Here is a 224,211-nt window from a genome sequence, read left to right as displayed (position 1 = left end):
CGGGCGTGCGGGGGCGGGCCGTTGTCCCTGCATGACGATCGAGACGCGTGAGGGCTACGAGGGCACGGGACCGGGCGCGATCACCCCGGACGGCTGCGCGGTCGAGTTGTACGCGCGCCTGCCGGTGGGCGAGGAGCCGGACATCATCGCCGCGTCCGTGCCGGCCGGGGCGCACATCCTGGAACTCGGCAGCGGGGTGGGCCGGATGACCCATCCGCTGCTGGAGCGCGGCTTCACGGTGACGGCGGTGGACGAGTCGGCCGACATGCTGGCCCGGGTCCGCGGAGCGCGCACGGTACACAGCTCCATCGAGGACCTCGACCTGGGCGAGAGATTCGACGTGGTGATGCTCGCGTCGTTCCTGGTGCACAACGGCGACGAGGAGGTGCGCCGGGGCATCCTGAGCACCTGCGCCCGGCATGTGGCTGACGGCGGATGTGTGCTGATCCAGCGCGAGGGCGCGGACTACCACACCGACGTGCCCAGGGAGCGGGTCGACCCGAGCGGCTTCACCGTGCGGATCGCCTCCGTACGGCAGGCCGGCGAGGGGGTGAACTCGGTCCACGTGGAGTATGTGTTCCCGGACGCCGTCTGGACGCAGACGTTCCTGTCCAGACCCCTGACGAAGGAGCAGTTCGAGTCGGCGCTGGCGGAAGCGGGACTGGAGGTGGACAGGTATCTGACACCGGACGGGATATGGGTCCGGGCGGTGCCCTCAGCGTAGTCACCTCGGCCACCGCCCACGGGATCGTGCGTCCGGGACCGGCCGGCGAGCGTGCTCGACCGGTGAGGCGTCGGCCGATGAGTTCCGGAGCGCCGGCTGGTCTACCTCGGTGACAGCAATCGGGACCGCTTCACCGGGAGACCGCCATGTCCAGGACCACTGCCCCCGCCAGTTCCACGATGACGACGTCCACCGGGGCCTGCGCCGGCGGGCTCACCGGCCGGGCGCGCGGAGCCCGGGTCGCGCTGCGCGTGGTGCAGGTGCTGCTCGCGCTGTTCTACGGCATCGCGAGTGCCCTGCCCAAGCTCATCGCGCACCCCACGGCCGTCGAGTCCTTCGACAGGATCGGCTGGGGCAGCGGGGCCATGTACACCATCGGCGCACTCGAACTCGCGGGAGCCATCGCGCTGTTGGTCCCGGTGCTGCAGTCCGTGGCGGCGATCGCCCTCGGTGCGCTCATGGTGGGGGCGTTCACCGTCCAGGTCACCGTGTTCGACGGCCAGAACGCGGCGACGCCGCTGATCCTGATCGTTCCCCTCGCCCTGATCGCCTGGACCCGCCGGGCGCACACCAGGGAACTGCTGCGGCTGCTGGGCCGACGGTGACGCCGGAGCCGTGGGCCGGGCAAGGGCGCTTCGGCCGGCCCGGCAGCGGACGGCCGGCGCGAGCGCCGTCTCGTCGGCTCAGCGGCCGCGCGGTCGTCCTCCCGAGCCTGCGGAGCCCCCCGAGCCGCCGCGTCCGCCGGAAGCGCGCGGGCCACCGCGTCCGCCACGGCCACCGGTCCCGCCAGGTCCGCCGGACGTGCCGGGGCCGCCCGGATCCGTCAGACCGGGGAAGCCCGCCGGAATGCCCGGGCCGGTGACACCGCGGAGGCGTTCCAGTTCGCGGCGGTCCCGTTTGGTGGGGCGGCCGGTGCCGCGGTCGCGCAGGCCGGCGGGGGCGGTGGCCTCGCGGGGCGGAGGCGGAGGGGAGTTGTCGATGTAGCACTGGGCGGCCACGGGTGCGCCCACCCGCTTGCGGATCAGGCGCTTGACGATCACGATCCGTTCCCGGCCCTCGTGCCGCAGCCGCACCTCGTCGCCTACGTGCACGGAGTGGGCGGGCTTCACCCGCTCACCGTTCACGTGCACATGCCCACCCCGGCAGGCGGTGGCGCCGAGGGAACGGGTCTTGATCAGGCGGACGGCCCAGATCCAGCTGTCGATACGGACGGTTTCACCGCCGGCGGGCCCGGCGGCCTCGGCGGCGGCCACCGCGGCGGCGACCTTGGGATCGAGCGGCCGGCCGTCGGGGGCGGGGCCGGTCGCGTCCGGCTCGCCGGGTTCCCCGGCGGTCCCACGGTCCACGTTCTCGTCCGCGTCATCGGTAGCCATGCACCGACCTTAACGCCCCGGACCCGCGGACCCGGAAGCGTTTTCCCGGTGGCAGCGGGCCCTGGAGCCACCGCACCCGGAGCACCGGCGGAGCCCGGCCTCCACGAATGGCGCCCCGGCGCCGAGGGCGGCGGCGCACCGGGCGCCGGCCGTGTCGCGGGTCCCGCCGCACCCGGCCTCCCCGCGGCGGGCCGCCCGCGCCCGGGGCATACCGTGGCCGTATGGACGACAGCAGTGCCCTGGCCCGGCTCGACCGGCGGGTCGCGGACTGCCGGGCGTGCCCCCGGCTGGTCGAATGGCGTGAGGAGGTGGCCCGTACGAAGCGGGCCGCGTTCGCCGACTGGACGTACTGGGGGCGGCCGGTGCCCGGGTTCGGGCCGGCCGACGCGCGGCTGGCGATCATCGGGCTGGCCCCGGCCGCGCACGGCGGCAACCGCACCGGCCGCATGTTCACCGGGGACCGTTCGGGAGACGTGCTGTACCAGGCGCTGTACGACGTGGGGCTGGCCTCGCAGCCCACCTCGGTCAGCGCCGACGACGGGCTGGAGCTGTACGGCGTGCGGATCACGGCGCCCGTGCACTGCGCCCCGCCCGCCAACAAGCCGACCCCGGGGGAGCGCGACACCTGCCGTCCCTGGCTGGTCCAGGAGCTGACGCTGCTCCGGCCGACCCTACGGGCCGTGGTCGTGCTCGGCGCCTTCGGCTGGCAGGCCGCGCTGCCCGCGTTCGCGGCGGCGGGCTGGACCGTGCCCCGCCCCCGCCCGGCCTTCGCCCACGGCACCCGGGTCGCGCTCGGCGGCCTGGACCTCTTCGGCTGCTTCCACGTCAGCCAGCGCAACACCTTCACCGGCCGGCTCACCCCCGCCATGCTCCGTGACGTCCTGCGCACGGCGGCGCAGGCGGCCGGGCTGCCGTAGAGCTCGCGGAGGCGGCACCGGTCCGCCTCGGCGCGGCAACTGGCGTCGACTGGTGACGAGTTCGGGCCACTCCTCATTGCGCCGGCCGAGTCCGCCGAGGGCTGGCTGGACAGCCATCTGTCCGCCGCCGCCGTCCTCGACGCGGTGTCGGACGTACGACGGTCACACCTACGACGCGGTCGTGCCGGCCGGGTCCGGGGAGCACGGGCGGGAAGGCGCACCGGAGTCGGCGTTCCTGGCCGCCGCCGAACGGGCGCGGAGTCACTGGTGGGCCTGGGGCTGAGGACGAGCCGGGCGGAAGGCCACGCGCGGTCGCTGCTGAAGGGGAGGACGTGGGGCGGCCGGCGGGATGAGCCGCCCTCCGCACCCGCGGGAGGGGCGGGCGCCCGGCACCGCAGGTGACGGTCAGGGACGCCAGACGTACCGGACGTCCGGCTCCCGCTCCTCGTTGCCGCTGCCGTCCGTGTACTCGGCGGCGAGGAACCCGTGCCGCTCGTAGAAGCGGTGGGCGGGCGCGTTGACCTGGAAGGTCCACAGGCTGAGGCCCTGGGGACGGCGTTCCTTGGCGAGCGACACGAACCGGTCCCCGATGCCCCGCCCCCGCCACTCCGGGTCCAGGTACAGCTGGGACAGCGACTCCCCGTCCAGGACCATCAGGCCGACCACCCCGGCCCCGGCCGCCTCGGCCACCCAGGTCTCCCGGAGCGGCACCACGACGTTCCGGATGTGGTCCCGGACCTCGTCGTCGGTGTGCGGCCGGACGACCGTCGGCAGCGCGGCGTCGAAGGAGCGCAGATAGACGTCGGCGGCGGCGCGGGCGTCCGCCGCGACCGCGCGGCGCAGGACGACCGCGTCCGTCATCGGCCGTCTCCCGCCCGCTCCGGCACCACGGCGGTGGCCGTGATCTCCACGAGCTGACCGGTGTAGCCGAGACAGGCGACGCCGAGCAGGGTCGAGGAGTGCGGTCCCGCGCCCAGCCCCGAGGACTCCACCACCTCCCACACCGTGGACAGCACCGAGGGCTCGCCGCTCACGACGTACACGTCCGTCGACAGCACGTGCTCCAGGTCGCTGCCGACGGCACGGAGTTGCTCCCGGAGGTTGGCGATCACCTGCTCGGCCTGCCGTACCGGGTCGCCGGGGCCGACGATCTCTCCCCGCTCGTCCAGCGGCACGGCCCCGGCGAGGAACGCGAGCTTGGTGCCGGCCTCGACGACGGAGACGTGGGAGTAGGTGGGCGGCGGGAAGAGGGCGGGGGCGGTGACGCGCCGGATCACGGTGAGCGGCTCCTCGAACGGCAACGGTCGGCGGGCAACCCCCCGATGATCGGGCCTCACCGGGTCCGCCCGCATCCGAATTACGCGCTCGCCGTCACCCCGAACCACCCGGGCCACCTCACCGGCGCTCACGAATTCCGGCAGCGGACCGGGGCGCGGCTGCGCCAGGCTGAGGGCATGCCGCACTCCTCCGACGCCGACTTCCTCGCCGGCACCGCCGACCGCCTGGCCGCCCTGCCCACCGTACGGGCCGTGGCCCTCGGCGGTTCCCGCGCCCAGGGCACCCACCGCCCCGACAGCGACTGGGACCTGGCCGTCTACTACCAGGGCCCCTTCGACCCCGACGACCTCCGTGCCCTCGGCTGGCCGGGCGAGGTCTTCGAGATCGGCGGCTGGGGCGGCGGTGTCTTCAACGGCGGGGCCTGGCTGACCATCGACGGGCGCCGGGTCGACGTGCACTACCGGGACCTGGACGTCGTCGCACACGAGCTGGCCGAGGCGGAGCAGGGCCGGTTCCGGGTGGAGCCGCTGCTGTTCCACCTGGCCGGCATCCCTTCCTACCTGGTCGTCGCGGAACTGGCGCTGAACCAGATCCTGCGCGGCGACCTCCCGCGGCCGGCCGCCTACCCACCCGCACTCCGCCGCACCGCCTTCGACCACTGGTCCGGCGCCGCCCGCGCCACCCTCTCCTACGCCAGGACCCACCACGCCCCCCACGCCCGCCTCACCGAAACCGCCGGCGCCCTGGCCACGGCCGCCACCCAGTCCGCCCACGCCGTCCTCGCGGCCCGCGGCGAATGGGCGACCAACGAAAAACGCCTCCTGGAGCGGGCGGGGCTGCGGGCGGTCGACGCGGTCGTGGCCGCGCTGCGAGCCGAGCCCGGCGCCCTGGTCGATGCGGTGGCGGCGGCCGAGGACATCATCACCGGGACGTTGCGTTCATAAAGAAACACCGCCTCCGGCACCTTTCACCTGCCCGAAACGTGAGCGTGCCGTTCGCACGGGGAACGCGGTCTACCGTGGACGTACCCCACCGGCCACCGTCGTCCGAAGGCCCACCCCCGCCCTCGTGTGAACAGGAGCCCCGTGTCGCGGCGTGCTGTACCCCTCTGGCTCGCTCATGCCTTCCGTGCCCAGCGCGGTCCCGTTCCCTGGAGTGCCGTGTGCCGGGGTGCGCTCGCCGCCGGGCCGCTGCTGCTGGCCGGGATGCTCGGCGGGCAGACGGCCTCCGGAGTGCTCGCCGCCATCGGTGCGATGCTCGCCGGCATCAACGACCGGCCCGGCAGCCGGCGAGCGTCCGTGAAGCGGCTCGGGGTGCCCGCGCTGGCCGGGGCACTGGGGCTGTTCCTCGGCACGTGCGCCGGGCAGGGGCTCGCCGCCGTACCGCTGACCCTCGCCCTCACCACGCTGGGGCTGGTCGCCGGCGGTGTCAGCGCGGTCGGGCCCGTCGCCTCCGCCGCCGGCACCCAGCTGCTCGTCACCGCGGCCATCGGCGCCGGGATGCCCGCGGCCGAGAGCGGCTGGCAGCGGGCCCTGGTCTTCCTGGCCGGCGCCGGCTGGCTGCTGGCGCTGCGCCTGGCCCTGCCCACCCCCGGTTCGATCGCCGGTGACTTCCGGTTCGACGGCGAGCGGGACGCCGTCGCCGGGGTGTACGACGCCATCGCGGCTCTCCTCGACGCCGTGGGCGGGAAGGACGCCACCGCCCGGCGGGCCGTGCTGACCGCCGCGCTCGACCACGCCCAGGACGCCCTCGCCGGACCCCGGCTGCGCCGGTACACCGGTTCCGCCGCCGAACGACGGCTGCACGCCCGGTTCGCGGCGGCCCTGCCCCTGGCCGAGGCCGCCACCGCCCTGTACTGGGCGGGAGAGGCCGTGCCGGCGCGGGCGGCGCAGGGACCCCGGCGGCTCGCCGCCGCCGTCCGAGGCGACAGAGGCACCGGCCCGCTGCCCGCACCGCACCGGTCGGCGCCCGCGCTGCGCGCCCTGGACGACGCCCTGTTGCAGGCCGCCGACGCCTTCGACCGGGGCGACGGCGCGCACCGCGGGCTGCTCGGCCGCCGCCGCGGCTTCCGGCAGGCCCTGCGGTCCGCGCTGGGCACCGGCGGGCGCGAGTACGGGCTGCGTGTCGCCCTCTGCTTCGGCGCCAGCGCCGCCATCGCCCAGGCCCTGCACCACGCCCGCTGGTACGGACAGCACGAGCACTGGTACTGGCTGCCCGCCACCACCGTCTTCCTCGTCAAGCCCGACCTCGGCCCGCTCGCCTCACGGGTGCTGTGCCGGGCCGCCGGGACCGTGCTCGGCGCCCTGGTGTTCGCCGCTCTCGCCCCGCTGCTGCCCCGCCCCGCCGGGCTGGTCGCGCTGGTGGCGGTCTGCGGCGCGGTCATCCCGGTCGCCACCCGGCACTTCGCGGCGCTCACCGCCGCCGTCACCGTCCTCGTCCTCGCCCTGGTCATGGCCGGCGGGGAGCCGCAGGCCTCGGTCAGCCGGATCGGCGAGACCCTGCTGGCCTGCGCGCTCGTGCTGGTCGTGGGGCATCTGCCGATGCCGGGGGAGCGGGGCGGCGGGGTACGGGCCCGGCTCGCCGCGGCCGGCAGCGCCGCCGACGCCTACCTCGTACACGTCCTCGGCGAGTCCGGCGACCGCGCCGAGCGGTGGGCGCTGCGCCGGGAGGCCTACCGGACCCTCGCCGAGGCCCGGACCGCCATCGCCCACGCCGCCGCGGAACTGCCCGCCCTCGCCCGCCACACGGAGGGCACGGACGCCGTCGCCGAAGTGCTCGAACGGCTCGTGGACACGACCACGGCCTGCGCGGTCCACCTCGACGAGACCGGCCGGCTCACCCCCCGCCACCTGCGCCGCCTCCGGGATGCGCTGGGTGAGCTGGAGCGGCGGGGGATGCGGGTACCGGTGCGGGCGGCGGCTGCCGCGTAGCGGAATTCGCCCGGCGGGTCGCGCGGCGGTGGTACGACCTTGCCCTCGCCGGGCCCCTCGGCACCGACCTCCTCATCGCCCACGGCATCCTCACCCTCGAAGTGCCCGCAGCCCCCACGGGAGCTGACGGACCGGCTGCCCGCGCCGACCGCGCGCGACCAGGGGCCGTGCCGCAGAAGCACGGCAGCCGAGCCCCCTCCTGGCCGAAAGCCGGGCGGGAGTTGGCCGGAAAATCCTCCGTCCCGCGCGATGAGTTCCGCTGCCGCCGGCGGTCACCACCCTGAACCGACCGTCGGACAGGAGGACTCATGTCGTACCCGGAGATCGTCTCGCGCGAGCAGTGGCGCGCGGCGCGCGAGGAGTTGCTGCGCAAGGAGGGGGCGGTCAGACGGGCGCGCGAGGCACTGGGCTCCGAGCGGCGGCGGCTGCCCATGGTCGAGGTCGACCCGGAGTACGTCTTCGAGGGCGGCGACGGCAAGGCCACCCTGCTCGACCTCTTCGAGGGGCGGGCCCAGCTCGTCGTCCACCACTTCATGTTCGCCCCGGAGTGGGAGACCGGCTGTCCGTGCTGCGCGGCCTTCCTGGACCAGGTCGGCCACCTGGCCCACCTGCGCGCCCGGAACACCTCCTTCGCGGCCGTCTCCCGGGCACCGTTCACCCGCATCCTGCCGTTCAAGGCGCGGATGGGCTGGGCGGTGCCCTGGTACTCCTCGGCGCACAGCGGCGACGACGGCGACCGCGACCGCCGCTCCGGCCGCGAGCGTGACGTCGACCGCGACGTCAACCGCGACGTCAACCGTGACTTCAACCGTGACTTCGAGGCCACGGTCGAGGCGGACGGCGAACTGGTCGAGCGCCCGGGGCTCAGCTGCTTCCTGCGCGACCACGACCGGGTCTTCCACACCTACTCGGTGTTCGACGACGGGCTGGACGGACTGGGCACCACCTCGGCCCTGCTCGACCTGACCGCACTCGGCCGCAGCCCGGCCGGAAGCGAGCGGCTCCGGCTGCATGACGAGTACGAGTACTGAGACGTGGTGATACCGGAGGTGCGGACGCTGACACGCATGGTGCGGTTCCGGATGCGGAGCGTGCGGTTCGTGTCACAACGTGAGCGGATCCTCACGGTCCGCGCCGACCTGGTTCCGACAAGGTCTCAGTCCCGTCACTGACCGAGCCGTTTCCCCTCTCCAGGGCGTTAACTCCCTACACGTACGACGCTTTCTGGAGGTGCGAGATGGTGAACGGGCGAACGGTGCTCGAACGCTTTCCCGCCGGTGGTCCCCGGGGCTCCTGGCCCGCGGAGGAGTTCGCGCACGCCCGGCGGCTCGAAGGGCTGCCCGCCGAGGTCGTCATGGACCTCGCGACGGACGCCTTCCTCGTGATCGTCCGCGGCGGCGAGATGGCCGAATGAGTGCTGCCGGGGCGGCTCAGCCCGGCTCCGGCGCCGGCACCCGCGCCGTGAACTGCCGCGCCTGGAGGGAATACAGCTCCGCGTAGACACCGCCCCTGGACAGCAGCTCCTCCGGAGTGCCGGACTCCACCAGGCGCCCGTGCTCCAGCACGTGCACCAGGTCGGCATGCCGGACCGAGGCCAGCCGGTGGGTGATCAGGACGACCGTCTGCCCGCCGCCCGCCAGCGCCCGGATCTTCTCGAACACCTCCAGCTCGGCCCGCGCGTCCAGCGCCGCCGTCGGCTCGTCCACGATCAGGATGCTCCCGCGCCGGTAGGCGGCCCGTGCGATGCCGAGCCGCTGCCACTGGCCGCCGGACAGCTCGTGTCCGCCGCTGAAGTTCCGGGCCAGCAGGGTGTCCAGGCCGCGCGGCAGATCGGTGACCACGTCCTCGGCGCCCGCCTCGGCGATCGACGTGGCCAGCCGTTCCTCGGTCATCGGCGCGGTGGAGCGGCCGACGGCCACGTTCACCCGGGCGGTGAACGGCCATCGCTTGAAGTCCTGGGCGACCATCGCGATGCGCTCGGCGAGCAGCCGCCGGTCGGCTCGGGCCGCGTCGACGCCGTCCCACAGGATCCGGCCCCGGTCCGGTGTGTACAGCCCCGCGAGCAGCTTGACCAGCGTGGTCTTGCCCGAGCCGTTCTCACCGACGAGGGCGATGATCCGGCCCAGGGGGAGGGTGAGGGTGACGTTGTCGAGGGCGGGGCGGGGGACGGTCGCGGCCGGGGCGGCCCCGTGGTCGCGGGCCGGGTGCCGCTCGGCCGGAGGCTCGTCGTGCGGGTAACTGAAGGTGACGTTCTCGAAGCGGATCTCCTTGGGGTCCTCGGGGAGAGGTTCGCCGCCCGCCGGGATGGCCCGCTCGGCCGCCTCGGCGTACAGCCGCTGGAGATCGCCGACGAAGAGAGCCTCCTCGTGCAGCTGGTTGACCTCCAGCACCAGCGTGTCGAGGCTCGCCGCACCCGTGCGGATCGCGATCACCGCCGTACCGGCCACCGCCAGGGCCATCGTGCCCGACAGCAGCAGCGCGCCCAGCGTCGCGTACGTGGCGAGGGTCGCCAGGCCCGTCCAGGCCGCGGCGATCAGACCGGTCCGCGCGGCCAGCCGGGACAGCCGGGCCTGCTCCGCCTCCGCGGTCTCCGACATGGACCGGAAGTGGCGCAGCAGGAACGGGCCCACACCGTGCACCCGGATCTCGGGCGCGGCGGCCGGCTCGGTGAGCAGGCTGCTGATCAGCTGACCGGCCCGCGCGTGCTGGACCCAGGTGTGGAACGACTCGTAGCGGCGCCGGGCGTTGGTCAGCGCGCTCCAGGCGCTGGGCAGGGTCATGGTGACCAGCAGGGGCAGCAGCGCCGGGTGCAGCACGGTGAGCACGCCCGCCGCGGCGACCAGCGAGATCATCGCGTTGATCACCCGGGTGCTGTAGCCGATCATGTGCCGGGCGGACCGGGCGCCGTACTGGGCCGTGTCCAGCAGCTTGTGGAAGGCGTGGTCCTCGATCGCGGCCAGCTCGACGTTCGCCGCCCGCTCCAGGTACAGCTCGGTCGCCACCCGCTCCACCTTGGGTTCCAGCCGTCCGGTGGCGTAGACGGAGGCGGCCCGCAGCAGCGCGGCGACCAGGGTCACGGCGGCCATGACGACGAGGGCGGGGGCGGCCGCGCGCAGCCGCTGCTCGATGCCGGGGCCGGTGAGCAGCTTGCCGAGCGCGTTGTTCACGGCCAGCAGGCTCACCGCCTGGGCCACGCCCCGGCCCGCCTCGGCGGCCAGCACCACCCGCGCGGCCCGCGCGTCCGCCTGCCGGGCCAGCCGGAGACTGGACGACAGCATGCCGGGCAGCCGGGTCAGCATCGCCCGGAAGGACAGCGTGAGGAAGGCGTCCGCATGCTGGTTCCAGCCCATGTCGTACCGCAGCGGGCCGCCGAACAGCAGCCGTTCCGACGCCGACACCACCGGCTCGGACGCCTCCCGCTTCTTCCTCACCGTGACCTCCCGCGCCCCGACGGAACGGCCACTATTCCGGCCGGGACCCCGGCTCGGCAGGGCGCGAGCGGACGTACGAGGGGCGCGGAGGGAGCACGATCCGCGTGAGCGGCGCGGTGCGCGGGCGGTGGGAGGCGTGTGGCCCCTGGCCGAGACCGGGGCCGGGGGACTGGCGGACCCGGGGGACCGGGCGGTACGGATCGGCGGCCGGACTGGCCGGGCGGCGACGGCTACGCCGAGACCGCCCGCGACCAGTCCGGCGCCGTTCCCGTCGCCCGGCACAGGGCCAGGTACAGCGGGATCGGCGGGGTGTACGGAACCGTGCCCTCCGGGCGATGGATGAGCCGGACGGTGCCGGTGACCAGGGCGCCGACGGCGTAGCGGGCCGGGGACGGCCAGGGCAGGGCGTAGTCGGAGTCCGACGGAACGATCCACCACCATTGGGAACCGTCGGCGTACACGCATCCCAGCCGTGGCAGCCGGGGTACGACGAGCGGACCGAGGCGGTCGGGCACGGCGACGGCGTCGCAGCCGAGCGGGGTCGTCATGCCGTCCGGCAGGGACAGGCGGTGGGCCGGATCAGGGGCCGGGCGCCGGCGTTGCAGCCGTACCAGCGTGTCCAGGCCGATGGCGTGCTCCTGGCCGGAACCGCCGCCACCGGGCCGCCCGCCGGTCACGGCCGCTCCCTGTGCAGAGGGGACGCCGGCGCGCGGTGCGGGGCCTGGTCCGGTACCGGGGGCCGGTGCTGCTCCGGGTGCGCGGCGTGCGGGTGCTGTCCCGCCACCCCATGGCCGTGCTGCTCGGGCAGCCGGTGCGTCGGTTGCCCGGCGGGGAGGTGCCTGAGGTGCCCCGGCTCCCCCCGCTCGTGCGGCCCGGGAGCACCTGGCCCGAGCGCACGCGGCCCGAGCTGCCCAAGCGCCCCGGACCCGAGCACACCCGGGCCGAGCTGCCCGGTCGCCCCGGGCCCGAACCGCCCCGCCTTCCCCGGCCCGTTCAGCCGAGGAGTCCGCCGTTCCTGCTCCGGTACGGCGTCCCGGCGGTGCTCCCTGGCCGCGTCCCCGTGCTGCCCGAAGGCCACGTCGGGGCGGCCCTCCCGTACGGCGTCCCGGTGCTGCCCGAAGGCGACGTCCCTCCGCTCCCCGGAGGCCGCAGCCGCGTCCCGGCGTCCCTCCGGTACGGCCTCCCCGTGCTGCCCCGGTGCCGTGACCCGTCGCTCGTCCCGCGCCGCCCGCCCACTCGCCTCGGCCGGCCGGTCGTTGTCGGAGTCGCCCGGGCGGCCCGGCTTGGGGCGGGCGCCCCAGCCCAGGTCGTCGCGCGGCTCGGCGGCGTCCTGCGCGGCGGTGTCGCCCTGCCGGGGCAGCTCCGCCCAGACGAGCAGGCCGGGGCCGTGCTCCTGGGCACCCCAGGCCCGGCACAGCGCGTCGACGAGGAGCAACCCCCTCCCGTGCTCCTCGTCGGGTCGCTGTGGAGAAGGGTGGGGTTCGCCAGGAGCACAGCCCTCGTCACGTACGGCTATGCGCACCATGTCGTCGTGGTCGTGCAGCTCGCACACGACCCGGCCGCTCGCGGTGTGCACGATCGCGTTGGTGACCAGCTCGGATACGACCAGGGCGGCGCTGTCGCAGGTGTCCGCGCACACCGCCCAGCCGGACAGCCGGGCGCGCGTCAGGCGTCTGGCCTGGGCGACGGAGCCCGGATGTGCGGGCAGTTCGAAGCGGAACCTGCGCTCGGCAGTGCCCCCCGGGGAGGTCGCCGCCTCCCCCGCGTTCGAACCGGCTCGCGCGGGGGAACCCGCAGCGGCGCCGAGACCGGGACGGTCTGCGGCGGCGTCTGTTCCTAAAGGCGCGGACGGAATCACGCCTGCCACTATCGCCCTGCCACGGACACTTGGCAAGAGTCACTCTGAAAATTGCAGAGTGCTGTGTGACTCGGTCAGGGCACGTGGCAGACTGCTCGCAACAGCACGTCGCGCGGCGCCAATTGGAGTCCTCGGAGGTCCGGCCCGGTCTTCGAATGAACTTTCGAGCGGCGCCGCAGGGCTGTCAGCGAACTTTCGGTGGAGGTGGGAGCGTGAGCGAACCGCGGTCCGCGCCGACGGTGGGCCAGGTGGTCCTCGGCCGGCGCCTGCTGGACCTGCGGGAACGCGCCGGACTGAAGCGCGAGGAGGCCGCCCGCGTCCTCCGTGTCGCCCCCGCCACCGTCCGCCGCATGGAGACGGCCGAGGTCTCCCTCAAGATCCCGTACCTCCAACTGCTGCTGAAGGCCTACGGCGTCCCCGACGACGAGGCCGAGATCTTCGTCCAGCTGGCCGAGGAGGCGAACAAGCCCGGCTGGTGGCAGCGGTTCCACGACATCCTGCCGGGCTGGTTCTCGATGTACGTCAGCCTGGAGGGCGCGGCCGGCCTCATCCGCTCCTACGAGCCGCACTTCGTCCCCGGTCTGCTGCAGACCGAGGACTACGCGCGCGGGGTGCTGAAGTCCGGTGCCGTCGGCCAGACGAGCCCGGAGGACATCGAGCGGCACGTCGCGCTGCGCATGCAACGCCAGCAACTGCTCACCCGTCCCGACGCCCCCCGCTTCTGGGTGGTGATGGACGAGACCGCCCTGCGCCGCCCGGTCGGCGGACCGGAGGTGATGCGCGCGCAGATCGACAAGTTGCTCCAGGCCACGGAGTTGCCCCATGTGACGCTCCAGGTCGCCCCGTTCGCCCACGGGCCGCACCCGGGCACGTACGGGCCCTTCGTGCTGTTCCGATTCGCCATGCCGGAACTGCCCGACATGGTCTACAGCGAGTACCTGACCGGCGCCGTCTACCTCGACGCGCGCACCGAGGTGGCGACCCACCTGGAGGTCATGGACCGCATGGCGGCGCAGGCCGCTACTGCACAACGCACGAAGGAGATCCTCCGGGATCTCCGCAAGGAGCTGTGAATGGATCGCATCAAGCCGCGCGGACACGTCTACAACGGCATGCCCGCGCGGGAGTTGGGAAGCGAGGGGTGGCACAAGCCCTGGAGCGGCGGCAACGGCGGGAACTGCCTGGAGGCGATGAAGCTGGCCGACGGGCGGATCGCCGTACGCCAGTCGACCGACCCGGACGGGCCGGCCCTGATCTACACCACGGCGGAGATGACCGCGTTCATAGAAGGCGCCAAGGCAGGGGAGGCCGATTTCCTGCTGTCCTGACGTCGGCGTGTGTTGTTTCTGACCCAACTCCCTCACTGTGAAAGCACGTTGCTGATCGACCCCGTTTGACGCCCGCGCAGTGCGGCGTGACGGGACGGAACCCGACGGCCGCCCGGTTCGACACCGGCGAGCCGCGTCCCGCGCGGGCGTACGACTGGTATCCCGGCGGCAAGGACAACCACTCCGTCGACGAGGCGATGGGCCGGCAGATGCCGGCCCTCGACCCCCGGGTGCCGGTGACCATCCGGTCGACCGCGCGTTCCTGCACCGCGTCACGCGCCGGCCGGCCCAGCAGGGCGTACGGCGGCTCCTGGACATCGGTACCGGCCTACCCACCGAGCCGAACCCGCACCAGGTCGCCCGGCGGCGCCCGGCGCGTCGCGGACCTGGACCGGCCGGTCGCCCTGCCGCACTTCCTTCCGACGAGGACGGAGCGCACGCCGCGCTTCCGCGAGGCCGGTCAGGCCGCGCGGGAACCCGGTCTACGGCTTGCGGGCCACCGCCCCGCAAGCGGGGATCATGCCGTTGTCCTGGCCCGGGAACGGTTCCTGCTCACTCCGGCGGCAGCACCCCGCACAGCGCTTCCAGCGCGGCCCCGTAGACGTGTTCGGCCGGGGCCGCGTAGCCCACCACCAGGCCGTCGCCGGCATCCGTAGGACTCCGTGGATGCCGGAACGCGGCCAGACCGTCGAGCGCCACGCCCTGCCACACGGCGGCCTTCACCGTCGACCGCTCCGTGCCGGGCGGCAGCCGCAGCAGCGCGTGCAGCCCGGCCGCGATCCCCGTCACCTCGATGTGCGGCGCCCGCGCGGCAAGCGCCGCGACGAGCCGGTCCCGCCTGCGCCGGTACCGCTGCCGCATACGCCGCACATGACGGTCGTACGACCCACAGGCGACGAAGTCCGCGAGAGCCAGCTGGTCCAGCACGCTCGCCCACCCCTCCCGCTCGCCCTTCGCCGCCAGCACCGGCTCCACGCACCGCTGCGGCAGGACCATCCAGCCCAGCCGCAGCGCCGGCGACAGGCTCTTGCTGACCGACCCGATGTGGATCACCCGCTCCGGATCGAGCCCCTGCAACGCGCCGACGGGCCGGCGGTCGTAGCGGAACTCGCCGTCGTAGTCGTCCTCCAGCACCACCGCCCCCCGCGCGCGTGCCCAGTCGATCACCGCCGCCCGGCGCTCCGGGTGCAGCGGGCCGCCGGTCGGGAACTGGTGCGCGGGCGTCAGCAGCACCGCCCGCTCGCGCCCCAGCGCGTCCACCCGCGCCCCGTGCTCGTCCAGCGGCAGCGGTACGGTGCGCACGCCCGCCGCCGCGAGCAGTTCCCGGTGGAAGCCCAGCCCGTACCCCTCCACGCCCAGCGGACCGCGCACCACCCCGCCCGCACCCGCCCCGTCCCGGACGCCCCGGCCGAAGAGAAGCCGCAGCGCGTGCGCGAAACCCGAGCAGATCACGATCCGGTCCGGCTCGGTACGCACCCCCCGCGCGCGAGCCAGGTACTCCGTCAGCGTCTCGCGCAACTCGCGGCGCCCGGCGGGATCGCCCGGCCCGAACGCCTCGCTCGGCGCCGTCTGCAAGGCCCGGCGGTACGAGGCCGCCCACGCCGCACGCGGAAAGGCCGACGCGTCCGGCGCCCCCTGCCGCAGGTCGTGCACCGGCCCCCGTGCGCGCGGGGGTACCTCGACGGGCGTTCTTACGGTGTCGCGCAGCGGCCCGGCCCGCTCCGCCACCCGCGTCCCGGAACCCTGCCGGGCGGTCAGCCAGCCCTCGGCGACCAGCTCGGCGTAGGCGTCGGCCACCGTGTTGCGGGCCACCCCCATGTCCGCGGCGAGCGACCGGTACGGCGGCAACCGGGCGCCCGGCGCCAGCCGTCCGCTGCGCACGGCCTCGCGCAGAGCCCTGGTCAGCGCCGCCCGCCGGCCACCCGGACCCGACAGCTCCAGATGCAGGTCCGCACCGATCCGCTCCGCGGAATTGACCCACGATTCCGTCATGGAAATGCACCCTACTGCCGGTCTTTTCGGTCCCTAGGCTGGAGACATGACGACGAACACGGCCACCGCGACCGCCGCCCCCACCTCCACCGTCGACCTCCCGCACGGCATCGCCCCGGCCGGGGCCACCCGTACCCGCCTGGACTTCGCGAAGGCCGCCCCGAAGGTGTTCCGGGCGCTCGTCGGCCTGGACGCCGCCGCCCGCCAGAGCCTCGAACCGGCCCTGGCCGAACTGATCCAGATCCGCGCCTCCCATCTCAACCGCTGCGCCTACTGCCTGCACATGCACACCAACGACGCCCGCAAGGCCGGCGAGAACGAGGACCGGCTGCACATGGTCGCCGTCTGGCGCGAGGCCCGGCACTTCTTCACCCCGAGGGAACAGGCCGCCCTCGCCCTGACGGAGGCGGTGACCCTGGTCGCCGACGGCGGTGTCCCCGACACCCTCTACGCCGAGGCCGCCGCACACTTCGAGGACCAGGAACTGGCCCACGTCCTGTCGCTGATCCTCACGATCAACACGTGGAACCGCGTGGCCCTGGCCACGGGAAAGATCGCGGGCACCGACGAACGCGCCGCCGGCTGAGGGCAGCTCCCGCCGGTCCCCGGCCGCACCCGCCTCTGTGCGGCTCCCCGTCGGTGTGTCAGACCACCATCGGCCGGTCCGTGGGCCGGATCGGGGCCGGCAGCCGGGAACTCCCCGTCAGATAGCGGTCCACGGCGGCCGCGACCGCCCGGCCCTCCGCTATCGCCCACACGATGAGCGACTGCCCGCGCGCCGCGTCCCCCGCGGCGAACACCCCCGGGGCGTTGGTCGCGAAACCGTCGTCCCGGGCGATCGTGCCGCGCGGCTGCAACGCCAGCCCCAACTGCTCGATGAGACCGTCCTCCTGGTCCGGCCCGGAGAACCCGAGGGCGAGCAGCACCAGGTCGGCGGGGAGCGTCCGCCCGGTACCCGGCACCGGACGCCGCTGCTCGTCGACCTCCACCAGGTGCAGCGACCGTACGTTCCCCCTCTCGTCGCCGGTGAAGCGGAGCGTGGACGCCGCGAACAGCCGCGCGTCCGCGTCCGCCGCCGGCGCCGTCCGCAGGTCCCGCGCCTCCTCGTGCGCGGCCGACAGCCGGTAGACCTTCGGGTACGTCGGCCACGGCTCGGCGTCGTCGTCGCGCTCCCCACCCGGCTGTGCGTAGATGTCCAGCTGGGTCACGGACGCGGCCCCCTCGCGCACCGCGGTGCCCAGACAGTCCGCCCCGGTGTCCCCGCCGCCGACGATCACGACGTGCCTGCCGGCGGCCGACAGCGGCGACACCTCCAGATCCCCCTCGCACACGCGGTTGGCCAGCGGCAGGTACTCCATCGCCTGGTGTATCCCGTTCAACGCACGGCCCGGCACCGGGAGTTCCCGCCACGCCGTCGCACCCGTGGCGATCACCACCGCGTCGTACCGGGACCGCAGCTCGGCCGCCGGGACGTCCCGTCCGACCGCCGTCGACGTGCGGAACTTCGTCCCCTCGGCCCGCATCTGCTCGATCCGCCGCTCCAGGTGCCGCTTCTCCATCTTGAACCCGGGGATGCCGTACCGCATCAGCCCGCCGATCCGGTCGTCCTTCTCGTACACCGCCACCGTGTGTCCCGCCCGGGTCAGCTGCTGCGCCGCGGCCAGCCCGGTGGGCCCGGAACCGATGACGGCGACCGTCTTCCCGGACAGCCGCTCGGGCGGCCGGGGAGGCGTGAAACCCTCCTCCCACGCCCGGTCGGCGATCGCGCACTCGACGTTCTTGATGGTGACGGCCGGCTGGTTAATCGCCAGCACGCACCCCGCCTCGCACGGCGCCGGACACAGCCGCCCGGTGAACTCCGGGAAGTTGTTCGTGGCGTGCAGCCGGTCGCTCGCCGACCGCCAGTCCTCCCGCGCGACCAGGTCGTTCCACTCCGGGATGAGATTGCCCAGCGGGCAGGCCTGGTGGCAGAACGGGACGCCACAGTCCATGCAGCGGTCGGCCTGCTTGCTGATGATGGGCAGCAGCGCGCCCGGGACGTACACCTCGTCCCAGTCCCGCACCCGCTGCTCCACGGGCCGCCGCGGCCACTCCTGGCGCGGCGTGGTCATGAACCCCTTGGGATCGGCCATGGCGTCTTCCTCGCGTACGGGCAGCGGAGGCACCGGGTGAACGAAGGGCCGTGCGTCATCGGGCGGCGCTCTTGCGGCCACGATACGTCTCCGCGGGTGCCCGCGCAGAGTGGCGGACAGCGCTTTCTCCCAGGGTGCGCGGCTGGGGCGGCTCAGGCGAGGGCCAGTATGTAGAACAGGGCCGCCGCGGCGGAGGCGACCGTCCGGACGTGGTTCCAGAACGTCCACTCGCGCACATACGCCGGCCAGTACACCGCGGCCTCCACCGCCCCCGGGGTGAGCCGCGCCAGCCGGTCGTTGCGGGGCACGTTCGCGACGACCGTCAGCCCGAACGAGCCGGCCAGGTACAGCGTGCTGCCCAGCAGCAGTTCCGCCTTCCCCTCCTCGGGCCACACCACGAACGTCACCACCGCGATCAGCGCGCACAACGCCGCCGACCCGGCGAACACGGTCATGAAGGCCGGCCGCACCGCCGCGACGTTGATCGCGTTCATCGCCGCCACCCCCTGCGCGGGCGGCAGCGCCGCGAGCCCCCGCATCACGAAGGTCGAGAACCCGCAGAAGACCCCGGCCACCAGCCCGGTCCCGAGAACGCCCACCACGACCAGCACGAAGAACGGCCCGCCGATCATCCGCACACCCCCATTTCCGTCCCGGCCGGACCGCAGCCCGGCACCGATCCCTCTCACCCGTCACCGCACCCCATCCGCCCACGGGCGCGCCCTGGCCACTCACACAACTCCCACGCCTCCGTCCGGGTAGGGGTGAGCGCTGGGGGCGTCCGCCAGCAGGGCGAGGCACCCCGCCGGCGCGGGCAACCGTCGCCGGGCCCGGCCGAGGCCCGCTTCACACGAGCCTGCGCGGACGCCGGTGGCCCCGCAAGCGCCAACCGGGACCGCCCCGCCCACGTTCACCCCCAGCCCGTTTCTCAACCCACGTCCTCCTCACCGGCCTCCTGCCAGGCCCGCAGCACGCTCTCCACCGTCCCCGCGATCCGCCGCCGCGCCTCGTACCGGGGGACCCCGCTCATCAGGAGCCGGTCGTACGCCGTGTCCCCATGCCGCACGCCCGCCACGACCGCCGAGATCACCGCCCCTTCGGTCAGTGCACGTCCGGCCGCGCTGCGACCCACCCGTCCACTGCCCCGCACCGACGCGTGAGCCGCGATGGCGCGGGCCCGCTCGGCGGGGCAACCGGGGAACAGCCGAAGTATCTCGGCCGCGAACGCCGCCGCGAACCGCTCGTCCTCCGCCGCCCGGCGCCGCGCGTCCCGCGCCCGCCGCCGGCGCCGGGCCTCGGCGTCCGCCAGGCAGCGGGCCTCGGCCCGGGCCAGCGCGGCCTCCTGCACGAGCATGCCCTGGCGTTCGTATCGGCTCTTGCGCCGGTTGAACCGCACGACCACCACCGACAGCCCGCTCTCCTCACGCGACCTGCGCGTCAGGGCCGTGTCGCCGCGCGGCAGGAACACCAGGTGGCCGAGGTCGGCGCAGTCCAGGCAGCGCGGCGCCCCGTCCTCCAGCACCAGCAGCGACAGCGGACCGCGCCGGCAACCGGCACACCGCCTGCGCTTCAGCGGCTGGATGGCGACAAGACGACCGGGGGAGTGGGGAGTTGCGGGAAGCGCCATACGCGGTACCTTCCCCGTCACCGCCCACGGCTCCCCCGCCCGCCCACGGTCCTTCCCCCCCGGGTCAGTCCCCTCTGCGTACGCCCTCCTGCCCCACCTCTCGGAACTACCTCTTCTCCTCCAAGTAGTTGAACACCGACACCCGCTTCCGGTGCCGCACCGGTCGCTCGATCTCGTCGACCACCGCGACCGCGAGGTCCGCGTACGACAGCCATGGCTCAGGACCGCCGTCCGGCAGCCGCTCTCCGCCGACGCGGTACCGCCCCGTCCGCACACCGCCGTGCTCCAGGTACCCGGCGGGCGTCAGCATCACCCAGTCGACGGGCCCGTCCCCGCGCTCCCGCAGCCGGTGCAGGCCGGCCGTGTGCGCCAGCGCGAACGGCCGGATCGCCGGGGGGAACGCGCCCGGGTCGTCCATCACCGGCCGCCCGTCCGCGCCGAGCAGGTTCGCCCCGAGACCCACGGCGACGAGCCGGCCCACGCCGGCCGCGGCGAGTCCTACGAGCAGTGCGTCGGCCGCCTTCACGAAGAACCCGGGGTCGAGCGTGTCGAAACCCTGCTCCGGTCCGCTGAACGGCGAAACGGCGTGCACGGCCCCGGCATGCCCGGCGGCGGCCCCCGTGACCGACCGGAGATCGGTGACATCGCCCCGTACGACCGTGACACCCTCCGCTCCGAGATCCGGATATCTCGCCGGATCCCGCACCACGGCCGTCACCGCGTACCCACGCGCCCGTGCCTCGGCCGTCACCGCCCGACCGGCCCGGCCCCCCGCACCGAAGACCACGATCCCGCTCATCCCGACCTCCAAGTCCCGCGCGGTCGCCCGCGATAGGACCAGGACGTTAGAGACCGGACGCCCGGTTACCGCAACGGAATCGGCGCTACCCTCGACGGATGACCGACGCGACGGCCCACGACCGTGCCGCACCTCTCGATCCCGGCATGTTCCACCCCCTCTGTCCGTCGTCCGCCATGCCCTTCCGGGTCGGCGACAAGTGGTCCGGCATGGTGATCCGCTGTCTCCAGGACGGCCCACGCCGCTTCGGTGAACTGCGGGTCCCGCTCAGGGCCGTCACACCCAAGGTCCTCAGCGAGACCCTGCGCGCCATGGAGCGCGACGGCCTGGTGACCCGTACCGCGTACGACGAGAACCCGCCCCGCGTCGAGTACGCCCTCACTCCCCTCGGTCGCACCCTCATTCCCCTCCTCGACGCCGCCCGCACGTGGAGCGAGACGCACCTCCCCGCCCTGCTCGCGGCCCGCCGCGCGGCCGGACGGCCCGCCTGACGCCGGCACCCGCGCCGCTCTCCTCCGCCACCCGGCATCATGGGGCGTGTGCGACTGGAAGCGATCACCTGGGAACGGCTGGCCGAGCGGCTCGCCGACCGGCTGGCCGGCGCGGAACCGTCCGACGGCGCCGCCTGGCAGCGCGTCGGCTTCGACGGGGCCCCGGCCGCCCGTCCGGGAGACCTCGCCACGCGCGTCGGCGAGGCGCTGCGGGTGCGTGGCCGGCCCTCGCTCGTGATCGGCACCGAAGGCTTCCTGCGGCCCGCCTCGCTCCGCCTGGAGCACGGCCGGCGCGACGCGGAGTCGTATTACAACGGATGGTTCGACACGGGCGCCCTGTGGCGGGAGGTCTTCGGGCCGCTCGACCCCGGAGGCACCGGGCGGATCCTGCCCGACCTGTGGGATCCGGCCACGGACCGGGCCACCCGCAGCCCCTACGTCCCACTCCCGCCCGGCGGCATCCTGTTGCTCCACGGCCCCCTCCTGCTGCGCCACTGGTTCCCCTTCGACCTGACCGTGCACCTCCTCCTCTCCCCGGGCGCCCTCCGCCGCCGTACGCCCGAGGCCGACCACTGGACCCTCCCCGCCTTCGAGCGCTACGAGGCCGAGACCGACCCGGCCGGCACGGCGGACGTCCTGGTGCGAGCCGACGACCCGCGCCACCCCGCCTGGAGCGGCTGATCCGGAAGCGCCGTCCGGAGACCCGGCCGCCCTGATCACAGTGGGAACCGGCACCGCGTAGACCGGCCCCGGCAGCCCGCCGATCCCCGCTGTCGCCCTCGCTCAGAGCCAGCCGTTGCGCCGGAAGCCCCGGTACACCGCCAGACACGCCCCCGCCGTCACGGCCATGATCAACGGGTAGCCGAACCGCCAGTGCAGCTCCGGCATGTGCTCGAAGTTCATGCCGTACACCCCGCACACCATCGTCGGCACGGCGATCACCGCGGCCCAGGCCGTGATCTTCCGCATGTCCTCGTTCTGCGCCACCGTCACCTGCGCGAGATGTGCTTGCAGGATGGAGTTGAGCAGCTCGTCGAACGCGGCGATCTGTTCCTTGGCCCGGATCAAGTGGTCGAGCACATCCCGGAAGTACGTCTGTATCTCCGGGGCGACGACCCGTATCGGCCGGGTCGCCAGGTCCTCCAGCGGGCGCCCCAGGGGCACCACCGCCCGCTTCAGCTCCAGCAGTTCGCGTTTCATCTGGTAGATGCGGCCCGCGTCCAGACGCGCGCCGTTCTCCGAGAACACGTCGGTCTCGACCTGGTCGATGTCGGCCTGCACCGCGTCCGTGACGCTGAGGTAGTCGTCCACCACATGGTCGGCGATCGCGTGCAGCACGGCCGCCGGTCCCTTGGCCAGCTGGTGCGGGTCCGCCTCCAACTCCTCGCGCAGCGGCCCCAGCGAGCCGTGCCGGCCGTGCCGCACCGTGATCACGAAGTCCTCGCCGGCGAACACCATGATCTCGCCGGTGTCCACCACCTCACTGGTCGCCGTCAGCTGCTCGTGCTCCACGTAACACACGGTCTTGAACACCGCGAAGAGCGTGTCGCCGTAGTGCTCCAGCTTCGGCCGCTGGTGTGCCTCGATCGCGTCCTCCACCGCCAGCGGATGCAGGTCGAACAGCTCGGCGATTCCGGTGAACTCACGGTCCGTCGGCTCGTGCAGCCCGAGCCAGACGAAGCCTTCGCCGGTCTTGCGCACGAGCCGTACGGCATCCACCAGGTCGGCGCACCCGGGCACGCGCACGCCGTCCTGATACGTCACGCAGTTCACCACCGACGAGCCCAGCGGCGACCTGGCGGGATGGCTCAGGTCCACGCGCGGCCGGCGCCGGGCCAGCCGCGCCACCCTGCGCAGGCCGCCGACCCTGCCCAGCCCCGTGACCTTCCGCAGATTCCCTGCCATGGACATCTGGATCTCCCCGTGTGGATCTCCTCATGCGACGCTTCCGCGCCTTGCCCGGCAAGTCTGCCAGTCCCGGGCAAAGCGCGGGCAAGCCTGTGGGAACAGGGAGTTCCGCTTTGTTCCCGCCTGTGGACGAAGGGGCGACCGAGCCGGGCGGGCCGGCTGACCGGGATGATGGGAGCATGGCGCGCTCCGACGGATACCTCCTGGACAACCGGCAGAACGAGGCGGGCGAACGCTTCGACGCCTTCACCGCCCTCTTCGACCCCACGACCTTCCGGCACCTCGAAAGACTCGGCGTCGGCCCCGGCTGGCGCTGCTGGGAAGTGGGGGCCGGCGGCCCCTCCGTCACGTCCTGGCTCGCCGGGAAAGTGGGACCGGCCGGTCAGGTCGTCGCCACCGACATCGACACCTCCCGGCTCACCGCCGCGGACCGCCCGCCGGTGGAGATCCGCGTCCACGACGTGGGCGCCGAGGAGCCGCCCGGCAAGGACTTCGACCTGGTCCACGCCCGGCTCGTCCTCGTGCACGTACCCGACCGGGAACGGGCGCTGCGGAACATGATCAAAGCCCTGCGGCCCGGCGGACACCTGCTGATCGAGGACGCCGACCCCGCCCTCCAGCCCCTGGCCTGCCCCGACGAGTACGGCCCCGAGCAGCGGCTCGCCAACCGGCTGCGCCAGGGCTTCCGCAAGCTGCTCGCCGACCGCGGCGCCGACCTCTCCTACGGCCGCAAACTCCCGCGGTTGCTCCGCGAGGCCGGACTGCACGGAGTCCAGGCCGACGCGTACTTCCCCGTGGCCTCGCCCGCCTGCACCGCCCTGGAGGCCGCGACGGTCCGTCAGATCCGCGGCCGGCTCGTCGCCGCCGGCCTGGCCACCGACGCGGAGATCGACGAGCACCTGGCCAACGTGGAGACCGGCCAGATGGACCTGACCACGGCGCCGATGATCTCGGCGTGGGGGCGCAAGAGGTAGCCGGGGCAGCGGGCAGCCGCGGCCGCCGGACCGTTTCGACGACCGCCGGCTCCACGCGCGTGCGGCCGCCGCCGCCCACAGGTCACGGTTCGCTTGCCTGCTTACACGGCCCGGCATCCGGCAGAGGGCGTGACCGGGCCACCACTCGCAGGCATCCGGCAGAGGGCGTGACCGGGCCACCGCTCGCAGGCCGCCGCAGCTGGCGAGGCGGCCGGCACGCACCCGTCCGCTCAGCCTCCGTCCTCCGGACGCGGTGGTCTGCCGCCCACTCGCCCGACCGCCTCCGCACCCGCCCGGCAGCCCCGTGCCGCGGCTTCCTCCGGGGCCGCGCCCGCGAGGAGGGCGGCCAGGAACGCGCCGGTGAAGGCGTCACCCGCGCCCGTGGTGTCCCGGGGGTCCGCCGGCACGGCCGGAACCCGGACCGGCACGGCGCCGGAACGGGCCACCAGTGCTCCCTCCGCGCCCGCCTTGGCCACCACCAGCGGTACGAGACGGCTCAGCTTCGCCGCCGCGTCCGCCGCATCCGGCAGCCCGGTCAGCAGACAAGCCTCGTCCCGGCTGGGCAGCAGCACGTCCAGCCCCTCGGCGAACGCCAGGAAGCGGTCCACCCCCAGCTCGACCAGGAAACCGGCGGAGGCCGGGTCCAGGCTGACCGGCACACCGCGCGCGCGTGCCGCCGCGAGCGCCGTCTCCGCGAGCGCCCGGCTCGACCCGGTGAACAGCAGATAGCCCGACAGATGCAGCCGGGCCACCCCGTCGAGCAGCGCGTCCGACCAGTCGGCGGGGCCCAGCCGCAGGGATGCCCCGCTGTCCGTCAGGAACGTCCGCTCGGCCGCCGCACCCGTGTCGACGAGGCAGATCACGGTGCCGGTCGCTGCCTCCCGGTCCACCACGAGCCGGGGCCGCACCCCGGCCGCGACCAGCTCCCGCTCGTGCCACGCGACGGCGTCCGTGCCCACCCGCCCCAGCAGCCGTACGTCCGCGCAACCCGCGTGGGCGGCCCAGCAGGCCACGTTGGCGCCCGCGCCGCCCGGCAGCCTCCGGATCACGGCGGCCGTGTCGGTGCCGGCCGCGAGAGGCCCCCGGTGCCGGGCGATCACGTCCGTGACCACGTCGCCGACGACCAGCAGCGCGCCGTTCCGCCCGGCGGTCACCCCCTGGCCCACGCCGAGGAGATCCGCGCCGCGAGCCGGACGTTCCCGCGCACCGCCGCCAGGTTGGCGCTCAGCGAGGCACCGTCCGTGTGCCGGACCAGGTGGTCCAGCAGGAACGGGGTCACCGCCTGCCCCGTGACACCCTGCTCCGCGCAGGCGCGCAGCGCGTCGGCGAGTACACGCGCGTGCAACTCGGGATCCAGTTGTTCCGCCTCCGGGACCGGGTGGGCGACGATCAGCGCGGAGTCCGGGGCGTCCAGCGCGTCCTGGGCGCGCATGACAGCGGCGACCTGCTCGGGAGTGTCCAGCCTCCAGTCGACCGGATGCCCCGAGTCCGACAGGTAGAAGCCGGGGAACCGGTCGGTGCCGTACCCGGCGACGGCCACGCCCAGTGTCTCCAGTCGCTGCAGCGTCGCCGGTACGTCCAGGATCGACTTCACGCCCGCGCACACCACCGTGATCCGGGTCCGCGCCAGCAGTCCCAGGTCGGCCGACTCGTCCTGGGTCACGGTCCACTCCCGGTGCACCCCGCCGAGCCCACCGGTGGCGAACACCCGCACCCCCACGAGGGAGGCCAGCTGCGCCGTCGCCGACACGGTCGTCGCCCCGCTCGCCCCCGCCGCCACGGCGAGCGGCAGGTCACGATGGCCCAGCTTGCGGATGCCGTCCTCGTTGGCGACCCGCTCCAGCTGGTCCTTGTCCAGGCCGACCCGGGGCCGCCCGTCCAGCACGGCGATGGTCGCCGGCACGGCACCCTCCCGCCGCACCGCCTCCTCCAGCTCCAACGCCACCTGCAAGTTCCGCGGGCGGGGCAGACCGTGCGCGATGATCGTGGACTCCAGAGCCACCACCGGCCGCCCCGCGTCGATCGCCTCCCGGACTTCTTCCGACACCACCAGCACCACGTGCCCGCCTCCTGTCCGTCGGTCCTTCCTAGTCTCTGGCGGGTGCCGGCCGCGGATAAACGCTTGTGACCCGTCATGGGGGCCGCCAGCCTGGTGCACATGAGGAACAACACCACGCGCCTCGACCACGTCGTCCTGTGGGTGGCCGACCCGGTCGCCGCGGCAGCCTTCTACGAGACGGCCGTCGGCCTGGAGCCGGTCAGGGTCGCCGAGTACGCGGAGGGCACGGTGGCCTTCCCCTCCGTACGCGTCAACGAGGACACGGTCCTCGACCTCGCCCCGCACGGCTTCGCCGGGCAGATGAGGATGCTGCCCGGTTCCGCGGACAGCGCGGGCCACCCCGTCAACCACGTCTGCCTGTCACTGCCGGCCGAGGACTTCGACACCCTCAGGGACCGCCTGGAGGAACACGGCGTCCCCGTGTCGGGCATCGACCACGGTCTGTCCGGCGCCCGCGGCGACGCCACGCGCAGCTTCTACTTCCGCGACCCGGACGGCAACGTCTTCGAGGCCCGGCACTACGACGACTAGGGTCTTTCCTTTGGATCAGGCCGGATCAGGGAGCGGTGCCAGGGCCCGCGAGCCCGGCATGATCCAAACGAGAGGCCCTAGCCGCACTCCGGACCGGTCAGAACAGCGGCTCCGGCAGCACACCCTCCAGGGCGAGCAGCTTCCGCTTGGTCTCCAGTCCGCCCCCGAAACCACCGATGCCGCCGCGGCTCTCCACCACCCGGTGGCACGGCACGACCACCGGCAGCGGATTGGCGCCCATCGCCGCGCCGACCGCCTGCGCCCCGCCGGGCTGGCCGACCCGGCCCGCCAGATCGCCGTACCCCACCACGGTGCCGTACGGCACACCGGAGGCCAGTTCGCGCAGGACCTGCCGGTTGAAACCGGAGATCAGCGACCAGTCCAGCGGCAGGTCGAAGTCATGCCGCCGGCCCGCGAAGTACGCCCGCAGCTGGCCTATCGCCTCGCTCAGCAGCGGCGCGTCCGGGTCCTCCACGGGCTCGGAACCAAGCCGTGCGGCCAGCCGCTCCAGCGCCCGGCCGCGCACCGCGTCCGAGGCGTGGAAGACGACGTTGACCAGGCCGTCGCGGGTCGCCGCCAGCATCAGCGGGCCGATGTCCGTGCCGACGACGGCCCACACGACCCGCTGCTCATCCTGTGCATGGCTGTCCATGCGCCTACGGTACGGCCCGCCACTGACAACGCCGGCCGGGTCAGCCGGAGCCCAGCGCCGCCCGCACCACGTCGGGCTTGTTGCTGATGATTCCGTCGACCCCGTAACCGGCGACCTCACGTGCGGTGGCCGCGTCGTCCACCGTCCAGGCGAGGAGCTCCAGCGGCCGGCCGTGCGGCCCGTCCAAGGCGTGCACGGAGGCGACGTACCCCTGGGAGAGTGACCCGTACGAGGGATTGATCAGGTCCGCGAAGCGCGTGAACCCGTGCAGCTGCGCCACGGTGGGCGTACCGAGGTAGCCGGTGATGACCGCCGGCTTCAGCTCGTGCACGGTCCGCACGCTGTCGGCGCTGAAACTCTGCACGATCAGCCGCCCCAGGTGCCCGCCGTCCAGCCAGCCCTCGTTGTCCAGCAGCTTCAGCGTCTGCTGCTCGATGCCCGGGTACAGCTCCGGATTCTTGATCTCCAGGAGGAGTTTCTCGTGATCGTGTTCGATCCGGCGCATGTACTCCTTCAGTGTCGGCACGCGCACGCCCGCGTAGACCGGGGAGAACCAGCTGCCCGCGTCCAGCCGGGCGATCTCGGCGGCGGTGAAGTCCCGCACCTTCCACGGCGCCCGGTCGGGGAAGACCTCCTCGGCGTTCGTGGTGCGCCGCAGGGTCTCGTCGTGCACGACGACCAGCTCGCCGTCCTTGGTGCGCTGGACGTCGTTCTCGACCCATGAGAAGCCCAGTTCGGCGGCCTTGTCCACGGCGGCCAGCGTGTTCTCGGGTGCGTAGGTGGAGGCGCCCCGGTGGGCGATCACCGTGGGCACGTCGTGCTCGCCCGCCCGGGCATCGGACGTGGGGCTCAGCAGGGCGGTCACCGTCCCCAGGACCGCGGCTACCGGGGCGGCGACTACGCGCGCGTACATGCGTACTCCTCGCATCGAGCGGATACCGACAGCAACAGAGTGACAGCACTGAGTCAACGGCACTCGGTGCACGACGGCCACACCATGCATGGAGATGTCCAAGTCCGCTCACCGATGCCGCACAACTGCGGCAAGGCCGTGTTTCTTTGCCGGAAAATCGTTCGACCCCTCCGATGGGGGTCATACTCTCTGCGACAACCCTGACCGCCCGTGCGGTCCTGGGACGGGGGCGTATTCGGGTTTTCCGGGACACAAGAAGGCGGGAAGGGCAGCCGCGGATGCAAGGCACGGTCGACGGATTCAGCTACGGGGCCGTCACCCCGTTGGTGGCCTACCTGATGGCGTGCCTCGGCGGCGCCCTCGGCCTGCGCTGCACCACACGGTCCCTGCTGGTCACGCACGCACGGCGGCCCGCCTGGCTGGCCCTGGGCTCGGCGGCGATCGGCTCCGGCATCTGGACCATGCACTTCGTCGCCATGATGGGCTTCAGCATCAAGGAGGCACCGCTCCACTACGACAAGCCGTTGACCTACGCGAGCCTCGGCCTCGCCATCGTCATGGTCGGCGTCGGGATCTTCATCGTCGGCTACCGGGGCGCCACCGGCACCCCCCTGTTCACCGGCGGCACGATCACCGGTCTGGGTGTCGCCTCGATGCACTACCTCGGCATGGCGGGCGTCCAGTTCCACGGACGGTTCACCTACAACACGTTCACCGTCGCCGCCTCCGTCGTCATAGCGGTCGTGGCCGCCACCGCCGCCCTGTGGGCCGCCGGACAGGTGCGGGGCTTCCTGTGGAGCGTCGGCGCGAGCCTCGTCATGGGTCTCGCGGTCAGCGGCATGCACTACACCGGCATGGCCGCCCTGAGCGTCCACCTCGACGGCGCCTCCCGCACCGCCGGGGGCGCGCCCGCCGCCTCCACGCTGGCCCCGATGCTGATCGGACCGCTCGCCTTCCTGCTCCTCGCGGGCGTCGTCGTGATCTTCGACCCGCTGATGCTGGTGGGCCGCCCCGACTGGAGGCCCGTCGAGCAGAAACCGGGCGTTCCGGCCGCCGCCGTCGCCTCCCACGCCGAGCGCCGCCCCGCCGTCCACGACGGGCACCGGCCCGTGCAGCACGCCTCCCGCACCCCGCAGAACCGCTGATCGGAACCCGTTGTCAGTGCGGGGTCGTACGGTTGATGTCATGCGGCCCGTTTCCCACATCGAACGCACGGTGGCGCCCTTCGAGGTCGTCAGCCCCTACCAGCCCAGCGGCGACCAGCCGGCGGCCATCGCCGAGCTGGCCAAGCGCATCGAGGCCGGCGAGAAGGACGTCGTCCTCCTGGGCGCGACCGGCACCGGCAAGTCCGCCACCACCGCGTGGATGATCGAGAAGCTCCAGCGCCCCACCCTCGTGATGGCACCGAACAAGACACTGGCCGCGCAGCTGGCCAACGAGTTCCGCGAGCTGCTGCCGAACAACGCCGTCGAGTACTTCGTCTCGTACTACGACTACTACCAGCCCGAGGCCTACGTCCCGCAGTCGGACACCTACATCGAGAAGGACTCCTCGATCAACGAGGAGGTCGAGCGCCTGCGCCACTCGGCCACCAACTCGCTGCTCACCCGGCGTGACGTCGTCGTGGTCGCCTCGGTGTCCTGCATCTACGGCCTCGGTACGCCGCAGGAGTACGTGGACCGCATGGTCACCCTCCGGGTCGGCGACGAGATCGACCGGGACGAGCTGCTGCGCCGCTTCGTCGACATCCAGTACACGCGCAACGACATGGCGTTCACCCGCGGCACCTTCCGGGTCCGCGGCGACACCATCGAGATCTTCCCGGTCTACGAGGAGCTGGCCGTCCGCATCGAGATGTTCGGCGACGAGATCGAGGCGCTGTCCACGCTCCACCCGCTCACCGGCGAGATCATCAGCGACGACCGGCAGCTCTACGTCTTCCCCGCCTCCCACTACGTCGCCGGGCCCGAGCGCATGGAGCGGGCCGTCAACGACATCGAGAAGGAACTGGGCGAGCGCCTGGGCGAGCTGGAGAAGCAGGGCAAGCTCCTGGAGGCCCAGCGCCTGCGGATGCGCACCACGTACGACATCGAGATGCTCCGCCAGATCGGCACGTGCTCCGGCGTGGAGAACTACTCGATGCACTTCGACGGCCGCTCGCCGGGCTCCCCGCCCAACACGCTGCTGGACTACTTCCCGGACGACTTCCTGCTCGTCATCGACGAGTCGCACGTCACCGTCCCGCAGATCGGCGCCATGTACGAGGGCGACGCCTCCCGCAAGCGCACCCTCGTGGACCACGGCTTCCGCCTGCCCTCCGCCCTGGACAACCGGCCGCTGAAGTGGGAGGAGTTCCAGGAGCGCATCGGGCAGACCGTCTACCTGTCGGCCACCCCCGGCCCCTACGAGCTGTCGCGTTCGGACGGCTTCGTGGAGCAGATCATCCGTCCCACCGGCCTGATCGACCCGGAGGTCGTGGTCAAGCCCACCGAGGGCCAGATCGACGACCTGGTGCACGAGATCCGCAAGCGCACCGACAAGGACGAGCGGGTCCTCGTCACCACGCTGACCAAGAAGATGGCCGAGGACCTCACCGACTACTTCCTCGAACTCGGCATCCAGGTGCGCTACCTGCACAGCGACGTCGACACCCTGCGCCGCGTCGAGCTGCTGCGCGAACTGCGCTCCGGTGAGTACGACGTCCTGGTCGGCATCAACCTGCTCCGTGAGGGCCTCGACCTGCCCGAGGTGTCCCTGGTGGCGATCCTGGACGCCGACAAGGAGGGCTTCCTCAGGTCGGGCACCTCGCTGATCCAGACCATCGGCCGAGCGGCGCGCAACGTCTCCGGCCAGGTCCACATGTACGCCGACAAGATCACCCCGGCGATGGAGAAGGCCATCGAGGAGACCAACCGCCGCCGGGAGAAGCAGGTCGCCTACAACAAGGCGAACGGCATCGACCCGCAGCCGCTGCGCAAGAAGATCAACGACATCGTCGCGCAGATCGCCCGCGAGGAGGTCGACACCGAACAGCTCCTCGGCTCCGGGTACCGCAAGACGAAGGACGGCAAGGGAGCGAAGGCCCCCGTTCCGGCGCTCGGCGACAAGGCGGCCAAGGGCGCGAAGGCCACAAAGGCCACCAGGAACGCCAAGGGCAAGGCGGTGCCCACGGACCGTCCCGCGGCCGAACTGGCGGAGCAGATCGAAGAGATGACCGAGCGCATGCGTGCCGCCGCCGCTGAGCTGCAGTTCGAGATCGCGGCCCGGCTGCGCGACGAGGTCTCCGAGATGAAGAAGGAGCTGCGCCAGATGCGGGAGGCCGGCCTGGCCTGAGTCTCGCCCGGTACCGGTCTTCGGCCCGAACGCCAAGTGTTGCAACCCCGACACAAAGCCCGGGCCGGGGGTCGGCACCGTCCGAGGCCCTGCATAGGGTTCTGACACAACCGCGCGGTGGGCAGCAACGGCTCGGCGCGGCAACAGGGGACTGTCGAGAGGGGATCCAGCCGTGTCCGTCAACTTGTCCAAGGGTCAGGCCATCAGCCTGGAGAAGAAGGACGGGGCCACCCTGACGGCGGTCCGCATGGGGCTCGGCTGGCAGGCGGCCAAGCGGCGCGGCCTGTTCGGCTCTCGCACCCGCGAGATCGACCTGGACGCCTCCGCGGTCCTCTTCGCCGGCGCGGAACCCAAGGACGTCGTCTTCTTCCGCCACCTGGTCAGCGACGACGGTTCCGTGCGCCACACCGGTGACAACCTCGTCGGCGGCGCCGGCCAGGGCGGGGACGACGAGGCCATCCTGGTGGACCTGCAGCGCGTCCCGGTCCACATCGACCAGATCGTCTTCACGGTCAATTCCTTCACCGGCCAGACCTTCCAGGAGGTGCAGAACGCCTTCTGCCGGCTCGTGGACGAGACCAACGGCCAGGAACTCGCCCGCTACACCCTGGCCGGCGGCGGCGAGTACACCGCCCAGATCATGTGCAAGGTGCACCGGGCGGGCTCGGGCTGGACGATGACGGCCATCGGCGCCCCGGCCAGGGGCCGTACCTTCCAGGACCTGATGCCGGCGATCCTGCCGCACCTGTAGGGCCTGTCGTCAGCAGGGGGGCGACGGCGATGGTGGCCGAGCTGGTGCGGGGGCAGAACCACCCGCTGTCCCACGTCCGGCTGGAGATCCGGATCTCGGCCGGGGCGTCGGTCCTGGCCGGAGTCACACTCGGCGACGAGCACGGCACGGTGCACGGCCCCCAGTGGGTGGCCCACCCCGGCGCCCCCGTCCTGCCGGGTGTCGAGGTGCCCCGGCAGCCGGCCGCCGGGCACCGCCTGGCCGTCGATCTGGACGCCCTGCCCGAGGCCGTGCACCGCGTCGAGGTGTTCATCGCCCTGCCCACCGGCACGGCAGGTCCCCTCGGCTTCGGTGCCGTCCCGGCCCCGCACACCACGGTGAGCGGACCCGACGGCAGCGAACTGGCCTGTTACACCCTCACCGGCCTGGACACCGAGACGGCCGTGATCGCCCTGGAGCTGTACCGCAGGCAGGGCGCCTGGAAAGTGCGCGCGATGGGCCAGGGTTATGCGAACGGCCTCCCCGCCCTCCTCGCCGACCGGGGGCTGCCCGACGCGGACGACCTCGCGACGGCCATCCAGGGGGCGGCGGCCCGGACCCTGCCCGGTACGGCTCCGGCACCGCCGACCGATCTCGGTCCCCGGGCCGCCTCCGCTCCGGCACCGCAGACCTCGTCCACCCATCAACCGGCGTCCACTTTCCAGCCCGCGCCTGCTTCCCCGCCCACTGCCGCTTCTCAGCCGGCGCCGGCTGCTCCGCCCACTGCCGCCTCCCCGCCGTCCGCTTCGGGGCCTGCGGAACCGCCGTGTCCGTACGACCCGCAGGTCCCTGACGAGGATGGCGGCCCCGGTCCCCACCAGCCCGGCGGCCCGGTCGACTCCACACACCCGCGCCGCACCCGCGGCCTTCCGCCCTCGCCCCCCGCACCCTCGGTCGCCGACGGACAGCCCGCTCGGCCCGTCGCCGGGGACGCCGTGGGCTGGTCGATGGAGGAACGGCTGTACAACCAGGTCCGGGGCATGTTCGAGGACCTCGCCCGCACCACGGCCGCCTACCGCAGCGCCGTCGACTTCGCCGACTCCCGCCTGGAGAAGGAGCTGGACCAGGCCCTCGCCGACCCCCGCACGCGGCTCGGCACGGCGGGAGATGCCGCGCGCGAGGCGGCCCACGCCCGCCGGACCCAGCTGGCCGGCCAGGCACGGGCGGCCTTCGATCGCGACCTCGCCCAGCTCATCGCCGAGGCGGAGGTGGTCGAGCCCGCGCTCCCGCCCGCCTACGCTCGCTGGGACAGCCCCGTCTGGCACGCCTACCGCCTCCCCGCCGAGCCGCCGATGGCCCTGCGGCTCGGCGATCTGCACCTGCCCGAAAGCGCGCCCTTGCGCATTCCCCTGCTGGTCAGGCTGCCCCTGGAGAGGGGTTTGTGGATCGACAGCGGGCTCGGCGCCGCTGACCTGACGGGCCCCGCCGAGCTGCGGGACCTGGCCCTGTCCGTGGCCGTCGCCCTCGCGGCGCGTCTGCTCGCCGTACACCCGGCCGGCGAGTTCGCCGTGCGCGTCCTCGACCCTGCCGGTGCCGGGACCCACGCGCTGCTGCCGCTGACGCGGTCCGGGGTTCTGGCGGCGCCGCCCGCGACCGGGGCGGCGGGTGTCGCGCAGACGCTGCAGGGGCTCACCCGGCGCGTCGACCTGGTGCAGATGGCGGTGCGCGGTGGGGCGGCCGAGTCACTGCCGGCGGATGTGGACACCGCCCAGCAGCTCTTGATCGTCAACGACTTCCCGCACGGCTTCGACGACCGTTCGGTGACCCGGCTGCGCTATCTAGCCGACGAGGGCCCGGCCGTCGGCGTACACCTCCTGCTCGTCGCCGACCGTGAGGAGGCCGCCGCATTCGGCCCCTTGCTCGATCCGCTGTGGCGTTCGCTGCTGCGACTCACCCCGGTGCCCGACGACCACCTCGCCGATCCCTGGATCGGTCACGCCTGGACCTACGAGCCCTCACTCTCCCCGGCCGCCGGCCGGATCGTGCACGACGTGCTCACCGAGGTCGCCAGAGCCCGTACCAAGCAATGGTAAAAGCAATCTGACCTGGCAACTTGGCTTCTCCTTTGCTTTTCACTTTACCTTTCCTTGGTGATAGGGGTACAGTCTTCCGTACGGAGGGGAGTACTCCCTGACTGCGGCGCACCCGTCAGTACGGACCGGTCCGGTCCCGGGGCGCCGGCCCATCGCGGGTGGAAGAGACCTCCGGCAGCGACAACGCTGATGTGTTTGCCGTCATGTAATGCCGGAGGTGCAATGGAAGTCTCCATGGGTCTGTGGGCCCTCACCATCGCGGGTCTCGCCGCCCTGATCTCGGTCGACTTCTTCCTCGGTCGCAAGCCGCATGAGGTGTCGATCAAGGAAGCGGGCATCTGGACAGCCGTCTGGATCGCCCTGGCCGGCCTCTTTGGTCTCGGTCTCCTCGTCTTCGGCGGCGGGCAGCCGGCCGGTGAGTTCTTCGCGGGCTTCATCACCGAGAAGTCGCTGAGCGTCGACAACCTCTTCGTCTTCGTCCTGATCATGGCGAAGTTCGCGGTGCCCGCGCAGTACCAGCAGCGCGTCCTGCTCGTCGGCGTCCTCATAGCGCTGGTCCTGCGGGCCGTCTTCATCGCCGCCGGGGCCGCGATCCTCGCGAGCTTCTCCTGGGTGTTCTACCTCTTCGGCGCCTTCCTGATCTGGACCGCCTGGAAGCTCATCCAGGAGGCCCGTACGGACGAGGCCGACGAGGAGTTCGAGGAGAACAAGCTGCTGAAGGCCGCGGAGCGCAAGTTCGGCGTGGCCGACCGGTACCACGGCACCAAGCTGTGGATCCAGCAGAACGGCAAGCGCGTCATGACCCCGATGCTGGTCGTGATGCTCGCCATCGGCACCACGGACGTGCTGTTCGCCCTGGACTCCATCCCCGCGATCTTCGGCCTCACGCAGGACCCGTACATCGTCTTTACCGCGAACGCGTTCGCCCTGATGGGTCTGCGCCAGCTGTACTTCCTCATCGGCGGGCTGCTCAGGAAGCTGGTCCACCTCTCGTACGGGCTGTCGATCATCCTCGGCTTCATCGGCGTCAAGCTGGTGCTGCACGCCCTGCACGAGTCGGGTGTCCACGTGCCCGAGATCAGCATCCCCGTCTCGCTCGGCGTGATCTGCGCGGTCCTGGCCGTCACCACGGTCACCAGCCTGCTGGCCTCCAGGAAGCAGGCGGCCGTCGAGGAGGCGGACGCCGACGGCGAGGGCGCTCGCAAGAGCAGCGTCGATGTCTGACCCCGGGTGCGACGGAAGCCCGCGCCCTCGCACAGTCGCATAGCCGAATAGCCGCAGAGCGAACGGGGGCCTTGTTCTCGCCGGGGGAGCGTGAGCCCCCGGCGAGGACGTCAGCTCTCCGCGGGAATCGTCGTCGCCCCTTCGCGGGGTCCGTCGCCCCTTCGCGGGGTCCGTCGCCCCACGGCGGCGTCTCATAGCGACGCGGAGGCCCGGTCCCACCGGCACCGGGCCCCGGACCGGAAAGGATGAGAGGTATCCGGAAAGAACGGAATGCGAACCTTGTACACCTCTGCGACCATCGCCGCATGATCACTCGGCTCTGGTCGCTCACCCGACAATGGACGATCCTCGTGCCGGTGCTCGCGGTCGTCCTGCTGGTCTTCACCTGGGGCCGGGGCCTGCCCGGCGCGGTCGTCGGTCTGGTGACCCTCGTTCTCGCCGGTTCCGTCCTGGCGGCCGTGCACCACGCCGAGGTGGTCGCTCACCGGGTCGGCGAGCCCTTCGGTTCCCTGGTGCTCGCCATCGCCGTCACGATCATCGAGGTGGCCTTGATCGTCACCCTCATGGCCGACGGCGGCGACAAAAGCGCCACCCTGGCCCGGGACACCGTCTTCGCCGCGGTGATGATCACCTGCAACGGCGTCGTCGGGATCTGCCTGCTCGTCGCGTCCCTGCGGCACGGCACGGCCGTCTTCAACCCCGAGGGCACCGGCGCGGCGCTGGCGACCGTGGCGACACTGGCCACACTCAGCCTGGTGCTGCCGACCTTCACCACCAGCAAGCCAGGACCGGAGTTCTCCACCATCCAGCTGACCTTCGCCGCGCTGTCCTCGCTGATCCTGTACGGGCTGTTCGTGACCACCCAGACCGTGCGCCACCGCGACTACTTCCTGCCCATCACCCGGCAGGGCGAGGTCATCACCGCCGAGGACCACGCCCGGCCCCCGTCGGCGCGCACCGCCTGGACCAGCCTCGGCCTGCTCGGGCTGGCCCTGATCGGTGTGGTCGGCCTGGCGAAGGGCGTGTCACCCACGATCGAGTCCGGCGTGGCGGCGGCGGGCCTGCATCACGCCGTCGTCGGTGTGATCATCGCCCTGCTCGTCCTGCTGCCCGAGACCATCGCCGCGCTGCGCTCCGCTCGCCGCGACCGGGTGCAGACCAGCCTCAACCTGGCGCTCGGCTCCGCGATGGCCAGCATCGGCCTGACCATCCCGGCCGTGGCGCTCGCGTCCGTGTGGCTGCCCGGTCCGCTCGTCCTGGGCCTCGGCGCGACCCACATGCTGATGCTCGCGCTGACCGTGGTGGTCAGTTCCCTGACCGTGGTGCCGGGCCGGGCCACACCCCTCCAGGGAGGCGTCCACCTGGTGCTGTTCGCCGCCTACCTGGAACTGGCGATCAACCCGTAGCGGGAACGGAGGCGGCCGGCGCGTCCGGTCAGCCCGTGACCGGCTCGACCGCCGGCACGGGCGCCGGCCGCGTCTCCGGCAGCATGGCGAAGCAGGCCAGGCTGATCAGCGCGATACCCGTCAGGTAGGCCCCCACGCCCCAGGGAACCCGCCCGCCCCGCTCCGCGAGCTCCGTCGCCACGATCGGGGTGAGGGCGCCGCCGAAGACCCCGCCGAGGTTGTAGCCCACGGCGGCGCCCGTGCACCGCACCCGGGCCTCGTAGAGTTCCGGCAGGTACGCGGCGATCACCGCGAACATGGTGACGAAGGCGAGCAGGGCGCCCAGGATGGCGAGGAACATCAGCAGCGGCTCGCCGGTCGCCAGCAGAGCGACCATCGGGAGCATCCACAGGACGCACGCCGTGCACCCCGTCAGGCACAGCGGCCGGCGTCCGTACCGGTCGCCGAGCAGCGCCACGACGGGCGTGCAGGCGCCCTTCACCAGCACCGCGCCCATGACGCACACCAGCATGACCGTACGGCTCACGGCGAGCCGTTCCGTCGCGTACGCCAGCGACCAGGTCGTCACCGCGTAGAACACCGCGTAACCGACCGCGAGCGCGCCGGCCGTCAGCAGCACCAGCCGCCCGTGGTGCCGTACGACCTCCACGAGCGGCACACGCGCGTGGTCGTCGATCTCCAGGAACCGGGGACTTTCCCTGAGGGAGGAGCGCAGCCACAGCCCGGCCAGCGCGAGGACGCCGGCCGCCCAGAACGGCACGCGCCAGCCCCACCGGGCGAACTCCGCGTCGGACAGCCCTGCCGACAGCGCGAGCACCACCCCGTTGGCCAGGACGAAGCCGAGCGCCGGCCCGATCTGGGGAAAACTCGACCACAGGGCGCGCCGCCCGGCGGGAGCGTGTTCGGCGGTCAGCAGTACCGCCCCGCCCCACTCGCCGCCGAGCCCCAGCCCCTGCAGGAACCGCAGCACGAGCAGCAGCACGGGCGCGGCCACGCCGATGGTCCCGTAGGACGGCACACAGCCGACCGCGACCGTCGAGGCGCCGGTGAGCAGCAGCGAGACGACGAGCACCGGTCGCCGGCCGCGCCGGTCCCCGAGGTGCCCGAAGAGCACCGAACCGAGCGGCCGGGCCAGGAATCCCACCCCGAACGTCCCGAAGGCCGCGAGCGTCCCGGCGACCGGCGAGAACGTCGGGAAGAACAGCGGCCCCAGCACCAGGGCCGCCGCGGTCCCGTAGACGAAGAAGTCGTAGAACTCGATCGCGGTCCCGGCGAGCGAGGCGGCGGCGAGCCGCGGCATGGACGGAGTCTTTACGGTGCGTACATCGTGCATGCCGCGTCAACTACCCACAGTGATCGGGGGTTACGGGGGCGCGCGGAGGTGATCACGGTGCCTGGGCGCGCGCCGCGGCGACCGGCGCGCGGGCCCGCTGCCAGCGCCGACCGGCGTGATAGACCGGGTGCGAGCGGCGGTCGTGGACGGACCGCCCCGAACGGACCGGAGGAACCGTGCCCCGCACCCTGGCCAACGCCCCGATCATGATCCTCAACGGGCCCAACCTGAACCTCCTGGGTCAGCGCCAGCCCGAGATCTACGGCCACGAGACGCTGGCCGACGTGGAGGCGCTGTGCGCCAAGGCGGCGGCCGCGCACGGCGGCACGGTCGACTTCCGGCAGTCCAACCACGAGGGCGAGCTGGTCGACTGGATCCACGAGGCGCGGCTGAGCCACTGCGGGATCGTCATCAACCCCGGCGCCTACTCGCACACGTCGGTCGCCCTCCTGGACGCGCTCAACACCTGTGACGGCCTGCCCGTGCTGGAGGTGCACATCTCCAACATCCACCGGCGGGAATCGTTCCGGCACCACTCCTACGTCTCGCTGCGCGCCGACGGCGTGATCGCGGGATGCGGAGTGCAGGGTTATGCGTTCGGCGTGGAGCGGGTCGCGGCACTGGTCGGGGCGGCGCGAGCGGACGCGTGAACCGCGCGGGACTACAGCCGGCCCGCCTCCACGATCCGCCGCAGGAAGCGCCGTGTGCGCTCCTGCCGCGGGTCGCCGAAGACCTGCTCGGCGGTGCCGCGCTCCAGCACGACCCCGCCGTCCAGGAAGCACACCTGGTCCGCGACGTCCCGCGCGAAGCCCATCTCGTGCGTGGCCAGCACCATGGTCATGCCCTCGTCCTTCAGGCCACGCACCACCTCCAGCACCTCGCCCACCAGCTCGGGGTCGAGCGCGGCCGTGATCTCGTCCAGCAGCAACAGCCGGGGCCGCACCGCGAGGGCCCGTACGATCGCCACGCGCTGCTGCTGACCGCCGCTGAGCCGGTCCGGGTACGCGTCGGCCTTGCCGCCCAGTCCGAGGCGCTCCAGCAGCTCCCTGGCCCGTTCCTCGGCCTCCGTACGGGAGACGCCGTGCACCCGGCGCGGCGCGAGCGTGATGTTGTCCAGCACCGTCATGTGCGGGAAGAGGTTGTACGCCTGGAAGACGACGCCGATCCGGCGCCGTACCGCGTCCTGGTCCACGCGCGGGTCGGTGATCTCCTCGCCGTCCAGCCAGATGGCTCCGTCGTCGATCTCCTCCAGCAGGTTGGCGCAGCGCAGCAGCGTGGACTTGCCCGAACCGGAGGCGCCGATCAACGCGGTCACCGTGTGCGGGGCGACCTCCAGACCGACGTCCCGCAGGACGACCGAGCCGCCGAAGGTCTTGCGGACCGACTCCATCCGCAGCACCGGCGCGCTGCTCGCGGGCGTGTCCCCAGGCGTGTTCTGAGGCGTGTTCTCGGGCGTGCTCACAGGACTCCTCCCCGGGTCACAGGGACCCTCCCTGGGCCCGCCGCCGGTCCATCCGGGCCGTCACCCAGTCGGTGAACCGGGTCATCGGAATGGTCAGCGCCACGAACACCAGCCCCGCGACGATGTACGGCGTGTAGTTCAGACTGCGGCCCACGACGATGTCGGCCGCCCGTACGGCGTCCACCGCGCCCCCGATGGACACCAGACCGGTGTCCTTCTGCAACGACACCAGGTCGTTGAGCAGCGGCGGCACCTGGCGGCGCACCGCCTGCGGCAGGACGACGTGGCGCAGGGCCTGCCGGTTGGTGAGGCCCAGCGAGCGCGCCGCGGCGCGCTGCGAGGGGTGGATCGACTCGATGCCGGCCCGGAACACCTCCGCCACGTACGCCGAGTACGTCAGCGTCAGGGCCGTACCGCCGAGCAGCACCGGATCGACCGTCACGCCCTGCAGCCGCAGCGCCGGCACGCCCAGGACCACGATCATCAGATTGATGATCAGCGGCAGGCCGCGGAAGAAGTCGGTGTACGCCGCGGCCAGTGCCCGCAGCGGGAAGAAGACCGGGCCGCGCAGGGTGCGCGCGACGGCGATCAGCATGCCCAGGACCAGGACGGCGACGCCGCAGACCAGCAGCAGGCGGACGTTCAGCCACAGCCCCTCGAGGACCTTCGGCAACGCCTCGCGCGCGTAGTGCGCGCTGAAGAACGTCTCCTTGGTGCGCGGCCAGCCCGGCGCGTTCACGACGACCAGGTAGAGCAGGGCGGCCGTGACGAGCGTGGAGAGGGCCGCGACGGCCGTGGCGCGGCGGGCACGCGCGCGTTTGTGGCGCTCGCGCGCCAGACGCCGCTCGGAGGGCGCGTAGCCGTCGTCCGGGACGCCGTCACCAACGGTGCGGCCGGTCATGTCCCCCTTGTCGTCCGCCCCCTCCCGGGCCGACTCTCCCTTGGTGACCGTCACTTGAGCACCGGGGCGTCGACGGCGTCCGAGAGCCACTGCTTCTCGATCCGGGCCAGCGTGCCGTCCTTGCGGAGGGCGTCGACGGCGCCGCTCACGCAGGAGGTCAGCGCACTGCCCTTGTCCAGTACGAGCCCGAACTGCTCGGGTGTGCCGGTCCGGTTCTCGAACTGGCCGACGATCTTCGCGTTCGTCACTTCGGCGGCCGTGATGTAGAACGCCGTCGGCAGGTCCGTGACGATGGCGTCGACCTGGCCGTTCCTCAGCGCGGACTTCGCCTGGTCGTTCTTGGCGTAGACGGCCGCGTCCTGCGCCGGCTTCACGATGTCGGTGATGTAGTCGAGGCTGGTGGTGCCGACCTGTGCGCCCAGCTTCAGCTTCCTGAGGTCCGCGATGCTCTTCGCCGCGGCGGCCTTGCCGCCCTTCAGGGCGATGACCGCCTGGCGCACGTCGTAGTAACCGGAGGAGAAGTCCACGGCGTTCTTGCGCTCGGCGCTGATCGAGACCTGGTTGATGTCGAAGTCGAACGTCTTCACCCCGGGCGCGAACGCCTTGTTGAAGGGCACGCTCTGCCAGACGACCGCGCTCTTGTCGTACCCCAGTCGCTTCGCCACGGCGTAGGCGACGGCCGACTCGAAGCCCTTGCCGTTGGCGGGCTTGTCGTCCTTGAACCAGGGCTCGTACGCCGGTTCGTCCGTCGCGATCGTCAGTTTCCCGGCCGTCCTGGTGGTGAGCGATCCCTTGGCGCAGCTCTTCGCGGCCGGCCCGGACGGGGCGGCCGACGCCTTCTCCTCGGGCTGCGGGGCGCAGCCGACGGCGGTGGCGAGCAGGGCTACGGTGACGGCGGCGACCGCGCGGCGTGGGGCGCGAGGGGCAGGATGCATGGCGGGAGACTGACAGCGAATGCGGCGTCTGTCCAGGTCACGACGGTGGTTGTCCGCATGCTGGGAACGGGTGTTGCGGCCGTGTGAACGCGGCTGCCCGCAGCCCACGCGGGCGTGCGGGCTGAGCCCGGGCCGCCGGCCGAGGGCGGGGTGTAGACCGGCGGCCCCTACCGCTCAGGAGCCGTCGTCCTGCGCGGGGCCCTACCAGTTGACTGCGGTCGGCCGGTCTCCGGGAGTGCGCACGGGGGCCCGGTGCGTGCGAAAGGTTCACACGGGGCGCGCGGAGGGGTCGTGCACGCAGGGCGCGTGCACGGCGCACGCTCGGCTCATGCTCAACCGCGGTGCGTGGCGCGCGCGTACGGCAGTCGCGCCGGAGTGCGCCCCGGGACGTGGAGCCGGTCGGCGTCCCCGGTCACCACCCGCGCGCGTGCCACTCCGGCAGATGCGGCCGTTCCGCTCCCAGCGTGGTGTCGTTGCCGTGCCCCGGGTAGACCCACGTCTCGTCCGGCAGCACCTCGAAGAGCTTCGTCTCCACGTCGTGGATCAGGCTGGCGAACGCCTCGGGGTCCTTGCGGGTGTTGCCGACACCGCCGGGGAAGAGGCAGTCGCCGGTGAAGACGTGCGGGTGGCCGTGCGGGTCGTCGTAGACCAGCGCGATCGATCCGGGCGTGTGCCCGACCAGATGGCGCGCGGTGAGCTCCACGCGGCCCACCCTGATGACGTCGCCGTCGTCGACGAGGACGTCGGTGGGCACCGGGATGCCGGGGGCGTCGTCGCGGCCGGCGTACGTCCGCGCGCCCGTGGCCGCGACGACCTCGGCGAGCGCCTGCCAGTGGTCGCCGTGCCGGTGCGTGGTGACGACGGACGCGATGCCGTCGTCACCGATCGTGCCGAGGAGCGTCTCCGCCTCGTTGGCGGCGTCGATCAGGAGCTGCTCGTCGGTGGCACGGCAGCGCAGCAGATAGGCGTTGTTGTCCATCGGGCCGACCGCGATCTTGGTGATCATCAGGTCTTTCAGCTCGTGCACATCCGCCGGTCCGCCGACCCTGACCTCTCCGGAGTACGTCATGAAGGTCAGCCTATAGCGCGGGAGTCCTGGTGGACGGCCGGGTCGGGCCGCGCCCGGTCCGTCCGGTCCCGTCCTACAGCGGGGGCAGTTTCGGCAGCGCCCCGCCCCGCACCTGAAGCGCCGCGCCGTCGCGGCGCCCGGCGAGCCAGCCCACCAGGTCCGCCGGCCGGCCGGTGACCGTGATCCCGGGCTCTTCCTCCGCGCGCCCGGTCGTCCACGCGCGCGTGCCGTCCGTGACGCGGGTCGCCGGGATGTCCGGCTGCCCGGAGAACCGCTCGGTGAGGAAGCCGGTCTCCCGCTCCAGGAACTCCGCCGGAAGATCCTCCAGCTCGTACCCGGTCCCGAGGTCGACGTGGTGCAGCTCCACCTCCGCCCACCGGCGGAACGGAACCCGGGCCGCGCGGTCGGTGACCCCGTTGCGCAGCTCCACCGTGCGCGTCCAGTCCGCGGGCGCCTCCCCGGCCGCCTGGAAGCGGGCCGCGCTCTCCCGGACGTCGGCGGCCTGGACCTCCACGCTGCGCGCGGCGTCCCGCTCGATGTCGGCGTCCCGCGCCTCGGCGCTCGCGTACATGGGACGGCCCTGGAGGACGTTCACGAGCGCGTCCGCGTTGCGGGCGAGGTGGGCCAGGACATGTCCGCGGCTCCAGCCGGCAAGCCGTGACGGCTCGGCGAGAGAGGCGTTGTCCATGGTGGTGACCGCGTTGAGGAGCCGATCCGTCGCTTCCCGTACACAGGCCAGGTCATGAGCGTGATCCATCATGACGCCGACCCTAGTCCGGCCACCCCTTCGGGTGAAGGTGACGAACGACGCCCGTGAATCGAATGCACGTGCTATAGGGTCGAAGGCGGCGTCGGGCATGCTGGATGGTCGGGGGTTGTTATGCGACCGGGCAATCCGACCGGCGTTGTCAGTGGCTCCCCCTAGTCTGAAGAAGCACGGGGGCCCCGCCCCTGTCACTTCTCTCAAGAAAGGTGCGGACCGGCGTGGCCGACCGTCTCATCGTCCGTGGCGCGCGCGAGCACAACCTGAAGAATGTCTCGCTCGACCTGCCTCGTGACTCGCTCATCGTCTTCACGGGCCTGTCCGGGTCGGGCAAGTCCTCCCTGGCCTTCGACACGATCTTCGCGGAGGGCCAGCGCCGTTACGTGGAGTCGCTCTCCTCGTACGCACGGCAGTTTCTCGGCCAGATGGACAAGCCCGACGTCGACTTCATCGAGGGCCTCTCCCCGGCCGTCTCCATCGACCAGAAGTCGACCTCGCGCAATCCGCGCTCGACGGTCGGCACGATCACCGAGGTCTACGACTACCTGCGGCTGCTCTTCGCGCGCATCGGCAAGCCGCACTGCCCCCAGTGCGGCCGTCCGATCTCGCGCCAGTCGCCGCAGGCCATTGTGGACAAGGTCCTGGAGCTGCCCGAGGGGAGCCGCTTCCAGGTGCTGTCCCCGCTGGTGCGCGAGCGCAAGGGCGAGTTCGTCGACCTCTTCGCCGACCTCCAGACCAAGGGCTACTCCCGTGCGCGCGTGGACGGCCAGACCGTCCAGCTGACCGAGCCGCCGGTCCTGAAGAAGCAGGAGAAGCACACCATCGAGGTGGTCGTGGACCGCCTCACGGTGAAGGACTCCGCCAAGCGCCGCCTCACCGACTCCGTGGAGACCGCGCTCGGCCTGTCCGGCGGCATGGTCGTGCTCGACTTCGTGGATCTCCCCGAGGACGACCCCGAGCGCGAGCGCATGTTCTCGGAGCACCTGTACTGCCCGTACGACGACCTGTCCTTCGAGGAGCTGGAGCCCCGTTCCTTCTCGTTCAACTCGCCCTTCGGCGCCTGCCCGGAGTGCACCGGCATCGGCACGCGCATGGAGGTCGACCCGGAGCTGATCGTCCCGGACGAGGACAAGTCCCTGGACGAGGGCGCCATCCACCCGTGGTCGCACGGCCACACCAAGGACTACTTCAGCCGCCTGATCGGCGCCCTCGCCGACGCCCTGGGCTTCCGCACGGACATCCCCTTCGCGGGCCTGCCCCAGCGGGCCAAGAAGGCCCTGCTCTACGGCCACAAGACCCAGATCGAGGTGCGCTACCGCAACCGGTACGGCCGCGAGCGCGTCTACACCACGCCCTTCGAGGGCGCGGTGCCGTTCGTCAAGCGCCGTCACAGCGAGGCCGAGAGCGACGCCAGCCGCGAGCGCTTCGAGGGCTACATGCGCGAGGTGCCCTGCCCCTCCTGTGAGGGCACGCGCCTGAAGCCGATCGTCCTCGCCGTCACGATCATGGGGAAGTCGATCGCCGAGGTCTCCGCGATGTCGATCAGCGACTGCGCCGAGTTCCTGGGCGAGCTGAAGCTGAACGCCCGCGACAAGAAGATCGCCGAGCGGGTCCTGAAGGAGGTCAACGAGCGGCTCCGCTTCCTGGTCGACGTCGGCCTGGACTACCTCTCGCTCAACCGCGCGGCCGGCACGCTCTCCGGCGGCGAGGCCCAGCGCATCCGCCTCGCCACCCAGATCGGCTCCGGCCTCGTCGGCGTGCTCTACGTCCTGGACGAGCCGTCCATCGGCCTGCACCAGCGGGACAACCACCGTCTGATCGAGACCCTGGTGCGTCTGCGCGACATGGGCAACACGCTCATCGTGGTGGAGCACGACGAGGACACCATCAAGGTCGCCGACTGGATCGTGGACATCGGCCCCGGCGCCGGTGAGCACGGCGGCAAGGTCGTGCACAGCGGTTCCCTCAAGGAGCTGCTCGCCAACACCGAGTCGCAGACCGGCGCGTACCTCTCGGGCCGCAAGGCGATCCCGCTCCCGGACGTACGGCGCCCCCGCGACCTCTCCCGGCAGCTCACCGTGCACGGCGCCCGTGAGAACAACCTCCAGGACATCGACGTGTCCTTCCCGCTGGGTGTCTTCACGGCCGTCACCGGCGTCTCCGGATCCGGCAAGTCGACCCTGGTCAACGACATCCTCTACACGCACCTGGCGCGCGAGCTGAACGGCGCCCGGACCGTCCCCGGACGGCACACGCGCGTGGACGGCGACGACCTGGTCGACAAGGTGGTGCACGTCGACCAGTCGCCGATCGGGCGCACCCCGCGGTCCAACCCGGCGACGTACACCGGCGTCTTCGACCACATCCGCAAGCTGTTCGCCGAGACCACCGAGGCGAAGGTCCGGGGCTACCTGCCCGGCCGCTTCTCCTTCAACGTCAAGGGCGGCCGCTGCGAGAACTGCGCGGGCGACGGCACCATCAAGATCGAGATGAACTTCCTCCCGGACGTCTACGTCCCGTGTGAGGTCTGCCACGGCGCCCGGTACAACCGGGAGACCCTGGAGGTCCACTACAAGGGCAAGTCCATCGCCGAGGTGCTGAACATGCCGATCGAGGAGGCCATGCACTTCTTCGAGGCGGTCCCGGCGATCTCCCGTCACCTCCGGACGCTGAACGACGTCGGTCTCGGTTACGTCCGCCTCGGCCAGTCCGCCACCACTCTCTCCGGTGGCGAGGCGCAGCGCGTCAAGCTCGCCAGCGAACTGCAGAAGCGGTCCACCGGACGCACGGTCTACGTCCTGGACGAGCCGACCACGGGTCTGCACTTCGAGGACATCAGCAAGCTGCTGACGGTGCTCGGAGGACTGGTCGACAAGGGCAACACGGTCATCGTCATCGAGCACAACCTCGACGTGATCAAGACCGCCGACTGGATCGTGGACATGGGTCCGGAGGGCGGTGCCGGCGGTGGCCTGGTGGTCGCCGAGGGCACGCCCGAGGAGGTCGCGGGGGTTCCGACGAGCCACACGGGCAAGTTCCTGCGCGAGATCCTCGGCGCCGACCGCATCAGTGACGCCGAGCCGGTGAAGGCGCAGCGGGGCGGCACGGCACGGAGGACCGCCGCGGCCAAGTCGTCGACGACGAAGACGGTGACGGCCAAGGCCGACGGCACCGCGACCAAGAAGGCGGCCACGAAGAAGGCGACGCCGGCGAAGAAGACGACTCGGGCCCGCAAGGCCTGATCTGTTCTGACACGCCATCAAAAGCGCCGTGCCCCGCGGGAACTTCCCGCGGGGCACCGTTCGTTCCACCATCAGCCGGCCCGGTGTGGCGGTCGACAGGCCCCCGCCACACCGCGGGCCCGGCCGTACCTTGTCAACAGCACAGGGAAAGCGGACCGCTCACAGCGCGGCCGAACCGCCCAGCTCCGCCGCGTACGGCGGCTCGGCCCCCGCCCGCGAGCAGGTGATCGCCGCCGCCCGTGCCGCGAAGCGCAGCAGCCGTGTCCAGCCCTCCGTCCCGAGGGCGGCGAGCGCTTCCGCGGACAGCGCGTCCCGGGCGGCCAGCCCGTGCAGCAAGGCCGCGTTCACCGTGTCACCGGCGCCGATGGTGTCCACGACCTCGACCTCCTCACCCGGCACGGAATGCTCCCCGCCGTCCCGGGTGAACACGGTCAGGCCGTCGCCGCCCCGCGTGACCACCACGGCCGCCGGTCCCGCGGAAAGCCACTCGCGCGGGCTGCCGCCGAGCCACGCCGCGTCCTCCTCGGACAGCTTCAGCAGCGTCACCGAGGGCAGCCAGCTCTCGAAACGCGCCCGGTAGGCGTCCGCGTCCGGGATGAGCCCCGCCCGGATGTTGGGATCCAGGGCGGTGAACAGCCCCTGCCCCGCAGCGGTCCGCATCAGCTCCTCGTAGGCGCTCGCCCCCGGCTCCAGGACGAGCGAGCAGGTGCCGAAGGACACCGCGCGCGTACCCGCGGGGAGCGCGCCGGGGGCGGTGAACAGACGGTCGGCGGTGCCGTCGACGTAGAAGGAGTAGGCGGCCGAACCGGCGTCGTCGAGCGTGGCCACGGCGAGGGTCGTCGGTTCCGGCCCCCGCTGGACAGCGGACACATCGACGCCGGCCCGCCGCAACCCGTCGAGCAGGGCCTCGCCGAAGGCGTCGTCCGACGTCCGGGAACAGAAGGCGGTGCGGGAGCCGAGCCTGCCCAGCGCCACGGCGGTGTTGTACGGGCCGCCGCCGAGCGCCGGCTTCAGGTCCGCGAGGGCGCCGGGACCCTGCGGTACCAGGTCGATCAGTGCCTCACCGGCGACGACGATCACGAGGCGGTTCCCTTCTCGGCGAGCGTGGACACTGCGGTGGCCCCGGCGGCTCCGGTGCCGCTGCCCGGCTCCTCCGGGCAGCCGCAGGACGTGCGGTGGACGAACGTGCACGGCAGCCGCACCGTCCGGGCCGGCCGGTCCGGCTCGGCCAGGCGGTCCAGGAGCACGCGGACGGCTTGGGTGCCCACCTCCCGGCTGGGCTGGGCGATGGCGGTCAGCCGGGGTGAGAACAGGTCGGCCCAGGCGAAGTCGTCGAAGCAGCACAGGGCGAGGTCGTCCGGCACGGACCGCCCGTGCCGGCGCAGCGCGCGCAGTGCGCCGATGGTCATCGCGTTGTTGGCCGTGACGAGTGCCGTCGGCGGATCGGGCAGGGCGAGCAGGTCGGCCGTGGCACGCTCGGCCCCGGCGGCCTCCGAGTTGCCGGACACGAGGAGACGCTCGTCGTGTGCCAGACCGGCCGCGGCGAGGCCCTCCCGGTAGCCGGAGACGCGCTCACTGGTGGTACTGAGCCCGGGCAGGCCCGCGACCAGGGCGATCCGGCGATGCCCCAGAGCGGCGAGATGGGTCACGAGCAGGGCCGTCGGCGCGGCGCTCTCGGTACAGACCTGGTCGAAACACGGGACGCTCGGCGAAGAGGCGGCGCCGCCCGCACCGTCGCCCGGCGCGATGTCCCGCGTCGCGCCGGCGTCGACCAGGCGGTCCAGGAACACCGTCGGTACGGCGTGGCGGCGCAGGTAACCGACGAGGTCACCCGGCTCGGCGGACGGGGCGACGATCATGCCGTCCACCCGGCGCTCGTGGAGGAGCTGCACGACCGTGCGCTCGTGCCGGGGGTCGTCGTGCGGATCCGCGATGAGCAGGCTGTAGCCCGCCTCCAGGGCAGCGGCCTCGACGCCTTGCAGGATCTCCGTGAAGTACGGGTTGCTGATGGCCGACACCGCCAGGCCGATGGAACGGGTGCGGGAGGTCACCAGGGAACGGGCGAGGGTGTTCGGGGTGTAACCGAGGGCGTCCACGGCGTCGAGCACGGCCTGACGGGTGTGCGGGAGCACCGGACGCGTGCCGTTGAGCACGTGGGAGACGGTCGCCACGGAGACCCCGGCACTGCGGGCGACATCCGCCATGGTGGCCATCGCGCTCCCTTCGCCAGGGCTGGTCCGGATCTGGGCAGGCCCGGGTCTCATCGGCTTCCGGCCGGACGGTACCCCATGCCCGCGCCTCGCGTAAACGCTTACGTAAGCGTTTACGCCCACACCGCGGAGCGCGCGGCACTCGTCCCCTCGACGGCCCTCGGGCGGACCTCGGGTTCCGACGCATCCAGCGCCACCCCGCTCCGGGACCGTCCCCTCTGCCCGGGTATCGTCGCCCTGCACACCCCTTGACCAGTGGAGTTCCAGATGCCCGCCCGCTCCTCCGCGAGCCGCCGTACTGTCCTTCGAGGGGCCGCCGCGGCCCCGGTCGCCGGGCTCGCCCTGGCCGCCTGCTCGGCCCCAGGCGGCAGTGGTTCCGCCTCGGACGCCCCCACCGCGCCGGTCGACCTCGGCGCGGAGAACGAGGTCCCGAAGGGTGGGGCCAAGCTCTACCGGGACCACAACATGGTGGTCAGCCGTGCCGAGGACGGCACGCTGAAGGCGTACAGCACGATCTGCACGCACGCCGGGTGCCCCATCGACAAACTGCGGGGGACGACCCTGGTCTGCCCCTGCCACGGCAGCGAGTTCGACGCCGTGACGGGCAAGGTGGTCCAGGCGCCGGCCACCGAGCCCCTGACCGAGCTGTCGGTGAAGGCCGCGCGGGGCAGGATCGTCGCCGGTCCCGCGGACTGACGGAAGGACAGCGGGCCGACGGGCGGTGACGCGAGCCCGGTCCGGTGAGCGGGCGGCGGGCTCAGGTCATTCCCAGTCCCAGGCGATCCCCAGGACGCCCGGCCGGATGCGGGGCTCGACCAGGTGGGCACAGTGGTGCGGACTGGTCACGGGCAGCTCCTGCCGTCCGCTGCGCGGGGCCGCGGCCGAGTGCTGGGGACCGGTGCGGCAGTTCTCCAGGGCGTGCACGATGACACGGCGCGGGTCGCAGCCGGGGTCGCCGTGGTGCAGGGCGACGAAGCGGTCGACGCCGTCGCGGTGGGCCCGCACGATGTGGTGGGCCTCGCGGCTCACCAGTTCCCGCCGGGCGCCGATCCGGACGCGCTCGTGGTGCCCCACGGTGTGCAGACCGCCGTCCAGGGACCAGCCGAGGTCGGCGGTGAGGCGGTCCACGACGCCCGAGGCCTCGATCAGGGAGCGGTAGGAGCGGCCCGCCGTACGGTCGGCCGTCGCCCGCTCGTCGGACTCGGCGAGCAGCCGGATCAGCGACTCGTCCGGCAGCTGGAGGATCTCCTCCAGCGCGCGTACGGCGCGCAACGACTCCGGGCGCTGCGGGCGGCGAGCACCTTGCTGCCAGTAACTCAGGCTGGTGACGCCGACCTTGACCCCGTGGCGTGACAGATGGTGCTGCACGCGCTGGAGCGGCAGTCCGCGTGCGGCGATCGCGGCACGCAGCGCCACATGGAAGGGGCCGCCGCGCAGGGCCGTGTCCAGTTCCGCGGTGGGGACGTCCGCGTGCTCTGTGGCATGCCGCATGCCGAGGGGCCTTTCTGTGAGGTGTCGCTACGGCTGGTCAGGCCGCCTGTGCGGTGTGCGGGGCCACCCCCGTGGGCACCGCGCGCGTCCCTGGCTGGGCACGCCGCGCATGCCGTACGCACGCGCGTACGGCCCCGAGTTCCCCCGCATTGAAGCGTGTTGACCAGAACCCGACAACACCTGGGACCCGGCCGTTGCGGACGACTGGCCGGGCTGTGCCGCTCCACGACCGGTGGGCGGGACGGCGGATCTTCCCACACTCGTTCAGGGCAGGGCCGGACAGTGGACGCCGGGCGGGGCGCCACCGGCATGGCCGGAAGACGGCTGGCGGACGGCGCGAAGGTACCTGCGGGCGTACGGGGGAGGGCGCGCGGAGGGACCTCGGGAGGAGGTGCGGGCGAGCTCGGAGAACCATCTCGCGCGACCGCGCGCCCCCTGTCCGCGAGGCCCTGCGAGCGCCCGGGCGAGACCTCCGGCCGGCCGTGGGCCGGAGGGGATGCCGCGAGGCCACCGTGCGGGCGCCGTGCGGGTGGGGGCGTTGTCCACAGGCCCGACGCGGTGTCGGTGCTCGCCAGTAGGGTGTGAGACATGGCCGACCCCTCCAGCTACCGCCCCAGGCCGGGAGACATCCCGGACTCCCCGGGGGTGTACAGGTTCCGTGACGAGCACCGCCGGGTGATCTACGTCGGAAAGGCGAAGAGCCTGCGCCAGCGCCTGGCGAACTACTTCCAGGACCTGGCGAACCTGCACCCGCGCACCCGGACGATGGTGACCACAGCAGCGTCCGTGGAGTGGACGGTGGTGTCCACGGAGGTCGAGGCGCTCCAGCTGGAGTACTCCTGGATCAAGGAGTACGACCCCCGGTTCAACGTCAAGTACCGGGACGACAAGAGCTACCCGTACCTCGCGGTCACGATGAACGAGCAGTTCCCGCGGGTCCAGGTGATGCGCGGTCACAAGAAGAAGGGTGTGCGCTACTTCGGGCCGTACGGGCACGCGTGGGCCATCCGGGACACCGTCGACCTGCTGCTGCGGGTGTTCCCGGTGCGCACCTGCTCGGCCGGCGTCTTCAAGAACGCCGCCCGCACCGGCCGGCCCTGCCTGCTCGGCTACATCGGCAAGTGCTCCGCCCCCTGCGTCGGCCGGATCACCCCCGAGGAGCACCAGGACCTGGCCGAGGAGTTCTGCGACTTCATGGCCGGCCGCACCGGCACCTACCTCCGCCGTCTGGAGAAGCAGATGATGGAGGCGGCCGAGGAGATGGAGTACGAGCGGGCGGCCCGCCTGCGGGACGACATCGGGGCCCTGAAGAAGGCCATGGAGAAGAACGCGGTCGTGCTCGCCGACGCGACGGACGCCGACCTCATCGCCGTCGCCGAGGACGAGCTGGAGGCGGCCGTGCAGATCTTCCACGTGCGTGGCGGCCGGGTCCGCGGTCAGCGCGGCTGGGTGACGGACAAGGTCGAGGAGATCACCACCGGCGCCCTGGTCGAGCACGCCCTTCAGCAGCTGTACGGCGAGGAGAGCGGGGACGCGGTCCCCAAGGAGGTGCTGGTTCCGGCCCTGCCCGAGCCGGTCGAGCCGGTCCAGGAGTGGCTGACCGGCCGCCGTGGGTCGAACGTGTCGCTGCGCATCCCCCAGCGCGGCGACAAGAAGGCGCTCATGGAGACCGTGCAGCGCAACGCCCAGCAGGCACTCGCGCTGCACAAGACCAAGCGCGCCTCCGACCTGACCACGCGCTCGCGCGCGCTGGAGGAGATCGCCGAGGCCCTCGACCTGGACAGCGCCCCGCTGCGGATCGAGTGCTACGACATCTCGCACCTCCAGGGTGACGACGTGGTCGCCTCCATGGTCGTCTTCGAGGACGGTCTGCAGCGCAAGAGCGAGTACCGGCGGTTCCAGATCAAGGGCTTCGCCGGGCAGGACGACGTCCGCTCCATGCACGAGGTGATCACCCGCCGCTTCAAGCGCTACCTCGCCGAGAAGGAACGGACGGGGGAGTGGGCCGACGGCTCCGGCGCCGAAGACCCCCTCACCGCGGGCACCGGTACCGACGGCTCCCTCGCCGGGGGCCCCGGCACCGGCGGCTCGCTCCCCGACGTCGGCGCCGCGCTCACCGACGCCGAGGTGATCACCGGTTCCCTCAAGGACGACGACGGCCGTCCCAGGAAGTTCGCCTACCCGCCCCAGCTCGTCGTGGTCGACGGCGGTCAGCCGCAGGTCGCGGCGGCCCGGCGCGCGCTGGACGAGCTGGGTATCGACGACATCGCCGTCTGCGGCCTCGCCAAGCGCCTGGAGGAGGTCTGGGTGCCCGGCGAGGACGACCCGGTGGTGCTGCCCCGCACCAGCGAGGGTCTCTATCTGCTCCAGCGCGTCCGCGACGAGGCGCACCGGTTCGCGATCACCTACCAGCGCACCAAACGCGCCAAGCGCTTCCGCGCGAGCCCGCTGGACGACGTCCCCGGGCTCGGTGAGACCCGCAAACAGGCGCTCATCAAGCATTTCGGCTCGGTGAAGAAGCTGCGGTCCGCCACAATCGAGCAGATCCAGGAAGTGCCCGGGATAGGCCGGAAGACGGCCGAGACCATCGCCGTGGCTCTCGCCCAGGCGGCCCCGGCCGCGCCCGCCGTGAACACGGCGACCGGAGAGATCATTGAGGACGAGGAACCCGGCACGACGGGGGGTTCCTCGGGGGAGCCCGTGACCGCGGGCGTCCCGGACGAACGACGGGGGCAGGAGACATGACCGAGCACGACGCACAGCCCACGGAACAGCGAGATCAGGCGCCCGTGCGCGATCAGGCGCACAGCGGCACGGGCGAGGATGCCGTCCGGCACGACACCGGCCGGACGGACGCGGGCCGAACCGGCACCGGACGGGACACCCGCCGGCCCGGCACCGGCCAGGACGCCGGACAGGACACCGGCCAGAACAACGGAGCACAGGTGAGTACGGGCAGTGAGACAGCCGGGGTCCCCGAGGCGGCCATCCCCGAGCTGGTGATCATCTCCGGCATGTCCGGGGCCGGCCGGTCCACGGCCGCCAAGTGTCTGGAGGACCTCGGCTGGTTCGTCGTCGACAACCTCCCGCCCGCCCTCATCCCCACCATGGTGGAACTGGGAGCCCGTTCCCAGGGCAACGTGGCGCGGATCGCGGTCGTCGTGGACGTGCGCGGCCGGCGCTTCTTCGACAACCTGCGCGAGTCCCTCGCCGACCTGGACACCCGGGGCGTCACCCGGCGGATCGTCTTCCTCGAGTCCTCCGACGAGGCCCTGGTCCGCCGCTTCGAGTCGGTGCGCCGCCCGCACCCGCTCCAGGGCGACGGGCGCATCGTCGACGGCATCGCCGCCGAGCGGGAGCTGCTGCGCGAGCTGCGCGGCGACGCCGACCTGGTGATCGACACCTCCAGCCTCAACGTGCACGAGCTGCGCGCCAAGATGGACGCCCAGTTCGCCGGCGAGGAGGAGCCCGAGCTGCGGGCGACCGTGATGTCCTTCGGCTTCAAGTACGGCCTCCCGGTCGACGCCGACCTGGTCGCGGACATGCGGTTCCTGCCCAACCCGCACTGGGTCCCGGAGCTGCGCCCCTACACCGGCCTCAACGAGGAGGTCGCCGCCTACGTCTTCAACCAGCCCGGCGCGAAGGAGTTCCTCGACCGGTACGCCGAACTGCTGCGGCTCATCGCGGCCGGCTACCGGCGCGAGGGCAAGCGGTATGTGACCATCGCCATCGGCTGTACCGGCGGCAAGCACCGCTCGGTCGCGATGTCGGAGAAGCTCGCCGCGCGCCTCGCGGCCGAGGGCGTGGAGACGGTGGTCGTGCACCGGGACATGGGACGGGAATGACGCAACGTACACCGCGGCTGGGCAGGCTGCGCCGGATGGTGCCCGACGCGCGTGCCGGCCGCCCGGCCGAGGCCCGTGGGGCGCGGCCCCGCCGGCGCGGCGCCCAGCCCAAGGTGGTCGCGCTCGGCGGCGGCATGGGCCTGTCCGCCTCGCTCGCCGCGCTGCGCCGGATCACCGGCGACCTCACCGCCGTCGTCACCGTGGCCGACGACGGCGGCTCCAGCGGCCGGCTCCGGGACGAGCTGGGCGTGCTGCCGCCCGGCGATCTGCGCAAGGCGCTGGCCGCGCTGTGCGGGGACGACGACTGGGGCCAGACCTGGGCCCGGGTCATCCAGCACCGCTTCCAGTCCCAGGGCGATCTGCACGAGCACGCGGTCGGCAACCTGCTGATCGTCGCCCTGTGGGAGCAGCTCGGCGACCATGTGCAGGCCCTGGACCTGGTCGGCAAGCTGCTCGGCGCGCACGGACGCGTGCTGCCCATGTCGGCCGTGCCGCTGGAGCTGCAGGCCCTGGTCAAGGGGCATGACCCGGAGCGCCCGGACGACGTGGACACGGTGCGCGGGCAGGCCACCGTGGCCCTGACGCCCGGCGAGGTGCAGTCGGTGCACCTCGTGCCCAACGACCCGCCCGCCGTCCCCGAGGCCGTGGCGGCGGTCCTGGACGCGGACTGGGTGGTCCTCGGCCCCGGCTCCTGGTTCTCCTCGGTCATCCCGCACCTGCTCGTGCCCGAGCTGCTGGACGCCCTCACCGAGACCAAGGCGCGCCGGGTGCTCTCGCTGAACCTGGCGCCGCAGCCGGGAGAAACCGAGGGCTTCTCCCCGCAGCGTCATTTGGAGGTTTTGGGGCGACACGCCCCTAAACTCGCCCTGGACGTGGTGCTGGCCGACGTGGCCGCCGTGCCCGACCGCGACTCGCTCACCGAGGCCGCCGAGCGGCTGGGAGCCGCGGTCGAGCTGGCCCCGGTGGCCCGGACCGACGGAACACCCCGGCACGATCCGGAGCTGTTGGCCGCCGCGTACGACCGTATTTTTCGGATGCATGGAAGGATCGGCCCATGGCGATGACGGCAGCGGTGAAGGACGAGATCTCCCGGCTACCCGTCACCCGGACCTGCTGCAGGAAGGCGGAGGTCTCCGCCATCCTGCGGTTCGCCGGAGGCCTCCACCTGGTGAGCGGGCGCATCGTGATCGAGGCGGAGCTGGACACCGCGATGGCGGCGCGCCGGCTCAAGCGGGACATCCTGGAGATCTTCGGGCACAGCTCCGAGCTGATCGTGATGGCGCCCGGCGGGCTGCGCCGAGGCTCACGGTATGTCGTACGGGTCGTCGCGGGCGGTGACCAGCTGGCCCGGCAGACGGGTCTCGTGGACGGCAGAGGCCGCCCGATCCGCGGTCTGCCCCCGCAGGTGGTCTCGGGGGCCACCTGCGACGCGGAGGCGGCCTGGCGCGGGGCCTTCCTGGCGCACGGCTCGCTGACCGAGCCCGGCCGTTCCTCGTCCCTGGAGGTGACTTGCCCGGGCCCGGAGGCGGCGCTCGCGCTGGTCGGTGCCGCCCGCAGGCTGTCGATCGCCGCGAAGGCCCGCGAGGTGCGCGGAGTGGACCGGGTGGTCGTCCGGGACGGTGACGCGATCGGTGCCCTGCTCACCCGGCTGGGTGCGCACGAGTCGGTGCTGGCCTGGGAGGAGCGCCGGATGCGCCGCGAGGTGCGGGCCACGGCCAACCGGCTCGCCAACTTCGACGACGCCAACCTGCGCCGCTCGGCCCGAGCCGCCGTGGCCGCCGGGGCCCGGGTCCAGCGCGCGCTGGAGATCCTGGGCGACGAGGTGCCCGAGCACCTGGCCGCGGCGGGGCGGCTGCGCATGGAGCACAAGCAGGCCTCCCTGGAGGAGCTGGGCGCGCTCGCCGATCCGCCGCTGACGAAGGACGCGGTCGCCGGCCGTATCCGCCGGCTGCTGGCCATGGCCGACAAGCGCGCGGCCGATCTGGGCATCCCGGGCACGGAGGCCAACCTCAGCGAGGAGCTGGCGGACAACCTGGCCGGCTGACCGGACGACGCGTCACATGGGCCGGTGCCGACGGCCGTTCGGGTGGTCGGCACCGGCTTTTGCGTGTCCTTGTGGCCGTCTTGACTGGATCATGAAGTGACATGAGCCTGGCAACCTGTTCGTCGCTGTGGCGGACCACCGCTAGGGGGGTTCATGAGACACAGAGCGAGATCGATCCTCGCTGTCGGCGCGCTTCTGATCGGCGGAGCGAGCCTCGCACCCATCGCCCGGGCACAGAACGCGGGCCCGGCGCCGTCCGGGCCGGAAGAGGTCAGGGTCTACCGCGCCGAGGTCACCAGGCAGCAGGTACCCCTGCTGCTCAAGGCCGGCCAGGACGGCCAGGAGCTCGGGGAGCAGGTGAGCGGACGCGGCCGGACCGAGGTCGAGGTCTACCTCACCGGCAGGCAGGCGGCGCACCTGCGCGAGCAGGGCGTCGGCCTCACCGAGCACGCGCTCTCGGCCAAGGCGCAGGCCAGGGTCGAGGACGCCGCCCAGGGCGTGTTCCGCCCGTACAGCGGACGCGGCGGGCTCAAGGAGGAGATCCTCCGGACCGCCCAGGCCCACCCCGGCCTCACCAAGGTCGAGTCCATCGGCAGGACCCTGGGCGGTCAGGACATCCTCGCGCTCAAACTGACCAGGAACGCGGGGAAGGCGAAGGACGGCTCCCGGCCCGCCGTGCTCTACATGTCCAACCAGCACGCGCGCGAGTGGATCACGCCGGAGATGACCCGGCGCCTGATGCACTACTACCTGGACCGCTACACGACCGACCGGCGCGTCAAGAAGATCGTCGACACGACCGAGCTGTGGTTCGTCCTGTCGGCCAACCCGGACGGCTACGACTACACCTTCAAGGACTCCGGCACCCGCCTGTGGCGCAAGAACCTGCGGGACGTCAACGGCGACGGCGTCATCAGCACGGGCGACGGCGTCGACCTCAACCGCAACTTCCCCTACAAGTGGGGCTACGACGACGAGGGTTCGTCGCCCAACCCCACCAGCCAGACCTACCGCGGCGCCGGCCCGGGCTCCGAGCCCGAGACCAAGGCCCTCGACGCCTTCGAGAAGCGCGTCGGCTTCCGGTACGGCATCAACTACCACTCCGCCGCCGAACTCCTCCTCTACGGCGTCGGCTGGCAGGTGGCCACCCCGACCCCCGACGACGTCCTCTACAAGGCGCTCGCCGGCACCCCGGGCAACTCCGCCGTCCCGGGCTACCACCCGCAGGTCTCCTCGGAGCTGTACACCACCAACGGCGAGGCGGACGGCCACGCGTCGAACGTCAACGGGATGGCGATGTTCACCCCGGAGATGTCGACCTGTCAGACCGCGTCGGACGCCGACCCGGACGACGCCTGGAAGAGCCAGGACTGCCAGTCCGTCTTCAACTTCCCCGACGACGAGAAGCTGATCCAGCAGGAGTTCGCCAAGAACGTCCCGTTCGCGCTCTCCGTCGCCGAGACCGCCGTGCACCCCGACGAGCCGGTCTCCTCGGTCGGTCTGAGCGCCGCCGACTTCACCCCGGCCGCGTTCTCCACGTCGTACTCCCGCGGCGCCGACCAGGAGGTCTCGGTCGTCGTGCGCAAGGCGGTCCGGGACAAGCGGCTCAGGTACCGCGTCAACGGCGGCCGTACGCGCGACCGGGCGCTGAAGCACTGGAAGGGCGGAGAGACGTACGGCGGTGAGGACGACCTCTACTTCGACGAGTACCGGGCGAAGGTGCGGGACGGCGAGCCCGGCGACAAGGTCGAGGTGTGGTTCACCGGCCGGACCGGGCGCGGGAAGAAGGTCTCCAGCACCCACTTCACCTACACCGTCGCGAAGCGGGCGACGGCCGACACCCTGGTGGTCGCCGAGGAGGGCACGGCCGCCGCGCGGGCGAGGACGTACGTGGACGCGCTGAAGGGCGCCGGGCACCGGGCGCTGGTGTGGGACGTGGCCACGCAGGGCGCCCCGGACGCGCTCGGCGTGCTGGGGCACTTCCGGACGGTCGTCCACTACTCCGGCGCCAACGGCCCCGCCAACGCCACCCAGCTCCAGCTGCGCGCCTACCTCAACGAGGGCGGCAGGCTGATCGAGGCCGGCGAGCTGGCCGGCGGCAGCGTCGACCTCGGCGACGGCACCCTGTCCGACGACTTCAGCCAGTACTACCTGGGTGCCTACAGCCGTACGTCGACCAAGGGGGCCACCGGTTTCACGGGCTCCGGCGCGCTCGACGGCTTCACCGGGGCCCTCGGCGACGCGCCCGGCAACCCGCTCGACAAGGCCGGCACCTACGGCGTCACCTCGGACGAGCTGCCGGTCGCCGCCCACCCGCAGTTCAAGAGCGCGGGCGCGGGCACCTTCGCGGGCACCGTCAACCCGTACGGTCCGTACACCGGCGCCTCGATGGCCGCCGCCGTGCACACCGACGACGCCTACAAGCGCCTCACCCGCACCGTCGACCTCACCGGGGTCACCGCCGCCGACAAGCCGGCCCTGACCACCCGGCTGCTGTGGGACACCGAGCCCGGCTACGACCACGCGGTGTTCGAGGCGCACACCGCCGGCGCGGACGACTGGACGACCCTGCCGGAGACCGGCGGGGCCACGAAGGCGGCCGTGCCGGAGGACTGCGGGGCCGGCTTCCTGATCGGTGAGCACCCGTGGCTGAAGCACTACCTGACGCTCACGGGCAACACCTGCACCGCGACCGGCACCACCGGCGCGTGGCACAGCCTCACCGGCAGCTCCGGCGGCTGGCGGCAGGTGAGCTTCGACCTGAGCGCGTACGCGGGGAAGTCCGTCGAGATCTCCATCAGCTACATCACCGACCCCGGCAGCGGCGGGCACGGTGTCCTCGCCGACGACGCCTCGCTGGTCGTCGGCGGCACGGCGCGGGAGACCGAGGGCTTCGAGTCGTCCCTCGGCACCTGGAAGGCGGCCGGACCGCCCGCCGGCAGCCCGGCGGTGCTGAAGGACTGGACGCGCACGGGAACCCTGTTCCAGACGTACGGAGCGGTCACCACGGACGACACCGTGCTGCTCGGTTTCGGGCTGGAGCAGGTGCCGTCGGCGGCCGACCGGACGGCGCTGCTGCGCAAGGCGTTCGACTCGCTCGACAGGTGAGCGCGCCCCCCTCTCAGGGGTGCGCGCGAGGAGTGCGCATCAAGTGAGCCGACCCGCTCACGAACGAGTGAAAACGGCGTCGGAAGCGCCCCGCGTTCCGTAGCAAATACGGGTGAATCCATTGCCGATCCGAGGCGGTCCGTACCCCTACTGACAGGTACGGACCGCCTGCCCGTGTATGGGACATCTCGATGTCACCTCGGGGCCCGCAGAGAGGTAGGGTCGGTGGTGGTCGGGGACATCCCAAACAGAGCTCGCCGGCACCGCATGGCCGGCGTACCAACGAGGAGATCGGTTCGTGACGATCCGCGTAGGCATCAACGGCTTCGGCCGCATCGGGCGTAACTACTTCCGCGCGCTGCTGGAGCAGGGAGCGGACATCGAGGTCGTGGCTGTCAACGACCTGGGTGACACCGCGACCACCGCTCACCTGCTCAAGTACGACACGATCCTGGGCCGCCTCAAGCAGGAGGTCTCCCACACCGCCGACACCATCACGGTCGACGGCCACACCATCAAGGTGCTGTCCGAGCGCAACCCGGCCGACATCCCGTGGGGCGAGCTGGGCGTCGACATCGTCATCGAGTCGACGGGCATCTTCACGAAGAAGGAAGACGCCGCCAAGCACATCGCCGGCGGCGCGAAGAAGGTCCTCATCTCGGCTCCGGCCAAGGACGAGGACATCACCATCGTGATGGGCGTCAACCAGGACAAGTACGACGCGGCGAACCACCACGTCATCTCCAACGCCTCCTGCACCACCAACTGTGTGGCGCCGATGGCGAAGGTCCTCGACGAGAACTTCGGCATCGTCCGGGGTCTGATGACCACGGTGCACGCGTACACGAACGACCAGCGCATCCTGGACTTCCCGCACAAGGACCTGCGCCGCGCCCGTGCCGCTGCCGAGAACATCATCCCGACCACCACCGGCGCCGCCAAGGCCACCGCCCTGGTCCTGCCGCAGCTCAAGGGCAAGCTGGACGGCATCGCCATGCGCGTCCCGGTCCCGACCGGCTCCGTCACCGACCTGGTCGTGGAGCTGGGCCGCGAGGTCACCAAGGAAGAGGTCAACGCCGCCTTCCAGAAGGCCGCCGAGGGTGAGCTGAAGGGCCTTCTCGACTACACGGAGGACCCGATCGTCTCCTCCGACATCGTCAACGCCCCGGCCTCCTGCACCTTCGACTCCTCCCTGACCATGGTCCAGGAGGGCAAGAACGTGAAGGTCATCGGCTGGTACGACAACGAGTGGGGCTACTCCAACCGCCTCGTCGACCTCACGGTCTTCGTCGGCAACCAGCTCTGATCGCCGAAGCAGGACCCCGAAGTGGGAGCAGGGCCCGTGCAGCGCACCGCCGCGCTGTCCGGGCCCTGTCCCACGTACTGACCACGTCCTTTTACGATCAGGTGCACCACGAGCCCTCCTGTAGGAGTCCACTCCCATGAAGACGATCGACGAACTTCTCGCCGACGGCGTGAGCGGCAAGCGGGTCTTCGTCCGCGCCGACCTCAACGTGCCGCTCGCCGACGGGACGATCACCGACGACGGCCGCATCCGCGCCGTGCTGCCCACCGTCAAGGCCCTCGCGGACGCGGGCGCCAAGGTGATCGTCGCCTCGCACCTGGGCCGCCCCAAGGGTGCCCCGGACCCCGCCTTCTCGCTGCTGCCCGCCGCCGAGCGCCTCGGTGAACTGCTCGGCGCCCCGGTCGCCTTCGCCCAGGACACCGTCGGTCCCGCCGCCCACGACGCCGTCGACGGCCTTCAGCCCGGCCAGGTAGCGGTCATCGAGAACCTGCGCTTCAACCCCGGCGAGACGTCCAAGGACGACACCGAGCGGGGTGAGTTCGCCGACCGGCTGGCCGCCCTCGCCGACGTCTACGTCGGTGACGGCTTCGGCGCCGTGCACCGCCGGCACGCCTCCGTCTACGACCTCCCGGCCCGGCTGCCGCACTACGCCGGCTACCTGATCGCCACCGAGGTCGGCGTCCTGAAGAAGCTCACCGAGGACGTCAAGCGGCCCTACGTCGTCGCGCTCGGCGGCGCCAAGGTCTCCGACAAGCTCGCCGTCATCGACCAGCTGCTCGGCAAGGCCGACCGGCTCCTGATCGGCGGCGGCATGGCCTACACCTTCCTCAAGGCCAAGGGCTACGAGGTCGGCATCTCCCTCCTCCAGGAGGACCAGGTCCCGGCCGTCGCGGAGTACATGGAGCGGGCCGAGAAGCAGGGCGTCGAGCTGCTGCTCCCCGTCGACGTCGTGGTCTCCCGGACCTTCCCGGACCTGAAGACCAAGGCGCCCACCGAGAACACCGTGGTCGACGCGGACAAGATCCCCGCCGACCAGGAGGGCCTGGACATCGGCCCGAGGACCCGAGAGCTCTACGCCTCGAAGCTCGCCGACGCCGCAACCGTCTTCTGGAACGGTCCCATGGGCGTCTTCGAGCACCCCGACTACGCCGAGGGCACCAAGGAGGTCGCCCAGGCACTCGTCGACACGGACGGCTTCACCGTCGTCGGTGGCGGTGACTCCGCCGCGGCCGTGCGCACGCTCGGCTTCGACGAGAACGCATTCGGCCACATCTCGACCGGTGGCGGCGCCTCCCTCGAATACCTCGAGGGCAAGACGCTCCCCGGCCTCGCCGCACTGGAGGACTGACCCTTGAGCACGCGCACGCCGCTGATGGCGGGCAACTGGAAGATGAACCTCAACCACCTGGAGGCCATCGCACACGTCCAGAAGCTCGCGTTCGCCCTGGCCGACAAGGACTACGAGGCCGTCGAGGTCGCCGTCCTGCCGCCCTTCACCGACCTGCGCTCCGTGCAGACCCTGGTCGACGGCGACAAGCTCAAGATCAAGTACGGCGCCCAGGACATCTCCCCGCACGACTCCGGCGCCTACACGGGCGAGATCTCCGGCCCGATGCTGGCCAAGCTGAAGTGCACCTACGTGGCGATCGGCCACTCCGAGCGGCGCCAGTACCACAACGAGACCGACGAGCTGGTCAACGCCAAGGTCAAGGCCGCGTACAAGCACGGCCTCACCCCGATCCTGTGCGTCGGCGAGGAGCTGGACGTCCGCGAGGCGGGCGACCACGTCAGCCACACCCTCGCCCAGGTCGAGGGCGGTCTGAAGGACCTGCCGGCCGAGCAGGCCGGGACGATCGTGATCGCCTACGAGCCGGTGTGGGCCATCGGCACCGGCAAGGTCTGCGGCGCCGGGGACGCCCAGGAGGTCTGCGCCGCCATCCGCGCCAAGATCGCCGAGCTGTACTCCCAGGACGTGGCCGACCAGGTCCGCATCCAGTACGGCGGCTCGGTGAAGTCGGGCAACGTCGCCGAGATCATGGGGCAGGCCGACATCGACGGCGCCCTGGTCGGCGGCGCCTCGCTCGACGCCGACGAGTTCGTCAAGATCGTGCGTTTCCGCGACCAGTGATCACGTCCGTGAGTAGGCGGTAGCGGCGATACGTCGTACTCTTGCGGGGGCACAGCCGGGTGCCGTGCCCCCGTCGTCCATCCGAGTCCGAGGAAGTTGGTCCAGCCGTGGTTTTGGGGTTCTCGATCGCCCTGATCATCTTCAGCCTGCTGCTGATGCTGCTGGTGCTGATGCACAAGGGAAAGGGCGGCGGCCTCTCCGACATGTTCGGTGGCGGCATGCAGTCCTCCGTCGGCGGCTCCTCGGTCGCCGAGCGCAACCTCGACCGGATCACCATCGTGGTCGGCCTGCTGTGGTTCGCGTGCATCATCGTCCTCGGCATGCTGATCAAGACGAACAGCTGACACGCGAGCAGTACATTCCGCACGTAAAGCCCCATGTTCGGTACGCGCTCCTGAGCGCGGCCTATCATGGGGCTTGCGTCTTTGTGTGGGGGCCGGTAACTCCAATCACTGGACGCGCGTTGGGCCTTACGTAGACTGAGGCGCTCGCGGCGAAGCGAAACGCCGACTCGCTTCGCGGCACCATCACGCAGGGAGTTACGACCGTGGCAAGTGGCAACGCGATCCGAGGAAGCCGGGTCGGGGCGGGGCCGATGGGCGAGGCCGAGCGCGGCGAGTCCGCGCCGCGTCTGCGCATCTCCTTCTGGTGCTCCAACGGGCACGAGACGCAGCCCAGCTTCGCCAGCGACGCGCAGGTGCCCGAGACCTGGGACTGCCCGCGCTGCGGCTTCCCGGCCGGCCAGGACCGGGACAACCCGCCGGACCCGCCGCGCACCGAGCCGTACAAGACGCACCTGGCGTATGTGCGGGAGCGGCGCAGCGACGCGGACGGGGAGGCGATCCTCGCCGAGGCGCTCGCCAAACTGCGCGGCGAGATCTAGGAGTTGTGACCGGCCGGGTGCCCGAGGGTGCCTGGCCGGAGCCGTTCCCGCCCCGCCGTGGACGGCCCGTTGTCAGTGGCGCCCTCTACGGTGTGCTCATCGGTGCATCGTGAGGGGGCGGGCATGGCTGCGGTCGGGACGGCGAGCAGGGGGGCACCCGCCTGGCGCGGGGGATTCGGCCGGCTGTGGACGGCGGCCGTGGTCTCCCGGTTCGGTGACGCGTTGCGCATGACCGCGCTGCCGTTGCTGGCCGTGAGCCTCACCGACGAGCCCCTCGTCATCACCTCCGTCACCGCCTGCGGCTATCTGCCCTGGCTGCTGTTCGGGCTGTTCGGCGGTGCCGTGGCGGACCGCGTCGACCAGCGGCGGGCGATGTGGCTCGTGGACACGGTGCGGGGTCTGCTCGTCGCCGGTTTCGCCCTCGCCGTGGGCCTCGGGCACGCCGCCGTCCCCCTGCTGATCGCCCTCGCCTTCTCCCTCACCGCGCTGCAGACGCTCTTCGACAACGCCTCCACGGCCCTGTTGCCCTCCCTGGTGGGAGCGGGAGGCCCTGGGCGGCGCGAACGCCCGGCTGATGACGGGTCAGCAGCTCGCGGGCGGACTGCTCGCGGGCCCGTTCGTGCCGCTGTCGCTGGCGGCCGGGGCGTTCATGCCGTTCGCGGCGGACGCGGGCACGTACCTGGTGGCCGCCGCGCTCGCGGCGTCCCTGCGGATACGGCCGCCGCAGCGGGAGCCCCGCCCGGCCGGGAGCACCCTGCGCACGGAGATCGGGGAGGGCCTGCGCGCGCTGTGGCGCGACCGGGTGCTCCGCGCGGTGTGCGCGGCCACACTGCTGTGCAACATCGGGATGGGCGCCCTGATCGCCACGCTGGCCCTGCACGTCACCCGCTGGCTGCACGCGGGCGGCACCGGCTACGTCGCCGCCATGACGGCGTACTCGGCCGGCAGCCTGGCCGGCGGTCTCGTCGCCCAGCGGATCGCGCGCCGCACCGGCCGGGTGCGGGCCCTGCTGCTCGGCGGCACGCTCCAGACGGGGGCGCTGCTGCTCATCGGCTCCGTGCGGCACGTCGCCGCCCTGGTCGCCGGGATGCTGCTGCTCGGCGCGATGACCATGGTCTGGAACGTCAACCAGGTCACCCTGATGCAGCAGCGCAGCCCCGAGTCCATGGTGGGCCGCATCGCCTCGGCCTTCCGTACGTCCTCCACCTCCGGTGCCCCGCTCGGCGCGTTCCTCGGCGGGGGCCGTGGCCGGGCTGTACGGCCTCAACGCCCCCGCCCTGCTCGCGGCCGTCCTGTTCCCCGCGGACGTCCTCGCGCTGATGCCGGGACGCGAGCCGGACGTCTCCGTCGCTGCCCGCGCGGACAGCGTCTCCACCGCTCGTCCCGCGCGCTGATCAATTAGGTTGGAACGGCTGGGACAGGCACGAAAGAAGGCGGAAGTCGGACATGAACGCAGACGGCCGTACCAGGCTCAACCAGACGCCCGAGTGGACCGCTCTCGCCAAGCACCGGGAGGAGCTGGCGGACACCCATCTCAGGGACCTGTTCGCCGCCGATCCGGCGCGCGGCACCGGGTACACGCTCCAGGTCGGTGACCTGTACATCGACTACTCGAAGCACCTGGTCACCGACGAGACCCTGCGCCTGCTGCGCGAGCTGGCCGCGGCGACGGACGTCTTCGGCCTCAGGGACGCCATGTTCCGCGGCGAGAAGATCAACGTCACCGAGAACCGGGCCGTGCTGCACACCGCGCTGCGCGCCCGGCGCGACGCGGTCGTCGAGGTCGACGGCGAGAACGTGGTCCCGGCCGTGCACGCCGTGCTCGACAAGATGGCCGGGTTCGCCGAGCGGGTCCGCTCGGGCGAGTGGACCGGCCACACCGGCAAGCGCATCAAGAACGTGATCAACATCGGCATCGGCGGCTCGGACCTCGGGCCCGCGATGGCCTACGAGGTGCTGCGCTGCTTCACCGACCGCGACCTCACGGTCCGCTTCGTCTCCAACGTGGACGGCGCCGACCTGCACGAGGCCACCCGGGACCTCGACCCGGCGGAGACGCTGTTCATCGTCGCCTCCAAGACCTTCACCACCATCGAGACCATCACCAACGCCACCTCGGCGCGGAAGTGGCTGCTGGCCGCGCTCGGCGACCAGTCCGCCGTGGCCAGGCACTTCGTCGCGCTGTCCACGAACGCCGAGAAGGTCGCCGAGTTCGGCATCGACACGGCCAACATGTTCGAGTTCTGGGACTGGGTCGGCGGGCGGTACTCGTACGACTCCGCGATCGGGCTCTCCCTGATGATCGCCATCGGCCCGGACCGGTTCCGTGAGATGCTGGACGGCTTCCGGATCGTCGACGACCACTTTCGCACCGCGCCGGCCGAGGACAACGTCCCGCTGCTGCTGGGGCTGTTGGGCATCTGGTACGACAACTTCCACGACGCCCAGTCGCACGCCGTGCTGCCGTACAGCCACTACCTCTCCAGGTTCACCGCGTACCTCCAGCAGCTGGACATGGAGTCCAACGGCAAGTACGTCGCCCGCGACGGCAAGCAGGTGGAGTGGCAGACCGGGCCGGTCGTGTGGGGCACGCCCGGCACGAACGGCCAGCACGCCTACTACCAGTTGATCCACCAGGGCACCAAGCTGATCCCGGCCGACTTCATCGGCTTCGCCCGGCCGGTCGCCGAGCTGAGCGGGGAACTGAAGGCCCAGCACGACCTGCTGATGGCCAACTTCTTCGCCCAGACCCAGGCGCTGGCCTTCGGCAAGACCGCCGAGGAGGTCCGTGCGGAGGGGGTCCCCGAGGAGCTGGTCCCGCACAAGACCTTCCCGGGCGACCGGCCGACCACGACGATCCTCGCCCGTGAGCTGACCCCGTCCGTCCTCGGCCAGCTCGTCGCCCTCTACGAGCACAAGGTGTTCGTGCAGGGCGCGGTGTGGAACATCGACTCCTTCGACCAGTGGGGTGTGGAGCTGGGCAAGGTGCTCGCCAAGCGCGTCGAGCCCGCGCTCACCGAGGGCGCAGACGTGCCCGGCCTGGACGCGTCGACGCGGGCACTGGTCGCCAAGTACCGGGAGCTGCGCGGCCGGAGCTGATCCGGTGGCGCATGGTGCGCAGGGCGTTGGCCACGGCGGTCGCGGTGGCCGTGGCGGCGGTGGGCTGCGACAGCGGGGTTCACCGACGCCGACCTGCTCAAGCTGGCGGGACGCGTCCCGGGGCTGCGCGGACCGGACTTCGACTCGGCCGTCCGGAAAACGAAGTACCGGACGTTCGTGACCAACAGCGAGGACGCGTACGAGAGGGCGGGCGGCCCGCGGGACCCCGAGGGCCCCGGCACCCACCGCCGAGATCAACGGCGTACGCATCCCGGTGCGGTACAACGGCCTGCTGTTCGACGGGACGGTCTTCGGCAGCCTGCTGAGGAAGATCCGCGAAGACCCGGGGAGCCGGCGAGCCGCGTCCCCCTGAGCCGGCTGACGCTCCTGGGCCGGCTCAGGCCACCGCGCTCAGCGTGTCCGCGAGGCGTCGGCGGGCCGCTCGGGACGCGGGCAGGGCGGCCAGGGCCGCCGCCCCCACAACGGCGGCCGAGCCCAGCAGGAGAAGCAGGCCGGGGGAGGGGGACTGGGCGATCCCGGCGCCGATGCCGCTGGAGCCGCCCTGGGCGTCGATCAGCCGGCGGGCCAGCGGCAGCCCCAGCGCCGTACCGGTGACGACCGCCGCGAGAGCCGTGCAGCTCGTCGCCGTGACGGTGATCGCGGTGATCTGCCGTGGCGACATGCCGATCGCCCGGAGCGCCAGTACGTCCCGCTCGCCCTCGCGGACGCTGCCGCCGATCGCGGTGAGCAGTTCCACCAGCCCGATCAGGGCCAGGACGGCGATCAGTCCGGCGACGACTCCGCGCAGCGGGGACAGCCCGTCGGCGGGGTTCGCCACGGCGTGCACCTCCAGGTGGCCGTGGCCGGCCGAGGCGAGCGCGGCGGCCACGCGGCGTTGGTCCGCGCCCGGGCGCAGCCGCAGCTCGTAGAAGGCCGGGGACAGCTCCGGGTCGTTCTCCCGGAGGGTGTCCAGGGAGGTGGTGACGACCCGGCCGGCGTTGCGCGGTTCCAGGGCGCGGCCCACGATGTGCAGGATCTGCGGCCGGTCGCCCACCGTCATGCGCACCCAGTCGCCGACCCGCGCGTCCAGCAGGTCGAGCAGGCCCTGGCCGGCCACCGCCTCGTCCGGACCGCGGGCGGCGCGGCCCTCGGCGAGGGCGTAGGGGTAGGGCTCGGCGCGGGTGCCGACGCCGCGCAGGGCGATGGTCCCGGTCTGGCCGGGGACCAGCGCGGCCACCTCGACGCCCGGATAGGCGGCGGCGACCCGGGGGTCGTGCGCCAGCACGCCGCGTACGCCGGAGGCGTCCAGGGCGCCGTCCGAGCGGAGCGTGAGCGCCGTCGGCAGGCCCACCCGCTCGGGGCTGCTGTGGAGGCGGTCGATCGTGGTCCAGGCGCTGAGCGCCACCACGATCAGCAGCAGCGGCAGCGTCAGCCGGGCCACGGTGGCCAGTGACCGGCCGCGCCCCGCGAACGCCTTGTGGCAGCCGAGGACCAGCGCGGCCGGCAGCCGCAGCCCCAGCGCCCGCCGGGCCGCCCCGCTCAGCCGCCCGCCCGCCGGCGCGGCCGGGCGCGGCACCGGGACCGGCGGCACCCGGCCCGCCCGCCAGGCCGCGAGCCCCGTGGTCAGACCGATGAACAGCACCGCCCCCGCGGGCACCGCGCACAGCGCCAGGGTGTGCCCGGGCAGCCCCTGCCACACACCCACCGCGTCCCCGAGCCGCCCCGGGACCCGGTTGCCCAGCCCCTCGGTGAGCGCGGCCGCGGCCACCGCGCCGAGCAGCGCGTACGCCAGGTGCTGGAGCAGGAAGATCCGTACGACCTGACCGGGTGTGAAGCCGATCGCCTTCAGCACCGACAGGTCCCGCAGGTGCCCGCGGATGCGGGTCGCGATGGCGCCGTGCACCGCGAACCCGGCGGCGGCGAGGGCGCCCAGGCCGAACAGCCCGAGCACCTGGCCGAGCAGCCGGTTGTCGCCCTGTGCCTCGGCGCGGGCCTGCTGCCAGGTGGAGACCTCGCCGACCGCGCCGGCGCCCAGCACGGTGACGGCCCGCTGGACGGCGTAGTCGGTGTCGGAGGGGTCGCCGAGCCGCACCCCGATGACCTGCCCGGCCGGGGCCCGCACGGCGGACGGCAGCGCCCACAGCAGACCGGGCTGCTCGCCGGGGCGGTACGGGGGTTCGGCGCTGTCCGCGATGCCCTCGACGGTGAGCGTGCGCGCCGTGCCGGGCAGGGTCAGGGTGTCGCCCGGCTCGGCCAGCAGGGCCCGCGCCAGGCTGCTCTCCAGCACCACGCCGTCCGGCGCCGCCGGGTCCAGCCAGTGCCCGGAGACGAGCAGGGGCCGGCCCACGGAGGGCAGGTCAGGGGTGGCGCGCAGTTCGACGGAGGCGCGGGTGCCGCGGACGGCGACGGTGGCGGACTCGGCGCGGTAGGGGCCGGCGACGGAGGTGACCCCGTCCAGCCGGGCCAGCGCGCGGGCGTCGGCGGACGGCGCGGTGTGCAGCCAGACATGGGCGCCGTGCGCCTCGGCGAAGGTGCGCTGCCAGGGGTTCGTGGCGTAGCCGAACAGGGCGGCGGCGAGCAGCAGCGAGGTGACGATGCCCGCGGTGGCCAGCACCAGGAACAGCGCCTCACCGCGGTGGGTGCGCAGGTCGGAGTGGGCCCAGCGCAGGGTGGCCCGCACGTCCCTCAGGTCCAGCACGCTCAGTCCCTCAGCTCCAGCACGCCGGATATGCCGCTGCGCCGGGGCGGCGGCGCGCCGTCCAGGGCCGCGTCGTCGGCGATGCGGCCGTCGAAGAAGCTGATCACGCGGTCGGCGGCGCTGGCCAGCCGGGCGTCGTGGGTGACCAGCACGATGGTCTGGCCGCGCCCGTGGAAGCGGGACAGCAGCCGCATCACCTCGCGGGTGCCCTTGCTGTCCAGGCTGCCGGCCGGCTCGTCCGCGAGCAGCAGCGGCGGATGGTTGACCAGCGCCCGGGCGAGCGCGACCCGTTGCTGCTCGCCGCCGGACAGCTCGCCCGGCATGCTGCGCTCCTTGCCCTCCAGACCCAGCTCGGCGAGCAGCGCCTCCCGTTCGGCGCGGGCCTTCTTCGGCGCGGCACCGGCCAGCAGCGCGGGCAGCTCCACGTTGTCGGCGACCGACAGGTTCGAGACCAGGTTGAAGAACTGGAAGACGATCCCGATGGCCTTCCTGCGCTCCACGGCCCAGCGGGCCTCGCTGAAGGAGTCCGTGCACCGGCCGTCGAGCCAGACGCTGCCCTCGTCCGGCCGCTGGAGCCCGCCGAGCAGGTGCAGCAGCGTGGACTTGCCCGCGCCGGACGGCCCGGTGACCGCGACGAACTCGCCGCGGGCCACGGCGAGGTCGACCCCGCGCACGGCGTGCGCGGGCGCGCCCTCGCCGTAGTGGGTCTTCACCAGCCTCTCGGCGCGCAGCACCGGAGCGTGCCCGTCACTCACTCCAGACCCTCCAGTTCCTCCTGGCACCGCTCCAGCCAGTCGAGGTCGGCCTGGAGGTGCAGCATCGCGCCCTCGATCAGCAGCTGGGCGATTCGGTTGTCCCGGCTCTCGGCCGCGGCCAGTCTCGACAGGTTGCGCATGGTGGTGAGGTACTGGCGCCGCTGCCGGTTGATGAGGGCGATCTGGTCGGCGAGACCGGTCTGCGGGGCGAGGGCGAGCTTCATGAAGAACTCGTCCCGCACCCGCGGCTCGTCCTCGGTCTCCTCGAACCAGGCGAGCAGCGCCTCGCGCCCGGCGTCGGTGAGGTGGTAGACCTTCTTGTTCGGCCGGCTGGACTGCTCGACGTCCTCGCCCTCGATCAGCCCGGACTTCTCCAGACGGCCGAGGGTGACGTAGATCTGGCCGACGTTCGGCTGAGGGTACGCGGCGCCCAGCAGTTGCTCAAGGTCCTGCTTCAGCTCGTAGCCGTGGGCCGGGCCGCGGGCGAGGAGTGCCAGGAGGGGCAGGCGCACTCGTGCTGTCCTCCTGTCTGCTCCATGTGCTCCAGGCCCTAGTATCGCGCATACCTAACAGGTATACATGGCCTCTGTCCCCGGGCGAGGGTGCCCGTGGTGCCGGGTGTACAGGGAGGAACCTATGCGGTGGATGCGCGCCGCCGGTAGGGGCCTTCTCGTTCTCGTCGTGGGTCTGGCCGGGTACGTGGCCTCCGGAGCCCGCGCCGACGAGGGCGCGGGAGGCGGCCGGGGCCCGCTCACGCTGGCCACCGCGGGTGACCTCACGGGTTATCTCGGCCCGCTGCTCCAGGGCTGGAACCGCACCCACCCCGGCGAGAAGGTCACCCTGGTCGAGCTGCCGGACTCCGCCGACGAGACGCACGCGCAGATGACGACCGACCTGCGCGGCGGCGACCGGGGCCGGTTCGACGTCCTCAACATCGACGTCGACTGGACCTCCGAGTTCGCGGCGGCCGGCTGGATCCGCCCGCTGCCCCGCGACCGCTTCCCGCTGGCCGGCTTCCTGCCGCCGGTCGTGGACACGGCGACCTACGAGGGACGGCTGTACGCGGTCCCGTACGTCACGAACGCCGGACTCCTGCTGTACCGCAAGGACATCCTCGACCAGGAGGGGGTGTCCCCGCCGCGCACCTGGGCCGAGCTGGAGCACGACGCCAGGACCATCGCGCCGAAGTACGGACTCGGCGGTTACGCGGGCCAGTTCCTGCCCTACGAGGGCCTCACCGTGAACGCGGCCGAGGCCGTGTACTCGGCGGGCGGCACCATCCTCGGCGGCGAGGGCACCCGCGTCACCGTCGACTCGGCCGCCGCCCGCGAGGGCATCGGCTTCCTCGCCCGCGGCATCCGCGAGGGCTGGATCCCGAGGCAGGCGCTGACGTACAAGGAGGAGGAGTCCAAACAGGCCTTCCAGGACGGAAGGCTGCTCTTCCTGCGCAACTGGCCCTACGCCTACGCCGTCGCCTCCGCCCCGGGTTCCAGGGTCGCCGGGAAGATCGGCGCCGTGCCGCTGCCGGGGCCGGACGGGCCGGGGACGAGCGTCCTCGGCGGCTCCAACCTCGCGGTCAACACCCACGCCCGGCACCCGGACTCCGCCGCGCGCCTGATCGCCTACCTCACCAGCGCGCCCGTGCAGCGCCAGGTGCTCACGCGGGGCGCGCTGCCACCGGTGCGCGCCGGGCTCTACGAGGACCCCGCGCTCATCCGGCGGTTCCCCTATCTGCCGACCCTGCGCACCGCCGTCCTCACCGCCCGGCCGCGCCCCAAGAGCCCGCACTACGAGCAGGTCAGCCTGGCCGTGCAGGCGGTCGTGCAGGACGCGCTCACCGGGCGGCAGACGCCCGGGCAGGCCGTGCGCCGGCTGGCGCGCGAACTCGACGCCATCGCCGGCCGATAGCCGGCAGCCGATAGCCGGTCACGACTCGACTCTAGTTACTTGTTAGGTAACGCGGACATCTCAACTGGCTACCGACTGTCCCGGTAAGTCCGCATTTCCCCTCCCAACTCCCCGGTAGCTTCTGTTCTTTTCGTTGACACCGTCGCGACACGCCTACCTAACATGCATGCATGTTGAGTAAGGACCACTGGTGGCGGGACGCCGTGATCTACCAGGTCTACGTCCGCAGCTTCCTGGACAGCACCGGTGACGGCATCGGGGATCTGGCCGGCGTCCGGGCCGGGCTGCCGTACCTGAAGAAGCTCGGTGTCGACGGGATCTGGCTGAGCCCCTTCTACCCCTCGCCGCAGCACGACCACGGTTACGACGTGGCCGACTACCGCGGTGTCGACCCGCTCTTCGGCGACCTCGCCGAGTTCGACCTGTTGATGGCCGCGGCCCGGCGCCTGGGCATCAAGGTGCTGCTCGACATCGTCCCCAACCACTGCTCCAGCGAGCACCCGTGGTTCCGCGAGGCCCTGGCCGCCGAGCCCGGCAGCCCGGCCCGCGCCCGCTTCCACTTCGCCGACGGCCGCGGCCCCGACGGCAGCGAGCCGCCCAACAACTGGCACGCCATGTTCGGCGGGCCCGCCTGGACCCGGGTCCCCGACGGCCAGTGGTACCTGCACATGTTCACGCCCGAACAGCCAGACTGGAACTGGCGCAACCCCGAGATCCCCGACGAGTTCGACCGGATCCTGCGGTTCTGGCTCGACCGGGGCGTCGACGGCTTCCGCATCGACGTCGCCGCCGGCCTGTTCAAGCACCCCCGACTGCCCGACTCCGACGACCCGGAGGCCGACGCCCGCACCCGCGACTCGGTCAACCCGCTCGCCTGGAACCAGCCCGAGGTGCACGAGGTGTGGCGCCGCTGGCGCTCCCTGTGCGAGGAGTACGCCGACCGGGACGGCCGCGAGCGCCTGCTCGTCGGCGAGGTCTCCGTCCCCACCGCCCGCGAACACGCCCTGTACGTCCGCCCCGACGAACTCCACCAGGCCTTCTTCTTCGACCTGCTCGGCGCCCCCTGGAACGCCGACGCCTTCCGCAAGGTCATCTCCGAGGCCATGCAGGACATCGCCGGCACCGGCTCCACGGTCACCTGGGTCCTCAACAACCACGACCAGGTCCGCACCGTCACCCGCTACGGCGAACCCGCCACCGAGGGCAGCGGTCTGGGCGCCGCCCGCGCCCGCGCCGCCGCGCTGCTGATGCTGGCGCTGCCCGGAGCCGCGTACATCTACCAGGGCGAGGAACTGGGCCTGCCCGAGGTCGTCGACCTGCCCGACGACGTGCTCACCGACCCCATCTTCCGGCGCACCGGCAGCCGCGCCCGCATCCGCGACGGCTGCCGGGTGCCGCTGCCCTGGTCCGGGCAGGCCTCCCCGTTCGGCTTCACCTCCGGTGTGGAGGGCGCCAAGCCCTGGCTGCCGCAGCCCGACTACTTCGCCGAGTACGCCACCGACCGCGCCCTCGCCGACACCCGCTCCTTCTGGCACCTGTACCGCGACGGTCTCCAACTGCGCAAGACGATGCCCCAGTTGGGCGAGGGCACGCTGCGCTGGCTGGACACCGCGCCGGACGTCCTCGCCTTCGTCCGCGGCGACGGCCTGGTGTGCGCCGTCAACTTCGGTACCGCCCCCGCCCCCGCGCCGGCCTCCGGCACCCCCCTGCTGTCCAGCGGCCCCTGCCCGCCCGGCGTCCTGCCCGGCGCCACGGCGGCCTGGTGGCTGAACGACCTGTGATCACCCGTCCCCCGATGAAAGGTCCGTCAACGATGATGCGACGACGCACGACCCTGCTCACCGGCTGCACCGCCCTCGCCCTCGCCCTCGGCGCCACCGCCTGCGGCGGCGGACCCGTCTCGGCGGGCGGCGGCGACAAGGCGCTCGGCGGCCAGACCGTCACCGTGGCCGGCGTCTGGTCCGGCAGCGAGCAGAAGAACTTCCAGAAGGTGCTGGACGCCTTCACCGAGAAGACCGGCGCGAAGACCCAGTTCGTCTCGACCGGCGACAACGTCTCCACGGTCGTCGGCAGCAAGATCGAGGGCGGCAACGCACCCGACGTCGTGATGGTCCCGCAGGTCGGCGTCCTGAACCAGTTCGCGCAAAAGGGCTGGCTCAAGCCGCTCTCGCCGGCCGCCCAGCAGACCATCGACGCCGGCTACGCCCCCGTCTGGAAGAAGTACGGCAGCGTCGACGGCACCCTCTACGGCCTCTACTTCAAGGCCGCCCACAAGTCCACCGTCTGGTACAGCCCCGACGCCCTCGCCCAGGCCGGGGTCAAGCCGCCGAAGACGTACGACGAGCTGCTCAAGGCCGGTCACACCGTCTCCGACTCCGGCCTCGCCGCCTTCGCGGTCGCCGGACAGGACGGCTGGACCCTCACCGACTGGTTCGAGAACATCTACCTCTCCGAGGCGGGCCCCGAGAAGTACGACGCCCTCGCCGCGCACAAGCTCAGGTGGACCGACCCCACGGTGGTCAAGGCGCTCACCACCCTCGGCAAGCTCTTCAAGGACAAGCAGCTCATCGCCGGAGGCCAGAACGGCGCCCTGAACACCGACTTCCCCGGCTCCGTGGAGAAGGTGTTCGGACCCAAGCCCCAGGCCGGCATGGTCTACGAGGGCGACTTCGTCGCCGGCGTCGCCCACGACCAGTACGGCAAGGCGATCGGCAAGGACGCCGACTTCTTCCCCTTCCCGGCGGTCGGCGGCGGCACGGCACCCGTCGTCAGCGGCGGTGACGCGGCCGTCGTCCTCAAGGACGGCAAGAACGCGGGGGCCGGCATGAAGCTCGTGGAGTACCTGGCCACCCCCGAGGCCGCGGCCGTGTGGGCGAAGGCGGGCGGCTTCCTGTCCCCGAACCGGAAGCTGAGCCTGTCCGCGTACGGCGACGACGTCACCCGCGCCACCGCCAAGTCCCTCGTGGGCGCCGGGGACTCGGTCCGCTTCGACATGTCCGACCAGGCACCGGCGGCCTTCGGCGGGACCAAGGGCGCCGGCGAGTGGAAGCTCCTCCAGGACTTCCTGCGCGACCCGTCGGACGCGAAGGGCACGGCGGCGAAGCTCGAAGCCGCCGCGGCCAAGGCCTACCGGAACTGAGCGGCCCGCCATGACCGCCACCACTGTCGTGAAACAGCAGGCGGGCCCGCGTCCCGCCGGCCCGGCGCCCGCGCGCCGCGGCCGGCGGCGCGGCCGGCTGATCGCCCTGCTCTTCGTCCTCCCCGCGCTGCTCCTGCTCGGCGCCCTCGTCGTCTACCCGGTGCTGTTCTCCGTCGGCCGCAGCTTCTTCGACGCCTCCGGCACCCGGTTCGTCGGCGGCGACAACTACACCGAGATGTTCCGCGACCCGGCCACCCTCAAGGCCATCCGCAACACCACGATCTGGATCGTCGTCGCCCCCGCCCTGCTCACCGGCCTCGGCCTGATCCTGGCCGTCCTGGTGGAGAAGGTCCGCTGGGCGACGGCCTTCAAGCTGCTGCTCTTCATGCCGATGGCGGTGTCCTTCCTCGCCGCCGGCATCATCTTCCGCCTCGCCTACGACGAGGACCCGGACAAGGGCGTGCTCAACGCGGCCGTCGTCTCCGTCCACGACGCCTTCAAGGACACCTCGGCCTACCCGACCGCCCGGGGCCGCACCGGAGTGCTCACCCAGGACCGGGACGGCTCCTACCGCACGACCGCCTCGGCGGGCGACACCGTGGCGCTGCCGATGGTCGGCGTGCTGCCGGGGGACCTGCCCGGCAACGCCTCACCCGCTCGTGCGGCTGCGGCACGCAAGGCCGCCCCCGGCGAACTGCGCGGTGTCGTCTACCTGGACTTCACCCCCGGCGGCGGAGGCAGGCAGGGCCAGGTCGACGCCAAGGAAAGCGGCCTGCCCGGCATGAAGGTCGAGGCGGTCCGCGACGGCGAGACGGTCGCGAGCGCGACCACCGCCGCCGACGGCTCCTTCCGCTTCGCCGGGCTCAAGCCGGGCTCGTACACGGTGAAGCTGCCGGAGTCGAACTTCGCTCCGCCCTACCAGGGCGTCTCCTGGCTCGGCCCGACCCTCGTCACCCCCGCGATCATCGGCGCCTACCTGTGGATCTGGACGGGTTTCGCGATGGTCCTGATCGGTGCGGGCCTGTCCACGCTGCCGCGCGACGCCCTGGAGGCCGCCCGGATGGACGGCGCCAACGAGTGGCAGATCTTCCGCCGGATCACTGTTCCGCTGCTCGCGCCCGTGCTCACCGTGGTCTTCGTGACCCTGGTGATCAACGTGATGAAGGTCTTCGACCTCGTCTACATCATCGCGCCCGGCCCGGTGCAGGAGGACGCCACCGTCCTCGCCACCCAGATGTGGCTGGTGTCCTTCGGCGGCGGCAACGACCAGGGCCTCGGCAGCGCCCTCGGCGTGCTCCTGCTGCTCCTGGTGATCCCCGCGATGGTGTTCAACGTCCGCCGTTTCCGCAACAGTCAACGATGAGGAGTCACCGATGAACGCGATCAGGCGCGGCCTGGGCAGCGGCCTGGTGCAGGCCTTCCTGGTGGTCATCGGCCTGGTCTGGCTGACCCCGCTGGCCGGCCTGTTCCTGTCCTCCCTGCGCTCGGCCCAGGACACGGCGAAGGGCGGCTGGTGGACGGCGCTGGCCAGCCCCGGCCAGCTGTCCTTCGACAACTACTCGGCGCTGCTGAAGAACGCGGGCATCACCCAGGCCTTCTGGAACACCGTGCTGATCTCGGTGCCGGCCACCACCCTGGTCGTCGTCATCGCGGCCCTCGCCGGATACGCCTTCGCCTGGCTGGACTTCCCGCTGCGCGAGCCCGTCTTCCTGCTGGTGGTGGCCCTGCTGGTGGTGCCGGTGCAGATCGGCCTGCTGCCGGTCGCCAAACTCTTCGGCGCGCTGGGCCTGTTCGGCACGATCCCCGGTGTCGTCCTGTTCCACGTCGCCTACGGTCTCCCCTTCGCCGTCTTCCTGCTGCGGAACTACTTCGCGGAGATGCCGAAGGAGATGCTGGAGGCGGCACGGATGGACGGCGGCAGCGAGTGGCGCATCTTCACGCGCCTCGTCCTGCCGGTGGCCCGCCCGGCCATCGCCTCGCTCGCCATCTTCCAGTTCCTGTGGGTCTGGAACGACATGCTGGTCGCCCTGCTCTTCGCCGACAGCTCCTCGCAGCCGCTCACGGTGGAACTCCAGTCCCAGATCCGCCAGTTCGGCAGCAACATCGACGTCCTCGCCCCGGGCGCGTTCCTGTCCCTGATCGTGCCGGTGGTGGTGTTCTTCGCGTTTCAGCGGCACTTCGTGCAGGGCGTGATGGCGGGGTCGGTGAAATAGCGGCGGCGGGGGCCGCAGCCCCCGCCGCCGCTACACGGGCACCAGCGTCACGGAGACGCCGGCGGGTACAGCGACCTCGGCAGCTGCGCGGCCGCCGCCGAGTCCAGCAGCCACAGCGTGCGCGTACGGCCGTACGCGCCCGCCGCCGGGGCCTGGATCTCGCCCGCGCCGGACAGGGCGATGGCCACGGCCTCCGCCTTGTCCTCGCCGGCCGCGAGGAGCCAGACCTCGCGGGCCGCGCGGATCGCCGGGAGGGTGAGGGAGATGCGGGTGGGCGGCGGCTTGGGGGCGCCGTGCACGCCGACCACCGTGCGCTCGGTCTCCCGGACCGCGGGCAGCTCGGGGAAGAGCGAGGCCACGTGGGTGTCCGGGCCGACGCCGAGCATGAGGACGTCGAACGTGGGCACCGTGCCGTGGTTCTCCGGTCCGGCCGCCTTCGCCAGCTCCGCCGCGTACGCCTCGGCCGCCGCCTCCACGTCCGCGCCGTGCGGGCCGTCGGAGGCGGGCATGGCGTGCACGCGCTCCGGGTCCACCGGCACCGAGTCCAGCAGCGCCGCGCGGGCCTGCGTGACATTGCGCTCGGGGTCGCCCTCGGGGAGGTAGCGCTCGTCGCCCCACCACAGGTCGAGGCGGCCCCAGTCGATGGCGTCCCGGGCGGGGGCCGCCGCCAGCGCGGCCAGCAGGCCGTTGCCGTTGCGGCCGCCGGTGAGGACCACGGACGCGGTGCCCCGGGAGGCCTGCGCGTCCACGATCTTCGTGATCAGGCGCGCCGCGGCGGCCTGCGCCATCAGTTCCTTGTCGTGGTGGACGACCAGCTGCGGAGTGCTCACTTCGCCGTCGCCTTCCTCGCCGGTGCCTTCTTCGCCGGTGCCTTCTTCGCGGTCTTGGCCGCCGCCTTCTTCGCGGGGGCCTTGGCCGCTTCCTCGACCGGTTCCGGTACGGCGACCGGCTCGGCCGCGGACTCGGCGCCCGCGTCCCCGGCCGGTGCCTCGGACGCCTGCCGCGGCACCGTGTCCAGCCGCTCCACGCCGTAGCGCAGCGCCGACGCGTAGGTGTCGTCCGGGTCCAGCCGGCGCAGCTCCTCCGCGATCAGCTCGGCGGTGTCCCGCCGCTTCAGCGCCACCGCGCGGGCCGGCTGGCCCTCGATGGACAGCGTGGCCAGCGAGCCGTCGGCCCGGTCCAGCACGATCGGCCCGCAGTCGGTGTCCATGCGGACGGCCGTGAGCCCCGGGCCGGAGGACAGGGAGCGCTTCACCGGTACGTCCAGCCGGTCCGCGAGCCACATCGCCAGCAGCTCACAGCTCGGGTTGGACTCCTCGCCCTCCACCTCGACGGCCTTCACCTCGCAGGTGACCTGGTCGAGCGCCGCCGCGAGCATGGAACGCCACGGGGTGATCCTCGTCCAGGACAGGTCGGTGTCGCCCGGCGCGTACGCCTCGGCACGGGCCGCCAGCTCCCGCACCGGCTGCTCCGCCGCGTAGGTGTCGGTGACCCGGCGCTGGGCGAGCGCGCCCAGCGGGTCCTTCGCCGGGTCGAGCGGGGCGTTCACCGGCCACCACACGACGACCGGCGCGTCCGGCAGCAGCAGCGGCAGGACCACCGAGTCGGCGTGGTCGGCGGCCTCGCCGTACAGGCGCAGGACGACCGTCTCGCCGGTGCCCGCCTCCGCGCCCACCCGCACCTCGGCGTCCAGACGCGAGGACGTACGGTCGCGCGGGGAGCGGGAGACCCGCCTGATGACCACCAGCGTGCGCGAGGGGTGCTCGCGCGAGGCGTCGTTGGCGGCCTTCAGGGCGTCGTAGGCGTTCTCCTCGTCGGTGACGATGACGAGGGTCAGCACCATGCCGACGGCGGGCGTGCCGATGGCACGGCGGCCCCGCACGAGCGCCTTGTTGATGGCGCCGGCGGTGGTGTCGGTCAGGTCTATCTTCATGGCCGGCGCCAGCTCCGTCCGTCTCGTGCGAGCATCTCGTCCGCCTCCACGGGACCCCAGGTGCCCGACTTGTACTGCGCGGGCCTGCCGTGCGTGTCCCAGTACTCCTCGATCGGGTCGAGGATCTTCCAGGACAGCTCCACCTCCTCCGTGCGCGGGAAGAGGTTGGCGTCGCCCAGCAGCACGTCCAGGATCAGCCGCTCGTACGCCTCCGGGCTGGACTCCGTGAACGACTCGCCGTAGGCGAAGTCCATGGAGACGTCCCGGATCTCCATCGAGGTGCCGGGCACCTTGGAGCCGAAGCGGACGGTGACGCCCTCGTCGGGCTGGACGCGGATGACGATCGCGTTCTGGCCCAGCTCCTCGGTCGCCGTCGTGTCGAACGGCGAGTGCGGGGCGCGCTGGAAGACGACCGCGATCTCGGTGACCCGGCGGCCCAGGCGCTTGCCGGTGCGCAGGTAGAAGGGGACGCCCGCCCAGCGGCGGTTGTCGATCTCCAGCTTGACCGCGGCGTAGGTGTCGGTCTTCGACTTCGCGTCGATGCCCTCCTCTTCGAGGTAGCCGATGACCTTCTCACCGCCCTGCCAGCCCGCCGCGTACTGCCCGCGCACGGTGTCGGCGCCCAGGTCCTTCGGCAGCCGGACGGCGCCGAGCACCTTCTCCTTCTCCGCGGCCAGCGCGTCCGCGCCGAAGGAGGCGGGCTCCTCCATGGCCGTGAGGGCCATCAGCTGGAGCAGGTGGTTCTGGATGACGTCCCGGGCGGCGCCGATGCCGTCGTAGTAGCCGGCCCGGCCGCCGATGCCGATGTCCTCGGCCATGGTGATCTGCACGTGGTCCACGAAGGACCGGTTCCAGATCGGCTCGAACATCGTGTTGGCGAAGCGCAGCGCCAGGATGTTCTGGACGGTCTCCTTGCCGAGGTAGTGGTCGATCCGGAAGACCTGCTCCGGCTCGAACACCTCGTGCACGACCTTGTTCAGCTCCTCGGCCGACGCCAGGTCGTGCCCGAACGGCTTCTCGATGACCGCCCGCCGCCAGGAACCGCCGCTCTGGTCGGCCAGACCGTGCTTCTTCAGCTGCTGGATGACCACCGGGAAGGAGCGCGGCGGCACGGACAGGTAGAAGGCGAAGTTGCCGCCCGTGCCCTGTGCCTTGTCCAGCTCCTCGATGGTGGCGCGCAGCCGCTCGAATGCCTCGTCGTCGTCGAAGGTGCCCTGGACGAAGCGCATCCCCTGGATGAGCTGCTGCCAGACCTCCTCGCGGAACGGAGTGCGCGAGTGCTCCTTGACCGCGTCGTGGACGACCTTGGCGAAGTCCTCGTGCTCCCAGTCGCGGCGGGCGAAGCCCACCAGCGAGAAGCCCGGCGGCAGCAGACCCCGGTTGGCGAGGTCGTACACCGCGGGCATCAGCTTCTTGCGCGAAAGGTCGCCGGTGACGCCGAAGATGACCAGGCCCGACGGCCCCGCGATGCGCGGGAGCCGTCGGTCGGCCGGGTCACGAAGCGGGTTCGCTCCGGAACCGGAAACGGGTGACAAGTCAGCCCTCCGAGGGGGCGAGGCGCTCAAGCTCCGCCTGGGTGGACTTCAGCAGGTCGGTCCAGGACGCCTCGAACTTCTCGACGCCCTCGTCCTCCAGCACCCGCACGACGTCGTCGTACGAGATGCCGAGCTTCTCCAGCGCGTCGAGGTCGGCGCGCGCCTGCTCGTAGGTGCCGGTGACGGCGTCGCCGGTGATCTCACCGTGGTCCTCGGTGGCCTCCAGCGTGGCCTCCGGCATGGTGTTGACCGTGTTCGGGGCGACCAGCTCGGTGACGTACAGGGTGTCCTGGTACGCCGGGTCCTTCACACCGGTCGACGCCCACAGCGGACGCTGCTTGTTGGCGCCCGCGTTCTCCAGCGCGCTCCACCGGTCCGAGGAGAAGACCTCCTCGTAGGCCTGGTAGGCGAGGCGCGCGTTGGCGACGGCGGCCTTGCCGCGCAGCGCCTTGGCCTCGTCGGTGCCGATGCCGTCCAGCCGCTTGTCGATCTCGGTGTCCACGCGGGACACGAAGAAGGACGCCACCGAGTGGATCTCCGAGAGGTCGAGACCCCGCTCCTTCGCCTTCTCCAGGCCGGTCAGGTAGGCGTCCATGACCTTGCGGTAGCGCTCCAGCGAGAAGATCAGCGTGACGTTGACGCTGATGCCGAGGCCGATCGTCTCGGCGATCGCCGGCAGACCCGCCTCGGTGGCCGGGATCTTGATCAGGGTGTTGGGGCGGTCCACCAGCCAGGCCAGCTGCTTGGCCTCGGCGACGGTCGCCTTGGTGTTGTGCGCGAGGCGCGGGTCGACCTCGATGGAGACCCGGCCGTCCTGGCCGTTCGTCGCGTCGAAGACCGGCCGCAGGATGTCGGCGGCGTCGCGGACGTCCGCCGTCGTGATCATGCGGATGGCCTCTTCGACGGTGACCTTGCGGGCGGCGAGGTCCGACAGCTGCTGGTCGTAGCCGTCGCCCTGGGAGATCGCCTTCTGGAAGATCGTCGGGTTGGTGGTGACGCCCACGACGTGCTGCTGGTCGATCAGCTCGGCGAGGTTGCCGGAGGTGATCCGCTTGCGCGACAGGTCGTCCAGCCAGATCGCGACGCCTTCGTCGGAGAGGCGCTTGAGTGCGTCTGTCATGGAATTACATCTCCTACGTGTCGTATATGAGCGTCAGCGCTGAGCGTCGGCGAGGGATTCCCGCGCCTTCGCGGCCACGTTCTCCGCGGTGAAGCCGAACTCCTTGAAGAGCAGCTTGCCGTCGGCGGAAGCACCGAAGTGCTCCAGCGAGACGATGCGGCCGGCGTCCCCCACGTACTTGTGCCAGGTCAGACCGATGCCCGCCTCGACGGACACCCGGGCCTTGACGGACGGCGGCAGCACGGAGTCCCGGTACCCCTGGTCCTGCTGCTCGAACCACTCGACGCACGGCATCGAGACGACACGCGCGGGCACGCCCTCGGCCTGGAGCTGCTCACGGGCCTCCACGGCCACGTGCACCTCGGACCCGGTGGCGATCAGGATCACCTGCGGCTCAGTGCTCTGCCCCTCGGGCCCCTCGGCCTCGAACAGCACGTAGCCGCCCTTGGCCGCGTCCTCGTTCGGCTCGTACACCGGCACGCCCTGCCGGGTGAGCGCCAGGCCGTGCGGCTGGCCCTTGCCGAACTCCTTGGTCCAGCGCCGCAGGATCTCGCGCCAGGCGACGGCGGTCTCGTTGGCGTCCGCCGGACGCACGACGTTCAGACCCGGGATGGCGCGCAGCGAGGCCAGGTGCTCGACCGGCTGGTGGGTGGGGCCGTCCTCGCCGAGGCCGATGGAGTCGTGCGTCCACACGAACGTCACCGGCAGGTGCATCAGGGCCGACAGGCGCACCGCGTTGCGCATGTAGTCGGAGAAGACGAGGAAGGTGCCGCCGTAGACGCGCGTGTTGCCGTGCAGCGTGATGCCGTTCAGCTCCGCGCCCATCGAGTGCTCGCGGATGCCGAAGTGGATCGTGCGGCCGTACGGGCTGGCCTCGGGCAGCGGGTTGCCCTCGGGCAGGAAGGAGCTGTCCTTGTCGATGGTCGTGTTGTTCGACCCGGCGAGGTCGGCGGAGCCGCCCCACAGCTCGGGGATCACCGCGCCGAGCGCCTGGAGCACCTTGCCGGACGCGGCACGCGTCGCGACGCCCTTGCCGGGCTCGAAGACCGGGAGCTTCTCCTCCCAGCCGGTGGGCAGCTCGCCCTTGCTGATCCGGTCGAACTCGGCGGCCCGCTCCGGGTTGGCCTCCCGCCACTCCTGGAGGGACTTCTCCCACTCGGACTTCGCCTGGGCGCCGCGCTCCAGCGCCTTGCGGGTGTGGGCGATGACCTCGTCGGCGACCTCGAACGACTTCTCCGGGTCGAAGCCGAGGACACGCTTGGTGGCCGCGACCTCGTCCTCGCCCAGCGCCGAGCCGTGCGCGGCCTCGGTGTTCTGGGCGTTCGGGGCCGGCCAGGCGATGATGGAGCGCATCGCGATGAAGGACGGCCGGTCGGTGACCTTCTTCGCCTCCTGGATCGCGGCGAAGATCGCCTGCGGGTCCAGGTCGCCGCTCTCCTTGGCCTCCACGCGCTGCACGTGCCAGCCGTAGGCCTCGTACCGCTTGACGGTGTCCTCGGAGACGGCCGTCTCGGTGTCGCCCTCGATCGAGATGTGGTTGTCGTCCCACAGCAGGATCAGGTTGCCGAGCTTCTGGTGGCCGGCCAGCGAGGACGCCTCGGCGGAGATGCCCTCCTGGAGGCAGCCGTCACCGGCGATGCAGTAGACGAAGTGGTCGAAGGGGGACTCGCCGGCCGGGGCCTGGGGGTCGAACAGACCGCGCTCGTAGCGGGCGGCCATCGCCATGCCCACCGCGTTGGCGACACCCTGGCCCAGCGGGCCCGTGGTGGTCTCGACGCCCTTGGTGTGCCCGTACTCCGGGTGACCGGGGGTCTTGGAGCCCCAGGTCCTGAACGACTCCAGATCGTCCAGCTCCAGGCCGAAGCCGGCCAGGTAGAGCTGGGTGTAGAGGGTCAGGGACGAGTGTCCGGCGGACAGCACGAAGCGGTCGCGGCCGACCCACTCCGGATCCGCCGGGTCGTGCCGCATCACCTTCTGGAAGAGGGTGTAAGCGGCCGGGGCCAGGCTCATCGCCGTACCGGGATGGCCGTTGCCGACCTTCTGTACGGCGTCTGCGGCCAGGACACGGGCGGTGTCCACGGCCCGCTGGTCCAGCTCGGTCCAGTCAAGGTCTGTGGTGGTCGGCTTGGTGCTCACCCTGGGTCAGGGCTCCTCTCCACATGTCGGTCGCCGGTCTTCGGGGCATGCGCCCACCCGGCCGCCGACGGGCTTGCCGCCCGCCGGCCGCTGTCGAGCCTACCCCCGTGAGGACGTGCGTTTTTTCGAGTGTTTACAGACTGCCGGGAGTCCGCGCGATCCGCCTCCCGACCGGCCGGGAACGGCATGTGGCACATGAATACGGAGCCGGTCATCTGAGCGCTCAATCGAGTACCGGGACCCCTCTTATGGGGCGTGCGTCAACACGAGCCCACCCCCGCGAAGGGCGGGGTATGGGCAACGTCTAAAGTGGCGTGGTACGCGCGAGCCTTCACCGGGACTTCATACGGGGGGCTTGCTGGGATGTCTCTGTCAGGGGTGTGCGTGACGGCCGTCGAATCCCGTCCAGCGGCTTTGCTCGATGGTGCGAGCCAGGGCCCGGCTCATCGGCCGTTCGGGGCCCGTGTCAAGGCTTTCGTGGCGCTGACCAAGCCGCGGATCATCGAGCTGCTGCTCATCACCACCGTTCCGGTGATGTTCCTGGCGCAGCAGGGCGTGCCCGACCTCAAGCTGGTGCTGCTCACCTGCGTCGGCGGCTATCTGTCGGCGGGCGGCGCCAACGCGCTGAACATGTACATCGACCGGGACATCGACGCGCTGATGGACCGCACCTCGCAGCGGCCCCTGGTGACGGGCATGGTCAGTCCGGCCGAGTGCCTGGTCTTCGGCATCACCCTCGCGGTCGTGTCGACCCTGCTGTTCGGTCTCACCGTCAACTGGCTGAGCGCCTGGCTCTCGCTCGGGGCGCTCCTCTTCTACGTCGTCGTCTACACGATGCTCCTCAAACGGCGTACGTCGCAGAACATCGTGTGGGGCGGCATCGCGGGCTGCATGCCGGTGCTGATCGGCTGGTCGGCCGTGACGGACTCGCTCTCCTGGGCGCCGGTCATCCTGTTCCTGGTGATCTTCTTCTGGACCCCGCCGCACTACTGGCCGCTGTCCATGAAGGTGAAGGACGACTACGCCCGCGTGGGCGTGCCGATGCTGCCGGTCATCGCCTCCAACAAGGTCGTGGCCCGGCAGATCGTCCTCTACAGCTGGGTCATGGTCGCCGTCTCCCTGCTCCTCACCCCCCTCGGCTACACCGGCTGGTTCTACACGGCCGTCGCGCTGGCCGCCGGCGGATGGTGGCTGTGGGAGGCGCACGCGCTGCAGAACCGGGCCAAGGCCGAGGTCACGGGCGGGAAGCTCAAGGAGATGCGGCTGTTCCACTGGTCGATCACCTATGTGTCGCTGCTGTTCGTCGCGATCGCGGTGGACCCGTTCCTGCGCTGAGCACGCCCGGGCGCACGTCACAGCGCCCTGACCTCGCCAGCCGGGCTACCCGTCGGTAGCATCCTGGGCATGGCAGACACGCAGCAGGTTGACGCACGGGCCGAGCGCAAGGTGGCGCGGCTCGCCCGGGAGATCAGCGCCTTCTCCAAGGCCCACGGCGGCGCCGAGGGCCAGGTGGCCCACATCGGCGAACGCGGCGCCCGGATCGTCCTCGTCGGCGAGGACGGCGGCTGGGGCGACCTGGTGGCTCCCACGTACGAGATCGCCGAGAAGGCCGTCGGGAAGGCGGGCATCACGGTCCACGAGTCCTTCGACGGCGAGCTCGCCGCGAAGGTGACGACGGGGCCGTACGAGTGGAAGCGGATGGCCGGTATCCAGATCGGCGGTTAGGGTCTTTCGTTCGGATCAGGCCGGATCGGCCCTAGCGCGGGTGGCGCCCGTGGGAGCCGGGCGCGGACGCGGTGCGGGTTCCTCCGGGCCGCCCGCCGCCACCTGAACCCCCGCTCACCCGTTAGGACGTGTAAGGCAGCACAGCGCCCACGTCCCGCGGGGAGCCGGAATGATCGAGACGCCGTCCCTCGTGGACCAGTACTGCCACGGCGTGCTGCGGACGGAGCTGGGCCTCGGCACCTTCGAGGCCCAGCTGGCCCGTACCGAGGGGCCCCCGGCCCCGGGCACCACCCTCTTCGACACCCAGACCGGCTTCGCCGTACGGCGCTGGTGCCCGCCCCTGCTCGGCCTGGAACCGCACTGCCCGCCCGCCCGCTACCTGGCCCGGCGCCGTGAACTGGGCGTCCTGGAGTCGGGCCGCAGGCTGCTGCGCGGCAGCGGCATCACGACGTACCTGGTCGACACGGGGCTGCCCGGCGACCTCACCGGCCCCGCCGAACTGGCCTCGGCCGCGGCGGCCCAGGCCCGCGAGGTCATCCGGCTCGAACCGCTCGCGGAGCAGGTCGCCGACACCTCCGGCACCGTCGACTCCTTCCTCGCCAACCTCGCCGAGTCGGTGCACGGAGCCGCGGCCACCGCCGTCGCCTTCACCTCCGTCGCGGGCCTCCGGCACGGCCTGGCCCTCGCGCCCGAGCCGCCGGGACCGGGGGAGGTGCGCGGCGCGGCGGACCGCTGGCTGGCCGGACGGCGCGTCGGCGGCGCGCTCAGCGACCCCGTCCTGCTCCGGCACCTGCTGTGGATCGCCGTAGCCTCGGGCCTGCCCCTGCAACTGCACGCGGGCCTCGGCGAGCCCGGCTCCCGCATCGACCGCACGGACCCGGTGCTGCTCACCGACTTCGTCCGGGCCACCGCCGGCCTCGGCACCGACCTGATCCTGCTGCACGGCTACCCCTACCACCGGCACGCCGCCCACCTGGCCGGTGTCTTCCCGCACGTCTACGCCGACTCCGGCGCCGCGCTGGTCCGCACCGGCGCCCGGGCGGCCACGGTCCTCGCCGAGATCCTGGAACTGGCCCCCTTCGGCAAGATCCTCTTCTCCACCGGCGCGCGGGGCCTGCCGGAACTGCACGTCGTCGGCGCCCGCCTCTTCCGGGAGGCGCTGGGCCGCGTGCTGGGCCACTGGGTCGCCGACGGCGCCTGGTCCCTGGAGGACGCCCAGCGGGTGGCGAGGATGATCGCGGCGGACAACGCGCGCCGGGTGTACGGGCTGGGGTGAGGCGTCCAGACTGAGCGGATGACGACCGAGTCCCTGCTCGACGGGTTCCTGCACGCCCTGCTGCCCCTTGGGCCCCGCGCCGTCTGGGCGCACGGCTCACTGGCCGGCGGCGACTACCAGGAGGGCCGCAGCCACCTCGACCTGATCGCCGTCCTGCCGGGCCCGCTGACCCTGGGGACCGTACGACGGCTCGTGGCGCTGCACCGCGGGCGGCGCGGGGAACCCCTCGCGGCGAAGCTCCATTGCAGCTACCTCACACCGGCCACCCTGCACGACGCGGACCGCTCACACGTCACCTGGGCACACGAACGGGTGATGCGCCGCCCGGTCACCCCCGTCACCCGGCGCGAGCTGCACGCCTTCGGACGCGTGCTGTACGGCGAGGCCCCGGCGGCGCTGCTCCCGCCGGTGCCGGACCGGCAGCTGGCCGGCTTCGTCGTACGCGACCAGCGCGACTTCTGGCGGCCGGCGGTGGACAAGGCCCGGCTGTGGCGGCAGGACATCTGGGTCGACCTGGGCCTGCTGACCTTCGCCCGGGCGACCGTGACCCTGCGCGAGGGCCGGCTGATCTCCAAGCGGGAGGCCCTGGCGGAGCTCGCGGCGCTGGGTGCTCCGGCGGAGGTCGTCGAGGACATCACCCGCCGCCGCTACGCCACCCCGGCCCCGGCCCCGGCCGACTGGCCCACCCGCCGGGCCGGGCTGACCCGTGCCTACCTGGGGCCGGCGATCGATGCCCTCGTCGCCGCCTACGGATGACTCACGCGCGGGTGCCCACCGGCACCTCGGCCGCCGGACCCGGCAGGTCCAGGGCGGCTTCCGGGCGCTCGCGCAGCGACAGCAGGACCCGCAGGACGGCGATCCAGATCAGGCACGAGCCGAGCATGTGCAGGGCGACCAGGACCTCGGGCAGGTGCGTGAAGTACTGCACGTAACCGATCACGCCCTGGGCCAGCAGCACGACGAACAGCTCGCGGGTCCGGCCCAGGGGGCTCTGCGGCGCGTCGACCGCCTTGAGGACGAACCACAGGGCGAACGTCAGCGTCACCACGATCCACGCGAGCACCGCGTGCAGCTTGGCGACCGTCTCCCAGTCGATCGGGATGCGGTCGACCTCGCTGGAGTCGCCGGCGTGCGGCCCGGCCCCGGTCACCACCGTGCCGGCCGCGATGAGCAGCACGGACGCCAGCACCAGGAACCACACCAGCTGCCGCACCGCCTTGCCGACCAGCGGACGCGGCGCCGCGTCGCCCTCCCGGGTGCGCTGCCACATCACCGTGGCGATGGCGATCAGGGCGGTGGAGAGCAGGAAGTGCGCGGCGACGGTGTACGGGTTGAGGCCGACCAGGACGACGATGCCGCCGAGGACGGCGTTGCCCATCACCACCCAGAACTGGGCCCAGCCCAGCCGGGTCAGGTCGCGCCGCCAGGGCTTGTGGGCCCGGGCGGCGACGATCGCCCAGCCGACGGCCGCGCACAGCACGTACGTCAGCATGCGGTTGCCGAACTCGATGACCCCGTGGAAGCCCATGGCCCGGGTGGTGGTCAGGGAGTCGTCGGTGCAGGTGGGCCAGGTCGGGCAGCCGAGGCCCGAGCCGGTCAGGCGGACGGCGCCGCCGGTCACGACGATGACCACCGACATCACGAGCGCGGCGAGCGCCGCCCGCCGGACGGTCCGGGGATCCGGGGTCCAGCGGTCGGCGATGAAGGCGAGCGGGTTGCGCAGGGCGGCTTCGGCGTCGGCGCGGTTCAGCTTTGGCACGCGCACCATGGTAGGCCGCCGCTTGTGCACGCGTTCACGAGGGTCCGCCCCGGCACGTGCGGGACCTGTCACTCCCAGCGGAAGAACGTGCCGGCCGCGGCGAGGCCGGCGACCGCCCAGACGGCGAGAATGCCCAGGTCGGCCCAGGGCATGCCGGCGCCGTGCTGGAGGACGTCCCGCAGGCCGTCCGACAGGGCGGAGATCGGCAGCAGGCCGAGGACCTGTTCACCCGTCGAGCCGAATTTGTCCAGCGGCACGATGACCCCGCCGCCGACGAGCAGCAGCAGGAAGACCAGGTTGGCGGCGGCCAGCGTCGCCTCCGCCTTCAGCGTGCCCGCCATCAGCAGGCCGAGGCCGGAGAAGGCGGCGGTGCCGACGACGAGCAGCAGCAGGACGGCGGCCGGGTTGCCGTGCGGGGACCAGCCCAGCGCGAAGGCGATGACGGTCAGCAGGACGACCTGGAGGACCTCGGTCACCAGCACGGACGCCGTCTTCGCGGTCATCAGGGCCCAGCGGGGCAGCGGCGAGGAGGCGAGCCGCTTCAGGACGCCGTAGCGGCGCTCGAAGCCGGTGGCGATGGCCTGGCCGGTGAACGCCGTCGACATCACGGCCAGGGCCAGGACGCCGGGGGTGAGGAAGTCGACGGCCTCGCCCTTGCCGGTGTCCACGATGTCCACCGAGCTGAAGAGCACCAGCAGCAGGGTCGGGATGACGACCGTCAGCAGCAGCTGCTCGCCGTTGCGCAGCAGCATCTTCGTCTCCAGCGCCGCCTGCGCCGCGATCATGCGGGGGAGCGGGGCGGCTCCGGGCTTCGGGGTGTACGTACCCGCCGTGGTCATGAGCGCAGCTCCTTGCCGGTCAGCTCCAGGAAGACGTCCTCCAGCGTGTGCCGCTCCACCGAGATCCGGTCGGGCATCACCCCGTGCTGGGCGCACCAGGACGTCACCGTGGCCAGCAGCTGGGGATCGACCTTGCCGACGACCCGGTAGGAGCCCGGGGTCAGCTCGGCGGCCGTGCAGTCGGCCGGCAGCGCCTTGAGCAGGGAACCGACGTCGAGGCCGGGCCGGCCGGTGAAGCGCAGGGTGTTCTCGGCGCCGCCCCTGCACAGCTCCTCCGGCGAGCCCTGGGCGATGACCCGGCCGCCGTCGATGATCGCGACGTCGTCGGCGAGCTGCTCGGCCTCGTCCATGTGGTGCGTGGTGAGGATCACCGAGACGCCGTCGGTGCGCAGGTCCCTCACCAGGTCCCAGGTGGCGCGGCGGGCCTGCGGGTCGAGCCCGGCGGTCGGCTCGTCCAGGAACACCAGCTCCGGGCGGCCCACCACGGCCATCGCGAGCGCCAGCCGCTGCTGCTGGCCGCCGGAGAGCCGGCGGTAACCGGTCCGGCCGCAGGAGCCGAGCCCGAGGCGCTCGACGAGGGCGTCGACGTCCAGCGGGTGGGCGTGCAGCTTCGCCATGTGGCGCAGCATCTCCTCCGCCCGGGCACCGGAGTACACGCCTCCGGACTGGAGCATCACGCCGATGCGGGGGCGCAGCTCGGCGGACTGCCGTACCGGGTCGAGGCCCAGGACGCGCACCGTGCCGGAATCCGGCTTCCGGTACCCCTCGCAGGTCTCGACCGTGGTCGTCTTCCCGGCCCCGTTGGGCCCGAGCACGGCGGTCACACCCGGCTGGGCGACCAGGTCGAGGCCGTCCACCGCGGTCTTCGTGCCGTACCGCTTCACCAAGGCCTGGACCTGGACCACCGGCTCACTTCGCATGGGTCCAGAGTCTAGGTACGCCGTCCGGCCCTCAGGCGCGGGGGTGGTGGAAGTCCTCCTCACGGGGCCGGTGCAGGGGCAGCCACCGCTCGGCGTAGGCCACGGCGTCCGCGACCGGGAACAGCCGGACGTCCGCCGCACCCACCCGTCCCCGGACGACCGGCCGGTCCCGCTCGAAGTCGTGCCCCAGCTCGTCGAACCGGTCGGAGGTGATCGAGACCTCGGTCACCGTCTCCCAGCCGCCGCCGGGAGCGGGCCGGCCGACCCGCACGCGGGGCGCGGGTATCCGGTACTCGGCGAGGTGGAAGGCGGTGCAGGAGTCGTAGCCCGCGCCCAGCAGCAGCACCCGGGCGCCCAGCTCCTCCAGCCGGGCGAGCGGGCTCCGCTCGCCGAGCCGGCAGTCGGGGGCGTGGCCGTCGGTGATCTCCCGCGCGCGGGGGCCGAGGGCGGCGAAGGAGGTCTGCGGGTGGGCGCTGCGCCGGGCGCCCGGCCAGGTGCGCACGGTCTCCGGGACGACGCCGACCCCGAGGGACGGGGTGATCAGCGGGTCGTACGGCGGCATGGTGGCGCGGACGCGGTCCCACCACTCCTCGGGAACGGGAGGGTTCACCCAGACGGCCGGGTCGCAGTGGCCGCCCGTCTGGGTGGGGACGACGAGCGTGCCCGAGGGGCCGAGCGCGTCCAGGAGCCCTCGGACGACCGCGACCGCGCCTCCGTTGACCCAGCCGAGGGAGCTGAGCGAGGAGTGCACCAGAAGGGTCTCACCGGTCTCGACGCCGAGCAGTCGCAGCTGTGCGGCGATGTCGTCCCGGGTGACGAGAGGGCCGGTCGGAGGGGGTGCGGGCATGGTCCGGGAGTCTCCCGGACGGGCGCGCGGGGCGCCACCCAATTGTCCTGGCCGGCGACCGGGGCAGACCGGCCGGGTGATCGTTTCCGCAGGTCGTCTTAGGTATGCCTAAGTGACGCAGGGCACCGCCGGTGATCCGGACGCCGCTTGTCAGGCTCCGCGGAATTACGCAACAATGGCGTTGTGAAAAACGTCGGCGAGGCTCGGGAGACCCCCACGGGGGCCCCTCAGGAGGAGCTAGCGACCGGTGAGCGCTCGACGCGCAACCGGGTCGCGCGCTCCATCCTGGACCACGGGCCGTCGACCGTCGCCGAACTCGCCGGCCGGCTGGGGCTGACCCAGGCGGCCGTCCGGCGTCACCTGGACGCGCTGGTCGCCGACGACGTCGTGGAGGCCCGCGAGCAGCGTGTGTACGGCACGCGCACGCGCGGCCGCCCCGCGAAGGTCTTCGCGCTCACCGACTGCGGCCGGGACGCCTTCGACCAGTCGTACGACAAGCTCGCCGCGGACGCGCTGCGCTGGATCGCCGAGCAGGGGGGCGGCCCCGAGGCGGTCGCCGCCTTCGCCCGCGCCCGGATCGCCGCCCAGGCGGGCGCGTACCGCGAGGCGATCGAGGCCGTGACACCGGACAAACGCGCCGAAGCGCTGGCCAGGGCCTTGAGCGCCGACGGGTACGCTGCTACGGCGCGCAGCGCACCGGTCGGCGAGCAGCTCTGCCAGCACCACTGCCCGGTCGCCCACGTCGCGGAACAGTTCCCGCAGCTGTGCGAGGCGGAGACGGAGATCTTCGCCGAGCTGCTGGGCACCCACGTTCAGCGACTGGCGACCATCGCGCACGGCGACGGCGTCTGCACGACGTTCATCCCCAAGATTTCCACTGACGCACCTGCAAGCACGGCCGGGAGGAACCCCGCATGACTCTCCCCACGGAGACTGCCCACCCTGAGCTGGAGGGCCTGGGCAAGTACGAATACGGCTGGGCCGACTCCGACGTGGCCGGTGCCTCCGCAAGGCGCGGCCTCAACGAGGACGTCGTCCGCGACATCTCGGGCAAGAAGTCCGAGCCGGAGTGGATGACCAAGCTGCGCCTGAAGGGCCTGAAGCTCTTCGAGAAGAAGCCGATGCCGAACTGGGGCTCCGACCTCTCGGGCATCGACTTCGACAACATCAAGTACTTCGTGCGCTCCACGGAGAAGCAGGCGGAGTCCTGGGAGGACCTGCCCGAGGACATCAAGAACACCTACGACAAGCTGGGCATCCCGGAGGCCGAGAAGCAGCGCCTCGTCGCCGGTGTCGCCGCCCAGTACGAGTCCGAGGTCGTCTACCACCAGATCCGCGAGGACCTGGAGGAGCAGGGCGTCATCTTCCTCGACACCGACACCGCCCTGAAGGAGCACCCGGAGCTCTTCAAGGAGTACTTCGGCACGGTCATCCCGGCCGGCGACAACAAGTTCGCCGCGCTGAACACCGCCGTGTGGTCCGGCGGCTCCTTCATCTACGTGCCGAAGGGCGTGCACGTCGAGATCCCGCTCCAGGCCTACTTCCGCATCAACACGGAGAACATGGGCCAGTTCGAGCGGACCCTGATCATCGTCGACGAGGGCGCCTACGTCCACTACGTCGAGGGCTGCACCGCGCCGATCTACAAGTCGGACTCGCTGCACTCCGCGGTGGTCGAGATCATCGTCAAGAAGAACGCCCGCTGCCGTTACACGACCATCCAGAACTGGTCGAACAACGTCTACAACCTGGTCACCAAGCGCGCCGTGGCCTACGAGGGCGCGACCATGGAGTGGATCGACGGCAACATCGGCTCCAAGGTGACGATGAAGTACCCGGCCGTCTACCTGATGGGCGAGCACGCCAAGGGCGAGACCCTGTCCATCGCCTTCGCGGGCGAGGGCCAGCACCAGGACGCGGGCGCCAAGATGGTCCACATGGCGCCGAACACGTCGTCCAACATCGTCTCCAAGTCGGTGGCGCGCGGTGGCGGCCGTACGTCCTACCGCGGTCTGATCGAGATCGGCGAGGGCGCCGCCGGGTCGAAGTCGAACGTGCTGTGCGACGCGCTGCTGGTCGACACCATCTCCCGGTCGGACACGTACCCCTACGTCGACGTCCGCGAGGACGACGTGTCCATGGGGCACGAGGCCACCGTCTCCAAGGTCTCCGAGGACCAGCTCTTCTACCTGATGAGCCGCGGCCTCTCCGAGGACGAGGCCATGGCGATGATCGTGCGCGGCTTCGTCGAGCCGATCGCCAAGGAGCTGCCCATGGAGTACGCGCTGGAGCTCAACCGGCTGATCGAGCTGCAGATGGAGGGCGCGGTCGGTTAACAGCCGCTCCGCACTCCCCGTCAAGCCCACACGTAAGAAAGCGAGCATTACGACAGCCATGGCTGAGGCCCCTAACATCCCGGTCGGTTCGACGACCGCCGGCTCGATCGCGGTCGCCGCGGAGTCGACCGTCGTCTCGCGCATGAGCGCGCCCCCGTCCTTCGACGTCGCGGACTTCCCGGTCCCGCACGGCCGTGAGGAGGAGTGGCGGTTCACCCCGCTGGAGCGGCTGCGCGGCCTGCACGACGGCACCGCCGTCGCGAACGGCGACGGCGTGAAGGTCGACGTCCAGGCCCCCGAGGGCGTCATCGTCGAGACCGTGGGCCGCGACGACGCGCGCCTCGGCAAGGCGGGCACCCCGGTGGACCGCGTCGCCGCCCAGGCGTACTCCGCCTTCGAGAAGGCCTCGGTCGTGACCGTCCCCAAGGAGACCGTCCTCACCGAGCCGGTCCGCATCGCCGTGCACGGCCAGGGCGGCACCGCCTTCGGCCACCAGGTGATCGAGCTGGGCGCCTTCGCCGAGGCCGTCGTGGTCATCGACCACAGCGGTGACGCGGTGCTCGCCGCGAACGTCGACTTCGTCCTCGGGGACGGTGCCAAGCTGACCGTCGTCTCCGTCCAGGACTGGGACGACAAGGCCGTCCACGTCGCCCAGCACAACGCGCTGGTCGGCCGGGACGCCTCCTTCAAGTCCGTGGTCGTGACCTTCGGCGGTGACGTGGTCCGCCTGCACCCGCGCGTGGAGTACGCCGGCCCCGGCGGCGAGGCCGAGCTGTTCGGCCTGTACTTCACCGACGCCGGGCAGCACCAGGAGCACCGCCTGCTGGTCACCCACAACACCCCGCACTGCAAGTCGAACGTCGTCTACAAGGGCGCCCTCCAGGGCGACGACGCGCACGCGGTCTGGATCGGTGACGTGCTCATCGAGGCCAAGGCCGAGGGCACGGACACCTACGAGATGAACCGCAACCTCGTCCTCACGGACGGCTCGCGCGTCGACTCGGTGCCGAACCTGGAGATCGAGACCGGCGAGATCGTCGGCGCCGGACACGCCTCCGCCACCGGCCGCTTCGACGACGAGCAGCTCTTCTACCTGATGGCCCGCGGCATCCCGGAGCACGAGGCCCGCCGCCTGGTGGTCCGCGGCTTCTTCGCCGAGCTGGTCCAGCAGATCGGTGTCGCCGACATCGAGGAGCGCCTGCTCGCCAAGATCGAGGAAGAGCTGGAGGCTTCGGTCGCATGACGTCGTTCGTACGCGCCTGTGGGCTCAGCGAGCTGGAGGAGGACACCCCGAAGCGGGTGGAACTCGACGGCACGCCCGTCTCGGTCGTGAAGACCGAGGGCGAGGTGTTCGCGATCCACGACATCTGCTCCCACGCGAACGTCTCCCTCTCCGAGGGCGAGGTGGAGGACTGCCAGATCGAGTGCTGGCTGCACGGCTCCTCCTTCGACCTGCGCACCGGCAAGCCGTCCGGCCTCCCCGCGACGCGCCCCGTCCCCGTATACCCCGTAAAGATCGAAGGGGACGACGTTCTCGTCTCCCTCACCCAGGAGTCCTGAGGCACCCATGGCAACGCTTGAAATCCGAGACCTGCACGTCACCGTCGAGGCCGACAACGCCACGAAGGAGATCCTCAAGGGCGTCGACCTCACCGTGAAGCAGGGCGAGACGCACGCCATCATGGGCCCCAACGGCTCCGGCAAGTCGACCCTCGCCTACTCCCTCGCGGGTCACCCGAAGTACACGATCACCGGCGGCACCGTCACCCTGGACGGCGAGGACGTCCTGGAGATGTCCGTCGACGAGCGCGCCCGCGCGGGACTGTTCCTGGCGATGCAGTACCCGGTCGAGGTCCCCGGCGTCTCGGTCTCCAACTTCCTGCGCACCTCCGCCACCGCCATCCGCGGCGAGGCCCCCAAGCTGCGCACCTGGGTGAAGGAGGTCAAGGGGGCCATGGAGCGCCTCAACATGGACCCGTCCTTCGCCGAGCGCAACGTCAACGAGGGCTTCTCCGGCGGTGAGAAGAAGCGCCACGAGATCCTCCAGCTCGAGCTGCTCAAGCCGAAGGTCGCGATCCTGGACGAGACCGACTCCGGCCTCGACGTCGACGCGCTGCGCATCGTCTCCGAGGGCGTCAACCGCGTCCGCGAGTCCGGCGAGGTCGGCACCCTGCTGATCACGCACTACACGCGCATCCTGCGCTACATCAAGCCCGACCACGTCCACGTGTTCGCCGGCGGCCGCATCGTCGAGTCCGGCGGCCCCGAGCTCGCGGACAAGCTGGAGAACGAGGGCTACGAGGCATACGTGAAGGGTGGCGCATCCGCGTGACACAGCTGCCGGGCCTCCTCGACACCGAGGCGATCCGCAAGGACTTCCCCGTCCTGGACCGAGTCGTCCACGACGGCAAGAAGCTCGTGTACCTGGACAACGCGGCGACCTCGCAGAAGCCGCGCCAGGTACTGGACGCCCTGAGCGAGTACTACGAGCGCTACAACGCCAACGTCCACCGCGGTGTGCATGTGCTCGCCGAGGAGGCCACGGCGCTGTACGAGGGAGCGCGCGACAAGGTCGCCGCGTTCGTCAACGCGCCGAGCCGCGACGAGGTGATCTTCACCAAGAACGCCTCCGAGTCGCTCAACCTCGTGGCGAACATGCTGGGCTGGGCCGACGAGCCCTACCGGGTGGACCACGAGACCGAGATCGTCATCACCGAGATGGAGCACCACTCCAACATCGTGCCGTGGCAGCTGCTCGCGCAGCGCACGGGCGCGAAGCTGAAGTGGTTCGGCCTCACGGACGACGGCCGCCTCGACCTGTCGAACATCGAGGAGGTCATCACCGAGAAGACGAAGATCGTCTCCTTCGTGCTGGTCTCCAACATCCTCGGCACGGTCAACCCGGTCGAGACGATAATCCGCCGCGCCCAGGAGGTCGGCGCGCTCGTCTGCATCGACGCCTCCCAGGCCGCCCCGCACATGCCGCTGGACGTGCAGGCCCTCCAGGCCGACTTCGTGGCCTTCACCGGCCACAAGATGTGCGGCCCGACCGGCATCGGCGTCCTGTGGGGCCGCCAGGAGCTGCTGGAGGACCTGCCTCCGTTCCTCGGCGGCGGCGAGATGATCGAGACCGTCTCGATGCACTCCTCGACGTACGCCCCCGCCCCGCACAAGTTCGAGGCGGGCACGCCCCCGATCGCCCAGGCGGTCGGTCTCGGTGCGGCGATCGACTACCTCCAGTCGATCGGCATGGACAAGATCCTCGCTCATGAGCACGCGCTGACGGAGTACGCGGTGCGGCGCCTGGCGGAGGTTCCCGACCTGAGGATCATCGGCCCGACGACGGCCGAGGACCGCGGGGCGGCGATCTCCTTCACGCTCGGGGACATCCACCCGCACGACGTGGGCCAGGTCCTGGACGAGCAGGGCATCGCGGTCCGTGTCGGCCACCACTGCGCCCGACCGGTCTGCCTGCGCTACGGAATTCCTGCGACCACGCGAGCGTCGTTCTATCTGTACTCCTCGCCGGCCGAGATCGACGCTCTGGTCGACGGCCTGGAGCACGTACGGAACTTCTTCGGCTGAGAGGCGTCTTCGTGAAGTTGGACTCGATGTACCAGGACGTCATCCTGGACCACTACAAGAACCCGCACGGGCGTGGTCTGAGGGATGGCGACGCCGAGGTGCACCATGTGAACCCGACCTGCGGCGACGAGATCACCCTGCGCGTGAAGTACGACGGCACGACGATCGAGGACGTCTCGTACGAGGGCCAGGGCTGCTCGATCAGCCAGGCGAGCGCCTCCGTGCTCAACGAGCTCCTCGTCGGCAAGGACCTGGCCGAGGCGCGGAAGATCCAGGAGACCTTCCTGGAGCTGATGCAGTCCAAGGGCAAGATCGAGCCCGACGACGCGATGGAGGAGGTGCTGGAGGACGCGGTCGCGTTCGCCGGTGTCTCCAAGTACCCCGCGCGGGTCAAGTGCGCCCTCCTGAGCTGGATGGCGTGGAAGGACGCGACGGCCCAGGCGCTGGGTGGCGCCGAGGCCGAAAGGAAGACGGCATGACCGACACCGCAGAGATGAAGCCGGTCTCGGAGGAAGAACTCCGCGAGGCCCTGATGGACGTGGTCGACCCCGAGCTGGGCATCGACGTCGTCAACCTCGGCCTGATCTACGGCATCCACATCGACGACTCCAACGTGGCCACGGTCGACATGACCCTGACCTCGGCGGCCTGCCCGCTGACGGACGTCATCGAGGACCAGGCCAAGTCCGCCACGGACGGCCTCGTCAACGAACTCCGCATCAACTGGGTCTGGATGCCGCCGTGGGGTCCCGACAAGATCACGGACGACGGCCGCGAGCAGCTCCGGGCGCTCGGGTTCAACGTCTGACACACCACCTGCGACAGGGGCCGTGGCCAAGTGCCACGGCCCCTGTCGCGTGCTCAGGCCAGCCCGTCCACCAGCAGGAACGCCGAGTCGGACCGGTAGAGGCCGGTGTTCCGGCACGGGTCGAGCCGGAGCCGGAGCCGGAGCCGGAAGCCGCGGTGGCGGAGGCAGCCGCCGTCGGCCGTGGTGAAGGAGCAACAGCGGGCGTCGGCACGGCTCTTGACCCGGGTGAGGGCGGCGGCGCGGCGGTCCGCGGCCGAGGTGACGGGGTCGAGCTTCACCAGGCCGCCGCTCACGTGCCAGTAGCGGCCGGGGCGGCTGAGGGAGCGGACGGACGTCCCGTGCTCCGCCGGGCGGGACGAACCGGCCCTGGGCGTCGGCGACTTGGCGGGCGTGCGCTTCGGGTGGGCGGGGGAGCGGGCGGGGGACTCGGGGGCGGCGACGAGGCGGCGCGGCTTCGCGCGGGAGCCGGCGTGTGCGCCGGCGCGGTGGACGGGGAGGCGAAGGAGAGCGGGCCGGGGCCGTTGTCGAGCACGGGCCCGCACGGCGGTGGAGGCGGGACGGGCTGCGAGCGGTTTCGACGGAAGTGGAACCACCTCGTTGTGTACGGCCGTACGCAGTCGTTGTGTACGCTCGTACACATGGGGTATCTGCTGCTCTCCGGCGCCATCGCCGCCGAGGTCGCCGCCACGACGGCGATGAAGTACAGCGAGGGATTCAGCCGGTTCTGGCCCTCGCTCGTGACCGCCGTGGGGTACCTCGTCTCGTTCGCGCTGCTCGCGCGGACGCTGAAGACCGTCCAGATCGGCACGGCGTACGCGATCTGGTCCGGCGTGGGCACCGCGGCCATCGCCGTCCTCGGTCTGCTGCTGTTCGGCGAGGGGCTGGGCCCGGCCAAGGTCGCCGGGATCGTGCTGATCATCGGCGGAGTGGTCGTGCTGAACCTGGGCGGGGCGACCCACTGATGCCGCGCCGCCACGACCCCGGGCGCCGGCAGCGGATCATCGACGCGGCGATCCGGGTGGCCGGCCGGGACGGCATCGCCGGGCTGAGCCACCGTACGGTCGCCGCCGAGGCGGACGTGCCGCTCGGCTCCACGACGTACCACTTCGCCACCCTCGAGGAACTGCTGGTGGCCGCGCTGCGGCAGGCGAACGAGGGGTTCGGCAGGCTGCTGGCCGAGCAGGTGCCGCAGGGCGGCGACGGCGACCTCGCCGCGGACCTCGCCCGGGCGCTCGGGCAGTGGCTGGCGGGCGGGCGCGCCGGCGTGGAACTGGAGTACGAGCTGTACCTGGCCGCGCTGCGCCGTCCCGCACTGCGTCCCGTCGCCGCCGAGTGGACCGAGCAGGCGGCCGCCCTGCTGGCCCGCCGCACCGACCCGGTCACGGCGCGGGCCCTGCTGGCGCTGATGGACGGCATCTGCCTCCGGGTGCTGCTGACGGGCGGCCCCTACGACGAGGAGTACGCGCGCGCCGCGCTGGCCCGGCTGATCCCCTGAAACCCGCGCCCGGCACGTGAGACGCGGTTCGCCCTCACCACCCCGCCCACGTTAGGTTTTCTTCCATGACCGAGTCTGCAACCCGTACCACCGGCGCCGTCGCCGCCGGCCTCGCCACGATCGCCTCCGACGGCACCGTTCTCGACACCTGGTTCCCGGCCCCCGAGCTGGTCGAGGAGCCGGGTCCGGCCGGCACCGAGCGGCTGACCGCCGAGCAGGCGGCCCAGCTGCTGGGCGGCGGCGCGACCGCGGCGACCGGCCCGGACGCCCGCCGGGGCGTCGAGGTGGTCGCGGTCCGCACGGTCATCGCCTCGCTGGACGAGAAGCCGATCGACGCCCACGACGTCTACCTGCGCCTGCACCTGCTCTCGCACCGCCTGGTCAAGCCGCACGGCCAGAACCTGGACGGCATCTTCGGCCATCTCGCCAACGTCGCCTGGACCTCGCTCGGCCCGGTCGCCGTGGACGACATCGAGAAGGTGCGCCTGAACGCCCGCGCCGAGGGCCTGCACCTCCAGGTGACCTCGATCGACAAGTTCCCGCGCATGACGGACTACGTCGCCCCGAAGGGCGTGCGCATCGCCGACGCCGACCGGGTCCGCCTCGGCGCGCACCTCGCGGCGGGCACCACGGTCATGCACGAGGGCTTCGTCAACTTCAACGCCGGCACCCTCGGCACCTCCATGGTCGAGGGCCGGATCTCCGCGGGTGTCGTGGTCGGCGACGGCTCGGACATCGGCGGCGGCGCCTCCACCATGGGCACCCTCTCGGGCGGCGGCAACGTGATCATCTCCATCGGCGAGCGCTGCCTGGTCGGCGCCGAGGCGGGCGTCGGCATCGCGCTCGGCGATGAGTGCGTGGTCGAGGCCGGCCTGTACATCACCGCGGGCACCCGCATCACCATGCCCGACGGGCAGATCGTCAAGGCCCGCGAGCTGAACGGCGCCTCGAACATCCTCTTCCGCCGCAACTCGGTCACCGGCACGGTCGAGGCCCGCCCGAACAACGCGGTCTGGGGCGGCCTGAACGACATCCTGCACAGCCACAACTGATCCTCGGCGGCCGTGACCTGCGGCCGCCCCTCGGTCACCGTCAGCTCGCCGTGAGCGCGCGGTACGTCCTCAGCAGCCCGTCGGCCGTCTTCCGGTCGGCGGGCAGCAGGGGGGCGCGGACCGGGCCCGCGGGCAGGCCGAGGCGGGTGAGGAGGGCCTTCGCGGTGACCGTGCCGGGCAGGCCCGCGCCCGTCATCGCCTCGGTCAGCGGGGTCAGGGCCCGCTGGAGTCCGGCCGCGCGGGCGGTGTCGCCGGCGTCGAACGCGGCCAGGATGGCCGCGACCCGGTCCGGTACGGCGTTCGCGACCGTGCTCACACAGCCCGCCGCGCCGACCGCGTACAGCGCCAGTACGTGCTCGTCGCAGCCCGCGTAGTAGGCCAACTCCGTGCGCTCAAGCACCTTCAGGGTGCCGAGGAAGTCGTAGGAGCAGTCCTTGACGGCGACGATCCGCGGGTGGTCCGCGAGGCGGATCATCGTGTTTGGTTCGATCCGGGTGCCCGTGCGGCCCGGGATGTCGTAGAGCATCACCGGCAGGTCGCTCGCGTCGGCGACCTGGAGGAGGTGGGCGGCCACGGCCTCCTGCGGGGGCCGGCTGTAGTACGGCGTCACGACCAGGAGACCGTCGGCGCCCGACTTCCCGGCCGCCAGCGCCAGCTCCACCGTGTGCCGGGTGTCGGACGTGCCCACGCCCGCGACCAGTGAGGCCCGGTCGCCGACCGCCTCCCGCACGGCCGCGACCAGCCGCGCCTTCTCCTCGTCCGTGGTGGTCGGCGACTCGCCGGTGGTGCCGTTGAGGACCAGGCCGTCACAGCCCTCCGCCACCAGCTGCGCGGCCAGCCGCTGGGCGCCGTCCAGGTCGAGGGCGCCCTCCTCGGTGAACGGCGTGATCATGGCGCAGAGGGTGCGGCCGAAAGGGGCGGGCCCGCGGGTACTCGTGGTCATGGGAGTAGTCTCGGCCGTGCGACCGTGAAGCTCTACTTAAATCTCCTACGAGGTATCGATAAGAGTTGCTGAATCGGGCCGGGAGCGGGCCGGCGCCCTGTGTCCAACTCGGCGCATCATGGGTCACTATGGGCGGAGGGTCACCGACGACTGTCATGGAGGCGCCATGAAGCTCGGCAAGGCACTGGCCACCGGGGTCGCGCAGGAGCGGCCGGTCGTCCGGGAGGAGAAGCCGCAGGTCCCCGAGGAGACCGTCCGCACGGACGCGGCCGGACCGGCCGGGCCGGTCCGCGAAGAGGTCCCGGCCGCCCGATGAGGCTGCGGCTCCCGGCGGAACGCCCGACGGAGCCGCCGACCGGCTACAAGATCGCCCACCCGGTGCTGTCCCAGGACGGCACCCGGGCCGGGTTCACCGGTGTGTCGCTCGGCGGCGCGCTGCCGTACGGCGTCCTGGACGACGCCTCCTGCGTCTACGGCTTCCGGCACCGCCCGCCGGCCCGCCGGTGCGACTGCGGTTTCCACAGCGTGCACGACCGGGCGGCGGCCGAGGCGCTGCTGTGCACCGCCGAGCACCGCGCGGCCGTCCTGCTGGAGGTCTCCGTCCTCGGCGCCTACATCCGCTTCGAACGCGGCTTCCGCTCCGCCCGGCAGCGGGTGCGCACGGCCACGGCCGGACCCTGCGGCTGCGGCGCCGCAGCCGTCGCGCTGGCCGACGCCGGCTGGGGCCGGCCGGGCTGGCGGGTCCTCGCACCCGTCTGCGCGGGCTGCGTGCGCGGGCGGGCGCCGGTCTCGCTCGCGGGGTTCGCCCGGCTGGCCGGGCACGGGCTCCGGGTGATCGCGGGCGCCGCCGGTGGCGCACCCGCCCCCGGGTTGACGGCGGGCGGCGAGCCGGGCGTGCCCGAACTGGTGGCCGAGGCCGCCCTGTTGCAGGCGCGCCTGGACTGGTTCCAGTCCCAACTCGCGCGTCTCGGCGAACGCGGACCCGGCGGCACCGGGCAGGGCTAACGACCTTCGGCCCGGGTACCCGGCAGTTCCGCACTGAGAGGAGGCGGAATGCCGTGACCGTGACCCCGCACACCAGGCCCGCGGCCGACGGGCACCCCTCCACGGGCGAACTCGTCGGCCGGGCCACCGAACAGCTCTCCCGGCTGCTGCGGCAGGAGGTCGCCCTCGCCAAGGAGGAGCTGGCCGAGAAAGGACGCCGCGCCGGACGCGGCGGCGGCATGCTGGGCGCCGCCGGCGCCGTCGGCTACGTCGGGCTGATCACCCTGGCCGGAGCGGCCGCCGCCGCCCTCTCCCTGGCGCTGCCCGTGTGGGCGGCGGCGCTCATCGTCGCAGCGGTGTTCTTCGCCGTCGCCGGCCTGCTGGCCGCGACCGGCCGCGCCCAGCTGCGCCGTGCCGCCCCGCCCACGCCCGAGAGGGCGCTCGGCAGTGTCAGGGCGGACGTCGACGCCATCAGGGAAAGGGCACACCGATGACGCACAGGAACGCGCACGGCTCGGGCGCCAAGGGCCCCGACGAGCTGCGACGGCAGATCGAACAGACCCGGAGCCAGCTCGGCGACACCGTCGCCCAGCTGGTGGACCGGGTCGATGTGAAGGGCCGGGCCCGGGCACGCGCCGCCGACCTGAGGGACAAGGCCGGCGCCATGACCGTCCAGCTGCGCGCCGGCGCCGCCCAGGCGGGGCACGGCGTGCAGGACCGGGCGGCCAAGGCGGGACACGTGGTCCAGGACCGTGCCGCGCGGGCCGGCCACACCGCGCAGGAACGGATGACCAGGGCCGGGCACCTGGTGCAGGAGCAGGCCGGACACGGCCGGCACGCCCTGCGCGACCGGGCGGCCCACGCCGGTCGCACCGCGGAGCACGACACGCGGGTCCCGGGCCCGGTGCGGTCCGCCGTGAGCGCCGCGATGCGGCACCCCCGGCAGGCCCTGATCATCGGCGCGGCGGGCGCCGCCGTCTTCGGCGTGGCCGTGGCCTGGCGCCGGATCGACCGCTGCCGGTGAGCACGGGACGGCGGGACCGGCCGGGCGCGCAGCCGGGCCGGTCCCGCCGTCGTGTCACGGACGGAACCGCAGCACCTGCGGGTCGTGGTCGCTGATCTGGTCGCTGAACTCCGAGTTGATGTGCACGCTGTCGTACTCGAAGTCGCAGCCCCGGCGGATCGCCGGGCTGATCAGGATCTGGTCCAGCACCTGCTGGTTGCCCTGGTAGTCATAGGTGTAGCGCTCGCTCTTCGGCAGCGACTTGATCGCCGACCACAGCTCGCCGTCGCCCTCCAGGATCCGCGCGGTCCCGGAGAACTCGAAGTCGTTCATGTCGCCGAGCGCGATGACGTTCGCGTTCTTCTGCACGGACAGGATGTCCTTGACGAACGCGTTCACCTCGGTCGCCTGGGCGTGCCGCTGGATCTCCGAGCTGCGCACCGGCGGCTGGTACTGCGAGGCCAGCCCCTGGTCGCCGCCCTTGGAGTTGAGGTGGTTCGCGATCACGAAGACGGTCTTGCCGTGGAAGACGAACTCGCCCGCGAGCGGCTTGCGGCTGTTGTTCCAAGCCGCGTTCGCCGGGTCGATCCGGCCCGGGGACACCGTCAGCTGGGCCTTTCCGCGCACCTTGGTGACACCGACGGCGGTGGTCGAGTCGCCGCCCGCGCGGTCCGTGAAGGACACTCGCTCCGGGTTGAACAGGAACACCTGGCGGATGTTGCCGCCGGGCTCGCCGCCGTCCTGGTCGTTGACCGGGTTGACCGAGCGCCAGTCGTACCGCGGGCCGCCCGCCGCGACGATCGCGTCGATCAGCTTCGTCACCGTCCGGTCCGCGTCGACCGTGCCGTCGTCCGTGGCGCCGTTGTCGTCCTGGATCTCCTCCAGGGACACGATGTCCGGCGACTGGAGGTTGTGCACGATCGCGGAGGCGTGCTGGTCGAAGGTGGTGTCCGACGGGTCGAGGTTCTCGACGTTGTAGGTCGCCACCGCCAGCTCGCGGTCCGACTGCCTCCGCGTCGTCTCCCGCTCCAGGCCGGCGCTCTTCAGCGTGCCGAGCTCGCTCGCGACGAGGGTGTAGCCGCCGTACTGGTTGAAGTCCAGCGGGCCGGTGGTGGTGCCCTCCAGGGTGTCGCCGACGTTCGCCTTCGGGAAGCCGGCGGTCGGGCCCAGCGACTGGATCTGGAGCCGGCCGGTGTTCTGGGAGTCGTAGGAGCCGTAGACCGTGCCGCCGCGCCGGCTGCGGTGCTCCCACGGCTTCACGGTGACCCACAGCTCGCTGTACGGGTCGGTGGCGGTGACCACGCGAGCGTCGGCGACCTGGACGTTCATGCCCTCCAGGGACTCGTAGTAGTCCAGGGCGTACGCGGACGGGTCCAGGGGGAGGCCGTTGATCGAGTTGGCGGCGGCGGTGTCGCCGGCGGGCGCGTACGCGTCCGGCACCGCGTCCTCGTCGACGACGACCGGCGCGGGGACCGCGTTGCCCGTGGAGACGGTGGTGATCACCGGCTTGGTGATCTCCGTCAGCGACTGGTTGCCGGAGGAGGCGCCGCCCGGGACGAACTCGGAGACGGTACCGGTCACCTTCACCGCGTCACCGACCGCGACCTTCGGCGTGGAGCTGGTGAAGACGAACACGCCCTCGCTGGTGGCCGGGTTGTCGTCCGGGGCCGGGTCCTGGAGCCAGAACCCCTTGGAGGAGCCGTACGTGCGCGTGGCCGTGACGATGCCGGGCACGTCCGTCACCTTCTGCCCGGCGAACGGGGATATCCGGGTCGTGCCCTGGATGTCGTGGACGCGCACCGAGTCGGCGTGCGCGGGGGAGGTGAGGGCGACGGCGGAGGCCGCGCTGCAGACGGCGGCGACGGTGAGCGCGGCGAGGCGCGCGGAAGACCTGCTCGGCAAGGGATCCCTCCGGGGACGTGACGATGCGCCGGGGCGAGGGTGGAACGGGAGCGTGTGGGGGTGGTGGCCCTCTGTGACACGAAGAGAGCCGAGTGAACAGTTGTCCCCCGACTTCTACGCGCGTCAATCTCCTGCCTGGCCCCGGGAGTTGTCAAGGTTTCGGCCATGGACGGCCGCTTACGGTGAGATGAACCGGGTGGCATGGGTGGAAATCCGTCTAGGCTGAGCGGCTGAGTCCGTTCACGGTCCGAGGAGAACCAGCCGATGTCAGACAGCTCCCCCCTGCCGCCCGTAAGGCTGCATCCCGAAGCGGAGCTGGCGCGTGCCGCGCTGTCCACGCCGTTGCTCTCCCGCGCGGCCCGCCTCGCCCGCTGGGCCGGGCCCGGCACCCGCGTCGACGCCGGCGGCGGGCTGGCCGAGGAGCAGTTGCCGGCCGCCGTGGAACTGCTCGGACTGAGCGGTGACGACGCCGCCGCCTGCGCGAGCGAGGCCTGGCGGATCGCCGTGGACGCCGGTCTGGTCGAGATCGTGGACGAGGAGGCCGGCACCGTGCGGGCCGGCGAGGAGCTGGGGCTGCTCACCGGCGGCGCCCCGCGGGACGTGCTCACCGTGTGGCTGGCCGCGCTGGAGACCGTGATCGCCGACGCGGCCGTCCCCGACCTGGACGGCCTGGTCGACGCGCTGGACGAGGGCGGCGAGGTCGATTTCTCGTCACTCGGCTGGGACCCGCAGGCCGAGGCGGAGTTCCTCGACGGCGTCCTCGGCAACCTCTATCTGCTGACCGTCAGTGAGGACGGCCCCGGCGACGGCACCGTCCCGCTGCCCGCCCTCGCCGCCTCCATGCTCGTGCCCGACGGCATGGGCGAGCCGACCAACGACGTCCTGGAGCAGGTCTCCGACGCGATGATGAGGCTGGACGACCAGTTCCGGGTGCTCGAGCCGGTCGGACTCGTGGACTACCGGCCGGTGGACGAGGCGCTGATGGCCGACACCGACGAGGAGCCCGCCGCGACCGTGGACGACACCGACGTCGCCCGCTACGGCATGGTCCGCCTGACCCCGCTCGGCGTGTACGGGCTGCGGGCACGGCTGCTGGAGGCCGGGTTCGAGGCGCCGGCCGTCGGTGACCTGGCCGACAAGGGCGCGGACGTCCTGCTCGACGGCACCGCCCGGTTCGGCCAGTCCGCCGCCCGGGCCGAGACCGAGCAGTGGCTGGCCCGGCGCGAACCGCTCGCGGCGGCGCGGGAGTTGCTGGCGGCGGCGCGCGGCGCGGACGCCGGGGGCCCGCTGCGCAGGCTCCGCTGCCAGCAGGCGCTGTCGCTGGTCGGCGCGGAGGCCGAACCCGCGCTGCGCGAGGTGCTGGACGACCCCGAGCTGGGCGGTCTCGCCCGGGTGTGGCTGAGCGAGCGGGGCGCCGCCGGGGTGCCGGCACCCTCCGAGGACATGGTGTTCTGGCTGACCGTCGACACCCTGGCCGCACAGCTGGCGGCCGAGGGCAACTCCGAGGAGCTCCAGGCCCTCGTGGAGGGGCTGGCCGCCCACCACAGCGGGTTCTTCGCGGCGGCCTGGCGGGTGGAGCACCCCGCCACCGCCGAGGTGCTGGACGCGATGGGGCGGCTGCACCCGGACAAGAAGGTGGCCAAGCAGGCGCGCAAGGCGGCGTTCAAGGCGCGCTCCCAGCACGGGGGCTGAGAGCCCGGCCGGTCGCGTGCCGGGCCGGTGCCTTTTGCTGGCGATGGGGTAGTGCGTACGGATTCTTGAACAAGGACCGGTGAAGTAGTCCGGCGTTCAACTCGCGTTCACGAGTGGGCGGGAGCGTGTGCGCCGAACCGAGGCCCCCACCCTCCACGGCACTACCACCGTCGTCACAGGAGACACCATGTCGCTCACCCGCAGGGACTTCGCCAGGAAATCCGCGATCACCGGTGCCGGGGTCGCCCTGGCGGGCAGCGTCGGCGCGCTCGCCACCGCGCCGAACGCCCTCGCCGCCACGGACGCCGGGAGCGCCGAGGCGGAGTCCGCGCACGGGGGCCACCACCACGGCGTCGGCTACGGCCCGCTGATCGCCGACCCCAAGGGCATCCTCGCCCTGCCCGCCGGCTTCTCCTACGAGATCATCACGTACAGCGGCAGGACCAGGCTGGAGTCCGGCGAGTTCACCCCGTCCAACCACGACGGCACGGCCACCTTCGAGGGCCCGCGCGGCACCACCCTCCTCGTCAACAACCACGAGCTGGCCGGCGCCCGCGCCCAGTGGCCGTACCCGGTGCCGCTCACCGAGGGCCTGGTCTACGACCCGGCGGCGGCCGGCGGCTGCACCGTCGTCGAGGTCCGCCACGGCGGCGAGGTCGCCGAGTGGGTGGGCATCGCCGGCACCGCCACCAACTGCGCAGGCGGCAGCACCCCCTGGGGCACCTGGCTGACCTGCGAGGAGACCGAGGACAAGGCCGGCAAGAACGGCTTCACCAAGGACCACGGCTACGTCTTCGAGGTCGACCCGGAGGACCGCCGGGCCAACCGCGACCCCAAGCCGGTCAAGGCGCTGGGCCGTTACGCCCACGAGGCCGTCGTGGTCGACCCCAAGCGCGGCCACGTCTACCTCACCGAGGACGCCTCCGGCCCCAACGGCCTGTTCTACCGCTGGACCCCGCCGGAGGGCTTCCGCCACGGCCGGGGCAAGCTGCGCACACTCGCCGACGACGCGGGCGTGCTCCAGGCGTTCAAGTGCTTCGATTCCGGCGGCAAGTTCGTGGACGACCTGTCCCGCGCCACCAGGATCGGCACCGTCTACGGCGTCGACTGGGTGGACGTCCCCGACCGTGACGCCAGGACCGTCTCGGTGCGCAAGCAGTTCACCGACGGCCAGGTCACCCGCGCCCGCAAGCTGGAGGGCATGTGGTGGGGTGACGGCGGCGTCTACGTCGTCTCCTCCTACGCCCGCCAGGAGAGCCCGGTCCAGCACGACGGCCAGGTCTGGTTCTACGACCCCAAGCGCCGCACGCTGACGCTGAAGGTGCTGCTCGGCGTGAACCCCGACCCGGCGGAGGACGGCGCCTTCGACGGCCCCGACAACATCACCGTCTCCCCGTACGGCGGCCTGGTCATCGCCGAGGACGGCGAGGGCGTCCAGCACCTGTTCGGGGCCACCGACAGCGGCCGGACGTACCCGATCGCCCGCAACGAGCTGAACATCGGCACCGCCGAGGCGCCGGAGTACAGCGAGTTCACCGGCGTCACCTTCTCGCCCGACGGCAAGACCCTCTTCGCCAACATCCAGACGCCCGGCATCATGCTCGCCATCACCGGCCCCTGGAAGCGGCAGGTCCGCTAGGTGCTGTCGTCGAACTCCCGGCCGCGGTGAGCGGCGGCCCGGCGTGGGGATCCCGCGCCGGGCCGCCCGCCGGGACCGGCGCCGGGACGCCGGTGCCGGATACCCTGCGGAGACGGTCCCCGGTTCGCGAGGAGTGAGTGGATGACGCAGGGCAGGCCCATGCGCGCCGACGCCCGGCGCAACTACGCGCGGCTGCTGAAGGCGGCGGCCGAGGCCTTCGCGGAGCACGGGAGAACGCGTCGCTCGACGACATCGCCAAGCGGGCCGGCGTCGGCTCGGGCACCCTCTACCGGCACTTCCCGACCCGGCAGGCACTGCTGGAGGCGGCGTACGTGGACCGGATCGAGGCGTTCGGGGTACGCGCCGACGAGCTGGCGGGTGAACGGCCGCCGGGCGAGGCGCTCGGGGAGTGGCTGTACGAGCTGGCGGTGGGCTCCCTCCAAGTGCGGGGGATGAGGGCCCTGCTCGGCTCGGCGGTGACGGAGCACGGCGGCGCGGCGGCGCTGACGGCGTGCGGGACCGTGGTGCACGGCGCGGTGACCCGGCTGGTGCAGGCGGCGCAGGCGGAGGGCACGCTGCGCGGGGACGTGGAGCCGATCGACGTGCTGCGCCTGACCCACGGGGTGACCTCGGCGGCGGAGCTCGCCGGGGCGGGGGAGCGGGAGATCCGGCGGTACCTGGAGCTGCTGACGGAGGGCTTGCGGGCCGGCTGAGGCGCCGCCGCGGCCGGCCCGGCGGCGCGGGGGCCCGCCGCACACCGCAGCGGGCCCCGCGCCACCGCCGCGGGCTTACAGAGCCCGTGCCCCCGGCTCCACCATGTTCCGTACGGTGCGGGCCTTCACGAACTCGCCCAGCGCCGTCATGTCCCACTCGCCGGAGAACTGGCGGATGAGCTTGGCCATCAACACGCCGGTCCGGGCCTCCGCGCCGGTGAGGTCGAAGCGGACCAGCTCCTCGCCCGAGAAGTCGTCGACCAGACGGCAGTACGCCTTGGCGACCTCGGTGAACTTCTGCCCGGAGAAGGAGTTCACGGTGAAGACGAGACCGGTGACCTCCTGGGGCAGCCGGCCCAGGTCGACCGTGATGACCTCGTCGTCGCCCCCGCCCTCGCCGGTCAGGTTGTCCCCGGAGTGCCGGATCGCGCCGTTCAGGATCGTCAGCTTGCCGAAGTAGCAGCTGTCGATGTGGTTGCGCTGCGGGCCGTAGGCGATGACCGAGGCGTCCAGGTCGATGTCCTTGCCGCGGAACGCCGGTTCCCAGCCGAGGCCCATCCGCACCTGGGACAGCAGCGGCCGGCCGCCCTTGATGAGGGACACCGTCTGGTTCTTCTGCAGGCTGACCCGGCCCTTGTCCAGGTTGATCTTCCCGGCGCCCGGCGCGGGAGCGGGCGGCGGTGCCGCCGGCTGCGGGGGAGCGGCCACAGGGGCGGCGGCCGGCTGCGGGGGAGCGGCCGGCCGCGGCGGTGCGGCCGGAGCCGCGGCCGGTTCCTCCACCGTCACGCCGAAGTCGGTCGCGATGCCCGCGAGCCCGTTGGCGTACCCCTGCCCGACGGCCCGCGCCTTCCACTGGTCGCCCCGGCGGTAGATCTCCACGACCACCAGCGCGGTCTCGTCGCCGAGCTGCGGCGGGGTGAACGTCGCCAGCACGGCACCGCCGTCGGCGTCCCGGACCGTGGCCGTCGGCTCGATGCCCCGGAAGGTCTGGCCGGCCGCGTCCGGGCTGGCGGTGACGACGATCTTCTCGATCTCCGGCGGCACGGCGGCCGTGTCGACCGTGACCGCGTCCGGCGCCGTACCGCCTCCCGACCGGTACGTCACGCCGGGCCCCGTGGGCTGGTTGTAGAAGATGAAGTCGTCGTCGGAGCGCACCTTGCCGTCACCGGTGAGCAGCAGGCCCGACACGTCGAGCCGCACCGGAGCGGAGACGTCCACGGTCACGCGCGCGGCCGGGAGAGGGATGTTCGAGCCAGGGGTCATAGCTGTCATGCCGGGAGAACGAACGACACCGCTTTACCGTTCCCTTACCCACCCCCCAATCGGCTCAGGGTCCCATCCCCCATCGGCTCAGGGCACCACCACGATCTTCCGCCCCACCCCCGCCGCGAACTGCTCCAGCGCCTGCGGGTACCGCTCCAGCGGGATCCGGTCGCTGATGAAGACGCCCGGGTCCAGCACGCCGTTCGCGAACAGCTCGGCCGCCCGCTCGAAGCTGTGCAGCACCGCCATGGAGCCGGTGATCGTGATCTCCTGGTTGTAGATCCGGTACGGGTCGATCGTCACGCGGGTCGCGTAGTCCGCCACCCCGAACTGCAGGAACGTGCCCGCCTTCGCGACCCGGTCCAGGCCGTCCTGGATCGCCGCCGCGTTGCCGGTCGCGTCGATCACCACGTCCCAGCCCCGCGGGCGGTCCAGTTCGTCGCCGTTCGCCGCGGCCCCCGAGACGCCGAGCAGCCGGGCCGTCTCCAGGCGGGCCGGGTTGACGTCGACCACGTCCACACTCGCCGCGCCGGTCCGCTTGGCCAGCTCCAGCATCATCAGGCCCATGGTCCCGGAGCCGTAGATCAGCACGTGGGCGCCCAGGCGGGCCCGCAGCACGTCGTAGCCGCGCACCGCGCAGGACAGGGGCTCCACCAGGGCCGCGTCCTCGGTGCGGACGTGGTCGGGCAGCTTCACGCAGTTGGCGACCGGCGCCACCGCGTACCGTGCCGCGCCGCCCGCCGTCGTCACGCCGATCGCCGCCCACCGCTCGCACAGGTTGTTGTGGCCCGTGCGGCAGTACCGGCACTCGTGGCAGTACAGCGAGGGGTCCACGGCCACCCGGTCGCCGACGGCCACCTCGGTGACCTGGGTGCCGACGCCGACGACCTCGCCCGCGAACTCGTGCCCGGGGACGATCGGCAGCTTGGGCGCGAACTCGCCCTGGAGGATGTGCAGGTCGGTGCCGCACAGGCCGCAGGCCGCGACCTCGACGACCACCTCGCGGGGGCCCGGCGTCGGGTCGGGCACCTCGGTGACGACGGCCCGGCCCACGGACTCGATGACGGCGGCCTTCATTTCACGGCTCCCAACGACAGGCCCTGGACCAGTTTGTCCTGGGCGGCGAACCCCGCGGCGAGCACCGGCAGGGAGATGACGAGCGACGCGGCGCACACCTTGGCCAGGAACAGGCCCTGGCTGGTGATGAAGCCGGTCAGGAAGACGGGGGCGGTCTCGGCGACCACGCCCGTCAGGACCCGGGCGAACAGCAGTTCGTTCCAGCTGAAGATGAAGCAGATCAGGGCGGTGGCGGCGATGCCCGGCAGCGCGATCGGGGCCACCACGCGCGCGAGGATCACCGGCAGCCGGGCGCCGTCCACCCGCGCCGCCTCGATGACCGCGACCGGCACCTCGGCGAGGAAGGACTGCATCATCCACACCGCGATCGGCAGGTTCATGGAGGTGTACAGCACGACCAGGAGCCAGATGTTGTCGAGCATCCCGGCGTTCTTGGCGAAGAGGTAGACCGGCAGCAGGCCCGCCACGGCCGGCAGCATCTTGGTGGACAGGAAGAAGAACAGGACGTCGGTCCACTTCCGCACCGGCCGGATCGACAGCGCGTAGGCCGCCGGGAGGGCCAGCAGCAGGACCAGGAGCGTCGAGGCGACCGACGCGACCGTGGAGTTGACCAGTGCGGGCCACGGGCTCGCCCCGCCTCCGGTGCCGAAGAACTCGCGGTAGCCGTCGAGCGTCAGCGAGGCGGTGAAGGACGGCGGGTTGGTCGCCGCGTCCGCCTCGGAGTGGAAGGACGTCAGGGCCATCCACGCGATGGGCAGGAAGAAGACGACGCCGGCCAGCCAGGCCACCAGGCCGAGTCCGTTACGACGCAGTACGGCGGTCATGCGCGGGACACCTCCTCGCGGAACAGGGACGACACCACGCGCAGGGCGAAGGTCGCGATGACGATCGAGCCGATGACGACCAGGACGCCGGCGGCCGAGGCCAGGCCGTTCTCGTGGGCCTGGTAGAAGCTCTGGTAGACGGTGTAGGGCAGGTTGGCGGTGCCCAGGCCACCGGAGGTGATGGTGAAGACCGCGTCGAAGTTCTGGACGATGTAGATCGACCCGAGCAGCGCGCCCAGTTCCAGGTAGCGGCGCAGGTGGGGCAGGGTCAGGTGGCGGAAGATCTGCCAGTCGCTCGCGCCGTCGACGCGCGCGGCCTCGATCTGCTGCTGGTCCCGGCTCTGGAGTCCGGCCAGCAGGATCAGCATCATGAACGGCGTCCACTGCCACACCAGGGAGGCCTCGACCGCGAGCAGCGGGGTGCGGGAGACCCAGTCCGGCTGTGGCCCGCCCACATAGTGCAGCAACCCGTTGAGCAAGCCGTACTCGGGGTTGTAGAGCACATGCTTCCACAGCAGCGCGGCGGCCACCGGCACCACCAGGAAGGGCGCGATGAGCAGCGTGCGGACGATGCCCCGGCCGCGGAACCGCCGGTCCAGCAGCAGTGCCAGCGCCAGCCCGATGACCAGGCTGGCCAGCACCACGGCCGCCGTGAGCAGCACGGTCGTCCACACCGAGTGGCGCAGGCCGGCGTCGGTGAGCACCTGGCGATAGTTGTCCAGGCCGGTGAAGCGGCGGGCCTTGGGGTAGAGGGCGTTCCAGTCGAAGAAGGAGATCACCAGTGTGGCCACGAAGGGCAGCTGGGTCACCACGATCATGAACACGAGGGCCGGCAGGAGCGGGGCGCGGGTGGCCCAGGCGCGCAGCCGGGCCGGGGGCCGGCTCACCGTGCGTGCGGGTGTGGCGGCGAGGGGGGCCGTGGTCGTCGCTGTCATCGTCCCTCGTACTCCTTGGAGATCTTCTCGGCGAGCGCTTGAGACTTCTTCAGGGCCGCGTCGACGGACTGGCGTCCGGCGATGGCCGCGCTGATCTCCTGGGAGACCTTGGTGCCGAGGTCGGTGAACTCGGGGATGCCGACGAACTGGATGCCGGGCGCGGGCCGCGGCTGCACCCCGGGGTCGTTCGGCCGGGCGCTCTCGATGGCCTCCTTGGTCATCTCCTGGAACGCGGCGGCCGACTCGCGGTAGTCGGCGTCGGTGTAGGTCGACGCCCGCTTGCCCGCCGGGACGTTCGACCAGCCGCTGGTCTCGCCGACCAGCCGCTCGTACCCCTTGCCCGACGCCCAGGAGACGAACTTCCATGCCTTGTCGGGGTTGCGGGACGCCTGCTGGATGCCCCAGGCCCAGGTGTAGAGCCAGCCGGAGGACGCGGTGCGCTCGACGGGGGCGGGGGCGTAGCCGAGCTTGCCCTTGACCGGGGAGCCGGCCGCCTCCAGCAGTCCGGCCGCGGAGGTGGCGTCGTACCACATGGCGACCTTGCCCTGGGTCATGTTGTTCAGGCATTCGGCGAAGCCGGACTGGGCGGCGCCGGACTCGCCGTGCTCGCGGACGAGGCCGACGTAGAACTTCGTCGCCTTCTCGAACGCCGGGGAGTCCAGCCGTGCCTTCCAGTCCGTGTCGAACCAGGTGCCGCCGAAGGTGTTGACGACCGTGGTCAGCGGTGCCATCAGCTCGCCCCAGCCGGGCAGCCCGCGCAGGCAGATGCCCCGCATGCCCGGCCGGGCGCCGTCCACCCGCGCGGCCAGGCCGGCGACCTGCTGCCAGGTGGGACGCTCGGGCATGGTCAGGCCCTTCGCCGCGAACACGTCCTTGCGGTACATGAGGAAGGACGACTCGCCGTAGAAGGGCTGTCCGTAGAGCTTGCCGTCGTCGCCGGTGAGGGACTGGCGCATCGGCTTGAGCACGTCCCGCTCGTCGTACGACGGGTCCTTCGCGACGTACGAGTTCATCTCGTGCAGCCAGCCGTTGCGGGCGTAGATCGGTATCTCGTAGTTGGACAGGGTGGCCACGTCGTACTGGCCGGCCTGGTTGGCGAAGTCCTGGCTGATCTTGTCGCGGACGTCGTTCTCGGGCAGGACCGTGAAGTTGACCTTGATGCCGGTGTCCTTGGTGAAGTGGGCGGCGGTCAGCTTCTGCAACTCGGTCATCTGCGGGTTGTTGACCATCAGGACGTTGATGGAGTCGCCGCCGGAACCGGTCCCGCCGGCACCGGCCCAGCAGCCGGAGAGCAGCGGGGCGAGCAGCGTCCCTGCGGCGGCCAGGGCGAGCGTGGCTCGCGGCCTCCGTCGGCTCGGGGTGCGCATGGATCGCTCCTGGAGGAGGGGGAAAGGGGGACATAAGGGGCGCCCGGCGGTGCGGAGCACCCCTGGACGGGGACGGATCGCGGAATCAGACCCGGATGACCTGCGGGCCCAGCAGGGAGTAGCGGTGGGCCTCGGCGGCCGGGAGCAGGGTGCTGGTCACGATCGCCTCCAGCGCGCCGATCTCCGCGAACCGGCAGAAGCTGACCGCGCCGAACTTGGTGTGCACGCCCGCGAAGACCGTGCGCCGGGAGGCCCGGACGGCCTGCGCCTTCACCTCGCTGACCGCCGGGTCGGGGGTGGTCAGGCCGTGTTCGCGGGAGATGCCGTTGGCCCCGATGTAGGCGAGGTCGATCATGAAGCCGGCCAGCATCTTCGTCGTCCAGTGGTCGACGGTGGCCAGCGTGCCCGGGCGGACCCGGCCGCCGAGCAGCAGCACGGAGACCTGGTCGGCCTCCGCCAGGGCGCCCGCGACCGGCAGGGACGCGGTGACCACGGTCAGCGGCCGGCCCCTGGGCAGCGCCTCGGCGATGAGCTGGGGGGTGAAGCCCTCGTCGACGAAGACGGTCTCGGCGTCCCCGAGCAGTTCGGCCGCCGCGGCGGCGATCCGGCGCTTCTCGGGCACGTGGCTGGTGGCGCGGAAGGCGAGGGTCGTCTCGAACCCGGCGCTCTCGACCGGGTAGGCGCCGCCGTGGGTGCGGCGGACCAGGCCGTGGTCCTCCAGGGCGCGCAGGTCGCGCCGGATGGTCTCCTTGGCCACGCCCAGGTCGGCGGCGAGCGCGGTGACGTCCACGGAGCCGGTGGCGCGGGCGGCCCGCACGATCTCGCGCTGGCGTTCTTCCGCCGTCCTGGTGGTCATGTCGTCACCCACTTCCCTGTGGACCTGCCCGTTCGGGCCCATGGGGGAAGTTCTACCGTCGGCGCGCGGCGCTGACCAGGTCTGTTGCGGGCCCGATACTGCCCGCTTGTGCCCGCTTCGCGCGGGCCGTGCCCGTCGCGGACCTGCGCGGGTGTCCGGGGCGGGGTGGGATCGGGCACGGCGGATGCCCGGACACGGCGGCGGGCGGGCCCGTTCGGTGCCCGCCCGCGCGCGGAGACGGTCGTTTCCGGCCGCCGGTCCCCCACGGGGAGCCGGCGGAGCGTCAGTACGGCCAGATCGGCGGGTCGTTCACGAAGTGCCCGCCCAGGTGGCCGTGGGCCGGGTTCTCCGGGTCCAGCTCGCCCTGCTCGGCGATGAGCTTCGCGGCGTACGGCTCGGAGTCGTCCCGGGGCTCGTAGCCGAGCGCCCGCGCGGTGCTCAGGTCCCACCACAGGCGGGTGTTGGCCGAGGAGCCGTAGACGACCGTGTGGCCGACCCGCTCGGCGGTCAGGGCCGCGTGGAAGAGACGGGCGCCGTCGGCCGGGCTCATCCACACCGACAGCATGCGGACGCTGGTGGGCTCCGGGAAACAGGAGCCGATGCGCACCGAGACGGTCTCCAGGCCGTGCTTGTCCCAGTAGAGCTGGGCCAGGTCCTCGCCGAAGGACTTCGACAGGCCGTAGAAGGTGTCCGGGCGGCGCGGGGTGTCGACGGGGATCAGCGGCTCGCCCGCGCGGGGGGCGGGGGTGAAGCCGACGGCGTGGTTGGAGGAGGCGAAGACGATCCGCGGCACGCCCGCGAGGCGGGCGGCCTCGTACAGGTTGTAGGTGCCCTCGATGTTCGACCTGAGGATCTTCTCGAACGGGGCCTCCAGGGAGATCCCCGCCAGGTGCAGGACCGCGTCCACGCCCCGTACGGCCTCGCGCAGCGCCTCCTCGTCGGCGAGGTCGGCGGTGATCGCGTCGGGCTCGCCCTCGACGGGGCGCACGTCGAACAGGCGCAGCGTGTAGCCGTACTCCGGCAGCAGGGACCGCATCAGGGTGCCGAGCCCGCCGGCGGCGCCGGTGAGCAGGATCGTGCGGGGAGCGGGCATCCTCGGTTCTCCTTGTGGCCGGTATTCACATACGTGGACACGCTAGAGAGTTCACCGGGCACCGTCAAGTGTCGCGTGATGTCGGGGAATTCGCTCCCGATCGTGCGAGTTTGCGTGCTTGACCCGCCGCGACACGGCCCTTTAGCGTGGTCACGTTCAGAAATATGGACGTGGATCAGAAACATGTACCGGCGTGTCTCAAGGGAGAGTCCGTGACGCCAGCCCCTCTGACCGAACGGCTCAGCGATCCGCGCGGGCCGCTGTTCTTCCCCGTCACGGCCTACGGCCCCGGCGGCTCGCTCGACCTGGACGCCTACCGCACCCATGTGCGCCACGGTGTCGCGGCCGGTGCCGCCGCCGTCTTCGCCTGCTGCGGCACCGGGGAGTTCCACGCACTGCTGCCCGAGGAGTTCGAGGCCTGCGTCAAGGCGGCCGTCGAGGCGGCCGAGGGGCGCGTCCCGGTCGTCGCGGGCGCCGGTTACGGTACCGCCCTCGCCGTCCGCTACGCGCGCATCGCCGCCGGTGCGGGCGCCGACGGCCTCCTCGCCATGCCGCCCTACCTCGTGCTCGCCGGCCAGGAGGGCCTGCTGCGGCACTACCGGGAGGTCGCCGCCGCCACCGACCTGCCCGTCATCGTCTACCAGCGCGACAACGCCGTCTTCACCCCGGAGACCGTGGTCGGACTGGCCCGCACCGACGGTGTCATCGGCCTCAAGGACGGCCTCGGCGACCTCGACCTCATGCAGCGGGTCGTGAGCGCGGTCCGCACCGAGGTACCAGGCGACTTCCTGTACTTCAACGGCCTGCCCACCGCCGAGCAGACCCAGCTCGCCTACCGCGCCCTCGGCATCACCCTCTACTCCTCCGCGGTGTTCTGCTTCGCGCCGGAGATCGCCCTCGCCTTCCACCGGGCCCTGCGGACGGACGACCTGCCCACCGCCCACCGCCTCCTGGACGGCTTCTACCGCCCGTTCGTGGAACTGCGCGCCCAGGGCCGCGGATACGCCGTCTCCCTCGTCAAGGCCGGGGTCCGGCTGCGCGGCCTCGACGTCGGCGAGGTCCGCCCCCCGCTGCACGAGCCCGCCGAGGAACACGTCAAACAACTCGCCCGGCTCATCGAACGCGGCTACGAACTGCTGGAGGAGGACGCGTGAGCGAGCACGGACAGGCCCTGCCGGGGGCGGACGCGTGAAGGCGTCGGCGTTCGTCTACCCCTGGGACGTCAACGGGGACCCCGCCACCCCGGAGCGGATCGCCGGACTCGGTGTGGAGCAGGTGACCCTGGCCTCCGCCTACCACTCCACCCGCGCCCTCACTCCCCGCCACCCCCGCCACCGCATCGTCACCGCCGAGTACGCGGCCGTCCTCTACCCGCCGGGCGACCGCTGGGCGGGCCGCGGCCTGCGGCCCTACCCCGCCGGCCGCTGGGCCCCCGGCAACGCCCACGGCGAGGCCGCCGAAGCCCTCGCCGCGGCCGGCCTGGAGGTGCACACCTGGGTCGTCCTCGCCCACAACTCCCGCCTGGGCGCCGAACACCCGGACACCTCGGTCGTCAACGCCTACGGCGACCGCTACCCGTGGGCCCCCTGCGTCGCCCAGCCCGCCACGCGCGCGTACCTGGTCGACCTGGCCGCCGAGGCCGCCGTGCGCCCCGGCGCGCGCGGCACCGAACTGGAGTCCCTCGGCTGGTACGGGTTCCAGCACCTGCACGCCCACGACAAGACCGCCGGCGTCGGCCTCGGGGACGCCGGGCACTACCTGATGTCCCTGTGCTTCTGCACGTCCTGCCGCACCGGCTACGGCGAGCGGGGACTGGACGCCGACGCGCTGGCCGGGGCCGTGCGCGGCGCGCTGGAGCCGCTGTGGCGGGGCGCGGCGGACGACGAGGGCTGGCCGACGGTGGAGAAGCTGCTCGGCGGGGACACGGCGGCCGCCACGCGCGCGTGGCGCGACACCACCGCCCGCACCCTCCAGGAGGAGGCCGTCACCGCCGTACGCGCCGCCGCACCGGACGGCTTCCAGATCCTGCTGCACGCCGATCCGGTCCCGTACCACTGCGGCGCCAACGTGGGCGTCGACCCCGCCCACGTCCTGTCCCTGGCCGACGGCGTGGTGGTGCCCTGCACCGGCGGTACGGCCCTGCTGGCGCCCTTCGCCGCCCAGGCGCGCGAGGGCACGGTGCTGGCCGCCAACCTCACGGTCGTCGCGGGGATGGGCGGCAGCCCCGCCACCCTCGCGGCGGACGCGGCACGCGCGCGTGCCGAAGGAGCGACGGAACTGCGGCTGTACCACGCCGGGCTGGCGTCGGACGCGGACCTGGCGGCGGTCCGGGAGGCACTGGCGGCGCGCTGAACGGCCGTGGAGCGCGGCCCCTCACTCCGGGGACCCGGTCGCGCTAGCGGTGCGCCGGGCCAGCGGCGCGGCCGTCAGCAGGAGCGCCAGGCCGTACAGCGGCAGCAGCAGCCCGGGGCCGGCCAGTTCGACCAGGCCGGCCCCCAGGGCGAGGCCGAGCACGTTCGGGGTGAAGAGCAGCGTGCCGGCGGTGGCCGTCGCCCGCCCCAGCAGCGGGCCGGGGGTCTCCCGCTGCACCGCCGTCAGCGCGGCGACCAGCACACAGGGCAGACCCAGGCCGCACGCCACGCTGGTGGCCAGGGCCACCGGGTCCCACGGCACGGCCCGTGCCACCACCGCGGCCCCGGTCAGCGCGATCCCGGCCGCCGCGAACCGCCGCCCGCCCAGCCTGCGCAGCGCCGGCCCGGCCAGCAGCCCCGCCGCCACCGAACCGGCGCCCTGGGCGGCGTACAGCACGCCGGTGTATTCGGGGGAGTGGCCGAGGCGGTCCACCACGGCGTACACCGTGGTGCCGCTCAGCGCCGTCAGCAGCATCGCCGTACCGCCCGCCCGGAGCAGCGGGCGCAGCACGGGGTGGCCCCACAGGTGCCGGACGCCCTGCGTGGTCTGCCTCCGCCAGCCGTCGCCGGACCGGACCGGCCGCTCCTCACGCACCCGCAGCAGGCCGCACAGCCCGGCGGCGAGCAGGAAGGTGACGGCGTCCAGGCAGGCCACGGCCGGGCCGCCCCAGGCCGCGTAGAGGCCCGCCCCGGTCAGCGGGGCGACGAGCTTCATGCCCTCGGTGAGCGTCATCCGCAGCCCGTTGACGTCACCGAGCAGCTCCGGGCCGACCGCCGCCGTCATCAGCGCCGACTCGGCGGCGTCATGGACGGCGCCGGCCGCGCCGTACACCACCAGGACGGCGAACAGCAGCCACAGGCGGCCGGGGGAGCCGACGGCGAACAGGACGGGCAGCAGCGCCGCGAGGCCCAGGTTCACCGTGATGAGCAGGGGCCTGCGGCGGAACCGGTCGGCGAGCGTGCCGAGCGCCGGGCCGGCGAGGGTGGGCGCCCACATCGCGAGCAGGCACAGGGCGGCCAGCCCGTCCGAGCCGGTCAGCTCCTTCACCCACACACCCGACGCCAGCCACAGCGAGGAGGTGCCGAAGGCGGACACCACCAGGCCGGTGAGGCACAGCCCCGCGTTGCGGTCCCGCAGCACGCGGGCGACGGTCCAGGAAGTCGTCATGCCGGCTCATCGTGGGCCTAAGGCGGGGGGCCGCGGATCGGGCAGGTGACCTAGACGCGGCGGACGGCCACCGGCGTGACGGCGACAATCCGTCGGAACCTGGCACTGGAGCCCCTGGGGCGCCGGGGCCCGGAAACCTACCGTCGACCGCATGCGCTACCTGGCCCCCCTTCTCGTCGGTCTGCTCTACGTCACCCTGATGTCCCTCGTCCCGGAACCCCACCGGCGCCGCCTCAACGCGGTCATGGTCGCCGGCGCGGGGGCCGCCTACCTCAGCGGCGGCGGCCTCGGCGGCTGGGAGTTCGCGTTCACGGCGCTCGCCACCTGCGTCGCCTTCAAGGGCCTGGACTCGTGGGCGTTCATCGGCGTCGGCTGGCTCCTGCACACCGCGTGGGACGTCGTCCACCACCTCAAGGGCCACCCGATCATCCCCTTCGCGCACGACTCGTCGTTCGGCTGCGCGCTGTGCGACCCGGTGATCGCCGTCTGGTGCCTCGGCGGCGGCCGCGCGCCGTGGGAGCCGCTGCGCCGCACCGATGAGTCTCCCGGGGCCCGCCGGTCAGCCCTTCGTACGCGGAGCACGACCTCGAAGGAGTGACCATGACCCAGGTGGACCTCGGCCCGCAGGCCAGGATCGTGGCGCGGCTCGCCGGATCGGTGACGGACGAGCAGCTCACCGCCGCTACACCGTGCCCGCAGTACGCGGTGCGCGACCTGCTGGGCCACCTGCTGACGCTGTCCGTGGCCTTCCGGGACGCCGCCCGCAAGGACCTCGGCATGACCACCGACACCCGCCCGGACGCCGCCGCCCGGGACCTCGGTCCCGGCTGGCGCGAGGAGCTGCCCAAGGCGCTGGACGAGCTGGCCGACGCCTGGCGGGACCCAGCCGCCTGGACCGGCGGCACCCGCGCCGGCGGGGTGGACCTGCCGGGCGCGCTCGCGGGCGCCGTCGTCGCCGACGAGCTGGTGATCCACGGCTGGGACCTGGCCCGCGCCACCGGCCGGGAGTACGCCCCGGACCCGGCCGCCCTCGACTCGGCCCTCGCCTTCCTCCGCGCGGCGGCCGACGACCCCGGCCGCGGCAACGGCGCCTTCGGCCCGGTCGTCCCGGTCCCCGCGGGCGCGCCGTCGCTGGACCGGGCCGTCGCCCTCGGAGGCCGGGACCCCGGGTGGCCGCACCGGTCCTGACCCGGGCGGCGGAAGCGGCGCGTCGGGCCTACGGTGACCCTGGGAGGGGGCGAGCCGAACGGATACGGAGGGAGCCGCCATGCAGGAGCACTACGTGTGGGTGACGACGCGCCGCCTTCAGCCGGGCACGCTGGAGGACTTCGAGCGGGCGTGGCGCCCGGAGCCCGCGCCGCAGGACCTGCACCGGGCCTACGCGTACTGGTCCGAGGACGGACGGGAGATCACCGGGGTGTCGTTCTGGGCCTCCCGCGAGGCGTGCGACGCGTGGCGCGCCTCCGAGGCGGAGGGACGCCGGCGGGCGGCCATGGCCCCCTTCGTCGCCGAGGAGCGCGAAGGCTTCTACCGCGGCCGTGAACTCGGCCTGCCCGGCGCCACCGGCGGGTGAACGGGCCGCGCCGGGCCGCCGCGCCTACCGTGGAGACATGAGCGGGATCGTCGTCCTGTACGAGCGCGAACAGCAGGTGGCCGCGCGCACCCCCGCGGCCGGACCGCCCGGCGCCGAGCGGCTTCCCCGCAGGGTGCACGCGGCGCCCACCGCCCCCGGCAGGCCCGACGCCGCCGGCCCGCGCACCCTGTGCGGCAGGGACACCTTCGCCATGACGAAGGCCCCCCGCACGCCGTCCGGGCGCCCCGGGGAGCCGTGGTACCCCGCCGCGTACGCGTCCCTGGTGTGCCCGGACTGCGACGCGGTGATGGAGATCTGACCGGTGCGGTGAGCCCCGGCCCCCGACCTCTTTTGTCACAACCATTGACGAGAACCCAGCCCCCTCCTACCTTCAACGCGTCGTACTTCGTACGTCATATATGAGACGCGATATGGAAGATCCGAGAGGGCCGCATGACCTCTGTGCCCACCCCGATCCCGTCCCGCACGCAGTACGTGCTCGACGCGATCAAACACCGCATCCTGACCGGGGTGCTGACGCCCGGTCAGGCCCTGGTGGAGGCGGAACTCGCCGCGCAGTTCGGGGTGTCCAAGACCCCGGTGCGCGAGGCGCTGAAGACCCTCGCCGGGACCGGCCTGGTGGTGATGAGCCAGTACAAGGGCGTCACGGTGCGCATGGTGGACGCGGACATGGCGCGCGAGGTCTACGACGTGCGGCTGCTGCTCGAACCCGAGGCCCTGCGCCGGGCCGTCGCGCGGGGCGCCTCCCTCGACGCCGCACGGGACGCGCTGACCCGCGCCGACGCCGCCGCCGACACCGCCGAACGCTCCCTCGCCAACCGGGAGTTCCACCGCGCCCTGTACCTGCCGTGCGGCAACCCGCTGCTCGGCCGGATGCTGGACGAGGTCCGCGACCAGGCGGCCCTCGTCTCCGCCGTGGCCTGGGCCGCCGACCCCTCCTGGGAGCGGGAGGCCGCCGAACACCGGGAGATCCTGCGGCTCGCGCTGGACGGTGACGCCGACGGCGCCGCGAGCGCCCTGCACGCGCACATCGCGTCCTTCGTACGCCGTGCGTTCCCCGAGCCCCGCCCAGAGGAGGGCCACAGATGAGCAGCGTGACGTTCGAGCGCCAACGGGCCGCCCTGGCCGACGTGGTGGCCATCCCGGTGACTCCGTTCGCCGAGGACGGCTCCGTCGACCGGGACGCCCACCGGGCCCTGCTGCGCCGCCTGCTCGAAGGCGGTATCAGGACCCTCACCCCGGGCGGCAACACCGGCGAGTTCTACGCCCTCACCCCCGAAGAGCGCCGGCTCGTCACCGAGTCGACCGCCGAGGAGGCCGGCGACCGGGCCGCCCTCCTGGTCGGGATCGGGCACGACCTGCCCACCGCCGTCGCCTCCGCCCGGCACGCCCGCGACCTCGGCGCCCAGATGGTGATGGTCCACCAGCCCGTGCACCCCTACGTCTCGTCGGCCGGCTGGGTCGACTACCACCGGGCCATCGCCGAGGCCGTCCCGGAGCTGGGCGTGGTGCCGTACCTGCGCGACGCGCAGCTGCCCGGCGCCCGGCTCGCCGAACTCGCCGACCACTGCCCGAACGTCATCGGCGTCAAGTACGCCGTCCCGGACGCCGCCCGGTTCGCCGCCTTCGCCCGGGACGCGGGCCTCGAACGCTTCGTGTGGGTCGCGGGACTCGCCGAGCCGTACGCGCCCTCCTACTTCTCCGCCGGCGCCACCGGCTTCACCTCCGGTCTGGTCAACGTCGCCCCGGCGGTCTCGCTGAACATGATCGAGGCGCTGCGCGCCGGGGACTACCCGGCCGCCATGAAGGTCTGGGAGCAGATCCGCCGTTTCGAGGAACTGCGCGCCGCGCACGGCAACGCCAACAACGTCACCGTCGTCAAGGAGGCCCTCGCCGCGCTCGGCCTGTGCCGCCGGGACGTCCGCCCGCCGAGCAGGCCGCTGCCCGAGGACGAGCGCGCCGAGGTCGCCGCCATCGCCGCCGGGTGGTCCATATGAACGCACCCCGCAAGGAGCCCGGGGAACTGCGCAGCCACCAGTGGTACGGCACCGACGGGCTCCGCTCCTTCAGCCACCGCGCCCGTACCCGCCAGCTCGGCTACCTGCCCGAGGAGCACCTCGGCAAGCCGGTCATCGCGATCCTCAACACCTGGTCCGACATCAACCCCTGCCACGTCCACCTCCGCGACCGCGCCCAGGCCGTCAAGCGCGGGGTGTGGCAGGCCGGCGGCTTCCCGCTGGAGTTCCCGGTCTCCACCCTCAGCGAGACCTTCCAGAAGCCGACCCCCATGCTCTACCGCAACCTGCTCGCCATGGAGACCGAGGAGCTGCTGCGCTCCTACCCGGTCGACGGCGCGGTCCTCATGGGCGGCTGCGACAAGTCCACGCCCGCGCTGTTGATGGGCGCCGCCTCCGTCGGCCTGCCCGCCGTCTTCGTGCCCGCCGGCCCCATGCTCCCGGGCCACTGGCGCGGCGAGGTCCTCGGCTCCGGCACCGACATGTGGAAGTACTGGGACGACAAGCGGGCCGGCCTCATCGGCGACTGCGAGATGGCCGAGCTGGAGAGCGGGCTGGCCCGCTCGCCCGGCCACTGCATGACGATGGGCACGGCGTCCACGCTCACCGCCGCCGCCGAGGCGCTCGGGGTGACCGTGCCGGGCGCGTCCAGCATCCCGGCGGTGGACTCCGGGCACGACCGGATGGCGGCGCGGGCGGGCCTGACCGCCGTCGAGCTGGTCCACCGGGACCGCGGGCTGTCCGGCATCCTCACCCGCGAGGCCTTCGAGGACGCCGTCACCACCGTGCTCGGCCTGGGCGGCTCCACCAACGCCGTGATCCACCTGATCGCCATGGCGGGCCGGGCGGGCGTCCGGCTCACCCTGGACGACTTCGACCGCATCGCCCGCACGGTCCCGGTCCTCGCCAACGTCCGCCCCGGCGGCCGGAGGTACCTGATGGAGGACTTCCACTTCGCGGGCGGTCTGCCCGGGTTCCTCTCCCGCATCACCGACCTGCTCCACCTGGACCGGCCGACGGTGGCGCACGACACCCTGCGCGAGCAGCTCGCCGGCGCGCGGGTGCACGACGACGACGTCATCCGGCCCCGGGACAACCCGGTCGCGGGCGAGGGCGGGGTGGCCGTGCTGCGCGGCAACCTCTGCCCGGACGGCGCGGTCATCAAGCACATCGCCGCCGAGCCGCGCCTGCTCAAGCACACCGGCCCGGCCGTCGTCTTCGACGACTACCGGACCATGCAGCGCACCATCAACGACCCGGCGCTCGGCATCACCGCCGACAGCGTGCTGGTGCTGCGCAACGCCGGCCCCAAGGGCGGGCCGGGCATGCCCGAGTACGGCATGCTGCCGATCCCGGACCACCTGCTGAAGCAGGGCGTGCGGGACATGGTCCGCATCTCCGACGCCCGCATGAGCGGCACCAGTTACGGCGCCTGCGTGCTGCACGTCGCCCCGGAGTCGTACGTCGGCGGCCCGCTGGCCCTCGTGCGCACCGGCGACCTCGTCACGCTGGACGTCGACGCCCGCAGCCTCCACCTCCACGTGGACGACGAGGAGCTGGACCGCAGGCGGGCCGGGTGGACGCCACCGCCCGCCCGCTACGAGCGCGGTTACGGCGCCCTCTACAACGAGCAGATCACGCAGGCCGACAGCGGCTGCGACTTCGCCTTCCTGGCCCGCCCGGGCACCGTGCCGGACCCGTACGCCGGCTGACGTCCCCCTCCCGTCCCGTCACGCCCCACGCACGTGCATGTAGCAAGCGCTTCCTGTACCCAGTGTGATCGACCCCTCGCGAACGGAGAACAGTCATGGCCCAAGCCGCAGCCGTGGCGACACCGCCCGCGCCACCCCGGCGGCGCCGTGCCTCCGCGACCCCGCGCAGGCTGCCGTACCTGCTGATCGCCCCGGCGGCCCTGCTGATGCTGGGCTTCATCGCCTACCCGGTGCTCAGCGTCTTCTACTACAGCCTGCGGGACTACAACCCGACCAAGCCGTGGCGCAACGGCTTCGCGGGCCTGGACAACTTCACCCGGGCCTTCGCCCACGACCCGCAGTTCTGGGACACCCTGACCTTCAGCGCCAAGTGGGTCGTGGTGGAAGTCGGACTGCAACTGCTGTTCGGCCTCGCCCTCGCGCTCATCGTCAACCAGACCTTCGTGGGGCGGGCACTGGGCCGCGCGCTCGTCTTCTCGCCCTGGGCCGTCTCCGGCGTGCTGACCTCCGCCATCTGGGTGCTGCTCTACAACTCCCAGACGGGCATCACCCGTTACCTCGCCGACGCGGGGCTCGGCTCCTACGGCACCAGCTGGCTGTCGGACACCTCCACGGTGTTCCCGGCGGCGGTGGTCGCCGACCTGTGGCGCGGGGTGCCGTTCTTCGCGATCCTCATCCTCGCGGACCTCCAGTCCGTCTCCCGTGACCTGTACGAGGCCGCCGAGGTCGACGGGGCGAGCCGGATCAGGCAGTTCCGGCACATCACTCTGCCCCATCTGAAGGACGCCATCGTGCTGTCCACGCTGCTGCGCGCGGTGTGGGAGTTCAACAACGTCGACCTGCTCTACACCCTCACGGGCGGCGGACCCGCCGGGGAGACCACCACCCTTCCCCTCTACATCGCCAACACCAGCGTCGACGCCCACGACTTCGGCTACGCCTCCGCCCTGACCACGGTGGCGTTCGTGATCCTGCTCTTCTGCTCGATCGTCTACCTGCGGCTGAGCAAGTTCGGAGGCGACTCCAAATGATCACCGAGATCGCTCCCGCGCCCGAGCGCCTGGCGGCCGAGCCCGCCCGGCCCGGCAGGAGGCGCCGCGCCTGGGACGAGGTCCCGCGCTGGCAGATCTACGTCCCCCTGACGGTCTACCTCCTGTTCACCCTGATCCCCTTCTACTGGATCCTGCTCTTCGCGCTGCGCCCGGCCGGCTCCACCTCGCTGGTCCCGTGGCCGATGACGTTCGAGCACTTCGGGAAGGTGTGGACCGAGCGCGGCTTCGGCACCTACTTCACCAACAGCGTCTACGTCGGCCTCGCCACCCTGGTGCTCACCACCGTGGTCGCCCTGGCCGGCGGCTACGCCCTGGCCCGCTTCGACTTCCGCCTCAAGCGCGGCTTCCTGCTGGCCCTGCTGTGCTCCCAGTTCGTGCCGGGCGCGCTGCTGCTGGTGCCGCTGTTCCAGATCTTCGCCAAGCTGTCGATGCTCAACTCCCTCGGCAGCGTGATCATCGCCGAGACCGTCTTCCAGCTGCCGCTGTCGATGATCCTCATCGGCGGGTTCATCCGGAACGTGCCGTGCTACCTGGAGGAGGCCGCCTGGGTGGACGGCTGCAACCGGTTCACCGCCTTCCGGATCGTGGTGCTCCCGCTCCTGCGGCCGGGACTGATCGCCGTCGGCTCCTTCGCCTTCGTGCACGCCTGGAACCACTTCCTGTTCGCCCTGATGTTCCTCTCCGACCAGAGCAAGCAGACCATCCCGGTCGGCCTCAACACCCTGATGAGCGCGGACAGCGTGGACCCGGGCGCCCTGGCGGCGGGCGGCATCGTCGCGGCCGTGCCCGTGGTGATCGTGTTCGCCTTCATCCAGAAGTGGCTGATCACCGGGTTCAGCGCGGGGGCGGTGAAGGGATGAGCGTCGACGTCGTCCTGGCGGGCGCGCGCGGCCACGGCCGCCGGCACCTGGACAACATCCGCCGGCTCCAGGCGGCCGGCCTCGTGCGGCTGGCCGGGATCTGCGAACTGACCCCGCTGACCGAGGAGGAGATCCCGGACGGACTCGGCACCCCCGAGCAGTCCGCCGACCTCGGCGCGCTCCTGGACTCGACCGGCGCCCGCGTCGCCGTCGTCTGCACCCCGATCCCCACCCACACCGGCCTGGCCCTCACGGCCGCCGCGCGCGGGGCGCACCTGCTGCTGGAGAAGCCGCCGGCGCCGTCGTACGCGGAGTTCCGGCGGATGGCCGACGGGGTCGCCGAGGCCGGGGTGGCCTGCCAGATCGGCTTCCAGTCGCTCGGCTCGCACGCGGTCCCCGCGATCCGGCGCCTCCTCGCCGAGGGCGCGATCGGCGAGGTCGTCGGGGTCGGCGGGGCCGGGGCCTGGGCGCGCGACGAGGCGTACTACCGGCGGGCGCCGTGGGCGGGCCGGCGCCGGCTGAACGGCGCCGACGTGGTCGACGGGGTGCTCACCAACCCCCTCGCGCACACCGTCGCCACCGGCCTCGCCCTGCTCGGCGCCACCCGCGCCGAGGACGTCACCGGCATCGAGACCGAGCTGCTGCGCGCCAACGCCATCGAGTCCGACGACACCTCGTGCGTCCGCGTCCGCACCCGGCGCGGACCCGTCACGGTCGCGGCGACCCTGTGCGCGGAACACCCCGGGGAGCCCTACCTGCTGGTGCACGGCAGCAGCGGCCGGATCACCTTCTGGTACAAGCAGGACCGGGTGCTGCTCCAGCGCACCGGCCACGGCCCGCAGGAGACCGAGTACGACCGCACGGACCTGCTGGAGAACCTGCTCGCACACCTGGACGACGGCACGGGGCTGCTGGTCCCGCCGGACGCGACCGGCGCCTTCATGCGGGTGGTCGAGGCCGTCCGCGCCGCCCCCGACCCGGCGCCGCTCCCCGGGCACGCCTGGCGCACGCTGCCCGCCGAACACCGCCGGATCGTGCCCGGCATCGACGGCCTGGTCGCGGCGGCGGCCGAGACCCTCGCCCTCTACTCCGAACTGGGCGCCTCCTGGGCCCGGCCGAACGAGGTGAGCACCCGATGACGCCCCCCGGCAGCCTGGTCCTGCGGGTCGCGGGCCGCCCGGTCGCCCGCTACGCCATCCGGCCCGAGCTGCCCGCCCGGCTCTCCCCGCGCCCCCATCTGCACCCCGTCACCACCCTGGCCGGCACGGCGGTCACCGAGCTGAGCCCCGCCGACCACGCACACCACCTCGGCGTCGGTGTGGCCGTTCCCGACGTCGGGGGGCACAACTTCTGGGGCGGCCGGACCTTCGTCCGCGACCGGGGGCCGGCCGAGCTCGACAACCACGGCACCCAGCGGCACACCGGCTTCCGGCTCCGCGACCCCGACGGCTTCGTGGAGGAGCTGCGCTGGGTCGCCGCCGGGACCGAGCTGCTGCGCGAGCGCCGTACCGTCGCGGCCACCGGACTCACCGGGACCGCCTGGGCGCTGGACTTCACGTTCTCCCTCACCAACGTCACTCCCGGACCGCTGTCGATCGGCAGCCCCGCCACCAACGGCCGGCCCGGCGCGGCCTACGGCGGCTTCTTCTGGCGGGCCCGCAAGGAGTCCCGGGCCCCGGAGGTCTTCACCGCCGACCGCGAGGGCGAGTCGGAGGTGCACGGCACCCGCGCCGACTGGCTGGCGCTGGCCGGCACCCGCTGGACGCTGGTCTTCGCCGGCGCCCCCGGGGAGACCCGCCGGGACCCGTGGTTCGTCCGGGCCGCCGAGTACCCCGGGGTGGGCTCCTCCCTGGCGCACACCGAGCGGCTGACCGTCCCGCCCGGCGGGACCGTCGTCCGCCGGATCGTCACCGTCGTCGCCGACGGCCGGCCGTCCCGCGACGAGGCGGCGGCCCTGGTCCGCAAGGCGGTGAGCCGGTGACCACCTACCGCAACCCGGTGCTGGACGCCGACTGGTCCGACCCGGACGTCGTCCGCGTCGGCGACGACTTCTACCTCACCGCCTCCAGCTTCGGCCGCGTCCCCGGTCTGCCGCTGCTGCACTCGCGGAACCTGGTCGACTGGACGCTCGTCGGTCACGCCCTCGAACGCCTGGAACCGGAGGAGGAGTTCGCCCGGTCCCGGCACGACGGCGGGGTCTGGGCGCCGTCCATCCGCCACCACGACGACCGCTTCTGGATCTTCTGGGGCGACCCGGACCACGGTGTCTTCCAGGTCAACGCGCCCGCGAGCAGAAGACCGTGGAGTTGCCCGCACCTCCTCGAGCCGGGCAAGGGCCTGATCGACCCGTGCCCGCTGTGGGACGACGAGACCGGCGAGGAGGACCGGCTGGGCGGGCGCCCTGCTCGGCCTGTTCGCCACCGCGCCCGAGGGACCGGGACCCGCCGGCACGGCGGCCTTCACCCGGTTCCGGATCACACCCCGCTGAAGCTCCACACCGTCATGTCCCCGTTGGATCCAGCAGAAGAGAGCCGACCCATGAGAAGAAGCATCCGCATCCGCAGGAGCAGGCGCGCCGCCCTCACCGTCGCGCTGGGCTCCGTCCTCGCGCTGACCGCCACCGCCTGCGGCGACGACGGCAGCGGCGGCGCCGGGGACAAGGGGGGCGAGGGCTCCGGCAAGGGCACGATCACCTTCTGGGACAACAACGGCGGTGTCCGCACCGACATCTGGAAGCAGATCATCGCCGACTTCGAGAACAAGTACCCGGACATCAAGGTCAGGTACGTCGGCATCCCGGCGGCCGGCGCCCAGTCCAAGTACGACACCGCCATCCAGGGCGGCGGTCTGCCGGACGTCGGCGGCGTGGGCACCGCGATGCTCGCCGAGGTCGCGGCCCAGGGCGCCCTGGAGCCGCTGGACGGCCGGTTGCGCGAGAGCCCGCTGAACGGAAAGCTGAGCCGGAACCTGATCGAGGTCAGCAAGGCGGCGGGCGGCGGGAACACGCTGTACCAGGTGCCGACCTCCGCGAACAACGGCACGCTGTGGTACCGGACCGACCTGTTCGAGAAGGCCGGCCTGGACGCGCCGACCACCTGGTCGAAGTTCTACGAGGCCGCCGACAAGCTCACGGACAAGGGCAGGAACCGGTTCGGCTTCACCATCCGCGGCGGCGAGGGCGCCATCGCGCCGGCCCTGGACGCGGTGTACGGCCAGACCGGGATCACGTCGTTCTGGAACGGCGACAAGACCACCGTCAACGACCCCGAGAACGTGGCCGCCCTCGAGAAGTACGTCGCGCTCTACAAGAAGGACACCCCGTCCGCCGACGTGAACAACGACTTCACCAAGATGGTCGCCCAGTGGGACAGCGGCACGATCGGCATGCTGAGCCACAACCTGGGCTCGTACCAGGACCATCTCAAGGCGCTGGGCAAGGACAGGTTCCGGGGCGTTCCGAACCCCACGCTGGACGACGGCACCCGGGTGCAGGTCTCCAACCCGGTGGACGGGCTCAGCCTGTTCAAGTCGAGCAAGAACAAGGCGGCCGCCTGGAAGTTCATCGAGTTCGCCCTCTCCGCCGAGGAGAACTCCAAGTTCAACGAGTCGGCGGGGCAGGTCCCGGCGAACACCGACGCGGCCGGGGACGCGTGGATCCGGCGGGCCGAGCCGACGAAGCTGGCGGCCGAGGCGCTGAACGGACGCGACACCAAGATCGTGCAGTTGCCCTACTACCTGCCCGATTGGAACACCATCTCCAAGGCCGGCAACGAGCCGAACTTCCAGAAACTGCTGCTCGGGAAGACGAGCGCGAAGGAGTTCCTGGACACGCTGGCCGACCAGCTCAACGCCGCGCAGGCCGACTGGAAGAAGAACCACTGACGGTGCGGGTGGCTTCCCCCGCGTGATCACACGGACACCCGCACAACCGAGGAGACCCCACAGTGCGCACATCGCAATGTCATGGACGCGTCATCACCGTGCTGGCCGGCTGCACGGCCCTCGTCCTCGCCGTCACCGGCACCGCGTCCGCGCGGACCGCCCACCATGCCGGGCCCGACCGGCAGGTGCTGCCCGCCGGCGACGGCTGGGCGGCGTACGGGACCGGGACGACCGGCGGGGCCGCCGCCGACCCCGCCCACGTGTACACCGTCACCACCTGGAAGCAGTTCAAGGCGGCCCTCGCCGACGGCGGCAGCGCACCGAAGATCGTCCGGGTGAAGGGCACCGTCGACGCCGACGGCCCGGGCTGCGCCTCCTTCGCCGTGCCCGGGTACGACCTCGGCACCTATCTGAAGACCTACGACCCGGCGGTCTGGGGCCGCACCAGGAACCTCGACGGCGAGCCCGACGACAGCCCCGAGGGCCTGCGCCGCGCCTCCGCCGCCCACCAGGACGCCTTCGTCAAGGCGGACGTCCCCGCCAACACCACGATCGTCGGCATCGGCCGGAACGCCGGCTTCCAGGGCGCCAGCCTCCAGATCAAGGGCGTCGGCAACGTCATCGTCCGCAACCTGGCCTTCGAGAGCCCCCTCGACTGCTTCCCGCAGTGGGACCCGACCGACACCGCCGACGGCAACTGGAACTCCGAGTACGACAGCGCCGTGATCCACGGGTCGACCCATGTGTGGATGGACCACGACACGTTCACCGACGGAGACCACCCGGACAGCACCCTGCCGTCGTACTACGGCCGCCTCTACCAGCAGCACGACGGCGAGCTGGACATCGTCAAGGGCGCCGACTACGTCACCGCCTCCTGGAACGTCTTCGAGGACCACGACAAGACGATCCTCGTCGGCAACAGCGACAGCGCGGCCACGGCCGCCGTCGACCGGGGACATCTGAAGGTCACCTTCCACCACAACCTGTTCCGGAACCTGGTCGAGCGGGCCCCGCGCGTCCGCTTCGGACAGGTGGACTCGTACGACAACCACTTCGTCGCAGGCGACGGTTACTCCTACAGCTACGGCATCGGCATGGAGTCCCAGCTCGTCGCCGAGCACAACGCGTTCACCCTGCCGGCCGGGGTGGGCGCCGGTTCGATCCTGAAGAAGTGGAAGGAGGCGCCGGTCACCGCCGCCGACAACTACGTCAACGGCACGCCGACGGACCTCGTCGCCGTCCACAACGCGCAGGTGCCCGGCGAGATCCTGCGGTCCGGGGCCGGCTGGACACCCGTCCTGCGGACCCGGGTGGACCGGCCGCGGGCCGTGCCCGGCCTCGTCGACCACCGCGCGGGCGCCGGACACCTGCGCTGACGGCGCCGCCGCGACCGGGCCGGGGCCACGGCCCGGTCCCTCCCCGCCCCGAACCGTCCTCGGAAGGAGCACGTCCATGCCCTTGACCCGACGGGGTTTTCTCGGCGCGAGCGCCGTGGCCGCCGCCGCGCCCGGTCTGGCCTCCGCCCCCGCGCACGCCATGCCGCGCCCGTTCGGCCGCCACGGCTCCCCGGCCCGCCGCCTCACCCCGGACACCCTGTACGTCGACCCGCACGGCCGCGGCGACTTCACCTCCGTGCAGGCCGCGGTGACCGCCGCCACCGGAACCGGCCGCACCCTCGTGATCGCCCCCGGCAGCTACCGGGAACCGGTCGCCGTCGACGCCGGCCGTACGGGGATGACCTGGATCGGCGCCTCGGAGAACCCCCGGGACGTGGTGATCGTCCACGACCGCGCGGCCGGCACCCCCAAGCCCGGCGGCGGCACCTACGGCACCTCCGGATCGGCGACGGTCACCGTCCAGGCCGACGGGTTCACCGCCCGGTGGATCACCTTCGCCAACGACTGGCTGCGCGCCGGCCACCCGGGCGTCAGCGGCACCCAGGCCGTCGCCCTCAAGGCGCAGGGCGACCGGAGCGCCTTCCTGCACTGCCGCTTCCTCGGTCACCAGGACACCCTGTACGCCGACTCCACCGCCCTCGGCGCCTTCGCCCGCCAGTACTACGCCCACTGCCACGTCGAGGGTGACGTGGACTTCGTCTTCGGCCGGGCGACGGCGGTGTTCGACCGCTGCCGCTTCCGCACCCTGAACCGGACCGACCTCTCCGCGGCGCCCTACGGCTTCGTGTTCGCGCCCTCCACGGCCGCCGCCAACCCGCGCGGCTTCCTGGTCACGCACGGCCGCGTCACCAGCGAGGCACCGGACGCCGCCTACAAGCTGGCCCGCCCCTGGGTGCCCAGCTCCGACCCCACGGCCCGCCCGATGCTCACCGTCCGCGGCACCTGGCTCGGTCCCGGCATCGACGCGGTGGCCCCCTACACCGACATGTCGGCGGCCCACCCGTGGCAGGACCAGCGGTTCGCCGAGTACCGCGACACCGGTCCCGGCGCGGTCGTCACCGTCCCGGAGAACCGGCCCCAGCTCGGCGCCGACCAGGCCGAGTCGGCGACACGAGCGGCCTACCTCGGGGACTGGACGCCCTGGCGCGGGGCGGAGGCGCGGGCCGGGATGTGACACCGCGTCGGTATCGATCGGATAACAGGGCTGGCCCCGTGTGTGTGATGCGCGTAGACAGTCTCCGGCCTGGTACATCAATCTCATCCACCAGATCCGGAGCATTCATGCGGAAGTCCCTCAAGGCGGTGGCGGCCGGCGCCGCCTGTGTCGTCGCCGGTGCGGCGCTGTACGGCGCGGGCGCGGCCGGCGCCGGTCAGTCGACGGCCAACTCCACCCACGAGCCGTACAACATCGGGGTCCTGGTGAAGGACATCGACACCTACTACGGCACCACCGCCGACAGCGACGGCGTCTACCAGGCGTCCCCGGACAGCCCGTACGCCAAGGACCTGGCGCGGCTGGACAGCGACGCCAGGAGCTACATCGACAAGGCGGCCCGCAAGGCGCACCACAGGGGCGAGAAGCCGGCCGTCGTCTTCGACATCGACGACACGCTGCTGCTCAGCCTCGACTACGAGAAGCGGTACAACTACACGTACAACTCCGGCACCTGGAACGACTACGTGAACCGCGCCGACCGGCCCGCCGTCTTCGGCAGCCCGGAGCTCGTGCGGTACGCCGCGTCCAGGGGCGTCGAGGTCTTCTACAACTCCGGCCTCAGCGAGGCCCAGCGCGCCGCCGCCGTGGAGAACCTGAAGAAGGTCGGCGCCGACGTGAACCTCGACGCCGGCCACGTGTTCCTCAAGGACAAGGCCAACCCGCCGGCCTACCTCAAGGACTGCGCCACCCCGGGCACCTGGAACTGCACGACCGTGCAGTACAAGTCCGGGACGCGCGAGCACATCGAGGACGACCTGGGGTACGAGATCATCGCCAACTTCGGCGACCAGTACTCGGACCTCGACGGCGGTCACGCCGACCGGACGTACAAGCTCCCGAACCCGACGTACTTCGTCGGCTGAGCCCGTCCGCACCTCCTGGGCAGCCGCTCGTACCCGGCCCCCGCCACCGGCAGCACCGTGCCGCGGCGGGGTTCCGGGCGTTCGAGCCGCGGGCCGATGAGCCGCCGTGCGGGGCGAAGCCGCCGCTCACCGCGTAGGCGCGGCCCCCGGCCACCCCGGCCTCCGTCTACTTCAGGGCCGCCTGCATCATCGCCCTGGCCACCGGCGCCGCCAGGCCGTTGCCGCTCACTTCCGAGCGGGCCGCGTCCGACTGCTCCACCATGACCGCGACGGCCACCTCCTTGCCGTTGCCGTCGGACTTGCCGTAGGAGGTGAACCAGGCGTACGGCGTCTGGCTGTTGTTCTCGCCGTGCTGGGCGGTACCGGTCTTGCCGCCGACGGTCACCCCGTCGATCAGCGCGTTCGTGCCGGTGCCGTCCTTGACCACCGTCTCCATCGCCGACCGGAGCTGCTCGGCGGTGGCGGAACTGACGATCTCCTTGGTGCCGGCGCTGTCGTCATAGTCCTTCAGCACATCGCCGCCGCTGTCGGTGATCTGCGAGACCATGTGCGGCGAGACCAGCTTGCCGCCGTTGGCGATGGCCGCGGACACCATGGCCATCTGGAGCGGGGTCGCGGTGACGTCGAACTGGCCGATGCCGGACAGCGCGGTCTGCGCCTGGTCCATGCCGGACGGGTACACGCTGGCGTAGGCCCGCACCGGAACGTCCTGCGCGTCGTCGTCGAAGCCGAACTTCTCGGCCATGGCCTTCACCTTGTCCTGGCCGAGCTGGACGGCCATGTGACCGAAGACGTTGTTGCACGAGTACCGCAGGGCGACGCGGATCGTGGCGTCGCGGCAGGGCGCGGACTTGCTCTCGTTCGCCAGGTCGCGCACCGTACCCGGCAGCCGGTACGGATCGGGGCTGTCGGTGGGCTCGTCCACGTTCTTGTAGAGCCCGTCCTCCAGCGCGGCGGCCGCGACCACCAGCTTGAACGTCGAGCCCGGGGGCAGCGGCTGGCGCAGCGCGCGGTTGGTGAGCGGCTTGTCCTTGTCCGCGTTGAGCGTCTTCCACGCCTTGCCGGCCGTGTTCGCGTCGGTGAGCGCGGAGGGGTCGTACGACGGCGTCGACACCACGGCGAGGATCCTGCCGGTCTTCGGGTCGATCGCGACGGCCCCGCCCTTCTTGTCGCCGAGCGCGCGGTAGGCCGCCTTCTGCACCGCCGGGTCGATCGTCGTCAGCACGTCGCCCGGTTCGGCGCGCTCGCCGGTCACGGTGTCCAGCACGGTCTTCAGCCGGTTGTCCGTGCCGTTGAGCAGGTCCTTGTAGACGCCCTCCAGCTGGGTGGGGGCGTAGGCCTGCGAGGCGTAACCCGTCACCGCCGCGTACAGCTCGCCGTCCGTGTACGTCCGTCTGTACGCGAGGTCGCTCCCCTTCGTCCGCGTGGAGCCGGTGATCGCTTTGCCGGCCACGATGATGTTCCCGAGGGGCCGCGAGTAGGTCGCGATCGCGTTCCGCCGGTTGTCGTTGTCGTCCGCGAGGGCCTTGCCGTCGTAGAACTGCAACCACGTGGCCCTGACCAGCAGGGCGAGCACGAGCAGCAGCGCGAAGACGGACGCCCGCCTGATCGTCTTGTTCATCCCGCTGGGAAGACGATCGGTACGGGGGCGATCGTTCCCGTACGACCGTTTTTCTCATCCGGCGTTCATGCCGTGCGGCGCCCATGGCGGCCCGCGTTCAGGAGGCCCCCAGGATCAGCACGACCTCCTCGATCTCCCGGCCCCGCGCGTTCGCGTAGCCCCGGGCGCGGGCCGCCTCGCGGAAGCCGCACTTCTCCAGGACGCGCAGCGACGCGTGGTTGTCGGCCGCGGCGCGCGCGTACAGCGGCCGTTCGGGAACCTCGGCGAGCAGGGCCCGCAGCGCGGCCGTCGCCACGCCCCGGCCCCAGTAGGCGCGGTCGATCCAGTAGGTCACCTCGCGCTCGCCGGCCACGCCGTAGACGGCCGCGTTGCCGGCCACCTCCCCGTCGGCCAGGACCGTGCGCAGCACGTCGGAGGAGTTCCGTACGCGCTGCCAGTAGGCCGCGAGGGCCTCCGGGTCGTACGGGTCCTCCGGGCCGAACGCGGCCATCCGGAGGGCCTCCGGGTCGGTCATCTGCCGGTAGAACGCCGGCAGATCGCCGTCCCGTACGGCTCGCAGCGTGATCTCCATGCCGCCGAGCCTACGGCCCCGGACCGCGGCCGGCGGGGTCAGAGCCTGCGCGTCGCCAGCGTCAGCCGGTCCCGCGCGTCGAACAGCGCGTCCTTGATCATCTGCTCGTGCGCGGGGGTCAGCCGGGCCACCGGCACCGAGCAGCTGATGGCGTCCCGCGCGGGCGTGCGGTACGGGATCGCCACGCCGAAGCAGCGCAGGCCCAGCGTGTTCTCCTCGCGGTCGACGGCGAAGCCCTGCTCCCGTACCTGGTGCAGCTCCTCGATGAGCCTCTCCCGGTCGGTGATGGTGTGCTCGGTGAGCGCGGGCAGCGTCTCCGGCAGCAGCTTGCGCACCTGCTCGTCGGTGTAGCTGGCGAGGATCGCCTTGCCGAGGGAGGTGGAGTGGGCCGGCAGCCGGCGGCCGACGCGGGTGAAGGGCCGCAGGTAGTGCTGGGACTGGCGGGTGGCCAGGTAGACCACGTTGGTGCCGTCGAGCCGGGCCAGGTGGATGGTCTCCGTGGTGTCGTCGGAGAGCCGGTCCAGGGTCGGGCGGGCGGCGGCCACCACCTCGTCGCCGTCGATGTACGACGTACCGACCAGCAGCGCCCGCACCCCGATGCCGTACCGCGTGCCCGTCGCGTCCGTCTCCACCCAGCCAAGCTCCACGAGCGTGCGCAGCAGCATGTACAGGCTGGACTTGGGATACCCCACGGCCTCCTGGACGGCAGCGAGGGAGTGCATACCGGGCCGGCCGGCGAAGTATTCGAGCAGCTCAACGGTCCGTACCGCGGACTTGACCTGCGCCCCGCCCCCTGTGTCGCCTGCCGTCATCGCCCTTGACCCCTTCGTTCGACAGGACCTGAGTTATATAGTCTCCGAGCAGCATATTCATCATCAGAGACAGCGTTCAGTATATCGAACGCGGCTGATGGGTGAGCCTGGATCGTCGTAGACAATGCGGCCTTTACTGGGAGGGACCCGCGGTGGCAGCAGCACCAGTCTGGAGTGTCGACCCGCGCACCGGGAAGCAGCGTGAACAGGTTGCGGTGGAGGCCACGGCCCAGGAGGTGGACGCGGCCGTCCGGGCGGCCCACGCCGCGCGCGACGCCCTCACCGACCGCGCGGTCCGCGCCGCGTTCCTGCGCTCGGCCGCCGCGGGCCTCGACGCGGCGAAGGACGGCCTCGTCGAGACCGCCGACGCCGAGACCGCGCTCGGTCCCGCCCGGCTGACCGGCGAACTCGCCCGCACCAGCTACCAGCTGCGGGCCTTCGCCGGCATCGTCGACGAGGGCGCCTTCCTCGACGTCATCATCGACCACCCCGACGACACCGCCACCCCGCCCGTCCCGGACCTGCGCCGCTACAAGGTGCCGCTCGGCGTCGTCGCCGTCTACTCCGCCTCCAACTTCCCCTTCGCCTTCTCCGTCGCCGGCGGCGACACCGCGAGCGCGCTGGCCGCCGGCTGCCCGGTCGTCGTCAAGGCCCACCCCGACCACCCGGCCCTGTCCGAGCTGGTCGCCAAGGTGCTGCGCCGGGCCGCCGCCGGACACGGCATCCCCGAGGGCGTCGTCGGACTCGTGCACGGCTTCGAGGCGGGCGTCGAGCTGATCAAGCACCCGCTGGTCGCCGCGGCCGGCTTCACCGGTTCGGTCCGGGGCGGACGGGCGCTGTTCGACGCCGCCGCCGCGCGCCCGGTGCCGATCCCGTTCCACGGCGAACTCGGCTCGCTGAACCCGGTCCTGGTCACCGAGGCCGCCGCGGCCGAGCGGGCCGAGGAGATCGGCGGCGGGCTCGCCGGGTCGATGACCCTCGGCGTGGGCCAGTTCTGCGTCAAGCCCGGCCTGGTGCTGGTGCCGTCCGGCGCGTCCGGCGACCGGCTGGTGAAGTCCCTGACCGACGCCGTCAGCGACACCGACGCCGGGGTGCTGCTCGACCACCGCATGCGGGACAACTTCGTCGCCGGGGTCGCCGAGCGCGCCGGGCTGCCGGACGTGGAGTCGCCGGTCACCCCGGGCGCGGGCGGCGAACACGCGGTCAGCGCCGGCTTCCTCACGGTGCCGGCACAGAAGCTGGCCACGCAGGGCGCGTACGACCTGCTGCTGGAGGAGTGCTTCGGGCCGGTCACCGTGGTGGCCCGCTACGCGGACGAGGCCGAGGCCATGGCGGTGCTGTCGCGGCTGCCGGGCAACCTGACGGCGACCGTCCAGGTGTCCTCGGACGAGGCCGCCGGGCGGGGACGGGGCCCGGAGCTGCTGGCCGAGCTGACGCCGCTCGCCGGGCGTGTGCTGGTCAACGGCTGGCCGACGGGGGTCGCGGTGGCGCCCGCGCAGCATCACGGGGGGCCTTACCCGGCCACCACGTCCACGTCGACGTCCGTGGGCGGCACCGCCATCGAGCGGTGGCTGCGGCCGGTCGTCTACCAGAACGCGCCCGAGGCCCTGCTGCCGGACGAGCTGAAGGACGACAACCCCCTGGGGCTTCCGCGGCGGTTCAACGGGGTGCTGGAGCGGTAACGCCGAACGAGGGCGAGGAGAGGTTGACGGACGTGGACATTCCCGAGGTTCCCTTCCCCCTGGAAGCGCACGGCCCGGACGGTGACTGGTCCTACCGGGACGGTGTGCTGACCGGGCGGGCCGGGCCGCGTCAGGACCGGTTCGTGCCGCCCGACGGCGACGCGCTGGAACCCGCCTCCGACGCGCCCCGGCTGCTCGGCGCGCCGCCGGAAGGGGACTTCCGGCTGAGCGCCCGGGTCCGTGTGGGGTTCCGGGACGCGTTCGACGCCGGGGTGCTGTACGTCCACGCGGGCGAGCGGGCCTGGGCCAAGCTCTGTCTGGAGTACTCCCCGGACGTGCCCACCGTGTGCACGGTGGTCACCCGGGGGCGCTCCGACGACGCCAACTCCTTCACGGTGGACGGGGACTCGGTGTGGCTGCGGGTCAGCCGGACGGGGCGGGCCTTCGCCTTCCACGCCTCCCGGGACGGCGTGCGCTGGACCTTCGTCCGGTTCTTCACCCTGGGGGAGGAGAAGGAGGCGGATGCCGCGCTCGTCGGGTTCATGGCGCAGTCGCCGGTGGGGGAGGGGTGTGCGGTGACCTACGACCACATCGCGTTCCGGCCCGGCGGGCCGGGCGACCTGCGGGACGGCGGCTGAGGTTCGGGGGAGGCGGCGGAACGGGAATGAAACCGGCTGCTTGAACGTTCACGCACCGGTCGGGGAGAGCCCCCGCGCCCGTACGACCTGGAGAGAGCCGAAGACATGCGCGTCGAGATCTGGAGCGACATCGCCTGCCCCTGGTGCTACGTGGGCAAGGCCCGCTTCGAGAAGGCGCTGGCTGCCTTCCCGCACCGCGACGAGGTCGAGGTGGTGCACCGCTCCTTCGAACTGGACCCCGGCCGCGCCAAGGGCGACGTCCAGCCGGTGATCACCATGCTGACCGCGAAGTACGGCATGAGCGAGGCGCAGGCCCAGGCGGGCGAGGACAACCTGGCCGCCCAGGCCGCCGCCGAGGGCCTGGACTACCGCACCCGGGACCGCGACCACGGCAACACCTTCGACATGCACCGCCTGCTGCACTTCGCCAAGGAGCGGGGCCGGCAGGACGAGCTGATCCAGATCCTCTACCGGGCGAACTTCGCCGAGGAGCGGTCCGTCTTCACCGAGGGCGACGAACGGCTGGTGGAGCTGGCCGTCGAGGCGGGACTGGACGCCGACGCCGCCCGCGCGGTGCTCGCCGACCCCGCCCGCTACGCCGACGAGGTCCGCGCCGACGAGCGCGAGGCCGCCCAGCTCGGCGCGACCGGGGTGCCGTTCTTCGTCCTCGACCGGACGTACGGGGTCTCCGGCGCCCAGCCCGCCGAGGTCTTCACCCAGGCGCTCACCCAGGCCTGGGGCGAGCGCTCGCCGCTGAGGCTCGTCGAGCAGGGTGACGCCCAGGCGTGCGGGCCGGACGGGTGCGCGGTGCCGCAGCAGGGCTGAAAGCGCAGGTCGGTGCGGTCGTATAAGCGCCGCTAAGAGGAACCACGTACAAGTTCGCGATGGACGCGTGGTTCCCCGGGCCGCAGAGTGGACCCATGGAGACCACGGAGACGTTCGACCGCCTCGTCCGCGCCGAGTTCACCCCGAAGAGCATCTACCTCAACACCGCGAGCAACGGCCTGCTGCCGGCCCGCACCGTCGCCGCCCTCCAGGAGGCGGCGCTGCTGCGGGCCGAGGGCCGGCCGCTGACCGCGCTGTACGAGGACGTGGAGTCCAGCCGGGCCGCGTTCGCCCGGCTCGCCGGCGTCCCGGCCACCCGGGTCGCGGCGGGCGCCTCGGTCGCCGCGCACACCGGTGTGATCGCCGCCTCGCTCCCGGCGGGCGCCGAAGTCCTCACCGCCGAGGACGACTTCACCTCCGTGCTCAACGCCTTCCACGTCCGCGGCGACCTCAAGGTCCGCACGGTCCCGCTGGAGCGGATCGCCGAGTCCGTCCGGCCGGGCACCGCGCTCGTCGCGGTCAGCGCCGCCCAGTCCGCCGACGGCCGGATCGCCGACCTGCCCGCTCTGCGCGAGGCCGCCCGCGCCCACGGCGCCCGCACCTACGTCGACTTCTCCCAGGCCGCCGGCTGGCTCCCGGTGGAGGCGGACGCCTACGACTTCACCGCGAGCGTCTCCTTCAAGTGGCTGCTGGGCCCGCACGGCGCCGCCTTCCTCACCGTCCCCGAGGACTTCGGCGGGCTGACCCCGCTGCTCGCCGGCTGGGTCGCGGCCGAGCGGCCGTGGGACAGCTGCTACGGCCCGGTGGCCGAGCTCGCCCGCTCCGCCCGGCGGTTCGACCTCACCCACGCCCTGTTCACCTTCGCGGGACTGCGGCGCTCGCTGGAGCTGATCGAGGAACTCGGGGTGGACGCCGTGCACGCCCATGACACCGCCCTCGCCGACCGGTTCCGCGCCGGTCTCGCCGGCCTCGGCCACGAGCCGGTGCCCGCCCCGGGGTCGGCGATCGTCTCGGTCCCGGGACTGGGCTCCCGGCAGCCCGGGTTGAGCGAGGCGGGCATCGAGGTCTCCGACCGCGCGGGCAACCTGCGCGCGGCCTTCCACCTCTACAACACGGCCGCCGACGTGGACCGGCTGCTGGAGGCGCTGTCCGGCTGACCCGACCGGGCCGGGGCCTCCCGTCCCGCACGAGGAGGCCCCGGCCCGGTGGCCGGGGGTCACCGCACCGGGGTGAAGTCCCGCGCCCCGATGAACTCCGGCCGCCGCACCGGCGCCGCGAACGGCTCCACCGCCGCGTTCTCCACGCTGTTGAACACGATGAAGACGTTGCTGCGCGGGAACGGCGTGATGTTGTCGCCGGAGCCGTGCATGGCGTTGCAGTCGAACCAGGTCGCCGAGCCGGCCCTGCCGGTGAACAGCCGGATGCCGTACTCGCCCGCCAGCGCGGTCAGCGCCTCGTCCGACGGCGTGCCCGCGTCCTGCATCTGCAGGGACTTCCTGTAGTTGTCCTTCGGCGTGGCACCGGCGCAGCCCAGGAACGTCCGGTGCGAACCCGGCATGATCATCAGGCCGCCGTTGGTGTCGTGGTTCTCGGTCAGCGCGATGGAGACGGACACCGTGCGCATGTTCGGCAGGCCGTCCTCGGCGTGCCAGGTCTCGAAGTCCGAGTGCCAGTAGAAGCCGCTCGCGCCGAAGCCCGGCTTGACGTTGATCCGGGACTGGTGGACGTACACGTCCGAGCCGAGGATCTGCCGGGCGCGGCCGACCACGCGCGGATCGCGCACCAGGTTCGCGAACACCTCGCTGATCCGGTGCACCTCGAAGACCGAGCGGATCTCCTTGGACTTCGGCTCCACGATCGCGCGCTCGTCGGCACGGATCGCCGGGTCGGCGACCAGCCGGTCCAGCTCACGCTTGTAGACCTCGACCTCGTCCGGACCGATGAGCTGGTCGACGGCGAGGAAGCCGTCCCGCTCGTACGCCTGGAGGTCGGCCGTCGCGATCGGGCCCGGGGTGTCGGGGGCGCCCCAGACGACGGGGTCCTGGCGGGGGACGGTCACCTCGGTGGTGCCGCGGGTCGGGTAGAGGTCCCTCACGGTGGCGGTGGTCATGGGTTCTCACACCTCCTCGGGCTCGGTGAGCAGGGGGTAGACGCCGTTCTCGTCGTGGTCCTCCCGGCCGGTGACCGGCGGGTTGAACACGCAGATGCAGTGGAAGTCCTCCTTGACGCGCAGCGTGTGCCGCTCGTGCCCGTCGAGGAGGTACATGGTGCCGGGGGTGATGGTGTACGTCTTCCCGGTCTCCTGGTCGGTGAGTTCCGCCTCGCCCCTGGTGCAGACGACGGCCTCGACGTGGTTGGCGTACCACATCGACGTCTCGGTCCCGGCGTACAGGATGGTCTCGTGCAGGGAGAAGCCGACCCGCTCCTTGGCGAGGACGATCCGCTTGCTCTCCCAGGTGCCGGACTTCGCCCTGACGTGCCGGTCGGTGCCTTCGACGTCCTTGAACGAACGGACGATCATGAGTTGCGCTTCCTCCTTGCTGGGTGGGGTCAGGCGGTCTCGCGGACGGCGCGGGCGAGGACGCTGAGTCCCTCGTCCAGTTCGTCGCGGGTGATGGTCAGGGCCGGCAGCAGCTTGACGACCTCGCCCTGGGGGCCGGACGTCTCGATCAGCAGCCCGAGTTCGAAGGCGCGGCGGGCGACCCGGGAGGCGCGGGAGGTGTCGTGGAACTCCAGGCCCCACACGAGTCCGCGGCCGCGGTACTCCCTGACGTCGGCCAGGTTCTCCTCGGTGATGGAGATCAGGGCCCGCTCGACCTGCTCGCCCCGGGTGCGGGTCTGCTTCTCCATGGCCGAGCCGTCGGTCCAGTACGTCTCCAGGGCGGCGGTGGCGGTCACGAAGGCGGGGTTGTTGCCGCGGAAGGTGCCGTTGTGCTCGCCCGGCTCCCACACGTCCAGCTCGGGCTTGAACAGGCACAGCGACATCGGCAGCCCGTAGCCGCTGATCGACTTCGACACGGTGACGATGTCCGGGGTGATGCCGGCCTCCTCGAAGGAGAAGAACGCGCCGGTACGGCCGCAGCCCATCTGGATGTCGTCGACGATCAGCAGCATGTCCTGCCGCTCGCACAGCTCCTTCAGCGCGCGCAGCCACTCGGGCCGGGCCACGTTGATGCCGCCCTCGCCCTGCACGGTCTCCACGATCACGGCGGCGGGCTTGTTCAGCCCGGAGCCCTGGTCCTCCAGCAGCCGCTCGAACCACAGGAAGTCCGGGACCGTGCCGTCGAAGTAGTTGTCGAACGGCATCGGCGTGCCGTGCACCAGCGGGATGCCCGCTCCGGCCCGCTTGAAGGCGTTGCCGGTCACGGCGAGGGAGCCGAGCGACATGCCGTGGAAGGCGTTGGTGAACGACACGATCGCCTCGCGGCCCTTCACCTTCCGCGCCAGCTTCAGCGCCGACTCGACGGCGTTGGTGCCGGTCGGCCCCGGGAACATGACCTTGTACGGCAGGTCGCGCGGGCGCAGGACCAGGTCCTGGAAGGCCTGGAGGAAGGTGCGTTTGGCCGTGGTCGACATGTCCAGGCCGTGGGTGACGCCGTCCCGTTCCAGGTAGTCGATCAACGCCCGTTTGAGCACGGGGTTGTTGTGGCCGTAGTTGAGCGAGCCGGCGCCGGCGAAGAAGTCGAGGTACGCATGACCGTCCTCGTCGTACATCCGGCTGCCCTGCGCGCGGTCGAAGACGGTGGGCCAGCCGCGGCAGTAGCTGCGCACCTCGGACTCCAGGGTCTCGAAGACGCTGAGGTCGGGCTGGGTGATGGTCACGGTGATTCGCTCCTCAGTGGGCGGTGGAGTCGGTCAACGGGCCGATGCGGTAAAGGACTTCGGGGTCGTGCGGGCCGTCCGTGAACAGTTCGGCCGGGAACAGCACCTCGCGGGTCACCTGTGCGCCGTGCCGCTCGGCGAAGGAGGTGAACAGCCGCTCGGAAGCGGTGTTGCCGGGCGTGATGGTGGTCTCCATCCCGGTGATCCCCCGCTCGGCGACGAGCCGGGCGGTCAGCCCGTCCAGCAGCTTGGCGGCGATGCCGTGGCCCCGGTGGGCGGGGTCGACGGCCACCTGCCAGACGAGCAGCGTGCGGGGGCGGTCCGGCCGCAGGTATCCGGTGACGAAGCCGACCGGCTCCCCGCCCGCGCCGCGCGCCACCGCCGAGGTGCCGGCGAAGTCCCGGCACCACAGCAGATAGCTGTAGGAGGAGTTGACGTCGAGGGTTTTCGATTCCTTGGCGAGACGCCAGAGCGCGGCTCCGTCGGTCGTCGCCGGTTGTTCGATGAGCAGGTCTGCGGGTGCGGCAGTCATGCGGCACGAATTTAGCGAGGCGAATTCGAAAATGCACGGGAGCGAACGCGAGGGGTTCTCGCTCGATCGGCGAAATGTCCGTGATGTCCCGCATCAAATCCGTACAAATCACACTCGTTGTGGAGTGTGTCACAGGTTGCAAAGCCCGGGAAACGCGTCGGCAAACTCCGTTGTTTAGCCCTGCAAAAAGCGGGCAGAAGAAGACGGGAAGCTATCGCCCGGAGAATTGGCGGAGTTTGTGAAAGTAATTGGAATTCAAGATGTGAAAACGGCCCGCGCGGTGTGCGCGAGCCATTTTCGTCCCGTCCCGGGTTCCGTCGCCCTCCCGGGATGACCGCGGACCGCCGGTCAGCACCAGGCGTGCTCCACTGCCGCGCGGGCGGCGGCCGGGTCCACCGGCACGCCCTGCTCGGCGAGCGCCGCGCCCAGTGCCGCCAGGGAGTCCCGGACCGCGCCCTGCGTCGCGTCGGGGCCGTAGTGGTTGACGCGGATCATCTCCCGGGCCAGGGCGCCGCCGCCCGCCGCGAGCGGCAGGGCGGGGTTCGTCGCCAGGGCGCGGGCCACCAGGTCGGAGGCCACCACGCCGGACGGCACCCGCAGGGTCGTGGCGACCGGTGCCGCGTCCCTCTCCTCGTACACATACGGCTCCAGACCCCCGCCCAGTGCGACCGCGCCGGCCCGCGAGGCCAGCGCCGCGCGCCGGTGCCGGGCCATCACCGACTTGAGGCCCGCCGACTCGATCCGCTCCAGGCACGCCTCCAGCGCCAGCATCTCCAGCTGCGCCGGAGCGTGCGGCAGCGCCTTGCGGCCGGCGTCGATCCAGCGCTCCTTCCAGTCGAGCAGGGACAGGTAGGAGCGGCGCGGGGCGTTCGGGTTGGCGGCCATCCGGGCCCACGCCCGCTCGCTCACCGAGATCGCCGACACCCCCGCCGGGCCGCCCATCGCCTTCTGCGCCCCGATCACGCACAGGTCCACGCCCCACGCGTCCGGCAGCACGGGCTCGGCGCCCACGGAGGCCACCGCGTCCAGGTAGAACAGGGCGCCCCGCTCCCGCACCGCCTCGCCGATCTCCGCGACCGGGTTGGTGTTGCCGGTCGCCGCCTCGGCGTGCACCAGCGACACGAAGTCGATCTCCGGGTGCTCGGCGAACGCCTCGCGGACCTGCGCCGCGGTCACCGCCGTGTGGAAGGGGACCGAGAGGTCGTGCACCGTGGCGTCGGCGTCGCGCAGCCAGTTGCCGAAGGTCTGCCCGTAGGGGCCCGTGATCACGTTCAGGGCCACCGTGCCCGGACCGGCGGCCGCGCGGATCGCGCCCTCCAGCGGCAGCAGCGCCTCGCCCTGGGTGATCAGGACGTCCTGGCGGGTGTCCAGCAGCCGGGCCACCCCGTCCTCGATGGCGGCGAAACGCTCGGCAGTCAGCGGGGGCAGGTCGAGGAAGGGGTGGGTCACGGCGGTGCTCTCTTCGTCTCTCGGGGGCCGACTCCCCCGATCTTAGGTCGGGGGCCCGCCTGGCCATGGGTTTGATTTGAGAGACTCAAACCCGTCCTTATAATCGGAACCCTTAGTTCCCCGACAGGAGACCTCCCCCATGAAAACGCTCGTCGGGCGCCGGACCCGCCTCCTGGCCGCTACCACCGCGACCGCCGCACTCGTGCTCGTCGCGGCCGGCTGCTCCTCCAGCGACTCGGGGAGCGGCAAGACCACGGTCAAGGGCGTCCACCTGGTCAAGGCCGGTCAGCTGACCACCTGCACCCACCTGCCGTACCCGCCGTTCCAGTCGGAGGTGAACGGCAAGGTGCAGGGCTTCGACGTCTCCCTCATCGACCTCGTCGCCAAGGACCTCGGCGTCAAGCAGCAGATCCTCGACACGCCCTTCGAGAACTTCAAGACGGGCGCCTTCCTGAACTCGGGCGAGTGCGACCTGGCCGCCGCCGGCATGACCATCACCGCCGAGCGCAAGAAGAACGTCGACTTCTCCGACCCGTACTTCGAGGCCACCCAGGCCGTCCTCGTCGACAAGAACAGCGGGATCGGCTCGCTCGCCGACGTCAAGGCCAAGGGCAAGAAGCTCGGCGCCCAGGCGCAGACCACCGGCGAGGACTACGTCAAGGGCAAGGGCTACGACCCGATCTCCTTCGAGTCCTCCGACGCCGTCCTCAACGGCCTGCGCACCGGCCAGGTCCAGGCCGTCGTCATCGACTACCCGGTCGTCCAGGGCTGGCTGAAGGACAAGGCCAACGCGGACAAGTTCAAGGTCGTCGACAACCTCAAGACCGGTGAGCAGTACGGCTTCACCGTGAAGAAGGGCAACAAGGCGCTGCTCGACGCCGTCAACAAGGCGATCAGGACCGCCAAGGCCGACGGCACCTACAAGAAGATCTACGAGCAGTGGATCGGCCCGTACGAGGCCTCCGTCGCCTCTCCCGCCGCCTCATGACCGACACGGACACAGCCCTCCAGCCGAAGAAGAAGGGACTGACCCGGCGTCAGAAGCGCGGTCTGTCACGCGGTGTCCAGTACGCCGTCTTCGCCGCCGCCGTGATCGCCTTCGCGGTCACGGCCGACTGGGGCCGGCTGCAGAACCAGTTCGCCCAGGCGGACATCGCGAAGCAGATGTTCCCGGACGTCATCACGCTGGCGCTGAAGAACACCGTGCTCTACACGCTGTCCGGCTTCGTCGTCGGACTCGTCCTCGGCATGCTCCTCGCGCTGATGCGGCTGTCCTCCGTGGGCCCCTACCGCTGGCTGGCGAGCGTCTACATCGAGATCTTCCGCGGGCTGCCCGCCCTGCTGATCTTCATCTTCGTCGGCGTCGCCGTGCCCCTCGCCTTCCCCGGCACGGAGATCCCGGGCGGCACCTACGGGAAGGTCGCCCTGGCGCTCGGCCTGGTCTCCGCCGCGTACATGGCGGAGACCATCCGGGCCGGCATCCAGGCCGTGCCCAAGGGACAGATGGAGGCGGCCCGATCGCTCGGCTTCTCGCCCGCGAAGGCCATGGTCTCCATCATCGTCCCGCAGGCCTTCCGGATCATCCTGCCGCCGCTCACCAACGAACTCGTCCTGCTCTTCAAGGACTCCTCGCTGGTGCTGTTCCTCGGTGTCACCCTGGAGGAGCGGGAACTGTCCAAGTTCGGCCGCGACCTCGCCAGTACGACCGCCAACTCCACGCCGATCCTGGTCGCGGGCCTGTGCTACCTGCTGGTCACCATCCCGCTCAGCTTCGTCGTGCGCCGTATGGAATCCAAGGCCCAGGAGGCGATCCGGTGAGCCGCCCGGAGATCGAGGTCCGCGGACTGCACAAGTCCTTCGGCGACAACGAGGTGCTGCGCGGCATCGACCTGGAGATCGGCCAGGGCGAGGTCGTCTGCGTCATCGGCCCCTCCGGCTCCGGCAAGTCCACGCTGCTGCGCTGCGTGAACCTGCTGGAGGAGCCCACCAGGGGCCAGGTCTTCGTCGGCGGCACCGAGGTGACCGACCCCGACGTCGACATCGACGCCGTACGCCGCCGCATCGGCATGGTCTTCCAGCAGTTCAACCTCTTCCCGCACCTGAACGTCACCGGGAACCTCACGCTGCCGCAGCGCCGCGTCCTCGGGCGGGACAAGGAGACGGCCGCGCGCGTCGCCGCCGAGAACCTCGCCCGCGTCGGCCTCTCCGAGAAGGCGGACGCCTACCCGTCCTCCCTCTCCGGCGGCCAGCAGCAGCGCGTCGCCATCGCCCGCGCGCTCGCCATGGGCCCCGAGGTGATGCTCTTCGACGAGCCGACCTCCGCGCTCGACCCGGAGCTGGTCGGCGACGTCCTCGCCGTCATGCGCCGGCTCGCGCGGGAGGGCATGACGATGATGGTCGTCACGCACGAGATGACCTTCGCCCGCGAGGTCGCCGACCGGGTCGTCTTCATGGACGGCGGTGTGATTGTCGAGGACGGCAGCCCGGAGCGGGTGATCGGCGACCCGCGGCACGAGCGCACCCGGCACTTCCTCTCCCGGCTCCTCGACCCGGCGATGGCCGAGGTCGAGGAGGAGACCTCCGGCCAGGTGGGGACGTCCGAGCCGTAGGTCGTTAGGGTGCGGGCATGAGCGATGGTGCGGTGCTGCACGTGAAGGGCCGGGTCCTGGCCGGGCCGGACGACGTCCGTGACGAGCTGTGGGTGGTCGGGGGCCGCGTCTGCTACGAACGCCCCGCCGGGGCCCGCGACATCACCACCGTCGAGGGCTGGGCGCTGCCCGGCCTGGTCGACGCGCACTGCCACGTGGGCCTGGGCGCCGAGGGCCCGGTCGACGCGGACACGGCGGAGAAGCAGGCGCTCACCGACCGGGAGACGGGCACCCTGCTGGTCCGCGACGCGGGCTCGCCCTCCGACACCCGCTGGATCGACGACCGCGACGACCTCCCGAAGATCATCCGGGCGGGCCGGCACATCGCCCGCACCCGCCGCTACATCCGCGGTTTCGCCTGGGAGATCGAGCCGGACGACCTGGTCGCCTACGTCGGCCGGGAGGCCCGGCGCGGCGACGGCTGGGTCAAGCTGGTCGGCGACTGGATCGACCGCGACCTCGGCGACCTGGCCCCCTGCTGGCCGCGCGGGGCGGTGGAGGCGGCCATCGCCGAGGCCCACCGGCTCGGCGCCCGGGTCACCGCCCACTGCTTCGCCGAGAATTCGCTGCGCGACCTGGTCGAGGCGGGCATCGACTGCATCGAGCACGCCACCGGCCTCACCGAGGACCTGATCCCGCTGTTCGCCGAGCGGGGCGTCGCGATCGTCCCGACCCTCGTCAACATCGCCACCTTCCCCCGGCTCGCGGACGGCGGCGAGAAGAAGTTCCCGCGCTGGTCCGCGCATATGCGCCGGCTGCACGAGCGGCGCTACGACACCGTGCGCGCCGCCTACGACGCCGGCATCCCGGTCTTCGTCGGCACGGACGCCGGCGGCACGCTGCCGCACGGGCTGGTCGCGGAGGAGGTCGCCGAACTGGTCGCCGCCGGCATCCCGCCGGTCGACGCGCTCGCCGCCACCAGCTGGGCGGCCCGCGCCTGGCTCGGCCGCCCCGGGCTGGAGGAGGGCGCCCCGGCCGACCTCGTGGTGTACGAGGCCGATCCCCGGGCGGACGTGCGGGTGCTGGCGGCGCCCCGGCGGGTGGTGCTGAACGGACGGGTGGTCGAGTAGACGTTCCCGTGATGCCGTCGATTTCGCCCCGGAATCGAATCGGCTTGCGGAAAATCCACGTTTGAGTGAAGTAACCCCGGATCGCTGACCGTTCACCCACACCGGGGACAAGGTTGACGGGTCCCAAGCAGGTTCCGTCTGGGGGTCCCACCGCCGTGAACAGCAACAACTTCCGCATGTCCGCACGCCGTCTCACCGTCCTCGCGACGGCCACGGCCCTCGCCTCGGCGCCCGTGGTCCTGGGGGGCGCGGGCGCCGCGCACGCGACCGGTGCCCACGGTCGCGCCTCCGCCGTCGTCCTGCGCACCGGGCTCGGCGTGTCCCTGCTCGACAAGACCGTGCACGTCCCGCTCGCGGTCTCCCTCAACGAGGTCCAGGCACCGGCGAGCGCCGACCGGACCGCGCTGTCCGCCCGCCTCGACGGCGTGAACGGCGGCAAGCCGTTCACCGTCCTCGGCGCGGACGCCGCCCAGGCCAGGGCCACGGTGACCGCGCGGCGCGCCGAGGGCTCGGTCCGGGTCGCCCACGCCGAGCTGCACGTCCCCGGCCTGCCCCTGCTGTCCCTGATCAAGGCCGACACGATCACCGCCAGGGCGACCTGTGCGGCCGGCGAGGCACCGGTCGCCTCCGCGAACGTCCTCGGCGCCGTCACCGTCCTCGGCAAGCGCGTCACCCTCACCGCAGGCGGACCGACCGAGGTGAAGGTGCCCGGCGTCGGCGAGGTCCGCCTCGACCTGTCCCGGCGGAGCACCACGACCCGTACGGCCGCCGCGACCGCCCTCGAACTCAAGGTCTCCGTCAACCCGTTGAAGCTGAACGTGGCCGACGTCGAGGGCACGGTCACCCTGGCCAAGGCCACCTGCGAGTCCCCGGTGACCCCGCCCGCCGGCCCCCGCCCGCAGGGCGCCCCCGCCGCGGCGGACCTCGCGGAGACCGGCGGCAGCTCGGCGACCCCGTACATCGCGGGCGGCGCACTCGCCCTGCTGCTCGCGGGCGGGGGAGCGGTCGCCGTGGCCCGACGCCGGAAGGGCTGACGGGGGCGGCGGCTGGGGGGAGCGGTCACCTGGCGGTGGCCGGGGGCGGTCACGCCGGCGGCGCGCGTGACCGGTCCCGTCTCGTCCGCGCCGGTCGGTGGCCAGGCTGCTCAGCCGGGCGGCACGGGTGGGTGGGCCGGCGGATCGAGGGCGGACGACAGCGCCCGCAAGAACCCGTTCACGGTCGCACGGTCCCGCACGGCGACCCGCACCCACTCCTGACCGAGCCCCGGGAACGTGTCACCCCGGCGCACCGCGTAACCCAGCTCCCGCAGCCGCCGTCGTACCCCGGCCGCGCCCGGCATGCGGACCAGCACGAACGGCCCCTGCGCCGCCCCCACCACCCGCACCCCGCGAGCGGCGAACGCGGCCAGCCCGGCCACCAGGTGCGCCCGGTCCCCGGCGATGCGGTGTGCCGCGTGCCCCGCCTCCGCCAGCGCCCTCGGCGCCACACACGCCCGCGCGGCCGCCAGCGCCGGTGTCGACACCGGCCACAACGGCTGGGCCCGCTCCAGCTCGGCGATCACCTCGGGCGCGGCCAGCACGTACCCGATGCGCAGCCCGGCCAGCCCCCAGGTCTTGGTGAGGCTGCGCAGCACGACGAGCCCCGGCACACCGGTCCGCCCGGCCAGCGCCTCCCGCTCGCCCGGCACCGCGTCCATGAACGCCTCGTCCACCACCAGCGTCCGCCCCGGCCGGGCGAGCCGGACGACCGCCTCCGCCGGATGCAGCACCGACGTCGGATTCGTGGGGTTGCCGATCACCACCAGGTCGGCGTCCTCCGGCACGGCCGCCGGGTCCAGCCGGAACCCGTCCGCCTCCCGCAGCAGCACCCGGTCCACGGTGTGCCCGGCGTCCCGCAGCGCGGCCTCCGGCTCGGTGAACTGCGGGTGCACGACGACCGGCCGGCGGACCTTCAGCGCACGGGCGAGCAGCACGAACGCCTCCGCCGCGCCCGCTGTCAGCAGCACCCGCTCCACCGGCAGCCCGTGCCGCGCCGCGACCGCCGCCCGCGCGGCCCGCCCGTCCGGATAGGCCGCGAGCGACGACAGCGAGCCGGCGATCTCCTCCCGCAGCCACGCCGGTGGCGTGTCCGCGCGGACGTTGACGGCGAGGTCGACCAACGCGGCCCCGTCGTCCCGCACCTCCGCGTCCCCGTGGTGCCGCAGGTCGTGCCCGGACCCGCCGGTCGCTTCAGTGCGCATGGCTGTGCGAGTGCCCCCCGTGAGGGTGGTGCCCGTGCCCGTGCCCGTGGTGGTGGTCGTCGTCGTCCGGGTGGAAGTGCGGCTGCTGCGGCAGCCCCACCTTGTCCTCGAAGCCCGGCAGCGCGATCCGGTACACGCACGAGTCGCAGTTCATGCGCAGATCGCCCTTGACGGCCTCCTCGTACCGCTCCATCACCAGGTCCAGCAGCTCCGGCTCGGGCCCGATGACGTCGGCCGAGCGCACCTCGGTCCCCGGGTGCGCGGCGGCCCACTCCTCGGTCTGCCGGCGCACCCGGTCCGGCAGGATGCCGGTGAACAGGAAGTAGGGGAGCACGACGATCCTCCGCGCCCCCAGTGCCGCGCACCGGTCCAGCCCGCTCGGCACGTCCGGCGCCGCGAGCGACACGAACGCCGTCTCCACCCCGGCGTACCCCCGGCCCTCCCACAGCAGCCGCGCCGCCTTGAACACCTCGGCGTTGGCGTCGGGGTCGGTGGAGCCGCGCCCGACCAGCAGCACGGTCGCCTCCGAGCGGTCCGTGCCGCCCAGCGCCTCGTCCAGCCGCCGCTCCAGCACGCCCAGCAGCGCCGGGTGCGGGCCCAGCGGACGGCCGTAGGTGTACGAGATGCCCGGGTGCCGCTCCTTCTCACGGGCCAGCGCCGCCGGGATGTCACCCTTGGCGTGCCCGGCGGACACCAGCATCAGCGGCACGGCGGCGAACCGGCGTACGCCCTGTTCGACCAGCTCGGTGACGGCCTCGCCCAGCGGCGGCGGGGACAGCTCGATGAAGCCGCCGGCGACGGGCAGCCCGGGGTGGCGGCGCCCCAGCTCCCGGACGAAGGCGCGGAACGCCTCGGCGCCGGCGTCGTCACGGGTGCCGTGGCCGGCGATGAGCAGGGCGGGCGGGGTGGTCACGCGTTCTCCTCAGAGTGTGCGGCGGGGTGGTACAGCAGGGCGTTGAGCGCGGCGGACGCGACCGCCGACCCGCCCTTCTCGGACACGTTGCTCACGGCGGGCAGCCCGCTCATCCGCAACGCGGCCTTGGACTCGACCGCGCCGACGAAGCCGACGGGCAGGCCGATGACGAGTGCCGGGGCGGCGTCCAGGGTCAGCAGCTCCTCCAGCGCGGTCGGCGCGTTGCCGATCACCCAGAGGGCGCCGGGACCGACCTGCTCGTACGCGAGCCGGATCGCGTGCGCCGACCGGGTCAGACCCGGCCCGGCCACCGCGTCCCTCAGCCGGCAGACGGTCTCGCGCCGGGTGATCCCGGCGGCCACCATCTCGACGTCCACGACCACCGGCGCCCCGGCGTGCAGCGCCGCGTGCGCGGCCACCAGCTCACCCTCGTCCATGACGAGGTCGTTCGCGTACTCCAGGTCGGCGGCGGAGTGGATGACCCGCTCCACCACCGCCCGGGTCAGCGGCGGGAAGTGCGAGGTGTCCAGGCGGGCGCGCAGCCGCCGGTAGGACTCCTGCTCGATCGGGTGGACGACGCGGTTCACTTCGGGTCCTCCTGCCAGCGGTAGCCGCGCGGCGTCACCATGCGCCCGGCGATGTTCCGGGTCGCGGTGTTGCCCACCGTCACGACCGTCATCATGTCGACCGTCGCGGGGTCGAGCGCGCCCAGCGTGGTGACCCGGCCGGACTCGTCGGGGCGGGAGGCGTTGCGGACGACGCCCACCGGAGTGCCGGCGTCCCGGTGCTCGCCGAGGATGCCCAGCGCCTTCGGCAGCTGCCAGTCGCGGCCCCGGGAGCGCGGGTTGTAGAAGGTGACGACGAGGTCCGACTCGGCCGCCGCGCGCACCCGGCGCTCGATGACCTCCCAGGGCGTGTGCAGGTCGGACAGGCTGATGGACACGTGGTCGTGGCCCAGCGGCGCGCCCAGGATCGCCCCGGCGGCCAGCGCGGCCGTCACCCCGGGCACCCCGACCACCTCGATGTCGTCCGAGGCCTCGGCGAGCGCCGGGGAGGCCATGGCGTACACGCCCGCGTCCCCGCTGCCGATCAGCGCCACCGCGTGCCCCTCGCGGGCCTGCGCGACCGCCGTCCGGGCCCGCTCCTCCTCCGCGCCGAGCCCCGACTCCAGCACCCGGGTGCCGGGCCGCAGCAGATCGCGGATCTGGTCCACGTACTGGTCGAGCCCGACCAGCACCGACGCCCGCCGCAGCTCGGCCGCCGCGCGCGGGGTGAGCAGGTCCCGGGCGCCCGGCCCGAGGCCGACGACCGCGAGCCGCCCGCGCCCCGGGCGCCGTACGACCGCACAGGTCGCCATCGCCGGCCGCGCGTCCGACTTCCGCTTGGGGACGAGGAGTTCACCGCCCCGGACCAGGGCGGCGGCCTCCGCGACCGACGGGGTGCCGACGGCCGCGAGGGGCGCCTCGGACGGGTTGGGCACCTCGACCGCCGCCAGTTCCCCGGCGGAGTACGTCACGAGGGGCACCCCGAGCCGTTCGGCGGCGGCCACGAGGCCCGGCTCCCCGGCCTTGGCGTCCACGGTGGCCAGCTCGGCGACCGACCGCGGCGACAGGCCCGCCTCCCGCAGCGCCTCCTCGACCAGACCGAGGACCTCCTCGGCCGGGGCGCCCTTCGACGCGCCGACCCCGACCACCAGCGACGGCGGCCTGAGCAGCACCTCCCGCTCGCCCGCCGCGACGGCCCGGTCGGTCACCCGGATCGTGTACGCACCCTCGGGCGCGACCGGCAGCGGCGGCAGCGGCCACGCCACCTCCGCCTCCAGCGCGACCGGTTCGCCGTCCAGCAGCGCCCGGGAGACCGCGGCGACCGCCCCCTCGTACGGCAGCCCGAGCATGTCCAGGCCCGGCAGCCCGGCGGCGTCCGTGGCGGTCGTCACCACCGGCTCGGCGCCCAGCACCGCACCCACCTCGCGGGCGAGCGCGTTGGCGCCGCCGCCGTGCCCGCCGAGCAGCGCCACCGCGAACCGGCCGCCCTCGTCCACGCACACCACACCCGGGTCGGCCGCCTTGCCGGCGAGCAGTGGCGCGAGCAGCCGCACCACTGCTCCGGTCGCCAGGAAGCACACCAGCTGCTCGCACTCCGCGAACGCGGCCCGTACGGCCTCCCCGACGGGACCCTCGTAGGCGCGCGTGCGCCCCGGCCAGGCCGCGGCCAGCCGGTCCCGCGCCGCCGCCCCCGCCGCGGTGGCGGAAATCAGGCCGATCACTGGACTACTCCTTCACTAGACACCGGGGTTCTCACGCCCCACAGCAGGAACACAGGATTGGTGGCGGCGAGCCGGGTGACGTCCCCCGGCAGCGGCGCGAGACGCGAGGACTGCAACAGCACCCCGTCGCAGGTGAACCCGGCCTCCGCCAGCGCCTGCCGGGCCGCCGGCACCCGGTCCAGCGCGGCCATGGCGACGACGACCGTCCGCCGGGCCCGCCGCGCGCACGCGCCCACCACGGCGGGCAGCTCCCGGCCCCCGCCGCCGACGAACACCGCGTCGGGATCGCCGGCCAGCCCCGCCAGGGCGTCCGGCGCCGAGCCGTGCACCACGTCCACGCCGACGCCGTGGGCCTCCGCGTTGGCACGGATGCGCGCCACCCCGTCCGGGGTCTTCTCCACGGCGACGACGGCGGCGCCGAGCCGCGCGCACTCCACCGCGACTGAGCCCGACCCGGCGCCCACGTCCCACACCAGGTCGCCCAGGCGCGGCCCCAGCCGGGCCAGGGCCAGCGCCCGCACCTCGAACTTGGTGATCATCGAGTCCCGGTGCGTGAAGGCGTCCTCCTCCAGGGCCCACCGGTCCGGCGCGCCGGGCACCCCGGCCACCGTCCGCACCGCGCCGAGCGCCCGCGCCCGGTCCAGGCACAGCACCACGCTCACCGCCGTGCCCCAGTCCCGCGCCGCCGCCTCGGCGGCCGTCACCCGCTCCACGCGCTCCCGCTGCGGATCGCCGAGCGCGCTCGCCACGACCAGGGTCCGGTCACCGGGGAGCGCGGCCCCCAGCTCGGCCGGACCGGCGCCCGGCCCGGTCAGCACGGCCACCTTCGGCCGCGCCCGGCACACGTTCACCGCCGTCCGCAGGTCCCGGCCGTGCGCGCTGACCACGACCGCGTCGTCCCAGGGCAGCCCGATCCGGGCGAAGGCGGCGGCCACGGAGGACACCCCCGGCCGCACGTCCAGCAGACCGGACCCGAACCGCTCGGCCAGCGCCCGCACGATCCCGAAGAACCCCGGGTCACCGGACGCCAGCACGACCACCGGCAGCTCCTTGCCGACGTACCCGGCGATGGTGTCCAGCGCGGGCGCCAGCGGACCGAGCACCACCCGCCGCGCCCCCTCGGGCAGCCGTACGGCGTCCAGGTGCCGCCGCCCGCCGACGACCAGCGCGGCACCGGCGAGGACGTCCGCGGGCACCGGCGCCCCGGTCCCCGCACCGACGACGGTGATCAATTCTTCGCCCGCTGCTCGCGCAGCGCCCGCCGCGCCTCGGGGTCGGCCTTGCGGTAGCCGTGGAAGTGCCCCGGGTGGTACAGGTGCGAACGCGTCCCGTGCGCGTCCAGCGCCGGGCCGACCAGGAACAGCGTGTGCTTCCAGAGCCGGTGCTCCTTGACGGTCTCCTCCAGCGTGCCGATCGTGCACTTCACGACCAGTTCCTCCGGCCAGGTCGCCTGGTACGCGATCACCACCGGGGTGCTCGTCGGGTAGCCGCCCTCCAGCAGCTCCCGCACCAGCTGCCCGCTGCGCGCCGCCGACAGGAAGATCGCCATGGTGGTGCCGTGGCGGGCGAACTCGCGGACCTCCTCGCCGGGCGGCATCGGCGTCTTGCCCCCGCCCAGCCGGGTCAGCACCACGGACTGCGCGACCTCGGGAATCGTCAGCTCGCGCCGGGCCAGCGCGGCCACGGCGGAGAAGGAGGACACGCCCGGCACGACCTCGGTCGCGATGCCGATCTCCTGGCAGCGGTCCAGCTGCTCCTGCGTGCCGCCCCACAGGGCCGGGTCGCCGGAGTGGATCCGGGCCACCCGGAGTCCCTCCTCGAACGCGCGTCGGTACACCGCGACGACGTCCTCCAGCGACATGGTCGCCGAGTCCAGGATCTCGGCGTCCTCGCGGGCGTGTTCGAGGACCTCCGCCTGGACCAGGCTCGCGGCCCAGATCACGACGTCGGCCTCGGCGATGGCTCGCGCGGCGCGGAACGTCAGCAGGTCGGCGGCGCCGGGGCCGGCACCGACGAAGGTCACCTTGCCGGTGGGGGCATCGGCCATGGGAATCGGTCCTCTCCTACGAGTACTGCGGTGGTGGCTGTCGGACGTGCGGGAAGGCGGGTCGATCCGATAGCAAGGCCCTATGGCGGTCTTCGTCGCGCTCGGCGCGTTCCTGATGACGCTGGCCGGCGGCTGGACGGCACAGCGCGTGACCGACCGCCGCCATCTGGTGCTGGGCCTGGCCGGCGGGCTGATGCTGGGCGTGGTCTGCCTGGACCTGCTGCCGGAGGCACTGCGGGCGGCGGGCACCGAGGTCCACGGCGTCCCGGCCGCGCTCCTGCTGTTCCTGGCCGGCTTCCTCCTCGCCCATCTGGTGGAACGCCTGCTGGCGGCCCGCCGCGCCTCGCACGGAGCGGACGAACACCGCCACAGGGCCCCCGAGGTGGGCCTGACGGCGGCCGCGGCGATGGTGGGCCACAGCCTGATGGACGGCGTGGCGATCGGCGCGTCGTTCCAGGTGGGCGACGGGATGGGCACCGCGGTCGCGCTCGCCGTCATCGCCCACGACTTCGCGGACGGCTTCAACACCTTCACCCTCGCCAGCCTGTACGGCAACGCCCGCCGCAAGGCCCTGGCCATGCTCTTCGCGGACGCGGTCGCCCCCGTCGCCGGAGCCGCCGCGTCCACGTTCCTGACCGTCCCGGCGGGCGTCCTCGGCGGCTATCTCGGCCTGTTCGGCGGCGCACTGCTGTACCTCGCCGCGGCGGAGATCCTCCCCGAGGCCCACCACGAGCACCCCGCCCGCTCCACCCTGCTGTGCACGGTCGCGGGCGCGGCCTTCATCTGGCTGGTGGTGGGCGTCACCGGGTGACCCGGGCCGTGTCACAGCTTTCCGCCCCGGCCGCCGTCCCGGCGCGGCGGCGCGATCAGCGTCGACAGGTACGGCAGGGGCGTCCCGTCCAGCTCGGCGGCCGGCCGCACCGACTCCTCCGGCAGGCCCAGCGCCGAGCCCCACACCGCGTCCCCGAGCCGCCCGGTCTCCCGCAGCGCCTGCGCGACCTCGGCGGCCTGCCGCCCGAACTTGTACGCCACGACCGTCCCCGGCCCCGCCAGCGCCTCCTTCAGCACCGCCGACCCGGCCGTCACCGGCACGAGGGTCAGCGGCTCGGTGCCCTCGGTCAGCACGGCCCCCGAGCGCGCCGCGAGATCCTGCATGGCGGTGATCCCGGGCACCGTCTCCACGGTGACACCCGGCACCAGCTCGGCGATGGTCTGCGCGAGATACGTGAACGTCGAGTACACGTTCGGGTCGCCGATGGTGGCGAACGCGACGGACCCGTGCCGGGCGAGCAGCTCGGCGACCCGGGCGCCGGCCGCGTCCCAGGCCGCCTCCCGCCGCGCCCGGTCGGTCCGCTCGTTCAGCGCGAACACCACCCGGACGACCTTGTCCGCGGCCACGTAGTGCAGCACCGTCGCCTCGGCCCGCCCCCGCTCCCCGGTGTCCAGGACCGGTACGACGACGACCTCGGCGGCCCGCAGCGCGTTGACCCCCTTCACGGTCACCAGCTCCGGATCACCGGGACCGACCCCGACCCCGACCAGCCTGCTGCTCATGACGTCCGGCACCTCTCCACGAACCGACGGGCGACACCGGGCTCGGACGCCCAGTGCGTGTGCAGGTAACTCGCGTGCACGCCCTGCTGTACGAAACCTTCGACCCGCCGGACCGGGGCCCGTACGCCCCAGGCGGGAGCGGCGCCGGCGCCCGGCTCGACGGCGGTGCGGTGGAACTCGTGGCCCCGCATCCGCGTCCCGGCCGCCGCCAGCGCACTGTCGCCGACGGCCACGGCGTCCCGGTAGCCGAGGGTCAGCCGGTCGGTCATCCGCGCGGTGGCGTCGAGCACCCCGCACAGGGGCTGCCCGTCCAGCTCGCGGCACAGATAGAGGAGCCCGGCGCATTCGGCGGCCACGGGGGCGCCGGAGGACGCGAGGTCCGCGACGGCCTTGCGCAGGGGCTCGTTGGCGGACAGCTCGGCGGCGTACACCTCGGGGAAGCCGCCCCCGATGACCAGCCCGGCGGTCGCCTCGGGCAGCCGCTCGTCCCGCAGCGGGTCGAAGGTGACCACCTCGGCTCCGGCGGCGGCGAGCAGCTCGGTGTGCTCGGCGTAGGAGAAGGTGAAGGCGGGACCGCCGGCGACGGCGACGACAGGGGCTCGCTTCCCGGCGGGCCGAGCCGGGTGGTGGGCGGGCGAGGCGGGGGTCCAGGGGACGGAGCCCCCTGGGAGGGCACCGGCAGTACGGGCGAGTGCCTCCAGCGCGGCCAGGTCACACCCCTGGGTCACCTGCGCGGCCATGGCCTGGACGGCGTCCACCGCCGCAGCCCGCCGCTCGGCGACCGGCACCAGTCCGAGGTGCCGGGAGGGCGTGTCCACCTGAGCGGCCCGCCGCAAGGCGCCCAGCACCGGCACACCCGACGAGTCCAGCGCCTCCCGCAGGAGGGACTCGTGCCGGTCGGAGGCGACCTTGTTCAGGATCACGCCCCCGACCCGCACCTCCGGGTCCCAGGACGCGAACCCGTGCACCAGCGCCGCTACCGACCGCGACTGCGAGGACGCGTCCACGACGAGCACCACCGGCGCCCGCAGCAGCTTGGCGATGTGCGCGGTGGACGCCAGCTCACCCTCGCCGGCGGCCCCGTCGTACAGCCCCATCACGCCCTCGACCACCGCCAGGTCGCACCCCCGCGCCCCGTGCAGGAACAGCGGAGCGATCAGCTCCGGCCCGCACAGGTACGCGTCGAGGTTGCGCCCCGGCCGTCCGGTCGCGAGGGCGTGGTACCCGGGGTCGATGTAGTCCGGTCCGACCTTGTGCGGGGACACGGCGAGCCCCCGCGCGGCGAACGCGGCCATCAGCCCCGTGGCGACGGTGGTCTTGCCGCTACCCGAGGAGGGCGCGGCGATGACCAGCCGGGGGACGGGCGTCACCACTCGATGCCCTTCTGGCCCTTCTGCCCCACGTCCATGGGGTGCTTGACCTTGGACATGTCGGTGACGAGGTCGGCGAAGTCCACCAGCTTCTCCGGCGCGTTCCGTCCGGTGATCACCACGTGCTGGGTGCCGGGACGGCCGCGCAGCACGTCGACGACCTCGTCGGTGTCGACCCAGCCCCAGTGCATCGGGTACGCGAACTCGTCGAGCACGTACAGCCGGTACGTCTCGGCCGCCAGGTCCCGCTTGACCTGCTCCCAGCCCTCGCGGGTCTTCTCCTCGTTGTCCATCTGCGCGTCGCGCTGGACCCACGACCAGCCCTCGCCCATCTTGTGCCAGTCGACGCTCCCGCCCTCGCCGGAGGCGCCGAGCACCCTGAGCGCGTTCTCCTCGCCGACCTTCCACTTCGCCGACTTGACGAACTGGAACACCCCGATGGGCCACCCCTGGTTCCAGGCGCGCAGCGCGAGCCCGAACGCGGCGGTGGACTTGCCCTTGCCGACGCCCGTGTGCACGACGACCAGCGGACGGTTCCGCCGCTGACGGGTCGTCAGACCGTCGTCCGGTACGACACTCGGCTGTCCCTGCGGCATTACGCGGCCCTCCTCGGCGTTCCCTGCACATCCCTGACCAGCCCGGCGATCGAGTCGGCCCGCAGCTCGTCCAGCGTGACGGCCGTACCGCCCAGCTCACCGGCCAGCTGTCCGGCGAGCCCGAGCCGCACCGGCCCCGACTCGCAGTCCACGACCACGGAGGCGACCTGCTCGGCCGCGAACAGCCGCGCCGCCCGCCCCGCGAGGGCGACCGGCTCGGGGCCGCCGGTGGCCCGCCCGTCGGTCACCACGACCACCAGCGCCCGGCGCGCCGGGTCCCGCAGCCGCTCCACCCGCAGCACCTCGTGCGCCTTGAGCAGCCCCGCGGCGAGCGGCGTACGTCCCCCGGTCGGCAGCGACTCCAGCCGCGCGGCGGCGGCGTCGACGGAGGACGTCGGCGGCAGCGCGACCTCGGCGCCCGAGCCCCGGAACGTCACCAGGCCCACCTTGTCCCGCCGCTGGTAGGCGTCGAGCAGCAGCGACAGCACGGCGCCCTTCACGGCGCTCATCCGCTGCCGCGCCGCCATCGACCCCGAGGCGTCCACGACGAACAGCACGAGGTTGCCCTCGCGTCCCTCACGGACCGCCTGCCGCAGATCGTCCCGCCGTACGACCAGTCCCGGCCCGGACCTGCCCCGCGCCCGCTGATGCGGCGCGGCGGCCCGCACGGTCGCCGCCAGATGCAGCTTGGTCAGTGCCCCCCGGGGCCGCCGGGCCCCGGTGGTCCGCCCGTGCTCGGTCCGCGCCCGCGACCGCCGCCCGGCGGCACCCTCGCCGACGCCGGGGACGGTCAGCGCCTTGGCCCGGAAGGGTTCCGCGGCCCGTACGGCCGACTGCTCCCGCCCGCCGGACGCCTGCGGCTGCCCGTCCTCACCGGCCTCGGGCCGCGCGTCACCGGCGCCGTCGCCCCGCGGACCGCTGTCGGGCGCCGGCTGCCCGCCGCCCCCACCGGGGCCGTCGGGGCCGGGATCGTCGTCGGGGGACTCGCCGGAGGACTGCTCCAGCGTCTCGTCCAGCTTGTCCTCGTCCAGGCCCGGCGCGTCGAACGGGTTGCGCCGCCTGCGGTGCGGGAGCGCCAGCAGCGCGGCCTGCCGCACGTCCTCGGCGAGCACATCGGTCCGCCCGGCCCACGCGGCCAGCGCGGTCGCCGTACGGGCCATCACGATGTCGGCGCGCATGCCGTCCACCTCGAAGGCCGCGCAGGTCGCCGCGATCTGCCGCAGCGCCCCGTCGCCCAGCCGCACTTGCGGCAGCAGTTCCCGCGCCGCCGCGATCCGCTGCCGTACGGCGGCCTCCTCGCCGGCCCAGCGCGCGGCGAAGGCGGCCGGATCGTCGTCGTACGCCAGCCGGCGCCGGACGACCTCCACCCGCTGCTCCGGCTCCCGTGAGGCGGCCACCTCCACGGTCAGCCCGAACCGGTCCAGCAACTGCGGGCGCAGCTCGCCCTCTTCGGGGTTCATGGTGCCGACGAGCAGGAACCGGGCCGCGTGCCGCACGGACACACCCTCGCGCTCCACGTACGAGGCGCCCATCGCCGCCGCGTCCAGCAGCAGGTCGACCAGGTGGTCGTGGAGCAGGTTCACCTCGTCGACGTAGAGGATGCCCCGGTGCGCCTCGGCCAGCAGGCCCGGCTCGAAGGCCTTCACGCCCTCGGCCAGCGCCCGCTCGATGTCGAGGGCGCCGACGAGCCGGTCCTCGGAGGCGCCGACGGGCAGCTCGACCATCCGCGCGGGGCGCCCGGCGCCGTCACCGGACTCGTGCGGTCCGTCCGGGCAGCCGGGGTCGGGGGAGGCCGGGTCGCACGAGAACCGGCACCCGGGGACGACGGCCACCTCCGGCAGCAGCGCCGACAGCGCCCGTACCGCCGTGGACTTCGCGGTGCCCTTCTCGCCGCGCACCAGCACACCGCCGACCGCCGGCGACACGGCGTTCAGCAGCAGCGCGAGCCGCAGGTCGTCCTGGCCGACGACGGCCGTAAAGGGGAACGGGGTGGTCACTGGTCGCCCTCCAAGTCGCCTTCAAGCTCCAGATAGGTGGCGCGCAGCCGCTCCAGCGTGTCCGCGTCCGGCTCCGCCCACAGGCCGCGGTCCGCCGCCTCCAGCAGCCGCTCGGTGATCCCGCGCAGCGCCCACGGGTTGGACTTCTTCATGAAGTCCCGGTTCTCCGGGTCGAAGACGTACTCGGCGCTGAGCTTCTCGTACATCCAGTCGTCGACCACGCCCGCCGTCGCGTCGTAGCCGAAGAGGTAGTCCACGGTCGCCGCCATCTCGAAGGCGCCCTTGTAACCGTGCCGGCGCATGGCCGCCATCCAGCGCGGGTTGACCACCCGCGCCCGGAACACCCGGTGCGTCTCCTCGCCCAGAGTCCGCGTCCTCACCTGGTCCGGCACGGCCGAATCGCCCACGTACGCCTCGGGGTTGGCGCCCGTCAGGTGCCGGACCATGGCGACCATGCCGCCGTGGTACTGGAAGTAGTCGTCCGCGTCGACCAGGTCGTGCTCACGCGTGTCGACGTTCTTCGCCGCCACCGCGATCCGCCGGAACGCCGTCTCCATGTCCCCGCGCGCCGCCCGCCCGTCGAGCCCGCGCCCGTAGGCGTAGCCGCCCCAGACGGCGTACACCTCGGCCAGGTCGGCGTCACTGCGCCAGTTCCGGGCGTCGATCAGCGGCAGCAGACCCGCGCCGTACGCCCCCGGCTTCGAGCCGAAGACGCGGGCCGTGGCCCGGCGCCGGTCGCCGTGCCCGGCGGTGTCCTCCTCCACGTGCGCCCGCACGTAGTTGGACTCGGCCGGCTCCGCCAGCTCCGCCACCGCCCGCACCGCGTCGTCGATCATCCCGACCACGTGCGGGAACGCGTCCCGGAAGAACCCGGAGATGCGGACCGTGACGTCGATGCGCGGGCGCCCCAGCTCGGCGAGCGGAACCACCTCGAAGCCGGTCACCCGGCGCGAGGCGTCGTCCCACACCGGGCGGCAGCCCAGCAGCGCCAGGATCTCGGCGATGTCGTCGCCCTGGGTGCGCATCGCGGACGTGCCCCACACCGTGAGGCCCACCGACCGGGGGTACTCCCCGGTGTCGCTCAGGTACCGCTGCACCAGCGAGTCCGCCAGTGACTGGCCGACCTCCCAGCTCAGCCGGGACGGGATCGCCTTGGGGTCGACCGAGTAGAAGTTGCGGCCCGTCGGCAGGACGTTGACCAGGCCCCGGGTCGGTGAGCCCGACGGGCCCGCCGGGACGTAACCGCCGTCCAGGGCCCGCAGGATGTGCCCGATCTCGTCGGTGGTGCGCGCCAGCCGGGGCACGACCTCGTCGCACGCGAACTCCAGCACGGCGAGCGCGTCGGGGAGTTCGGCGCCGAGCACGCCCCGCAGGACGGCGGGGACGACCGTACGGTCCCACGCCCGCGCCTCCATGCCCTCCGCGATCCGCCGGCACAGCTGCTCCAGCAGGTCGACGGCGTCGGCGCCGGTCCGGGACGGGCCCTCCACCAGGTCCGTCAGCTCCACCGGCACCTTCACCGGGGCGCCCGGCTCGGCCAGCAGCTCCTTCTCCACCAGCCCGAAGTGCGCCGCCAGCGCGGCCCGCAGACCGGGCAGCGCGTTCGCCCGGCCGCCCCACACCTGGGAGGCGCGCAGCACGGCCAGCACCAGGTTCACCCGCGGCTCGCCGACCGGGCCGCCGCCGAGGATGTGCAGGCCGTCGCGGATCTGCACGTCTTTGATCTCGCACAGGTAGCCGTCGATGTGCATGACGAACTCGTCGAACGCCTCGTCGTCGGGCTGCTCGTCGACGTGCAGGTCGTGGTGCAGCTCCGCCGCCTTGACCAGGGTCCAGATCTGCGCGCGGACGGCCGGCGCCTTCGCCGGGTCCAGGTCGGAGACGAGCGCGTACTCGTCCAGCAGCTGCTCCAGCTTGGCCAGGTCGCCGTAGGTGTCCGCGCGGGCCATCGGCGGCACCAGGTGGTCGACCACCGTGGCGTGCCCGCGCCGCTTGGCCTGGGTGCCCTCGCCGGGGTCGTTCACGATGAACGGGTAGATCAGCGGCAGGTCGCCGAGGACGGCGTCCGGCGCGCACCCGGCGCTCAGCCCCAGGCCCTTGCCCGGCAGCCACTCCATCGTGCCGTGCTTGCCCATGTGCACGATCGCGTCCGCGCCGAACGAGTTCTCCAGCCACCGGTACGCCGCCAGGTAGTGGTGGGAGGGCGGCATGTCGGGGTCGTGGTAGATCGCGATCGGGTTCTCGCCGAAGCCGCGCGGCGGCTGGATCATCACGACGACGTTCCCGAACCGGAGGGAGGCGAGCACGATGTCGTCGCCGTCGACGTAGAGGCCGCCCGGCGGCTCCCCCCATGCCTCGGTCATCGCGTCCCGCAGCCCGGGGTCCAGCTTCTCGAACCACGCGCGGTAGTCGGCCAGCGGCACCCGCGCGGGCGCCGCCGCCAGCTGCTCCTCGGTCAGCCACTCCACGTCGTGACCGCCGGCCTCGATGAGCCGGTGGATCAACTCGTCGCCGCCGGCCGGGTACTCCGTGACCCCGTACCCGGCGTCCCGCAGCGCGTCCAGCACCCGGACCGCCGACGCCGGCGTGTCCAGGCCGACCGCGTTGCCGACCCGGGAGTGCTTGGTCGGGTACGCCGTGAAGACTAGCGCGATCCTCTTCTCCGCGTTCGGCTTGTGCTTCAGCCGGGCGTGCCGGAGGGCGATCCCGGCCACGCGGGCGGCCCGCTCGGGGTCGGCGACGTACACCGGCACCTCGTCGGGGCCCTGCTCCTTGAACGAGAACGGCACCGTGATCAGCCGGCCGTCGAACTCCGGGATCGCCACCTGCATCGCCGCGTCCATGGGGGACAGGGCCGCGTCGGACTCCTCCCACGCGGCCCGCGAGGAGGTGAGGCACAGCCCTTGCAGCACCGGCACGTCCAGGTCGGCCAGCGCGCCGATGTCCCAGGACTCCTCGTCACCGCCCGCCGACGCCTGGGAGGCGTGCGTGCCGCCGGCCGCGAGCACCGTGGCGACCAGCGCGTCGGCCCGCCCCAGCAGCTCGTACAGGGCCGGGTCCGCCCCGCGCAGCGAACCGCAGTACACCGGGAGGGCGTTGGCGCCGCGCGCCTCGATCGCCTCGCACAGGGTGTCCACGAAGGCGGTGTTGCCGCTCAGTTCGTGCGCCCGGTAGAACAGCACGCCCACGGTCGGCCGGCCGTCCTGGACCTCGTACCCGCCGTGCACGCCGAACTCCGGCATCCGGCGCGGCTCCTCGAAGCCCTCGCCGGTCAGCAGCACGGTGTCCGACAGGAACCGGGACAGCTCCAGCAGGTTCGCCGGGCCGCCCTCGACCAGGTACCTCAGCGCCTCCGCGACCACACCGGCCGGCACCGACGACTCCGCCATCAGCTCCGCGTCCGGCACGGCCTCGCCGCCCAGCAGCACGGTCGGGACGCCGGACGCCTTCAGCGCGGCCAGCCCGTCCTCCCAGGCCCGCTTGCCGCCCAGCAGCCGGACGACGGCGAGGTCCGCGCCCTCGATCAGACCGGGCAGCTCCCCGGCGACGTCGACGCGGGTGGGGTTGCCGATGCGGTAGCCCGCGCCGGACGCCCGGGCGGCCAGCAGATCCGTGTCGGCGGTCGACAACAACAACACTGTGCTCATGCGGGCGCTCCCGGTGGAATGAAAGGCAGTCCTTGCGGCGCGCCCGACTCGATGAGCCGCCACAGCGCGTCGGTGTCCGCGTGGTGTTCGATCAGGTCGCCGAGCCGGTCGAGCTGCTCCTCGCGCAGCGCGGCGAAGGAGGTGTCCGGTGCGGGCACGAAGCGGCGGCCCGCGGCGGCGGCCACCTCGCGCAGGAAGGCCCGCCGGAAGCCGTCCGACTCCAGCGAGCCGTGCCAGTGGGTGCCCCAGGTCTGGCCGACCCGGCAGCCGTCGAGGAAGGGTTCGCCGCCCTCGACGGTGGCCACCCCGTGGTGGATCTCGTAGCCGTCGACCCGCTCGCCGAGGGCTTCGCCGCTGGGCCGGGTGAGGGTCTTCTCGCGGGCGAACCGCACCCGGACGGGCAGGACGCCGAGCCCGTCGACATGCCCGCGCCGGCTCTCGACGTCGTCCTCGATGTGCTCGCCGAGGATCTGGAAGCCGCCGCAGACGCCGAGCACGGGGCGTCCTTCGGCGGCCCGGCGGGCGAGCGCGTCCGCCAGCCCCCGCTCCCGCAGCCACTCCAGCGCCCGCACGGTCCCGCGCGTGCCCGGGACGACGACGAGATCGGCGTCGGCGAGCTCCTCCGGGCGGTCCACGAACCGCACGACCACACCCGGTTCGGCGGCCAGCGCGTCGACGTCGGTGAAGTTGGACATCAGCGGGACCGCGCACACGGCGACCCGCAGCACGTCCTCGCCGACGGGGGGCGTCACGGCGGACTCGCGGACCGTGCCCCGCAGCGACACCCTCAGTCCGTCCTCCTCGTCGATGCCGAGCCCGTGCCGGAAGGGCAGCACGCCGTACGTCCGCCGCCCGGTGAGGTCCCGGAGCATGTCCAGCCCGGGCTCCAGCAGGCCGACGTCGCCCCGGAACTTGTTCACCAGGAACCCGGCGACCAGCTCCTGGTCCTCGGGGGAGAGCAGGGCGACGGTGCCGAAGAAGGAGGCGAACACGCCCCCGCGGTCGATGTCGCCGACGACGAGCACGGGCAGCCGCGCGTTCCGCGCGATCCCCATGTTGACGATGTCGGTCCGCCGCAGGTTGATCTCGGCGGGACTGCCCGCCCCCTCACAGATCACCGCGTCATACGTGCCCCGCAGTTCGGCCAGGCAGTCCAGCACCGTGCCCAGCAGCCGCTGCTGGCGCCCGCCGTGGTACCCGCGCGCGCTCAGCTCGCCCACCGGCCTGCCCAGCAGCACCACCTGGCTGCTCTGCTCGCCGCCGGGCTTGAGCAGCACCGGGTTCATCAGCGCGGTCGGCTCGACGCGGCAGGCCTGGGCCTGCATGGCCTGCGCCCGGCCGATCTCCGCGCCCTCGCGCGTGACGAACGAGTTCAGGGACATGTTCTGCGCCTTGAACGGCGCGACCTTCACGCCCTGGCGCACCAGCCAGCGGCAGATGCCCGCCGTCACGACGCTCTTGCCCGCGTCGGAGGTGGTGCCGGCGACGAGGAGACCACCGCTCACTTGCCACGTCCTTTCAGCAGGGCGCGCGCGGCCAGCGTGGTGCCGAGCGCGAGCAGACCGACGCGGCGGGAGAGCCGCACGGCCCGGTCGATGTCGGTGACGCGGACCGGCCGTCCGGTGGCGCCGTTCAGCACCGGGCGGTGTTCGACCCGGCCGCCGTAGGAGAGCGTGCCGCCCAGGCGGACGCCGAGGGCGCCCGCGAAAGAGGCCTCCACGGGCCCGGCGTTGGGGCTCGGGTGCCTGCGCGCGTCGGCCCTCCAGGCGCGCAGGGCGCCGCGCGGATCGGGTCCGGCCGCTGCGGCGAGCACGGCGGTCAGCCGGGCGCCCGGCCAGCCGGCGACGTCGTCCAGACGGGCGGAGGCCCAGCCGTAGCGCCGGTGGCGGGGCGACCTGTGACCCACCATCGCGTCCAGGGTGTTGACCGCCCGGAAGCCGAGCAGCCCCGGCACCCCGGCCACGGCGCCCCAGACGAGCGCGCCGACCACGGCGTCGGAGGTGTTCTCGGCGACCGACTCGACCACGGCCCGCGCGATGCCGTCGGCGTCCAGGGCCTGCGGGTCCCGGCCGCACAGGTGCGGCAGCCGGGCCCGGGCCGCCTCGACGTCCCCGGCCTCCAGGGCGCGCCCGATGGCGCGGGCCTCCCGGGCGAGCGAGGTGCCGCCGACGACGGCCCAGGTGGCGGTGGCGGTCAGCGCGGCGGAAGCGGTACGGCAGGGGCGTGCGGCGCGTGCGGCCAGCGCGCCGAGGGCGACGGCGCCGCCGGCGCACACGGCGGTGTGCAGGGCGCCCCAGCCACGGTGGTCGTGCCACAGGGCGCGTTCCACGGTCCCGGCCGCCCGGCCGAACACGGCGACCGGGTGCCCGCGGCGCGGGTCGCCGAGGAGCAGGTCACCGAGGACGCCGGCGGCGGCACCGTACGCGTATGTGCGATCGGCACCCATCGGCTCAGCCGGCGGTGGGAACAGGAACGGTCCTGGTACGGGTCCTCGATCGGCAGCCGAGCATGGCGATATGTGTCCTCACTCAGGGTGTCCGCGCCCTGGTTCGACGTGAATCGGCGGTGAGAGTTCCTGGCTCCCGGGGGTTCTTCCCGGTGACAGTGGCGGGACCGCGCCGGATTCGCACCGGCTTCCTCTCTTGCCGCCGTACATGGCCTGGGCAGTCCACCACGCGCCCGGAACGGCCGTCAACTTGCCTTTGACCTGGGACGCCGGACTGTGCTGAGGCCCACACCGCCGCTCCGCCGGACGGCGGCCGGAAGTCCGGTGCGACGGCATGCGAAGGCCCCGCCGGTCCCGCCGAGGCGGTGGCCCGGCGGGGCCGATGCGGGGTTCCGGACCGTCAGGGCTTGACGACGATCAGGTAGATCCCGTACGCCACCGCCGCCGCGCAGGCCGCGAAGCACACGTAGGCGCCGGTGACGGCGAGGGCGGCGGACCCGCCCCGGGCCGCGGCCTTCTCACGGCGCGACAGGCCGTTGATGCCGAGGGTGAACAGGACCACCAGGCCCACCGTGAACGCGAGGCTGACACCGAAGACGGAGCCGAGGGCCGCCCAGTCGATCTTCATGGGGATGCTTCCTTCAGTAACCGTGTGCGCGGGGCCGGGGTCAGACCGCGGCGGCCGGCGGGGCGGCGGGGGCGGGCTCGGTGGCCGGAGCGGGGATGGTGGCCGTCAGGTCCCCGGCGACCACGCCCGCCGGGGGCGGGATCACGGCGGCGATGGCGGCGGTGACCACACCGGCCGGCTCGGTCTCCTCGACCACGTTGGTGTGGTCGACGACCTCGCGGCGGGAGAGCTTCCAGATGGCGGCGCTCGCGGCGACCAGGAAGACGGCGACGACGGCGGTGCCCCAGTCGCCCAGGCCGGTGACGGACTCGGCGCCCGCGCCGACCAGCGCGGCGGCGGGGAGGGTCAGCACCCAGGCGACGGCCATGCGGGTCGCGGTGGACCAGCGGACCACACCGCCCTTGCGGCCGAGGCCCGCGCCCATCACCGAGCCGGAGACGACGTGCGTGGTGGAGAGGGAGAAGCCGAGGTGGGAGGAGGCCAGGATGGCGGTCGCGGCGCTGGTCTGGGCGGCGAAGCCCTGGCGCGGCTCCAGGTCGGTCAGGCCCTTGCCCATGGTGCGGATGATGCGCCAGCCGCCGATGTAGGTGCCGAGCGCGATGGCCATGCCCGCGGAGAGGATCACCCAGGTGGGAGGGTTGGAGCCGGGGGCGATGGAGCCGCCCGCGACGAGGGCGAGGGTGATGATGCCCATCGTCTTCTGGGCGTCGTTGGTGCCGTGCGCGAGGGAGACCAGGCCGGCGGAGGCGATCTGGCCGGCGCGGTAGCCCTTGCGGGTGGCCTCGCCGTCGGCGGTGCCGCCGACGCCGTAGGAGAACCGGGTGGCCAGCAGCGAGGCGAGGCCCGCGACGACCGGCGCGGCGACGGCCGGGAGCAGCACCTTGGTGACCAGGACCTCACCGTGGACGGCGCCGAAGCCGGCGGAGGCGACGGTGGCGCCGACCAGGCCGCCCATCAGGGCGTGCGAGGAGCTGGAGGGCAGGCCCACCAGCCAGGTCAGCAGGTTCCAGAGGATCGCGCCGACCAGGGCGGCGAAGATGACCTCGGGACGGATGCCGGTCTCGTCGACGAGACCCTTGGAGATCGTGTTGGCGACCTCCACGGAGAGGAAGGCGCCCACGAGGTTGAGGACGGCGGACATGGCGACCGCGATCTTCGGCTTCAGGGCGCCTGTGGAGATGGTGGTGGCCATCGCGTTCGCGGTGTCGTGGAAACCGTTCGTGAAATCGAACGCGAGTGCGGTTACCACCACAATCGCGAGGATCAGCGAGAAGCTTTCCATTTACCCAGGCAATCGTTCGAGGTCATTGGCTGGTCGAACGTAGGCAACCTGGGTGAACGGAAGATGAACTGAGGCGGGCGTGGGGGTGTCAGTAACGCGCGTACGAGGTTCCGCTTCGCGCCGCCGGCCCCAGGCGCGCCTTGGCTAGTGGCCGCGCGCGAAGATCCGCAGCCGGCTCAGGGAGCCGTCGAAGAGATCCTGGTCACCCGGCAGCCTGCCCTTGACGGCGTGCTGCCAGAACGTCCAGTACCGCCAGCCGCCGGGCAGCGCGCCCGGCTGTGAGGTGCCGTGGCGGGCGATCCACAGGGCGTGCGAGGAGGAGAAGGCGCGGCTGTTCCCGGTGCACAGCTTCCACCACTGGGTGGTGGTGTAGATCACCGGACGGCGGCCGGTCCGCTCCTTGACCTCGTCGCTGAACGACCGGATCCAGCGGACCATCCGGGCCTTGCCCACCCCGTAGCACTTGTGCTTCGCGTCGTACGGGTTGTACTCGATGTCCAGCGCGGGCGGCAGCGTCCAGCCGTCCGCCCGCCAGCCGCCGCCGTGCCGCACGAAGTACGCGGCCTGCTCGGCGCCGGAGGACCGGTCCGGCCGGGCGAAGTGGTAGGCGCCCCGGATCAGGCCGGCCGCGCGGGCGCCCGAGTACTGCCCGGAGAAGTAGGGGTTGCGGTAGCCCGTGGACTCGGTCGCCTTGACGTAGACGAACCGCGCGCCCCTCGCCCGGGCGGCCGCCCAGTCGACCCCCCTCTGGTGGGACGACACGTCGTGGCCCCTGGGCAGGGACCCGGACCGGAGCGGCAGCGCGGGCAGCCCCGGCAGCGCGCCCGCGGCCGGGGACGCGGCGGTCTCCGGGCCGCCGGGCGGCACCAGCGGTCCGGCGGAGGCGGTCGCGGCGGTCGAGAGGGCGAGGACCGCCGTGGCCGCCGTGAGGACACCGGTGCGGCGGCGGACAGGGGTGCGTTCACGGGCCATGCGTCTCCCCCGGGGGTGGACGTCCAGTCGGCAAGAGGGATCATTGAAGGCCCGCTGATCACCGCGTCCGCGCCGATTCATGGCGTTTCGGCGCGATGTCCGCCCGTTCGGCCGTATCGTTTCAGCGCGGCTCCGGCCGCCCCGGACGCTCCGCGCCGGTCCGGCTGACAGGATCACGGCATGGCTGACACGCTGCGGAACACGGACGACGGGCACCAGGGCGGCCGGCAGGACGGCGGGCGACCGGACGGGGCGCGGGAGCAGGCGCGTCCGGACGAGGCGCGGCTCTGGGCGGAACTGGTCGCGACCGCACGCCGGACGGTCGCCGACGGACTGGTGGTCGGCACCTCCGGCAACGTCTCCGCCCGCCTCGGGGACCTCGTCCTGGTCACCCCGTCGGGAGTCCCCTACGACCGGCTCGCCCCCGACGACATCACCGGTGTCGACCTCACCGGACGCCAGGTGCTCGGCACGCTCGCGCCGACCAGCGAGCTGCCCATGCACCTCGCCGTCTACCGCACCACCGACGCCCGCGCCGTCGTCCACACCCACGCCGTGCACGCCACCGCGGTCTCCACGCTCGTGCCCGAGCTGCCGCCGGTCCACTACATGACCGCCGCCCTCGGCGGCCCCGTGCGGGTCGCCCCCTACGCCGCCTACGGCACCGGCGAACTGGCCGGGAACATGCTCCGCGCCCTCACCGGCCGCTCCGGCTGCCTCCTGCAGAACCACGGCACGATCACCTACGGCGCCACCCTCGGCCAGGCCTACGACCGCACCGCCCAGCTGGAGTGGATGTGCCGGCTGTGGCTCACGGCGTCCTCCGTGCCGGGCCTGACCCCCTCCCTGCTGACGGAGGCACAAGTGGCCGAAGCCGGGGAACGCTTGAAGGGGTACGGCCAACGGAGGTGACCCCTTGCTGTCCTCGACGCGCCGCGACGGCGCCCAGCCACGACGTCCGCACCCGGCGCTACCGCGCCCGCCCGCACCGCGACGGTCCCCGCTTCCGCTGGCCGGTGGCTGCGGCCCCGCCGACACTGGAGCCGTGCGCACCCTCAGAGCCACCGCCGCCGGGCTCACCGCGGTCCTGGCCGCCGGGATGGCGTCCGTCGCCGCGGGCCGGCTCGCCAGCGACGCCGCGCTGAAGGCCCCGGCGGGCCGCCCGCTGCCCACCGAGCCCCGCCTCACCGTGCACGGCACGGCCGCCGGCCAGATCACGCTCACCCGCGACCTGGCGACCCTGCGCCCCGGCACCTACGGCCTCGCCGGCGACGGCTCCCACGCGGTCGTCGGCCCCGTCCTGGAGGGCGCCCAGCACACCGCCGACACGGTCGTACGGCGTCTGGAACGCGTCACCCACGGCACCTTCGCCCCCGGCGACGCGGCCTGGCTGACCCCCAACGTGCACGTCGGCGACCCCGCATCCGCCCTCGGCCTCGACCACACCGACGTCACCGTGCCCGGCGAGCTGGGCGCCCTGCCCGCCTGGTTCGTGCCCGGAGAGCGGGACACCTGGGTGATCGCCGTGCACGGCCTCGGCGCCACCCGGGAACACGCCATGAACGTGATGGGCTTCCTGCACGGCCGCCGGCTGCCCGTCCTCGCCCTCGCCTACCGCGGCGACCTCGGCGCCCCGCGCCCGCCGGACGGCCTGAACCACCTCGGCGACACCGAGTGGCGGGACGTCGAGGCGGCGATCGCCCACGCCGTCCGCCACGGCGCCCGCCGGGTCGTCCTGCTCGGCTGGTCCACCGGCGCCACCATGGCCCTGCGTGCCGCCGAGCACTCCGCGGTCCGCGACCGCGTCGCCGGACTCGTCCTGGACTCGCCGGTGCTCAGCTGGGAGGCCACCCTGCGGGCCCTGGCCAGGGCCCGCCACACCCCGCGACCGCTGCTGCCGCTCGCCGTGCGGGCCGCGCAGGGCCGGGCCGGGCTGCACGCCGGCCGGGTCGCCGAGATCGCCGACCCCGGCCGGCTCCGGGTCCCCACCCTGATCATCCACGGCCCCGGCGACCGGGTCGCCCCCTGGAGGTTCTCTCGCGCGCTCGCCCGGCGCCGCACCGACCTGGTCTCCCTGCACACCGTCGCGGACGCCCCGCACGCGGCGATGTGGAACGCGGACCCCGAGGAGTACGAGGAGCGGCTGCGGCGGTTCCTGACCCCGCTGATGTGACACCAGGGGCTGCTGTGGCACGGGTGCCTTCCCGGCCGGCAGGGCGCCCGGGAGCCCGTGCCGCCGGCACCGGCGCGAAACATTCCGTTTAAGGGCGTACGACTGGCGCGATCGTGCCTCCCCGGCCCGTGCGCACCCGGTGCGTTGGCCAGCCCCGTCGCCCGCCGTGACATTCCGTTTGGGTTTTCGGACCGTCAACCGGAAGACTGCACCCGTGACGTCCCGTATCCCGCGCGACTCCAGGCTCCGACTCGTCCGACCGCGACCCCTGGCCGCCGCCCCCAGAGCTGTGAACCAGCGGCGCCCGCGCCGCCCCGCACCCCGGCCGCCGGAGGGCACCCCCGCACCGGCCGAACTGGCCGGAATGGCCCGCGCCGGTCTGGCCGGCGCGGTCCGCGTCGCCCGCTGGGCCGACACCGCACTCGGCCCCGGCCGCGACGGCGCCACCACCGACGGCAAGGCCACCCTCTCCGGCGCCACCGCCCGACGCGCCGCCGCCGACCTCGGCCTGAGCGACGCTCAGGTCCGCGCCCACTGGGACACCGCCCGCCTCGCCGGACTCGTCGAGGTGCACGGCGACAGCGCGCGCCCCGGCTGGCGACTGCGCGCCTGGGACCGCGACGACAGCGCCGTGCTGCGCGGCTGGGTCGCCCTCTTCGACGCCTGGTCGCTCGCCTGCCCCGAACCCGACGGACACGAGCCGGCCGCCGTCGCCGAGGTCGTCTCGGCCATGCCCCAGGTGCTCTCCTTCCTCCAGCTGTCCGCCGGACCGGTTCCCGTCGAGCAGCTGCTCGACCTGCTCCAGCAGCGGGTCACCGAACTGCGCACCGAACGCTGCGAGGTCGCCTACGAACCCGGCACCGGACAGCCCGCCGGAGCCCCGGGCCCCGCGGACCCCGCCCCGGCCGCCGACGCCCCGCTCGCCCCCCTGCTGGACTGGGCGCTGCGCGCCCTGGCCTCCGTCGGCGCCCTCACCTACGGCGGCGGCCAGGCCACGCTCACCCCGCTCGGCAACTGGGCGGTCTGGGTCAAGCTGGAGCAGATCTGCGTGGCCGCGCAGAGCCCCGCCGGCAACATCGAGCAGTCCGCCGAGGACATGCTGCGCGGCTGCGCCCAGCTCCGCCCCAACGCGGCCCGCGCCGAGTACCGCGCCTGGCTCGCCGCCCGCCCCGTCGGCAGCGCCGTCACCGAGCTGATCGCCGCCGCCCGGGGCGACGACGCCCTGCTGCGCGGCCTGGCCTTCGAGGCGCTGCGCGTCGTCGGCGCCCCCGCCGAGCCCGACGTACGGTCCGTCGTGGACGAGCCGGCCCTGCGGCCGTACGCCCTGCTGTGGCTGGCCGAGCACGACGGCGTCGACCCGGAGGACGCCCACGAGGTCCTCACCCGGGACGAGGCCACCTGGCTGTGGGTGGACACCGCCGCCGCCGTCGCCGACCACGGCGAGGCGCCGATGCTGGTCCGGCACCTGGAGTCCGCGGTGCAGCCCACCGTGCCCCAGCTGCTCGACGAGGTCCGCGCCGTCGGCCACCCGCGCACCGTGCAGGTCCTGGTCGCCCTCGCCGCCGCCCACCCCGACCCGGCCCTGGCCAAGGCCGTCCGCCGGGCCGCGTTCCAGGTGCACACCGGAGGCTGAGCGCGGGCCGGGCGCGGTGCGGCGGGGGAGCGGCTCGGACGCCGGTCCCCGGCGTACCCCTCGGCGTCCCCGGCCATGGAGTCCCGGGAGCCGCGGTCCCGGTCCGTCGGGGCATCAGGATCCGCACCCGGTGCTCCACGGCCCGCCGGTGGTGGGCGTCCACGTCGTCCACCACGTCGTCCACCACGACGTACACCCCGTTGGTCGTCCTGCGTCTCGTCCACCGACAGCCCGGTGAAGCCCAGGCCCAGGGCCTTCCGTGCCGATGACCCTACGCCCCGGCGGACGCCCCCGCCCCGCCGAACGGGGGGACTTCCCGTCCCGCCCGCCCGGCCGCCCCGCCGGCCCGGCCCGCGGTGACTACGCTCGGCGGCTGATCCTGGGACGGTGGTACCCGAAGGGGGTGAGGTGGCACTTCCACCCGTGGGCCGCCTCGCCGTCGCCCTCCTCCTGGCCGTCGTCACCCTCGGCCTCCTCGGCGCGGCCCGGCAGCTGCGGCCGGTTCCCTACGGCGACCGGCTCCTGACCGCCGGGCCGGTCACGGGGACCTGGGCGGCGCGGGTGCGGGACGGTGCCGTGGCCGGCCACGACAGCCGTACCGGAGCGCTCCGGTGGCGCTACGCGCGCCCGGGGCACCGGCCCGTCGACGTGGTGCACGCGCGCGGGGAGGCGATCGCGCTCTGGGACGACGGTCTGCTCACCGACACCGACGGCCGGTCCGTGCGCTGGCACCGGGCCCTGCCCGACGCGGCCGAGTGGCTCCCGGCCCAGGGCGGCACCGGCGTGCTGCGCCCCCTCGGCCGCGGCATCCTCGCCGTCGTCACCCCCCGCCGCGTCACCGCCTACCGCACCGCCGACGGCGACCTGCGCTGGGTGCTGCCCGCCCGGGACGGCTGCGCCTTCCTGCCCGGGAGCGCCGTGCGCCGGGGCGCCGCCCTGCTCCTCGCCCAGCCCTGCGCGGACGCCGCGTGGACCGGCCAGCTCGTGGCCCTGGACGACCTGGGCCGGATCGCGCCCGGCCGCACCCCGCTGGGCAACGGATCCCCCGCGCCCGCGCCCCGGCGGACCGGACGCGGTAAACCGCTTGCACGGCCCCGTTAGACTTTCCCCCATGGCCTTTCTCCTCGCGCATTAGACGGCGGGAACGTCCTCAGCCGCCCACCCGCCAACCCCTGTACGCCCTGGAGTCTGTCCGTGATCTCCGCCTCCGGTATCGAGCTGCGCGCCGGTGCGCGCGTCCTCATCGAGAACGCCACCTTCCGTGTCGCCAAGGGCGACCGCATCGGCCTCGTCGGCCGCAACGGCGCAGGCAAGACCACCCTCACCAAGTGCCTGGCCGGTGAGGGCATCCCCGCGGGCGGCACGATCACCCGCTCCGGCGAGGTCGGCTACCTCCCGCAGGACCCCCGCACCGGCGACCTGGACGTCCTCGCCCGCGACCGCATCCTCTCCGCGCGCGGACTCGACGTACTGATCCGCAAGATGCGCGACAACGAGCAGCGCATCGCCAACGGCAAGGGGTCCACCCGCGAGAAGGCCCTGAAGCAGTACGAGCGCCAGGAGACGGAGTTCCTCACCAAGGGCGGGTACTCCGCCGAGGCCGAGGCCGCCACGATCGCCGCCGCCCTGAACCTGCCCGACCGGGTGCTCGGCCAGCCGCTGCACACGCTCTCCGGCGGTCAGCGCCGCCGCATCGAGCTGGCTCGCATCCTGTTCTCCGACGCGGACACCCTGCTCCTGGACGAGCCGACCAACCACCTCGACGCCGACTCGATCATCTGGCTGCGCGACTACCTGAAGACCTACCGCGGCGGCTTCATCGTGATCTCCCACGACGTCGACCTGGTCGAGACCGTCGTCAACAAGGTGTTCTACCTGGACGCGAACCGGTCCGTGATCGACATCTACAACATGGGCTGGAAGCTCTACCAGCAGCAGCGCGAGGCCGACGAGAAGCGCCGCAGGCGCGAGCGCGCCAACGCCGAGAAGAAGGCCGCGGCGCTCAACGCCCAGGCCGACAAGATGCGCGCCAAGGCCACCAAGACGGTCGCCGCGCAGAACATGGCCCGCCGCGCCGAGAAGCTGCTCTCCGGCCTCGAGGACGTCCGGATGTCCGACAAGGTCGCCAAGCTCCGCTTCCCGGAGCCCGCGCCCTGCGGCAAGACCCCGCTGATGGCCGAGGGCCTGTCCAAGTCGTACGGCTCGCTGGAGATCTTCACCGACGTCGACCTGGCCATCGACAAGGGGTCCCGAGTGGTCATCCTGGGCCTCAACGGCGCCGGCAAGACCACCCTGCTGCGGCTCCTCGCGGGCGTGGAGACTCCGGACACCGGCCGGGTCGTCCCCGGTCACGGGCTCAAGCTCGGCTACTACGCGCAGGAGCACGAGACCCTGGACGCCGACCGCACGGTCCTGGAGAACATGCGCTCGGCCGCCCCCGACATGGACCTGGTCGAGGTCCGCAAGGTGCTCGGCTCGTTCCTGTTCTCCGGCGACGACGTCGACAAGCCGGCCGGTGTCCTCTCCGGCGGCGAGAAGACCCGGCTCGCCCTCGCCACGCTCGTCGTCTCCTCGGCGAACGTGCTGCTCCTGGACGAGCCGACCAACAACCTGGACCCGGCCAGCCGCGAGGAGATCCTCGGCGCCCTGCGCACCTACAAGGGCGCGGTCGTCCTCGTCACCCACGACGAGGGCGCCGTCGAGGCGCTCCAGCCGGAGCGGATCATCCTGCTGCCGGACGGCGTCGAGGACCTGTGGGGCTCCGACTACGCGGATCTCGTCGCCCTGGCCTGACCGAAGGACTGATCCACTGGGTCTGGATCATTCGGCCCATCGGTGATCCATCATCTGTGTGAGATCTCCTCGTACCGCGGTGTGTCGTACACGCATTTTCCGGCCGATCCCCCGGCTGTCGGGGGATCGGCCGCCGCGCGTTCCTGACCTGGCACTTCACGATTCCACCCGGACGGCCCTATGGGCCGCACCCCATGGAATCTGCTCTTCCGCTTGTGGGGACCGGCTCCTGTCGTCACAACGATGTCTCACGGACCTTGCCGAATGGGTGGCCATCACGCCCAGGAGGGGTGATCATGAGGAGACCAGAGCGCACTTCCCATGAGGAGGCACGGGTGGCCGAGACTCTGAAGAAGGGCAGCCGGGTGACCGGCGCCGCGCGCGACAAGCTCGCGGCAGACCTGAAGAAGAAGTACGACTCCGGTGCGAGCATCCGGGCGCTGGCCGAGGAGACCGGCCGCTCGTATGGCTTCGTGCACCGGATGCTGAGCGAGTCGGGCGTCACGCTCCGTGGGCGTGGCGGAGCGACCAGGGGTAAGAAGGCCGCTTCGTCCTGACTCCGGGCGGCCCATCGGCTTCGATGGTGGCCACCCGGTCGGCAGACCGACCGGCCGGGTGGTTACTGTGCAGTCACTTAGCTTGCTCTGCTGACCGCACCCATCGGAGGCGCCCCATGGCTTCGCCCGAGCAGGACCTCGCTCCCGCACTCGACAAGGACGGCGTACGGCTCACCGTCGACGACACGCTCGCCACGGTGACGCTGACCAACCCGGCCAAGCGCAACGCGCAGAGCCCGGCCCTATGGCGGGCGCTCGCCGAGGCCGGGCGGCTGCTGCCGGGCTCCGTCCGGGTCGTCGTGCTGCGTGGCGAGGGCAAGTCCTTCTCCGCCGGGCTGGACCGTCAGATGTTCACCCCGGAGGGGATCCCGGGCGAGCCGACCTTCATCGATCTCGCGCGCCGTGACGACGCCGGGATCGACGCGACCATCGCCGAATACCAGGAGGCGTTCACCTGGTGGCGGCGGACCGACATCGTGTCCATCGCCGCCGTCCAGGGGCATGCCATCGGGGCCGGCTTCCAGCTCGCGCTCGGCTGCGACCTCCGCGTCGTCGCCGACGACGTGCAGTTCGCCATGCGCGAGACCAGCCTCGGCCTCGTCCCCGATCTGACCGGCACCCACCCGCTGGTCGGCCTCGTCGGATACGCCCGCGCGCTGGAGATCTGCGTGACCGGACGCTTCGTCGGCGCCGACGAAGCGGTGTCGAGCGGGCTGGCGAGCCTCGCCGTGCCCGCCGGCGAACTGGACGCGGCCGTGCGGGACCTGGCGGCGGCGATCATGGCCGCGCCCCGGGACGCGGTCGTGGAGACCAAGGCGCTGCTGCGCGGTGCCCTCGACCGGACGTACGAGGAGCAGCGCGCGGCCGAGCGGGCCGCCCAGACACGACGGCTGCGGGACCTGGCCGGCCTCGGCGAGTGAGCCGGCACCCGGGCGGGCGCCCGAAGACGGTCAGCCCACCGCGGTGACCAGCACGGCCACCGTCGGACGGTCCGGCAGGGCCTCCCGCACGGCCGCGCGGACCTGCCGGGCCACGTCCACGGCCCGGTGGGCCGCGCCGGTGGCCAGTTCCACGCGGATGTGACGGCGTGGCAGGGCCGCCTCATCCGCGTACTCCTCGATGCGCACCGCCCGGCCCACACCGCCGAGGGACCCCGTCAGCCGGAGCACCCCGGGGACGGCCAGGGCCGCCTCCGCCACCGCTGTTTCGTCCGTGCCCACCGGCTCCTGGGCCGGCGGCGGTTGCGGGACACCGGCCGCCGGGGCGGGCGGGGCGTCCGGCTCCAGCAGCTCCGTCGCCCGCAGGTCGATCTCCGTCACCGCCAGGCCGAGCCGTTCCGCCGCGGCCCCCGCGAGGACGAGCCGCAGCCGGGACGCCGCCGTCGGCAACGGCTCGGCGGCCGTCGCGGCGAAGTCCGCCGTCACCCGCAGCGGACCCGGCGGCAGCGCGCTCGGCGGCGCCGGCACGACGGGCTCCGACAGGTCCCGCGGATCGGCGAGGGCGATCCGCAGCGCGCCCAGGCGCACTCCCGGCGCCCCCTCCGCCGCCGCGCGCCGCAGCACCGCCCCGGCCGCCTCCTCCGTGATCCACGCGCCGTCGCGCGGGCCGCCGAGCGGCAACAGCCTGCCCAGCCCCACCTGATGCCGCACCACCTGTGCCCACCGGTCCACCGTCATTCCACCAGCCTGCCGTATCCACGGCGCGCGACGGCGCAACCTTGCATACCGTGGTCGGAGAAGGACGACCGAGCGGGTGCACCGAAAGGGACGTACGGCGATGACCGACACGACGACCACCCCTGAAGGCGGCCACGAACCGCAGGTACCGGCCCGCAAGGCCACCCGGCGCGGCGGCGGCGACCCGGCGACCCGGGGCCGCACCACCATCGCCGACGGAGTCGTGGAGAAGATCGCCGGCCTCGCCGCCCGGGACGTGGTCGGCGTCCACACCATGGGCAGCGGCCTCGCCCGCACCTTCGGCGCCGTACGGGACCGGGTGCCCGGCGGCGGCAAGTCGGTGACCCGGGGCGTCAAGGCCGAGGTCGGCGAGGTGCAGACCGCGCTCGACCTGGAGATCGTCGTGGACTACGGCGTCGCCATCGCCGACGTCGCCCGCGCCGTACGGGAGAACGTGATCGCCGCCGTGGAACGCATGACCGGCCTGGAGGTGGTCGAGGTCAACATCGCGGTCAGCGACGTCAAGCTGCCCGAGGAGGAGGAAGAGGAAACGGAGTTGCGGATCCAGTGACACCCGGCACCCGAGACCGTACGCCCGACGAGCTGAGGAGCGCCGCATGAGCATGGCCGTGGTCGGCATGATCGCCGGAATGGCGCTGGGGTTCGCCGGCTACTTCGGCGGCTTCGGCGCGTTCCTCCTGGTCGCGGCGCTGGGCGCCGTCGGCTTCCTCGCCGGCCGGTTCGCCGACGGCGACCTGGAACTCGGTGACGTCTTCCGTACCCGCGACGAGCGGCGGGACCGGCGGCGGTGACCCCGGTGAGCGCCGGCACCGCCCCCGGCACAGTCACAGCGCACCCCCCGTCGCCCCTCGTGCCGCCGGCCGAGCGCGGCGCCACCCGGATCGCCGACCGGGTCGTGGCCAAGATCGCCGCGCAGGCCGCACGCGAGGCCCTCGCACCGCTGCCCGGTGCCGCCGCCGCGCCGCACGCCACGGTCGTCGTGGCCCAGCAGACGGCCCGGGTCCGCGTCCGGGTGGAACTCGGCTACCCCGGTGACATCCCCGCCCGGTGCGCCGCCGTACGCAGTCACGTCACCTCGCGTGTCGGCGCGCTGACGGACCTGAAGGTGCCGGAGGTCGCCGTGGAGGTGGAACGGCTGCATCCGACGACGGGAACAGGGGCCGGGCCGATGAGCACGACGGGTCAGGGGGCCGGCCGATGAGCAGGGCGGGTCAGGGACCGGCCGGGGAGCACGACGCCTCGGCGGAGGGACCGGTGGGCGGGACGGGGAGCGCCCCGGCCGTCGCCGAGCCGCCCGATGCCGCACCGCCCGCCGGGAAGGGCAGCGGACGCTTCTGGTCGCCGCGCCGCACCCCCGCCGCCGTCGTCGCCGCCCTGCTGGCAGCCGGCGCCGGACTCCTGCTGTACGACATCGCCGCCGTACGCGCCCACCGCCCCGCGATGCACTGGCGGCGCGTCCTCGCCCGGCAGCTCGCCGAACGGCCCCTGGACGACACCTGGGTACGGGTCGGCGCGGGCGTCGCCGCCGCGCTCGGCCTCTGGCTGATCGTCCTCGCGGTCACCCCCGGCCTGCGCTACCTGCTGCCGATGCGGCGCCCGCACCCCGGCGTCCGGGCCGCCGTCCGGCGCGGCGCCGCGGCACTGTTCCTGCGCGACCGGGTCATGCAGGTGTCCGGCGTGCGCGATGCACGCGTGTGGATGGGCCGCCGGAAGGCCGACGTCCGGGTGGTCTCGCACTTCCGGGACCTGGACGACGTACGCGCCGACCTGGACACCGTGCTCGCCGAGGCGATCCGGGACCTCGCACTGGCCCGCCCGCCCAGAGCGGCCGTGCGCGTGGCCCGGCCCGGACGGAAGGGGTGAGCGCGGTGCGCGGCGGTCTCCACCGCGTCCTGCTGGCCCTGGCCGGGCTGCTGCTGCTCGCGCTCGGCGGCGTGGTCCTCGCCGTCGGCCTGGGCGTGCGGCTTCCCTCCTGGTGGCCGCACACCGGTCCGCACGACGTCCTGCTCAGCCGGGCCGAACGCACCCACTACCGGGGCGCCCCCTGGTGGTGGCCGGCGGTCATCGCCGCCCTGACCGTCCTGGTCCTGCTCGCCCTGGCGTGGCTCACGGCGGCGCTGCGCCGCCACCGGCTGACCGAGCTGCTGGTCGACACCGGCGACGGCGGGGAGGCGCACCTGCGGGGCACGGCGCTGCAGAACGCCATGACGGCCGAAGCGGCGGCCCAGCCGGGCGTGGCCAGGGCGCGCGTCCTCCTGGGGGGCCGCCGGACGGCTCCGCTGGTGCGGGCCTGGCTCCGGCTGGAAACGGACGCGGCCCCGGCCGGGGCCCTGACCACGTTCACCACCGGAACGCTGGCCCACGCGCGCGAGTCGGCGGGCCTGGCGTCGCTTCCGGCGGAGGTCCGGCTGGGCGAGGTCGGACACCGCGCGGAGAGGGTGACGTGACGGCCGCGGTTCCCCGGGCCTCTCGTCCGGATCATGCCGGGCCCGCTGATCCGGCCTGACCCGGACGAAAGGACCTAGAACCCGTGCCGCGTCCCGCCGTCCACCGGCACCATGACCCCCGTCACGTAGGAGGCCGCCGGGGACAGCAGGAACGCCGCCGTCCGTCCGAACTCCTCGGGCGTCCCGTACCTGCGCAACGGGATGCGGGACTCGTTCGCGGCGCGGGTGGCCTCCGGGTCCGCGGACAGCCCGTCCAGCTCCCGCATGCGATCGGTGGCGATGCGTCCCGGCAGCAGGCCCACCACCCGGATCCCGCGCGGCCCCAGCTCGTCGGCGATCGACTTGGCGAACCCGGCGAGTCCGGGCCGCAGCCCGTTGGACACGGTCAGCCCCGGGATCGGCTCGTACACCGAGCCCGACAGCACGAACCCGATGACACCGCCCTCCTCCAGCTCGGCCGCCGCCGCGCGGGCGAGCCGTACCGCGCCGAGGAACACCGACTCGAACGCGGCGCGCCACTGCTCGTCGGTGTTGTCGGCGACGAACCCCGGCGGCGGCCCGCCCACGCTCACCAGCACGCCGTGGAAGCCGCCGAAGTTCTCCCGGGCGGCGGCGATCAGCCGCCCGGGAGCCTCCGGGTCGGCGTTGTCCACGGCCACGCCCACCGCGTTCGGGCCCAGTCCGGCGGCCGCCTCGGCGACCCGCTGCTCGTCACGGCCGGTGACGACCACCTTCGCCCCGTCGGCGACGAGTTCCCGCGCGGTGGCGTTGCCCAGCCCGCGCGTCGCTCCGGTGACGACGTACACCCGGTCCTTCAGTCCAAGATCCATGGCCCCTATCCTGCCCGGTCGTCCCCGTAGAGGATCAGCGCGGTGTTCACCAGGCCGACGTGGCTGAACGCCTGCGGGAAGTTGCCCAGCTGGCAGCCGTCCACGGGGTCGTACTCCTCGGCCAGCAGACCCACGTCGTTGCACAGGCCCACCAGCCGGTCGAACAGCTCCCGCGCGTCCTTCGTCCGGCCGGTCAGGTGCAGCGCGTCGGCCAGCCAGAACGAGCAGGCGAGGAAGGCGCCCTCGCCGCTCGGCAGGCCGTCGATCACCGAGTCCCCGGTGTCGTAGCGGCGCAGGAAGCCGTCGTGGCCGAGGTCGTCGCGGATCGCGTCGACCGTGCCGGCCGCCCGCGGGTCGTCCGGCGGCAGGAACCCGACGCGCGGGATGAGCAGCAGGGAGGCGTCGAGCTCCCGGGAGCCGTAGTACTGGGTGAACGTGTTGCGCTCCCGGTCGAAGCCCTTCTCGCAGACCTCCCGGTGCACCTCGTCGCGCAGCCGGCGCCAGCCCTCCAGGTCGCCCTGCGACTCCGGGTGCCGCTCCAGGGTCTTCACCGCCCGGTCGGCGGCCACCCACACCATCACCTTGGAGTGCACGAACTGGCGCCGGCCGCCGCGCACCTCCCACAGGCCCTCGTCCGGCTGCCGCCACGCCGACTCCAGGAACGTCATCAGCGAGCGCTGCATGGCCCACATGTGCGGCTTCGTGGGCAGGCCCGAGGAGCGGGCCAGCGACAGCGAGTCCATCACCTCGCCGTACACGTCCAGCTGGAGCTGGTCGACGGCGTCGTTGCCGACGCGCACGGGGGAGGAGCCGGCGAAGCCGGGCAGCCAGGGCAGCTCGGTCTCCCGCAGCCGCCGCTCGCCCGCGACGCCGTACATGATCTGGAGCTCTGCCGGGTCGCCGGCGACCGCGCGCAGCAACCAGTCGCGCCAGGCCTCGGCCTCCTGCTGGAAACCGGCCGCGAGCAGCGCGCCGAGCGTGAGGGTGGAGTCGCGCAGCCAGCAGTACCGGTAGTCCCAGTTGCGCACGCCGCCCGGCTGTTCGGGCAGTGAGGTGGTGGCCGCGGCGACGATCCCGCCGGTCGGGGCGTAGGTGAGGGCCTTGAGGGTGATGAGGGACCGGACCACGGCGTCCCGGTACGGTCCGTCGTACCGGCACTGGCGGGCCCAGCGCCGCCAGTCGGTGACGCTGCTCTCCAGTGCCTCGTACGGGTCGATGAGCGGCGGGCGTTGCTCGTGCGAGGGGTGCCAGGTGAGCACGAACGCGACCCGCTCGCCCTCCGCGACGGTGAACTCCGCGTGGGTGCCGTAGTCCTCGCCCCAGGTGTGCACGGACGGCTCGGTGCGCAGCCAGACGGAGTCCGGCCCGGCGACGGCCACCCGGTGGCCGTCCGAGCGGCGCACCCACGGCATGACCGAGCCGTAGTCGAAGCGCAGGCGCAGCGTGCTGCGGACGGTGACGCGGCCGCTGACGCCCTCCACGATCCGTACGACGTCGGGGGCGCGGTCGCGCTGCGGCATCAGGTCGGTGACGCGCACCACGCCGTCGGCGGTCTCCCACTCGGTGTCGAGCACCAGCGTGTCGGTCCGGTAGGCGCGGCGGGTGCAGACGTCCGCCCCCTTCGGCGCGATCCGCCAGTAGCCGTGGTCCTCGTCGCCCAGCAGCCGGGCGAAGCAGGAACCGGAGTCGAAGCGCGGCAGGCACAGCCAGTCGACCGAGCCGTCCTTGCCGACCAGGGCCGCGGTCTGCTCGTCGCCGATGAGGGCGTAATCCTCGATGCGCGCGTTCACGGGATGCGGTTTCCCGGGCGGCCACGGGGCGAATCCGGTGGAACGCCGGGAGAGTGACCTTTCCGAACGGCCGGTGGGCTGGGGGACTGCTGAGAGGCTCCGGAGGCGTGGCCGCTCGCACGGTGGCGGACTGGCGGCAGGCGTGGCTCGGTCACATCGGGCGGTCGGCCGGGAGCGTGGCTCGTTGCACCGTGCCCGTTGGGCCGGCGGGCCCTGCCCGTTCGTGCCCGTGCCCGTGCCGGTGGCCGATCGCCGGGAGGCGGCCCGCCTACACCGTGGCCGGTTCGGTCTCCTTCGGCTGCTGCTGTGCCGCGGCCTCCTCCTGGTCGCGGATCTCGCGCCGGACCAGGAACCACCAGCCGACCGGCACGGCCGCCGCGAACAGCCACCACTGGATCATGTACGCGTAGTTCAGCGGCGCGTCCTCGCTGCCCGGGTCGGAGATCTGCTCCGGGGAGCCGCCCTTGGGCTCGGGCGCCGTCTGCTGGATGTAACCGCCGAGCACCCGCGCGCCGAGCCGCCGGGCCTCCTCCGCGCTGTTGATCAGCATGATCTGCCGGTCGGGGAGGCCCTCGACGTTCTTGATGCCGCTCGCCGAGGTCGTCTCGTCGGCCATCAGCCGCCCGGTGACGGTGGTCCGGCCGGCCGGCGGGGCGGGGATCTTCGGGAAGGCGGTCTGCGCGCCGTTCGCCGGGATCCAGCCGCGGTTGACGAGCAGCACCTTGCCGTCGTCGAGGACGAACGGGGTGAGGACGTGGAAGCCGACCTCGCCGTCGGCGTTCGTCCGGCGCCGGACCACGACTTCCTTCGCCGTCTCGAAGGTGCCGGTCGCGGTGACCGTGCGGTACTTGTCGGCGCGGGTCACGGCGTGGCCGGGGGAGGTCAGCCGCTCGACCGGGACCGGCTCGGCGTGCAGCGCGGCGGAGACCAGGTCGTTGCGGGCGGTGCGCTCCTCGTAGCGGTGCTGCTGCCAGAAGCCCAGCCTTATCATCGTCGGGATCAGCGCGATCGCGACGAGGGTGAGGATCACCCACTGGCGGGACAACAGGAAGCGGTAGCGGTGCACCCCACGACGGTACCTCCGAGCCGTGGGGCGCATTCAGGCGGGTACCGGGTCAGACCCGGTCGACGATCCCGGTCCTCCCCTCCTGGCGGGCGCAGTGCGCGCCGCAGTACCAGTGGCCCTCCACCTCCACGCCCTGGCCGATGATCTGCACCCGGCAGTGCTCGCAGACCGGTGCCATGCGGTGGATCGCACAGGAGAAGCAGTCGAAGACGTGCACCGCGCCCTGCGCGTGCACCTCGAAGGTCATTCCGTAGTCGTTGCCGCACACTTCGCATGTCGCCATGGGCCACAGGGTGGGCCGTCGCCGATGCCCCGGCGAGCGGGCGCCGGGTGAGTCGTCCGGCAATCACCCGATCGTACGACGGCCCGACACGCGGTGCGTTCACCCGTCGGCGGGCTCCACGTCCCCCAGCAGCTGCCCGAACGCGGCCTCGTCCACGATCGGCGTGCCGTACTGCCGGGCCTTCACCGTCTTCGACGTGCCCGAGTCGGGGTCGTTGGTCACCAGCAGGCTGGTCAGCCGGGAGATGCTGGTGGCGACGTGCAGCCCGGCCTCCACGGCCCGGTCCTCCAGCAGCTCCCGCTCGGTCGACGTGTCACCGGAGAAGGCCACCCGCATGCCCTGTTTGAGACGTTTGCCGTCTTCATAGCGGCCCGGGTTGGGATAGGGGCATGCGGGCCTTTTGCGGGAAGGGCGCCAACCGCCGGTCCGGTAGCCGCCGTAGCCACCCGACGCCTGCCGGGGCACGGGCCGGTCGGACCACTCCGTCAGCGGCCGGCACTCCAGCAGCGGCAGCCGTAGGCCGCCCGCCGCCGCGGCCCGCAGGCTGGGCCGGAACGCCTCCGCCAGCACGCGCGCGTCGTCCAGCGCGTGGTGCGCCCGCTGCTGCACCACCCCGAAGTGCGCCGCCAGGGACTCCAGCTTGTGGTTGGGCAGCGGCAGCCCCAGCTCCTTCGACAGGGCGATGGTGCACAGCCGCTGCCGCACCGGCGCCTCGCGCCGCACGCGCGCGTACTCCCGCGCGATCATCTGCCAGTCGAAGACGGCGTTGTGCGCGACGAGCACCCGGCCCTCCAGCCGGGCGGCGAACTCCTCGGCGATGTCCGCGAACAGCGGCGCGCCGGCCAGCGTCTCGCTCGTCAGACCGTGTATCCACACCGGGCCCGGGTCCCGCTCCGGGTTGACCAGCGTGTACCAGTGGTCCTCGACCTCACCGCGCGCGTCCAGCCGGTAGACGGCAGCGGAGATGATCCGGTCGTCCCGGGCCAGGCCGGTGGTCTCCACGTCGACGACCGCGTATCCCAGCGGATACGCGGCCGGCCACTGGGTGGCGGAGGACACTGCGGTCGCACGGTCTTCGAGCATGGTCACTGAGGATACGGGCCACGACTGACAGCACGGTCCCTCAGGTCCCGTTCGCACGCCGCGGGCTCGCCCTCCCGCTCGGCCACCGCACACCCGTGCCCGGGCGGCGGCGAGTTCGCCGCCGCCCCGGCGCTCATCCCAGCGCCGTCACCAGGTCCCCCGCGGCCAGCGGCGCGAGCCCGCAGCCGTCGGCCGGGCCGGGCAGCAGCCGGTACACCTCCCCGGTCGCGCCCCGCGGTGCCACCCCGCCGTGCACCAGGGCCAGCAACACGCGCTTCTCCGCCGCCGCTTCACCCGCACGTGCGTCGGCGTCCGCGGCGCTGCCCGCCGGCTCCCGCCGCTCCGGCGCCTCAAGGGCCCGTATCCGCGCGGCGAACGCGGTGTCCGCCTCCCCGTCCCGGCGCCGGTAGTGCCACAGCTCGTCGACGGTGCCCGCGACGGGCGCGCGCCGGACGACCAGCACCTCGTCGCCCCGCGCCGCCGCGTGCCACACCGCGAGGTCCCACAGCGTCGTACGGCCGTGCGCGAAGTACCGGAACAGGTCCCGGGCGATCCGGCCCAGGTCCGCCCGGTGCCGGGTCACGTCGTGGTAGCCCTCGGCCGACGGCAGGTGCAGGTCCGTCCACAGGAACGTGCGCCGGCGCAGGTCGACCAGCATCGGCACGTGGATGCGCGAGTCGCCCTCCAGGTCGTAGCGCTGCCGTACCGCGCGCGGGTGGTACCCGGCGCCGCGCGCCTCCTCCGCCGCCGACGGCAGCGCCATGAAACCGGCGAAGGCGTCGAGCAGTTCCTCGAACGGGATGTCGTTGTAGCTGAAGACGACCGGCACCGCGTACCGCACGCCCCGCCCGCCGAGCGCGCCGAGGTCCAGGTCGACGTACTCGGTGGCGCCGTCCGGAGCCGGAGCCGACGTCAGGTCGCCGGAGTGGACGGCCCACCGGTCGCCGTACACGAGGTTCGTGTAGTCGCACAGGCCCGCGAACTCCCAGTCCTCGTCGTACAGCGCCACCGACAGGTCCAGGTCCACCCGGGTCCTCTCCGGCTGCGTCCAGTGCAGGAACAGCCGCAGCACCTCGCCGGCGGGCAGCGGCTGGGTGCTGCCGCGCGGCACCGACACGAGGGCCTTGGCGGCGGCACGCTCGGCGGACGGCACCGCGAGCCCCGCGAGAGCCGAGTCCAGCACCGCCAGGTCGAACCGGGACCCGGCGGCCAGCCGGCGCAGCGCCTCCGCCTCCAGCAGCGCGCACACGCGCGCGGTCACCGCCTCGGCGAACGGCGGGCGCGTGTCGTCGGCCGTGTACGCGTGCGTGACCTGACCGCGCGGGAAGAACACCCGCCGGTCGCCGGGCAGATGGCGGACGCGCAGCCGGCCGAGCGCGGCCAGCAGCGGGCCGGGACCGGCCCCGGGCAGTGCCCGCCGCAGCACCTCGTCGAACTCCTCGGGCAGTACGTCGAGTTCGCGCAGCCGCAGCAGGTGGTCCAGCCGGCGCAGCAGTTCGCCCGGCCGCTGTCCCAGCAGGGCGAGCGCGGCGCCGGTGTCCCGCCCGGCCAGTGCCTGTTCCGTCCGCGCGCGCCAGGTGGCCGCCCGGATCCGGCCGTCCGCGACCCGGACGGCCTCCGGGTGGGCGGCGGCCGTGCGCAGCAGCGCCTCGCCCAGGGCGCTGCCGGGCACGACGGACGTGCCGCGCAGCACGGCGAAGGCGAGGGCGGCCCCGGGATGCCGGGCGTGGTGCTCGAAGGGGTGCAGGGTCTCGGCGGCCCGCTTCCACGCGGCCGGGTGCCGCAGGAGGTCCTCCACCAGCGAGGGCACGGCGAAGGAGTCGAGCAGGCCGAGCAGCCGGCGGCGCAGCGGGCGGGGCAGCGAGCGCAGCCGGGGCGGCGCCATGAGGTCCGCCGCGCCGCCGGACCACACGCACAGCAGCCGCAGCACGTCGGTCGCGGTCGTCAGGTGCGTGCCGAGCAGGCCGGTGGCCGCCACGCGCGTGTGCCGGTCGCGCAGCAGGGTGCCGAGGACGAGTGCCTTCGTCTCCCGGACCGGGATGTCCGCCGGGAACCAGCCGAGGTCCGCCGGCGCGTGCGCCAGCAGCACCGTCAGGTCGGCGCGGTCCTGCGCGGGCAGGGGAGTGCGCCGGGCCAGCAGCGTGCGCAGCGCGTGCACCGTGTCCGCGCGGACGTCCGTGCCGAGCGCGAGCAGCTTCAGGGGCCCGGTCGGCACCTTTCGGGGACGGCGCGGCTCGCCCGGCACCAGGAACGGGTCGGCGGGGTCGATCCGGCGGCGGCACAGCGGGCAGCCGGTGTAGTCCGCGCCGTCCCAGCACGCGCGGCACACCAGATGGGCGCACGGCGCCACCGGGTGCACGGCGCCCACCGTGCCGCACAGCACGCACGGCTGGGCGGGCCACTGGAGCAGCAGGGCGAAGACCCGGTCGACGTACAGCCCGAACGTGTCGTCCGGCACGGAAGCGGGGAAGGAGCGGAACAGCGGCATGTGGGTGCGGTCCGCGCCCAGTTCGGCGTCGAGGTGCCGGATCAGCCGCCGGCCGGCGTCCGCGAGCCCGGCGGGGCCGAGCCAGGCGAGGGCCGCGCGCAGCTGTGCCGTCGGCGCGAAGCCCCGGTCGAGCAGCTCGCCTTCCAGGGCGGTGAGCCCCTCCGCCGTCGACGGGTCGCCCGGGCGTGGTCCGGCCTGGTCGACGTAGACGGTACGGAGACGGCGGAGCAGCACGGACGCCAGTTCGGACAAGCGGAATCCCCCGGTGCGGAAAAGAAGATGGGTCGGGGGCGGAGAGTGGGCGCGCTGTGGATTCCAAGGGTGGGAAGAGAAGGAAGCACGCCGGCGGAGCCGCCCCCGCGATCAGGAACAGTAGGCGTACGGCAGTTCGGGCGCCAGCGAATTTCCGGGCGGCACCGGCGGGCACCGGTGGCCGGCGCGAGCGGCCGCTGCCCGCGGGCGGGGCGTCGGTGCGGCGGGCGTGACCCCGGGATGCGATCCTCCCTGCTGTGACGGAACCCATCCATGACGAGCCCCACGGCGGCACGCTCGGTGTCCGGCTGAACTGGCTCCGGGCCGCGGTGCTCGGCGCGAACGACGGCATCGTGTCCACCGCCGGACTGGTCGTCGGGGTGGCCGGCGCGACGGGGAGCCGCAGCGCCCTGCTCACCGCCGGGCTGGCCGGTCTGCTCGCCGGCTCGATGTCCATGGCGGCCGGCGAGTACGTCTCCGTCTCCACCCAGCGCGACTCCGAGATGGCGGCGCTGGCCGTGGAGAAACGGGAGCTGCGCGAGCAGCCGGAGGCCGAACTGCGGGAGCTGACCGAGCTGCTGGAGCAGCGCGGCCTGTCCCGCGAGGTGGCCCGCGAGGCCGCCGAGCAGCTCACCGCGCGGGACGCGCTGCGGGCCCACGCGCGCGTGGAGCTGGGCATCGACCCGGACGAGCTGACCAACCCCTGGCACGCGGCCTGGGCGAGCTTCCTGTCGTTCACCGTCGGCGCGCTGCTGCCCCTGCTGGCCATCGTCCTGCCCCCGGCCGGCTGGCGGCTCGGCGTCACCGTCGGCTCCGTCCTGGCCGCCCTGACCCTCACCGGCTGGAGCAGTGCCCGCCTCGGCGCGGCTGCCCCGCGACGCGCGGTCCTGCGGAACGCGGCGGGCGGCGCCCTGGCGATGGCGGTGACGTACGTGGCGGGAAGCCTGCTGGGGGCGGTGGGGGCGTGACCGGGCGGGTCACCCCCGGCCGCGCGGACGGCGGCGGCCCCGGCGTACGGTGAAATGGGCCCGGCACCCCGGGCCCGCCGCCCGCACGACGCTCTGCGACTCCGCACGACGCCGCGCGACGCCGCACGCCCTGTACGACCCCCACGAGAAGGACCCCCGCCATGCGCGCCACCACCATCCACGCCCCGTTCGAGCTGCGCGTGGAGGACGTGCCCGAGCCCGTGGTGCAGCTGCCCACCGACGCCGTGGTGCGGGTGCTGCGGGCCTGCATCTGCGGCAGCGACCTGTGGGCCTACCGGGGCGAGGCGGCCCGGCAGCCGGGGCAGCGCATCGGGCACGAGTTCCTCGGCGTGGTGGAGGAGACCGGCTCCGAGGTGGGCACCCTCCGGCGCGGTGACCTGGTGGTCGCGCCCTTCATGTGGTCCGACGGCGTCTGCGACTACTGCCGCGAGGGCCTGACGACGTCCTGCGAGCACGGCGGCTTCTGGGGTTCCGTCGGATACGACGGCGGCCAGGGCGAGGCCGTCCGCGTGCCGTTCGCGGACGGCACCCTCGTCCGGCTCCCCAAGGACGCGGCCTCCGACGACCACCTGCTGTCGGCCCTGCTGACCCTCTCCGACGTCCTCGGCACCGGTCACCACGCGGCTCTCGGCGCGGGTGCCCGGCCCGGCGCCACGGTCGCCGTCGTCGGTGACGGCGCGGTCGGCCTGTGCGCCGTGCTGGCCGCCAAGAGGCTCGGCGCCGAGCGGATCATCGCGCTCGGCCGGCACGAGGTACGCACCGACATCGCGCGCCGGTTCGGCGCCACCGACGTCGTCGCCGAGCGCGGGGACGCGGCCGTCGAGGCCGTCCGCGAGCTGACCCGCGGGCAGGGCGCCCACGCCGTCGTGGAGGCCGTCGGCACCGAGCAGTCCATGCGGACGGCTGTCAACATCACCCGCGACGGCGGCGCCATCGGTTTCGTCGGCGTGCCCCACGGCAGCGGCACCGGCCTGGACCTCGGCGTGATGTTCGACCGCAACCTCGCCCTGCGCGGCGGTGTCGCGCCGGTCCGCGCTTACATCCCCGACCTGCTGCCGGACGTGCTCGACGGCACGATCGACCCCTCGCCGGTGTTCGACATGACCGTCGGCATCGAGGACGTACCCGCCGGCTACAAAGCCATGGACGAACGCACCGCGCTCAAGGTGCTGGTGACCAACGGCTGAACCGGCCCGTCAGCGCCACTCGGCCGGGTCCGACCCCCACGGCACGGGAGGCCGCGCCCAGCCGGTGGGGCCCCCGGTGAAGGACACGGCCGGGCGGGCGTGCCGGAGCCGGCCCAGGGGACTGTCCGTCTCGGCGAGCCAGGCATCGGGGCCCGCGTACGGCGCCGCCTCGGCCACCGCGGACGGGCCGCCCTCGGCGGCCGTGGACGCGGTGCCCTCGGTGAGCCAGTGGGCGGTCCGGGCCAGGGCCAGCCGGACCAGCCGGCTCCCGCCGTCGTACGACTGCTCGGTCAGCGCCCGCAGCACGGCCGCCGCCAGCAGATAGCCGGTTCCGTGGTCCAGCGCCTGCGCGGGCAGCGCGCCGGGCCGGTCCGGCGAGCCCTCGGTGACCGCGATGCCGGTCGCGACCTGCACCAGGCTGTCGAAGCCCCGCCGGCCGCCCCATGGCCCGTACGCGCCCCAGGCCGACACCTGGGCGACGACCAGGCCGGGGTGCCGTTCGGCCAGCGCGCGCGGTGCGAGCCCGAACCGGTCGAGCGCGCCCGGCCGGTACCCGGTCACCACGACGTCGGCGGTGCGCAGCAGTTCCTCGAAGGTGTCCCGGCCGGCGGTCAGGCCGAGCGTGGCGGACCGCTTGCCGAAGCCCGTGTCGGCGTGCTGGTCCGGCAGTTCCGGCAGCCAGGGGGCGTCCACGCGCAGCACGTCCGCGCCGAGCAGGGCCAGGGTGCGGGTGGCGACCGGGCCCGCCAGCACCCGGGTCAGGTCCAGGACGCGCAGCCCGGCGGCGGGCAGCAGGACGGCGGCGGCCGGGTCCAGCGGCGGCAGCACGCGCGCGGGTGCCGAGTCCAGCCGGGCGCGCTCGACCAGGGGCCGTGCGGCCACCTCGGCGGCCTGCGGGTGCGCCCGCCACTCCCGCGGCGTGCGCAGGGCGACGGCGAGGCCACCGGCGCCGACGACGGCCTCCTCGGTCTCCCGGGCGGACCGCTCGGCGAGCCGTCCGGCGACCTCCTCGGCCGAGGCGTTTTCAGGCAGGCCCAGCGCGCCGAGCAGCCGGGACCGGTGGTGGGGGTAGTTGGCGTGGGTGCGCACCCAGCCGTCGGCCGTGCGCCAGAACCGCGACAGCGGCGCGAAGACCGTCGGCGCACGGCCGTCCACCTGGAGGACCCGTTCGCTGTGGAAGGCGGTGGCGACCGCGCCGTCGTCGACCCGGACGCCGGGCACCTCGGCGCGCCCGGCCCGGTGGGCCGCCAGTTCCGCCGCGGCCAGCGCGCACACGCCGACGCACGCCCGGGCGAGCTGTCGTACGGGAAGGCGCGCCGGGAGCGCGCCTTCCCGCGCGACGGTGGTGAGCCGTGCGAGACGGGCGGAATCGCCGCCCAGGGCGGACCACGCGTACGTGATAGTCGTCATGACTGCACTATGCAGTATTGACTCAATCAACGTCCGAAGGTGCCCACGTGCGGTCCTTGCAGAGAGAGGGCTACCGGGTCACCGCGGCCAGCGCGTCCGCCGTGCCCCGGCCGTAGAAGCCGTTGTAGTTCTTCGACCCCTCGCACACGGCGTCCACCTTGCCGTCACCGTTGATGTCGTACGGGTCCGCGCACGGGGTGGCGTCGGCCTCGGCGTACAGCAGCGCCTTGACCAGGGCAGCGGAGGCGTGCGGATGGGTTGACTTGATCAATGCGGCAACACCGGCGACATGCGGGGTCGCCATGGACGTACCGGCCATGTAGCCCCACTTGCCGCCCGGCAGCGGACCCAGGATGAGGCCGCTGGTCGCCGGCGGCTCCGGCTTCTGGTACGCGGTCGAGTCGCCGCCGGGCGCGGCGATGTCGATGACGCCGAGGCCGTAGTTGGAGAAGGACGACTTGAGGCCCTTGGCGCCCGTGGCCGCCACCGTCACGACACCCGGCAGCTGGGTCGGTATGTCGTAGCACTCGTGCGGGTCGATCACCCGGTCCGAGGGCGTGCCGTCGTTCGGGGAGACCGGGTCGGTGAGGGAGTCGGACGCGAGGTCGTAGCTCTCGTTGCCCGCCGCCGCGACGTTGACCGTGCCCTTGCGCTCCGCGTACCGCGAGGCCCGGGTGACGGCGTCCACGAGCGCCTTCTGGTCCGGGTCGGTGGTGCAGTTGAAGTACCACGGGTCGGTGTAGTAGCTGTTGTTGGTCACGTCGACGTGGTGCTCGGCCGCCCACACGAATCCGCAGACCACGGCCTCCGTGTAGAAGTAGCCGTCCGGGTTGGCGACCTTGATGCCGGCGACCTTGACGCCCGGTGCCACACCGGTGACGCCCACGCCGTTCTTCGCCGCGGCGATCTCGCCCGCCACGTGCGTGCCGTGCGGGCTCTCCGACGCGCTCGGCCGCCAGGCGCCGTCCGTCGTGTCCGGCTTGCCCGACACGCAGTTGGCGGACGCGGCGCGGTCGAAGTTGGGCGCGATGTCCGGGTGGGTGTCGTCGACGCCCGTGTCGATGACGGCGACCGTGACGTCCCGGCTGCCCAGCGTCTTCTCGTGCGCCTTGTCGGCCTTGATGGCGGGCAGGTCCCACTGGAGCGGTTCCAGCGGGTCCTGGCCGTCGGCCGCCGTCACCCGGGCGGCCTCCTCGGCGCTCAGCGTCCTCGGCGTGCCCATGTCGGTGGTGGACTGCGCGGGCAGCGGCGCGTTGCGCGTGGCCCCGGCCGAGTCGACTCCGCGTACGGAGCGGATCCGCTGGGCGAAGCCGGGGTCCGCCGCGTGGGCGACGATCACGCCGATCCGGTCGTACGCGACCACCACCGAGCCCCCGGCCTCGGCGATCGCCTTCTGGACACGCGCCGAGACGGCGTGTCCGGGGCGGACGTTGACGACGTAGCTGAGCGTGGGCGCGTCGGCGGAGGCCGCCGGGGTGCCGGTGGCGGCGGACGCGTTGACGCCGGGCAGGAACGCGAGGGCCGTGGCCAGGGCCATCCCGGCGGGGAGGGCGAGGGCGCGGCGGTAGCGCGGCTTGGGCGCTGTCATGGCTGTTCTCTCCAGTTCGTTCGCGGTACGAGCGCGTCGTGCGGGAAGTGGGGTGAAGCGCCGTCGGACGGCGACGGCGGTGTGCGGGCCGCCGGCCGGCTACTCGACCGCGCGCAGCGCGTTGACGACACCGAAGCCGTAGAAGCCGTTGACCCGCTTACCGCCGGTGCAGGTCGCGTCCACGACCCCGTCGCCGTCACCGTCGTACGGTCCGGCCGGGCAGCCCGGGTTGTCCGCCTGGGCCTTCAGCAGCGCCCGCAGCTGGGCGGGAGTGGCGTGCGGGTGGGCCGACTTGAGCAGCGCGGCCACCGCGGCCACGTGCGGGGAGGCCATCGAGGTCCCCTGGAGGAAGCCGTACTGGTTGCCCGGCAGGGTGGACAGGATGCGGCCGTTCTTCGACGGCGTGTCCGGGATCTGGTACTTGTCGCCGCCCGGCCCCGCGACGTCGACCACGCCCCGGCCGTAGCTGGAGTAGTACGACTTGGCGCCCTTCACGCCCACGGCGCTCACGGTGACCACACCGGGCAGCTGGGTCGGCACGTCGAAGCACTCGTGCGGGTCGATCGTGCGGGTCCGGGCCGTGGAGTCGTCGGGGCTGGAGTCGTCCACGACGGCGTCGGAGTCCAGGTCGTCGTTGGAGTTGCCCGCCGAGGCGACATTGAGCGTGCCCTTGCGCTGGGCGTACAGCTGGGCCCTGTTGACCGCGTCGACGATGGCACGTTGATCGGGGTCGTCCATGCAGTTGTACAGCCACGGATCAACGTAGTAGCTGTTGTTGGTGATCTCGATGCCGTGGTCCGCGGCGAACACGAACGCGCAGACCACGCTCTCCGGGTAGAACAGCGACGTCTCGTCCGGCTGCGCCACCGTGATGCTCGCGACCTTCACGCCCGGCGCCACACCGGCCACGCCGACGCCGTTGCGGGCGGCGGCTATCTCACCGGCCACATGGGTGCCGTGGTAGTGACCGGCGTCCGCCGGCCGCCACGCGCCGTACGTCGTGTCCGCCTTGCCGCTCACACAGCTCGCCGACTGGGACGCGGAGAAGTTCGGGGCTATGTCCGGGTGGGTGTCGTCCACGCCCGTGTCGATGACCCCGACCGTGACGTTCCGGCTGCCCGGATCAACCTTCGCTGCACGGTCGGCGCCGATCGCCCGCAGGTCCCACTGGTCCGCCTCCAGCGGCTCCTCGCCCGCCGTCGCGCTCGCCGCGAGCCGCGCCTGCTCCGCCCGGGACAGGACCTGCACCGCGCCCTCGTCCGTCGTCCCGGCCGCGCTCAGCGGCGCGGTCCGGGTGGCGCCCGCGGAGTCGACCCCGCGCACCGCCCGCATCCGCGCGGCGAAGTCCGGGTTCGCGGAGTGGACGACGATGACGCCGATCCGGTCGTAACCGGCCACCACCGTGCCGCCGTTGCGCGCGATCTCCCGCCGCACGGACGCGATCGTGCGGTCGTCCGTACGGGTGTTGACCACGTAGGCGAGGTTCGGGCCGTCCGCCGCCCGCGCCACCGTGCCCGCGGCGGGCGCCGCCGAGGCCGCCGACGGCAGGAAGCCGAGCGAGGCGGTCAGCGACAGCACGACGGGCACGGCGAGCGCGAGCCGGCGTCTGGAGCGCAGATGAGCCATGGGATCTCCACATCATCCGGATACGAAACCGCCCGGACACGGTCGTGTTCGGGCAGGTACATGACGGGTGGTGCAGGCCGAAGCTATCTTCCGTGCCCGGTCTCCGAAAGAGCGCGGCGGACTTGAACCGGCCCGGGCGGGGCGCCGTGACCGTGGACGGGGGGCCCGTCGAAGCAGGCACCCCCCCCGCGCCGGTTTCACGCACCGGAGTCGAACGACGACTCGCGGTAACGTGATCCCGGTTCCGTGAAGCCCGACAGCGCACGTCCGTCACGCGAGGAGAGCCCGTGGCCACCGAGACACCGCCACCCGCGAAACACCCAGCTTCCCTTCCCTCCACCGAGGAGTTCACCGAGGTGCAGCAGAGCGCGGAGTTCGGTGAACTGCGCCGCGCCCACCGCTCCTTCGCCTTCCCGCTGACCATCGCCTTCATCGCCTGGTACCTGCTGTACGTCCTGCTGTCCAACTACGCGGGCGGCTTCATGGGCACCAAGGTCGCCGGCAACGTCAACGTGGCCCTCCTCCTGGGCCTCGCCCAGTTCCTCACCACGTTCCTCATCGCCTGGTGGTACGCGCGGCGCGCCGCGGCCAGACTCGACCCGAAGGCCGAGGCCATCAAGTCCCGGATGGAGGGCGGCGCATGAGCCCCGCGCAGCACACCCTGACGGCCACCGGCCGGGCCTCGCACACCCTGCTCGCCGCCGGCGAGGCGAGCGAGCACCGGACGCTGATCATCACCCTGTTCGCGGTGTTCGTCGCCGCGACCCTCGTCATCACCGTCTGGGCCGGCCGGCAGACCAAGGACGCCGCCGACTTCTACGCGGGCGGACGGCAGTTCACCGGCTTCCAGAACGGCCTGGCCGTCTCCGGGGACTACATGTCCGCCGCGTCCTTCCTCGGCATCGCCGGCGCCATCGCCCTGTTCGGCTACGACGGCTTCCTGTACTCCATCGGCTTCCTCGTCGCCTGGCTCGTCGCCCTGCTCCTGGTCGCCGAGCCGCTGCGCAACTCCGGCCGCTACACCATGGGCGACGTGCTGGCCTACCGGATGCGCCAGCGCCCCGTGCGCACGGCCGCCGGCGCCTCCACGATCGTGGTGTCGATCTTCTACCTGCTCGCCCAGATGGCCGGCGCCGGCGTCCTCGTCTCGCTCCTGCTCGGCATCACCAGCGACGGCGGCAAGATCGGCATCGTCGCCCTGGTCGGCGTGCTGATGATCGTGTACGTGACCATCGGCGGCATGAAGGGCACCACCTGGGTGCAGATGGTCAAGGCGGTCCTGCTGATCATCGGCGCCCTGCTGCTGACCTTCCTGGTCCTGCTGAAGTTCCACTTCAACATCTCCGACCTGCTCGGCAAGGCCGCCGACAACAGCGGCAAGGGCAGCGCCTTCCTGGAGCCCGGCCTGAAGTACGGCGCCACCGGCACCACCAAGCTGGACTTCCTCTCGCTCGGCATCGCCCTGGTCCTGGGCACCGCCGGCCTCCCGCACATCCTGATCCGCTTCTACACCGTCCCCACCGCCAAGGCCGCCCGCAAGTCCGTCATCTGGGCGATCGGCCTGATCGGCGCCTTCTACCTGATGACCCTCGCCCTCGGCTTCGGCGCCGCCGCGCTGATCAAACCGGACGAGATCATCGCCTCCAACAAGGCGGGCAACACCGCGGCGCCGCTCCTGGCCCTGCACCTGGGCGGCGTCGACTCCAACTGGGGAGCCGTCCTGCTCGCCACCATCTCCGCCGTCGCCTTCGCCACGATCCTCGCGGTCGTCGCCGGCCTGACCCTGGCCTCCTCGTCCTCGTTCGCGCACGACATCTACGCGAACGTCATCAAGCGGGGCCAGGCCACCGAGAAGCAGGAGATCGGCGCGGCCCGCTGGGCGACCGTCGGCATCGGCGCGGTGTCCATCGTGCTCGGCGCCCTGGCCCGCGACCTGAACGTGGCCGGCCTGGTCGCCCTCGCCTTCGCGGTCGCCGCCTCCGCCAACCTGCCGACCATCCTCTACAGCCTGTTCTGGAAGCGGTTCACCACCGCGGGCGCCCTGTGGTCCATCTACGGCGGCCTGGTCACCGCGGTCGGCCTGGTGCTGTTCTCCCCGGTGGTCTCCGGCAAGCCGACCTCGATGTTCCCCGACGTCGACTTCCACTGGTTCCCGCTGGAGAACCCCGGGATCATCTCCATCCCGGTCGGCTTCCTGCTCGGCGTCGTGGGCACCCTGCTGTCGAAGGAGACCCCGGACCAGGGCAAGTACGCGGAACTGGAGGTGCGGTCCCTGACCGGCACCGGAGCGCACTGACGCGGGCCACGGAGGGTACGCACCGGCGACCGCGTCGTCACGGACTGTACGGTCCTACGACGCGGTCGCGCCGTACCTCGTGGGAACGTGCCGCTGTCGATGTCAGCGGCGTCACGTAGGCTCGCAGGTGACGGGCGACGCACGCGCGACCGAGAATGAGTGACCGGGAGAGGCAGGGGGCCCACGTGCTCATCGACACCTACGGCCGGGTGGCCACCGATCTGAGGGTCTCGCTGACCGACCGGTGCAACCTGCGCTGCACCTACTGCATGCCCGAGGAGGGCCTGCAGTGGCTGGCCAAGCCCGACCTGCTCACGGACGACGAGATCGTCCGCCTCATCGACATCGCGGTCCGCACGCTCGGCATCGAGGAGGTCCGCTTCACCGGCGGTGAACCGCTGCTGCGCCCGGGACTGGTCGGCATCGTCGAGCGCGTCGCCGCGCTGGAGCCGCGTCCCCAGATGTCCCTCACCACCAACGGCATCGGCCTGCGGCGCACCGCGGCCGCGCTGAAGGCGGCGGGCCTGGACCGGGTCAACGTCTCCCTGGACACCCTGCGCCCGGACGTCTTCAAGACGCTCACCCGCCGCGACCGCCACAAGGACGTGCTGGAGGGCCTGGAGGCCGCCCGCGAAGCCGGGCTGAACCCCGTCAAGGTCAACTCGGTCCTGATGCCGGGGCTGAACGACGACGAGGCCCCGGACCTGCTCGCCTGGGCGGTGGCGCACGACTACGAACTGCGCTTCATCGAGCAGATGCCCCTGGACGCCCAGCACGGCTGGAAGCGCGAGGGCATGGTCACCGCCGGGGACATCCTGGCCTCCCTGCGCACCCGCTTCGACCTCAGCCCCGAGGGCGCCGACGAACGCGGCTCGGCACCGGCCGAGCGCTGGCTGGTCGACGGCGGCCCGCACCGCGTCGGCGTGATCGCCTCCGTCACCCGGCCGTTCTGCGCGGCCTGCGACCGCACCCGCCTGACCGCCGACGGCCAGATACGCACCTGCCTGTTCGCCACCGAGGAGACCGACCTGCGCGCCGCCCTGCGCTCGGGCGCCCCGGACGAGGAGATCGCCCGCATCTGGAAGCTCGCCATGTGGGGCAAGAAGGCGGGAGCCGGCCTGGACGACCCGTCGTTCGTCCAGCCGGACCGCCCGATGTCCGCGATCGGCGGCTAGGCTCCCTCGGCCGCCCGCCACTCGTCGAACGCCACGACGTCCTTCAGGAAACCGCGCACCCCGAGGAACTGCGACAGGTGCTCGCGGTGTTCCTCGCAGGCCAGCCATGTCTTGCGGCGTTCCGGCGTGTGCACCTTCGGGTTGTTCCACGCCAGCACCCACACGGCGGCGGCACGGCAGCCCTTGGCGGAGCAGATCGGGGTCTCGTCACTCACGGGTTCGTCTCGGGTTCGTCTCATGGGCACAGACAAGTGGGCACCAGACAAGGCGACGCCGGGCAGCCACGGGGGGAGCTGCCCGGCGTCGGTCCATCGCTCCGACGGGGGATGCGGAGCGCGTACGCAGTATGTCACGGGTACCCCGCCGCCCGGCACCGGAACAACAGGATTGATCTGAGGTTTTCTTGAGCTTGGCGCACGGTCGCATTCCGCTTCCCGTGCGTCCGGCGGGCTCAGACAGGATCGGCGGGCTCACCGCGCGCTCCGGGCCCAGAGTGCGTCGGCACGTCCTCCGTCGCGGCTTCCCGCACGGACTGCCCCCCGGGTTCCGCCCGCCCGTCCTCGGTCCCCGACGGCGCGATCATCGGACGCATCGGCGCGGTGACGAATGTGGACGGCAGGGACGGCGGCCTCTCCCGTCCCGCGTTGGCGATCACCACCGCGATGTAGGGCAGGACCGCGCCGAGCACGAGCGCGACGATCGCGACGTACCGCTCGACGTTCCACAGCGAGACCGCCAGAATCACCGACACGGTACGGATCGCCATCGAGATCACGTACCGCCGCTGCCGGCCCCGGACATCCTCGGCGAGTCCGGTCCGGGCGCCGGTGATCCGGAACACCTGGACGCTGCCGCCGTGCTGTTTCCGCATCACATTCCACCATCCGCCCGCATCGGACTCTCCCCGGCCCGCACCCTCGTCCACCTCCGGCGGGGAACCGGTCGGGACATCACACCCACGGTACGCCGCGCCCGCGCCGGCTTCGAGACCGGGTCACCCCCCGGCCTGCGACGACGCCCGGGAACCCCGTCGCGTACGGGGGAACCCGACATGCGCCGTACGGCGGACCGAACCACACTGGCCGTAATGCTCACGTCGAGCCGTACGAGGAGGCAGCCATGGGCTGGTTGTGGGCGATCATCGTGGGATTCGTCCTGGGTCTCATCGCCAAGGCGATCATCCCGGGCAAGCAGCACAGCCCCCTGTGGCTGACCACCATCTGCGGCATGCTCGGCGCCATCGTGGGCAACGCGGTCGCCCGCGCCGTCGGCGTGGCGGCGACCCGCGGCATCGACTGGACCCGCCACATCTTCCAGCTCGTGGCCGCGATCATCATCGTCGCCGCGGTGGACGCCCTCTACATGGCGACGCTGGGCAAGCGGAAACAGCAGCGGGCCTGACCCGAAAAGGGGCGCGGGGCCCCGCACGCCCCGGCCATCCCGTGGCCGCGGTGGTGCGGGCTGCCCCGCGCCCCTGACGCTCAGGCGCCCGTGACCTCCACGGCCGCCAGGTTCCTCTTCCCGCGCCGCAGCACCAGCCACCGCCCGTGGATCAGGTCCCCGGCGGACGGCACCGCGTCCTCGGCCGTGACCTTCACGTTGTTCACGTAGGCCCCGCCCTCCTTCACGGTCCGCCGCGCCGCGGACTTGCTCGCGACCAGCCCGACCTCGGCGAACAGATCGGTCACCGGGGCCGGCTCGCCGACCCGGATGTGCGGCAGCTCGGACAGCGCCGCCGCCAGCGTCCGCTCGTCCAGCTCCGCCAGCTCGCCCTGCCCGAACAGGGCGCGGGACGCGGCGATCACCGCCGCCGTCTGGCCGGCGCCGTGCACCAGCGTCGTCAGCTCCTCGGCGAGCGCCCGCTGCGCCGCCCGCGCCTGCGGCCGCTCCGCGGTCTGCCGCTCCAGCTCCTCGATCTCCTCACGCGACCTGAAGCTGAAGATGCGCAGGAACTTGGAGACGTCCCGGTCGTCGGCGTTGACCCAGAACTGGTAGAACGCGTACGGCGTGGTCATCTCGGGGTCGAGCCACACCGTGCCGGACTCGGTCTTGCCGAACTTGGTGCCGTCGGCCTTGGTGATCAGCGGCGTGCCCAGCGCGTGCACCACGGCCTCCGGCTCGACCCGGTGGATCAGGTCGGTGCCCGAGGTGAGGTTGCCCCACTGGTCGCTGCCGCCGGTCTGGAGCGTGCAGCCGTGCCGCCGGTACAGCTCCAGGAAGTCCATGCCCTGGAGGATCTGGTAGCTGAACTCGGTGTAGCTGATGCCCGCGTCGGAGTTGAGCCGGCGGGAGACGGCCTCCTTGGCGATCATCTTGTTGACCCGGAAGTACTTGCCGATGTCCCGCAGGAACTCGATGGCCGACAGGCCCTGGGTCCAGTCCAGGTTGTTGACCATCACCGCGGCGTTCGGCCCGTCGAAGTGGAGCAGCGGCTCGATCTGCGCGCGCAGCCGCTCCACCCAGCCGGCCACGACCTCCGGCGCGTTCAGCGTGCGCTCGGCCGTGGGCTTCGGGTCGCCGATGAGACCCGTGGCACCGCCGACCAGCGCCAGCGGACGGTTGCCCGCCTCCTGGATGCGGCGCATCGTCAGGATCTGCACCAGGTTGCCGAGGTGCAGGCTGGGCGCGGTCGGGTCGAAGCCGCAATAGAACGTGACGGGGCCGTCCGCGAACGCCTTGCGCAATGCGTCCTCGTCCGTGGAGAGGGCGATCAGCCCCCGCCACTTCAGCTCGTCGACGATGTCCGTCACGGTTCTCGTGTCTCCTTGATGATCTTCTGGCAGCCGGGCGCACCCGACCACGAACGCCTACGAGGTTATACGCCCTGGCTGACAGAGCTCATGTTGAAATCGGGGATGCGCAGCGCGGGCATCGCGGCCCGGGTGAACCAGTCGCTCCACTCGCGCGGCAGCGTCTTCTCCGTCCGCCCCGCCTCCGTGGCCCGGCCCAGCAGGCTCACCGGGGACTCGTTGAACCGGAAGTTGTTCACCTGCCCGGTCACCTCGCCGTTCTCCACGAGGTAGACGCCGTCCCGGGTCAGGCCCGTCAGCAGCAGCGTCGCCGGGTCGACCTCGCGGATGTACCACAGACAGGTCAGCAGCAGCCCGCGCTCGGTGTCCGCGACCATCTGGGCCAGGGAACGGTCGTCACCGCCGTCCAGGATCAGGTTGCCGAGCACCGGGGCGACCGGCAGCCCGGTCAGGCCCGCGCTGTGCCGGGTGGTGGTCAGGTGCTTCAGCACGCCCCCGGAGATCCAGTCGGTGGCACGGGCCGGGAGCCCGTTGTCGAACACCGACTGGTCGCCGCCGGAGGAGTGCGCGACCACGAAGGGCGGGCACTGAAGGCCCGGCTCGTCCGGGTCGCTGCGCAGGGTCAGCGGCAGCCCGCTCAGCTTCTCACCGACCCGCGTGCCCCCACCGGGCCTGGAGAACACCGTCCGGCCCTCGGCCGCGTCCCGGCCCGACGCGGACCACAGCTGGTAGATCAGCAGGTCCGCCACGGCGGTCGGCGGCAACAGCGTCTCGTAGCGGCCGGCGGGCAGCTCCACGCGCCGCTCCGCCCAGCCGAGCCGTACGGCCAGCTCGGCGTCCATGGCGCCGGGGTCGACGTCCGTGAAGTCCCGCGTGGACCGGCCCGCCCACGCCGAGCGGGCACGGTCCGGGGACTTGGCGTTCAGCTCCAGCGTGCCGGTGGGCTGGTCGTGCCTGAGGCGCAGCCCGGTGGACGTCCCCAGATACGTCGAGACCAGCTCGTGGTTGGCGAAGCCGTACAGCTCCCGGCCGCCGGCACGCGCGCGTGCGAAGGCCTCGCCGAGCGCCGGGGCGAAGTCGGCGAACACGGCGGAGGAGGTCTCGGCGGGCGCGTCCGTGAAGTCCGGGGACTGCGGCACCCCGCCGACCAGCGGCTGCGCGTCCTCGGCGGGCCCGGCACCGCGCGCGGCGGCCTCCGCGGCCCGCACCAGCGGCTCCAGCTCCTCGGCGGTGACCGCGGACCGCGACACCACACCGGAGGCGGTGCCCTGCGCGCCGTCCACGGTCGCGATCACGGTGAGCGTACGGCCCCGGGTCACGCCGTTGGTGGTGAGCGCGTTGCCCGCCCAGCGCAGGTTGGCGGTGGAGTGCTCGTCGGCGATGACGACACAGCCGTCGGCCCGGGACAGCGCCAGCGCCTGCTCGACGACCTCGTGCGGCTTGTGGGTACGGGCGCTCATCGACCGGCCTCCTGCGTGGTGTTCAGAATGTTGACGCCCCTGAAGAGGGCGGACGGGCACCCGTGGGACACGGCCGCCACCTGGCCCGGCTGGGCCTTGCCGCAGTTGAAGGCACCACCGAGGACGTATGTCTGCGGCCCGCCCACGGCGGCCATAGAGCCCCAGAACTCCGTGGTCGTGGCCTGGTAGGCGACGTCCTTCAGCTGCCCGGTGATCCGCCCGTTCTCGATCTTGAAGAAGCGCTGGCCGGTGAACTGGAAGTTGTAGCGCTGCATGTCGATGGACCAGGACCGGTCGCCGACGACGTAGACGCCCCGGTCGACACCGCCGATCAGGTCCTCGGTGGACAGCCCGGCCGGGTCCGGCCGCAGGGACACGTTGGCCATGCGCTGCACCGGCACGTGCGCCGGCGAGTCGGCGAACGCGCACCCGTTGGACCGCTCGAACCCGGTCAGCCGCGCGATCCGCCGGTCCAGCTGGTAGCCGACCAGCGTGCCGTCCTTCACCAGGTCCCAGGACTGCGCCGCCACGCCCTCGTCGTCGTAGCCGATGGTCGCGAGGCCGTGCTCGGCGGTGCGGTCGCCGGTGACGTTCATCAGCTCGGAGCCGTACTTCAGCTTGCCCAGCTGGTCGAAGGTGGCGAAGGAGGTGCCGGCGTAGGCGGCCTCGTAGCCGAGGGCGCGGTCCAGCTCGGTGGCGTGGCCGATGGACTCGTGGATGGTCAGCCACAGGTTGGACGGGTCGACCACCAGGTCGTACGGGCCCGGCTCCACGCTCGGCGCCCGCATCTTCTCGGCGAGCAGCTCCGGGATCCGCTCCAGCTCGCCGTCCCAGTCCCAGCCGGTGCCGGTCAGGTACTCCCAGCCGCGCCCCACCGGCGGCGCGAGGGTGCGCATGGAGTCGAACTCCCCGCTCGACTCGTCCACCGACACGGCCGTCAGCTGCGGGTTCAGCCGCACCCGCTGCTGGGTGGTGACGGTCCCGGCGGTGTCGGCGTAGAACTTGTTCTCGTGCACGGTGAGCAGCGAGGCGTCCACGTGGTCGACGCCCGGCGCGGCCAGCAGCCGGCTGCTCCACTCCGCGAGCAGCGCCGCCTTCTCCTCGTCCGGCACCGAGAAGGGGTCGATCTCGTACGCCGAGACCCACGTCCTGTCGGCGTGCACCGGTTCGTCGGCCAGCTCGACCTTCTCCTCGGAACCGGCGGCCCTGAGCACCTGCGCGGACAGCTTGGCCATGGCGACCGCCTGCGAGGCGACCCGGGCGGCGGCGTCCATGGTCAGGTCCACCCCGGAGGCGAAGCCCCACGTACCGCCGTGCACCACCCGGACCGCGTACCCGAGGTCGGTGGTGTCCGACGATCCGGCGGGCCTGGCGTCCCGCAGCCGCCAGGACGCGCTGCGCACCCGCTCGAACCGGAAGTCCGCGTGCTCGGCCCCCAGCGCACGCGCACGCGCGAGCACGGCGTCGGCGAGGGCCCTCAGGGGCAGCGCCAGGAATGACTGATCGATGTCATGGGGCACGGGTGGGCATCCCTTCGGGCTGTCGCCTGTGAAGACCTTTCCAGGCAGTGAATCATGCCCCCGTCGCGGTGAACCCGAGGTGCATACCGCATGGTCCGATCGTTGTCCGCGGAGCGTTCCGGTATCTGTCCGCGTATCTGTCCGCGCCGTGAGCGCCGGCAGCGGACCTTCCTGTGCGCGGAGGCGTCCGAACGGGAGCGGGCCTGTCTCAGCGGCCACATCCCGCTCCCGGCGGACGAGCGGCCGCTGTTGGCTACTGTGGTCAGGGCACCCACAGCGCCGGCCACCGCAAGGTGCTGCCGGACGACCCTCCCGACGACCTCTGTGAGAAGCTGACCTCCGCCGATCCGCCAGGGGGACGCGACGCCCGGTCCGCGGGCCGGTGAGGCACCGGCGGGACGGCGGACTGTAGGAACCCCACAGGGTCTCCCTTGAGCCACTGTCGGTGCCCGCTTGCCCGTGCGCGTTCCGGTACCGATAGGTTTTCGATGAAGCCGCCTGTCATCCAGGTGTCCGGGCGGATGTGTGCAACCGCTATCGAAAGGGTGATCCGTTGAGCCGCTCGGTTCTCGTCACCGGAGGCAACCGGGGCATCGGCCTCGCCATCGCCCGCGCGTTCGCCGACGCCGGCGACAAGGTCGCGATCACGTACCGCTCGGGTGAGCCGCCGGCCGCCCTGACGGAATTGGGCTGCCTGGCCGTCAAGTGCGACATCACCGACCCCGAGCAGGTGGAGCAGGCCTACAAGGAGATCGAGGAACAGCACGGTCCGGTCGAGGTCCTGATCGCCAACGCCGGCATCACCAAGGACCAGCTCCTGATGCGCATGTCCGAGGAGGACTTCACCTCGGTCATCGACACCAACCTCACCGGCACCTTCCGTGTTGTCAAGCGCGCCAACCGCGCCATGCTGCGCGCCAAGAAGGGCCGCGTCGTCCTTATCTCGTCCGTGGTCGGCCTGCTCGGCTCGGCGGGCCAGGCGAACTACGCCGCGTCCAAGGCGGCCCTGGTCGGCTTCGCGCGTTCCCTCGCCCGGGAGCTGGGCTCGCGCAACATCACCTTCAACGTCGTCGCGCCCGGCTTCGTCGACACCGACATGACCAAGGTGCTCACCGACGAGCAGCGCCAGAACATCGTCTCGCAGGTGCCGCTCGGCCGTTACGCGCAGCCCGAGGAGATCGCCGCGGCCGTGCGGTTCCTCGCCTCGGACGACGCCTCGTACATCACTGGAGCCGTCATCCCGGTTGACGGCGGACTGGGAATGGGTCACTGATCACCATGAGCGGAATCCTCGAAGGCAAGCGCATCCTGATCACGGGTGTGCTGACGGAGGCCTCCATCGCCTTCCACGCTGCCAAGCTGGCCCAGGAGCAGGGCGCCGAGATCATCCTGACCGCGTTCCCGCGGCCCACCCTGACCGAGCGCATCGCCAGGAAGCTGCCGAAGCCCACCAAGGTCATCGAGCTGGACGTCACCAACGACGAGCACCTCGCCCGCCTGGCCGACGTGGTCGGCGAGGAGCTGGGCGGCCTCGACGGCGTCGTCCACTCCATCGGTTTCGCCCCGCAGGACGCGCTCGGCGGCAACTTCCTGAACACGCCGTTCGAGTCGGTCGCCACCGCCATGCACGTCTCGGCGTACTCCCTGAAGGCGCTCACGATGGCCTGCCTGCCGCTGATGCAGAACGGCGGCTCGGTCGTCGGCCTGACCTTCGACGCGCAGTTCGCCTGGCCGCAGTACGACTGGATGGGCCCGGCCAAGGCCGCCCTGGAGGCGACCAGCCGCTACATCGCCCGCGACCTGGGCAAGCAGAACATCCGCTGCAACCTCATCTCGGCGGGCCCGCTCGGCTCCATGGCCGCCAAGTCCATCCCGGGCTTCGGCGAGCTGGCCTCCGTGTGGGACAGCCGCTCCCCGCTGGAGTGGGACCTGAAGGACCCGGAGCCGGCCGGCCGCGGCGTCGTCGCCCTGCTGAGCGACTGGTTCCCGAAGACCACCGGCGAGATCATCCACGTCGACGGCGGTCTGCACGCCATCGGCGCCTGATCGCCGCGGGACCACACCGACGCCCCGTTCCCCGCCGCCCGCGGGTAACGGGGCGTCGCCCGTTCGGCGGGGCCGTCACCCGTTCGGCTCTCCGGCCGGGCCGCCGCCGCGCGGACGGCGCACCCTGGATTACGCCTTCCCTCGCTCGTCCCCGCGCCGCCCGGCCGAGGAGGTTCCCTTGTGCGCCTGTCCCGCAGCCTGGCCCCGGTGACCGTGGCCCTCGCCCTCGTCCTGTCCCTGCCGTACGACGCGCTGCCGCACGCGCGCGTGAGCGACGGCGAGCCGCCCGCGCCGAACCGGTTCGGCGCCTCGTGCCGCACGGCCGTCCGGGGCTCCCACGTGGTGACGTACTGCCACAACCCCTACGTCGACACCGACCGTGTGCGGCTGCACATCGAGTGCGGCCGCTGGTGGGACATCGACACCGACAGCGCCCCGGTGGACGCGGGGCCCGCGATGACCGTACGGCTGACCGGCCGGTGCTGGAAGGAAGTGCGCTCGGTGTGGATCAGTCACCAGAAGGTGCGGTGAACCGCCCCGGGTTGCACAGGAACGGGTAGCTCGCGGCCTCCTTCGCCGCCGCCTCCGTGTCCCCGGCGCGGATCGCGTCCACCAGGCGCGTGTGGTCCATGTACGTCTCCGGTGTCAGCCCCGCCCCGACGTCCGCGCGCAGCCAGTCCCGCATCACCTCGCCCAGGTCGGCGTACATCGCGGTCATCACGTCGTTGTGGGACGCGGCCACCACCGCCAGGTGGAAGGTGGCGTCGGCGGTCACGAAGGCCTCCGTGTCACCGCCCTCCCAGACCTCCTCGCGCCGGGCCAGCAGCGTCTCCAGCTGCCGCAGGTCCTTCTCGGTGCGCCGCTCGGCGGCCAGTTTCGCCGCCGCCGACTCCAGCGTGGACCGCAGTTCGGCGATGTGCCGCGGGTCGGCGCCGGCGAACCGGCGGTGCATCACCCCGGCCAGCTCGCTCGTGGCCACGACATACGTGCCCGAGCCCTGGCGGATGTCCAGCAGGCCGTTGTGGGCGAGCGCGCGGACGGCCTCGCGGACCGTGTTGCGGGCGACACCGAGCTGCTCGACCAGTTCCGGCTCCGTCGGGATGCGCGACCCCACCGGCCACTCACCGGATGTGATCTGGTTGCGCAGTTCGGCGATCACCTGTTCGGACAGCGCCGAACGGCGCGGGTGGCTCAAAGGCATGGCACACCTTCGCACGACGGGCCGGGGCACACGGGCCACGGGTACCGCGGGGTTGGACAACCAATCATCCCATCATTCTATGATGAGCCCATGGCGAGTGAGGAAACCCGGACAGTGGAGACCCGTACGGCGATGTCATCGACCGGACGCGGTACGGCCGCGACGCGCACCCAGGAGACGACGCCCGGCGCGGGCGGCACGCGCGCGTGGGCGGTCCGGCTCGTCGTCCTCGGGATCGTGCTCTCCGCACTGAACCTCCGCCCGGCCATCACCAGCCTCGGCGCCCTCCTGGAGGAGGTCCGCGACGGGCTCGGCATGAGCGGCGGCGTGGCCGGACTGCTCACCTCCGTGCCCCCGCTGTGCTTCGCCGTGTTCGGCGTCGCCGCGCCCCGCCTGGCCCGCCGCTTCGGACCGGCCGCCGTGGTGTGCGCCGGTATGGCCGCCATCACCGCCGGCCTGCTCATACGGCCGTACGTGGGCAACACCGCGGGATTCGTGGCCGCCAGCGCGCTCGCCCTCATGGGCATCGCCGTCAGCAACGTCCTGATGCCCGTCATCGTCAAGCGCTGGTTCCCCGACCGGGTCGGCTCCATGACCGGCCTGTACTCGATGGCCCTCGCGCTCGGCACCTCCGCCGCCGCCGCGGTGACCGTCCCGCTGACCGACGCCCTGGGCGGCGGCTGGCAGTCCGGCCTCGTCGTGTGGGCGGCCCTCGCCGCCGCCGCCGTCCTGCCCTGGCTGCCGCTCGTGCGCGACCGGGGCGCCGCCGCAGCCCAGCGGGAGCCGGCGCGCGGGGCGGAACGGCAGCAGGCCCGCCTGCGCATCACCCGCAGCCGCACCGCCTGGGCGCTCGCCGTCTTCTTCGGCCTCCAGGCCACCGCCGCCTACATCACCATGGGCTGGATGCCGCAGATCTTCCGGGACGCCGGGGTGTCCGCCGGCACCGCGGGCGTGCTGCTCGCCGTCACCATGGTGATGGGCGTGCCGTTGGCCTTCGTCATCCCGAGGGTCGCCACCCGGCTGCCCCACCAGGGCCCCATCGTGCTGGTCCTGGGTGTCTGCGGCCTCGCCGGATACGCCGGGCTGTACCTCGCTCCTGCCACCGGCGCCTGGGCCTGGGCCCTGCTGCTCGGCGTCGCCAACTGCGCCTTCCCGCTCGCGCTGACCATGGTCGGCATGCGGGCCCACAGCGGTCCGGGCGTGGCCCAGTTGTCCGCGTTCGCCCAGAGCACCGGCTACCTGATCTCCATCCCCGGCCCGCTGCTGGTCGGCGTGCTCTACCAGCACAGCGGCGGCTGGGGGCTGCCGCTCGCCCTCATGGCGGCCCTCATGGTGCCGCAGATGGTGGTGGGCTTCCTGGCGGGCCGCGACCGGACGGTGGAGGACGAGGCGGCGCGCTGACCCCGCCGGGTGCCCCGGCGCCGTGCCGCGGCGGGCGAGGTGCGAGACTGGGCGCATGCAGCCTGTGCTCGACCCGAATCCGCGAAACGGCCAGAAGAAGATGCTGCTCGTCTTCGGCTCGTTCCTCGCCATCTTCGTGATCATCGCCATCGTGGCGACCCTCGCGTCCCCGTGACGGCGCCCGAGGGGCTGCCGGCCCCGCCTGGGCCGCGACCGGTCTCACCGGTCCGCCCGACCCTCCCGATAGGCCCGGTCCTCCCTGTTCTCACGGCCCTCGCGGTGCTGGACCGCCTGGCGGACGGTGGGGCTGGCCCCACCATCCCCTAGGGGGCAAGGGTCAGGGTCAACTGGGTGGAACTCCGGATGGGTTGGCCGCCCCCGCTTCCGTACCTTCGAGGAGTGGCCGCACGCGGCGGTCACGGACCAGTCCGAGGACTCACGGAGGCGACCATGGCGGCCCGCACCCCCTCCCGGCCCCACCCGGCGACCACGGGTGGTGCCGACATCAGGCTGCCCTGGTGGGCGCTCGCCCTGCCCGCCCTCGCGTTCCTCGTGCTCCTCGCGCTGATACTGAACCCGTCGGACGCCCAGGCGGCGACCGGCGACCCGACGGTGACGCGGCTCCTGGAGCACGCCCAGCAGCTCCTCGCGCGCTGACGGCACACCTCCTCGCGCGGTGAATCCGCATGTCAACTCCCTGAGCCGGGGGCCCTGTTTCATGCGAAGCTGGGACCCATGAGCGTCGCAGAACCCCGCAGGATCGTCCTCTTCCGGCACGCGAAGGCCGACTGGCCCCAGGTCCCCGACCACGAGCGCCCGCTCGCCGAGCGCGGCCGCACGGACGCCGCCGTCGCCGGACGCAAGCTGGCCGACACCGGCATCACCTTCGACCTGGCCCTGTGCTCCACGGCGATCCGCACCCGCGAGACCTGGAAGCTCGCCGTGCACGAGCTGTCGCACCGGCCGAAGACCGTCTACGAGGAGCGGGTCTACGAGGCCTCGCCCGGCGAGCTGATCGCCGTGCTCAACGAGGTCCCGGACGAGGTGCGGAACGTGATCCTGATCGGCCACAACCCCGGCGTGCACGGCCTGGCCGACATCCTGGCCGGCACGGCCGGCGACGACGCCCGGGCGCGGATGGACCGGCGGGGCTTCCCCGCCGCCGCCTTCGCCCTGCTGTCCTTCGAAGGCCCCTGGAAGGGCGTCGAACCCGGCGTGGCCACACTCGTGGACTACTGGGCTCCCTCCGAGTGACCCGGCGCCGGCGCGGCGCTCGGACGGCGAGGCCCGGCACCCCACAGGATGCCGGGGCCCGGCCGCAGCCGGGCGCCGGCCCGGTCCACGGCGAGTCGATACCGGTGCGACCGCTCGGCGAGCCGGTGCGGACGGGGCCTCGCTCAGCCCTCGTCGTCGTTCATGTCGGCGGCCTCGACCTCTTCCCGGGTGATCCCGAGGAGGTAGAGGACCGTGTCGAGGAAGGGGAAGTTCACCGCCGTGTGCGCCGCCTCCTGGACCACCGGCTTGGCGTTGAAGGCGACGCCCAGCCCCGCCGCGTTCAGCATGTCCAGGTCGTTCGCGCCGTCACCGATCGCCACGGTCTGTGACAGGGGCACCCCGGCCTCGGCCGCGAAGCGGCGCAGCAGCCGCGCCTTGCCCGCCCGGTCCACGATCTCGCCGGTGACCCGGCCGGTCAGCTTCCCGTCGACGATCTCCAGCGTGTTGGCCTGCGCGAAGTCCAGCCCCAGCCGCTCCTTGAGGTCATCGGTCACCTGGGTGAAGCCGCCGGAGACGACCCCCACCTGGTAACCGAGCCGCTTCAGGGTGCGGATCAGCGTGCGCGCGCCCGGCGTCAGCCGGACCTCCTCGCGGACCTTCTCCACCACCGAGGCGTCCAGACCCTTCAGCAGGGCCACACGCGCGTGCAGCGACTGCTCGAAGTCCAGCTCCCCGCGCATCGCCGCCGCCGTCACCTCGGCGACCTCGTCCTCACAGCCGGCGTGCGCCGCGAACAGCTCGATGACCTCGTCCTGGATCAGGGTCGAGTCCACGTCCATGACCACCAGCCGCTGGGCGCGCCGGTGCAGGCCCGCCGAGACCACCGCGATGTCGACACCCAGTGCCGCCGCGTCGGAGGCAAGGGCCGTGCGCAGCGGCTCGGTCTCCACGCCGGACACCGCGAACTCGACCGCCGTCACCGGGTACTTCGCGAGGCGGAAGATACGGTCGATGTTGCCGCCGGCCTTCGCGATCCGGGCGGCGATCGCGGCGGTCGACTCGGCGGTGAGCGGGTGGCCGAGGACCGTCACCAGGGAGCGGCCGAGGCCGCGCGGACGGTTGTCGCCGTGCCCCGAGATGATCTCCGCCTGCATCTTCATCGACTCGGCCCAGCTGTGCACGGTGGCCCGCAGGTCGCCCTCCAGGCCGGCCGGCGGCTGCGTCACCAGCACGCACAGCACCAGGCGGCCCCGGGTGACGACCTGCTCGATGTCGACCACGTCGACGAGGTAGGCGCCGAGGGTGTCGAAGAGGCCGGCCGTGATGCCCGGCCGGTCCTTGCCGAAGATCTTGACGAGGAGGGTGGGGACCTCGGGGGTCTGCGAAGCGGAGGTCTGCGAAGCGCTCATGGTGTCACCACCGTATCCGGCACCGAGTGCCTCCCGCCGTCGAGGTCCGCCTGACGGACACGGAACAATGGGTGTCGACCCGGTGTCGAGGACCTTGCCACCGGGAAACGGCGCCGCTGCCGCGCGAGCGGTACGGCCCGGCCCCACCACGAGGGTCCCACGACCGGGGCCGGACGGCAGGGGGAGACGACGGCCGCCGCGGCCACCCGGGCGGCGTCCTGCCGCTGCGCTGATCGGCCGGGCAGGTGCCCCGGCCGGCGGGTCCGGAGATCACCGGACCCGCCGTGCGCGTCCTGTCCGGCACCGGCCGGCCGTTCGCTCGGGCCGGCCACGTCCCGGAGGGCCCCGCGAAGCTCAGGGCAGCCCCGGACCACCACGCCTGCGCCGGCGAGGAGTTCGGCCGGCGCCGCCCCAACTCCGGGCCCCCGCAAGGACGTAGGGAGCGCGAGTACGCGACTCGGGGCGCCCGCCCCCAGCCCCCTTGCGAAGGCCCGGGTTTCGGTCAAGGGGCCGGGCCTGGAATAGTTCCCCACGATGTTCGACATCCCTAGACTCCCCGCGACGGGGGTAACTCGGGGGACAACTCAGTGGGGCATGGAGTGCCGGAACTCGTACTCGAAACACATGGACAGACCTGGATGCTCGATCCGTCCAGGGCATACATCCTCGGACGTGATCCGCGGGGGGACATCGTCTTCGACGACGCCAGGGTCTCCTGGCGGCACGCCACGGTCAGCTTCAACGGCCGCAGCTGGGTCATCGAGGACCACGGCAGCACCAACGGCACGTACGCGCAGGGCCGGCGGATCCAGCACATGGAGATCGGCCCCGGCTCGTCGCTGCACCTCGGCAACGCGACCGACGGACCGCGGCTGAACCTGTCGGCGGCCACGGCACCGGTCGGCGGCCCGGCCCAGCAGCCGCAGGCAGCGGCGCCGTACCCGGCCCAGGATGCCGTCGCACCCGACTGGCAGCAGGCGCCCGCGCACCAGCAGCCCGCCCCGCAGCAGGCCGTACCCCACCAGGCGCCCGCGTACCAGGCGCCCGAGCAGCACCAGGCCCCCCAGGCCGGCTGGCAGCAGCCGCCCGCGTTCCCGCAGCAGCAGGCCGGCCCCGCCGAGCAGTACGCACAGAAGACGCCCGGCGGTGACGCGGGGGCGCCGCCGGTCTACGGCGACCGCAGCCCGACCACGTTCCACCAGTTCGCCCTCGACCGCGTGATGCGCATCGGCCGTGCCCTGGAGAACGACCTGGTCGTCTCCGACCTCCAGGTCTCCCGCAACCACGCCGAGTTCCACGCCACGCCCGACGGCCGCTTCGAGATCCGCGACCTCGGCTCGCACAACGGCACGTACGTCAACGGCCAGCCGATCGCCAAGGGCGGCTCGGCGCTGCTCGGCCCGACCGACATCGTCGGCGTCGGCCACTCCACGTTCCGGATCGTCGGCGACCGCCTCGAGGAGTTCGTCGACACCGGTGAGGTCTCCTTCTCGGCCCGTCACCTGACCGTCACGGTCGACGGCGGCAAGCAGATCCTCAAGGACGTCTCGTTCGGCGTCCCCGAGAAGTCGCTGGTCGCGGTGATCGGCCCGTCCGGTTCCGGCAAGTCGACCCTGCTCAAGGCGCTCACCGGCTACCGGCCCGCCAACCAGGGCGAGGTGCTGTACGACAACCGGAACCTGTACAAGCAGTTCGCCGAGCTGCGCCAGCGCATCGGTCTGGTCCCGCAGGACGACATCCTGCACAAGGAGCTGACCGTCAAGAAGGCCCTGAAGTACGCGGCCAAGCTGCGCTTCCCCGCCGACACCACGGCGCAGGAGCGCGACGCGCGCATCGACGAGGTGCTGCGCGAGCTGAAGCTCGACATCCACAAGGACAAGAAGGTCACCTCGCTCTCCGGCGGCCAGCGCAAGCGCGTGTCGGTGGCCCTGGAGCTGCTGACCAAGCCGTCGCTGATCTTCCTGGACGAGCCGACCTCCGGCCTCGACCCGGGCATGGACCGCGACGTCATGCAGCTGCTGCGCGGCCTCGCCGACGACGGCCGTACCGTGCTCGTCGTCACCCACTCGGTGGCCGAGCTGGCGCTGTGCGACAAGCTGCTGGTGATGGCGCCGGGCGGCGCGGTCGCCTACTTCGGCCCGCCGGGGGAGGCGCTGAACTTCTTCGGCTACGACAGCTGGGCCGACGTCTTCTCCGCCTTCGAGAACTACCGCGACTACGACTGGGCGGGCCGCTGGAAGGGCTCGCAGCACTACCAGATGTACGCGGCGGACGTCGACTCGGTCGCCCCGCAGGCGGTCCAGATGCCGCCGATGCAGGCGATCAGGCCGCCCAAGCCGCAGAGCTGGCTGTCCCAGTTCGTCACTCTGGTGCGGCGCTATGTGTCGGTGATCGCCTCCGACCGCGGCTTCCTGGCCCTGATGGTGCTCCTGCCGGCCGTCATCGGCTCGGTCAGCCTGCTGATCCACCCGGACCACGGTCTGCTGCCCAACAACCCCCACCCGCAGACCGGCCAGATCGCGCCCAACGGCACCGCCACCACCGTGCTGCTGATCCTGGCCGTGGGCGCCTGCTTCGCCGGAGCCGCCAACTCCGTCCGCGAGCTGATCAAGGAACGGGTGATCTACGAGCGGGAGCGTGCCACCGGCCTGTCCCGGTCGGCGTACCTGATGTCGAAGGTGTTCGTGCTCGGCGTGATCACCGGGTTCCAGGGGCTGCTGGTCGGTGTCATCGGCTTCGGCCGGCGCGAGATCCCGGACCGGGGCCTGATCCTCGGGCACGCCACACTGCTGGAGCTGTGCCTGCCGATCATGGGGCTCGGCTTCGCCGCGATGATGTTCGGCCTGATCATCTCCTCGCTGGTGAAGACGGCCGAGAAGACCATGCCGCTGCTGGTCATGTTCGCGATCATCCAGGTCGTCTTCACCGGCTGCCTGTTCGCCCTGCACGGCACGGTCGGTGTGAACGAGTTCTCGTACCTGATGCCGTCCCGCTGGGCGGTCGCCGCGGCCGGCGCCACGCTGGACTTCAACCGGATCAGCCCGCCGGAGACCGCAGGCGACAACGACCCGCTGTGGAACCACACGGTCGGCGCTTGGAGCATGGACATGATCGCGCTGATCGCGCTCGGCGCGCTCTGCGGCTTCTTCGTGGCCCGCTTCCTGCGCCGCCACGAGCCGGAGGTCATGCGCAAGTAACCGCCCGCCTCCGCGGTACCCGCTCCCGCGACGCCGAAGGGCGGCATCCCCGTGCTGGGGGTGCCGCCCTTCGGCCGTACGTCGCTGAGGTCCCGCGCCAGGGCCTCAGTACGCGCTGTTGACGTTGTCGATCGAGCCGTACCGGTGGGCCGCGTAGTTGGCTGCGGCGGTGATGTTGGCGACCGGGTCGTAGATGTTCCAGGAGGTGCCCGCGACGTGGTACGCCTGGAAGGTGGGCGGGATCACCTGGAGCAGACCCTTGGACGGGATGCCGTTGACGGCGTTGATGTCCCAGTTGTTGATGGCGTAGGGGTTGCCGGAGGACTCCCGCATGATGTTGCGGTGCAGGCCGTTGTAGCTGCCCGGGATGCGCTTGGACTTCATGATGTCCAGGGACTGGCGGATCCAGCCGTCCAGGTTGTTGGTGTACGTCTTCGCGGCGACCGGCTGCAGCTGCAGGCGCTGGGTGGAGCGACCGGCGGCGGCCGTCACGACGTGCTGCTGGGCGGCCTTGTCGGCGACGGCGGCGACGGCGGCCTTCTTCGCGGCGGCGTCGGCGGCCTGCTTGGCGGTGGCGGCGTCGGCGGCCTTCTTCTGCGCCGCGAGGGTGTCGAGCTTGATGTTCCTGGCGGCGAGCTGGTCCGTGACCGTGCCCTTGACGTTCTGCAGGACGGTGCCGGTGGCGGCGACCTGCGCGGTCGTGGCGGGGGCACCGGTGGTGACCGTGCCGGTGTTGCCGGGAGCGGCAGAGAAGGCGAGGGCGGCGGTGCCGAGTGCGGCGACGCCGGCGACGGCGATCTTGCGGTGCTTGGTCAGCTGACGACTGTAGGCACGGTTGAGGATGTTCTTGGGCATGGCTGATGGACCTCTTCGATAGCGCGGAGGTCGCTCCTGCGTCCGCCGGGGGAATCGGCTCCTCCCACACGAACGCCACGGGGCGGAAAGCCCGCGGCGCTGAGCGACGGAAGCAATTCTTAGCGGGCGCAAAATGCCCAGGCAAAGGCGTGACGTACGATGCCCGATAGTGGATCAGGGAGGGGCAAAACGGGACAGACGGGGCCGTCTGTCCCGTTCATACGGGGGGGTTTTATCTCCTATGCCCTGTCGTACGTGATGTGGGCCCTATGCGCGGGCTCACATCGAGCGCCATGCCATCTCACGGCTTGTTGCCCTCGCAATGCTCTCGGTGAGGGCTCTCCTCCGGCAGGATGAGGTGGACATCGCCGAACTCGTGCCACAGGTAGAGCGCGCGCAACGCCTCCTCGTAGGCCCGGTCCACCGCCGCCCGCCCGGCGACGGCCTCCAGCATCAGCAGATGGGAGGCCTCCGGCTCGTGCAGACCGGTCAGCAACCCGTCCACCACCCGTATTCCCCGCTCGGGCGTCACCACCAGATCCGTCCACCCCTCGGCCGCCCGCACCACGCCGTCCGGCCCCACCGCCGACTCCACGGCCCGCACCGCCGTCGTCCCCACCGCGATCACCCGGCCGCCCGCCCCGCCGGCACCGCCCTTGCGGGGAAGCGCTGCGAACCCTTCCCGACCCGCCCGGACCTGGTTGATCAGCCGCGCCGACGCCTCCGGCACCGAGAACCGCTCCGGATACGGCGGCTCGTGCGCCTGTGCCGACGAGACCCCTGTGTGCAGCGTCACCGGCGCGAACCACACCCCCCGGCTCACCAGCTCCGCCACCAGCCGCGCGGTGAAGGGCCGCGCCGCACTCGGCATCTCGGCACTGCCCGACCCGTCCGGCGACGGCAGCGCGAACACCGTCTGGTAGGCGGACAGCGGCTGGTCCCGCTCCGTGTAGGAGTAGCGGATGGGCCGCCCGTGACCGCCGAGCACCTCCCGCACGTCCGCCCCGGCGACCCGCGCCCACCACAGCCGCTCACCCCGCGGGCTCAGCGGCTCCTCCAGCAGCAGCCGCCCCCCGCCCGGCAGCGACACCTCTTCCCCCGCGGGCGAGCCCGCACGCGCGCGCGTGGTACCGCGCCCGTCCGGTTCCCGCAGCTCCACCGCCCACCGCCCGTCGTCCCCGCGCGTGGAGAAGTGCACCACCACGCGCGCGTGCCCGATCCGCCCGTCGACCGCGGCGGCCAGCGTCGGGGAGGTGTTGACCACCAGCACATCCCCGGCCCGCAGCAGCCCCGGCAGCTCGCGGAACGCGTGGTGCGCCACCTCCGTCCCGCGCGACACCAGCAGCCGTACGGCGTCCCGCCCCAGCCCCGGCCCCCGCTGCTCGGCGGGCACGCGCGCGGACAGCTCCGCGGGGACCTTCCCCCACCTGCGTGGCCCGAGCGGGAAGACCCCCGTGGACACGGTCACCGTGCCTCCAGCAGAGACGGCGCCGCGTACCGGCCGCTCGCCGGCCGCTCGTCCAGCAGCCGCAGGAACGCCGGTACGACGTCGGCGGGCGCCGGACGCGGCGCGTCGTCGTCCGGTACGGCCGCCGTGTACAGGTCCGTCGCCATGTCCCCGGGATCCACCGCCCACACCCGCAGGCCCGGCTCCTCCACCCCGAGCACCGCGGCGAGCTGGTCCAGGGCCGCCTTGGAGGCGCCGTAGCCGCCCCACGTCCCGTACGCCTCCGCCGCCGCGTCCGAGGAGACCGCGATCACCGTGCCCGCCGGCGACGCCTGCAACAGCGGCAGCGCCTCCTGGACCAGCCCGAGCGCCGCCACCACGTGCACCTCCAGCGCCCGCCGCAGCCCATCCGGCGGCAGCTCCGCCAGCCGCACCAGCGGCTCGGCGCCCAGCGCGCTCGCGTTGCTCACCAGCAGGTCCACCCCGCCCAGCCGCCACGCGGCGGCCACCAGCTCCGCCCGGTGCCCGCCGTCCGTGACGTCCCCGGGCAGTGCCACCACCCGCGAACCGTGCCCCGCGACCGCCTCCGCGGCCTCCTTCAGGGCGTCGGCTCCCCGGGCGTCGAGCACCAGGTCCCACCCGCGTGCGCCCAGCGCCTCGGCGAGCGCCCGCCCCAGGCCCTTCGAGGCCCCCGTGATGATCGCTACCGGCATGACTACCGTCCCCTCGTCGCTCACCGCCTCCCTCAGGCGGTGACCTCAACCTAGGAACGGCACTGCCCGGACCGCCTCGGGCGCGGGCCGCAGAGCGCCGGGGCCCTTCGGCGTACGTCCGCCGCCCCCGTACCGGCGGCCTAAGCCCGCCGCCCTGCTGCCGGCGGCCCACACCCCCGACTCCGGTACCGGCGGCCTACGCCACCGGGCCTAGGCCCAGCGGACCGGGGCCCGCCGTCACCGGTCCGATCCCCGCTGTCCGACCCCGCCGGTACCGTGAGGAACATGAGTCAAGGCCCCCGGTCCGGCCTCGCCGCGGTGAGTTCCGCGCTGCTGGCCATGAGCAGGCACCTGGAGATGCGCGACGTCCTCAAGACGATCGTCGCCTCCGCCCGCGAGCTGCTCGACGCGCAGTACGCCGCACTCGGCGTCCCCGACGACCACGGCGGCTTCGCCCAGTTCGTCGTGGACGGCGTCAGCGACGAGCAATGGCGTGCCATCGGCCCGCTCCCGCGCCAGCACGGCATCCTCGCCGCGATGCTGCACGAGGCGAAGGCCCAGCGCCTCGCCGACGTGCGCAAGGACCCCCGCTTCGAGGGCTGGCCGGCCGCCCACCCCGACCTCGCCGACTTCCTGGGCCTGCCCATCCGCGACGGCGACGAGGTCATCGGCGCCCTGTTCCTCGCGAACAAGAACTGCCCCAAACCCGAGGGGAGCTGCGGCTTCACCCAGGAGGACGAGGAACTGCTCTCCATCCTCGCCCAGCACGCCGCCATCGCCCTCACCAACGCCCGCCTCTACGAGCGCAGCCGCGAACTGACCATCGCCGAGGAACGCTCCCGCCTCGCCCACGAACTGCACGACGCGGTCAGCCAGAAGCTGTTCTCCCTGCGCCTGACCGCCCAGGCGGCGGCCGCCCTCGTCGACCGCGACCCCGTCCGCGCCAAGGGCGAACTGCACCAGGTGGCCACCCTCGCCGCCGAGGCCGCCGACGAACTGCGCGCCGCCGTGGTGGAGTTGCGGCCCGCCGCGCTGGACGAGGACGGTCTGATCGCCACCCTGCGCACCCAGACGCGGGTCCTCGACCGCGCCCACACCGCGCGCGTGACCTTCACCAGCAACGGCTTCCGTGCCCTGCCCGCAGCCCAGGAGGAGGCCCTGCTCCGGGTCGCCCAGGAGGCCCTGCACAACGCCCTGCGCCACTCCGGCGCCGACCGGGTCGAGGTGACCGTGGACCGGCGCGGCAGCGGAGCCGTCCTGCGCGTCACCGACGACGGCAGCGGCTTCGACCCCACGGCGGTCCGCCGCGCCGGCCGCCACCTCGGCCTCGTCTCGATGCGGGACCGGGCGAGCGGCGTCGGCGGCACGCTGACCGTGGAATCCGCGCCCGGCAAGGGCACCACGATCGAGATGGAGGTCCCCGGTGGGTGAACCGATCAAGGTCCTGCTGGTCGACGACCACCAGGTCGTCCGCCGGGGCCTGCGCACCTTCCTGGAGGTACAGGACGACATCGAGGTCGTCGGCGAGGCCGCCGACGGCGCCGAGGGAGTCGCCCGCGCCGAGGAGCTGCGGCCCGACGTCGTCCTCATGGACGTCAAGATGCCGGGCACGGACGGCATCGACGCGCTGCGCAGACTGCGAGAACTCGACAACCCCGCGCGCGTGCTGATCGTCACCAGCTTCACCGAGCAGCGCACGGTCGTCCCGGCCCTGCGCGCGGGCGCCGCCGGGTACGTCTACAAGGACGTGGACCCCGACGCCCTCGCCGGCGCCATCCGCTCCGTGCACGCCGGGCACATCCTGCTCCAGCCCGAGGTCGCCGGTGCGCTGCTCTCCCAGGACGAGGCAGGCACCGGCCAGGGCAGGGGAGGGTCGCTCACCGAGCGGGAGCGAGAGGTGCTCGGCCTGATCGCGGACGGCCGCTCCAACCGTGAGATAGCCCGCGCGCTCGTCCTGTCCGAGAAGACCGTCAAGACGCACGTCTCCAACATCCTGATGAAACTCGACCTCGCCGACCGCACCCAGGCCGCGCTGTGGGCCGTACGCCACGGCGTGACCGGCTGACACGCCCTGACCAACGCCCGACCCGCGGCAACACGGAGGGTCACGGTCCGGACCGAGATTCATACCGTCGTGGGAATGTCACCCGGATGGCGCACCCTCGCGGTGATCCCCGCCGTTCTCCCGTACGTGCCGCGGAGATCACCGCGGTGGACGACCAGGAGGGGCTGACAGTGAAGAACATGAAGAAGGCGGCGGCCGTGACGATGGTGGCCGGGGGTCTGGTGGCGGCCGGTGCCGGTCTGGCCTCGGCTCACGGCGGCGCCCACGCGGCCGGCGAGGCCGCCGGCTCCCCGGGCGTCGGCTCGGGCAACGTCGCCCAGGTGCCGGTGCACGTCCCGGTGAACGCGGTCGGCGACAGCGTGAACGTCATCGGCGTGCTGAACCCGGCCTTCGGCAACCTCGGCCTCAACCACTGAGACTCCCGCCGACGACGACCGCAGGCTCCCCGGGCGCGCCCGGGGAGCCTGTCAGGTGCTCGCCTCACCGCCGGGCGTCGCCTCCGATCTCACGCCCCAGGTCCCGGTCGGCGTCCTTTCCACCCCGGCTCCGGGCTGCCCCAGGGCCCCCGGGCTCCCGCGTCGGCCCCGTTCCGGCGGCTTACCGCACCCCGCGTTCCCGTTCCTCCACGAAGGAGTTGTACGCCGCGACCTGCGCCCGCCGGGCCGTCCGTTCCACCGGCCGCAGCGCCGCACCGCTGGCGTCGCCTCCGATCTCACGCCGCAGGTCCCGGTCGGCGTCCTTTCCACCCCGGCTCCGGGCTGCCCCAGGGCCCCCGGGCTCCCGCGTCGGCCCCGTTCCCGCGGCTTACCGCACCCCGCGTTCCCGTTCCTCCACGAAGGAGTTGTACGCCGCGACCTGCGCCCGCCGGGCCGTCCGTTCCACCGGCCGCAGCGCCGCA

The 224,211-nt window shown here is 72.8% G+C and carries 207 protein-coding genes, 6 pseudogenes and 1 riboswitch; of the genes and pseudogenes, 120 read left to right on the top strand and 93 right to left on the bottom strand.

What is annotated here, in order from left to right:
• Positions 1-31 precede the first annotated feature (31 nt).
• Both ACZ5DC_RS22425 and ACZ5DC_RS22420 read left to right on the top strand, forming a co-directional pair.
• Positions 32-724 (top strand): class I SAM-dependent methyltransferase, encoded by a 693-nt coding sequence (locus ACZ5DC_RS22425; RefSeq protein ID WP_468655262.1) that lies wholly within the window; start codon positions 32-34, stop codon positions 722-724.
• 146 nt (positions 725-870) lie between these two features.
• Complete coding sequence (locus ACZ5DC_RS22420; protein WP_468655260.1) at positions 871-1,329, top strand: DoxX family protein; 459 nt, start codon at positions 871-873, stop codon at positions 1,327-1,329.
• 78 nt (positions 1,330-1,407) lie between these two features.
• Here ACZ5DC_RS22420 and ACZ5DC_RS22415 read toward each other — a convergent pair whose 3' ends face one another.
• The gene (locus tag ACZ5DC_RS22415; RefSeq protein WP_468655258.1) at positions 1,408-2,097 is read right to left on the bottom strand and encodes an RNA-binding S4 domain-containing protein; all 690 of its coding nucleotides are present in this window, start codon (positions 2,095-2,097) and stop codon (positions 1,408-1,410) included.
• A 221-nt stretch (positions 2,098-2,318) separates the two neighbouring features.
• Between ACZ5DC_RS22415 and ACZ5DC_RS22410 the strand changes: the two genes are divergently transcribed.
• A complete protein-coding gene (locus tag ACZ5DC_RS22410; RefSeq protein WP_468655256.1) occupies positions 2,319-3,014 on the top strand; it encodes a uracil-DNA glycosylase in 696 nt (231 codons plus the stop codon).
• Positions 3,015-3,101: 87 nt separating this feature from the next.
• Positions 3,102-3,240: pseudogene (locus tag ACZ5DC_RS22405) on the top strand (aspartate/glutamate racemase family protein); the annotation flags it as partial.
• A gap of 179 nt (positions 3,241-3,419) precedes the next feature.
• On the opposite strand, the gene ACZ5DC_RS22400 reads toward ACZ5DC_RS22405, so the two are convergent.
• On the bottom strand, positions 3,420-3,875 hold the full coding sequence (locus tag ACZ5DC_RS22400; protein WP_468655254.1) for a GNAT family N-acetyltransferase: 456 nt from the start codon (positions 3,873-3,875) through the stop codon (positions 3,420-3,422).
• Positions 3,872-4,291, bottom strand: coding sequence for a RidA family protein (locus ACZ5DC_RS22395; protein ID WP_468655252.1), 420 nt, complete (start codon positions 4,289-4,291; stop codon positions 3,872-3,874). The genes ACZ5DC_RS22400 and ACZ5DC_RS22395 overlap by 4 nt, the downstream gene beginning before the upstream one ends.
• A gap of 177 nt (positions 4,292-4,468) precedes the next feature.
• Between ACZ5DC_RS22395 and ACZ5DC_RS22390 the strand changes: the two genes are divergently transcribed.
• The 4 genes from ACZ5DC_RS22390 to ACZ5DC_RS22375 all read left to right on the top strand — a co-directional run bounded on the left by ACZ5DC_RS22390 (position 4,469) and on the right by ACZ5DC_RS22375 (position 8,636).
• Entirely contained in the window at positions 4,469-5,236 is a 768-nt protein-coding gene (locus ACZ5DC_RS22390) for a nucleotidyltransferase domain-containing protein (RefSeq protein ID WP_468655250.1), read from the top strand.
• A 216-nt stretch (positions 5,237-5,452) separates the two neighbouring features.
• Positions 5,453-7,222: an FUSC family protein gene (locus ACZ5DC_RS22385; protein ID WP_468655248.1), complete on the top strand. Its 1,770-nt coding sequence runs from the start codon at positions 5,453-5,455 to the stop codon at positions 7,220-7,222.
• A gap of 308 nt (positions 7,223-7,530) precedes the next feature.
• Positions 7,531-8,253: a DUF899 domain-containing protein gene (locus ACZ5DC_RS22380; RefSeq protein ID WP_468655246.1), complete on the top strand. Its 723-nt coding sequence runs from the start codon at positions 7,531-7,533 to the stop codon at positions 8,251-8,253.
• 206 nt (positions 8,254-8,459) lie between these two features.
• A complete protein-coding gene (locus ACZ5DC_RS22375; protein ID WP_366751343.1) occupies positions 8,460-8,636 on the top strand; it encodes a hypothetical protein in 177 nt (58 codons plus the stop codon).
• Between the two features lie 16 nt (positions 8,637-8,652).
• On the opposite strand, the gene ACZ5DC_RS22370 is transcribed toward ACZ5DC_RS22375, so the two are convergent.
• The 3 genes and pseudogenes from ACZ5DC_RS22370 to ACZ5DC_RS22360 form a co-directional block, all read right to left on the bottom strand.
• Positions 8,653-10,653, bottom strand: a complete 2,001-nt coding sequence (locus ACZ5DC_RS22370) for an ABC transporter ATP-binding protein (RefSeq protein ID WP_468655244.1) — start codon at positions 10,651-10,653, stop codon at positions 8,653-8,655.
• Between the two features lie 230 nt (positions 10,654-10,883).
• Positions 10,884-11,330 carry a hypothetical protein gene (locus ACZ5DC_RS22365; RefSeq protein ID WP_468655242.1) on the bottom strand — a complete coding sequence of 149 codons (447 nt, stop codon included), beginning with the start codon at positions 11,328-11,330 and terminating at the stop codon, positions 10,884-10,886.
• Between the two features lie 524 nt (positions 11,331-11,854).
• Positions 11,855-12,520, bottom strand: a pseudogene (locus tag ACZ5DC_RS22360) (ATP-binding protein); the annotation flags it as partial.
• A 203-nt stretch (positions 12,521-12,723) separates the two neighbouring features.
• Between ACZ5DC_RS22360 and ACZ5DC_RS22355 the strand changes: the two are divergent.
• From ACZ5DC_RS22355 to ACZ5DC_RS22345, 3 genes and pseudogenes are all read left to right on the top strand, one after another.
• The gene (locus ACZ5DC_RS22355; RefSeq protein WP_366751340.1) at positions 12,724-13,584 is read left to right on the top strand and encodes a helix-turn-helix domain-containing protein; all 861 of its coding nucleotides are present in this window, start codon (positions 12,724-12,726) and stop codon (positions 13,582-13,584) included.
• Positions 13,585-13,839 carry a DUF397 domain-containing protein gene (locus ACZ5DC_RS22350; protein ID WP_171157330.1) on the top strand — a complete coding sequence of 85 codons (255 nt, stop codon included), beginning with the start codon at positions 13,585-13,587 and terminating at the stop codon, positions 13,837-13,839. It abuts the gene before it with no gap.
• Positions 13,840-13,925: 86 nt separating this feature from the next.
• Positions 13,926-14,203, top strand: a pseudogene (locus ACZ5DC_RS22345) (SAM-dependent methyltransferase); the annotation flags it as partial.
• A gap of 188 nt (positions 14,204-14,391) precedes the next feature.
• Here ACZ5DC_RS22345 and pdxR read toward each other — a convergent pair.
• Positions 14,392-15,831, bottom strand: a complete 1,440-nt coding sequence (gene pdxR, locus ACZ5DC_RS22340) for a MocR-like pyridoxine biosynthesis transcription factor PdxR (RefSeq protein WP_468655239.1) — start codon at positions 15,829-15,831, stop codon at positions 14,392-14,394.
• Between the two features lie 46 nt (positions 15,832-15,877).
• On the opposite strand from pdxR, the gene ACZ5DC_RS22335 reads away from it, so the two are divergent.
• Complete coding sequence (locus ACZ5DC_RS22335) at positions 15,878-16,417, top strand: carboxymuconolactone decarboxylase family protein (protein ID WP_468655237.1); 540 nt, start codon at positions 15,878-15,880, stop codon at positions 16,415-16,417.
• A gap of 58 nt (positions 16,418-16,475) precedes the next feature.
• On the opposite strand, the gene ACZ5DC_RS22330 is transcribed toward ACZ5DC_RS22335, so the two are convergent.
• The 4 genes from ACZ5DC_RS22330 to ACZ5DC_RS22315 form a co-directional block, all read right to left on the bottom strand.
• The gene (locus ACZ5DC_RS22330; RefSeq protein WP_468655235.1) at positions 16,476-17,963 is read right to left on the bottom strand and encodes a glutamate synthase subunit beta; all 1,488 of its coding nucleotides are present in this window, start codon (positions 17,961-17,963) and stop codon (positions 16,476-16,478) included.
• A gap of 152 nt (positions 17,964-18,115) precedes the next feature.
• Positions 18,116-18,595, bottom strand: a complete 480-nt coding sequence (locus ACZ5DC_RS22325; RefSeq protein ID WP_468655527.1) for an anthrone oxygenase family protein — start codon at positions 18,593-18,595, stop codon at positions 18,116-18,118.
• A gap of 296 nt (positions 18,596-18,891) precedes the next feature.
• Positions 18,892-19,590: a DUF2293 domain-containing protein gene (locus ACZ5DC_RS22320; RefSeq protein ID WP_468655233.1), complete on the bottom strand. Its 699-nt coding sequence runs from the start codon at positions 19,588-19,590 to the stop codon at positions 18,892-18,894.
• A gap of 106 nt (positions 19,591-19,696) precedes the next feature.
• The gene (locus tag ACZ5DC_RS22315; protein WP_468655231.1) at positions 19,697-20,389 is read right to left on the bottom strand and encodes an NAD(P)-dependent oxidoreductase; all 693 of its coding nucleotides are present in this window, start codon (positions 20,387-20,389) and stop codon (positions 19,697-19,699) included.
• A gap of 98 nt (positions 20,390-20,487) precedes the next feature.
• Here ACZ5DC_RS22315 and ACZ5DC_RS22310 point away from each other — a divergent pair, with 98 nt between their 5' ends.
• Positions 20,488-20,880: a winged helix-turn-helix transcriptional regulator gene (locus ACZ5DC_RS22310; RefSeq protein ID WP_468655229.1), complete on the top strand. Its 393-nt coding sequence runs from the start codon at positions 20,488-20,490 to the stop codon at positions 20,878-20,880.
• A 39-nt stretch (positions 20,881-20,919) separates the two neighbouring features.
• Positions 20,920-21,561, top strand: a complete 642-nt coding sequence (locus tag ACZ5DC_RS22305; protein ID WP_468655227.1) for a nucleoside/nucleotide kinase family protein — start codon at positions 20,920-20,922, stop codon at positions 21,559-21,561.
• 102 nt (positions 21,562-21,663) lie between these two features.
• On the opposite strand, the gene ACZ5DC_RS22300 is transcribed toward ACZ5DC_RS22305, so the two are convergent.
• Positions 21,664-22,791 (bottom strand): magnesium and cobalt transport protein CorA, encoded by a 1,128-nt coding sequence (locus ACZ5DC_RS22300; protein WP_468655225.1) that lies wholly within the window; start codon positions 22,789-22,791, stop codon positions 21,664-21,666.
• Between the two features lie 176 nt (positions 22,792-22,967).
• On the opposite strand from ACZ5DC_RS22300, the gene ACZ5DC_RS22295 reads away from it, so the two are divergent.
• A complete protein-coding gene (locus ACZ5DC_RS22295; protein ID WP_468655223.1) occupies positions 22,968-23,762 on the top strand; it encodes a methyltransferase domain-containing protein in 795 nt (264 codons plus the stop codon).
• 230 nt (positions 23,763-23,992) lie between these two features.
• Here ACZ5DC_RS22295 and ACZ5DC_RS22290 read toward each other — a convergent pair whose 3' ends face one another.
• Together ACZ5DC_RS22290 and ACZ5DC_RS22285 are read right to left on the bottom strand one after the other, a co-directional pair.
• Positions 23,993-24,928, bottom strand: a complete 936-nt coding sequence (locus ACZ5DC_RS22290; protein ID WP_468655221.1) for a carbohydrate kinase family protein — start codon at positions 24,926-24,928, stop codon at positions 23,993-23,995.
• Complete coding sequence (locus ACZ5DC_RS22285; RefSeq protein WP_468655219.1) at positions 24,913-25,821, bottom strand: pseudouridine-5'-phosphate glycosidase; 909 nt, start codon at positions 25,819-25,821, stop codon at positions 24,913-24,915. The genes ACZ5DC_RS22290 and ACZ5DC_RS22285 overlap by 16 nt, the downstream gene beginning before the upstream one ends.
• A gap of 99 nt (positions 25,822-25,920) precedes the next feature.
• On the opposite strand from ACZ5DC_RS22285, the gene ACZ5DC_RS22280 reads away from it, so the two are divergent.
• The gene (locus ACZ5DC_RS22280; protein ID WP_468655217.1) at positions 25,921-26,352 is read left to right on the top strand and encodes a VOC family protein; all 432 of its coding nucleotides are present in this window, start codon (positions 25,921-25,923) and stop codon (positions 26,350-26,352) included.
• Positions 26,353-26,449: 97 nt separating this feature from the next.
• On the opposite strand, the gene ACZ5DC_RS22275 is transcribed toward ACZ5DC_RS22280, so the two are convergent.
• Together ACZ5DC_RS22275 and ACZ5DC_RS22270 are read right to left on the bottom strand one after the other, a co-directional pair.
• On the bottom strand, positions 26,450-27,004 hold the full coding sequence (locus ACZ5DC_RS22275) for a methylated-DNA--[protein]-cysteine S-methyltransferase (RefSeq protein WP_468655215.1): 555 nt from the start codon (positions 27,002-27,004) through the stop codon (positions 26,450-26,452).
• Between the two features lie 40 nt (positions 27,005-27,044).
• Positions 27,045-27,917 carry a glycerophosphodiester phosphodiesterase gene (locus ACZ5DC_RS22270; protein WP_468655213.1) on the bottom strand — a complete coding sequence of 291 codons (873 nt, stop codon included), beginning with the start codon at positions 27,915-27,917 and terminating at the stop codon, positions 27,045-27,047.
• A 278-nt stretch (positions 27,918-28,195) separates the two neighbouring features.
• On the opposite strand from ACZ5DC_RS22270, the gene ACZ5DC_RS22265 reads away from it, so the two are divergent.
• The 6 genes from ACZ5DC_RS22265 (at position 28,196) to ACZ5DC_RS22240 (ending at position 36,682) form a co-directional block, all read left to right on the top strand.
• Positions 28,196-29,062 carry an MHYT domain-containing protein gene (locus ACZ5DC_RS22265; protein ID WP_468655211.1) on the top strand — a complete coding sequence of 289 codons (867 nt, stop codon included), beginning with the start codon at positions 28,196-28,198 and terminating at the stop codon, positions 29,060-29,062.
• Between the two features lie 40 nt (positions 29,063-29,102).
• Positions 29,103-31,250 carry an excinuclease ABC subunit UvrB gene (gene uvrB / locus ACZ5DC_RS22260; protein WP_468655209.1) on the top strand — a complete coding sequence of 716 codons (2,148 nt, stop codon included), beginning with the start codon at positions 29,103-29,105 and terminating at the stop codon, positions 31,248-31,250.
• 172 nt (positions 31,251-31,422) lie between these two features.
• Positions 31,423-32,001 carry a TerD family protein gene (locus ACZ5DC_RS22255; RefSeq protein ID WP_366751321.1) on the top strand — a complete coding sequence of 193 codons (579 nt, stop codon included), beginning with the start codon at positions 31,423-31,425 and terminating at the stop codon, positions 31,999-32,001.
• 29 nt (positions 32,002-32,030) lie between these two features.
• Entirely contained in the window at positions 32,031-34,052 is a 2,022-nt protein-coding gene (locus ACZ5DC_RS22250; RefSeq protein WP_468655207.1) for a TerD family protein, read from the top strand.
• 222 nt (positions 34,053-34,274) lie between these two features.
• A complete protein-coding gene (locus tag ACZ5DC_RS22245) occupies positions 34,275-35,276 on the top strand; it encodes a TerC family protein (RefSeq protein ID WP_468655205.1) in 1,002 nt (333 codons plus the stop codon).
• A 305-nt stretch (positions 35,277-35,581) separates the two neighbouring features.
• Positions 35,582-36,682 carry a calcium:cation antiporter gene (locus tag ACZ5DC_RS22240; protein ID WP_468655203.1) on the top strand — a complete coding sequence of 367 codons (1,101 nt, stop codon included), beginning with the start codon at positions 35,582-35,584 and terminating at the stop codon, positions 36,680-36,682.
• A 28-nt stretch (positions 36,683-36,710) separates the two neighbouring features.
• Here the strand turns inward: ACZ5DC_RS22240 and ACZ5DC_RS22235 are convergent, their stop codons facing one another.
• Complete coding sequence (locus ACZ5DC_RS22235) at positions 36,711-37,982, bottom strand: MFS transporter (protein ID WP_468655201.1); 1,272 nt, start codon at positions 37,980-37,982, stop codon at positions 36,711-36,713.
• Between the two features lie 209 nt (positions 37,983-38,191).
• Here ACZ5DC_RS22235 and aroQ point away from each other — a divergent pair, with 209 nt between their 5' ends.
• On the top strand, positions 38,192-38,665 hold the full coding sequence (gene aroQ / locus ACZ5DC_RS22230; protein ID WP_468655199.1) for a type II 3-dehydroquinate dehydratase: 474 nt from the start codon (positions 38,192-38,194) through the stop codon (positions 38,663-38,665).
• Between the two features lie 11 nt (positions 38,666-38,676).
• Here the strand turns inward: aroQ and ACZ5DC_RS22225 are convergent, their stop codons facing one another.
• The 5 genes from ACZ5DC_RS22225 to ACZ5DC_RS22205 all read right to left on the bottom strand — a co-directional run bounded on the left by ACZ5DC_RS22225 (position 38,677) and on the right by ACZ5DC_RS22205 (position 43,142).
• A complete protein-coding gene (locus tag ACZ5DC_RS22225) occupies positions 38,677-39,405 on the bottom strand; it encodes an amino acid ABC transporter ATP-binding protein (RefSeq protein WP_167546374.1) in 729 nt (242 codons plus the stop codon).
• 88 nt (positions 39,406-39,493) lie between these two features.
• Complete coding sequence (locus ACZ5DC_RS22220) at positions 39,494-40,432, bottom strand: amino acid ABC transporter permease (RefSeq protein ID WP_468655197.1); 939 nt, start codon at positions 40,430-40,432, stop codon at positions 39,494-39,496.
• The gene (locus ACZ5DC_RS22215; protein ID WP_468655195.1) at positions 40,429-41,313 is read right to left on the bottom strand and encodes an ABC transporter substrate-binding protein; all 885 of its coding nucleotides are present in this window, start codon (positions 41,311-41,313) and stop codon (positions 40,429-40,431) included. Before ACZ5DC_RS22215 ends, ACZ5DC_RS22220 begins: the two co-directional genes overlap by 4 nt.
• 412 nt (positions 41,314-41,725) lie before the next feature.
• A complete protein-coding gene (locus ACZ5DC_RS22210; protein WP_468655193.1) occupies positions 41,726-42,382 on the bottom strand; it encodes an MBL fold metallo-hydrolase in 657 nt (218 codons plus the stop codon).
• A gap of 73 nt (positions 42,383-42,455) precedes the next feature.
• On the bottom strand, positions 42,456-43,142 hold the full coding sequence (locus ACZ5DC_RS22205; RefSeq protein WP_468655191.1) for a maleylpyruvate isomerase family mycothiol-dependent enzyme: 687 nt from the start codon (positions 43,140-43,142) through the stop codon (positions 42,456-42,458).
• A gap of 224 nt (positions 43,143-43,366) precedes the next feature.
• Here ACZ5DC_RS22205 and uvrA point away from each other — a divergent pair, with 224 nt between their 5' ends.
• Positions 43,367-46,387 carry an excinuclease ABC subunit UvrA gene (gene uvrA, locus ACZ5DC_RS22200; RefSeq protein WP_468655189.1) on the top strand — a complete coding sequence of 1,007 codons (3,021 nt, stop codon included), beginning with the start codon at positions 43,367-43,369 and terminating at the stop codon, positions 46,385-46,387.
• A gap of 159 nt (positions 46,388-46,546) precedes the next feature.
• Here uvrA and ACZ5DC_RS22195 read toward each other — a convergent pair whose 3' ends face one another.
• On the bottom strand, positions 46,547-47,467 hold the full coding sequence (locus ACZ5DC_RS22195; protein WP_468655187.1) for a carbohydrate kinase family protein: 921 nt from the start codon (positions 47,465-47,467) through the stop codon (positions 46,547-46,549).
• Positions 47,464-48,600 carry a LacI family DNA-binding transcriptional regulator gene (locus ACZ5DC_RS22190; protein WP_468655185.1) on the bottom strand — a complete coding sequence of 379 codons (1,137 nt, stop codon included), beginning with the start codon at positions 48,598-48,600 and terminating at the stop codon, positions 47,464-47,466. Before ACZ5DC_RS22190 ends, ACZ5DC_RS22195 begins: the two co-directional genes overlap by 4 nt.
• Before the next feature lie 264 nt (positions 48,601-48,864).
• On the opposite strand from ACZ5DC_RS22190, the gene ACZ5DC_RS22185 reads away from it, so the two are divergent.
• Positions 48,865-49,293, top strand: a complete 429-nt coding sequence (locus ACZ5DC_RS22185; protein ID WP_468655183.1) for a Rieske (2Fe-2S) protein — start codon at positions 48,865-48,867, stop codon at positions 49,291-49,293.
• A 66-nt stretch (positions 49,294-49,359) separates the two neighbouring features.
• Here the strand turns inward: ACZ5DC_RS22185 and ACZ5DC_RS22180 are convergent, their stop codons facing one another.
• Positions 49,360-50,088 (bottom strand): hypothetical protein, encoded by a 729-nt coding sequence (locus ACZ5DC_RS22180; RefSeq protein ID WP_468655181.1) that lies wholly within the window; start codon positions 50,086-50,088, stop codon positions 49,360-49,362.
• A 588-nt stretch (positions 50,089-50,676) separates the two neighbouring features.
• On the opposite strand from ACZ5DC_RS22180, the gene uvrC reads away from it, so the two are divergent.
• The 12 genes and pseudogenes from uvrC to pgi all read left to right on the top strand — a co-directional run bounded on the left by uvrC (position 50,677) and on the right by pgi (position 66,501).
• Positions 50,677-52,833: an excinuclease ABC subunit UvrC gene (gene uvrC, locus ACZ5DC_RS22175; RefSeq protein ID WP_468655179.1), complete on the top strand. Its 2,157-nt coding sequence runs from the start codon at positions 50,677-50,679 to the stop codon at positions 52,831-52,833.
• Positions 52,830-53,933 carry an RNase adapter RapZ gene (rapZ, locus tag ACZ5DC_RS22170; protein WP_468655177.1) on the top strand — a complete coding sequence of 368 codons (1,104 nt, stop codon included), beginning with the start codon at positions 52,830-52,832 and terminating at the stop codon, positions 53,931-53,933. Before uvrC ends, rapZ begins: the two co-directional genes overlap by 4 nt.
• The gene (locus ACZ5DC_RS22165) at positions 53,930-54,997 is read left to right on the top strand and encodes a gluconeogenesis factor YvcK family protein (protein WP_468655175.1); all 1,068 of its coding nucleotides are present in this window, start codon (positions 53,930-53,932) and stop codon (positions 54,995-54,997) included. The genes rapZ and ACZ5DC_RS22165 overlap by 4 nt, the downstream gene beginning before the upstream one ends.
• Positions 54,988-55,977 carry a DNA-binding protein WhiA gene (gene whiA / locus ACZ5DC_RS22160; RefSeq protein ID WP_030583311.1) on the top strand — a complete coding sequence of 330 codons (990 nt, stop codon included), beginning with the start codon at positions 54,988-54,990 and terminating at the stop codon, positions 55,975-55,977. Before ACZ5DC_RS22165 ends, whiA begins: the two co-directional genes overlap by 10 nt.
• A 153-nt stretch (positions 55,978-56,130) precedes the next feature.
• Entirely contained in the window at positions 56,131-59,085 is a 2,955-nt protein-coding gene (locus ACZ5DC_RS22155) for a M14 family metallopeptidase (RefSeq protein ID WP_468655173.1), read from the top strand.
• A gap of 298 nt (positions 59,086-59,383) precedes the next feature.
• Positions 59,384-60,391, top strand: coding sequence for a type I glyceraldehyde-3-phosphate dehydrogenase (gene gap / locus ACZ5DC_RS22150; RefSeq protein WP_468655171.1), 1,008 nt, complete (start codon positions 59,384-59,386; stop codon positions 60,389-60,391).
• Between the two features lie 136 nt (positions 60,392-60,527).
• Positions 60,528-61,739 (top strand): phosphoglycerate kinase, encoded by a 1,212-nt coding sequence (locus tag ACZ5DC_RS22145; RefSeq protein ID WP_468655169.1) that lies wholly within the window; start codon positions 60,528-60,530, stop codon positions 61,737-61,739.
• Positions 61,740-61,742: 3 nt separating this feature from the next.
• The gene (gene tpiA, locus ACZ5DC_RS22140; protein ID WP_468655167.1) at positions 61,743-62,519 is read left to right on the top strand and encodes a triose-phosphate isomerase; all 777 of its coding nucleotides are present in this window, start codon (positions 61,743-61,745) and stop codon (positions 62,517-62,519) included.
• 113 nt (positions 62,520-62,632) lie between these two features.
• The gene (secG, locus tag ACZ5DC_RS22135) at positions 62,633-62,863 is read left to right on the top strand and encodes a preprotein translocase subunit SecG (protein WP_041665101.1); all 231 of its coding nucleotides are present in this window, start codon (positions 62,633-62,635) and stop codon (positions 62,861-62,863) included.
• 203 nt (positions 62,864-63,066) lie between these two features.
• Positions 63,067-63,402, top strand: a complete 336-nt coding sequence (locus tag ACZ5DC_RS22130) for an RNA polymerase-binding protein RbpA (protein WP_003976875.1) — start codon at positions 63,067-63,069, stop codon at positions 63,400-63,402.
• 123 nt (positions 63,403-63,525) lie between these two features.
• Positions 63,526-64,796 (top strand): annotated as a pseudogene (locus tag ACZ5DC_RS22125) (MFS transporter).
• 52 nt (positions 64,797-64,848) lie between these two features.
• A complete protein-coding gene (gene pgi, locus ACZ5DC_RS22120; RefSeq protein ID WP_468655165.1) occupies positions 64,849-66,501 on the top strand; it encodes a glucose-6-phosphate isomerase in 1,653 nt (550 codons plus the stop codon).
• A gap of 397 nt (positions 66,502-66,898) precedes the next feature.
• Here the strand turns inward: pgi and ACZ5DC_RS22115 are convergent, their stop codons facing one another.
• Genes ACZ5DC_RS22115 through ACZ5DC_RS22105 form a run of 3 tightly spaced genes read right to left on the bottom strand, consistent with a single transcriptional unit; the run spans position 66,899 to position 70,466 of the window.
• Positions 66,899-69,181 (bottom strand): ABC transporter permease, encoded by a 2,283-nt coding sequence (locus tag ACZ5DC_RS22115; protein ID WP_468655524.1) that lies wholly within the window; start codon positions 69,179-69,181, stop codon positions 66,899-66,901.
• A gap of 20 nt (positions 69,182-69,201) precedes the next feature.
• Positions 69,202-69,954 (bottom strand): ABC transporter ATP-binding protein, encoded by a 753-nt coding sequence (locus ACZ5DC_RS22110; RefSeq protein WP_468655163.1) that lies wholly within the window; start codon positions 69,952-69,954, stop codon positions 69,202-69,204.
• The gene (locus tag ACZ5DC_RS22105) at positions 69,951-70,466 is read right to left on the bottom strand and encodes a PadR family transcriptional regulator (protein ID WP_468655161.1); all 516 of its coding nucleotides are present in this window, start codon (positions 70,464-70,466) and stop codon (positions 69,951-69,953) included. Before ACZ5DC_RS22105 ends, ACZ5DC_RS22110 begins: the two co-directional genes overlap by 4 nt.
• Positions 70,467-70,590: 124 nt before the next feature.
• Here ACZ5DC_RS22105 and ACZ5DC_RS22100 point away from each other — a divergent pair, with 124 nt between their 5' ends.
• The 5 genes from ACZ5DC_RS22100 to ACZ5DC_RS22080 all read left to right on the top strand — a co-directional run bounded on the left by ACZ5DC_RS22100 (position 70,591) and on the right by ACZ5DC_RS22080 (position 77,214).
• Positions 70,591-71,862, top strand: coding sequence for an ABC transporter substrate-binding protein (locus ACZ5DC_RS22100; protein WP_468655159.1), 1,272 nt, complete (start codon positions 70,591-70,593; stop codon positions 71,860-71,862).
• Between the two features lie 170 nt (positions 71,863-72,032).
• On the top strand, positions 72,033-73,643 hold the full coding sequence (locus ACZ5DC_RS22095; protein ID WP_468655157.1) for a glycoside hydrolase family 13 protein: 1,611 nt from the start codon (positions 72,033-72,035) through the stop codon (positions 73,641-73,643).
• A gap of 32 nt (positions 73,644-73,675) precedes the next feature.
• Complete coding sequence (locus ACZ5DC_RS22090; protein ID WP_468655155.1) at positions 73,676-75,001, top strand: ABC transporter substrate-binding protein; 1,326 nt, start codon at positions 73,676-73,678, stop codon at positions 74,999-75,001.
• Positions 75,002-75,011: 10 nt separating this feature from the next.
• Positions 75,012-76,364, top strand: a complete 1,353-nt coding sequence (locus ACZ5DC_RS22085; protein ID WP_468655153.1) for an ABC transporter permease — start codon at positions 75,012-75,014, stop codon at positions 76,362-76,364.
• Between the two features lie 10 nt (positions 76,365-76,374).
• The gene (locus ACZ5DC_RS22080; RefSeq protein WP_366751292.1) at positions 76,375-77,214 is read left to right on the top strand and encodes a carbohydrate ABC transporter permease; all 840 of its coding nucleotides are present in this window, start codon (positions 76,375-76,377) and stop codon (positions 77,212-77,214) included.
• A 47-nt stretch (positions 77,215-77,261) separates the two neighbouring features.
• On the opposite strand, the gene pgl is transcribed toward ACZ5DC_RS22080, so the two are convergent.
• From pgl to tkt, 5 genes are read right to left on the bottom strand one after another with little or no spacing between them, the layout of a single operon-like run.
• Positions 77,262-78,044: a 6-phosphogluconolactonase gene (pgl, locus tag ACZ5DC_RS22075; protein ID WP_468655151.1), complete on the bottom strand. Its 783-nt coding sequence runs from the start codon at positions 78,042-78,044 to the stop codon at positions 77,262-77,264.
• A complete protein-coding gene (gene opcA / locus ACZ5DC_RS22070; protein ID WP_468655149.1) occupies positions 78,041-79,147 on the bottom strand; it encodes a glucose-6-phosphate dehydrogenase assembly protein OpcA in 1,107 nt (368 codons plus the stop codon). Before opcA ends, pgl begins: the two co-directional genes overlap by 4 nt.
• Positions 79,144-80,682 carry a glucose-6-phosphate dehydrogenase gene (zwf, locus tag ACZ5DC_RS22065; protein WP_468655147.1) on the bottom strand — a complete coding sequence of 513 codons (1,539 nt, stop codon included), beginning with the start codon at positions 80,680-80,682 and terminating at the stop codon, positions 79,144-79,146. Before zwf ends, opcA begins: the two co-directional genes overlap by 4 nt.
• 1 nt (position 80,683) lies before the next feature.
• Positions 80,684-81,802 carry a transaldolase gene (gene tal, locus ACZ5DC_RS22060; RefSeq protein ID WP_366751288.1) on the bottom strand — a complete coding sequence of 373 codons (1,119 nt, stop codon included), beginning with the start codon at positions 81,800-81,802 and terminating at the stop codon, positions 80,684-80,686.
• A 33-nt stretch (positions 81,803-81,835) separates the two neighbouring features.
• Entirely contained in the window at positions 81,836-83,938 is a 2,103-nt protein-coding gene (tkt, locus tag ACZ5DC_RS22055) for a transketolase (protein ID WP_468655145.1), read from the bottom strand.
• Between the two features lie 363 nt (positions 83,939-84,301).
• Here tkt and ACZ5DC_RS22050 point away from each other — a divergent pair, with 363 nt between their 5' ends.
• The 4 genes from ACZ5DC_RS22050 (at position 84,302) to ACZ5DC_RS22035 (ending at position 87,695) form a co-directional block, all read left to right on the top strand.
• A complete protein-coding gene (locus tag ACZ5DC_RS22050) occupies positions 84,302-85,273 on the top strand; it encodes a heme o synthase (RefSeq protein WP_468655143.1) in 972 nt (323 codons plus the stop codon).
• A gap of 69 nt (positions 85,274-85,342) precedes the next feature.
• A complete protein-coding gene (locus tag ACZ5DC_RS22045) occupies positions 85,343-85,663 on the top strand; it encodes a hypothetical protein (protein WP_468655141.1) in 321 nt (106 codons plus the stop codon).
• A gap of 169 nt (positions 85,664-85,832) precedes the next feature.
• Positions 85,833-86,939, top strand: coding sequence for an amidohydrolase family protein (locus ACZ5DC_RS22040; protein ID WP_468655139.1), 1,107 nt, complete (start codon positions 85,833-85,835; stop codon positions 86,937-86,939).
• Positions 86,940-86,957: 18 nt separating this feature from the next.
• On the top strand, positions 86,958-87,695 hold the full coding sequence (locus ACZ5DC_RS22035) for a nucleotidyltransferase (protein WP_468655138.1): 738 nt from the start codon (positions 86,958-86,960) through the stop codon (positions 87,693-87,695).
• Position 87,696: 1 nt separating this feature from the next.
• Here the strand turns inward: ACZ5DC_RS22035 and ACZ5DC_RS22030 are convergent, their stop codons facing one another.
• The 4 genes from ACZ5DC_RS22030 to ACZ5DC_RS22015 are packed head-to-tail and all read right to left on the bottom strand — an operon-like array spanning position 87,697 to position 91,304.
• Entirely contained in the window at positions 87,697-88,707 is a 1,011-nt protein-coding gene (locus ACZ5DC_RS22030) for a COX15/CtaA family protein (RefSeq protein ID WP_468655136.1), read from the bottom strand.
• A 59-nt stretch (positions 88,708-88,766) separates the two neighbouring features.
• Positions 88,767-89,537, bottom strand: a complete 771-nt coding sequence (locus ACZ5DC_RS22025) for an ABC transporter permease (protein ID WP_468655134.1) — start codon at positions 89,535-89,537, stop codon at positions 88,767-88,769.
• Complete coding sequence (locus tag ACZ5DC_RS22020; RefSeq protein ID WP_468655132.1) at positions 89,534-90,457, bottom strand: ABC transporter ATP-binding protein; 924 nt, start codon at positions 90,455-90,457, stop codon at positions 89,534-89,536. Before ACZ5DC_RS22020 ends, ACZ5DC_RS22025 begins: the two co-directional genes overlap by 4 nt.
• Positions 90,458-90,488: 31 nt before the next feature.
• Positions 90,489-91,304 carry an AAC(3) family N-acetyltransferase gene (locus ACZ5DC_RS22015; protein WP_468655130.1) on the bottom strand — a complete coding sequence of 272 codons (816 nt, stop codon included), beginning with the start codon at positions 91,302-91,304 and terminating at the stop codon, positions 90,489-90,491.
• A gap of 183 nt (positions 91,305-91,487) precedes the next feature.
• Between ACZ5DC_RS22015 and ACZ5DC_RS22010 the strand changes: the two genes are divergently transcribed.
• From ACZ5DC_RS22010 to ACZ5DC_RS21975, 8 genes are read left to right on the top strand one after another with little or no spacing between them, the layout of a single operon-like run.
• Positions 91,488-92,222 carry a helix-turn-helix transcriptional regulator gene (locus ACZ5DC_RS22010; protein WP_366753648.1) on the top strand — a complete coding sequence of 245 codons (735 nt, stop codon included), beginning with the start codon at positions 91,488-91,490 and terminating at the stop codon, positions 92,220-92,222.
• The gene (gene sufB / locus ACZ5DC_RS22005) at positions 92,219-93,640 is read left to right on the top strand and encodes a Fe-S cluster assembly protein SufB (protein WP_014671980.1); all 1,422 of its coding nucleotides are present in this window, start codon (positions 92,219-92,221) and stop codon (positions 93,638-93,640) included. The genes ACZ5DC_RS22010 and sufB overlap by 4 nt, the downstream gene beginning before the upstream one ends.
• Positions 93,641-93,698: 58 nt before the next feature.
• Positions 93,699-94,883, top strand: coding sequence for a Fe-S cluster assembly protein SufD (gene sufD, locus ACZ5DC_RS22000; protein WP_468655127.1), 1,185 nt, complete (start codon positions 93,699-93,701; stop codon positions 94,881-94,883).
• Positions 94,880-95,200, top strand: coding sequence for a non-heme iron oxygenase ferredoxin subunit (locus ACZ5DC_RS21995; protein WP_143637664.1), 321 nt, complete (start codon positions 94,880-94,882; stop codon positions 95,198-95,200). The genes sufD and ACZ5DC_RS21995 overlap by 4 nt, the downstream gene beginning before the upstream one ends.
• A gap of 7 nt (positions 95,201-95,207) precedes the next feature.
• The gene (sufC, locus tag ACZ5DC_RS21990) at positions 95,208-95,972 is read left to right on the top strand and encodes a Fe-S cluster assembly ATPase SufC (protein WP_468655126.1); all 765 of its coding nucleotides are present in this window, start codon (positions 95,208-95,210) and stop codon (positions 95,970-95,972) included.
• Positions 95,969-97,225 (top strand): cysteine desulfurase, encoded by a 1,257-nt coding sequence (locus tag ACZ5DC_RS21985; protein WP_468655125.1) that lies wholly within the window; start codon positions 95,969-95,971, stop codon positions 97,223-97,225. The genes sufC and ACZ5DC_RS21985 overlap by 4 nt, the downstream gene beginning before the upstream one ends.
• A gap of 11 nt (positions 97,226-97,236) precedes the next feature.
• Positions 97,237-97,704, top strand: a complete 468-nt coding sequence (gene sufU, locus ACZ5DC_RS21980) for a Fe-S cluster assembly sulfur transfer protein SufU (RefSeq protein ID WP_401388221.1) — start codon at positions 97,237-97,239, stop codon at positions 97,702-97,704.
• Positions 97,701-98,033: a metal-sulfur cluster assembly factor gene (locus ACZ5DC_RS21975; RefSeq protein ID WP_103812962.1), complete on the top strand. Its 333-nt coding sequence runs from the start codon at positions 97,701-97,703 to the stop codon at positions 98,031-98,033. The genes sufU and ACZ5DC_RS21975 overlap by 4 nt, the downstream gene beginning before the upstream one ends.
• Positions 98,034-98,086: 53 nt before the next feature.
• On the opposite strand, the gene ACZ5DC_RS21970 is transcribed toward ACZ5DC_RS21975, so the two are convergent.
• Positions 98,087-98,671 carry an AbfB domain-containing protein gene (locus ACZ5DC_RS21970; protein WP_468655122.1) on the bottom strand — a complete coding sequence of 195 codons (585 nt, stop codon included), beginning with the start codon at positions 98,669-98,671 and terminating at the stop codon, positions 98,087-98,089.
• Between ACZ5DC_RS21970 and ACZ5DC_RS21965 the strand changes: the two genes are divergently transcribed.
• The 3 genes from ACZ5DC_RS21965 to dapD all read left to right on the top strand — a co-directional run bounded on the left by ACZ5DC_RS21965 (position 98,672) and on the right by dapD (position 100,580).
• Positions 98,672-98,995, top strand: coding sequence for a DMT family transporter (locus tag ACZ5DC_RS21965; protein WP_468655120.1), 324 nt, complete (start codon positions 98,672-98,674; stop codon positions 98,993-98,995). It begins immediately after the preceding gene.
• Positions 98,995-99,528 carry a TetR/AcrR family transcriptional regulator gene (locus ACZ5DC_RS21960; protein ID WP_468655118.1) on the top strand — a complete coding sequence of 178 codons (534 nt, stop codon included), beginning with the start codon at positions 98,995-98,997 and terminating at the stop codon, positions 99,526-99,528. The genes ACZ5DC_RS21965 and ACZ5DC_RS21960 overlap by 1 nt, the downstream gene beginning before the upstream one ends.
• Positions 99,529-99,593: 65 nt before the next feature.
• On the top strand, positions 99,594-100,580 hold the full coding sequence (gene dapD, locus ACZ5DC_RS21955; RefSeq protein WP_366753655.1) for a 2,3,4,5-tetrahydropyridine-2,6-dicarboxylate N-succinyltransferase: 987 nt from the start codon (positions 99,594-99,596) through the stop codon (positions 100,578-100,580).
• A gap of 40 nt (positions 100,581-100,620) precedes the next feature.
• Here the strand turns inward: dapD and dapA are convergent, their stop codons facing one another.
• Positions 100,621-101,523 (bottom strand): 4-hydroxy-tetrahydrodipicolinate synthase, encoded by a 903-nt coding sequence (gene dapA, locus ACZ5DC_RS21950; RefSeq protein ID WP_468655116.1) that lies wholly within the window; start codon positions 101,521-101,523, stop codon positions 100,621-100,623.
• A gap of 166 nt (positions 101,524-101,689) precedes the next feature.
• Here dapA and ACZ5DC_RS21945 point away from each other — a divergent pair, with 166 nt between their 5' ends.
• From ACZ5DC_RS21945 to ACZ5DC_RS21930, 4 genes are read left to right on the top strand one after another with little or no spacing between them, the layout of a single operon-like run.
• Complete coding sequence (locus ACZ5DC_RS21945; protein ID WP_468655114.1) at positions 101,690-101,839, top strand: hypothetical protein; 150 nt, start codon at positions 101,690-101,692, stop codon at positions 101,837-101,839.
• Entirely contained in the window at positions 101,836-102,528 is a 693-nt protein-coding gene (locus tag ACZ5DC_RS21940) for a hypothetical protein (RefSeq protein ID WP_468655112.1), read from the top strand. The genes ACZ5DC_RS21945 and ACZ5DC_RS21940 overlap by 4 nt, the downstream gene beginning before the upstream one ends.
• Before the next feature lie 53 nt (positions 102,529-102,581).
• Complete coding sequence (locus ACZ5DC_RS21935; protein WP_468655110.1) at positions 102,582-103,001, top strand: phage holin family protein; 420 nt, start codon at positions 102,582-102,584, stop codon at positions 102,999-103,001.
• Complete coding sequence (locus tag ACZ5DC_RS21930) at positions 102,998-103,531, top strand: DUF3618 domain-containing protein (protein ID WP_468655108.1); 534 nt, start codon at positions 102,998-103,000, stop codon at positions 103,529-103,531. Before ACZ5DC_RS21935 ends, ACZ5DC_RS21930 begins: the two co-directional genes overlap by 4 nt.
• Positions 103,532-103,585: 54 nt before the next feature.
• On the opposite strand, the gene ACZ5DC_RS21925 is transcribed toward ACZ5DC_RS21930, so the two are convergent.
• The gene (locus ACZ5DC_RS21925) at positions 103,586-105,412 is read right to left on the bottom strand and encodes an endonuclease/exonuclease/phosphatase family protein (protein WP_468655106.1); all 1,827 of its coding nucleotides are present in this window, start codon (positions 105,410-105,412) and stop codon (positions 103,586-103,588) included.
• 264 nt (positions 105,413-105,676) lie between these two features.
• On the opposite strand from ACZ5DC_RS21925, the gene ACZ5DC_RS21920 reads away from it, so the two are divergent.
• The 3 genes and pseudogenes from ACZ5DC_RS21920 (at position 105,677) to ACZ5DC_RS21910 (ending at position 109,456) form a co-directional block, all read left to right on the top strand.
• A complete protein-coding gene (locus ACZ5DC_RS21920) occupies positions 105,677-107,104 on the top strand; it encodes a hypothetical protein (RefSeq protein WP_468655104.1) in 1,428 nt (475 codons plus the stop codon).
• A gap of 187 nt (positions 107,105-107,291) precedes the next feature.
• Positions 107,292-108,743: an alkaline phosphatase PhoX gene (locus tag ACZ5DC_RS21915; RefSeq protein WP_468655102.1), complete on the top strand. Its 1,452-nt coding sequence runs from the start codon at positions 107,292-107,294 to the stop codon at positions 108,741-108,743.
• A 141-nt stretch (positions 108,744-108,884) separates the two neighbouring features.
• Positions 108,885-109,456: pseudogene (locus tag ACZ5DC_RS21910) on the top strand (TetR/AcrR family transcriptional regulator).
• 75 nt (positions 109,457-109,531) lie between these two features.
• On the opposite strand, the gene ACZ5DC_RS21905 reads toward ACZ5DC_RS21910, so the two are convergent.
• The 7 genes from ACZ5DC_RS21905 to ACZ5DC_RS21875 all read right to left on the bottom strand — a co-directional run bounded on the left by ACZ5DC_RS21905 (position 109,532) and on the right by ACZ5DC_RS21875 (position 116,871).
• On the bottom strand, positions 109,532-110,719 hold the full coding sequence (locus tag ACZ5DC_RS21905; RefSeq protein WP_468655100.1) for a TerD family protein: 1,188 nt from the start codon (positions 110,717-110,719) through the stop codon (positions 109,532-109,534).
• Between the two features lie 87 nt (positions 110,720-110,806).
• Positions 110,807-111,796 (bottom strand): zinc-dependent alcohol dehydrogenase family protein, encoded by a 990-nt coding sequence (locus ACZ5DC_RS21900; protein ID WP_468655098.1) that lies wholly within the window; start codon positions 111,794-111,796, stop codon positions 110,807-110,809.
• Entirely contained in the window at positions 111,793-112,620 is an 828-nt protein-coding gene (locus ACZ5DC_RS21895; protein ID WP_468655096.1) for a carbohydrate ABC transporter permease, read from the bottom strand. Before ACZ5DC_RS21895 ends, ACZ5DC_RS21900 begins: the two co-directional genes overlap by 4 nt.
• Positions 112,617-113,555 (bottom strand): carbohydrate ABC transporter permease, encoded by a 939-nt coding sequence (locus ACZ5DC_RS21890; protein WP_468655094.1) that lies wholly within the window; start codon positions 113,553-113,555, stop codon positions 112,617-112,619. The genes ACZ5DC_RS21895 and ACZ5DC_RS21890 overlap by 4 nt, the downstream gene beginning before the upstream one ends.
• Positions 113,552-114,922, bottom strand: a complete 1,371-nt coding sequence (locus ACZ5DC_RS21885) for an ABC transporter substrate-binding protein (RefSeq protein ID WP_468655092.1) — start codon at positions 114,920-114,922, stop codon at positions 113,552-113,554. The genes ACZ5DC_RS21890 and ACZ5DC_RS21885 overlap by 4 nt, the downstream gene beginning before the upstream one ends.
• Positions 114,923-115,007: 85 nt before the next feature.
• On the bottom strand, positions 115,008-115,778 hold the full coding sequence (locus ACZ5DC_RS21880; RefSeq protein ID WP_468655090.1) for a DeoR/GlpR family DNA-binding transcription regulator: 771 nt from the start codon (positions 115,776-115,778) through the stop codon (positions 115,008-115,010).
• 283 nt (positions 115,779-116,061) lie between these two features.
• The gene (locus tag ACZ5DC_RS21875; RefSeq protein WP_468655088.1) at positions 116,062-116,871 is read right to left on the bottom strand and encodes an NAD-dependent epimerase/dehydratase family protein; all 810 of its coding nucleotides are present in this window, start codon (positions 116,869-116,871) and stop codon (positions 116,062-116,064) included.
• A gap of 212 nt (positions 116,872-117,083) precedes the next feature.
• On the opposite strand from ACZ5DC_RS21875, the gene ACZ5DC_RS21870 reads away from it, so the two are divergent.
• Both ACZ5DC_RS21870 and ACZ5DC_RS21865 read left to right on the top strand, forming a co-directional pair.
• Positions 117,084-118,025, top strand: a complete 942-nt coding sequence (locus ACZ5DC_RS21870) for a 5-dehydro-4-deoxyglucarate dehydratase (RefSeq protein ID WP_468655086.1) — start codon at positions 117,084-117,086, stop codon at positions 118,023-118,025.
• 34 nt (positions 118,026-118,059) lie between these two features.
• Positions 118,060-119,223 carry a hypothetical protein gene (locus ACZ5DC_RS21865; RefSeq protein WP_468655084.1) on the top strand — a complete coding sequence of 388 codons (1,164 nt, stop codon included), beginning with the start codon at positions 118,060-118,062 and terminating at the stop codon, positions 119,221-119,223.
• A gap of 21 nt (positions 119,224-119,244) precedes the next feature.
• Here ACZ5DC_RS21865 and ACZ5DC_RS21860 read toward each other — a convergent pair whose 3' ends face one another.
• Complete coding sequence (locus tag ACZ5DC_RS21860) at positions 119,245-120,450, bottom strand: MFS transporter (protein WP_468655082.1); 1,206 nt, start codon at positions 120,448-120,450, stop codon at positions 119,245-119,247.
• Positions 120,451-120,601: 151 nt separating this feature from the next.
• Between ACZ5DC_RS21860 and ACZ5DC_RS21855 the strand changes: the two genes are divergently transcribed.
• The 15 genes from ACZ5DC_RS21855 to ACZ5DC_RS21785 all read left to right on the top strand — a co-directional run bounded on the left by ACZ5DC_RS21855 (position 120,602) and on the right by ACZ5DC_RS21785 (position 135,044).
• The gene (locus tag ACZ5DC_RS21855) at positions 120,602-121,048 is read left to right on the top strand and encodes a DUF6010 family protein (protein ID WP_468655080.1); all 447 of its coding nucleotides are present in this window, start codon (positions 120,602-120,604) and stop codon (positions 121,046-121,048) included.
• Between the two features lie 2 nt (positions 121,049-121,050).
• Positions 121,051-121,638, top strand: a complete 588-nt coding sequence (locus ACZ5DC_RS21850; RefSeq protein ID WP_468655078.1) for a TIGR03086 family metal-binding protein — start codon at positions 121,051-121,053, stop codon at positions 121,636-121,638.
• Positions 121,639-121,717: 79 nt separating this feature from the next.
• Positions 121,718-122,023 (top strand): hypothetical protein, encoded by a 306-nt coding sequence (locus ACZ5DC_RS21845; RefSeq protein WP_468655076.1) that lies wholly within the window; start codon positions 121,718-121,720, stop codon positions 122,021-122,023.
• A 37-nt stretch (positions 122,024-122,060) separates the two neighbouring features.
• Positions 122,061-122,342: a hypothetical protein gene (locus ACZ5DC_RS21840; protein WP_468655074.1), complete on the top strand. Its 282-nt coding sequence runs from the start codon at positions 122,061-122,063 to the stop codon at positions 122,340-122,342.
• A gap of 134 nt (positions 122,343-122,476) precedes the next feature.
• On the top strand, positions 122,477-123,133 hold the full coding sequence (locus ACZ5DC_RS21835) for a GntR family transcriptional regulator (protein WP_468655072.1): 657 nt from the start codon (positions 122,477-122,479) through the stop codon (positions 123,131-123,133).
• On the top strand, positions 123,130-124,041 hold the full coding sequence (locus ACZ5DC_RS21830; RefSeq protein ID WP_468655070.1) for a dihydrodipicolinate synthase family protein: 912 nt from the start codon (positions 123,130-123,132) through the stop codon (positions 124,039-124,041). The genes ACZ5DC_RS21835 and ACZ5DC_RS21830 overlap by 4 nt, the downstream gene beginning before the upstream one ends.
• Positions 124,038-125,771, top strand: a complete 1,734-nt coding sequence (gene araD / locus ACZ5DC_RS21825) for an L-arabinonate dehydratase (protein ID WP_468655068.1) — start codon at positions 124,038-124,040, stop codon at positions 125,769-125,771. Before ACZ5DC_RS21830 ends, araD begins: the two co-directional genes overlap by 4 nt.
• A gap of 95 nt (positions 125,772-125,866) precedes the next feature.
• A complete protein-coding gene (locus ACZ5DC_RS21820; protein ID WP_468655066.1) occupies positions 125,867-126,802 on the top strand; it encodes a carbohydrate ABC transporter permease in 936 nt (311 codons plus the stop codon).
• Entirely contained in the window at positions 126,799-127,683 is an 885-nt protein-coding gene (locus ACZ5DC_RS21815; RefSeq protein ID WP_468655064.1) for a carbohydrate ABC transporter permease, read from the top strand. Before ACZ5DC_RS21820 ends, ACZ5DC_RS21815 begins: the two co-directional genes overlap by 4 nt.
• Complete coding sequence (locus ACZ5DC_RS21810; protein ID WP_468655062.1) at positions 127,680-128,822, top strand: Gfo/Idh/MocA family protein; 1,143 nt, start codon at positions 127,680-127,682, stop codon at positions 128,820-128,822. Before ACZ5DC_RS21815 ends, ACZ5DC_RS21810 begins: the two co-directional genes overlap by 4 nt.
• Complete coding sequence (locus tag ACZ5DC_RS21805) at positions 128,819-129,664, top strand: DUF6807 domain-containing protein (protein ID WP_468655060.1); 846 nt, start codon at positions 128,819-128,821, stop codon at positions 129,662-129,664. Before ACZ5DC_RS21810 ends, ACZ5DC_RS21805 begins: the two co-directional genes overlap by 4 nt.
• A complete protein-coding gene (locus tag ACZ5DC_RS21800) occupies positions 129,661-131,565 on the top strand; it encodes an extracellular solute-binding protein (RefSeq protein ID WP_468655058.1) in 1,905 nt (634 codons plus the stop codon). Before ACZ5DC_RS21805 ends, ACZ5DC_RS21800 begins: the two co-directional genes overlap by 4 nt.
• Before the next feature lie 62 nt (positions 131,566-131,627).
• On the top strand, positions 131,628-132,944 hold the full coding sequence (locus tag ACZ5DC_RS21795) for a pectate lyase family protein (RefSeq protein ID WP_468655056.1): 1,317 nt from the start codon (positions 131,628-131,630) through the stop codon (positions 132,942-132,944).
• A gap of 76 nt (positions 132,945-133,020) precedes the next feature.
• A complete protein-coding gene (locus ACZ5DC_RS21790) occupies positions 133,021-134,139 on the top strand; it encodes a pectinesterase family protein (RefSeq protein ID WP_468655054.1) in 1,119 nt (372 codons plus the stop codon).
• A gap of 107 nt (positions 134,140-134,246) precedes the next feature.
• Positions 134,247-135,044: an HAD family acid phosphatase gene (locus ACZ5DC_RS21785; RefSeq protein WP_468655052.1), complete on the top strand. Its 798-nt coding sequence runs from the start codon at positions 134,247-134,249 to the stop codon at positions 135,042-135,044.
• A gap of 166 nt (positions 135,045-135,210) precedes the next feature.
• On the opposite strand, the gene ACZ5DC_RS21780 is transcribed toward ACZ5DC_RS21785, so the two are convergent.
• From ACZ5DC_RS21780 to ACZ5DC_RS21770, 3 genes are all read right to left on the bottom strand, one after another.
• Positions 135,211-136,665: a peptidoglycan D,D-transpeptidase FtsI family protein gene (locus ACZ5DC_RS21780; protein ID WP_468655050.1), complete on the bottom strand. Its 1,455-nt coding sequence runs from the start codon at positions 136,663-136,665 to the stop codon at positions 135,211-135,213.
• A gap of 97 nt (positions 136,666-136,762) precedes the next feature.
• Entirely contained in the window at positions 136,763-137,236 is a 474-nt protein-coding gene (locus ACZ5DC_RS21775) for a GNAT family N-acetyltransferase (protein WP_468655048.1), read from the bottom strand.
• 38 nt (positions 137,237-137,274) lie between these two features.
• On the bottom strand, positions 137,275-138,048 hold the full coding sequence (locus tag ACZ5DC_RS21770; protein ID WP_366753693.1) for an IclR family transcriptional regulator: 774 nt from the start codon (positions 138,046-138,048) through the stop codon (positions 137,275-137,277).
• Between the two features lie 152 nt (positions 138,049-138,200).
• On the opposite strand from ACZ5DC_RS21770, the gene ACZ5DC_RS21765 reads away from it, so the two are divergent.
• From ACZ5DC_RS21765 to ACZ5DC_RS21750, 4 genes are all read left to right on the top strand, one after another.
• Positions 138,201-139,730 carry an aldehyde dehydrogenase (NADP(+)) gene (locus ACZ5DC_RS21765; RefSeq protein WP_468655046.1) on the top strand — a complete coding sequence of 510 codons (1,530 nt, stop codon included), beginning with the start codon at positions 138,201-138,203 and terminating at the stop codon, positions 139,728-139,730.
• A 23-nt stretch (positions 139,731-139,753) separates the two neighbouring features.
• Positions 139,754-140,368, top strand: a complete 615-nt coding sequence (locus ACZ5DC_RS21760; RefSeq protein WP_468655044.1) for a DUF1349 domain-containing protein — start codon at positions 139,754-139,756, stop codon at positions 140,366-140,368.
• A 105-nt stretch (positions 140,369-140,473) separates the two neighbouring features.
• On the top strand, positions 140,474-141,193 hold the full coding sequence (locus ACZ5DC_RS21755) for a DsbA family oxidoreductase (RefSeq protein ID WP_468655042.1): 720 nt from the start codon (positions 140,474-140,476) through the stop codon (positions 141,191-141,193).
• A gap of 95 nt (positions 141,194-141,288) precedes the next feature.
• Positions 141,289-142,350, top strand: a complete 1,062-nt coding sequence (locus tag ACZ5DC_RS21750; RefSeq protein ID WP_468655040.1) for an aminotransferase class V-fold PLP-dependent enzyme — start codon at positions 141,289-141,291, stop codon at positions 142,348-142,350.
• A 59-nt stretch (positions 142,351-142,409) separates the two neighbouring features.
• Here the strand turns inward: ACZ5DC_RS21750 and thpD are convergent, their stop codons facing one another.
• From thpD to ACZ5DC_RS21725, 5 genes are all read right to left on the bottom strand, one after another.
• Positions 142,410-143,303 (bottom strand): ectoine hydroxylase, encoded by an 894-nt coding sequence (gene thpD / locus ACZ5DC_RS21745; protein WP_468655038.1) that lies wholly within the window; start codon positions 143,301-143,303, stop codon positions 142,410-142,412.
• 6 nt (positions 143,304-143,309) lie between these two features.
• Positions 143,310-143,714 carry an ectoine synthase gene (locus ACZ5DC_RS21740; protein WP_366753699.1) on the bottom strand — a complete coding sequence of 135 codons (405 nt, stop codon included), beginning with the start codon at positions 143,712-143,714 and terminating at the stop codon, positions 143,310-143,312.
• 29 nt (positions 143,715-143,743) lie between these two features.
• Positions 143,744-145,015 (bottom strand): diaminobutyrate--2-oxoglutarate transaminase, encoded by a 1,272-nt coding sequence (gene ectB / locus ACZ5DC_RS21735; protein ID WP_468655036.1) that lies wholly within the window; start codon positions 145,013-145,015, stop codon positions 143,744-143,746.
• 13 nt (positions 145,016-145,028) lie between these two features.
• Entirely contained in the window at positions 145,029-145,547 is a 519-nt protein-coding gene (ectA, locus tag ACZ5DC_RS21730; protein WP_468655034.1) for a diaminobutyrate acetyltransferase, read from the bottom strand.
• Positions 145,548-145,895: 348 nt separating this feature from the next.
• A complete protein-coding gene (locus ACZ5DC_RS21725; protein ID WP_468655032.1) occupies positions 145,896-146,996 on the bottom strand; it encodes a pyridoxal-phosphate-dependent aminotransferase family protein in 1,101 nt (366 codons plus the stop codon).
• Between the two features lie 139 nt (positions 146,997-147,135).
• Between ACZ5DC_RS21725 and ACZ5DC_RS21720 the strand changes: the two genes are divergently transcribed.
• From ACZ5DC_RS21720 to ACZ5DC_RS21700, 5 genes are all read left to right on the top strand, one after another.
• Positions 147,136-147,984: a transporter substrate-binding domain-containing protein gene (locus tag ACZ5DC_RS21720; protein WP_366753703.1), complete on the top strand. Its 849-nt coding sequence runs from the start codon at positions 147,136-147,138 to the stop codon at positions 147,982-147,984.
• Positions 147,981-148,814 (top strand): amino acid ABC transporter permease, encoded by an 834-nt coding sequence (locus ACZ5DC_RS21715; protein WP_468655030.1) that lies wholly within the window; start codon positions 147,981-147,983, stop codon positions 148,812-148,814. The genes ACZ5DC_RS21720 and ACZ5DC_RS21715 overlap by 4 nt, the downstream gene beginning before the upstream one ends.
• Positions 148,811-149,605: an amino acid ABC transporter ATP-binding protein gene (locus tag ACZ5DC_RS21710; RefSeq protein WP_366753705.1), complete on the top strand. Its 795-nt coding sequence runs from the start codon at positions 148,811-148,813 to the stop codon at positions 149,603-149,605. The genes ACZ5DC_RS21715 and ACZ5DC_RS21710 overlap by 4 nt, the downstream gene beginning before the upstream one ends.
• A gap of 17 nt (positions 149,606-149,622) precedes the next feature.
• Complete coding sequence (locus ACZ5DC_RS21705; RefSeq protein ID WP_468655027.1) at positions 149,623-150,714, top strand: amidohydrolase family protein; 1,092 nt, start codon at positions 149,623-149,625, stop codon at positions 150,712-150,714.
• A 155-nt stretch (positions 150,715-150,869) separates the two neighbouring features.
• Positions 150,870-151,748, top strand: coding sequence for an SCO1860 family LAETG-anchored protein (locus ACZ5DC_RS21700; RefSeq protein WP_468655025.1), 879 nt, complete (start codon positions 150,870-150,872; stop codon positions 151,746-151,748).
• 110 nt (positions 151,749-151,858) lie between these two features.
• Here the strand turns inward: ACZ5DC_RS21700 and cobC are convergent, their stop codons facing one another.
• Genes cobC through cobM form a run of 6 tightly spaced genes read right to left on the bottom strand, consistent with a single transcriptional unit; the run spans position 151,859 to position 158,179 of the window.
• Positions 151,859-152,953 (bottom strand): Rv2231c family pyridoxal phosphate-dependent protein CobC, encoded by a 1,095-nt coding sequence (cobC, locus tag ACZ5DC_RS21695; RefSeq protein WP_468655023.1) that lies wholly within the window; start codon positions 152,951-152,953, stop codon positions 151,859-151,861.
• Entirely contained in the window at positions 152,943-153,866 is a 924-nt protein-coding gene (locus tag ACZ5DC_RS21690; RefSeq protein ID WP_468655021.1) for a sirohydrochlorin chelatase, read from the bottom strand. Before ACZ5DC_RS21690 ends, cobC begins: the two co-directional genes overlap by 11 nt.
• Positions 153,863-154,453, bottom strand: coding sequence for a precorrin-8X methylmutase (locus ACZ5DC_RS21685; protein WP_468655019.1), 591 nt, complete (start codon positions 154,451-154,453; stop codon positions 153,863-153,865). Before ACZ5DC_RS21685 ends, ACZ5DC_RS21690 begins: the two co-directional genes overlap by 4 nt.
• The gene (gene cobJ, locus ACZ5DC_RS21680; protein WP_468655017.1) at positions 154,450-156,132 is read right to left on the bottom strand and encodes a precorrin-3B C(17)-methyltransferase; all 1,683 of its coding nucleotides are present in this window, start codon (positions 156,130-156,132) and stop codon (positions 154,450-154,452) included. The genes ACZ5DC_RS21685 and cobJ overlap by 4 nt, the downstream gene beginning before the upstream one ends.
• Complete coding sequence (cbiE, locus tag ACZ5DC_RS21675) at positions 156,129-157,364, bottom strand: precorrin-6y C5,15-methyltransferase (decarboxylating) subunit CbiE (protein ID WP_468655015.1); 1,236 nt, start codon at positions 157,362-157,364, stop codon at positions 156,129-156,131. Before cbiE ends, cobJ begins: the two co-directional genes overlap by 4 nt.
• Complete coding sequence (gene cobM / locus ACZ5DC_RS21670) at positions 157,361-158,179, bottom strand: precorrin-4 C(11)-methyltransferase (RefSeq protein ID WP_468655013.1); 819 nt, start codon at positions 158,177-158,179, stop codon at positions 157,361-157,363. The genes cbiE and cobM overlap by 4 nt, the downstream gene beginning before the upstream one ends.
• Before the next feature lie 82 nt (positions 158,180-158,261).
• Between cobM and ACZ5DC_RS21665 the strand changes: the two genes are divergently transcribed.
• Positions 158,262-158,990, top strand: coding sequence for a ZIP family metal transporter (locus ACZ5DC_RS21665; protein ID WP_468655011.1), 729 nt, complete (start codon positions 158,262-158,264; stop codon positions 158,988-158,990).
• An 11-nt stretch (positions 158,991-159,001) separates the two neighbouring features.
• On the opposite strand, the gene cobI is transcribed toward ACZ5DC_RS21665, so the two are convergent.
• From cobI to ACZ5DC_RS21615, 10 genes are all read right to left on the bottom strand, one after another.
• Complete coding sequence (cobI, locus tag ACZ5DC_RS21660; protein WP_468655009.1) at positions 159,002-159,733, bottom strand: precorrin-2 C(20)-methyltransferase; 732 nt, start codon at positions 159,731-159,733, stop codon at positions 159,002-159,004.
• Positions 159,730-161,106 carry a cobyrinate a,c-diamide synthase gene (locus tag ACZ5DC_RS21655; protein WP_468655007.1) on the bottom strand — a complete coding sequence of 459 codons (1,377 nt, stop codon included), beginning with the start codon at positions 161,104-161,106 and terminating at the stop codon, positions 159,730-159,732. Before ACZ5DC_RS21655 ends, cobI begins: the two co-directional genes overlap by 4 nt.
• Positions 161,100-161,699 (bottom strand): cob(I)yrinic acid a,c-diamide adenosyltransferase, encoded by a 600-nt coding sequence (cobO, locus tag ACZ5DC_RS21650; protein ID WP_468655005.1) that lies wholly within the window; start codon positions 161,697-161,699, stop codon positions 161,100-161,102. Before cobO ends, ACZ5DC_RS21655 begins: the two co-directional genes overlap by 7 nt.
• Complete coding sequence (locus tag ACZ5DC_RS21645) at positions 161,699-163,696, bottom strand: putative cobaltochelatase (protein ID WP_468655003.1); 1,998 nt, start codon at positions 163,694-163,696, stop codon at positions 161,699-161,701. Before ACZ5DC_RS21645 ends, cobO begins: the two co-directional genes overlap by 1 nt.
• Positions 163,693-167,343: a cobaltochelatase subunit CobN gene (cobN, locus tag ACZ5DC_RS21640; RefSeq protein WP_468655001.1), complete on the bottom strand. Its 3,651-nt coding sequence runs from the start codon at positions 167,341-167,343 to the stop codon at positions 163,693-163,695. The genes ACZ5DC_RS21645 and cobN overlap by 4 nt, the downstream gene beginning before the upstream one ends.
• A complete protein-coding gene (locus ACZ5DC_RS21635; RefSeq protein ID WP_468654999.1) occupies positions 167,340-168,848 on the bottom strand; it encodes a cobyric acid synthase in 1,509 nt (502 codons plus the stop codon). The genes cobN and ACZ5DC_RS21635 overlap by 4 nt, the downstream gene beginning before the upstream one ends.
• Positions 168,845-169,789 carry a cobalamin biosynthesis protein gene (locus ACZ5DC_RS21630; protein ID WP_468654997.1) on the bottom strand — a complete coding sequence of 315 codons (945 nt, stop codon included), beginning with the start codon at positions 169,787-169,789 and terminating at the stop codon, positions 168,845-168,847. Before ACZ5DC_RS21630 ends, ACZ5DC_RS21635 begins: the two co-directional genes overlap by 4 nt.
• A 103-nt stretch (positions 169,790-169,892) precedes the next feature.
• Positions 169,893-170,032, bottom strand: a riboswitch (cobalamin riboswitch).
• A 157-nt stretch (positions 170,033-170,189) separates the two neighbouring features.
• Positions 170,190-170,417, bottom strand: a complete 228-nt coding sequence (locus ACZ5DC_RS21625) for a hypothetical protein (RefSeq protein ID WP_189815421.1) — start codon at positions 170,415-170,417, stop codon at positions 170,190-170,192.
• Positions 170,418-170,457: 40 nt separating this feature from the next.
• A complete protein-coding gene (locus ACZ5DC_RS21620; RefSeq protein ID WP_468654995.1) occupies positions 170,458-171,699 on the bottom strand; it encodes an inorganic phosphate transporter in 1,242 nt (413 codons plus the stop codon).
• A 144-nt stretch (positions 171,700-171,843) separates the two neighbouring features.
• Complete coding sequence (locus ACZ5DC_RS21615) at positions 171,844-172,671, bottom strand: lysozyme (RefSeq protein ID WP_468654993.1); 828 nt, start codon at positions 172,669-172,671, stop codon at positions 171,844-171,846.
• Between the two features lie 180 nt (positions 172,672-172,851).
• Between ACZ5DC_RS21615 and ACZ5DC_RS21610 the strand changes: the two genes are divergently transcribed.
• From ACZ5DC_RS21610 to ACZ5DC_RS21600, 3 genes are all read left to right on the top strand, one after another.
• A complete protein-coding gene (locus tag ACZ5DC_RS21610; RefSeq protein WP_468654991.1) occupies positions 172,852-173,583 on the top strand; it encodes a class II aldolase/adducin family protein in 732 nt (243 codons plus the stop codon).
• 133 nt (positions 173,584-173,716) lie between these two features.
• Positions 173,717-174,844, top strand: a complete 1,128-nt coding sequence (locus ACZ5DC_RS21605; RefSeq protein ID WP_468654989.1) for an alpha/beta hydrolase — start codon at positions 173,717-173,719, stop codon at positions 174,842-174,844.
• A gap of 214 nt (positions 174,845-175,058) precedes the next feature.
• Positions 175,059-176,477, top strand: coding sequence for a hypothetical protein (locus tag ACZ5DC_RS21600; RefSeq protein WP_468654987.1), 1,419 nt, complete (start codon positions 175,059-175,061; stop codon positions 176,475-176,477).
• A 56-nt stretch (positions 176,478-176,533) separates the two neighbouring features.
• Here the strand turns inward: ACZ5DC_RS21600 and ACZ5DC_RS21595 are convergent.
• Positions 176,534-176,676 (bottom strand): annotated as a pseudogene (locus ACZ5DC_RS21595) (VOC family protein); the annotation flags it as partial.
• Positions 176,677-176,885: 209 nt separating this feature from the next.
• On the opposite strand from ACZ5DC_RS21595, the gene ACZ5DC_RS21590 reads away from it, so the two are divergent.
• The 4 genes from ACZ5DC_RS21590 to ACZ5DC_RS21575 all read left to right on the top strand — a co-directional run bounded on the left by ACZ5DC_RS21590 (position 176,886) and on the right by ACZ5DC_RS21575 (position 180,747).
• Positions 176,886-177,578, top strand: a complete 693-nt coding sequence (locus ACZ5DC_RS21590; protein WP_366753727.1) for a hypothetical protein — start codon at positions 176,886-176,888, stop codon at positions 177,576-177,578.
• A 93-nt stretch (positions 177,579-177,671) separates the two neighbouring features.
• On the top strand, positions 177,672-179,270 hold the full coding sequence (locus ACZ5DC_RS21585; protein ID WP_468654985.1) for an ABC-F family ATP-binding cassette domain-containing protein: 1,599 nt from the start codon (positions 177,672-177,674) through the stop codon (positions 179,268-179,270).
• Between the two features lie 335 nt (positions 179,271-179,605).
• Positions 179,606-179,827, top strand: a complete 222-nt coding sequence (locus ACZ5DC_RS21580; protein WP_004002281.1) for a helix-turn-helix domain-containing protein — start codon at positions 179,606-179,608, stop codon at positions 179,825-179,827.
• A gap of 116 nt (positions 179,828-179,943) precedes the next feature.
• Positions 179,944-180,747, top strand: coding sequence for an enoyl-CoA hydratase/isomerase family protein (locus tag ACZ5DC_RS21575; protein ID WP_468654983.1), 804 nt, complete (start codon positions 179,944-179,946; stop codon positions 180,745-180,747).
• Positions 180,748-180,777: 30 nt separating this feature from the next.
• Here ACZ5DC_RS21575 and ACZ5DC_RS21570 read toward each other — a convergent pair whose 3' ends face one another.
• A complete protein-coding gene (locus tag ACZ5DC_RS21570) occupies positions 180,778-181,503 on the bottom strand; it encodes a nucleopolyhedrovirus P10 family protein (protein ID WP_468654981.1) in 726 nt (241 codons plus the stop codon).
• 100 nt (positions 181,504-181,603) lie between these two features.
• Between ACZ5DC_RS21570 and ACZ5DC_RS21565 the strand changes: the two genes are divergently transcribed.
• The 5 genes from ACZ5DC_RS21565 to amaP are packed head-to-tail and all read left to right on the top strand — an operon-like array spanning position 181,604 to position 183,971.
• Positions 181,604-182,074: an Asp23/Gls24 family envelope stress response protein gene (locus ACZ5DC_RS21565; RefSeq protein WP_468654979.1), complete on the top strand. Its 471-nt coding sequence runs from the start codon at positions 181,604-181,606 to the stop codon at positions 182,072-182,074.
• A gap of 46 nt (positions 182,075-182,120) precedes the next feature.
• Positions 182,121-182,315 (top strand): hypothetical protein, encoded by a 195-nt coding sequence (locus ACZ5DC_RS21560; protein WP_366753732.1) that lies wholly within the window; start codon positions 182,121-182,123, stop codon positions 182,313-182,315.
• Entirely contained in the window at positions 182,312-182,725 is a 414-nt protein-coding gene (locus ACZ5DC_RS21555; RefSeq protein WP_468654977.1) for an Asp23/Gls24 family envelope stress response protein, read from the top strand. The genes ACZ5DC_RS21560 and ACZ5DC_RS21555 overlap by 4 nt, the downstream gene beginning before the upstream one ends.
• A complete protein-coding gene (locus ACZ5DC_RS21550; protein ID WP_468654975.1) occupies positions 182,722-183,387 on the top strand; it encodes a DUF6286 domain-containing protein in 666 nt (221 codons plus the stop codon). Before ACZ5DC_RS21555 ends, ACZ5DC_RS21550 begins: the two co-directional genes overlap by 4 nt.
• On the top strand, positions 183,384-183,971 hold the full coding sequence (amaP, locus tag ACZ5DC_RS21545; RefSeq protein WP_468654973.1) for an alkaline shock response membrane anchor protein AmaP: 588 nt from the start codon (positions 183,384-183,386) through the stop codon (positions 183,969-183,971). The genes ACZ5DC_RS21550 and amaP overlap by 4 nt, the downstream gene beginning before the upstream one ends.
• A gap of 74 nt (positions 183,972-184,045) precedes the next feature.
• On the opposite strand, the gene ACZ5DC_RS21540 is transcribed toward amaP, so the two are convergent.
• The 6 genes from ACZ5DC_RS21540 to ACZ5DC_RS21515 form a co-directional block, all read right to left on the bottom strand.
• The gene (locus ACZ5DC_RS21540; RefSeq protein WP_468654971.1) at positions 184,046-184,801 is read right to left on the bottom strand and encodes an SDR family oxidoreductase; all 756 of its coding nucleotides are present in this window, start codon (positions 184,799-184,801) and stop codon (positions 184,046-184,048) included.
• 5 nt (positions 184,802-184,806) lie between these two features.
• Entirely contained in the window at positions 184,807-186,591 is a 1,785-nt protein-coding gene (locus tag ACZ5DC_RS21535; protein WP_468654969.1) for a glycoside hydrolase family 15 protein, read from the bottom strand.
• Between the two features lie 268 nt (positions 186,592-186,859).
• Positions 186,860-187,690: an SURF1 family cytochrome oxidase biogenesis protein gene (locus tag ACZ5DC_RS21530; RefSeq protein WP_468654967.1), complete on the bottom strand. Its 831-nt coding sequence runs from the start codon at positions 187,688-187,690 to the stop codon at positions 186,860-186,862.
• A gap of 16 nt (positions 187,691-187,706) precedes the next feature.
• A complete protein-coding gene (locus ACZ5DC_RS21525; protein WP_189985138.1) occupies positions 187,707-187,940 on the bottom strand; it encodes a hypothetical protein in 234 nt (77 codons plus the stop codon).
• 99 nt (positions 187,941-188,039) lie between these two features.
• Complete coding sequence (locus tag ACZ5DC_RS21520; protein WP_468654964.1) at positions 188,040-189,023, bottom strand: DEDDh family exonuclease; 984 nt, start codon at positions 189,021-189,023, stop codon at positions 188,040-188,042.
• 133 nt (positions 189,024-189,156) lie between these two features.
• Positions 189,157-191,763 carry an MXAN_6230/SCO0854 family RING domain-containing protein gene (locus ACZ5DC_RS21515; protein ID WP_468654962.1) on the bottom strand — a complete coding sequence of 869 codons (2,607 nt, stop codon included), beginning with the start codon at positions 191,761-191,763 and terminating at the stop codon, positions 189,157-189,159.
• A 257-nt stretch (positions 191,764-192,020) separates the two neighbouring features.
• On the opposite strand from ACZ5DC_RS21515, the gene ACZ5DC_RS21510 reads away from it, so the two are divergent.
• Together ACZ5DC_RS21510 and ACZ5DC_RS21505 are read left to right on the top strand one after the other, a co-directional pair.
• A complete protein-coding gene (locus ACZ5DC_RS21510; RefSeq protein ID WP_468654960.1) occupies positions 192,021-192,731 on the top strand; it encodes a VIT1/CCC1 transporter family protein in 711 nt (236 codons plus the stop codon).
• 161 nt (positions 192,732-192,892) lie between these two features.
• On the top strand, positions 192,893-193,939 hold the full coding sequence (locus tag ACZ5DC_RS21505) for a zinc-dependent alcohol dehydrogenase family protein (RefSeq protein WP_468654958.1): 1,047 nt from the start codon (positions 192,893-192,895) through the stop codon (positions 193,937-193,939).
• A 9-nt stretch (positions 193,940-193,948) separates the two neighbouring features.
• Here the strand turns inward: ACZ5DC_RS21505 and ACZ5DC_RS21500 are convergent, their stop codons facing one another.
• The 3 genes from ACZ5DC_RS21500 to ACZ5DC_RS21490 all read right to left on the bottom strand — a co-directional run bounded on the left by ACZ5DC_RS21500 (position 193,949) and on the right by ACZ5DC_RS21490 (position 198,563).
• The gene (locus ACZ5DC_RS21500) at positions 193,949-195,349 is read right to left on the bottom strand and encodes a CoA transferase (RefSeq protein WP_468654956.1); all 1,401 of its coding nucleotides are present in this window, start codon (positions 195,347-195,349) and stop codon (positions 193,949-193,951) included.
• 70 nt (positions 195,350-195,419) lie between these two features.
• Positions 195,420-196,937, bottom strand: a complete 1,518-nt coding sequence (locus ACZ5DC_RS21495; protein WP_468654954.1) for a S8 family peptidase — start codon at positions 196,935-196,937, stop codon at positions 195,420-195,422.
• Positions 196,938-197,036: 99 nt separating this feature from the next.
• A complete protein-coding gene (locus ACZ5DC_RS21490) occupies positions 197,037-198,563 on the bottom strand; it encodes a S8 family peptidase (RefSeq protein ID WP_468654952.1) in 1,527 nt (508 codons plus the stop codon).
• Positions 198,564-198,850: 287 nt separating this feature from the next.
• Between ACZ5DC_RS21490 and ACZ5DC_RS21485 the strand changes: the two genes are divergently transcribed.
• The 3 genes from ACZ5DC_RS21485 to moaA all read left to right on the top strand — a co-directional run bounded on the left by ACZ5DC_RS21485 (position 198,851) and on the right by moaA (position 202,034).
• Positions 198,851-199,207 (top strand): DUF485 domain-containing protein, encoded by a 357-nt coding sequence (locus ACZ5DC_RS21485; protein WP_468654950.1) that lies wholly within the window; start codon positions 198,851-198,853, stop codon positions 199,205-199,207.
• Positions 199,204-200,859: a solute symporter family protein gene (locus ACZ5DC_RS21480; RefSeq protein ID WP_468654948.1), complete on the top strand. Its 1,656-nt coding sequence runs from the start codon at positions 199,204-199,206 to the stop codon at positions 200,857-200,859. The genes ACZ5DC_RS21485 and ACZ5DC_RS21480 overlap by 4 nt, the downstream gene beginning before the upstream one ends.
• Before the next feature lie 185 nt (positions 200,860-201,044).
• The gene (gene moaA, locus ACZ5DC_RS21475; protein WP_366753748.1) at positions 201,045-202,034 is read left to right on the top strand and encodes a GTP 3',8-cyclase MoaA; all 990 of its coding nucleotides are present in this window, start codon (positions 201,045-201,047) and stop codon (positions 202,032-202,034) included.
• Here moaA and ACZ5DC_RS21470 read toward each other — a convergent pair.
• The gene (locus ACZ5DC_RS21470) at positions 202,031-202,249 is read right to left on the bottom strand and encodes a hypothetical protein (RefSeq protein WP_014671880.1); all 219 of its coding nucleotides are present in this window, start codon (positions 202,247-202,249) and stop codon (positions 202,031-202,033) included. The two genes, moaA and ACZ5DC_RS21470, sit on opposite strands and share 4 nt — an antisense overlap.
• 236 nt (positions 202,250-202,485) lie before the next feature.
• A complete protein-coding gene (locus ACZ5DC_RS21465) occupies positions 202,486-202,905 on the bottom strand; it encodes a DUF3099 domain-containing protein (RefSeq protein ID WP_468654945.1) in 420 nt (139 codons plus the stop codon).
• Positions 202,906-203,153: 248 nt separating this feature from the next.
• Here ACZ5DC_RS21465 and ACZ5DC_RS21460 point away from each other — a divergent pair, with 248 nt between their 5' ends.
• Positions 203,154-203,435, top strand: a complete 282-nt coding sequence (locus ACZ5DC_RS21460) for a GlsB/YeaQ/YmgE family stress response membrane protein (protein ID WP_366753750.1) — start codon at positions 203,154-203,156, stop codon at positions 203,433-203,435.
• An 80-nt stretch (positions 203,436-203,515) separates the two neighbouring features.
• Here ACZ5DC_RS21460 and tyrS read toward each other — a convergent pair whose 3' ends face one another.
• The 3 genes from tyrS to ACZ5DC_RS21445 form a co-directional block, all read right to left on the bottom strand.
• A complete protein-coding gene (gene tyrS / locus ACZ5DC_RS21455) occupies positions 203,516-204,784 on the bottom strand; it encodes a tyrosine--tRNA ligase (protein WP_468654943.1) in 1,269 nt (422 codons plus the stop codon).
• A gap of 65 nt (positions 204,785-204,849) precedes the next feature.
• Positions 204,850-206,244, bottom strand: coding sequence for a metallopeptidase TldD-related protein (locus tag ACZ5DC_RS21450; protein WP_366753752.1), 1,395 nt, complete (start codon positions 206,242-206,244; stop codon positions 204,850-204,852).
• Positions 206,241-207,764, bottom strand: coding sequence for a TldD/PmbA family protein (locus ACZ5DC_RS21445; RefSeq protein WP_468654940.1), 1,524 nt, complete (start codon positions 207,762-207,764; stop codon positions 206,241-206,243). Before ACZ5DC_RS21445 ends, ACZ5DC_RS21450 begins: the two co-directional genes overlap by 4 nt.
• Before the next feature lie 553 nt (positions 207,765-208,317).
• On the opposite strand from ACZ5DC_RS21445, the gene fabG reads away from it, so the two are divergent.
• The 3 genes from fabG (at position 208,318) to ACZ5DC_RS21430 (ending at position 210,341) form a co-directional block, all read left to right on the top strand.
• Positions 208,318-209,037 carry a 3-oxoacyl-[acyl-carrier-protein] reductase gene (gene fabG, locus ACZ5DC_RS21440; protein ID WP_468654938.1) on the top strand — a complete coding sequence of 240 codons (720 nt, stop codon included), beginning with the start codon at positions 208,318-208,320 and terminating at the stop codon, positions 209,035-209,037.
• Between the two features lie 5 nt (positions 209,038-209,042).
• On the top strand, positions 209,043-209,810 hold the full coding sequence (gene fabI / locus ACZ5DC_RS21435) for an enoyl-ACP reductase FabI (protein WP_468654936.1): 768 nt from the start codon (positions 209,043-209,045) through the stop codon (positions 209,808-209,810).
• A gap of 180 nt (positions 209,811-209,990) precedes the next feature.
• The gene (locus ACZ5DC_RS21430) at positions 209,991-210,341 is read left to right on the top strand and encodes a hypothetical protein (RefSeq protein ID WP_468654934.1); all 351 of its coding nucleotides are present in this window, start codon (positions 209,991-209,993) and stop codon (positions 210,339-210,341) included.
• On the opposite strand, the gene ACZ5DC_RS21425 is transcribed toward ACZ5DC_RS21430, so the two are convergent.
• On the bottom strand, positions 210,319-211,011 hold the full coding sequence (locus tag ACZ5DC_RS21425) for a FadR/GntR family transcriptional regulator (protein ID WP_468654932.1): 693 nt from the start codon (positions 211,009-211,011) through the stop codon (positions 210,319-210,321). The genes ACZ5DC_RS21430 and ACZ5DC_RS21425 overlap by 23 nt on opposite strands.
• 132 nt (positions 211,012-211,143) lie before the next feature.
• Between ACZ5DC_RS21425 and ACZ5DC_RS21420 the strand changes: the two genes are divergently transcribed.
• The 4 genes from ACZ5DC_RS21420 to ACZ5DC_RS21405 all read left to right on the top strand — a co-directional run bounded on the left by ACZ5DC_RS21420 (position 211,144) and on the right by ACZ5DC_RS21405 (position 213,666).
• Positions 211,144-212,412 (top strand): CynX/NimT family MFS transporter, encoded by a 1,269-nt coding sequence (locus tag ACZ5DC_RS21420; protein WP_468655522.1) that lies wholly within the window; start codon positions 211,144-211,146, stop codon positions 212,410-212,412.
• Between the two features lie 55 nt (positions 212,413-212,467).
• On the top strand, positions 212,468-212,587 hold the full coding sequence (locus ACZ5DC_RS21415) for an SGM_5486 family transporter-associated protein (protein WP_468654930.1): 120 nt from the start codon (positions 212,468-212,470) through the stop codon (positions 212,585-212,587).
• Between the two features lie 275 nt (positions 212,588-212,862).
• Positions 212,863-213,069: a hypothetical protein gene (locus ACZ5DC_RS21410; protein ID WP_468654928.1), complete on the top strand. Its 207-nt coding sequence runs from the start codon at positions 212,863-212,865 to the stop codon at positions 213,067-213,069.
• A gap of 78 nt (positions 213,070-213,147) precedes the next feature.
• A complete protein-coding gene (locus ACZ5DC_RS21405) occupies positions 213,148-213,666 on the top strand; it encodes a SixA phosphatase family protein (protein WP_366753761.1) in 519 nt (172 codons plus the stop codon).
• Between the two features lie 143 nt (positions 213,667-213,809).
• Here the strand turns inward: ACZ5DC_RS21405 and serB are convergent, their stop codons facing one another.
• The gene (serB, locus tag ACZ5DC_RS21400) at positions 213,810-215,036 is read right to left on the bottom strand and encodes a phosphoserine phosphatase SerB (protein ID WP_468654926.1); all 1,227 of its coding nucleotides are present in this window, start codon (positions 215,034-215,036) and stop codon (positions 213,810-213,812) included.
• Positions 215,037-215,635: 599 nt separating this feature from the next.
• Between serB and ACZ5DC_RS21395 the strand changes: the two genes are divergently transcribed.
• The gene (locus ACZ5DC_RS21395) at positions 215,636-218,233 is read left to right on the top strand and encodes an ABC transporter ATP-binding protein/permease (RefSeq protein WP_468654924.1); all 2,598 of its coding nucleotides are present in this window, start codon (positions 215,636-215,638) and stop codon (positions 218,231-218,233) included.
• 105 nt (positions 218,234-218,338) lie between these two features.
• Here ACZ5DC_RS21395 and ACZ5DC_RS21390 read toward each other — a convergent pair whose 3' ends face one another.
• The 3 genes from ACZ5DC_RS21390 to ACZ5DC_RS21380 form a co-directional block, all read right to left on the bottom strand.
• A complete protein-coding gene (locus tag ACZ5DC_RS21390; protein ID WP_468654922.1) occupies positions 218,339-219,088 on the bottom strand; it encodes a transglycosylase SLT domain-containing protein in 750 nt (249 codons plus the stop codon).
• A 301-nt stretch (positions 219,089-219,389) separates the two neighbouring features.
• Positions 219,390-220,556: an S-adenosylmethionine:tRNA ribosyltransferase-isomerase gene (locus ACZ5DC_RS21385; RefSeq protein ID WP_468654920.1), complete on the bottom strand. Its 1,167-nt coding sequence runs from the start codon at positions 220,554-220,556 to the stop codon at positions 219,390-219,392.
• Entirely contained in the window at positions 220,553-221,248 is a 696-nt protein-coding gene (locus tag ACZ5DC_RS21380) for an SDR family NAD(P)-dependent oxidoreductase (RefSeq protein WP_468654918.1), read from the bottom strand. Before ACZ5DC_RS21380 ends, ACZ5DC_RS21385 begins: the two co-directional genes overlap by 4 nt.
• Positions 221,249-221,533: 285 nt before the next feature.
• Between ACZ5DC_RS21380 and ACZ5DC_RS21375 the strand changes: the two genes are divergently transcribed.
• The 3 genes from ACZ5DC_RS21375 to ACZ5DC_RS21365 all read left to right on the top strand — a co-directional run bounded on the left by ACZ5DC_RS21375 (position 221,534) and on the right by ACZ5DC_RS21365 (position 223,729).
• Positions 221,534-222,679: a GAF domain-containing sensor histidine kinase gene (locus tag ACZ5DC_RS21375; protein WP_468654916.1), complete on the top strand. Its 1,146-nt coding sequence runs from the start codon at positions 221,534-221,536 to the stop codon at positions 222,677-222,679.
• Positions 222,672-223,313: a response regulator transcription factor gene (locus tag ACZ5DC_RS21370; protein ID WP_366753768.1), complete on the top strand. Its 642-nt coding sequence runs from the start codon at positions 222,672-222,674 to the stop codon at positions 223,311-223,313. The genes ACZ5DC_RS21375 and ACZ5DC_RS21370 overlap by 8 nt, the downstream gene beginning before the upstream one ends.
• A 170-nt stretch (positions 223,314-223,483) precedes the next feature.
• Entirely contained in the window at positions 223,484-223,729 is a 246-nt protein-coding gene (locus ACZ5DC_RS21365) for a chaplin (protein WP_468655520.1), read from the top strand.
• The last annotated feature ends 482 nt before the right edge of the window (positions 223,730-224,211 follow it).

Source organism: Streptomyces sp. NPDC031445, from assembly GCF_055581365.1.
This window is presented reverse-complemented; position numbering and strand designations above follow the sequence as displayed.

Coding starts and splice junctions, on each gene's coding strand:
- ACZ5DC_RS22215 (WP_468655195.1), bottom strand. CDS start 41,313: ATGCATCCTGCCCCTCGCGCCCCACGCCGCGCGGTCGCCGCCGTCACC.
- ACZ5DC_RS22400 (WP_468655254.1), bottom strand. CDS start 3,875: ATGACGGACGCGGTCGTCCTGCGCCGCGCGGTCGCGGCGGACGCCCGC.
- ACZ5DC_RS21915 (WP_468655102.1), top strand. CDS start 107,292: ATGTCGCTCACCCGCAGGGACTTCGCCAGGAAATCCGCGATCACCGGT.
- ACZ5DC_RS22165 (WP_468655175.1), top strand. CDS start 53,930: ATGACGCAACGTACACCGCGGCTGGGCAGGCTGCGCCGGATGGTGCCC.
- thpD (WP_468655038.1), bottom strand. CDS start 143,303: ATGACCACCGCCACCGTGAGGGACCTCTACCCGACCCGCGGCACCACC.
- ACZ5DC_RS21785 (WP_468655052.1), top strand. CDS start 134,247: ATGCGGAAGTCCCTCAAGGCGGTGGCGGCCGGCGCCGCCTGTGTCGTC.
- ACZ5DC_RS22180 (WP_468655181.1), bottom strand. CDS start 50,088: ATGCGGCATGCCACAGAGCACGCGGACGTCCCCACCGCGGAACTGGAC.
- ACZ5DC_RS21560 (WP_366753732.1), top strand. CDS start 182,121: ATGAGCATGGCCGTGGTCGGCATGATCGCCGGAATGGCGCTGGGGTTC.
- ACZ5DC_RS21890 (WP_468655094.1), bottom strand. CDS start 113,555: ATGACAGCGACGACCACGGCCCCCCTCGCCGCCACACCCGCACGCACG.
- ACZ5DC_RS21960 (WP_468655118.1), top strand. CDS start 98,995: ATGCCGCGCCGCCACGACCCCGGGCGCCGGCAGCGGATCATCGACGCG.
- cobN (WP_468655001.1), bottom strand. CDS start 167,343: ATGAGCACAGTGTTGTTGTTGTCGACCGCCGACACGGATCTGCTGGCC.
- sufD (WP_468655127.1), top strand. CDS start 93,699: ATGGCTGAGGCCCCTAACATCCCGGTCGGTTCGACGACCGCCGGCTCG.
- ACZ5DC_RS21905 (WP_468655100.1), bottom strand. CDS start 110,719: ATGACCCCTGGCTCGAACATCCCTCTCCCGGCCGCGCGCGTGACCGTG.
- ACZ5DC_RS21810 (WP_468655062.1), top strand. CDS start 127,680: ATGAGCGTCGACGTCGTCCTGGCGGGCGCGCGCGGCCACGGCCGCCGG.
- ACZ5DC_RS22350 (WP_171157330.1), top strand. CDS start 13,585: ATGGATCGCATCAAGCCGCGCGGACACGTCTACAACGGCATGCCCGCG.
- ACZ5DC_RS21610 (WP_468654991.1), top strand. CDS start 172,852: ATGGCTGACACGCTGCGGAACACGGACGACGGGCACCAGGGCGGCCGG.
- ACZ5DC_RS22095 (WP_468655157.1), top strand. CDS start 72,033: ATGTTGAGTAAGGACCACTGGTGGCGGGACGCCGTGATCTACCAGGTC.
- ACZ5DC_RS22035 (WP_468655138.1), top strand. CDS start 86,958: ATGACGACCGAGTCCCTGCTCGACGGGTTCCTGCACGCCCTGCTGCCC.
- serB (WP_468654926.1), bottom strand. CDS start 215,036: ATGAGCGCTTCGCAGACCTCCGCTTCGCAGACCCCCGAGGTCCCCACC.
- ACZ5DC_RS21740 (WP_366753699.1), bottom strand. CDS start 143,714: ATGATCGTCCGTTCGTTCAAGGACGTCGAAGGCACCGACCGGCACGTC.
- ACZ5DC_RS21830 (WP_468655070.1), top strand. CDS start 123,130: ATGAGCAGCGTGACGTTCGAGCGCCAACGGGCCGCCCTGGCCGACGTG.
- ACZ5DC_RS21855 (WP_468655080.1), top strand. CDS start 120,602: ATGCGCTACCTGGCCCCCCTTCTCGTCGGTCTGCTCTACGTCACCCTG.
- ACZ5DC_RS22415 (WP_468655258.1), bottom strand. CDS start 2,097: ATGGCTACCGATGACGCGGACGAGAACGTGGACCGTGGGACCGCCGGG.
- ACZ5DC_RS22425 (WP_468655262.1), top strand. CDS start 32: ATGACGATCGAGACGCGTGAGGGCTACGAGGGCACGGGACCGGGCGCG.
- ACZ5DC_RS22410 (WP_468655256.1), top strand. CDS start 2,319: ATGGACGACAGCAGTGCCCTGGCCCGGCTCGACCGGCGGGTCGCGGAC.
- ACZ5DC_RS21715 (WP_468655030.1), top strand. CDS start 147,981: ATGACCGACACGGACACAGCCCTCCAGCCGAAGAAGAAGGGACTGACC.
- ACZ5DC_RS22325 (WP_468655527.1), bottom strand. CDS start 18,595: ATGATCGGCGGGCCGTTCTTCGTGCTGGTCGTGGTGGGCGTTCTCGGG.
- ACZ5DC_RS21880 (WP_468655090.1), bottom strand. CDS start 115,778: ATGACCACCAGGACGGCGGAAGAACGCCAGCGCGAGATCGTGCGGGCC.
- ACZ5DC_RS22420 (WP_468655260.1), top strand. CDS start 871: ATGTCCAGGACCACTGCCCCCGCCAGTTCCACGATGACGACGTCCACC.
- uvrC (WP_468655179.1), top strand. CDS start 50,677: ATGGCCGACCCCTCCAGCTACCGCCCCAGGCCGGGAGACATCCCGGAC.
- ACZ5DC_RS21770 (WP_366753693.1), bottom strand. CDS start 138,048: ATGACGGCAGGCGACACAGGGGGCGGGGCGCAGGTCAAGTCCGCGGTA.
- ACZ5DC_RS21845 (WP_468655076.1), top strand. CDS start 121,718: ATGCAGGAGCACTACGTGTGGGTGACGACGCGCCGCCTTCAGCCGGGC.
- cobI (WP_468655009.1), bottom strand. CDS start 159,733: ATGAGCAGCAGGCTGGTCGGGGTCGGGGTCGGTCCCGGTGATCCGGAG.
- ACZ5DC_RS22090 (WP_468655155.1), top strand. CDS start 73,676: ATGATGCGACGACGCACGACCCTGCTCACCGGCTGCACCGCCCTCGCC.
- ACZ5DC_RS21420 (WP_468655522.1), top strand. CDS start 211,144: ATGTCATCGACCGGACGCGGTACGGCCGCGACGCGCACCCAGGAGACG.
- ACZ5DC_RS22240 (WP_468655203.1), top strand. CDS start 35,582: ATGATCACTCGGCTCTGGTCGCTCACCCGACAATGGACGATCCTCGTG.
- ACZ5DC_RS21665 (WP_468655011.1), top strand. CDS start 158,262: ATGGCGGTCTTCGTCGCGCTCGGCGCGTTCCTGATGACGCTGGCCGGC.
- ACZ5DC_RS21495 (WP_468654954.1), bottom strand. CDS start 196,937: ATGACAGCGCCCAAGCCGCGCTACCGCCGCGCCCTCGCCCTCCCCGCC.
- ACZ5DC_RS21840 (WP_468655074.1), top strand. CDS start 122,061: ATGAGCGGGATCGTCGTCCTGTACGAGCGCGAACAGCAGGTGGCCGCG.
- ACZ5DC_RS22205 (WP_468655191.1), bottom strand. CDS start 43,142: ATGATGGATCACGCTCATGACCTGGCCTGTGTACGGGAAGCGACGGAT.
- ACZ5DC_RS21630 (WP_468654997.1), bottom strand. CDS start 169,789: ATGGGTGCCGATCGCACATACGCGTACGGTGCCGCCGCCGGCGTCCTC.
- uvrB (WP_468655209.1), top strand. CDS start 29,103: ATGCGGCCCGTTTCCCACATCGAACGCACGGTGGCGCCCTTCGAGGTC.
- ACZ5DC_RS22050 (WP_468655143.1), top strand. CDS start 84,302: ATGTCTCTGTCAGGGGTGTGCGTGACGGCCGTCGAATCCCGTCCAGCG.
- ectA (WP_468655034.1), bottom strand. CDS start 145,547: ATGACTGCCGCACCCGCAGACCTGCTCATCGAACAACCGGCGACGACC.
- ACZ5DC_RS22300 (WP_468655225.1), bottom strand. CDS start 22,791: ATGTCCATGGCAGGGAATCTGCGGAAGGTCACGGGGCTGGGCAGGGTC.
- ACZ5DC_RS21940 (WP_468655112.1), top strand. CDS start 101,836: ATGAGGCTGCGGCTCCCGGCGGAACGCCCGACGGAGCCGCCGACCGGC.
- ACZ5DC_RS21415 (WP_468654930.1), top strand. CDS start 212,468: ATGCAGCCTGTGCTCGACCCGAATCCGCGAAACGGCCAGAAGAAGATG.
- ACZ5DC_RS22155 (WP_468655173.1), top strand. CDS start 56,131: ATGAGACACAGAGCGAGATCGATCCTCGCTGTCGGCGCGCTTCTGATC.
- ACZ5DC_RS22235 (WP_468655201.1), bottom strand. CDS start 37,982: ATGCCGCGGCTCGCCGCCGCCTCGCTCGCCGGGACCGCGATCGAGTTC.
- cobM (WP_468655013.1), bottom strand. CDS start 158,179: ATGGCCGATGCCCCCACCGGCAAGGTGACCTTCGTCGGTGCCGGCCCC.
- ACZ5DC_RS21460 (WP_366753750.1), top strand. CDS start 203,154: ATGGGCTGGTTGTGGGCGATCATCGTGGGATTCGTCCTGGGTCTCATC.
- ACZ5DC_RS21705 (WP_468655027.1), top strand. CDS start 149,623: ATGAGCGATGGTGCGGTGCTGCACGTGAAGGGCCGGGTCCTGGCCGGG.
- dapD (WP_366753655.1), top strand. CDS start 99,594: ATGACCGAGTCTGCAACCCGTACCACCGGCGCCGTCGCCGCCGGCCTC.
- ACZ5DC_RS21465 (WP_468654945.1), bottom strand. CDS start 202,905: ATGCGGAAACAGCACGGCGGCAGCGTCCAGGTGTTCCGGATCACCGGC.
- ACZ5DC_RS22100 (WP_468655159.1), top strand. CDS start 70,591: ATGCGGTGGATGCGCGCCGCCGGTAGGGGCCTTCTCGTTCTCGTCGTG.
- ACZ5DC_RS22295 (WP_468655223.1), top strand. CDS start 22,968: ATGGCGCGCTCCGACGGATACCTCCTGGACAACCGGCAGAACGAGGCG.
- ACZ5DC_RS21860 (WP_468655082.1), bottom strand. CDS start 120,450: ATGACGACTTCCTGGACCGTCGCCCGCGTGCTGCGGGACCGCAACGCG.
- ACZ5DC_RS21930 (WP_468655108.1), top strand. CDS start 102,998: ATGACGCACAGGAACGCGCACGGCTCGGGCGCCAAGGGCCCCGACGAG.
- ACZ5DC_RS21615 (WP_468654993.1), bottom strand. CDS start 172,671: ATGGCCCGTGAACGCACCCCTGTCCGCCGCCGCACCGGTGTCCTCACG.
- ACZ5DC_RS21755 (WP_468655042.1), top strand. CDS start 140,474: ATGCGCGTCGAGATCTGGAGCGACATCGCCTGCCCCTGGTGCTACGTG.
- ACZ5DC_RS22245 (WP_468655205.1), top strand. CDS start 34,275: ATGGAAGTCTCCATGGGTCTGTGGGCCCTCACCATCGCGGGTCTCGCC.
- ACZ5DC_RS22305 (WP_468655227.1), top strand. CDS start 20,920: ATGGGGCGTGTGCGACTGGAAGCGATCACCTGGGAACGGCTGGCCGAG.
- ACZ5DC_RS22335 (WP_468655237.1), top strand. CDS start 15,878: ATGACGACGAACACGGCCACCGCGACCGCCGCCCCCACCTCCACCGTC.
- ACZ5DC_RS21625 (WP_189815421.1), bottom strand. CDS start 170,417: ATGAAGATCGACTGGGCGGCCCTCGGCTCCGTCTTCGGTGTCAGCCTC.
- sufB (WP_014671980.1), top strand. CDS start 92,219: ATGACTCTCCCCACGGAGACTGCCCACCCTGAGCTGGAGGGCCTGGGC.
- ACZ5DC_RS22315 (WP_468655231.1), bottom strand. CDS start 20,389: ATGAGCGGGATCGTGGTCTTCGGTGCGGGGGGCCGGGCCGGTCGGGCG.
- ACZ5DC_RS21975 (WP_103812962.1), top strand. CDS start 97,701: ATGACCGACACCGCAGAGATGAAGCCGGTCTCGGAGGAAGAACTCCGC.
- ACZ5DC_RS22020 (WP_468655132.1), bottom strand. CDS start 90,457: ATGCGAAGTGAGCCGGTGGTCCAGGTCCAGGCCTTGGTGAAGCGGTAC.
- ACZ5DC_RS21720 (WP_366753703.1), top strand. CDS start 147,136: ATGAAAACGCTCGTCGGGCGCCGGACCCGCCTCCTGGCCGCTACCACC.
- ACZ5DC_RS21920 (WP_468655104.1), top strand. CDS start 105,677: ATGTCAGACAGCTCCCCCCTGCCGCCCGTAAGGCTGCATCCCGAAGCG.
- opcA (WP_468655149.1), bottom strand. CDS start 79,147: ATGAAGATAGACCTGACCGACACCACCGCCGGCGCCATCAACAAGGCG.
- ACZ5DC_RS21790 (WP_468655054.1), top strand. CDS start 133,021: ATGCCCTTGACCCGACGGGGTTTTCTCGGCGCGAGCGCCGTGGCCGCC.
- ACZ5DC_RS21575 (WP_468654983.1), top strand. CDS start 179,944: ATGGCTTCGCCCGAGCAGGACCTCGCTCCCGCACTCGACAAGGACGGC.
- ACZ5DC_RS21380 (WP_468654918.1), bottom strand. CDS start 221,248: ATGCCGGTAGCGATCATCACGGGGGCCTCGAAGGGCCTGGGGCGGGCG.
- ACZ5DC_RS22040 (WP_468655139.1), top strand. CDS start 85,833: ATGATCGAGACGCCGTCCCTCGTGGACCAGTACTGCCACGGCGTGCTG.
- ACZ5DC_RS22210 (WP_468655193.1), bottom strand. CDS start 42,382: ATGACGTACTCCGGAGAGGTCAGGGTCGGCGGACCGGCGGATGTGCAC.
- ACZ5DC_RS21835 (WP_468655072.1), top strand. CDS start 122,477: ATGACCTCTGTGCCCACCCCGATCCCGTCCCGCACGCAGTACGTGCTC.
- ACZ5DC_RS22080 (WP_366751292.1), top strand. CDS start 76,375: ATGAACGCGATCAGGCGCGGCCTGGGCAGCGGCCTGGTGCAGGCCTTC.
- ACZ5DC_RS21895 (WP_468655096.1), bottom strand. CDS start 112,620: ATGACCGCCGTACTGCGTCGTAACGGACTCGGCCTGGTGGCCTGGCTG.
- ACZ5DC_RS22250 (WP_468655207.1), top strand. CDS start 32,031: ATGGTGGCCGAGCTGGTGCGGGGGCAGAACCACCCGCTGTCCCACGTC.
- ACZ5DC_RS22030 (WP_468655136.1), bottom strand. CDS start 88,707: ATGGTGCGCGTGCCAAAGCTGAACCGCGCCGACGCCGAAGCCGCCCTG.
- cobO (WP_468655005.1), bottom strand. CDS start 161,699: ATGCCGCAGGGACAGCCGAGTGTCGTACCGGACGACGGTCTGACGACC.
- ACZ5DC_RS21570 (WP_468654981.1), bottom strand. CDS start 181,503: ATGACGGTGGACCGGTGGGCACAGGTGGTGCGGCATCAGGTGGGGCTG.
- ACZ5DC_RS22085 (WP_468655153.1), top strand. CDS start 75,012: ATGACCGCCACCACTGTCGTGAAACAGCAGGCGGGCCCGCGTCCCGCC.
- ACZ5DC_RS22225 (WP_167546374.1), bottom strand. CDS start 39,405: ATGGAGTCGGTCCGCAAGACCTTCGGCGGCTCGGTCGTCCTGCGGGAC.
- ACZ5DC_RS21450 (WP_366753752.1), bottom strand. CDS start 206,244: ATGAGCGCCCGTACCCACAAGCCGCACGAGGTCGTCGAGCAGGCGCTG.
- ACZ5DC_RS21505 (WP_468654958.1), top strand. CDS start 192,893: ATGCGCGCCACCACCATCCACGCCCCGTTCGAGCTGCGCGTGGAGGAC.
- ACZ5DC_RS21775 (WP_468655048.1), bottom strand. CDS start 137,236: ATGGAGATCACGCTGCGAGCCGTACGGGACGGCGATCTGCCGGCGTTC.
- ACZ5DC_RS21885 (WP_468655092.1), bottom strand. CDS start 114,922: ATGCGCACCCCGAGCCGACGGAGGCCGCGAGCCACGCTCGCCCTGGCC.
- ACZ5DC_RS22015 (WP_468655130.1), bottom strand. CDS start 91,304: ATGCCCGCACCCCCTCCGACCGGCCCTCTCGTCACCCGGGACGACATC.
- ACZ5DC_RS21540 (WP_468654971.1), bottom strand. CDS start 184,801: ATGGATCTTGGACTGAAGGACCGGGTGTACGTCGTCACCGGAGCGACG.
- ACZ5DC_RS21390 (WP_468654922.1), bottom strand. CDS start 219,088: ATGCCCAAGAACATCCTCAACCGTGCCTACAGTCGTCAGCTGACCAAG.
- ACZ5DC_RS22270 (WP_468655213.1), bottom strand. CDS start 27,917: ATGTACGCGCGCGTAGTCGCCGCCCCGGTAGCCGCGGTCCTGGGGACG.
- tal (WP_366751288.1), bottom strand. CDS start 81,802: ATGACAGACGCACTCAAGCGCCTCTCCGACGAAGGCGTCGCGATCTGG.
- ACZ5DC_RS21530 (WP_468654967.1), bottom strand. CDS start 187,690: ATGCGCCCCACGGCTCGGAGGTACCGTCGTGGGGTGCACCGCTACCGC.
- ACZ5DC_RS21565 (WP_468654979.1), top strand. CDS start 181,604: ATGACCGACACGACGACCACCCCTGAAGGCGGCCACGAACCGCAGGTA.
- ACZ5DC_RS22280 (WP_468655217.1), top strand. CDS start 25,921: ATGAGGAACAACACCACGCGCCTCGACCACGTCGTCCTGTGGGTGGCC.
- ACZ5DC_RS21995 (WP_143637664.1), top strand. CDS start 94,880: ATGACGTCGTTCGTACGCGCCTGTGGGCTCAGCGAGCTGGAGGAGGAC.
- whiA (WP_030583311.1), top strand. CDS start 54,988: ATGGCGATGACGGCAGCGGTGAAGGACGAGATCTCCCGGCTACCCGTC.
- ACZ5DC_RS21500 (WP_468654956.1), bottom strand. CDS start 195,349: ATGACGACTATCACGTACGCGTGGTCCGCCCTGGGCGGCGATTCCGCC.
- araD (WP_468655068.1), top strand. CDS start 124,038: ATGAACGCACCCCGCAAGGAGCCCGGGGAACTGCGCAGCCACCAGTGG.
- ACZ5DC_RS21525 (WP_189985138.1), bottom strand. CDS start 187,940: ATGGCGACATGCGAAGTGTGCGGCAACGACTACGGAATGACCTTCGAG.
- ACZ5DC_RS22380 (WP_468655246.1), top strand. CDS start 7,531: ATGTCGTACCCGGAGATCGTCTCGCGCGAGCAGTGGCGCGCGGCGCGC.
- ACZ5DC_RS22375 (WP_366751343.1), top strand. CDS start 8,460: ATGGTGAACGGGCGAACGGTGCTCGAACGCTTTCCCGCCGGTGGTCCC.
- ACZ5DC_RS21375 (WP_468654916.1), top strand. CDS start 221,534: ATGAGTCAAGGCCCCCGGTCCGGCCTCGCCGCGGTGAGTTCCGCGCTG.
- ACZ5DC_RS21780 (WP_468655050.1), bottom strand. CDS start 136,665: ATGAACAAGACGATCAGGCGGGCGTCCGTCTTCGCGCTGCTGCTCGTG.
- ACZ5DC_RS21945 (WP_468655114.1), top strand. CDS start 101,690: ATGAAGCTCGGCAAGGCACTGGCCACCGGGGTCGCGCAGGAGCGGCCG.
- cobC (WP_468655023.1), bottom strand. CDS start 152,953: ATGCGCACTGAAGCGACCGGCGGGTCCGGGCACGACCTGCGGCACCAC.
- ACZ5DC_RS21550 (WP_468654975.1), top strand. CDS start 182,722: ATGAGCAGGGCGGGTCAGGGACCGGCCGGGGAGCACGACGCCTCGGCG.
- sufC (WP_468655126.1), top strand. CDS start 95,208: ATGGCAACGCTTGAAATCCGAGACCTGCACGTCACCGTCGAGGCCGAC.
- ACZ5DC_RS21875 (WP_468655088.1), bottom strand. CDS start 116,871: ATGCCCGCTCCCCGCACGATCCTGCTCACCGGCGCCGCCGGCGGGCTC.
- ACZ5DC_RS22330 (WP_468655235.1), bottom strand. CDS start 17,963: ATGGCCGATCCCAAGGGGTTCATGACCACGCCGCGCCAGGAGTGGCCG.
- ACZ5DC_RS22275 (WP_468655215.1), bottom strand. CDS start 27,004: ATGGACAGCCATGCACAGGATGAGCAGCGGGTCGTGTGGGCCGTCGTC.
- rapZ (WP_468655177.1), top strand. CDS start 52,830: ATGACCGAGCACGACGCACAGCCCACGGAACAGCGAGATCAGGCGCCC.
- ACZ5DC_RS21850 (WP_468655078.1), top strand. CDS start 121,051: ATGACCCAGGTGGACCTCGGCCCGCAGGCCAGGATCGTGGCGCGGCTC.
- ACZ5DC_RS22145 (WP_468655169.1), top strand. CDS start 60,528: ATGAAGACGATCGACGAACTTCTCGCCGACGGCGTGAGCGGCAAGCGG.
- pgi (WP_468655165.1), top strand. CDS start 64,849: ATGAACGCAGACGGCCGTACCAGGCTCAACCAGACGCCCGAGTGGACC.
- ACZ5DC_RS22045 (WP_468655141.1), top strand. CDS start 85,343: ATGGCAGACACGCAGCAGGTTGACGCACGGGCCGAGCGCAAGGTGGCG.
- ACZ5DC_RS22390 (WP_468655250.1), top strand. CDS start 4,469: ATGCCGCACTCCTCCGACGCCGACTTCCTCGCCGGCACCGCCGACCGC.
- fabI (WP_468654936.1), top strand. CDS start 209,043: ATGAGCGGAATCCTCGAAGGCAAGCGCATCCTGATCACGGGTGTGCTG.
- ACZ5DC_RS21965 (WP_468655120.1), top strand. CDS start 98,672: ATGGGGTATCTGCTGCTCTCCGGCGCCATCGCCGCCGAGGTCGCCGCC.
- dapA (WP_468655116.1), bottom strand. CDS start 101,523: ATGACCACGAGTACCCGCGGGCCCGCCCCTTTCGGCCGCACCCTCTGC.
- pdxR (WP_468655239.1), bottom strand. CDS start 15,831: ATGACGGAATCGTGGGTCAATTCCGCGGAGCGGATCGGTGCGGACCTG.
- ACZ5DC_RS22265 (WP_468655211.1), top strand. CDS start 28,196: ATGCAAGGCACGGTCGACGGATTCAGCTACGGGGCCGTCACCCCGTTG.
- ACZ5DC_RS22025 (WP_468655134.1), bottom strand. CDS start 89,537: ATGACCACGGCGGGTACGTACACCCCGAAGCCCGGAGCCGCCCCGCTC.
- ACZ5DC_RS21750 (WP_468655040.1), top strand. CDS start 141,289: ATGGAGACCACGGAGACGTTCGACCGCCTCGTCCGCGCCGAGTTCACC.
- ACZ5DC_RS22190 (WP_468655185.1), bottom strand. CDS start 48,600: ATGGCCACCATGGCGGATGTCGCCCGCAGTGCCGGGGTCTCCGTGGCG.
- ACZ5DC_RS21410 (WP_468654928.1), top strand. CDS start 212,863: ATGGCGGCCCGCACCCCCTCCCGGCCCCACCCGGCGACCACGGGTGGT.
- ACZ5DC_RS21620 (WP_468654995.1), bottom strand. CDS start 171,699: ATGGAAAGCTTCTCGCTGATCCTCGCGATTGTGGTGGTAACCGCACTC.
- ACZ5DC_RS21425 (WP_468654932.1), bottom strand. CDS start 211,011: ATGCCTTTGAGCCACCCGCGCCGTTCGGCGCTGTCCGAACAGGTGATC.
- ACZ5DC_RS21820 (WP_468655066.1), top strand. CDS start 125,867: ATGGCCCAAGCCGCAGCCGTGGCGACACCGCCCGCGCCACCCCGGCGG.
- ACZ5DC_RS22320 (WP_468655233.1), bottom strand. CDS start 19,590: ATGGCGCTTCCCGCAACTCCCCACTCCCCCGGTCGTCTTGTCGCCATC.
- ACZ5DC_RS21520 (WP_468654964.1), bottom strand. CDS start 189,023: ATGCTCGAAGACCGTGCGACCGCAGTGTCCTCCGCCACCCAGTGGCCG.
- ACZ5DC_RS21900 (WP_468655098.1), bottom strand. CDS start 111,796: ATGAAGGCCGCCGTCATCGAGTCCGTGGGCCGGGCCGTCGTCACCGAG.
- ACZ5DC_RS22185 (WP_468655183.1), top strand. CDS start 48,865: ATGCCCGCCCGCTCCTCCGCGAGCCGCCGTACTGTCCTTCGAGGGGCC.
- ACZ5DC_RS21480 (WP_468654948.1), top strand. CDS start 199,204: ATGAGCCCCGCGCAGCACACCCTGACGGCCACCGGCCGGGCCTCGCAC.
- ACZ5DC_RS22310 (WP_468655229.1), top strand. CDS start 20,488: ATGACCGACGCGACGGCCCACGACCGTGCCGCACCTCTCGATCCCGGC.
- ACZ5DC_RS21405 (WP_366753761.1), top strand. CDS start 213,148: ATGAGCGTCGCAGAACCCCGCAGGATCGTCCTCTTCCGGCACGCGAAG.
- ACZ5DC_RS21815 (WP_468655064.1), top strand. CDS start 126,799: ATGATCACCGAGATCGCTCCCGCGCCCGAGCGCCTGGCGGCCGAGCCC.
- ACZ5DC_RS21805 (WP_468655060.1), top strand. CDS start 128,819: ATGACGCCCCCCGGCAGCCTGGTCCTGCGGGTCGCGGGCCGCCCGGTC.
- ACZ5DC_RS21490 (WP_468654952.1), bottom strand. CDS start 198,563: ATGGCTCATCTGCGCTCCAGACGCCGGCTCGCGCTCGCCGTGCCCGTC.